The 223,271-nt window shown below is 71.3% G+C and carries 209 protein-coding genes, 2 tRNA genes and 1 other RNA gene; 94 read left to right on the forward strand and 118 right to left on the reverse strand.

Features of this window, described 5'->3' with window-relative positions:
- Positions 1 to 278: 278 nt before the first annotated feature.
- Positions 279 to 362 (reverse strand) — tRNA-Leu (locus tag VFZ70_12355).
- Between the two features lie 322 nt (positions 363 to 684).
- On the opposite strand from VFZ70_12355, the gene VFZ70_12360 reads away from it, so the two are divergent.
- Together VFZ70_12360 and VFZ70_12365 are read left to right on the forward strand one after the other, a co-directional pair.
- Positions 685 to 1,194, forward strand: coding sequence for a hypothetical protein (locus VFZ70_12360; GenBank protein HEX6256589.1), 510 nt, complete (start codon positions 685 to 687; stop codon positions 1,192 to 1,194).
- A gap of 121 nt (positions 1,195 to 1,315) precedes the next feature.
- Positions 1,316 to 1,783 carry a CYTH domain-containing protein gene (locus tag VFZ70_12365; GenBank protein ID HEX6256590.1) on the forward strand — a complete coding sequence of 156 codons (468 nt, stop codon included), beginning with the start codon at positions 1,316 to 1,318 and terminating at the stop codon, positions 1,781 to 1,783.
- On the opposite strand, the gene rdgB is transcribed toward VFZ70_12365, so the two are convergent.
- The 7 genes from rdgB to VFZ70_12400 form a co-directional block, all read right to left on the reverse strand.
- A complete protein-coding gene (gene rdgB / locus VFZ70_12370) occupies positions 1,784 to 2,374 on the reverse strand; it encodes an RdgB/HAM1 family non-canonical purine NTP pyrophosphatase (protein ID HEX6256591.1) in 591 nt (196 codons plus the stop codon).
- Entirely contained in the window at positions 2,371 to 3,144 is a 774-nt protein-coding gene (gene rph / locus VFZ70_12375; GenBank protein ID HEX6256592.1) for a ribonuclease PH, read from the reverse strand. The genes rdgB and rph overlap by 4 nt, the downstream gene beginning before the upstream one ends.
- Positions 3,141 to 3,893 (reverse strand): MBL fold metallo-hydrolase, encoded by a 753-nt coding sequence (locus VFZ70_12380; GenBank protein HEX6256593.1) that lies wholly within the window; start codon positions 3,891 to 3,893, stop codon positions 3,141 to 3,143. Before VFZ70_12380 ends, rph begins: the two co-directional genes overlap by 4 nt.
- Before the next feature lie 62 nt (positions 3,894 to 3,955).
- Complete coding sequence (murI, locus tag VFZ70_12385) at positions 3,956 to 4,783, reverse strand: glutamate racemase (protein HEX6256594.1); 828 nt, start codon at positions 4,781 to 4,783, stop codon at positions 3,956 to 3,958.
- Between the two features lie 92 nt (positions 4,784 to 4,875).
- Positions 4,876 to 5,820 carry a cysteine synthase family protein gene (locus VFZ70_12390; protein ID HEX6256595.1) on the reverse strand — a complete coding sequence of 315 codons (945 nt, stop codon included), beginning with the start codon at positions 5,818 to 5,820 and terminating at the stop codon, positions 4,876 to 4,878.
- Positions 5,821 to 5,829: 9 nt separating this feature from the next.
- Complete coding sequence (locus VFZ70_12395; protein HEX6256596.1) at positions 5,830 to 6,105, reverse strand: MoaD/ThiS family protein; 276 nt, start codon at positions 6,103 to 6,105, stop codon at positions 5,830 to 5,832.
- Positions 6,106 to 6,183: 78 nt separating this feature from the next.
- The gene (locus VFZ70_12400; protein HEX6256597.1) at positions 6,184 to 6,633 is read right to left on the reverse strand and encodes a M67 family metallopeptidase; all 450 of its coding nucleotides are present in this window, start codon (positions 6,631 to 6,633) and stop codon (positions 6,184 to 6,186) included.
- A gap of 255 nt (positions 6,634 to 6,888) precedes the next feature.
- Here VFZ70_12400 and VFZ70_12405 point away from each other — a divergent pair, with 255 nt between their 5' ends.
- Complete coding sequence (locus tag VFZ70_12405; GenBank protein ID HEX6256598.1) at positions 6,889 to 8,079, forward strand: amino acid aminotransferase; 1,191 nt, start codon at positions 6,889 to 6,891, stop codon at positions 8,077 to 8,079.
- A gap of 86 nt (positions 8,080 to 8,165) precedes the next feature.
- On the opposite strand, the gene selD is transcribed toward VFZ70_12405, so the two are convergent.
- Positions 8,166 to 9,206, reverse strand: a complete 1,041-nt coding sequence (gene selD, locus VFZ70_12410; protein HEX6256599.1) for a selenide, water dikinase SelD — start codon at positions 9,204 to 9,206, stop codon at positions 8,166 to 8,168.
- A gap of 98 nt (positions 9,207 to 9,304) precedes the next feature.
- Here selD and VFZ70_12415 point away from each other — a divergent pair, with 98 nt between their 5' ends.
- Positions 9,305 to 9,433, forward strand: coding sequence for a hypothetical protein (locus tag VFZ70_12415; GenBank protein HEX6256600.1), 129 nt, complete (start codon positions 9,305 to 9,307; stop codon positions 9,431 to 9,433).
- 25 nt (positions 9,434 to 9,458) lie between these two features.
- On the opposite strand, the gene VFZ70_12420 is transcribed toward VFZ70_12415, so the two are convergent.
- The 10 genes from VFZ70_12420 to fdh form a co-directional block, all read right to left on the reverse strand.
- Positions 9,459 to 9,932: a hypothetical protein gene (locus tag VFZ70_12420; GenBank protein HEX6256601.1), complete on the reverse strand. Its 474-nt coding sequence runs from the start codon at positions 9,930 to 9,932 to the stop codon at positions 9,459 to 9,461.
- Between the two features lie 48 nt (positions 9,933 to 9,980).
- On the reverse strand, positions 9,981 to 10,799 hold the full coding sequence (gene fdhD / locus VFZ70_12425) for a formate dehydrogenase accessory sulfurtransferase FdhD (protein HEX6256602.1): 819 nt from the start codon (positions 10,797 to 10,799) through the stop codon (positions 9,981 to 9,983).
- Complete coding sequence (locus tag VFZ70_12430; protein ID HEX6256603.1) at positions 10,799 to 12,049, reverse strand: hypothetical protein; 1,251 nt, start codon at positions 12,047 to 12,049, stop codon at positions 10,799 to 10,801. The genes fdhD and VFZ70_12430 overlap by 1 nt, the downstream gene beginning before the upstream one ends.
- A 32-nt stretch (positions 12,050 to 12,081) precedes the next feature.
- Complete coding sequence (locus VFZ70_12435; protein ID HEX6256604.1) at positions 12,082 to 12,822, reverse strand: alpha/beta hydrolase-fold protein; 741 nt, start codon at positions 12,820 to 12,822, stop codon at positions 12,082 to 12,084.
- A gap of 34 nt (positions 12,823 to 12,856) precedes the next feature.
- A complete protein-coding gene (locus tag VFZ70_12440; protein ID HEX6256605.1) occupies positions 12,857 to 13,825 on the reverse strand; it encodes an alpha/beta hydrolase-fold protein in 969 nt (322 codons plus the stop codon).
- Between the two features lie 158 nt (positions 13,826 to 13,983).
- Entirely contained in the window at positions 13,984 to 14,568 is a 585-nt protein-coding gene (locus VFZ70_12445) for a molybdenum cofactor guanylyltransferase (GenBank protein HEX6256606.1), read from the reverse strand.
- A gap of 73 nt (positions 14,569 to 14,641) precedes the next feature.
- Positions 14,642 to 16,372, reverse strand: coding sequence for a M20/M25/M40 family metallo-hydrolase (locus tag VFZ70_12450; GenBank protein ID HEX6256607.1), 1,731 nt, complete (start codon positions 16,370 to 16,372; stop codon positions 14,642 to 14,644).
- 279 nt (positions 16,373 to 16,651) lie between these two features.
- Complete coding sequence (nrfD, locus tag VFZ70_12455; GenBank protein HEX6256608.1) at positions 16,652 to 17,608, reverse strand: NrfD/PsrC family molybdoenzyme membrane anchor subunit; 957 nt, start codon at positions 17,606 to 17,608, stop codon at positions 16,652 to 16,654.
- Between the two features lie 93 nt (positions 17,609 to 17,701).
- The gene (locus VFZ70_12460) at positions 17,702 to 18,721 is read right to left on the reverse strand and encodes a 4Fe-4S dicluster domain-containing protein (protein ID HEX6256609.1); all 1,020 of its coding nucleotides are present in this window, start codon (positions 18,719 to 18,721) and stop codon (positions 17,702 to 17,704) included.
- 69 nt (positions 18,722 to 18,790) lie between these two features.
- A complete protein-coding gene (gene fdh / locus VFZ70_12465; protein HEX6256610.1) occupies positions 18,791 to 22,165 on the reverse strand; it encodes a formate dehydrogenase in 3,375 nt (1,124 codons plus the stop codon).
- A 157-nt stretch (positions 22,166 to 22,322) separates the two neighbouring features.
- On the opposite strand from fdh, the gene VFZ70_12470 reads away from it, so the two are divergent.
- Positions 22,323 to 22,757 carry a low temperature requirement protein A gene (locus tag VFZ70_12470; protein ID HEX6256611.1) on the forward strand — a complete coding sequence of 145 codons (435 nt, stop codon included), beginning with the start codon at positions 22,323 to 22,325 and terminating at the stop codon, positions 22,755 to 22,757.
- Positions 22,754 to 23,923 carry a hypothetical protein gene (locus VFZ70_12475; GenBank protein HEX6256612.1) on the forward strand — a complete coding sequence of 390 codons (1,170 nt, stop codon included), beginning with the start codon at positions 22,754 to 22,756 and terminating at the stop codon, positions 23,921 to 23,923. Before VFZ70_12470 ends, VFZ70_12475 begins: the two co-directional genes overlap by 4 nt.
- Before the next feature lie 90 nt (positions 23,924 to 24,013).
- On the opposite strand, the gene VFZ70_12480 is transcribed toward VFZ70_12475, so the two are convergent.
- The 4 genes from VFZ70_12480 to yaaA form a co-directional block, all read right to left on the reverse strand.
- Positions 24,014 to 25,015 (reverse strand): 2Fe-2S iron-sulfur cluster-binding protein, encoded by a 1,002-nt coding sequence (locus VFZ70_12480; protein HEX6256613.1) that lies wholly within the window; start codon positions 25,013 to 25,015, stop codon positions 24,014 to 24,016.
- A 44-nt stretch (positions 25,016 to 25,059) separates the two neighbouring features.
- Positions 25,060 to 26,886, reverse strand: coding sequence for an NADH-ubiquinone oxidoreductase-F iron-sulfur binding region domain-containing protein (locus VFZ70_12485; protein ID HEX6256614.1), 1,827 nt, complete (start codon positions 26,884 to 26,886; stop codon positions 25,060 to 25,062).
- 61 nt (positions 26,887 to 26,947) lie between these two features.
- The gene (locus VFZ70_12490) at positions 26,948 to 28,891 is read right to left on the reverse strand and encodes a molybdopterin-dependent oxidoreductase (GenBank protein ID HEX6256615.1); all 1,944 of its coding nucleotides are present in this window, start codon (positions 28,889 to 28,891) and stop codon (positions 26,948 to 26,950) included.
- Between the two features lie 146 nt (positions 28,892 to 29,037).
- On the reverse strand, positions 29,038 to 29,850 hold the full coding sequence (gene yaaA / locus VFZ70_12495) for a peroxide stress protein YaaA (GenBank protein HEX6256616.1): 813 nt from the start codon (positions 29,848 to 29,850) through the stop codon (positions 29,038 to 29,040).
- Between the two features lie 85 nt (positions 29,851 to 29,935).
- Here yaaA and VFZ70_12500 point away from each other — a divergent pair, with 85 nt between their 5' ends.
- The 5 genes from VFZ70_12500 (at position 29,936) to VFZ70_12520 (ending at position 34,634) form a co-directional block, all read left to right on the forward strand.
- Positions 29,936 to 31,171 carry an RDD family protein gene (locus tag VFZ70_12500; protein HEX6256617.1) on the forward strand — a complete coding sequence of 412 codons (1,236 nt, stop codon included), beginning with the start codon at positions 29,936 to 29,938 and terminating at the stop codon, positions 31,169 to 31,171.
- On the forward strand, positions 31,168 to 31,587 hold the full coding sequence (locus VFZ70_12505) for a DUF1269 domain-containing protein (GenBank protein HEX6256618.1): 420 nt from the start codon (positions 31,168 to 31,170) through the stop codon (positions 31,585 to 31,587). The genes VFZ70_12500 and VFZ70_12505 overlap by 4 nt, the downstream gene beginning before the upstream one ends.
- On the forward strand, positions 31,565 to 32,074 hold the full coding sequence (locus VFZ70_12510; protein ID HEX6256619.1) for a hypothetical protein: 510 nt from the start codon (positions 31,565 to 31,567) through the stop codon (positions 32,072 to 32,074). Before VFZ70_12505 ends, VFZ70_12510 begins: the two co-directional genes overlap by 23 nt.
- A gap of 234 nt (positions 32,075 to 32,308) precedes the next feature.
- A complete protein-coding gene (locus tag VFZ70_12515) occupies positions 32,309 to 33,910 on the forward strand; it encodes an ATP-binding protein (GenBank protein ID HEX6256620.1) in 1,602 nt (533 codons plus the stop codon).
- Positions 33,911 to 33,989: 79 nt separating this feature from the next.
- The gene (locus VFZ70_12520; GenBank protein ID HEX6256621.1) at positions 33,990 to 34,634 is read left to right on the forward strand and encodes a polysaccharide deacetylase family protein; all 645 of its coding nucleotides are present in this window, start codon (positions 33,990 to 33,992) and stop codon (positions 34,632 to 34,634) included.
- 28 nt (positions 34,635 to 34,662) lie between these two features.
- On the opposite strand, the gene VFZ70_12525 is transcribed toward VFZ70_12520, so the two are convergent.
- The 3 genes from VFZ70_12525 to aztA form a co-directional block, all read right to left on the reverse strand.
- A complete protein-coding gene (locus VFZ70_12525) occupies positions 34,663 to 35,817 on the reverse strand; it encodes a cation:proton antiporter (protein HEX6256622.1) in 1,155 nt (384 codons plus the stop codon).
- Positions 35,818 to 35,881: 64 nt separating this feature from the next.
- Positions 35,882 to 36,397, reverse strand: coding sequence for a Fur family transcriptional regulator (locus VFZ70_12530; protein HEX6256623.1), 516 nt, complete (start codon positions 36,395 to 36,397; stop codon positions 35,882 to 35,884).
- Positions 36,394 to 37,185, reverse strand: coding sequence for a zinc ABC transporter ATP-binding protein AztA (gene aztA / locus VFZ70_12535; protein HEX6256624.1), 792 nt, complete (start codon positions 37,183 to 37,185; stop codon positions 36,394 to 36,396). Before aztA ends, VFZ70_12530 begins: the two co-directional genes overlap by 4 nt.
- Before the next feature lie 112 nt (positions 37,186 to 37,297).
- Between aztA and VFZ70_12540 the strand changes: the two genes are divergently transcribed.
- The 5 genes from VFZ70_12540 to VFZ70_12560 all read left to right on the forward strand — a co-directional run bounded on the left by VFZ70_12540 (position 37,298) and on the right by VFZ70_12560 (position 41,961).
- Entirely contained in the window at positions 37,298 to 38,272 is a 975-nt protein-coding gene (locus VFZ70_12540; GenBank protein ID HEX6256625.1) for a metal ABC transporter substrate-binding protein, read from the forward strand.
- Between the two features lie 70 nt (positions 38,273 to 38,342).
- Positions 38,343 to 39,233, forward strand: a complete 891-nt coding sequence (gene aztB / locus VFZ70_12545; protein ID HEX6256626.1) for a zinc ABC transporter permease AztB — start codon at positions 38,343 to 38,345, stop codon at positions 39,231 to 39,233.
- A gap of 121 nt (positions 39,234 to 39,354) precedes the next feature.
- Positions 39,355 to 39,552, forward strand: a complete 198-nt coding sequence (locus VFZ70_12550; GenBank protein HEX6256627.1) for a PspC domain-containing protein — start codon at positions 39,355 to 39,357, stop codon at positions 39,550 to 39,552.
- Positions 39,553 to 39,682: 130 nt separating this feature from the next.
- Positions 39,683 to 40,363 carry a hypothetical protein gene (locus VFZ70_12555; protein HEX6256628.1) on the forward strand — a complete coding sequence of 227 codons (681 nt, stop codon included), beginning with the start codon at positions 39,683 to 39,685 and terminating at the stop codon, positions 40,361 to 40,363.
- On the forward strand, positions 40,360 to 41,961 hold the full coding sequence (locus VFZ70_12560; GenBank protein HEX6256629.1) for a DNA polymerase Y family protein: 1,602 nt from the start codon (positions 40,360 to 40,362) through the stop codon (positions 41,959 to 41,961). The genes VFZ70_12555 and VFZ70_12560 overlap by 4 nt, the downstream gene beginning before the upstream one ends.
- 111 nt (positions 41,962 to 42,072) lie before the next feature.
- On the opposite strand, the gene VFZ70_12565 is transcribed toward VFZ70_12560, so the two are convergent.
- The 3 genes from VFZ70_12565 to VFZ70_12575 form a co-directional block, all read right to left on the reverse strand.
- Positions 42,073 to 42,762, reverse strand: coding sequence for a PhoU domain-containing protein (locus tag VFZ70_12565; protein HEX6256630.1), 690 nt, complete (start codon positions 42,760 to 42,762; stop codon positions 42,073 to 42,075).
- A 77-nt stretch (positions 42,763 to 42,839) separates the two neighbouring features.
- On the reverse strand, positions 42,840 to 44,075 hold the full coding sequence (locus VFZ70_12570) for a Na/Pi symporter (protein HEX6256631.1): 1,236 nt from the start codon (positions 44,073 to 44,075) through the stop codon (positions 42,840 to 42,842).
- A gap of 68 nt (positions 44,076 to 44,143) precedes the next feature.
- Positions 44,144 to 46,366 (reverse strand): PQQ-binding-like beta-propeller repeat protein, encoded by a 2,223-nt coding sequence (locus VFZ70_12575; protein HEX6256632.1) that lies wholly within the window; start codon positions 46,364 to 46,366, stop codon positions 44,144 to 44,146.
- Between the two features lie 450 nt (positions 46,367 to 46,816).
- Between VFZ70_12575 and VFZ70_12580 the strand changes: the two genes are divergently transcribed.
- Positions 46,817 to 50,179 (forward strand): error-prone DNA polymerase, encoded by a 3,363-nt coding sequence (locus VFZ70_12580; protein HEX6256633.1) that lies wholly within the window; start codon positions 46,817 to 46,819, stop codon positions 50,177 to 50,179.
- Positions 50,180 to 50,204: 25 nt separating this feature from the next.
- A complete protein-coding gene (locus VFZ70_12585) occupies positions 50,205 to 51,656 on the forward strand; it encodes a peptide ligase PGM1-related protein (GenBank protein ID HEX6256634.1) in 1,452 nt (483 codons plus the stop codon).
- A gap of 11 nt (positions 51,657 to 51,667) precedes the next feature.
- Here VFZ70_12585 and VFZ70_12590 read toward each other — a convergent pair whose 3' ends face one another.
- The 3 genes from VFZ70_12590 to VFZ70_12600 all read right to left on the reverse strand — a co-directional run bounded on the left by VFZ70_12590 (position 51,668) and on the right by VFZ70_12600 (position 56,158).
- Positions 51,668 to 52,186, reverse strand: a complete 519-nt coding sequence (locus VFZ70_12590) for a PH domain-containing protein (protein HEX6256635.1) — start codon at positions 52,184 to 52,186, stop codon at positions 51,668 to 51,670.
- A 477-nt stretch (positions 52,187 to 52,663) separates the two neighbouring features.
- Positions 52,664 to 54,055, reverse strand: a complete 1,392-nt coding sequence (locus tag VFZ70_12595; protein ID HEX6256636.1) for a multicopper oxidase domain-containing protein — start codon at positions 54,053 to 54,055, stop codon at positions 52,664 to 52,666.
- Positions 54,056 to 54,598: 543 nt separating this feature from the next.
- On the reverse strand, positions 54,599 to 56,158 hold the full coding sequence (locus VFZ70_12600; protein HEX6256637.1) for an MFS transporter: 1,560 nt from the start codon (positions 56,156 to 56,158) through the stop codon (positions 54,599 to 54,601).
- Between the two features lie 338 nt (positions 56,159 to 56,496).
- Here VFZ70_12600 and VFZ70_12605 point away from each other — a divergent pair, with 338 nt between their 5' ends.
- From VFZ70_12605 to VFZ70_12615, 3 genes are all read left to right on the forward strand, one after another.
- The gene (locus VFZ70_12605; protein HEX6256638.1) at positions 56,497 to 56,943 is read left to right on the forward strand and encodes a hypothetical protein; all 447 of its coding nucleotides are present in this window, start codon (positions 56,497 to 56,499) and stop codon (positions 56,941 to 56,943) included.
- Between the two features lie 9 nt (positions 56,944 to 56,952).
- Complete coding sequence (gene ppdK, locus VFZ70_12610; protein HEX6256639.1) at positions 56,953 to 59,658, forward strand: pyruvate, phosphate dikinase; 2,706 nt, start codon at positions 56,953 to 56,955, stop codon at positions 59,656 to 59,658.
- A 179-nt stretch (positions 59,659 to 59,837) separates the two neighbouring features.
- The gene (locus VFZ70_12615; protein HEX6256640.1) at positions 59,838 to 61,538 is read left to right on the forward strand and encodes a GAF domain-containing protein; all 1,701 of its coding nucleotides are present in this window, start codon (positions 59,838 to 59,840) and stop codon (positions 61,536 to 61,538) included.
- 296 nt (positions 61,539 to 61,834) lie between these two features.
- Here the strand turns inward: VFZ70_12615 and ssrA are convergent.
- The 7 genes from ssrA to prfB all read right to left on the reverse strand — a co-directional run bounded on the left by ssrA (position 61,835) and on the right by prfB (position 68,322).
- Positions 61,835 to 62,193: a transfer-messenger RNA gene (ssrA, locus tag VFZ70_12620) on the reverse strand.
- A gap of 88 nt (positions 62,194 to 62,281) precedes the next feature.
- The gene (gene smpB / locus VFZ70_12625) at positions 62,282 to 62,743 is read right to left on the reverse strand and encodes an SsrA-binding protein SmpB (GenBank protein ID HEX6256641.1); all 462 of its coding nucleotides are present in this window, start codon (positions 62,741 to 62,743) and stop codon (positions 62,282 to 62,284) included.
- Between the two features lies 1 nt (position 62,744).
- Positions 62,745 to 63,962 (reverse strand): S41 family peptidase, encoded by a 1,218-nt coding sequence (locus VFZ70_12630; protein HEX6256642.1) that lies wholly within the window; start codon positions 63,960 to 63,962, stop codon positions 62,745 to 62,747.
- A 65-nt stretch (positions 63,963 to 64,027) separates the two neighbouring features.
- Positions 64,028 to 65,275, reverse strand: coding sequence for a peptidoglycan DD-metalloendopeptidase family protein (locus VFZ70_12635; protein HEX6256643.1), 1,248 nt, complete (start codon positions 65,273 to 65,275; stop codon positions 64,028 to 64,030).
- 63 nt (positions 65,276 to 65,338) lie between these two features.
- Positions 65,339 to 66,217 (reverse strand): permease-like cell division protein FtsX, encoded by an 879-nt coding sequence (ftsX, locus tag VFZ70_12640; GenBank protein ID HEX6256644.1) that lies wholly within the window; start codon positions 66,215 to 66,217, stop codon positions 65,339 to 65,341.
- The gene (ftsE, locus tag VFZ70_12645) at positions 66,207 to 66,893 is read right to left on the reverse strand and encodes a cell division ATP-binding protein FtsE (GenBank protein ID HEX6256645.1); all 687 of its coding nucleotides are present in this window, start codon (positions 66,891 to 66,893) and stop codon (positions 66,207 to 66,209) included. The genes ftsX and ftsE overlap by 11 nt, the downstream gene beginning before the upstream one ends.
- Positions 66,894 to 67,206: 313 nt before the next feature.
- Positions 67,207 to 68,322: a peptide chain release factor 2 gene (prfB, locus tag VFZ70_12650; protein ID HEX6256646.1), complete on the reverse strand. Its 1,116-nt coding sequence runs from the start codon at positions 68,320 to 68,322 to the stop codon at positions 67,207 to 67,209.
- Positions 68,323 to 68,459: 137 nt separating this feature from the next.
- Here prfB and VFZ70_12655 point away from each other — a divergent pair, with 137 nt between their 5' ends.
- From VFZ70_12655 to VFZ70_12685, 7 genes are all read left to right on the forward strand, one after another.
- Positions 68,460 to 69,671: an NADP-dependent malic enzyme gene (locus tag VFZ70_12655; GenBank protein HEX6256647.1), complete on the forward strand. Its 1,212-nt coding sequence runs from the start codon at positions 68,460 to 68,462 to the stop codon at positions 69,669 to 69,671.
- A 16-nt stretch (positions 69,672 to 69,687) separates the two neighbouring features.
- Positions 69,688 to 70,323 carry an NUDIX domain-containing protein gene (locus VFZ70_12660; GenBank protein ID HEX6256648.1) on the forward strand — a complete coding sequence of 212 codons (636 nt, stop codon included), beginning with the start codon at positions 69,688 to 69,690 and terminating at the stop codon, positions 70,321 to 70,323.
- A 222-nt stretch (positions 70,324 to 70,545) separates the two neighbouring features.
- On the forward strand, positions 70,546 to 71,748 hold the full coding sequence (locus VFZ70_12665; GenBank protein ID HEX6256649.1) for an ABC transporter ATP-binding protein: 1,203 nt from the start codon (positions 70,546 to 70,548) through the stop codon (positions 71,746 to 71,748).
- The gene (locus VFZ70_12670; protein HEX6256650.1) at positions 71,745 to 72,443 is read left to right on the forward strand and encodes an ABC transporter permease; all 699 of its coding nucleotides are present in this window, start codon (positions 71,745 to 71,747) and stop codon (positions 72,441 to 72,443) included. The genes VFZ70_12665 and VFZ70_12670 overlap by 4 nt, the downstream gene beginning before the upstream one ends.
- Positions 72,440 to 73,225, forward strand: a complete 786-nt coding sequence (locus VFZ70_12675) for an ABC transporter permease (protein HEX6256651.1) — start codon at positions 72,440 to 72,442, stop codon at positions 73,223 to 73,225. Before VFZ70_12670 ends, VFZ70_12675 begins: the two co-directional genes overlap by 4 nt.
- Before the next feature lie 38 nt (positions 73,226 to 73,263).
- Entirely contained in the window at positions 73,264 to 74,301 is a 1,038-nt protein-coding gene (locus VFZ70_12680; protein ID HEX6256652.1) for an ABC transporter substrate-binding protein, read from the forward strand.
- 62 nt (positions 74,302 to 74,363) lie between these two features.
- The gene (locus VFZ70_12685) at positions 74,364 to 75,248 is read left to right on the forward strand and encodes a homocysteine S-methyltransferase family protein (GenBank protein ID HEX6256653.1); all 885 of its coding nucleotides are present in this window, start codon (positions 74,364 to 74,366) and stop codon (positions 75,246 to 75,248) included.
- Between the two features lie 10 nt (positions 75,249 to 75,258).
- Here the strand turns inward: VFZ70_12685 and VFZ70_12690 are convergent, their stop codons facing one another.
- Positions 75,259 to 75,864 carry a DUF1684 domain-containing protein gene (locus tag VFZ70_12690; GenBank protein HEX6256654.1) on the reverse strand — a complete coding sequence of 202 codons (606 nt, stop codon included), beginning with the start codon at positions 75,862 to 75,864 and terminating at the stop codon, positions 75,259 to 75,261.
- The gene (locus VFZ70_12695) at positions 75,857 to 76,561 is read right to left on the reverse strand and encodes an alpha/beta family hydrolase (protein ID HEX6256655.1); all 705 of its coding nucleotides are present in this window, start codon (positions 76,559 to 76,561) and stop codon (positions 75,857 to 75,859) included. The genes VFZ70_12690 and VFZ70_12695 overlap by 8 nt, the downstream gene beginning before the upstream one ends.
- Before the next feature lie 65 nt (positions 76,562 to 76,626).
- On the opposite strand from VFZ70_12695, the gene VFZ70_12700 reads away from it, so the two are divergent.
- Positions 76,627 to 77,340: a YdcF family protein gene (locus VFZ70_12700; GenBank protein HEX6256656.1), complete on the forward strand. Its 714-nt coding sequence runs from the start codon at positions 76,627 to 76,629 to the stop codon at positions 77,338 to 77,340.
- The gene (locus VFZ70_12705) at positions 77,337 to 77,474 is read left to right on the forward strand and encodes a hypothetical protein (protein ID HEX6256657.1); all 138 of its coding nucleotides are present in this window, start codon (positions 77,337 to 77,339) and stop codon (positions 77,472 to 77,474) included. Before VFZ70_12700 ends, VFZ70_12705 begins: the two co-directional genes overlap by 4 nt.
- Positions 77,475 to 77,646: 172 nt before the next feature.
- On the opposite strand, the gene VFZ70_12710 is transcribed toward VFZ70_12705, so the two are convergent.
- The 4 genes from VFZ70_12710 to VFZ70_12725 all read right to left on the reverse strand — a co-directional run bounded on the left by VFZ70_12710 (position 77,647) and on the right by VFZ70_12725 (position 81,496).
- Positions 77,647 to 77,907 (reverse strand): hypothetical protein, encoded by a 261-nt coding sequence (locus VFZ70_12710; GenBank protein HEX6256658.1) that lies wholly within the window; start codon positions 77,905 to 77,907, stop codon positions 77,647 to 77,649.
- 101 nt (positions 77,908 to 78,008) lie between these two features.
- Complete coding sequence (locus VFZ70_12715; GenBank protein ID HEX6256659.1) at positions 78,009 to 79,640, reverse strand: ABC transporter permease subunit; 1,632 nt, start codon at positions 79,638 to 79,640, stop codon at positions 78,009 to 78,011.
- Between the two features lie 18 nt (positions 79,641 to 79,658).
- Positions 79,659 to 80,657, reverse strand: a complete 999-nt coding sequence (locus tag VFZ70_12720) for an ABC transporter ATP-binding protein (protein HEX6256660.1) — start codon at positions 80,655 to 80,657, stop codon at positions 79,659 to 79,661.
- A gap of 152 nt (positions 80,658 to 80,809) precedes the next feature.
- Positions 80,810 to 81,496 carry a metal-dependent transcriptional regulator gene (locus VFZ70_12725; protein ID HEX6256661.1) on the reverse strand — a complete coding sequence of 229 codons (687 nt, stop codon included), beginning with the start codon at positions 81,494 to 81,496 and terminating at the stop codon, positions 80,810 to 80,812.
- 103 nt (positions 81,497 to 81,599) lie between these two features.
- Between VFZ70_12725 and VFZ70_12730 the strand changes: the two genes are divergently transcribed.
- Together VFZ70_12730 and VFZ70_12735 are read left to right on the forward strand one after the other, a co-directional pair.
- On the forward strand, positions 81,600 to 82,286 hold the full coding sequence (locus tag VFZ70_12730; protein ID HEX6256662.1) for a hypothetical protein: 687 nt from the start codon (positions 81,600 to 81,602) through the stop codon (positions 82,284 to 82,286).
- A 557-nt stretch (positions 82,287 to 82,843) separates the two neighbouring features.
- The gene (locus tag VFZ70_12735; GenBank protein ID HEX6256663.1) at positions 82,844 to 83,395 is read left to right on the forward strand and encodes a hypothetical protein; all 552 of its coding nucleotides are present in this window, start codon (positions 82,844 to 82,846) and stop codon (positions 83,393 to 83,395) included.
- 181 nt (positions 83,396 to 83,576) lie between these two features.
- Here VFZ70_12735 and VFZ70_12740 read toward each other — a convergent pair whose 3' ends face one another.
- Both VFZ70_12740 and VFZ70_12745 read right to left on the reverse strand, forming a co-directional pair.
- Positions 83,577 to 85,064 (reverse strand): aldehyde dehydrogenase family protein, encoded by a 1,488-nt coding sequence (locus VFZ70_12740; protein HEX6256664.1) that lies wholly within the window; start codon positions 85,062 to 85,064, stop codon positions 83,577 to 83,579.
- A gap of 31 nt (positions 85,065 to 85,095) precedes the next feature.
- Positions 85,096 to 85,992: a hypothetical protein gene (locus VFZ70_12745; GenBank protein HEX6256665.1), complete on the reverse strand. Its 897-nt coding sequence runs from the start codon at positions 85,990 to 85,992 to the stop codon at positions 85,096 to 85,098.
- Positions 85,993 to 86,267: 275 nt separating this feature from the next.
- On the opposite strand from VFZ70_12745, the gene VFZ70_12750 reads away from it, so the two are divergent.
- From VFZ70_12750 to VFZ70_12770, 5 genes are all read left to right on the forward strand, one after another.
- Positions 86,268 to 87,044, forward strand: a complete 777-nt coding sequence (locus VFZ70_12750; protein ID HEX6256666.1) for a GntR family transcriptional regulator — start codon at positions 86,268 to 86,270, stop codon at positions 87,042 to 87,044.
- 78 nt (positions 87,045 to 87,122) lie between these two features.
- Positions 87,123 to 87,896 carry a glucose 1-dehydrogenase gene (locus VFZ70_12755; protein ID HEX6256667.1) on the forward strand — a complete coding sequence of 258 codons (774 nt, stop codon included), beginning with the start codon at positions 87,123 to 87,125 and terminating at the stop codon, positions 87,894 to 87,896.
- Positions 87,897 to 87,991: 95 nt separating this feature from the next.
- Positions 87,992 to 88,669, forward strand: a complete 678-nt coding sequence (locus VFZ70_12760; protein ID HEX6256668.1) for a type 1 glutamine amidotransferase — start codon at positions 87,992 to 87,994, stop codon at positions 88,667 to 88,669.
- Positions 88,670 to 88,742: 73 nt separating this feature from the next.
- Positions 88,743 to 89,549: a methyltransferase domain-containing protein gene (locus VFZ70_12765; protein HEX6256669.1), complete on the forward strand. Its 807-nt coding sequence runs from the start codon at positions 88,743 to 88,745 to the stop codon at positions 89,547 to 89,549.
- A 101-nt stretch (positions 89,550 to 89,650) separates the two neighbouring features.
- Complete coding sequence (locus VFZ70_12770; GenBank protein ID HEX6256670.1) at positions 89,651 to 90,787, forward strand: hypothetical protein; 1,137 nt, start codon at positions 89,651 to 89,653, stop codon at positions 90,785 to 90,787.
- Positions 90,788 to 90,912: 125 nt separating this feature from the next.
- On the opposite strand, the gene VFZ70_12775 is transcribed toward VFZ70_12770, so the two are convergent.
- The 5 genes from VFZ70_12775 to VFZ70_12795 form a co-directional block, all read right to left on the reverse strand.
- Positions 90,913 to 90,989 (reverse strand) — tRNA-Met (locus tag VFZ70_12775).
- Positions 90,990 to 91,060: 71 nt separating this feature from the next.
- A complete protein-coding gene (locus VFZ70_12780; GenBank protein ID HEX6256671.1) occupies positions 91,061 to 94,045 on the reverse strand; it encodes a UPF0182 family protein in 2,985 nt (994 codons plus the stop codon).
- Positions 94,045 to 95,364, reverse strand: coding sequence for a DivIVA domain-containing protein (locus VFZ70_12785; GenBank protein HEX6256672.1), 1,320 nt, complete (start codon positions 95,362 to 95,364; stop codon positions 94,045 to 94,047). Before VFZ70_12785 ends, VFZ70_12780 begins: the two co-directional genes overlap by 1 nt.
- A 229-nt stretch (positions 95,365 to 95,593) precedes the next feature.
- Entirely contained in the window at positions 95,594 to 96,022 is a 429-nt protein-coding gene (locus tag VFZ70_12790) for a molybdenum cofactor biosynthesis protein MoaE (GenBank protein ID HEX6256673.1), read from the reverse strand.
- A gap of 136 nt (positions 96,023 to 96,158) precedes the next feature.
- Positions 96,159 to 97,259: an NAD-dependent epimerase/dehydratase family protein gene (locus tag VFZ70_12795; GenBank protein ID HEX6256674.1), complete on the reverse strand. Its 1,101-nt coding sequence runs from the start codon at positions 97,257 to 97,259 to the stop codon at positions 96,159 to 96,161.
- A 90-nt stretch (positions 97,260 to 97,349) separates the two neighbouring features.
- On the opposite strand from VFZ70_12795, the gene VFZ70_12800 reads away from it, so the two are divergent.
- Positions 97,350 to 98,576 carry a zinc-dependent metalloprotease gene (locus VFZ70_12800; protein ID HEX6256675.1) on the forward strand — a complete coding sequence of 409 codons (1,227 nt, stop codon included), beginning with the start codon at positions 97,350 to 97,352 and terminating at the stop codon, positions 98,574 to 98,576.
- 510 nt (positions 98,577 to 99,086) lie between these two features.
- Here VFZ70_12800 and VFZ70_12805 read toward each other — a convergent pair.
- The gene (locus tag VFZ70_12805; GenBank protein HEX6256676.1) at positions 99,087 to 100,529 is read right to left on the reverse strand and encodes a HAMP domain-containing sensor histidine kinase; all 1,443 of its coding nucleotides are present in this window, start codon (positions 100,527 to 100,529) and stop codon (positions 99,087 to 99,089) included.
- Positions 100,526 to 101,260 (reverse strand): response regulator transcription factor, encoded by a 735-nt coding sequence (locus tag VFZ70_12810; GenBank protein ID HEX6256677.1) that lies wholly within the window; start codon positions 101,258 to 101,260, stop codon positions 100,526 to 100,528. The genes VFZ70_12805 and VFZ70_12810 overlap by 4 nt, the downstream gene beginning before the upstream one ends.
- A 165-nt stretch (positions 101,261 to 101,425) precedes the next feature.
- Here VFZ70_12810 and VFZ70_12815 point away from each other — a divergent pair, with 165 nt between their 5' ends.
- On the forward strand, positions 101,426 to 102,604 hold the full coding sequence (locus tag VFZ70_12815; GenBank protein HEX6256678.1) for a trypsin-like peptidase domain-containing protein: 1,179 nt from the start codon (positions 101,426 to 101,428) through the stop codon (positions 102,602 to 102,604).
- Here VFZ70_12815 and VFZ70_12820 read toward each other — a convergent pair.
- Positions 102,601 to 103,083, reverse strand: a complete 483-nt coding sequence (locus VFZ70_12820) for a hypothetical protein (GenBank protein ID HEX6256679.1) — start codon at positions 103,081 to 103,083, stop codon at positions 102,601 to 102,603. The genes VFZ70_12815 and VFZ70_12820 overlap by 4 nt on opposite strands.
- A gap of 75 nt (positions 103,084 to 103,158) precedes the next feature.
- Between VFZ70_12820 and VFZ70_12825 the strand changes: the two genes are divergently transcribed.
- From VFZ70_12825 to argS, 4 genes are all read left to right on the forward strand, one after another.
- Entirely contained in the window at positions 103,159 to 103,491 is a 333-nt protein-coding gene (locus tag VFZ70_12825; protein HEX6256680.1) for a hypothetical protein, read from the forward strand.
- 142 nt (positions 103,492 to 103,633) lie between these two features.
- Complete coding sequence (locus tag VFZ70_12830; GenBank protein ID HEX6256681.1) at positions 103,634 to 104,317, forward strand: ribonuclease HII; 684 nt, start codon at positions 103,634 to 103,636, stop codon at positions 104,315 to 104,317.
- Between the two features lie 44 nt (positions 104,318 to 104,361).
- Positions 104,362 to 105,522: a cysteine--tRNA ligase gene (cysS, locus tag VFZ70_12835; protein ID HEX6256682.1), complete on the forward strand. Its 1,161-nt coding sequence runs from the start codon at positions 104,362 to 104,364 to the stop codon at positions 105,520 to 105,522.
- A gap of 23 nt (positions 105,523 to 105,545) precedes the next feature.
- A complete protein-coding gene (gene argS / locus VFZ70_12840) occupies positions 105,546 to 107,270 on the forward strand; it encodes an arginine--tRNA ligase (protein ID HEX6256683.1) in 1,725 nt (574 codons plus the stop codon).
- A 138-nt stretch (positions 107,271 to 107,408) separates the two neighbouring features.
- On the opposite strand, the gene ettA is transcribed toward argS, so the two are convergent.
- Together ettA and VFZ70_12850 are read right to left on the reverse strand one after the other, a co-directional pair.
- Complete coding sequence (gene ettA, locus VFZ70_12845) at positions 107,409 to 109,085, reverse strand: energy-dependent translational throttle protein EttA (protein HEX6256684.1); 1,677 nt, start codon at positions 109,083 to 109,085, stop codon at positions 107,409 to 107,411.
- Between the two features lie 140 nt (positions 109,086 to 109,225).
- Positions 109,226 to 110,101, reverse strand: coding sequence for a hypothetical protein (locus VFZ70_12850; protein ID HEX6256685.1), 876 nt, complete (start codon positions 110,099 to 110,101; stop codon positions 109,226 to 109,228).
- A gap of 133 nt (positions 110,102 to 110,234) precedes the next feature.
- Here VFZ70_12850 and VFZ70_12855 point away from each other — a divergent pair, with 133 nt between their 5' ends.
- Positions 110,235 to 111,095: a molybdopterin-binding protein gene (locus tag VFZ70_12855; GenBank protein ID HEX6256686.1), complete on the forward strand. Its 861-nt coding sequence runs from the start codon at positions 110,235 to 110,237 to the stop codon at positions 111,093 to 111,095.
- A gap of 47 nt (positions 111,096 to 111,142) precedes the next feature.
- A complete protein-coding gene (gene mca, locus VFZ70_12860; GenBank protein ID HEX6256687.1) occupies positions 111,143 to 112,009 on the forward strand; it encodes a mycothiol conjugate amidase Mca in 867 nt (288 codons plus the stop codon).
- Positions 112,010 to 112,060: 51 nt separating this feature from the next.
- Here the strand turns inward: mca and VFZ70_12865 are convergent, their stop codons facing one another.
- Both VFZ70_12865 and VFZ70_12870 read right to left on the reverse strand, forming a co-directional pair.
- Complete coding sequence (locus VFZ70_12865; protein ID HEX6256688.1) at positions 112,061 to 113,542, reverse strand: hypothetical protein; 1,482 nt, start codon at positions 113,540 to 113,542, stop codon at positions 112,061 to 112,063.
- 184 nt (positions 113,543 to 113,726) lie between these two features.
- Positions 113,727 to 115,244, reverse strand: coding sequence for a hypothetical protein (locus VFZ70_12870; protein HEX6256689.1), 1,518 nt, complete (start codon positions 115,242 to 115,244; stop codon positions 113,727 to 113,729).
- Between the two features lie 139 nt (positions 115,245 to 115,383).
- Here VFZ70_12870 and VFZ70_12875 point away from each other — a divergent pair, with 139 nt between their 5' ends.
- The 4 genes from VFZ70_12875 to pncB are packed head-to-tail and all read left to right on the forward strand — an operon-like array spanning position 115,384 to position 121,416.
- The gene (locus tag VFZ70_12875) at positions 115,384 to 115,953 is read left to right on the forward strand and encodes an SRPBCC family protein (protein HEX6256690.1); all 570 of its coding nucleotides are present in this window, start codon (positions 115,384 to 115,386) and stop codon (positions 115,951 to 115,953) included.
- Positions 115,950 to 118,010 (forward strand): thioredoxin domain-containing protein, encoded by a 2,061-nt coding sequence (locus VFZ70_12880; protein ID HEX6256691.1) that lies wholly within the window; start codon positions 115,950 to 115,952, stop codon positions 118,008 to 118,010. Before VFZ70_12875 ends, VFZ70_12880 begins: the two co-directional genes overlap by 4 nt.
- A 20-nt stretch (positions 118,011 to 118,030) precedes the next feature.
- Positions 118,031 to 120,082, forward strand: coding sequence for an ATP-dependent DNA helicase UvrD2 (locus tag VFZ70_12885; protein ID HEX6256692.1), 2,052 nt, complete (start codon positions 118,031 to 118,033; stop codon positions 120,080 to 120,082).
- A complete protein-coding gene (pncB, locus tag VFZ70_12890; GenBank protein ID HEX6256693.1) occupies positions 120,079 to 121,416 on the forward strand; it encodes a nicotinate phosphoribosyltransferase in 1,338 nt (445 codons plus the stop codon). The genes VFZ70_12885 and pncB overlap by 4 nt, the downstream gene beginning before the upstream one ends.
- A gap of 240 nt (positions 121,417 to 121,656) precedes the next feature.
- On the opposite strand, the gene VFZ70_12895 is transcribed toward pncB, so the two are convergent.
- From VFZ70_12895 to VFZ70_12915, 5 genes are all read right to left on the reverse strand, one after another.
- On the reverse strand, positions 121,657 to 121,794 hold the full coding sequence (locus tag VFZ70_12895; protein HEX6256694.1) for a hypothetical protein: 138 nt from the start codon (positions 121,792 to 121,794) through the stop codon (positions 121,657 to 121,659).
- Positions 121,795 to 121,901: 107 nt separating this feature from the next.
- The gene (locus VFZ70_12900) at positions 121,902 to 123,128 is read right to left on the reverse strand and encodes a Fic family protein (protein HEX6256695.1); all 1,227 of its coding nucleotides are present in this window, start codon (positions 123,126 to 123,128) and stop codon (positions 121,902 to 121,904) included.
- On the reverse strand, positions 123,121 to 123,936 hold the full coding sequence (locus tag VFZ70_12905) for an HAD-IB family hydrolase (protein HEX6256696.1): 816 nt from the start codon (positions 123,934 to 123,936) through the stop codon (positions 123,121 to 123,123). The genes VFZ70_12900 and VFZ70_12905 overlap by 8 nt, the downstream gene beginning before the upstream one ends.
- Before the next feature lie 241 nt (positions 123,937 to 124,177).
- Positions 124,178 to 124,714, reverse strand: a complete 537-nt coding sequence (locus tag VFZ70_12910; protein HEX6256697.1) for an FxsA family protein — start codon at positions 124,712 to 124,714, stop codon at positions 124,178 to 124,180.
- Positions 124,715 to 124,780: 66 nt separating this feature from the next.
- On the reverse strand, positions 124,781 to 125,656 hold the full coding sequence (locus VFZ70_12915; GenBank protein HEX6256698.1) for a Ku protein: 876 nt from the start codon (positions 125,654 to 125,656) through the stop codon (positions 124,781 to 124,783).
- A 99-nt stretch (positions 125,657 to 125,755) separates the two neighbouring features.
- On the opposite strand from VFZ70_12915, the gene ligD reads away from it, so the two are divergent.
- A complete protein-coding gene (ligD, locus tag VFZ70_12920) occupies positions 125,756 to 128,464 on the forward strand; it encodes a non-homologous end-joining DNA ligase (GenBank protein HEX6256699.1) in 2,709 nt (902 codons plus the stop codon).
- Between the two features lie 305 nt (positions 128,465 to 128,769).
- Here ligD and VFZ70_12925 read toward each other — a convergent pair whose 3' ends face one another.
- Positions 128,770 to 129,576 (reverse strand): PIG-L deacetylase family protein, encoded by an 807-nt coding sequence (locus tag VFZ70_12925; GenBank protein HEX6256700.1) that lies wholly within the window; start codon positions 129,574 to 129,576, stop codon positions 128,770 to 128,772.
- A gap of 181 nt (positions 129,577 to 129,757) precedes the next feature.
- Between VFZ70_12925 and clpS the strand changes: the two genes are divergently transcribed.
- From clpS to VFZ70_12940, 3 genes are all read left to right on the forward strand, one after another.
- On the forward strand, positions 129,758 to 130,057 hold the full coding sequence (gene clpS, locus VFZ70_12930; protein HEX6256701.1) for an ATP-dependent Clp protease adapter ClpS: 300 nt from the start codon (positions 129,758 to 129,760) through the stop codon (positions 130,055 to 130,057).
- Positions 130,058 to 130,069: 12 nt separating this feature from the next.
- Positions 130,070 to 130,567, forward strand: a complete 498-nt coding sequence (locus VFZ70_12935) for a DUF2017 family protein (protein ID HEX6256702.1) — start codon at positions 130,070 to 130,072, stop codon at positions 130,565 to 130,567.
- 126 nt (positions 130,568 to 130,693) lie between these two features.
- Positions 130,694 to 131,287 (forward strand): TetR/AcrR family transcriptional regulator, encoded by a 594-nt coding sequence (locus tag VFZ70_12940; GenBank protein ID HEX6256703.1) that lies wholly within the window; start codon positions 130,694 to 130,696, stop codon positions 131,285 to 131,287.
- Positions 131,288 to 131,332: 45 nt separating this feature from the next.
- Here the strand turns inward: VFZ70_12940 and VFZ70_12945 are convergent, their stop codons facing one another.
- On the reverse strand, positions 131,333 to 132,082 hold the full coding sequence (locus tag VFZ70_12945; GenBank protein HEX6256704.1) for an SDR family NAD(P)-dependent oxidoreductase: 750 nt from the start codon (positions 132,080 to 132,082) through the stop codon (positions 131,333 to 131,335).
- A gap of 224 nt (positions 132,083 to 132,306) precedes the next feature.
- Between VFZ70_12945 and VFZ70_12950 the strand changes: the two genes are divergently transcribed.
- A complete protein-coding gene (locus VFZ70_12950; GenBank protein ID HEX6256705.1) occupies positions 132,307 to 134,247 on the forward strand; it encodes a DEAD/DEAH box helicase in 1,941 nt (646 codons plus the stop codon).
- Positions 134,248 to 134,302: 55 nt separating this feature from the next.
- Here the strand turns inward: VFZ70_12950 and VFZ70_12955 are convergent, their stop codons facing one another.
- The 4 genes from VFZ70_12955 to VFZ70_12970 all read right to left on the reverse strand — a co-directional run bounded on the left by VFZ70_12955 (position 134,303) and on the right by VFZ70_12970 (position 137,368).
- Complete coding sequence (locus VFZ70_12955) at positions 134,303 to 135,103, reverse strand: AAA family ATPase (protein ID HEX6256706.1); 801 nt, start codon at positions 135,101 to 135,103, stop codon at positions 134,303 to 134,305.
- A 108-nt stretch (positions 135,104 to 135,211) separates the two neighbouring features.
- Positions 135,212 to 135,514: a hypothetical protein gene (locus VFZ70_12960; protein HEX6256707.1), complete on the reverse strand. Its 303-nt coding sequence runs from the start codon at positions 135,512 to 135,514 to the stop codon at positions 135,212 to 135,214.
- A gap of 314 nt (positions 135,515 to 135,828) precedes the next feature.
- The gene (locus tag VFZ70_12965; GenBank protein HEX6256708.1) at positions 135,829 to 136,461 is read right to left on the reverse strand and encodes an FHA domain-containing protein; all 633 of its coding nucleotides are present in this window, start codon (positions 136,459 to 136,461) and stop codon (positions 135,829 to 135,831) included.
- Between the two features lie 31 nt (positions 136,462 to 136,492).
- On the reverse strand, positions 136,493 to 137,368 hold the full coding sequence (locus tag VFZ70_12970) for a PHP domain-containing protein (protein ID HEX6256709.1): 876 nt from the start codon (positions 137,366 to 137,368) through the stop codon (positions 136,493 to 136,495).
- 179 nt (positions 137,369 to 137,547) lie between these two features.
- On the opposite strand from VFZ70_12970, the gene VFZ70_12975 reads away from it, so the two are divergent.
- A complete protein-coding gene (locus VFZ70_12975; GenBank protein ID HEX6256710.1) occupies positions 137,548 to 137,952 on the forward strand; it encodes an NUDIX domain-containing protein in 405 nt (134 codons plus the stop codon).
- A 13-nt stretch (positions 137,953 to 137,965) separates the two neighbouring features.
- Here VFZ70_12975 and VFZ70_12980 read toward each other — a convergent pair whose 3' ends face one another.
- Positions 137,966 to 138,817 carry a DMT family transporter gene (locus VFZ70_12980; protein ID HEX6256711.1) on the reverse strand — a complete coding sequence of 284 codons (852 nt, stop codon included), beginning with the start codon at positions 138,815 to 138,817 and terminating at the stop codon, positions 137,966 to 137,968.
- A gap of 346 nt (positions 138,818 to 139,163) precedes the next feature.
- On the opposite strand from VFZ70_12980, the gene VFZ70_12985 reads away from it, so the two are divergent.
- Complete coding sequence (locus VFZ70_12985; protein HEX6256712.1) at positions 139,164 to 140,162, forward strand: hypothetical protein; 999 nt, start codon at positions 139,164 to 139,166, stop codon at positions 140,160 to 140,162.
- On the opposite strand, the gene VFZ70_12990 is transcribed toward VFZ70_12985, so the two are convergent.
- On the reverse strand, positions 140,105 to 140,923 hold the full coding sequence (locus tag VFZ70_12990) for a hypothetical protein (protein ID HEX6256713.1): 819 nt from the start codon (positions 140,921 to 140,923) through the stop codon (positions 140,105 to 140,107). The two genes, VFZ70_12985 and VFZ70_12990, sit on opposite strands and share 58 nt — an antisense overlap.
- A 193-nt stretch (positions 140,924 to 141,116) precedes the next feature.
- Between VFZ70_12990 and VFZ70_12995 the strand changes: the two genes are divergently transcribed.
- Both VFZ70_12995 and VFZ70_13000 read left to right on the forward strand, forming a co-directional pair.
- Positions 141,117 to 142,229: an Mrp/NBP35 family ATP-binding protein gene (locus tag VFZ70_12995; GenBank protein HEX6256714.1), complete on the forward strand. Its 1,113-nt coding sequence runs from the start codon at positions 141,117 to 141,119 to the stop codon at positions 142,227 to 142,229.
- A 16-nt stretch (positions 142,230 to 142,245) separates the two neighbouring features.
- Positions 142,246 to 142,995 (forward strand): polyprenol monophosphomannose synthase, encoded by a 750-nt coding sequence (locus VFZ70_13000; protein HEX6256715.1) that lies wholly within the window; start codon positions 142,246 to 142,248, stop codon positions 142,993 to 142,995.
- 41 nt (positions 142,996 to 143,036) lie between these two features.
- On the opposite strand, the gene VFZ70_13005 is transcribed toward VFZ70_13000, so the two are convergent.
- From VFZ70_13005 to VFZ70_13015, 3 genes are all read right to left on the reverse strand, one after another.
- The gene (locus VFZ70_13005; protein HEX6256716.1) at positions 143,037 to 143,567 is read right to left on the reverse strand and encodes a phosphatase PAP2 family protein; all 531 of its coding nucleotides are present in this window, start codon (positions 143,565 to 143,567) and stop codon (positions 143,037 to 143,039) included.
- Between the two features lie 88 nt (positions 143,568 to 143,655).
- Positions 143,656 to 143,985 carry a Sec-independent protein translocase protein TatB gene (gene tatB / locus VFZ70_13010; GenBank protein HEX6256717.1) on the reverse strand — a complete coding sequence of 110 codons (330 nt, stop codon included), beginning with the start codon at positions 143,983 to 143,985 and terminating at the stop codon, positions 143,656 to 143,658.
- A 72-nt stretch (positions 143,986 to 144,057) separates the two neighbouring features.
- The gene (locus VFZ70_13015; GenBank protein ID HEX6256718.1) at positions 144,058 to 145,260 is read right to left on the reverse strand and encodes a trypsin-like peptidase domain-containing protein; all 1,203 of its coding nucleotides are present in this window, start codon (positions 145,258 to 145,260) and stop codon (positions 144,058 to 144,060) included.
- A gap of 232 nt (positions 145,261 to 145,492) precedes the next feature.
- Here VFZ70_13015 and VFZ70_13020 point away from each other — a divergent pair, with 232 nt between their 5' ends.
- Positions 145,493 to 146,110 (forward strand): O-methyltransferase, encoded by a 618-nt coding sequence (locus VFZ70_13020; GenBank protein ID HEX6256719.1) that lies wholly within the window; start codon positions 145,493 to 145,495, stop codon positions 146,108 to 146,110.
- Positions 146,111 to 146,151: 41 nt separating this feature from the next.
- Here the strand turns inward: VFZ70_13020 and VFZ70_13025 are convergent, their stop codons facing one another.
- Positions 146,152 to 146,925, reverse strand: a complete 774-nt coding sequence (locus VFZ70_13025; protein ID HEX6256720.1) for a hypothetical protein — start codon at positions 146,923 to 146,925, stop codon at positions 146,152 to 146,154.
- A 96-nt stretch (positions 146,926 to 147,021) separates the two neighbouring features.
- Between VFZ70_13025 and VFZ70_13030 the strand changes: the two genes are divergently transcribed.
- Entirely contained in the window at positions 147,022 to 147,426 is a 405-nt protein-coding gene (locus VFZ70_13030) for a hotdog domain-containing protein (GenBank protein ID HEX6256721.1), read from the forward strand.
- A 54-nt stretch (positions 147,427 to 147,480) separates the two neighbouring features.
- Here VFZ70_13030 and VFZ70_13035 read toward each other — a convergent pair whose 3' ends face one another.
- Positions 147,481 to 148,992 (reverse strand): leucyl aminopeptidase, encoded by a 1,512-nt coding sequence (locus tag VFZ70_13035; GenBank protein ID HEX6256722.1) that lies wholly within the window; start codon positions 148,990 to 148,992, stop codon positions 147,481 to 147,483.
- A gap of 204 nt (positions 148,993 to 149,196) precedes the next feature.
- Here VFZ70_13035 and VFZ70_13040 point away from each other — a divergent pair, with 204 nt between their 5' ends.
- Positions 149,197 to 149,553, forward strand: coding sequence for a cupin domain-containing protein (locus VFZ70_13040; GenBank protein ID HEX6256723.1), 357 nt, complete (start codon positions 149,197 to 149,199; stop codon positions 149,551 to 149,553).
- On the opposite strand, the gene VFZ70_13045 is transcribed toward VFZ70_13040, so the two are convergent.
- On the reverse strand, positions 149,534 to 150,076 hold the full coding sequence (locus VFZ70_13045) for a hypothetical protein (GenBank protein ID HEX6256724.1): 543 nt from the start codon (positions 150,074 to 150,076) through the stop codon (positions 149,534 to 149,536). The two genes, VFZ70_13040 and VFZ70_13045, sit on opposite strands and share 20 nt — an antisense overlap.
- On the opposite strand from VFZ70_13045, the gene VFZ70_13050 reads away from it, so the two are divergent.
- Both VFZ70_13050 and VFZ70_13055 read left to right on the forward strand, forming a co-directional pair.
- The gene (locus tag VFZ70_13050; GenBank protein ID HEX6256725.1) at positions 150,075 to 150,527 is read left to right on the forward strand and encodes a DUF3151 domain-containing protein; all 453 of its coding nucleotides are present in this window, start codon (positions 150,075 to 150,077) and stop codon (positions 150,525 to 150,527) included. The genes VFZ70_13045 and VFZ70_13050 overlap by 2 nt on opposite strands.
- 167 nt (positions 150,528 to 150,694) lie before the next feature.
- Positions 150,695 to 151,468: an alpha/beta fold hydrolase gene (locus VFZ70_13055; GenBank protein HEX6256726.1), complete on the forward strand. Its 774-nt coding sequence runs from the start codon at positions 150,695 to 150,697 to the stop codon at positions 151,466 to 151,468.
- 85 nt (positions 151,469 to 151,553) lie between these two features.
- Here VFZ70_13055 and VFZ70_13060 read toward each other — a convergent pair whose 3' ends face one another.
- On the reverse strand, positions 151,554 to 152,612 hold the full coding sequence (locus VFZ70_13060) for a HAMP domain-containing sensor histidine kinase (protein HEX6256727.1): 1,059 nt from the start codon (positions 152,610 to 152,612) through the stop codon (positions 151,554 to 151,556).
- A gap of 102 nt (positions 152,613 to 152,714) precedes the next feature.
- Complete coding sequence (locus VFZ70_13065; protein ID HEX6256728.1) at positions 152,715 to 153,011, reverse strand: hypothetical protein; 297 nt, start codon at positions 153,009 to 153,011, stop codon at positions 152,715 to 152,717.
- A gap of 142 nt (positions 153,012 to 153,153) precedes the next feature.
- Here VFZ70_13065 and folP point away from each other — a divergent pair, with 142 nt between their 5' ends.
- Genes folP through pdxH form a run of 3 tightly spaced genes read left to right on the forward strand, consistent with a single transcriptional unit; the run spans position 153,154 to position 155,079 of the window.
- Complete coding sequence (gene folP, locus VFZ70_13070) at positions 153,154 to 154,014, forward strand: dihydropteroate synthase (protein HEX6256729.1); 861 nt, start codon at positions 153,154 to 153,156, stop codon at positions 154,012 to 154,014.
- Positions 154,015 to 154,072: 58 nt separating this feature from the next.
- Positions 154,073 to 154,420 carry a (2Fe-2S) ferredoxin domain-containing protein gene (locus VFZ70_13075; GenBank protein ID HEX6256730.1) on the forward strand — a complete coding sequence of 116 codons (348 nt, stop codon included), beginning with the start codon at positions 154,073 to 154,075 and terminating at the stop codon, positions 154,418 to 154,420.
- A 2-nt stretch (positions 154,421 to 154,422) separates the two neighbouring features.
- Positions 154,423 to 155,079 (forward strand): pyridoxamine 5'-phosphate oxidase, encoded by a 657-nt coding sequence (gene pdxH / locus VFZ70_13080; protein HEX6256731.1) that lies wholly within the window; start codon positions 154,423 to 154,425, stop codon positions 155,077 to 155,079.
- Positions 155,080 to 155,178: 99 nt separating this feature from the next.
- Here the strand turns inward: pdxH and VFZ70_13085 are convergent, their stop codons facing one another.
- Entirely contained in the window at positions 155,179 to 156,321 is a 1,143-nt protein-coding gene (locus VFZ70_13085; protein HEX6256732.1) for an alkaline phosphatase family protein, read from the reverse strand.
- A gap of 36 nt (positions 156,322 to 156,357) precedes the next feature.
- Here VFZ70_13085 and VFZ70_13090 point away from each other — a divergent pair, with 36 nt between their 5' ends.
- From VFZ70_13090 to VFZ70_13105, 4 genes are all read left to right on the forward strand, one after another.
- Positions 156,358 to 157,773: an NAD(P)/FAD-dependent oxidoreductase gene (locus tag VFZ70_13090; GenBank protein ID HEX6256733.1), complete on the forward strand. Its 1,416-nt coding sequence runs from the start codon at positions 156,358 to 156,360 to the stop codon at positions 157,771 to 157,773.
- Complete coding sequence (gene rsgA / locus VFZ70_13095; GenBank protein HEX6256734.1) at positions 157,770 to 158,756, forward strand: ribosome small subunit-dependent GTPase A; 987 nt, start codon at positions 157,770 to 157,772, stop codon at positions 158,754 to 158,756. Before VFZ70_13090 ends, rsgA begins: the two co-directional genes overlap by 4 nt.
- Positions 158,757 to 158,899: 143 nt before the next feature.
- Positions 158,900 to 161,644, forward strand: a complete 2,745-nt coding sequence (locus tag VFZ70_13100; protein HEX6256735.1) for a hypothetical protein — start codon at positions 158,900 to 158,902, stop codon at positions 161,642 to 161,644.
- Between the two features lie 323 nt (positions 161,645 to 161,967).
- Positions 161,968 to 163,119, forward strand: coding sequence for a DNA recombination protein RmuC (locus tag VFZ70_13105; protein ID HEX6256736.1), 1,152 nt, complete (start codon positions 161,968 to 161,970; stop codon positions 163,117 to 163,119).
- Positions 163,120 to 163,207: 88 nt separating this feature from the next.
- On the opposite strand, the gene fdxA is transcribed toward VFZ70_13105, so the two are convergent.
- The gene (fdxA, locus tag VFZ70_13110) at positions 163,208 to 163,531 is read right to left on the reverse strand and encodes a ferredoxin (GenBank protein ID HEX6256737.1); all 324 of its coding nucleotides are present in this window, start codon (positions 163,529 to 163,531) and stop codon (positions 163,208 to 163,210) included.
- A gap of 128 nt (positions 163,532 to 163,659) precedes the next feature.
- On the opposite strand from fdxA, the gene VFZ70_13115 reads away from it, so the two are divergent.
- Positions 163,660 to 163,935: a hypothetical protein gene (locus tag VFZ70_13115; protein ID HEX6256738.1), complete on the forward strand. Its 276-nt coding sequence runs from the start codon at positions 163,660 to 163,662 to the stop codon at positions 163,933 to 163,935.
- A 33-nt stretch (positions 163,936 to 163,968) separates the two neighbouring features.
- A complete protein-coding gene (locus tag VFZ70_13120; protein HEX6256739.1) occupies positions 163,969 to 164,421 on the forward strand; it encodes a MarR family transcriptional regulator in 453 nt (150 codons plus the stop codon).
- Positions 164,422 to 164,439: 18 nt separating this feature from the next.
- Here VFZ70_13120 and VFZ70_13125 read toward each other — a convergent pair whose 3' ends face one another.
- From VFZ70_13125 to pyk, 3 genes are all read right to left on the reverse strand, one after another.
- Positions 164,440 to 165,213: an inositol monophosphatase family protein gene (locus tag VFZ70_13125; GenBank protein HEX6256740.1), complete on the reverse strand. Its 774-nt coding sequence runs from the start codon at positions 165,211 to 165,213 to the stop codon at positions 164,440 to 164,442.
- Positions 165,214 to 165,514: 301 nt separating this feature from the next.
- Positions 165,515 to 166,888 carry an FAD-dependent oxidoreductase gene (locus VFZ70_13130; GenBank protein ID HEX6256741.1) on the reverse strand — a complete coding sequence of 458 codons (1,374 nt, stop codon included), beginning with the start codon at positions 166,886 to 166,888 and terminating at the stop codon, positions 165,515 to 165,517.
- 96 nt (positions 166,889 to 166,984) lie between these two features.
- Positions 166,985 to 168,427, reverse strand: a complete 1,443-nt coding sequence (pyk, locus tag VFZ70_13135; GenBank protein ID HEX6256742.1) for a pyruvate kinase — start codon at positions 168,425 to 168,427, stop codon at positions 166,985 to 166,987.
- A 211-nt stretch (positions 168,428 to 168,638) separates the two neighbouring features.
- Between pyk and VFZ70_13140 the strand changes: the two genes are divergently transcribed.
- The 8 genes from VFZ70_13140 to VFZ70_13175 all read left to right on the forward strand — a co-directional run bounded on the left by VFZ70_13140 (position 168,639) and on the right by VFZ70_13175 (position 177,776).
- A complete protein-coding gene (locus tag VFZ70_13140; GenBank protein HEX6256743.1) occupies positions 168,639 to 169,781 on the forward strand; it encodes a BMP family ABC transporter substrate-binding protein in 1,143 nt (380 codons plus the stop codon).
- Between the two features lie 68 nt (positions 169,782 to 169,849).
- The gene (locus tag VFZ70_13145) at positions 169,850 to 171,385 is read left to right on the forward strand and encodes an ABC transporter ATP-binding protein (GenBank protein HEX6256744.1); all 1,536 of its coding nucleotides are present in this window, start codon (positions 169,850 to 169,852) and stop codon (positions 171,383 to 171,385) included.
- Complete coding sequence (locus VFZ70_13150; protein HEX6256745.1) at positions 171,382 to 172,665, forward strand: ABC transporter permease; 1,284 nt, start codon at positions 171,382 to 171,384, stop codon at positions 172,663 to 172,665. Before VFZ70_13145 ends, VFZ70_13150 begins: the two co-directional genes overlap by 4 nt.
- A 121-nt stretch (positions 172,666 to 172,786) precedes the next feature.
- Positions 172,787 to 174,034, forward strand: coding sequence for an ABC transporter permease (locus VFZ70_13155; protein ID HEX6256746.1), 1,248 nt, complete (start codon positions 172,787 to 172,789; stop codon positions 174,032 to 174,034).
- Between the two features lie 102 nt (positions 174,035 to 174,136).
- On the forward strand, positions 174,137 to 175,687 hold the full coding sequence (locus VFZ70_13160) for an AMP-binding protein (GenBank protein ID HEX6256747.1): 1,551 nt from the start codon (positions 174,137 to 174,139) through the stop codon (positions 175,685 to 175,687).
- Positions 175,680 to 176,318, forward strand: a complete 639-nt coding sequence (gene upp / locus VFZ70_13165; GenBank protein HEX6256748.1) for a uracil phosphoribosyltransferase — start codon at positions 175,680 to 175,682, stop codon at positions 176,316 to 176,318. Before VFZ70_13160 ends, upp begins: the two co-directional genes overlap by 8 nt.
- 3 nt (positions 176,319 to 176,321) lie before the next feature.
- Positions 176,322 to 177,449, forward strand: coding sequence for an HRDC domain-containing protein (locus VFZ70_13170; GenBank protein ID HEX6256749.1), 1,128 nt, complete (start codon positions 176,322 to 176,324; stop codon positions 177,447 to 177,449).
- A 39-nt stretch (positions 177,450 to 177,488) separates the two neighbouring features.
- The gene (locus tag VFZ70_13175) at positions 177,489 to 177,776 is read left to right on the forward strand and encodes a 4a-hydroxytetrahydrobiopterin dehydratase (protein HEX6256750.1); all 288 of its coding nucleotides are present in this window, start codon (positions 177,489 to 177,491) and stop codon (positions 177,774 to 177,776) included.
- Positions 177,777 to 177,877: 101 nt separating this feature from the next.
- On the opposite strand, the gene VFZ70_13180 is transcribed toward VFZ70_13175, so the two are convergent.
- The gene (locus VFZ70_13180; GenBank protein HEX6256751.1) at positions 177,878 to 178,864 is read right to left on the reverse strand and encodes a 4-hydroxy-3-methylbut-2-enyl diphosphate reductase; all 987 of its coding nucleotides are present in this window, start codon (positions 178,862 to 178,864) and stop codon (positions 177,878 to 177,880) included.
- Positions 178,865 to 179,129: 265 nt separating this feature from the next.
- Here VFZ70_13180 and VFZ70_13185 point away from each other — a divergent pair, with 265 nt between their 5' ends.
- Genes VFZ70_13185 through VFZ70_13205 form a run of 5 tightly spaced genes read left to right on the forward strand, consistent with a single transcriptional unit; the run spans position 179,130 to position 182,901 of the window.
- A complete protein-coding gene (locus VFZ70_13185; GenBank protein ID HEX6256752.1) occupies positions 179,130 to 179,801 on the forward strand; it encodes a TrkA family potassium uptake protein in 672 nt (223 codons plus the stop codon).
- 2 nt (positions 179,802 to 179,803) lie between these two features.
- Positions 179,804 to 180,481 (forward strand): NAD-binding protein, encoded by a 678-nt coding sequence (locus tag VFZ70_13190; GenBank protein ID HEX6256753.1) that lies wholly within the window; start codon positions 179,804 to 179,806, stop codon positions 180,479 to 180,481.
- A 4-nt stretch (positions 180,482 to 180,485) separates the two neighbouring features.
- Positions 180,486 to 180,641: a hypothetical protein gene (locus VFZ70_13195; GenBank protein HEX6256754.1), complete on the forward strand. Its 156-nt coding sequence runs from the start codon at positions 180,486 to 180,488 to the stop codon at positions 180,639 to 180,641.
- A 12-nt stretch (positions 180,642 to 180,653) separates the two neighbouring features.
- Complete coding sequence (locus VFZ70_13200) at positions 180,654 to 182,159, forward strand: potassium transporter TrkG (GenBank protein HEX6256755.1); 1,506 nt, start codon at positions 180,654 to 180,656, stop codon at positions 182,157 to 182,159.
- 25 nt (positions 182,160 to 182,184) lie between these two features.
- Positions 182,185 to 182,901 carry a hypothetical protein gene (locus VFZ70_13205; protein HEX6256756.1) on the forward strand — a complete coding sequence of 239 codons (717 nt, stop codon included), beginning with the start codon at positions 182,185 to 182,187 and terminating at the stop codon, positions 182,899 to 182,901.
- 62 nt (positions 182,902 to 182,963) lie between these two features.
- On the opposite strand, the gene nth is transcribed toward VFZ70_13205, so the two are convergent.
- The 9 genes from nth to VFZ70_13250 all read right to left on the reverse strand — a co-directional run bounded on the left by nth (position 182,964) and on the right by VFZ70_13250 (position 192,803).
- Positions 182,964 to 183,686 (reverse strand): endonuclease III, encoded by a 723-nt coding sequence (gene nth, locus VFZ70_13210; protein ID HEX6256757.1) that lies wholly within the window; start codon positions 183,684 to 183,686, stop codon positions 182,964 to 182,966.
- Between the two features lie 59 nt (positions 183,687 to 183,745).
- Positions 183,746 to 185,098 (reverse strand): HAMP domain-containing sensor histidine kinase, encoded by a 1,353-nt coding sequence (locus tag VFZ70_13215; GenBank protein ID HEX6256758.1) that lies wholly within the window; start codon positions 185,096 to 185,098, stop codon positions 183,746 to 183,748.
- Between the two features lie 45 nt (positions 185,099 to 185,143).
- On the reverse strand, positions 185,144 to 185,899 hold the full coding sequence (locus tag VFZ70_13220) for a response regulator transcription factor (protein ID HEX6256759.1): 756 nt from the start codon (positions 185,897 to 185,899) through the stop codon (positions 185,144 to 185,146).
- A 247-nt stretch (positions 185,900 to 186,146) separates the two neighbouring features.
- On the reverse strand, positions 186,147 to 187,070 hold the full coding sequence (gene pstB / locus VFZ70_13225; GenBank protein ID HEX6256760.1) for a phosphate ABC transporter ATP-binding protein PstB: 924 nt from the start codon (positions 187,068 to 187,070) through the stop codon (positions 186,147 to 186,149).
- Positions 187,071 to 187,979: a phosphate ABC transporter permease PstA gene (gene pstA / locus VFZ70_13230; protein HEX6256761.1), complete on the reverse strand. Its 909-nt coding sequence runs from the start codon at positions 187,977 to 187,979 to the stop codon at positions 187,071 to 187,073.
- 34 nt (positions 187,980 to 188,013) lie between these two features.
- The gene (pstC, locus tag VFZ70_13235; GenBank protein HEX6256762.1) at positions 188,014 to 188,961 is read right to left on the reverse strand and encodes a phosphate ABC transporter permease subunit PstC; all 948 of its coding nucleotides are present in this window, start codon (positions 188,959 to 188,961) and stop codon (positions 188,014 to 188,016) included.
- A gap of 162 nt (positions 188,962 to 189,123) precedes the next feature.
- Positions 189,124 to 190,173 carry a PstS family phosphate ABC transporter substrate-binding protein gene (locus VFZ70_13240; protein HEX6256763.1) on the reverse strand — a complete coding sequence of 350 codons (1,050 nt, stop codon included), beginning with the start codon at positions 190,171 to 190,173 and terminating at the stop codon, positions 189,124 to 189,126.
- Positions 190,174 to 190,464: 291 nt separating this feature from the next.
- A complete protein-coding gene (gene glpX / locus VFZ70_13245) occupies positions 190,465 to 191,445 on the reverse strand; it encodes a class II fructose-bisphosphatase (protein HEX6256764.1) in 981 nt (326 codons plus the stop codon).
- Positions 191,446 to 191,522: 77 nt separating this feature from the next.
- Complete coding sequence (locus VFZ70_13250; protein ID HEX6256765.1) at positions 191,523 to 192,803, reverse strand: DUF4032 domain-containing protein; 1,281 nt, start codon at positions 192,801 to 192,803, stop codon at positions 191,523 to 191,525.
- Between the two features lie 180 nt (positions 192,804 to 192,983).
- Between VFZ70_13250 and VFZ70_13255 the strand changes: the two genes are divergently transcribed.
- The 5 genes from VFZ70_13255 to nadC all read left to right on the forward strand — a co-directional run bounded on the left by VFZ70_13255 (position 192,984) and on the right by nadC (position 198,461).
- Complete coding sequence (locus VFZ70_13255) at positions 192,984 to 193,691, forward strand: phosphate uptake regulator PhoU (protein ID HEX6256766.1); 708 nt, start codon at positions 192,984 to 192,986, stop codon at positions 193,689 to 193,691.
- Positions 193,692 to 193,875: 184 nt separating this feature from the next.
- Positions 193,876 to 194,880: a hypothetical protein gene (locus VFZ70_13260; GenBank protein HEX6256767.1), complete on the forward strand. Its 1,005-nt coding sequence runs from the start codon at positions 193,876 to 193,878 to the stop codon at positions 194,878 to 194,880.
- 112 nt (positions 194,881 to 194,992) lie between these two features.
- Positions 194,993 to 195,958: a quinolinate synthase NadA gene (gene nadA / locus VFZ70_13265; protein HEX6256768.1), complete on the forward strand. Its 966-nt coding sequence runs from the start codon at positions 194,993 to 194,995 to the stop codon at positions 195,956 to 195,958.
- Positions 195,955 to 197,604 (forward strand): FAD-binding protein, encoded by a 1,650-nt coding sequence (locus tag VFZ70_13270; GenBank protein HEX6256769.1) that lies wholly within the window; start codon positions 195,955 to 195,957, stop codon positions 197,602 to 197,604. Before nadA ends, VFZ70_13270 begins: the two co-directional genes overlap by 4 nt.
- Positions 197,601 to 198,461 (forward strand): carboxylating nicotinate-nucleotide diphosphorylase, encoded by an 861-nt coding sequence (nadC, locus tag VFZ70_13275; protein ID HEX6256770.1) that lies wholly within the window; start codon positions 197,601 to 197,603, stop codon positions 198,459 to 198,461. The genes VFZ70_13270 and nadC overlap by 4 nt, the downstream gene beginning before the upstream one ends.
- Positions 198,462 to 198,588: 127 nt before the next feature.
- Here the strand turns inward: nadC and ptsP are convergent, their stop codons facing one another.
- The 9 genes from ptsP to VFZ70_13320 are packed head-to-tail and all read right to left on the reverse strand — an operon-like array spanning position 198,589 to position 206,433.
- Positions 198,589 to 200,301: a phosphoenolpyruvate--protein phosphotransferase gene (gene ptsP, locus VFZ70_13280; GenBank protein ID HEX6256771.1), complete on the reverse strand. Its 1,713-nt coding sequence runs from the start codon at positions 200,299 to 200,301 to the stop codon at positions 198,589 to 198,591.
- Between the two features lie 3 nt (positions 200,302 to 200,304).
- On the reverse strand, positions 200,305 to 200,604 hold the full coding sequence (locus VFZ70_13285; protein ID HEX6256772.1) for an HPr family phosphocarrier protein: 300 nt from the start codon (positions 200,602 to 200,604) through the stop codon (positions 200,305 to 200,307).
- Positions 200,597 to 202,066 carry a fructose-specific PTS transporter subunit EIIC gene (locus VFZ70_13290; protein HEX6256773.1) on the reverse strand — a complete coding sequence of 490 codons (1,470 nt, stop codon included), beginning with the start codon at positions 202,064 to 202,066 and terminating at the stop codon, positions 200,597 to 200,599. Before VFZ70_13290 ends, VFZ70_13285 begins: the two co-directional genes overlap by 8 nt.
- Entirely contained in the window at positions 202,063 to 202,530 is a 468-nt protein-coding gene (locus VFZ70_13295) for a fructose PTS transporter subunit IIA (GenBank protein HEX6256774.1), read from the reverse strand. Before VFZ70_13295 ends, VFZ70_13290 begins: the two co-directional genes overlap by 4 nt.
- A gap of 3 nt (positions 202,531 to 202,533) precedes the next feature.
- Positions 202,534 to 203,475 carry a 1-phosphofructokinase gene (gene pfkB, locus VFZ70_13300; protein HEX6256775.1) on the reverse strand — a complete coding sequence of 314 codons (942 nt, stop codon included), beginning with the start codon at positions 203,473 to 203,475 and terminating at the stop codon, positions 202,534 to 202,536.
- Positions 203,472 to 204,521, reverse strand: a complete 1,050-nt coding sequence (locus VFZ70_13305; GenBank protein HEX6256776.1) for a zinc-dependent dehydrogenase — start codon at positions 204,519 to 204,521, stop codon at positions 203,472 to 203,474. The genes pfkB and VFZ70_13305 overlap by 4 nt, the downstream gene beginning before the upstream one ends.
- Complete coding sequence (locus VFZ70_13310) at positions 204,522 to 205,007, reverse strand: PTS sugar transporter subunit IIA (GenBank protein HEX6256777.1); 486 nt, start codon at positions 205,005 to 205,007, stop codon at positions 204,522 to 204,524.
- Positions 204,985 to 205,293, reverse strand: coding sequence for a hypothetical protein (locus VFZ70_13315; GenBank protein HEX6256778.1), 309 nt, complete (start codon positions 205,291 to 205,293; stop codon positions 204,985 to 204,987). The genes VFZ70_13310 and VFZ70_13315 overlap by 23 nt, the downstream gene beginning before the upstream one ends.
- Before the next feature lie 3 nt (positions 205,294 to 205,296).
- Entirely contained in the window at positions 205,297 to 206,433 is a 1,137-nt protein-coding gene (locus VFZ70_13320; GenBank protein ID HEX6256779.1) for a PTS mannitol transporter subunit IICB, read from the reverse strand.
- 179 nt (positions 206,434 to 206,612) lie between these two features.
- On the opposite strand from VFZ70_13320, the gene VFZ70_13325 reads away from it, so the two are divergent.
- Positions 206,613 to 207,374, forward strand: coding sequence for a DeoR/GlpR family DNA-binding transcription regulator (locus VFZ70_13325; protein HEX6256780.1), 762 nt, complete (start codon positions 206,613 to 206,615; stop codon positions 207,372 to 207,374).
- 40 nt (positions 207,375 to 207,414) lie between these two features.
- On the opposite strand, the gene VFZ70_13330 is transcribed toward VFZ70_13325, so the two are convergent.
- The 5 genes from VFZ70_13330 to VFZ70_13350 all read right to left on the reverse strand — a co-directional run bounded on the left by VFZ70_13330 (position 207,415) and on the right by VFZ70_13350 (position 212,003).
- Positions 207,415 to 208,755: a PhoH family protein gene (locus tag VFZ70_13330; GenBank protein HEX6256781.1), complete on the reverse strand. Its 1,341-nt coding sequence runs from the start codon at positions 208,753 to 208,755 to the stop codon at positions 207,415 to 207,417.
- A 59-nt stretch (positions 208,756 to 208,814) separates the two neighbouring features.
- Positions 208,815 to 209,351, reverse strand: coding sequence for a phosphoglycerate mutase family protein (locus VFZ70_13335; protein ID HEX6256782.1), 537 nt, complete (start codon positions 209,349 to 209,351; stop codon positions 208,815 to 208,817).
- Positions 209,352 to 209,411: 60 nt separating this feature from the next.
- Positions 209,412 to 210,185: a polyprenyl diphosphate synthase gene (gene uppS / locus VFZ70_13340; protein ID HEX6256783.1), complete on the reverse strand. Its 774-nt coding sequence runs from the start codon at positions 210,183 to 210,185 to the stop codon at positions 209,412 to 209,414.
- Positions 210,186 to 210,281: 96 nt separating this feature from the next.
- Entirely contained in the window at positions 210,282 to 211,070 is a 789-nt protein-coding gene (locus VFZ70_13345) for an exodeoxyribonuclease III (GenBank protein HEX6256784.1), read from the reverse strand.
- 60 nt (positions 211,071 to 211,130) lie between these two features.
- A complete protein-coding gene (locus VFZ70_13350) occupies positions 211,131 to 212,003 on the reverse strand; it encodes a DNA-formamidopyrimidine glycosylase family protein (protein HEX6256785.1) in 873 nt (290 codons plus the stop codon).
- 96 nt (positions 212,004 to 212,099) lie between these two features.
- Here VFZ70_13350 and greA point away from each other — a divergent pair, with 96 nt between their 5' ends.
- Positions 212,100 to 212,579, forward strand: coding sequence for a transcription elongation factor GreA (gene greA, locus VFZ70_13355; GenBank protein HEX6256786.1), 480 nt, complete (start codon positions 212,100 to 212,102; stop codon positions 212,577 to 212,579).
- Positions 212,580 to 212,627: 48 nt separating this feature from the next.
- Here greA and VFZ70_13360 read toward each other — a convergent pair whose 3' ends face one another.
- Both VFZ70_13360 and VFZ70_13365 read right to left on the reverse strand, forming a co-directional pair.
- Positions 212,628 to 213,839, reverse strand: coding sequence for an arginine deiminase (locus tag VFZ70_13360; protein HEX6256787.1), 1,212 nt, complete (start codon positions 213,837 to 213,839; stop codon positions 212,628 to 212,630).
- A gap of 11 nt (positions 213,840 to 213,850) precedes the next feature.
- A complete protein-coding gene (locus VFZ70_13365; protein HEX6256788.1) occupies positions 213,851 to 215,743 on the reverse strand; it encodes a DNA polymerase in 1,893 nt (630 codons plus the stop codon).
- Here VFZ70_13365 and VFZ70_13370 point away from each other — a divergent pair.
- Positions 215,678 to 216,262 carry a DUF4864 domain-containing protein gene (locus VFZ70_13370; GenBank protein ID HEX6256789.1) on the forward strand — a complete coding sequence of 195 codons (585 nt, stop codon included), beginning with the start codon at positions 215,678 to 215,680 and terminating at the stop codon, positions 216,260 to 216,262. The two genes, VFZ70_13365 and VFZ70_13370, sit on opposite strands and share 66 nt — an antisense overlap.
- Positions 216,263 to 216,269: 7 nt before the next feature.
- Here the strand turns inward: VFZ70_13370 and VFZ70_13375 are convergent, their stop codons facing one another.
- Complete coding sequence (locus tag VFZ70_13375) at positions 216,270 to 216,875, reverse strand: TetR/AcrR family transcriptional regulator (protein ID HEX6256790.1); 606 nt, start codon at positions 216,873 to 216,875, stop codon at positions 216,270 to 216,272.
- Positions 216,876 to 216,950: 75 nt separating this feature from the next.
- On the opposite strand from VFZ70_13375, the gene VFZ70_13380 reads away from it, so the two are divergent.
- Positions 216,951 to 217,853, forward strand: coding sequence for an alpha/beta hydrolase (locus VFZ70_13380; protein ID HEX6256791.1), 903 nt, complete (start codon positions 216,951 to 216,953; stop codon positions 217,851 to 217,853).
- A gap of 56 nt (positions 217,854 to 217,909) precedes the next feature.
- Here VFZ70_13380 and ilvA read toward each other — a convergent pair whose 3' ends face one another.
- From ilvA to VFZ70_13410, 6 genes are all read right to left on the reverse strand, one after another.
- A complete protein-coding gene (gene ilvA, locus VFZ70_13385; protein HEX6256792.1) occupies positions 217,910 to 219,019 on the reverse strand; it encodes a threonine ammonia-lyase in 1,110 nt (369 codons plus the stop codon).
- Complete coding sequence (locus VFZ70_13390) at positions 218,988 to 220,331, reverse strand: HAMP domain-containing sensor histidine kinase (protein HEX6256793.1); 1,344 nt, start codon at positions 220,329 to 220,331, stop codon at positions 218,988 to 218,990. The genes ilvA and VFZ70_13390 overlap by 32 nt, the downstream gene beginning before the upstream one ends.
- On the reverse strand, positions 220,328 to 221,029 hold the full coding sequence (locus VFZ70_13395) for a response regulator transcription factor (protein ID HEX6256794.1): 702 nt from the start codon (positions 221,027 to 221,029) through the stop codon (positions 220,328 to 220,330). Before VFZ70_13395 ends, VFZ70_13390 begins: the two co-directional genes overlap by 4 nt.
- 193 nt (positions 221,030 to 221,222) lie before the next feature.
- Positions 221,223 to 221,948: an SCO1664 family protein gene (locus tag VFZ70_13400; GenBank protein ID HEX6256795.1), complete on the reverse strand. Its 726-nt coding sequence runs from the start codon at positions 221,946 to 221,948 to the stop codon at positions 221,223 to 221,225.
- On the reverse strand, positions 221,929 to 222,450 hold the full coding sequence (locus VFZ70_13405) for a DUF3090 family protein (GenBank protein ID HEX6256796.1): 522 nt from the start codon (positions 222,448 to 222,450) through the stop codon (positions 221,929 to 221,931). The genes VFZ70_13400 and VFZ70_13405 overlap by 20 nt, the downstream gene beginning before the upstream one ends.
- A gap of 91 nt (positions 222,451 to 222,541) precedes the next feature.
- Positions 222,542 to 223,189 carry a histidine phosphatase family protein gene (locus tag VFZ70_13410; GenBank protein HEX6256797.1) on the reverse strand — a complete coding sequence of 216 codons (648 nt, stop codon included), beginning with the start codon at positions 223,187 to 223,189 and terminating at the stop codon, positions 222,542 to 222,544.
- Positions 223,190 to 223,271: the final 82 nt, after the last annotated feature.

A 223,271-nucleotide genomic window follows, 5' to 3' on the forward strand; every position in this document is an offset into this window, starting at 1 on the left:
CTCGCGCAGCAGGCGGGTCCGCGCCTCCGACGCGTCGCTCAGCGTGGCGAAGCCCGAGTGCCATACCTGCTTGCGCTTCCGGGTGTCCGGATCGCGGCCGTGGTCGAGGACCACCGCCCAGGCGCTGCCCCGCTTATAGACGCCGGGCGGTCGCTTCGGCATCCCCTACCCCTCGTCGCGCTGTCCGCTGCGGCGAAGTTGGCAAATGGTTAGCAGATCGCGTCGAGGCCCCTTGGGGACAACCGAGCTCGATTCGCGTTTGCCATGCTCAGACGGGGTGCGCGAGACAGGACTCGAACCTGCACGCCCTTGCGGGCACCAGGACCTAAACCTGGCGTGTCTTCCGATTCCACCACTCGCGCCGAGCGACTGACCGCGCAGTCACCGGCGAGGGTCACGCGGTCAGCACCACGCACCATTCTGCCAGCACCGCCCTCACGCGGACCGGCGGTGGCGGGCCCATCCCGGACCGTCGGCTGTGCACAAGATCGCCACTTCTTGCCGCACCACGAAGCCGCCGATGTGTTGTTCGCCCCAAACTCTCGCGGATCACCCCATGACACGGGTCCAATGCTGTGCAAGTGTGCACAGCAGCAGACCTGATGGTCACCAGCGGTGATCCCGGGCCTGCCACGGTGACGTCGCCGTCGTACTGGGAGGTGCGCAGTGCCGAGTGATCTTCACATGCAGGCGACCCAGACCGCGCCCGCCGCCGAGCATGCGGACGACGCGACCGCCGACCAGTCGACGCTGCTGCGCGTCGCACGCGCGCAGCGCGCCGACCTCCGCGAGGCGATGATCTGCCTCGAGCGGTCGCTGGCCCGTCCCGCTCCTGGCCGGGTCGCGGAGTGGTCCGACCAGGTGCACGAGGCGTTGATCGACCTGGCGGCCACGTTCGAGCGGCACATCGCCGTGACCGAGGGCGACAGCGGCGTGCTCGCCGAGATCGGCGAACACAGCCCCCGGCTCATCAACGCGATCGAACGCCTCTGCGAGGAGCACGACCGCATCCGGCACGAGCTCTCGTCCACGCTCGGGCACATCCGCCGACTGCCCGCCCACGCCGGAGAGGACGACATCGAGGCCCTGCGCGACCACGTCACGGTGCTCGTCACCGACCTGGTCCGCCACCGCCAGCACGGCGCCGACCTGGTGTGGGAGGCGCATGCCGTCGACATCGGTGGCTGGGAGTAGCGCGACCGGACGCTGACCTGCTGTCCGGGCCGTGCCACCGCGGCCGGATCGGGCAGACTGCACACCGCCAGCAGTGACACGAGGCCGCGTGACGTGCCTGAGCGGCGGACGGTGGGCATCCATGAGCTACGAGATCGAGCGCAAGTTCCTCCTCGACGCGCTGCCCGAGATCACGGCGGCCGCGGAGCCGACGCACATAGACCAGGGCTACCTGGCGGTCACCGACGACCTCGAGGTCAGGGTGCGTGCCCGCGGCGGCGACCATCTGCTGACGGTCAAGGGCGGACGCGGCGAGGTCCGGCGCGAGGTCACGATCGAACTGTCCGAGGAGCAGTTCGACCAGCTGTGGGAGCTGACGGACGGGCGGCGGATCCGCAAGCAGCGATGGGTGCTGCCGACCGACGACGGCGTGGAGATCGAGGTGGACCGGTTCGCCGACCACCTGGACGGGTTGCTGATCGCCGAGGTCGAGTTCGCATCCGAGGACGACGGCCGTGCGTTCACGCCGCCGGACTGGTTCGGTCGCGAGATCACCGACGACGACCGGTACCGCAACGCGGCGCTCGCGACGGACGACCCGCGGCGCTGATCAGGCGGTCGTCAACGCCACGAGGTGAGGTCGCAGCGCGCGGAACGCCGCGCCCCGGTGCGAGATCGCGTCCTTCTCGTCGGGGGTCAGCTCACCGTTCGTGCGCTGCTGACCGACCGCGACGAAGATCGGGTCGTAGCCGAAGCCACCGTCGCCGCGCGGGGCGTCGGTCAGCACGCCTTCCATGACGCCCTCCTCGGTGATGTGCCCGCCACCGGGCATCGCCAGCGCCGCGACGCACACGAACCGCGCCGACCGCTGCCGCGCCGCGCCGAGCCGTTCGAGCACCAGGCGCAGGTTCGACTCGTCGTCCGCGTCCTCGCCCGCATACCGCGCCGACCGCGCGCCCGGCTCACCGCCCAACGCGTCGACCACGAGGCCGGAGTCGTCGGCCACCGCCGGCAACCCGGTCGCGGCCACACAGGCCTCCGCCTTCAGCAGCGCGTTGGCAGCGAACGTGTCGCCCGTCTCCTCGACCTCGGGCAGATCGAGGTCGAGGCCGCTGAGGAGCTCGATCGGTGCATCGGCCAGGATCCGCCGCAGCTCGGTGACCTTGTGGTGGTTGCGCGTCGCCAGGACGACGCGGGTCATGCGTCGTCGTCGGCGAGCGCAGCGGCCTGGGCGAGCGTGAGCTGGCGACAGCCGGCCAACGCGAGATCGAGCAGTTCGTCGAGCTGCTCGCGGGAGAAGGGCGACTCCTCGGCCGTGCCCTGCACCTCGACGATGCGTCCGTCGGCGGTGGCCACGACGTTCATGTCGACCTGTGCGGCCACGTCCTCGTGGTAGTCGAGGTCGAGCACGCTCACCCCGTCGACGATGCCGACGCTGACCGCCGCCAGCGGATCGAGCGGCGGCGCGGCGGGCAGACCGCCGTCGGCGACCAGTGCGTCGAGCGCCAGCGACAATGCGACCCAGCCACCGGTGATGGACGCGGTGCGGGTCCCGCCGTCGGCGACGATCACGTCGCAGTCCACGATGATCGCCCGCTCACCGAGCGCGGTGAGATCGATGACCGACCGCAGCGACCGGCCGATCAGGCGCTGGATCTCCTGCGTGCGACCCTTCGGGCGCCCCGAGCTGACCTCCCGGCGCGTCCGCTCGGCGGTCGCCCTGGGCAGCATGGCGTATTCGGCCGTGACCCATCCGCCACCGGACCCGCGCAGCCACCTGGGCACGTCGGGTAGCACGCTCGCCGAACACAGCACCTGCGTCGCCCCGAAGCTGACGAGCACGGACCCCTCGGCGAAGCGCTGCACCCCCAGCGCGAAGCTGACGGGACGCAACTCGTCGACCGCGCGTCCGTCGTGGCGTGCCGGTGCCGCCGCGGCGTCGGCCCGCGTGGCGGTGCTCGATGTGCTCACAGCTCGTACTCCTCCCGGTCGACCGCAACCCAGACCTCGCCGTCATAGACGGTCTCGGCGTCGGCGGCCACCTGCTCGGGATCGCGTTGTGGAAAGACGTGCGTCACCATCAACCGGTCGGCACCGGCGGCGTTGGCATGTTGTCCCGCCTCGGTGCCGGTCATGTGGACGCCGGACGGGAACGGGGCGTCACGCGACACCCACGTCGAGTCGCAGATGAACAGATCAGACTGCTCCGCGCACGCGATCAGCTCGTCGGTCGCGCCGCTGTCGCCACTGAACGCGATGATCCGTCCGTCGACGGTCACCCGCGACGCGAGGGTCTCGATGGGGTGGTTCGCCGCGAACAGGTCGACGACGAACGGACCCAGCTCGAGCTTCTCGCCGGCCGCGGCGACGTGGACCGGCAGGTGCCTGTTGAAGCTGCCGGCGCTCTCGCCGAGCAGCAGCCCGGTCAGCAGCTCGCGCGCGCCCGCCGGCGCGTAGACGTCCACCGTCTTGGCGCCCTCGGGGTGGAACCGCAGGGCGTAGTGCAGCCCGTAGAGATCGACGAAGTGGTCGGGATGCATGTGGCTGATGATGACCGCATCGATGTCGGCGGGATCGACCGCGTCCATCAGGTTGGTGACCGAGCCGTTGCCACAGTCCAGCAGGAGGTGGCGTTCACCCGCCGACAACAGGTACGACGAGCAGGCCCGCCCATTGCCCGGGTGGCTGCCGGCACTGCCTAGCACCGTGACCTTGACCATGGCCTATCCCTCGTGTTCAGCGCCCGGACGGCGGTCGGGCGGCCTCGCAACGCCGGCTGGCGCTACGGGGAGGCTAGTTCACGCCAGGGCTGCTCCACATCAACGGCGGCCAGGCGGGGACCCAGGAAGCGCAGGGCGAGCCGGCGGAACTCGTCGGGATCGCCACTCGACACGAACCGGTGGTCACCGATCGGGCGGTCGGAGAGCAGGTCGGTGTCCATCAACCGCGCCACGACGCGGCGTGCGGTCTCCTCGGCGCTCGAGATGAGCATGACACCCGGCCCGAGGACGTAGGAGAGCACACCGGTCAGCAGCGGGTAGTGCGTGCAGGCCAGGATCACCGTGTCGACGCCGGCGGCGACGAGCGGCGCCAGATCGACCCGCACCTGCGTGACGACGTCCGGGTCGGTCGTCCGGCCCTCCTGCACGAACGTGACCAGCGCGGGACATGCCTGCGAGACCACGTCGACGCCGGGAGCGAGCGCAGCGAACGCGTGCTCGTAGCTGCGGGAGGAGATCGTCGCCTCGGTGCCGATGACACCGACCCGGCCGTTGCGGGTCGCGGCGGCCGCCGACACGACCGCTGGCCGGATGACGCCCACGATGGGCATCGGCGCGGAGGCGGCGATGCCGTCGCACGGCTCGATCGCCGCCGCGGTGGCGCTGTTGCACGCGGCCACGGTCATCTTGACGTCAGCGCGGTCCAACCACGTCACGACCTCGTCGACGAAGCGGCGCAGCTCGTCGACCGACTTGGTGCCGTACGGGAAGCGCGCGGTGTCGCCGAAGTACACGATCCGCTCGTCGGGCAGCAGGTCGATCAGCGCCCGCGCGACCGTCAGGCCACCCACGCCCGAGTCGAACACGCCGATGGGACGGCGATCAGGCACGACGGAGCGCCGCCGTCGGGAAGGGAGCGGTCATAGCCGGGCAGTCTATCCGTCACCGGCGGGCCTGCCGGGTGGGCAGAGCGCCCGGTCGGTCAGGCCCACACCGTGTCGGCGATGCGCTCGGCGAGTGTGGTCGGGTCGCCGGCGTCGAAGGCTCCGGTCGACAGGTACTTCCAGCCACCGTCGGCCGAGATGACCACGACCTTGCTCCCCCGTGGCAGGCGCCCAGGCCGGCACATGCGCCGCGCCACCGACAACGCGGCGCCGGTCGATACGCCGGCGAAGATGCCCGCGAGCTGCGCGAGCGCCCGCGTCGCCTCGAGCGACTTCCGCGAGTCGACCTTGATGCGGCCGTCGAGCAGCGACGGGTCGAAGATCGGCGGGACGAAGCCCTCGTCGAGGTTGCGCAGTCCGTACACCAGGTCGCCGTATTCGGGCTCGGCTGCGAACACCTTGATGCCCGGGTCATGCTCCTTGAGCCGGCGGCCGACACCGGCGAGCGTTCCGCCGGTGCCGAGACCGGACACGACTGCGGCGACGTCTGGCAGGTCGGTGATGATCTCGGGGCCCGTCGTCTCGTAGTGGGCCCGTGGATTGGCGTCGTTGCCGTACTGGAACGGCATGAACACGTCTGGGTCGTCGTCGGCCATCTCGCGGGCCAGGCGCACCGCGCCGTTCGAGCCCTCGCGGCCCGGCGAGAACACGATGTCGGCGCCGTACAACTCGAGCAGCGTGCGCCGCTCGGCGGACGTGTTCTCGGGCATCACGCACGTCAGCTTGTAGCCGCGGGCGATGCACAGCGCCGCGAGCGCGATGCCGGTGTTACCGCTGGTGGGCTCGATGATCCGCGAGCCCTGGGCGATCGCGCCCTGACGCTCGGCGTCGTCGATCAGGTACAGCGCGACGCGGTCCTTGATCGAGCCGGTCGGGTTGCTGCCCTCGAGCTTGACGTAGATCTCGTAGTCGTCGGGCGACAGCGCCGCGACCTTGACCAACGGCGTGTTGCCGATGGCGTGCGACGGATCCGACAGCAGCATCGTGGACCGTCAGCCGCCCGCGACGGCGGGCAGGATCGACACCACGTCGCCGTCGGTCAGCCTGGTGTCGATGCCGTCCATGAAGCGCACGTCCTCGTCATTGACGTAGACGTTGATGAAGCGGTGGAGGCTGCCGTCGTCGTCGACCAGCGCGGTCCGGAGCCCGCCGTGGCGGTTGCCGAGATCGTCGATCAGCTCGCGCAGATGGTCCCCGTCGCCGGAGACACGTCGCTCGCCGTCGGTGTGCTTGCGCAGCACCGTCGGTACCCGAACCTCAATCGCCATCGCTATCGCATCCTGTCGTCGGCGGCCCGGTCCGCAAGCGTAGTGATCAGGCCGGCTGCAGAACCGGTGACAATAGGGTCAACGTGGGACAACGACCGATTGTTCCCCGTCGACCACGACGGGACGCTCTCTGACCTGCCCGTCGACGATGGAGAACGCACGAATCTCGGGGTGTTCGGCGTCCTGGAGCGACACGATCAGGTAGGCGGCGTCGGCGTAGAACGCGAGGTCGACGTCGGTGCTGGACGGGTAGGCCTCGGTGTGGGTGTGCGAGTGGTAGATGCCGACGAGATCCCAGTCGTGGTCGTCCATCTCGTTCATCGCGGCGAGCATCGCCGTGGGATCCATGTTGTAGAAGGTCATCGAGCGGGCCGCGTTGGGGATGCGGTAGTGCGCGGTCAGGCGACCGTCGTGGCCGGCGAGGAGACCGCACACCTCGTACGGGAAGTCGCTGCGGGCGTGTTCGATGATCGCGTCGTGGGTCCGCCGGTCGAGGTGGAACTCGCGGCTCGACTGCACCGTGGTCACGTTCGGATGCTCCTGTGGTCGACCGGCCCGCAAGACTAGCCGTCCACCCCTGCACGGTGTTCTCGACACCGTCCGCGCCGACGTCGGACCATGGGAACATCATGCGCGTTCGGACCCACGTGGTCGAGTCCCGCGGTCGTCGACGCGTGGTCGTCGGCACATGCCGCCGGGCGGCGACTCGTCGTACAGCCACCGCGTACCATGCGGGAGTCGATAGCCACGACGGGCATCTCGTCACGCCCACAGGAGCACGTCATGTTGGACGCTGTGCGCCCGCTGCCGCCGGACCCGATCCTCGGCCTGATCGGCGCCTACCAGCGCGACCCGAACCCCGACAAGGTCGACCTGGGTGCCGGTGTCTACCGCAGCGCCGAGGGTGGGACGCCCGTGTTCGCTGCGGTGCACACCGCGGAGCAGCAGCTGCTGGCGGAGCAGCAGACCAAGGCGTACGTCGCGCCACCCGGCGATCCAGCGTTCATCGCGGGTGTCACGCGCGAGCTGTTCGGCGCGGGTCACCCCGTGCTCACCGAGGCCCGCGTCGGCGCCGTCCAGTCCCCCGGAGGCTGCGGCGCCCTGCGCCTGGGAGCCGAGCTCGTGCAGCGGCTGCGCCCCGGTGCGGCGACCTGGGTCAGCACGCCGACCTGGCCGAACCACGAGCCGCTGCTCGGCGACGCCGGGTTGAAGATCCACGCCTACCCCTACTACGACCACGACGCGCACGGCATCGACGTCGACGCGATGCTCGGCACGCTCGCGTCGATCGACCGCGACGATGTGGTCGTCCTGCACGGGTGCTGCCACAACCCGTGTGGTGCCGATCTGAAGCCGGAGCACTGGGATGCGGTCGCCGACATCGCGGCGGACCGCCGTTTCGTACCGTTCGTCGACATCGCCTACCACGGCCTCGGCGAGGGCCTTGACGAGGACGCGTACGGCGTCCGCACGCTCGCGGCGCGCCTCCCCGAGATGCTCGTCGCCTACTCCTGCTCCAAGAACTTCGGCCTGTACCGCGAGCGTGCGGGCCTCATCTGCGCGGTCACGCCGACCGCTGAGGCAGCGACCGCGGCGAGCAGCCAGCTCAACTCGATCGCGCGCGGCATCTACTCGATGCCGCCCGCACACGGCGCCACGATCGTCGGACGGATCCTGACCGACGACGACCTGACGGCCTCATGGCGCGGTGAGCTGACCGGCATGCGCCACCGTCTGCTTGGCATGCGTCGCAGGTTCGCCGAGTGCACTGCGGAGCGCGGGATGGACTTCGGCTTCATCGCCGAGGAGCGTGGGCTGTTCTCGTTCCTCGGGCTGGCGCCGGAGCAGGTGCAGCGGCTGCGCGATGACTTCAGCGTGTACCTGGTGGGGTCGAGCCGGATCAACGTCGCCGGCATCACCGAGGGCAACGTCGACTACCTCGCCGACGCCGTGGCCTCCGTGCTCAACGTCTGATCTGGCCGCCCAGGGGCCCACGCCCTGGGTGCCGCAGCCTGGCCGGGCCATCGTGCGCGCGCCCGATGCGGGACGGCCGCCGCGTGTCACATGACGGCGATGTGGCCCGGGCCGTCCGCCGTGGCACGCCCGACCACGGCCGCGTCGTGACCGGATCCGCGCAGATCCTCGACGACCGTGTCGGCGACATCCCGTTCGACGCCGAACAGCAGCCCACCCGACGTCTGCGCGTCGGCGAGCAGCAGCAGCGTGTCGTCGTCGGTGTCCGGGGCGCGCACGACCTCCGCCGCCCACGCCAGGTTGCGCCGCGTGCCGCCGGGAACCATCCCCTGGTGCAGCAGATCGAGGACACCGGGCAGGACCGGTACCGCCGCAGCGTCGACCTGCACATCGACGCCCGAGGCCTCGGCCATCCGGCGCAGGTGCCCGAGCAGCCCGAAGCCGGTGATGTCGGTGGCGCCGGTGGCGCCGGCGCGCACCGCCACCCCGGCGGCGTCGGCGTTCAGCCGGACCATGGACGCCACGGCCGCGTCGACGACGTCGTCAGGTGCCACACCACGCTTGATCGCCGTGCTCACGATCCCGACGCCGAGTGGTTTGCTGAGCACCAGGATTTCGCCCGCGCGAAGCCCGTCCGCGCGAAGCATCGCATCGACGGCGACCTCACCGACGACCGCGCATCCGAACTTCGGCTCGGGGTCGTCGATCGTGTGGCCGCCGGCGGTGATCCACCCGCCGTCGGCTGCGGCGGCCTCGGCGCCGGCCAGCACGTCGCCCAGCAGGTCGAGCGGCAGCGCGTCACGGTTCCAGCCCACCACGTTGAGCGCGAACAACGGGCGACCGCCCATCGCGTAGACGTCACTGGCGGCATTGGTCGCGGCGATGCGGCCCCACAGGCAGGCGTCGTCGACCAGAGGCGTGATGACGTCGACCGTCGCCACCAGGGCGCGGTCGTCGTCGAGCAGCCAGACCGCCGCGTCGTCGCCGGGATCGGCGCCGATCAGCAGCCGGTCGTCACGGCCGGGGTGCAGACGGCGCAGGACCTGCGCCAGCTCGCCGGGGGCGAGCTTGCACGCTCACCCCGCGCCGTGGCTGAACTCGGTCAGTCGACGGGTCGACGGATCCACTGCGCGCCTTCGTTCGGTTGCCACCGGTCTGTCGCGAGCCTATCCGCGTGCCGGCCGTGTGCGACGGTCCGCGGAACCACCGGCCAGTGCACGTGCTGGTGACCAACGCGAACGCCGGTGGCGCGCACGGGCGCCACGTCGATCTCAGCCTGCCCAACTACCACGAGGTGCTGCACCGGACCGTGCGGCTGGTGTCCAGTCGCGTGCGCGGCGGGCCCCTCTCGTGAGGCCGGACAGGTCGCGCGACCCCGGCTACCCGGGCCCGGACGTGTGCGCGACCGGCATGTCGTCCCGGTCGGCGGGGATGCCCGATGCGGCGATCGCCATGACGATGAGAGCGGACAACGCTGGGGGCCACGCCTGCAGCAGCACGAGCAGCACGGCTCCGGTCCACGCGCCAACGGCCACGAGCATCGCGACCCACCGCGCCAGCAGGCGTTCGACGATGAGTCTGGCCCCGGTGTCCTCGTCAGCGCCCGTCGCGGACCGCTCCTCCGCATCGCCGTCGGACGCGTTCGCACCGGCCGGCGTGTCGGCGCCCGCGCCGTGCGGTCGGCGCGGGCGGCTGGACCTGCGCGCCATGACCGGCACGGCAACCAGGAGGATCGACAGGATGTCCGGGACGCCGTAGCCGCGGACGCCCTCGGTGCGCAACTGCATCAGCAGCAGCCCGGCGGCGGCAACGGCGCCGATGACCGCCGTCTGTCGCGCCAGGAGCCCGTGCATGGTGACCTCGATCATCGCACGCGCAGCGGCCGCGTGCGGCGTGGCGGATCAGCCCAGCCGCCACTGCCCACAGTAGACGTTCATGCGTTCGCCCCGGACGAAGCCGACGAGCGTCATGCCCGCATCCTCCGCCAGGTGGACCGCCAGCGAGGTCGGCGCGGACACGGCCGCGATGACCGGCATCCGCGCGCGCAACGCCTTCTGCACGATCTCGAACGCGATGCGACCCGACACCATGAGGACCTGCCCGCTCAACGGCAGCTGCCCCTGGAGCGCCGCGGCGCCGATCAACTTGTCCACGGCGTTGTGGCGGCCCACGTCCTCCCGCAGATCGAGCATGTCGCCGTCGGCGGAGAACCGCGCGGCCGCGTGCAGGCCACCGGTCCGGTCGAAGACGCGCTGCGCACGGCGCATCGCGTCGGGCAGGCCCGACACGACCGCGGTCGACACCCGGACGGTGTCGTCGATCGGTGGGAGGTCGCGGCGGACGGCGTCGATGCTCGCCGTGCCGCAGATGCCGCATGACGAGGTCGTGTAGACGTTGCGCCGCAGGTCGACGGGCACGGTCCCGCCGTCGCGCCGGGCGATGTCGACGACGTTGTAGGTCTGAAGGCCGGTGTCGAGCGCCGTGCCGACGCAGTAGCGGATGCCCGCGATGTCCGCGGGATCGTCGATCAGTCCCTCGGTGAGGCAGAAGCCCGCGGCGAGCTCGAAGTCCGACCCCGGTGTGCGCATGGTCACCGAGACCGCTTCGCCGCCGACGCGGATCTCCATGGGCTCCTCTGCGGCCAGCGTGTCGACCATCGGCCGGACAGCCGCACCCTCGACGCGACGGACCCGGCGTCGGACCGTGACCTGCTCGGCCATCACGTCACCTCGGTCGCCTTCGGGTGCTGGTCGGAAGCCCACGCTCCCAGCAACCCACGGTAGCGGGCGACGAACTGCTCGTGCTCGTGGGGCGGAAAGGCGTCGACGATGGTGGCCACCAGGTGGTCGTCGAACTGCGTGCTGGAGATGTATTCGACCATCGCAGCGTCGAGATGGGCGAGGTGGCTGGCACAGAACGCGGTGTAGCGCTCCCGCTCGAGGTAGTCGTCGGCCAGCGCCTGGTAGGCCGCGAGCTTGTCCTCCCAGCTGCGGTTCGGGTCGTCGGCGATGTTGTAGAACTGGCGCATCTGCCCGTCCAGATGCATCCGCCGCCCCGTCGTGGCGCAGTAGACCGCCCACTTGACCAGCGTGCTGATCGCCCACGGGAAGTAGTAGTGCAGGCTGATGATCGCCATGTCGGGACAGGCGTTGGCGAAGTCGATCGGGTATGCCACGCCGTCGCGCAGGATGACCTCGAACGAGTTGTGCTCCCAGCGGAAGAACGCTCCGATCGTGCGGCCGAACGTGTCGATCTCACGGCCGGCCTCCGGGGTGAGGAAGTCGTGACTGACGCTGTAACGCTCGTGGAGTGGCTTCGTCGGGTCGTACGCGAGGATGATCGTCTCGGCCCCGATCTGCAGCCCACGCGCGAACACGTCGTAGCCCTCGATCCCGGCCTGGACGTGCATGAGCTCGCGGCCGGACTCGTCGAACGCCGCGCGCAACTCGTCGGGACCGCCCACGCGGGTGACGTTGACCCATCCGCCACCGTGGAACGGCTTGACGTATGACGGGTACCCCACCGCCTCGCCGACGCGCTCGATGTCGAAGATGCGGTTGTACCTGCGAGCCGTCGGCGCGAAGCGCTCGTTGTCCGGCGGGACCTTGTGCGGCAGCAGCCAGGTATCGGGAACGTTGAACCCCAGACGCATCGCGGCGCAGAACGCCGCGTGCTTCTCCATGCTCTGGAACGTGAAAGGGTTGTTGGGCAGGTACACCTCATCCATCAGCGCGACCTTCTTGAGCCACTCGCGTGGGTGGTAGTACCAGTAGGCGAGGCGGTCGACGACGAACGCGTGGCGGGCTGGCTGGCGCAAGCTGAACGGCTCGATGGTGATCCGCTCGGTGTCGAACCTGTGCGTCTCGCCGGCGTACGCGATGTTGAGGTCCAGGTGACGGACGAACTGCTCGAACGCTGTCGGCCAGTCGTCCTCGGTACCGAGCAACATGCCGATCAGGTGGGTGGTCATCGTGCCTCCGTGTCCGTCGGTACCGGCGCCTGTCACACCACCCGGGGCAGGTGGTGCGCTATCTGGGCCCGCCAACTGGGCCAGTCGTGCGGGATGTCGTGGCCCCACAGATCGATCTCGAACGGGATGCCCTTCGCCGCCAGCACCTCCGCGAACCGTCGTGTGGACTCGAGCGAGCCAGTGGTGTCCTCCCACTGACCCTGGCCGCACACGAGGATCAGGCGGACGCGGCTGCGCAGCCAGTCGAGGTGGTCACCGTGGGTGTTCGCCACGTAGTCCATGGGGTTGTTGAAGTAGGTGGCGTCGCCACGGTGTCCCCAGCCGGTGGTCGAGATGTCGTAGTTGCCGCTCTGGCAGATGGCCAGCGGGAACAGGTCCGCCCGCTTCAGCGCGAAGTTGGCGGCGTGGTAGGCGCCCATGCTCGCGCCGGTCGTGATGATGTCCTGCGGTCCACCGCAGTCCTCGTGGATGAACGCGGTGACCTCGTGGGCGATCCAGTCCTCGTACCGCCCGTGCCGCCGTGAACGCTCCTCGGTGTCGATCGACCGGTCCGACCAGCTCTGCCCGTCGTAGCTGTCGACGCAGTAGACCTTGACGCGGCCATCATCGATGAGCCAGGCGATCGACTCGATCATGCCGCGGTCCTCGTAGTCCCAGGCGTTGCCCTGCTCGGACGGGAACACCAACAGCGGGCGACCGTGGTGGCCGTAGGCGATCACCCCGCCCGCCGCTCCGATGCTGCGCGACGGCAGGTAGAGGTGCTCCCGTCTCATGATGCGTGCCCACCGGGGCGGTCACCAGATGCACTCATGCCAACGCCCGTTCGATCAGGTCCGCGAGGTGCGGATCGAAGCTGTCACGCCACGCAACCCAGTTGTGCCCATCGCGGTGCTCCGCGAACGCCACGTCGTAGCCCTGTAGTGCCAGCGCGTCGCGGACCCTGCGGTTGTTGGCGAGGTTCTCCTCCACCGTCCCGCACGTCATGCCGACGGGGACCGGTCGGGTGACCCGCTCCGCCGCGCAGACGCTGTCGACGAACGCCACGATCCGGTCGAAGCGGAAGAACGCGGACTCCTGCCTGTCCGTGTACCGCTGGAAGAAGCTGCCCGACTGCAGGAACAGCCCACCGAACAGATCGGGATAGCGACGGTGCGCGTGCAGGGTGGCCAGCGCGCCGAGGCTGGCGCCCATGCCGATCCGCCACGACCGACCGTCACGACGCGCGCGCGGCTGGGGTGCGAGCCAGTCCAGCACCGGCATGAGCTCGCGGGCGAGCGCCCGTGCGTACTTGGGCGAGGCGGCGTAGTGCTCGTTGCGATCGGCCGGCGGCAGCAGCACGACGCGCAGCGGCGGCACCCGGCCGCGGGTGATCATGGTGTTGACGAAGCGCAGCAGGGCGCTGAAGCGGTCGTACTCCGGCCCGTCGTGGACGATCAGCAGCGGCGCCTCGCGCTCGAAGTCCATCTGCGGCGCGGCCCACAGACCGACGTTGAGCGTCGCGTCCAGGACGTCGCTGGCGAGGCTGAGCGTCATGTAGCGACCGGGCACGGGACCGCTGTCCAACCATCGCGGCGCCCGATAGCCGGGCATCTCCACGACCGACTTGTCACCGAACGGCCCCGCGGCGCGGCGCGGGTTGTGCGGATCCAGCAGCAGCTCGCGCCTGCCGTCGTCGAACTCGACCTCGTACTGGTACTCGAGACGGTCCACATCCGGCCGGTCGAGTCGCGCCTGCCACAGCTGCTGCTGCCCGCCGTCCGTCGTGACGGCGCGCATCGTGGGGCCGATGCGCGGACGCGCCAGGCTCTGACACAATCGCACACGCCTGACGTGATCCGTGGGGAGACGCAACCGGAAGAGGACGCCGGTCGCGTCGACGACCGGACCAAACGCAGACATCGACACGTCGGAGGCAGCGTAGACGGTGTCGGGGGTCACAGGTAGTCCCTCTGTCGGCTCTGCGCGCGGAATCGGGCGAGGTCCTGACGGGTGTCGAGGTCGAGCGACCACCGGCCGGCACATGGCACCGGCAGCGTCAACGCATTGACGCGGCCCAGCGCACGCGTCGGCGACCGCTCGCCGGCATCGAACGCGGCCGCGAGTCGGCGGAGCGCGCTGGTGGCGTAGACCGCGTGGAGCGGCTGCGGTCGTCCGTCGTGCACCGGGACGACGGCGGCGTGCCCGTTCCATGCGTTCGCCAGATCGAGGAGCACGCCCGGATCAGGATGCGGCATGTCGACGGCCACCACGGCGACCAGCGGGGTCGTGGCGGCGGCCAGTCCACCCAGGATCCCGGCCAGCGGGCCCGCTCCGGCGATGCGGTCGTCGACCTGCGGCCACACCACCTGTAGCAGCCGACGCGGTCCGGGCGCAACCAGCACCGTTGGACAGAGGGTCGCGAGTCGCGTCGCGACGTGCGACACGAGCGGCCGGCCGTCCACGGTGAGCAGCGCCTTGTCGGTGCCCATGCGACGGCTGCGGCCGCCGGCGAGCACCAGCCCGGTCAGGTCGTCACGCACACGACAATGATCGCAGTTGCCGCGCCGAGGGGCGGCCGATCGGCCGCCCCTCGGTTCCTAGGTGCTGTCGGTGCTAGGACTCCCCGTGCGCGGGTCCGTCACCGCCGTCGGAGCCGACGGTGCCCTCCGGGCCCGCGAACTCGTCGGGCAGATCCAGCGCCCTGCTGCCCGGGACCGACTTGCCCGGCACGCCGTTGACGTCCTCGGTCGAGTAGGCCAGCGTCAGCACCGCGAACGCGATGGCGTCGCTGTTGACGCCGAGCGCCTCCAGCGAGACGTTGCCGACCACGTCGTTCTCGTCGGCGAGCTCAGCGTAGACCGCCGGGTCGCGCTCCGGCTCCTCGGCGTCGGGGTCGAGGCTGTCACACGCGAGGTGGTAGCACGGGTCGTACTGCTCGCCCGTGACGCCCTCCCAGATCTCCTCCTGCTCGGCGGTCTTGGGCACCTCGGCGCCGGTGAACAGGCCGCTGGCCGGGATCCCGTTGAGGATGAACGCCTGGTAGTCGCTGCGCCCCGAGAACTCACTGTCCTCGTACGGGATGCCCTGCCAGGTGAAGTAGGTCTCGAACAGGTCCTCGAGCGCCTCGGAGCCCTCCGGGATCGGCACGCCGGTCGGTGCCGGGAAGCTCGACTCGTCCGCGTCGTACACCCCGTAGATGAAGTTCGGCGACGAGATCATGTCGAAGTTCAGGTACGCCGCGATCCGGTCCAGCTCCGTCTGGCTCAGGCCCTCGACGTAGTCCTCGGACCCGACGAGTCCCTGCTCCTCGGCTGCCCACCAGCCGAAGCGCAGCGTGTTCCGCGGCTCGAGCTTCGACAGCGACAGCGCGAGCTCCAGCAGCGCAGCGGACCCGGATCCGTTGTCCTGGATGCCAGGACCCTGGATCACCGAGTCCAGGTGGGCGCCGGCCATGACGACGTTGTCGTCGTTCTTGCCGGGCAGTTCGGCGATCACGTTGTAGTCCTGCCGCGTCTGGATCGGTGGGACCTCGACGAAGGCCGTCGACCCCTCCTGGGCCAGCGCGACACCGTCGGCGAAGCTCGCACCCACGACAGGGATGCCGTGCTGGATGGACGTGCCGTCGTTCAGCGTCGACGCGTTCGCGACGATCAGGCCCTCGCGATCCGGCGTGTTGCCCTGGTTGAAGATGATGATCGCTTCGGCACCAGCGGTTTCGGCGTTCAGCGCCTTGTTCCCGAAGTTGCAGGCGCCGCGCTGGACGAGGGCGATGTCGTTGTCACCACTCCAGTCGATGCCATCGAAGTCCTCGGGCTCACATCCGCTCGTGGAATCGGCGCGTGCAGTCGGCCACTCGGTGGTGCCCAGCGCCAGGTCGACCGGGATGACATTGCCCTCAACCGTGCCGGAGCCGCTGCCCGTGAACGCACCGGTCTCGTAGTCGGCCGCTACGGGCGTCAGCTGCCGGAGCGTGGACGGCAAGACGAATGTGACATCGACCGGGTCGAGCTCGACCTTCCAGCCGGCCGCCGTCAGCAGGTCGGCGACATACTCCGCGCTGTTGTCGTATCCATCGGTGCCTGCCGCGCGGGTTCCGGGGTAGAACGGGTCCTCGTTAGCGTCGGCGATCGCCTGGAACGCCTCCTGGTGGTCGAACACGCCCTCGGCGGTGATGCACTCCAACAGCTTCTGGTAGGTGTTGTTGGTCCTGGTGTCGCACTTGTCCTTGGGCTCCGCCTGCGCCGCGGCTCCGGGTAGGAGTGCCGCGAGCAGCAGAGCCACGAGCGCCACCGCAAGCGCACGGATCCGTGCGCGCGACGGTGATAGCGCCGAATGATTCGTCATCAGCTCACCCTTCGGGTCGTGCCCCCGCACGCTGACCTCGGCTGCTGCGGGAGCGTCGAACGAACCACGTCACCCTAGACCGAACAAGCCATGACACAAAGGGGAGGAAGTCGTCACCCGAAGGGTGGAATGTAGCCATGCGTGACTAATGATTGACGACGCGTTGACATCACCGCCGATCAGCGCCGGAGAGGCTGATGACAACGGTCATGCGCACGTTAGCCGATGGTACAGGTGGCGTTCGCTGCCGGCGGTGTCGCCTGGTCGCACAGGCGATGGTCACGCACCGCGACCCGCGTCGGCACGCGCACGCTGGGGGCCGACCGTGTACCTGGGGTCGCGTGCCGAGATGAACCCCGCCCTGTACACGGCCCAGCGCTCACACAACGAGCCGGCGAGCAGTGCTCCCGCACCGAGCACCCGCACCATCCGGCGACCGCGACCGATCGCGCTGAGCGTGGCGCCGGCTGCGGTCAGCCACCTCGCGGCGGTCGCGAATCGCCCGGCGTCCTCGCGCTCGTAGGGCTCTGCCAGGTCCCCGAGGCGCCGTCGCATGCCCTCCACCACCGCGAGCTCGACGACCGCCGCGCCGACGGCCAGCCGTCGTGCCGGCCCGCCGACCTCATCGCCGGCCGCCAGCCACGAGGCGGCACCCGCCGCGGTCGCCGCGCCCGCGGCGAAGGCGAACGGCAGCTCGCGGCGGGCCTCGTGCCACACCGGCACCGCCGTGTCGGCGAACAGGACCGCCGTGTAGGTGGCCATGATCGTGCCCAGCACACCGGCGGCGACGTCGGCAAGCGCCCGCAGTCGGGGGAACCACCCGAGCTCGGCCAGCAGCCAGCCGCCACCCTGGGCGGCTGAGAACAGCATCAGCGTCCAGCTGCCCACACTCATCGGGGACGTCGGCTTGAGCACCCGCAGCATGTGGTGGAAGCGCTCGGGACGACCGAGGTCCATGACCAGCAGCACCGGGCTGGGCACCGTTGCAGCCGTCCCGATGCGGCGCGCGACCTGCGCCAGCGCGACGTGTCCCGTCACGGTCGCGATGCCTGTCAGCACCGCCGAGCCGCCGGCGATGCCGCCCGTCCAGACGTACCAGGGGATCTCCCAGGTCCAGACAGGTTCCTTGATGACCGGCTTGTCGTAGTACGTCCGCACGTCGGCGGCGGGCACCACCGCACCCCTGCCGCCCGCGACCAGCCGCGCCTGTGACGCGCTGTCGACCTGCTCAGTCATCCCACACTTCCTTGGTCGTTCGCCACGCGGGCCCGCCGTGCGGCGTGCCTCCGCCGGTGAGCGGTTCACGGCACGGACCGATGGCCGAGGATCTCATCGACGCCCGCCCAGGACCGCCGCGGCGACGCCCGCCGCCAGCGTCAGCGCCGCCACCGCCGCCGAGCGCCACATGTCCCCCAGGTGCTTCGTCGACGCGATCGGGTCCGGCGGCAGGCCGTACACCTCGGGCTGATCGAGCAACAGAAAGACCGACCCCGCGCCGTCGACGCCGCCCGACGGCCCGTCGCCGTACAGCTGCGCACCTCCGTAGCCCGCCTCGACGACCTCGTCGAGGCGGTCGCGCGCCATCGCGAGCATGTCGTCGTGGGTGCCGAAGTTGATCGAGTCCGTCGGACACGCCTTTGCGCAGGCCGGCTCGCCACCATCGATCAACCGGTCGTAGCACAGCGTGCACTTCCAGACCCTGCCGTCGTCCTCGCGGCGGTCGAGGACGCCGTAGGGACAGGCCGGCACGCAGTAGCCGCACCCGTTGCAGATGTCCTCCTGCACCACGACCGTGGCGAACTCGGTCTTGAACAGCGAGCCCGTCGGGCAGACGTCGAGGCACGCGGCCGTGGTGCAGTGCTTGCACACGTCGGAGCTCATCAGCCACCGGAAGCTGACATCGGCCGAGCTGCCGATCGGCACCGCCAGCCCGTCCTCGCCCATGCGGGTGACGTCGATGCCGGCGGGGTCGACGGCCTCCTCGCCTGCGAAGCCCTCGCCGCCGATGCGCGTCAGATCGACCGGATCGCCGGGCAGGGCGGCACGCCCGGTCCGGTCCCCGCCCACCGGCGAAGCTGCCGCGCCGCCCGCACCAGTGAAGACGCCGGCCTCGCCCATGGCCATGATCTCGGGGACCCGCTGCTCGATGAACGCCACGTGGCGCCACGTGTCCGCACCCAGGCCACCAGTGTTGTCGTACGAGTCGCCCGACAGCTCGTCGATGGTCGCCGGGATGGCGTTCCACTCCTTGCAGGCGACCTCGCACGCCTTGCACCCGATGCACACGGTCGTGTCGGTGAAGAACCCCATCCGGGGCTGGGCGTCCCGATATCCGGGGGCCACGCTCATGACGCGCTCCGCTCGCGCTGGCGGGCGCACGACGTCTCGGCATGCGCGGCACTCACTGGTGCACCATCCTCATGCGTGACCTCGCTCCATGGAGTAGCTCGTCGGATGGCCCTGCCCATCGCGCGTCCGCTGGATGTTGCCCGGCCCGTCGCCGTGGTCGATGTGCGGGTAGGACTCGACGAACGTGCGCAGGGCGGGCCCGCGCGGCCTGCGACCGGGACGGATGTCGCAACTGGCCGCCTTGGTCTCCTGGATGTGCACGTTGGGATCGAGCACCACCGGGAAGAGGTCGTTGGCGGCGTCACCCGTCGAGATCCCTTTGCTGCCCCAGTGGTACGGCAGGCCGACCTGGTGGATCGTCCGGCCGTCGACCTGCAACGGTGCGATGCGGTCGGTCACCAGCACCTTGGCCTCGATCGCCGTCCGCGCCGTGACGATCGTCGCCCAACCACCGTTGGTCAGGCCGCGCGCGGCCGCGAGCTCAGGACTGACCTCGCAGAACATCTCTGGCTGCAGCTCCGCCAGGTGCGGCACCCACCGGCTCATGCCGCCCGCGGTGTGGTGCTCGGTGACCCGGTACGTCGTCATGACGCAGGGGTAGGCCTCCGCACCGGCGGCGCTGCCGGACGGGTTGTACGGGTTGTCGGGCCGCGGCATCTGCTGGCGGGCCGGGTTGGCCTGCTGGACGTACAGGGGGTTGTCGACGGGCGACTCGTGCGGCTCGTAGTGGGTGGGGAGCGGCCCGTCCTTCAACCCGTTCGGCACGTACAGCCACGCCTTCCCGTCGGCCTGCATGATGAAGGCGTCACGGCCGTTGAGCGCCCACTCGGCCTCGGCGTCGTCGGGCGGGTCGTAGTCCGGCGCCATGCCGCTCGTGAAGTCAGGCGTGTCGTGCCCGGTCCACTGCTCCTTCTCGTCGTCCCACCACACGTAGGCCTTGCGCTGTGACCACGGCCTGCCGTCCGGATCCGCCGACGCACGGTTGTACAGGATGCGGCGGTTGTCCGGCCACGCCCATGCCCACTCGGGCGCGACCCACGACTGCTGGTCGCCAGGTGTGCGTCGCCGCGTCTGGTTGACCCCTTCGGCGTAGCACCCGCAGTAGATCCAGCAGCCGCACGCCGTCGACCCGTCGGCCTTCAGCTCCGTGTAGCCGGCGAGCGGACGGCCGTCGGCGCCCCAGCCGTTGATCTCGGCCAGGACGGCCTCGGCGTCGGGCTCCCCGTGCGGTCCCTCGGTGGGGTACTCCCAGGTCAGGTCGTACAGCGGCAGATCGATCGGATCGACATCCTCACGCGCCATGCCGGAACCATCCGCGGCCGTGAACAGCCTCTCGCGGATCCGTCGACCCAGGTGGTACGCGAACCACAGATCGCTGCGGCGGTCACCAGCCGGCTCGACCGCCTTGTCGTGCCACTGCAGCAGCCGCTGGGTGTTCGTGAACGACCCGTCCTTCTCGACGTGGGCCGCCGCCGGCAGCAGGAACACCTCGGTGCGGATGTCGGTCGTGCGCAGCTCGCCGGTCTCGATCTCGGGCGCGTCGTACCAGAAGGACGCCGACTCGATCTCGTAGAAGTCGCGGACCACGAGCCATTCGAGCTCGGCCATCGCCATCCTGTGCAGGCGTCCGTTGACGGAGCCGATCACCGGGTTCTGACCCCACAGGAAGAACCCGGTGACCTTGTGCTCGAGCATGTCGAACACGCTCTGGTACACCGAGTGGTCACCAGAGATGCGCGGCAGGTAGTCGAAGCAGAAGTCGTTGTCGGCCGTCGCCGCGTCCCCGAACCACGCCTTGAGCAGGCTGACCACGTAGGCGTCCATGTGCCCCCAGTAGCCGGCAGGGGCCGAGTTGGACGCGACGTAGTCGGTGAGGCTGGCGTACTCCTTGGCGTGCGGCATCGGGATGTAGCCGGGCAGGATGTTGTACAGGGTCGGGATGTCGGTCGAGCCCTGGATGCTCGCGTGGCCGCGCAGCGCAAGGATCCCGCCGCCCGGCCGTCCCATGTTGCCCAGCAGGGTCTGCACGATGGCGGCCGTGCGGATGTACTGCACGCCCACGGTGTGGTGCGTCCAGCCGACGGCGTACGCGAACGCGCCCGTCCGCTCGCGGCCCGAGTTGTCACACAACGCCTCACACACCCGGAGGAACAGGTCCTGCGGGATGCCACACACACGCTCGACCATCTCCGGCGTGTAGCGGCGGTAGTGCCGCTTGAGCAGCTGGAACACACAGCGCGGGTGCTCCAGCGTCGGGTCGGTCGAGGGCGGGTCGCCCCCCTCCAGCCCACCGCCGTGCGATCCGTGCTCGTCGCCGGCACCCGCCTCGCTGTCCGGGGCGGCGCCACCGCCGCTGCGCCCCCGGACCTCCTCACCGCCCCCCTGCTCGCTGCCCATCTCGCGCTGTCCGGCGGACGGCGCGGCCTCCATCCCCTCGTACTGCCACGACGCCGTGTCGTACGTGCCGGTGTCGGCGTCGAAGCCGCTGAACACGCCGTCGAGGTCCTCGGTGTCGGCGAACGTCTCGTCGACGATCACCGCCGCGTTGGTGTAGCTGACGACGTAGTCGCGGAACTCCCGTCCCGTGCTGAGGATGTGGTTGATGAGCCCGCCCAGGAAGGCGATGTCGGTCCCGGCCCGGATCGGCACGTGGATGTCGGCGACGGCGCTCGTCCGGGTGAAGCGGGGATCGACGTGGATGATCGTCGCACCCTGCCGCTTGGCCTCCATCACCCACTGGAACCCGACCGGATGGCACTCGGCCATGTTCGAGCCCTCGATGACGATGACGTCAGCGTTGGCCAGGTCCTGCTGGAAGGTGGTCGCGCCGCCGCGGCCGAACGAGGTCCCCAGACCGGGGACCGTGGAGCTGTGTCAGATGCGCGCCTGGTTCTCGATCTGGATGGCACCCAGGGCGGTCCACAGCTTCTTGATGAGGTAGTTCTCTTCGTTGTCCAGCGTGGCGCCGCCGAGGCTGGCCATGCCCATCGTGCGGTGGACGTCGACGCCGTCGTCGTCGGTCTGCTCCCAGTGCGCGCGGCGGTTGGCGATCACCCGGTCGGCGATCATGTCGACCGCGGTGTCCAGGTCCAGGTGTTCCCACTCAGTGGCGTACGGTCGCCGGTACTTCACACGCAACTCGCGGTCGTCGCCGGTGACGAGCTGCTTGGACGCCGCTCCCTTGGGGCACAGCTTGCCGCGGGAGATCGGCGAGTCGGGACTGCCCTCGATCTGGACGATCTCGCCGTCGCGGACGTACACCTTCTGCCCGCAACCGACCGCACAGAAGGGGCAGATCGAGTCGACCACGCGGTCGGCATCGGCGGTGCGCGGTCGCAACCGCCCGGATCGCGCCGACCGCGACGCGGCGCCGCGACCCAGCAGATCACCGTCACGCAGCTGCCGCGTGACCGGCCAGGCGTTCAACAGCTCACGTAGCGCCACGTTGTTCCTCTCTCCAGGGTCCTGCCCGGTGACCGGCACGACCACCCGGGAAGACAGCGGTTCCCACGTCGCGTGTGCTGATGCACGCCCGATCGCAGGTTCCGCACCGACACTTCGGACAACGAGGCATCGTGTCGCGCCTAGCATGAGCGACACGATGAGTCTGTCACACACACACCGCTCTGCCGCGCCTGAGCACCGAGCGGCGTGCGGACGAACCGACCGTCGGTTGGCTCGAGCTCTTCTACGACCTGATGTTCGTGGCGGCGCGGGCGCCGGCGTGTGGATCGCATCGGCGTTCGTCCCGGCACCGTGGCGGTACGCGCTGTGGGCGGCGGCGATGACGATCGACGTGTCGCGCGTGCTCGCGGCGAACCTGCGCCGCTCGGTCGGCAGGCTGCCGCCGGACCGGGAGCACATGGAGGAGCACTACGCGCTGTTCACGATCATCGTGCTGGGCGAGTCCTTCATCAAGACGATCGGGGCCATCGCCGACGAGGGGATCTCGGTCGACACGCAGGTGCCGCCGACCTGGACAGCGATCCCGATGCTCAGCGCGTCTGAACGGCGCCGCGGACTGGACGGCCGATGATGGTGGTGCAGTGGCTCGGGTTCACCTTCGGACTGTTGCTGGTGGTCGCCACGGCACTGAGCGCCGCCAGAATGCTGGTCGTCCCACGGTCCCGGCCGTCGGGGTTCACACGGCCCGTCGAGCGCGCGACATGGACGCTCATCCGCGGCATCGCGCGACGGCTCGGCAGCTACGAGCGCATCGACGCGTTCCTCGCGGGCGCGGGCGCAGCCAAGCTCGCGGTGCTGGCCGGCTGCTGGCTGCTGCTGTTCTGGCTGGCCTACGGCTTGATGCTGCTGCCGTTCACCGAGCTGGCGTTCGGTGAGGCGCTGCGCGAGAGCGGCTCGTCGATGCTGACGTTGGGGTTCGCGTCGACCGATTCGGTGGCCGCGACCGCGATCGACTTCCTGGCCAGCCTGTCGGGCTTCGGCATCATCACGCTGTTCATCGCCTACCTGCCGACGTTGTACTCGGCGTTCAGCCGACGCGAGACGCTGGTGACGACGCTGGACAGCCGCGGCGGCTCACCTCCGTGGGGCCCGGAGATCCTCGCCCGCCACCAGCTCGTCGACATCGTCGACGACCTCGGGGTCTTCTACCAGGACTGGGAGGCCTGGGCCGCCGACGTCGCGGAGAGCCACTCCAACTACCCCGTCCTCATCAGCTTCCGTTCACCGCTGCCCCAGCGGTCCTGGCTCATCGGTCTGCTGGCTGTGTGCGACGCAGCGGCGATGCATCTCGCCCTGTGCCCGTCGACCGCGCCGTCGCAGGCCCGGCTCGTCGTGCGCATGGGCTTCGTGTGCTTCCGCACGCTCGCCGACACCGTCGGCATCGCCTACGACCCGGACCCCAGGCCCGACGATCCGATCGAGCTGAGCTACGACGACTTCCTCGCCGGCGTCGAGCACCTCGAGCGGGCGGGCTTCACGGCCGAGCGTCCACCGGAGGAGGCGTGGCCGCACTTCCACGGCTGGCGGGTCAACTACGAATCCGTCGCGTACGAGTTGGCCGATCACATCGTGGCGCCGCCCACCGCCTGGTCCGGCCCGCGCAGCCTCATCGGCGAGCCGGCGTACTACCCCGAGCGCCCCGCCCACCGCGACCCGGACCACCCTGCGGGCGAGGAGGGCGAGGACGCGGCGACCATGGTCTACGCGTCGGACCGCCGGCGCGCCCGACGAAGCTAGGCGGCCGCGTCCTGATCGTGACGGTCGACGCTCCGCCTCGGGGCGACGGCGTCCCGATGCTGCGGCCTGCACGCGCGCGCTGACCCGCGCCTACGCGGAGCGGCGGGCAGCGTCGAGCACCTCGTCGATCGGGGTGTTCATCGGGTCGGGCAGCTGTTGGACGTAGTCGTAGCCGAACCGGCCCTTGATGCACAGGTGGCCGCGCGTCACGTCATGGTCCTGCGGTGACGTCACCTTGACGATGCGGTTGTCCTGGACGTGCAGCTCCAGGTTGCAGCCGACGCCGCAGAACGAACACACGGTGCGGGTGACCTCCTGCGCGTCGGTGTCCCAGAGCCCAGCCTCGCGCAGCTCGTGTTCGGAGCGGAACATGATCGCCCCGGTCGGGCACACGCTGATGCAGTTGCCGCAGAACACGCACGCCGACTGGCCGAGCTCCTTGTCGTACTCGGTGGCGATGCCGGCGTTGAACCCGCGGCCCGCGACGGTCAACGCGAACGTGTTCTGCGCGTCCTCGCCGCACGCCTCGACGCACTTGTAGCAGGTGATGCAGCGGCTGTAGTCACGCATGTACAGCGCGTTGTCGATCTTCGGCGGCTGTGCCACCGTCTCGGCCGCGAACCCGTCGACCGCGCCGTGGTGGCCGGGCGCTGCCTTGTGGGCGTCACGGTCACCGCCGGACGCGGGCGGACCATAGCGGCCCGAGTCCACGTGGTAGCGGTCCATCCAGCCGTGCACGTCGTCGTGGGCGTAGGACAGGTCGACCGACGAGGCGAGCAGTTCGAGCACCATCCGGCGGCTGTGGCGGACCCGGTCGCTGTCGGTCGCGACGACCATGCCGTCCTCGGCAGGGCGCGAGCAGGCCGGCACCAACGTGCGCGAGCCGGAGACCTCGACCACGCAGACCCGGCACGCGTTGACCGGATCGAGCACGTCGGAGTAGCACAGGGTGGGCGTGTCGATCGCCTGCGACCGGCACGCGTCGAGCAGCGTCGCGCCCTCCGGCACCGCGATCTCGGTGCCGTCCAGCGTGATCGTCACCGTGCGCGCTGCTGGTGTGGAGGTGTCGGTCGGGACGCCGACGTCCGTCATGGTTCGCTCTCCTTGTCCCCGCTCACCGGCTCGTGACGCTCGCCTCACCCGTCCGTTGCATCGAGCAGGCCCGCGTCGAGCGCGGAGCGGATCGCGGTGCTCGCGGTGTGTCCGAGCCCGCAGATCGATGCGTCCTTCATCACCTGGTCGAGCTCGTCGATGAGCTGGCGGTCGTCGTCGTCGTGGCCGTTGCGCAGGTAGCGGTCCAGCGCCTCCTCGACCCGCACCGTGCCGACGCGGCACGGCACGCACTGCCCGCACGACTCGTCGCGGAAGAACCGCGCGATGCGCCGCGTGGCGTCGCCGAGATCCTGCTCGGGTCCGAACACCATGATCACGCCCGATCCGAGCCCCACACCCGCCTCGCGCGCGTCCTCGAACGTCAGCTTCAGATCCAGCATGTCTGCGGTCACGAACGCGCCCGCGGCGCCGCCGAGCAGGACCGCACGGATCGCGTCGACGTTCCCACCGGCCAACGCGATCAGATCACCGAGCGTCGTACCGGACTCGACCTCGTACACGCCGGGGCGCTCGACGTCGCCGGACAGGCAGAACAGCCGGGTGCCGGTCGTGTCCCGCGTGCCGACTGCCGCGTAGGCGCGCCCGCCACCGGTCACGATGGCCGGGACGTTGACCAGCGTCTCGACGTTGTTGATGACCGTCGGCTGGCCGAACAGGCCCGCGACCGTGGGGAACGGCGGCTTGTTGCGCGGTTCACCGCGGTAGCCCTCGATCGAGTTCATCAGGGCGGTCTCCTCACCGCAGATGTACGCGCCCTGGCCCCGCCGCAGGTCGATGTCGAAGCGGAACCCCGCACCCATCACGTCGTCGCCGAGCAGACCACGGCGGCGTGCCTGATCGATCGCGTGACGCATCCTCCGGGTCGCGAGCGGGTACTCGCCCCGGATGTAGAGGTACGCCTGTTCGGCGCCCACGGCGAACCCCGCGATCGTCATCGACTCGATGATCGCGAACGGATCACCCTCCATCAGCACGCGGTCCTTGAACGTCCCCGGCTCTGACTCGTCGGCGTTGCAGATCAGGTACCTGGGTCGACGGGGTGCCTTCGCGACCGCCTCCCACTTGGTGCTGGCCGGAAACGCCGCCCCGCCCCGGCCGCGGATGTTGGCGTCGGCGAGTTCGCGCAGCACGCCCTCCGGACCGAGCTCGATGGCGCGGCGCAGTGCCACGTATCCGCCATCGGCGCGGTAGGCATCGAGATCGGTCGGGTCGACCCGCCCGACGCGCCGCAGCAGGCGCAGGCCCTCCTGCCCCTGCTGCGGCAGCACGACCCGCTCGGTATCGCTGACCGCATCACCGAGCACCGCGGTGGCGGCGTCGGCCGACGCGTGCACGAGGACGGTGTCGTCGGTGCCCGCCAGCTGGGCGTAGCACGCGGGCGCACGGTCGCACTGACCGATGCACGGCGACCGCTTCCACGCCGCGCCGGCGACGACCTCACCCTCGGCCCCGAACCCATCCTGCAGCTGCGCGATCAGCTCGCTGGCGCCGAAGCCCCGGCAGCCGACGTCGTCGCACACGTGCAGCACGCGTGGCGGGCGTTCGGTGACCGACAGCAGCGCGTAGAAGGTCGCGACACCGTACGCCTCGGCGGGAGGCACGGACAGGCGGCGGCAGATGTACATCAGCGCGCCCTCGCTGATCCACCCGACCTGCGACTGCACGGCGTCGAACGCCGGCAGCAGCTCGTCCCGGCGCGCCCGGACACCCCGGCCGGTGTGCGCCAACCGGGTGTCCGTCACGGTGCGGTCGATGGCACCGACCCAGCTGGAGTCGGGGGGACCCAGCACGGTGTCGACGGTGGCGCGTTCCTCGTCCGTCGGTTCGGCGCCGGAGAAGCGAAGATCCATTCAGTCAGTCAGCTCCCTCGTCGCTGCCTTCCCACGGCCCAGGAGGCGGACGGCATGCATGCTAGGCAGTCACCTGCTGGTGCCCTTCCACTCCGGTCCTCCCGGAGGACACCTTCGTGATCCGCACGGCGGTCGCCTTGAACTCCGCGGTCCCGCTCTTGGGGTCCCACGCCTCGATCGTCAGCAGGTTGACGTCGGTCTCGTCGGGATAGTGCAGCGCCATGAAGACCAGACCGGGGCGTAGCCCGTCGTGCAGCCGCACCCGGGCCTCGATCGCACCGCGACGCGACGCCACCTCGACCACGTCACCGGTCGCCAGTTCCAGACGATCGGCGTCCTCGGGCGACACGTCGATCCTCGCCCCGCTGCGCCGCTGATGGCGCAGCGGCGAGGTGTAGCCATCGGTCTGCACGCCGGTGTTGTACGCATCCAGGTGCCGCCCGGTGGTCATTCGCAGCGGGAACGCGTCGGTCAGCTCGTCGACCGGCGGCGCGTATTCGACCGGGGTGAACGGCGCCCGCGGTCCGGTGACCGGGTCGTCCCACAGCCTGGCGTGCAGGAACAGCTCGCCCGGGTGGTCCTCGTCGTAGCAGGGCCACTGCAGCCCACCGTGCTCCTCGAGTCGGCGGTAGCTCATCCCTGCATGGATCGGCGACAGGCTGCGCAGCTCGTCCCAGATCTCCTCCGCCGTCGGGGTGCCCCAGTCGTGACCGAGCGCGCCGGCGAGTGCGGCGATGATCTGCTGGTCAGGACGTGCCTCCCCGGGAGGGTCGAGTGCCCTGCGCACGCGCTGGATGCGACGCTCGCTGGACGTCACCGTGCCCTCGGCCTCGCACCAGTCGGCCGCTGCCGGCAGCACCACGTCCGCCATCTCGGCTGTCCGGGTCATGAACATGTCCTGCACGACCACGAAGTCGACCGCGTCGAGCAGGCGCCGGGCACGCCCGGCGTCAGCCTCCGCCTGTGCGGGGTTCTCACCGATGATGTACAGCGCGCGGATCTCGCCCTCTTCGATGCCGTCGAACATCAGCGTGAGGTGCCGCCCCGGGGTCGCCGGGATCTCAGTTCCCCACAACGCCTCGAACTTCCCGCGTCTGTCATCGTCGGCCACGTCCTGGAAGCCGGGCAGCTTGTTGGGCAGCGCACCCATGTCGCCGCCGCCCTGCACGTTGTTCTGGCCGCGCAACGGCACCAGGCCGGAGCCGTAGCGACCGACGTGGCCACACAGCAGCGCCAGGTTGATCAACGCGAAGACGTTGTCGCTGGCGTTGTGGTGCTCGGTGATGCCAAGCGTCCAGCACAGCTGGGCGCGGCCCGCCCGGGCGTACGTGTGCGCCAGATCGCGGATGGCCTCGGCGGGCACGCCGGTGATCCGTGAGGCGCGCTCGAGCGTCCAGGCCTCGACGAACGCGGCGTACCCCTCATAGCCGGTGGTCGCGCGCCTGATGAACTCGCGGTTGGTCAGCCCGGCGTGGATGATCTCGCGCCCCACGGCGTTGGCGAGGGCGATGTCGGAGCCGACGTCGATGCCCAACCACACGTCCGCCCACTCGGCGGACTCGCTGCGACGCGGGTCGACGCAGTACAGCTTGGCGCCGTGGTGGACGCCCTTGAGCACATGGTGGAAGAAGATCGGGTGCGCGCTGCGCGCGTTGGACCCCCACAGGACGATGAGGTCGGCGTGCTCCGCCTCCTCGTAGGAACTGGTGCCGCCTCCGGCACCGAACACCGTCGCCAGACCGACGACGCTGGGGGCGTGTCAGGTGCGGTTGCAGCTGTCGATGTTGTTGCTGCCGAGCACCACCCTCGCGAACTTCTGCGCGAGGAAGTTCGTCTCGTTCGTGGCCTTCGAGCAGGAGAACATGCCGATGGCCTCGCCGCCGTGCGTGTCCCGGACGTTGCGCAGGCCCGCCGCGGCGGTTGCCAGCGCCTCGCCCCACGAGGCGGGCTGGAGCACGCCGTCACGGCGCACCAGCGGGGTGGTCAGACGGGTCTTGTTGCGCATGACGCTGCCCTTGCGTTCGTGTGGGCGGGTGTTGTTGCGGCCACGTGCATCAGCGTACAGGTCAACACCTGTGGGCAGACGCGTCAAGTGCCGGTGCGTCGGCGCGGCGGCTGCGTCGGCGCCCGGCGGCGCCGGCGACGGTCCCGTCAGCGGCCCCGTGCGAAGACCGGCTCCTCGGTCGTCGACCGGTCCGCGTCGTAACGGTAGCCGAGCCCGTCGAAGTCACGGATGCCCTTCAGGGTGCGCACGCGGTTGCGAACCAGCCAGGCGGCCATCGCCCCGCGAGCGCGCTTGGCGAAGAACGAGACGACCCGGTAGCCGCCCAACCCGTCGCCATCGACGAAGCGCGGGCGGATGATCCTCCCGTCGATGCCGTCGGGACGGACCGACCTGAAGTACTCCTCGGACGCCAGGTTGATCAGCGCGTCCGGCCCGGGGGAGGCCGCCAGGTCCGCGTTGAGCATGGCCGTGATGCCGTCGCCCCAGAAGTCGTACAACGAGCGGCCGCGATCGGTCTGCAACCTCGTGCCCATCTCCAGGCGGTACGGCTGCATGAGGTCCAGTGGTCTGAGCACGCCGTACAGCCCCGACAGGATGCGCACGGTCTTCTGGGCCTCGGTGAAGTCACGCTCACCGAACGTCGTCGCCTGCATGCCGAGGTAGACGTCACCGCGGAACGCGAGGACGGCAGGGCGCGCGTTGTGACGGTCGAACGGCGTCGTGTAGTCGGCGAACCGCTTGGCGTTGAGCTCGGCCAGCTCGTCGGAGATGTCCATGAGCTCGGCCAGTTCGTCGGGCGACTTGCTCACCATGACGTCGACGAGCTCCTCCGAACGGTCCAGCATGCGTGGCTGGGAGTGCTTGCGGGTCGGCAGGCGCGCCTCGTAGTCGAGGGTCTTGGCGGGCGACAGCACCGACAGCATGCGCCAGTTGTACCCCGCGACGCCGGTCCGGACCATCGCTGCGCGCGCCTGATGCGTTCCACCCGCCGCGAGCCGGGTCATGGCCCGCCGGCCGGCGAGGGCGTAGGTTCGACGCACCGCGATGACGACCGGAGGTGACGACGTGCGCGAGGCCCGCGTCGTGGCTGCCGCCACCGTCCTGCTCGCTCTCGGGGCGGTGTTCGATCAACCGGGGCGGGCGGGTGACGGCGCGCGGCGTGACGAACCCGGCCCGATGGGGCCCCTCGGGCGGCTCGCCGGTTCGCTGCGTGATCGCATGCTCGACGTCGTGGGTCCCGACGAGATCGTCGAGCGCCTGGACGTCAACGAGGTCCTCGCCCGCGTCGACGTCGACCACCTGCTGTCCCGCATCGACGTCAACGCGCTGCTCGACCGCGTCGACCCGGACCGGCTGCTCACCCGCGTCGACGCCGACGTGATGCTGGCCCGCGTCGACGTCAACGCCCTGCTTGCCCGTGTCGACGTCAACGCCCTGCTCGACCGGGTTGACGTCGACGCCCTGCTCGACCGCGCCGACATCGATCGGATCATCGATCGCGTCGATGTCGCGGACATCGTCGACCGGGCGGGCATCCCCGACATCGTCGCGGAGAGCACCGGCAGCCTCGCGGAGTCGATCCTCGACATGGTGCGCCGCCAGCTGCTGGGGCTTGACGTGGTCGTCACGCGCACGGTGATGCGCCTGCTGTCGCGCGATGAGCACAGCCTGCCGGCAGGCCCGACCGAGCTCGCGGGCGACGGCGGGCCGTCGTATTCGATGCCCGATCCCAACGCAGAGATCACCGATGTGACCGGCCACTACGCCGGCCCGGTGACGCGGCTGGCGGCACACGTGCTCGACAGTGCGATCGCCGTCGGCGCGTTCACCATCACGAGCGGTGCGGTGGGTTCGGTCTGGCGCACGCTAGGCGGGCCGTCCGACTGGGGGATCCGCGGCACGTTCCTGTTCGGCGCGCTCCTGGTGACGTGGTGCTTCATGTACTGGTGGGCGAGCACGGCCGTCGCCGGCCGGACGCCCGGCATGGCCCTCGTGGGCCTGCGCGTCGTCGATCGGGTGGGCGCTCCGCTGTCGGGACGGCGCGCCTTCCTCCGCGTGGCAACGCTGCCCCTGAGCTTCGCGCTGTTCGGTCTGGGCCTGCTGGGGATCCTGGTCGACCCCGAGCGCCGCGCGCTGCACGACGTTGTCGCCGGATCGACGGTCGTCTACGACTGGGGTGACCGCGCGGCCAGCCTGCCCACGCCGCTCGCCCGCTGGCTGGCACGCCACGAGGCAGAGGTCCAGGCGCCACAGCCGCGGGCGCGGCGGGGGCGCGGGTGACCCAGGGCGTGCGCAGGCTCCGGGTCAGCGACCGGCCCCTTACCGTGCTGAAGTTCGACAGCTCCAGCGGCGCTCGAGCGGTGCTGAGCACGCTGGAGGATCTCCAGCGCCAGCAGCTGATCACCGTGCAGGACGCCGCGATCGTCCAGTGGCCTGCCGACAAGCGCAAGCCCCGCACGGAGCAGCTGCACAGCATGACGGGCGCTGGCGCGCTGTCCGACGCGTTCTGGGGAATGCTGTTCGGGCTGCTGTGCCTGGTCCCGTTGCTGGGCATGGCGGTCGGCGCGGCGATGGGTGCCCTGTCGGGCAGCGTCGTCGATGTGGGCATCGACGACGACTTCATCAAGCAGGTCCGCGAGGAGCCCGACCACAACGCCCACGATCGGCATGCCGATGAGCACACAGCAGACCGGTGACGTCCGCACCGAGCTCGAGCACGAGCTCACGACGCTGCGCCGCCGATCGACGACGGTCGCGATCGCACGCGTGATCTCCTACGTCGCGTACGCGTGGGTGATCGTGTCGCTGATCATCCTCGCGTTCGGCTTCGTGCTGCTGTTGCTGGGGGCGAACCCGGATGCCGGGTTCAGCCAGTGGGTCTACCGGCACCTGACCGACACCATGGAGCCGTTCCGCGGGATCTTCCCGCAGCAGGCGATCTCGGACGGCTCGACGCTCGACGTGTCGATCCTGTTCGCGATGTTCGTGTACAGCCTGATCGCGCTCGGCGTGCGCAGCGTGATCGACTGGCTGACGTTCCGACGCGACGAGCTGCAGCAGCGGATGCGACGGGACGAAGACCTCCGGCGCCGCGTCGATCTCGAGGAACAGCGGCGGCAGCAGCGGCTGGCCGGCGATCCAGGTCGCCCTCCACCCGGACCACGGCGCGATCCGCTGCGCTAGATGGATCCGTCTGCGGACCGGACCACCGCACCGCCGCGACGGCCTGTGCCGGAACGTACATCGGGTCCGCGCTGCCACTCGGCGTACGCGCACCCACCCCGTCGCGACGAGCGCAGCCCGACAGGCCTTGCGGATCTGCGCGTCGCTGTCATGCTCAGCCGACGGGTGTGGGTGCCGCGGCCACAGGCCTGGCGGTGGTGGACCAGGCGAGACCAGTGAGGCGAAGGGACGGCGATGACAGAGTTCGATGACCAGGTGGGAGTGGCCGGCCTCCGTGAGCGCATCGCGCGTGTCCGCGCGGAACTGCGCCGCTCCGCCAGCTTCGAGGAGGGTGCGTGGAGCGTCGACGGGCACACCTTCGCGTTCGAGGTGGCGCTGTCGCGGCCGCTGCCGGTCGGCGGCTACGCGCTGCTGACGACACGCGACGGGCGCAGCTACCTCGGCCAGGTCACCGACCAGAGGATCACGACGCGGCCGGGTCCGCAGGTGTCGGTCGACCTCTCGTCGGCGCTCGGCGGTGAAGGGACGCCGGGGACCGCGTCGGCGACCGTCAGCATCCGGCTGGCCGCCGGCGACGGGTTGCTGCTCGCGGCGGTCGCGGACGACGGCTTCGGCCCGCTGGATCGACACGCGACGTTCGACCTCGCCCCGCTGGAGGAGGCGCCCGGCGAGCTCGTCGACGCGTACATCGAGTGGAGCCGCAAGGGTGTCGGCCTCACGACCGGTGCCGCCACCTACGGCTCCGGCGACGTGCTGCCACTGCTGTCGGCCAAGGGCTTCAACCGCCACACGTTCCTGTGCGGGCAGTCCGGTTCGGGCAAGACCTACGGCCTCGGTGTGCTGCTCGAGCGGCTGCTGCTGGAGACCACGATCGAGATGGTCATCCTCGATCCGAACTCGGACTACGTCGGCCTCGGCGATCTGCTGCCGCCCGACGAGTCCGGCGCGCACGGCGACATGTACGAACGCGTGGCTGCGCACTGGGAGCACCTGCGCGATCGCATCGTCGTCGTCGGGCCCGGTGAGGGCGCGATGCCCCTGCGGGTGGTCTTCGGACGGCTCACGCTCGAGCAGCAGGCCCTGGTGCTCGGCCTCGATCCGCTGGCGGACGCCGAGCGCTTCGGTGCGTTCCGCGAACTGCACGCGGCCTACGATCCCTCCCACCTGACGCTGGACCGCCTGCTCGCCGATGCGGAGGCTGCGGACGATCCACGGATGCAGGCGTTGGCTCTGCACATCCGCAACGTGGGTGCACCGGACTGGGATGTGTGGGTGGGCAAGGACGACACGCCGCTTCTGGAGGCGTTGCCCGACGAGCGCCGCGTGATCATCTTCGACCTGGGCCGGACGGACTCGGCCGCGGAGCGCGCGGTGCTGTCGACGGCGGCGCTCGAGTGGCTGTGGCGCTGGCGCCACGAACGGGTGCCCCGCCTGGTCGTGATCGACGAGGCGCACAACGTGTGTCCGCAGGTGCCGCACGACCGCATACAGGCGCTGGCCACGGAGCACGTCATCCGGATCGCCGCCGAGGGACGCAAGTACGGGCTGTACCTGCTGCTGTCGACACAGCAGCCACAGAAGATCCACGCCAACGTGCTCGCGCAGTGCGACAACCTGATCCTGCTGCGCATGAACTCGCGGATCGACACGGAGCACCTCGCGCAGGTGTTCGGCTTCGTGCCGCCGTCGTTGATCCACCAGGCGTCGTCGTTCACCCTCGGCGAGGGTCTGGTGGCGGGCAGGATCTCCTCCCACGCGATGCTGTACCGGGGTGACCGGCGGTGGACGCGTGAAGGCGGCGCCGACGTTCCCACCACCTGGGCGTCACCGGCCTGACGGCGCATCGATGGCAGGATCCGCTGGGTCAGTCGTTCGTCGTGCCAGCGCGGCGCTGCGTCGCGCGGGTGCCGCGGACATGGCGGTGGCGCAGCCGCGGTGGACGACCACGCTCGCCACGCGTGCACTCGCCAACGTGCGCTTCGAGGTCTCGACGCGCCGGCGGGCGGTCGCGCTCACGTTCGACGACGGCCCGCACGGTGCGGTCACACCCGCGCTGCTGGACGTGCTCGCCGGCCACGACGCCACGGCGACGTTCTTCGTCATCGGCGGCCACGTCGTGGGCAACGAGACCGTCGTGCGGCGCATCGTCGACGACGGGCACGAGCTCGGCGCGCACGGCATGAACGCCGCGCCGGACGTGATGGTGACGCGTGCGGGGTTCGAGCGTGAGCTCCTGGCCTGCGTCGACACGCTGGCGCCGTGGGGACGCATCCGCTACTTCCGGCCCGCGTCAGGGTGGATCCGTCCCGACCAGCTCGCCGTCGCACGTCGTCACGGCCTGACGTGCGCGTTGGGCTCCATCACGCTGGCGCGCGATCCGATCACGGCGCCCGACCGCGCCGCGCGGCTGCTGGACCGGCGGGTGCGACCCGGTGCCATCCTCGTGCTGCACGAAGGCGCCGCCGAACGCGCCAACGTGGTCGAATGCGTCGATGTCCTGCTCTCGCGGCTGCGCACGCGCGGGTACACGGCCGTCGCCCTGTGCGAGCTCGACAGCTGACCCGCGGACGACCGGAGGTGCGCGCCGGTCAGACGTGGGCGTAGCGGTCGCGGAACCAGTTGGCGATCACGACGTCGGTCGACGAGTGCAGCACGATCGACACCGTCGCGGCGAGCGCGACGGCCTGGAACAGCAGCGACGCATCGGCGATGTCGGACTGCAGGATGAGCAGGCCGTAGACGACGCTGGCGAACCCCTTCGGGCCGAACCACGAGGCGACCGCGTACTCACCCTTGTGCAACCCGGTGCCGGCCAGGGCGACGGGCAGCGTCAGCGGTCGGACGACCACGACGGCCACCACCGCGAACACGTACACCGGCCAGCGCGCGACCGTGAAGACCTCCGGGATGAGGAACGTGCCGAACACGAACAGCGCCGCGAGCTTGAACATCTCGGCGACGACCTCACCGAACTCGTGGAACGCCTCACGTGCCCGCGGACCGGTGCTGGCGACCGTCACACCCGCGGCGAACGCTGCGAGGAACAGGTTCGCGTGGGTGACCGACGAGACCGTGTAGACCAGCAGACCGATCGCGAACCCGTTGAGCTGCTCGTACGGCCCGGACGCCGCGAAGAAGCGTGACTGTTCGAGGCGGATCGTGATCAGGGGGATCAGGATGCCGACGAGCAGCCCGAGGCCGACCTCTTCGAGCGCCGTCGCCGCTTCGGTGTCCCCCCCGCTGGCGGCCAGCAGCACGAGCACGATCGGAAGCGCGAGACCGTCGTTGATGCCGCTCTCGACGTTGAGCAGGTGACGCAGCCGGTAGGGCACCTCGGGGCGTCCCACGATCGCGGACGCGAACACGGGATCGGTCGGACTGAGCGCCGCCCCCAGCAGGAACGCCTCGACCCACGGCAGTCCGACGATGTAGTGGCCCGCGACGGCCGTACCGACCAGCGTCAGGGGCATGCCGAGCAGCAGCGCGCGGCCCGGCAGCCGCCACGCCACGGCCAGGTCGCGCACGCCGACCAGCATGCCGTCGGTGAACAGCACGCTGAACAGCGCCAGCTCGGCGACGAGCTCGACGACCTCCTCGGGGCTCTCCGGCACGATGCCGACCCCCTGGATCAGCACGCCGCACGCGAGGAACATCACGGCGGTCGACAGAACGCTGCGCTCGGCCAGTGCGGAGATCAGCACGGCGAGCATGAGCGCGACGGCGAAGCCCAGGAGCAGCGTCATGGCGCCCCAGGGTGACACATCCGCACACCGATTCCTGGCGCCTCGCGGGGCGGCGCGTCCGGCGCTACCTGACCGGCGAGCTCCCCGACTGGGCGTCGTCAGGCGGCAGGTCCGACGTGCCACACCCGGCGCACAGGCCGAAGATGTCGGCCCGGTGACCGGTCACGTGGAACCCGCGGCGCGACGCCACGGCGTCGACCCACCGCTCGACCTCCTCGGCCGTGATCTCGTCGACCCGGTCGCACGACTCGCAGATCAGATGGTGGTGATGGTCCTCCGAGCACAACCGGAACGCCTGCTCGCCGTCACGGGGGATGGCATCGAGCAACCCGGCATCCGCCAGGGACGCGAGGGTGCGGTAGACGGTCGTCAGGCCCACCGGCTCGCCACCGGCGCGCAGCTCGCCGTGCAGGTCCTGGGCCGTGATCGCGTCGGGCCGGCCGCGCAGCGCGTCGAGCACGGTCGCCCGTTGTCGCGTGGCGCGCAGACCCGCCTCGCGCAGTGCCTCCGAGGTCATGCTCACGTCGTCGGTCGTGGTCTGCCCGACCGCGCGGTCGCCGTTGTGGTGCGTGGCGCTCATCGGCGATCCACCACGACGTCCTGGCAGCCGACATGCTCGTCGAGGTGGGCGACGCCCGGCTCGTCGGTGACGTGCCGGCCACGGTACGCCGCCCGCAGGTTCGCGGCGGTGATCACCTCGGCCGGGGAGCCGGCCGCGACCACTGTGCCGGACAGCAGGACCACGTGGTCGGCACGCTCGGCGTCCTCGAGGTCGTGGGTGGCCACGACCACCGCCCCGCCCGCATCGCGGACGTCGGAGGTGACCGACATGATGGCCTCGCGGCTCGCGAGATCCAGACCTGTGACCGGCTCGTCGAGCAGCAGCAGCTCGGCCTCCTGCGCCAGCCCCTGGCCCACGAGCACCCGCTGGCGCTGACCTCCGGAGAGCTCTCGGAGGTGGCGGTCAGCCAGATCGGCGATGTCGAGACGGTCGAGCGCGGCGTCGACGGCCCGGCGGTCGGCGGCCGTCAGGCGGCCGAGCAGGCCGCGGCGCGCGTAGCGGCCCATGGTCACGACCTCGCGCACGGTCACCGGAAGCGACTGGTTGGCCGGCGTCGACTGCAGCACGTAGGCGACCCGGGCGGACAGGCCGTTGCGCCCCGGACGGTTGCCGAGCACCCGCAGATCCCCGGCCGTCACGGGCACCAGGCCGGCGATCGCCGACAGCAGCGTCGACTTGCCCGACCCGTTGGGTCCGACCAGCGCCGTGACCGCACCTCCGGGCAGCCGGAGATCGCAGGCCCGCAGCACGACACGCGCCCCGTAGGCCACGGCGACCGCCGTGGCCTCGACAACCGGTGGAGCCACTGGCACGTCCGATCGGTCGGGGGCTCGAAGTTGGCAATGATTACCAGGTGCATGGTACACCTGTATCGACCCTCTTGTTGAACATCGTTCCCGATATCATCTGGACATCCCCATGCGCAGCGCTTCCCACATGCACCGCTGCCGGCGCGCCTCCGGTCCGCGCGGACTGGCATGGCTGGCGATCGTTGCGTTGCTGACGGCGTGCACGTCGCAGGCGGCCACGACCGCGAGCGAACCCGGGCCCGGCGGCGTTGCGATCGTCGCGACCACGGCGATCATGGGCGACGTCGCCCGCAATCTCGCCGCGGACGACGACCGGGTCTCGGTACTGATGGACGCGGGCGCCGATCCCCACACGTTCGAGCCGTCGGCGCGCCAGATCGCGGAGCTGGCCGACGCCGATCTGGTCGTCGCCAACGGCGCGGGCCTCGAGGAGGGACTCGACGATGCGCTCGACGAGGCCGCGGCGGCCGGCGTCCCGATCTTCTTCGCCGCCGACCACGTCGACACCCTGGCCGCCGATGACGACGATGACCACGGGACGAGCAGGGACGACGCCGTCGACCCGCACATCTGGATGGATCCGGCACGGATGGCGGACGCGGTCCGCGCCCTCGGCAGGCAGATCGGCGTCCAGACCGATGCACCGCAGGCCGCTGCGGACCGCGCGCAGCCGTACGCCGGACAACTGGCCGACCTGGACCGCCGGATCGAGGAGATGCTGGCCGACATCCCGAGCGAGCGTCGGACGCTGGTGAGCAACCATGCGTCGCTGAGCTACTTCGCCGACCGCTACGATCTGCGGATCGTCGGCACCGTCATCCCGGGGGTGTCGACCGGCGGCGAACCGAGCGCGCGCGAGATCGAGGCGCTCGCCGAGGCCATCCGACGCGAGGAGGTCCCGGCGATCTTCACCGACAGCACCGCACCGTCGCAGCTCGCCGCGACCCTCGCGCGCGAGACCGGCACGGACGTCCAGGTCGTCGAGCTCTACACGGGATCACTGGGCACCGGCGACGAGGCGACGACGTACCTGGAGATGCTGGAGACGGACGCCCAACGCATCAGCGAGGCGCTGCGTCCGTGAACCGCACGGCCGGAACCGCCGGCGGCGCGCGAGCGCGGCCGCACACACCCGACGACACGAGCAGGTGACCATGACGCCGATCGAGGTGCTCATCGAGCCCTTCACGGCCGCGTTCATGCAGCGGGCGCTGCTGGCCGGCGCACTGGCGGCGGTGACGTGCTCGCTGGTCGGCACCTGGGTGGTGCTGCGGGGCCTGACCTTCATGGGCGACGCGTTGGCACACGGCGTGCTCCCCGGCATCGCGGTCGCCTACCTGCTGGCCGGTGGCAACGCGACCGCCACGATCGTGGGTGCGAGCGTCGCGGCCGTCGTCATGATCGCCGGCGTGGACGCGGTCCAGCGGCACTCGCACCTGCCGGCGGACGCCGGCATCGGCCTGCTGTTCATCGGGATGCTCGCGCTCGGCGTGATGATCATCTCGCGGGGGGCGTCCTACGCGGGTGACCTGCTGGGCTTCCTGTTCGGAGCCGCACTGGGCACGCCACCGGGAGCCATCGTCGTGCAGGCCGTGGCGGTCGTCGTGACGCTGGTCGGCGTCGTCGTGTTCCACCGCGCGTTCCTGGCGTTGAGCTTCGACGAACGCAAGGCGCAGGGGTTGGGCCTGCACCCCGCGGCGGCGCGGGTGGTGCTGCTGGCGTTGATCGCCGTCGCGATCATCAGCTCGTTCCAGACCGTCGGCAACCTGCTGGTCTACGGTCTGCTGATCGCCCCGCCGGCGGCTGCGAGCCTGTTGGCGCGACGGGTGGCGGCGATGATGTCGACCGCGGTCGTCATCGGAGTCCTGAGCGTCTACGTGGGTCTGCTGGCCAGCTACCACCTCGATCTGGCGGCGGGAGCGGCGATGGCCGGGGTCGCGGTCGCGACCTTCTTCGTCGTGCTGGCGGTGACCGAACTGCGCAACGCCACACGGCACCGGCCGGCCGCACGGCGCGCGATCGCGGGAGCGGGCAGCCACCGCTGATCCCTGATCGGCGATCCGTCGCGGCATCGAAGATCAGGAAGATCCCTGAGCGTCCCGGGCCGCCGACGGCTCTACCGTCGTAGCAGTTCCCACGGACGGCGATCGACGTCAGGAGCCCACCATGTCGTCCACCAGACCCCGACGCCTGTACCGCTCCCGCCACCACCGTGTGCTGGCCGGCGTGTGCGGCGGCATCGCCGACTACTTCGGCCTGGACCCGACGGTGGTGCGGGTCGCCTTCCTGGTGTCGTTCCTGATCCCCGGCCCGCAGGCCGTGTTCTACCTGGTGGCCTGGATCGTGATGCCCGACGAGCCCTAGGACGACCGTGGGACGGTGACCCATGATCGTCGCCCCGTCCACCCGATCGACCCTTGACCGGTCAGCGGCGTTGCCTTCGTCGAACACATGTTCGATACTGTGATGTGTGTCCCAACAAGCTCCCGGAGCCGTGGTCGCACCAGCATCGACGCTGACCGGACGGCGTGACCACCTGCTGCCCACCGCACCAGCCCTGCAGCCGCTGTTCCCCGACGCCGCGCTGCGACGGGGCAGCATCGTCGGTGTGTCCGGCACCGGCGCGACGTCCCTGCTCCTCGCGCTGCTCGCAGCCCCCAACGCGGCCGGCGCCTGGTGCGCCGCGGTCGGGCTGGATTCGCTGGGCCTGCTGGCCGCCGAAGGAGCCGGCGTCGATCTGCAGCGGTTCGTGCTGGTGCCCGATCCCGGACCCGACTGGCCGACGATCGTCGCGGCGCTGCTCGACGCGTTCGAGGTCGTCGCGCTGCGCCCACCCTCCCGACCCGCCGCCGCGGCGCAGCGCCGGCTGGCGGCCCGGGTCCGTGAACGCCGCCGGGCGTTGCTCGTGCTGCCGGACCATGCGTCGACGGGGTGGTCGTTCGACGTCAGCATGACCGGCACCGCCGCGGTGTGGGAGGGCCTGGGATGGGGTGCGGGTCACCTGCGCGGTCGACAGGTCCGTGTACGTGCCGAAGGGAGGCGGCTTGCCGGACGCCCCCGCCATGCCGGGGTGTGGCTGCCCGATCAGGACGGTGAGGTCTCTGCGGCACGACCCGTCGCCACCGCCACTCCGCTGCATCGCGACGACGAGCGGAACCGGAGCGGCGTCGCGTGACGCGGGACGCCGCGCGCCGCACGCTGGTGGTCGGGTGCACCGACTGGCCGCTGACGGCCGCGGGCATCGCGCCCGGCCGGCCGGCGGCGGTCCTCGCCAGCCACAGGGTGGTCGCCGCGAGCGCGGCCGCGCGCGCCGCCGGGGTGGCACGCGGCCAACGCCAACGCGAGGCACAGGCCCGCTGTCCCGACCTGACGCTGCTGCCCTCCGCACCCGACGCCGAGGCGCGGGCGTTCGAGCCGGTCGCGACCGCGGTCGCCGCGTTCAGCCCTCGCGTGGAGATCGTCCGACCGGGCGTGGTCGCGCTGGCGACCAGGGGTCCGTCGCGGTACTTCGGCGGCGACGCTGCGCTGGTGGCCGGGATCGCCGACGCCGTCACGGATGTGTTGGCAGAGATCTCCCCTACAGATCAGCGCGAGGACCGGTGCCGGGTCGGCATCGCCGACGGGCTGTTCGGGGCGCTGCTCGCAGCCAGCCGCCGCGTCGTGGTGCCACCGGGCGGGACCGCCGCCTTCCTGGCCCCCTTCGCGGTCTCGACCCTGGACCGCCCCGAGCTGACCGACCTGCTGCGTCGTCTGGGGATCACCACCCTGGGGGCGCTGGCCGCATGCGACGACCGCGACGTCCTCGACCGGTTCGGCAACGACGGCGCACGGGCGCTCCGGCTGGCCCGTGGCCTGGACGAGCGTCCGCTGGTCCCCCACCCCCCCAGAACCGAGCTGCTGGTCAGCCAACCGTTCGACCCGCCCGCGGCGCGGGTCGACGTGGTGGCCTTCGCCGGCCGCGGGCTGGCCGAGTCGCTGCACCAGCGGCTGCAGCGCGCGGGTCTGGTGTGCATGCGGCTGGCGGTGGAGCTCGAGACCGTACACGACGAACAACAGGTCCGGTTGTGGCGGCACCTGGACGGGGCGTTCACACCCGCCGCCATGGTCGACCGGCTGCGCTGGCAGCTGGAGGGTTGGTCGAACAGCTCGAACCGTCCGACCGCAGGGGTGTCGCTGGTACGCCTGCACGCCGACGAGTGTGCCCCGGCCGGCGAGGTGCAGCCCGATCTGTGGGACACCCACGCGACCATCGACGCCCAGGTCCGGCGGACGCTGGGCCGCGTGCAGGGCCTGCTGGGCCAGGAGCGGGTGCACACCGCGGTGATCGGCGGCGGGCGCACCCATGCCGACCAGGTGCGACTGGTCGCCTGGGGCGATCCACGGGAGCCGGCGCGCCCCGGCCTGCCGGGGACCGTCACCGTTCGGGTGCCCACCGGCGTCGAGATGCCACCGTGGCCGGGCAGGTTGCCACCGCCCGCCCCGGCGGTCGTCCATGCCGCCCCCCTGCCGGCCGACGTCCGCGACCGGTTCGACCGACCGGTGGTTGTCACGTCACGGTGCACCGCAACCGGTGAGCCGTCCCGCGTGTCGATCGCCGCGGGACCGTGGCTCGACCTGGTCGGGTGGGCCGGACCCTGGCCGGTCGACGAGCGCTGGTGGGATGACGCCCAGGCGCGGCGACGGGCGCGCTTCCAGATGGCGCTGTCCGACGGCACCGCCCATCTGCTGGCGCTGGAGGACGGCCGGTGGTGGGTCGAGGCGACCTACGACTGACGCCGACGCCACACCGCCGTCGCGCACGCCACGCTCACCGTGTGCCGCCGGGCCCCGATCCGCGACCGCGGCCGGCGCCCCGACACGGGCACCGACGATGTCAGGCGCGGATCACTCGAGCGTCGACGGGTAGTCCAGACGATCCAGCGGGACCACCACAGACGAGGCGATGTTGAGCGCGTTGGCGGCGATCCGTCCCAGGTGACGATATGTCAGCGCCAGCGCCACCGGCTGCGTCGAGCTGTCCCACCTTCCTGGTGCCGTGTCTCCGGTCGCATGCGGTACACCGGTCTCCGACTCACTTCGCACCACGTCGTCCAGGCGCGCCAGGCACGCCTGCTGGGCAGCGCGCGCACGCTTGATCAGATCCCGCGCGCCGTCGACGTCCTCGTGCTCGATCACCGTCGGCAGCTCCTCGAGCACCGCGACGACCGCGCCACCAAGTTGTGCCAGATCGTCGCGTACGGACCCGGTCGGCGGCGTGATCAGCGCCGCCAGACCGCTGAGGCCCAGTGCCAGGTCGGTGATCCGCTCAGCGTCCTTGGCGATGCTCATGTAGGTCAGGCACGCGGGCATGTCACCGGCCCCGTGCACCGTCGCGTGGATCAGCAACTGCCTGCGCATGCTGATCTCCGCCGCATCCGCCCGCTCCTCCAGCGTGGCGACCCGGCCGTGGGCGGTGGCCGGATCGATCTCACCGAGTCGTGCCGCCAGCGCCGTCGTCAGCGCCTCGCGCGCCTCGTGCAGCATGACGATGAAACCCGCCAGCACCCGGTCCAGGCTGTCACGGCGTCGCGGCATCCTCGGCTCCCCTCACCCAGCGTTGCACGCACCGTACCGCGCCGGTATCGGGCGCGTGTCCCCCGGAACAGCGCCCGCTACCCGAGGATGAACAGCGCCACGGCGGGCGCCACGATGAACACGCCGACGATGTACGCGGGCACGACCGACTTACGTCGTGCCGCCAGGTCGGCCAACCGCTCCGCACCGGCGATCGGGATCCGCCGCATCGCGGGCACCGGGAAGAACAGCAGGATGCCGGCCAGGTTGAACAACAGGTGGACGAGCGCGATCTGCAGTCCCTCGACCTGCGGCACGGCCAGCGCGGCGATCAGCGCCGTGACGGTCGTACCCACGTTCGCACCGAGCGTGATCGGGTAGGCGTTCGGCAGGGTCAACACGCCCGCCGCCATCATCGGTACCAGCAGCGACGTCGTGATGCTCGACGACTGGACCGCCACGGTCAGCGCGACGCCGACGAGGATGCCGAGCGCACCGCTGCGACCCAGCACCGCGTTCAGCGAGCGCTCCGCCGCACCTGCGATGAGCAGTCGCATGTTCTTCGTGATCAACGCCAGGGTGACGAACAGCAGACCGAGGCCCAGCACGATCAGCAGCACTGCGCTCGCCCGTCCGGGAACGACACCGACCAGTGACTCGAAGGCTGCCGCTCCGGCACCGACAGCGGCCTTGAGCGGGCTCTCGAACTCGCCACCGGTCGCGCCGGCCAACGGGCCGCTCAACGCGATGGCGGTCCGCGAGAGCACGCCCGTGAGCAGTTCCAGCGGCAGGAGGACACCCACGGCCAGCAGGTTGAACAGATCGTGCACGGTCGCCCCGGCGAACGCCCGTCGGAAGTCGTTGGTGCGCCGGACGGCACCGAGGGACGCCAGCGTGTTGGTCACGGTGGTCCCGATGTTGGCGCCCATGACCATCGGCACGGCCGCCGACACCGAGAGCACGCCGGTGCCGACCAGCGCGACGATCGTCGACGTCGAGACCGATGACGACTGGACGAGCACCGTGGCGAGCACACCGACCGCGAGACCGGCGATGGGGTTGGCGACGCCACGGAACAGGGAACCGGCCGTATTGGATCCGAGCCCCGAGATGCCCTCGCCGAGGATGTCGATGCCGACGAGGAATCCGTACAGCAGTGCCACCAGCGCGACGAGCCGCGCCGCGTGCACCCACACCGGAGAGTGGTGCGTCGTCCGGATGTCTCCCGTCGACTCGATGTCGATCATGGTGGTCGGTGGCGGCGTCGGCGTGTGAGGGCGCGCCTGGGCATCGGTCACGGCCTCGTCAGGTCGTGACTGCAGGTGGTCGCTCATGGTTGCCATGATCTGGATGACGGACAACGGCACGGCGTACGCCAGATGAACGTGGGGTGAACGGTCGCTCAGGACGTGGTGTCGGCGAGCGGCGGCTCGAGCCGGACGAGCAGGCCGTCGCGGGTGCCGGCGTACACGGCGTCCGGCGTGCCGGCGAGCGACGTGATCCGGCCGAAGCCCGACGCGCGCCAGACCTCGTACCCTGTCGCGAGATCCAACCCGCGTGCGCCGCCTCCGACATCGCTGACGATGACGTGGCGTCCGGTGCTCGTGGCGATCGGCGTGAGTTCCCGCTCCGCCTCGAACTCCCATCGCCGCGCCCCGGACTCGATCGACAGCGCGGTGGCGCCCGAGCCGACCACCGCCACGACGGTGTCGCGGTCGGCGATGATGGTCGGCGCCTGCTCCGCGATCCCGTCGACGGGCTCGCACCACCGCGGCACGCCATCGGCCGGGTCGTACGCGCAGACGTCGCCCGAGCGGTCGGCGACGACCACGACATCGGGCAGCAGCGCCAGCGAGTCGAGCCACGGATCGTCGACCTGCACCTGCCAACGGGCGCGTGGACGTGCACCGCCGCCCAGGCTGTCACGTACCACCGGACCGTCCGGATCCAGCACCCACAGCGTCTCGCTGTCGAGCATGGCGACCGCGTCCTCCGTCGCGGCGACAATCGCCCCGTCGTCGATGCGCTGTCCGTCGCCGTCGAAGGACCACACGCCGCCGCCGGTCTCCGCATCGAGGGCCAGCAGTTCCGGCGCGACGCGGCCGACACCGATGCCGTAGATGGACCCACCGGCCGTGGCCAACGAGTTGATGGGAGCCACGATGTCCGCCTGCTGCCACAGGCGGGTGCCGTCACGCGTCGACAGACCGCGGAACTGCGCACCGCGCAGGGCCACGACGTCATCGGCAACGGCGATGTCGGTGAGCACGCCGATGTCGATCCGGCGCGTCCACCGTCTCGTCCCGTCACCGGCGGCGACCGCGACGACGTCGTGTGCCGCGGCCGTGACCGCGGTGTCGCCCACAACGCGCAGATCGTGCAACGGCTCGTCACCGACGGCGCGCTGCCATGCGACCCCCGCAGCGGGCGGCGTGTCGTCGGCCGCGGTCAGCGAGCCCGAGGCCACGCTGTCCGGAAGGTCGACGCCGACGATGTCGAGGTCCCGGTCACGCACGACCGAGGCGAGCGCCAGCGTGGAGATGATGCCCAACATCACGGCCAGGGTGGCGAGCGGCCATCCGGGTGCCACCCGGCCGGCACGTCGCGACGCGCGCCCCGTTCGCGGTCCCCGGCCGTTGCGCGACGGCGCTGCTGCGGGCGACCCGGGCGGGGCAGCGTCCCGGGCGTTCCGGGCGACCGCGATGTCCCCGGTGCTCCACGCAGCGCCGACGGCGACGCGCAGCGACCCCGTCCTGCCGGTCGCGCGCAGCAGATCGGCGCACGACGCGTGCCGCTGATCGGGTCGCTTGCCCATGCCCGCCCGCAACGCCCCGACCAGATCGCGGTCCGCGTCCGTCTGCAACGTCGGATGGACCGGTACGGCGCTGAACATGTGGGCGCCGAACAACCCTGCGGCGGTGTCGCGTTGGAACGGTGGGCCACCCGTGACGCAGTGGTGGAGCGCACACGCCAGGCTGTACTGGTCCGCGCGACCGTCGATCGCCCGCCCGCGCAACCGCTCGGGTGCCACGTAGGCGATGTCGGCGAGATCGATCGCCGCCCGGTCCGTGGTCGCCCGATGGGTCAGCAGCGTGGCGATGCCAAAACCGCGCAGGCTGATCCGAGGTCCGTTCTGCCCTACCCCGTGGACGATGATCGTGCGGGGGCTCACCGCGCCGTGCACGACACCGGCTGCGTGGGCGTGGTCGAGTGCCTCCGCGAGATCGCTCAGCAGTGCGACCGCGTCGTCGTGTGCGAGCCGACCGTGATCGCGCACGTACCGGTCGAGGGTGACGCCGTCCACGGCGGCGGTCGCGACGTACACCCGATCGTCGGACCGACCGGCGTCGAGGATCGGGACGAGCGTGGGGTGGCTGACCCCCACTGCCGCGCTGACCGCGCGCAGGTACCGCGTCGCGACCAGGTGCCCGGCCTCGTCATCGGACAGGGGCCGGCTCACGCGGAGCACCACCGGCAGGGGCGTCGCGCCGTCCGTGCCATCCGGCACCGCCCGGTGCAGTGAGGAGACCGAGTCCGTCGTCAGATGCGCTTCGATGCGGTAGCCCGCGACGGTGTCGCCGATTGACGGTGGTGGCGCGGACGCCACGTCAGCGGACGCGGCCATGTGTACGTGGTGCCTCCTGCACGAGGACGGACACGGGTGCGCGGCGGCCTGGCCACCACGGCAGGGCTGTGCGGGCAGGGGCGACGCCGCCATGCCGGAAGTGAGGATAGGTGGACGACCACCGGATCGACCGGACGGTAACCCAACGAGATCCTGCAATCACTTTCGGCGTTTTCCCTGTCGCACTGCCGTTTCGAATACCCGACATCATCACGTTCACGCGTGACCCCTACCAGCCCCAATCTCATGCGGAAGCGGCAGAGGGGGCCACAGCATCGAACATGCGTTCGAGTAGACTTCGCACCGATGGGATGGCACAACCCCCCGATGCCATGGCGGGAGCTCGCCGATCGGCTGGGTGACACCTCGCAGCGCCGCGCTGACGGGCGGGCGCGGAACGCGCCTGACATCGCCGACGGGGGCGACAGCCCTGCCTGGTCACGCCGTCGCATGCCCTACGAACCACCGCGGTCGACCGGGCCGGTGTCCGCCACCCCCTACGCAGAGCTGCACTGCCACTCCAACTTCAGCTTCCTCGACGGCGCCTCCCATCCCGAGGAGCTGGCCGAGGAGGCCGCGCGACTCGGTCTGGAGGCCTGCGCCCTCACCGACCACGACGGTCTGTACGGCGTCGTCCGCTTCGCCGAGGCGGCGGGAGCGCTGAACCTGCGCACGGTGTTCGGCGCCGAGCTCACCCTCGGCTCGGCCACCCGCGGCAACGGGATGGCCGATCCCGAGGGACGCCACCTCCTGGTCATCGCCCGCGATCCGGTGGGGTACGCCTCCCTGTCCCGTGCACTCAGCCTCGCGCAGCTCCGTGGCAGCAAGGGCGCACCCGTCGCCGATCTCGACGAGCTCGGCGAGCTGGCGGACGGTCACTGGGCGGTGCTGACCGGCTGCCGCAAGGGCGTCGTGCCGCAGACGCTGGCCAGCGACGGCCTCGACGCCGCGCACCGCGAGCTCGAGCACCTGATCTCGGTGTTCGGTCGCTGTCATGTCAAGGTCGAGCTGATCGACCACGGCGACCCGGGTGACACCGGCCGCAATGACGCACTCGCCGATCTCGCCACCCGCTGCCGGGTCGAGACCGTCGTCACCAACAACGTCCACTACGCCACGCCGCAACGCGCCCACCTGGCCGGCGCGCAGGCCGCCGTCCGGGCACGTCGCAGTATCGACGAGCTCGATGGCTGGCTGCCCGCCGCCGGCACGGCGCACCTGCGGTCCGGCGCCGAACAGGCCGCCCGCTTCGCCCGCTACCCCGGCGTGCTCGAGACCACGACCGACCTGGCACTCGCATCGGCGTTCGACCTGCGCCTGGTGGCTCCGCGGCTACCCGACTTCCCCGTACCCGCCGGCCACACCGAGGCCAGCTGGCTGCGACAGCTGACGATGGAGGGCGCCCTGCGCCGCTACGGGGCACCCGACGCCGAGCAGGTGCCCGGCGCCTACCTGCAGATCGAGCGGGAGCTGACCACGATCACCGATCTCGGGTTCCCCGGCTACTTCCTCATCGTGTGGGACATCGTGGAGTTCTGCCGACGGTCCAACATCTACTGCCAGGGACGTGGGTCGGCCGCCAACTCCGCGGTGTGCTACGCGCTGGGCATCACCAAGGCCGATCCGGTCGATCTGAAGTTGTTGTTCGAACGGTTCCTCTCCCCCGCGCGCGACGGGCCTCCCGACATCGACCTCGACATCGAGAGTGGTCGACGCGAGGAGGTCATCCAGTACGTCTACGGGCGGTACGGACGCCACCACACCGCGCAGGTCGCCAACGTGATCACCTACCGGCCCCGGTCGGCGATCCGCGACGCCGGCCGGGCGCTGGGCTTCTCCCCCGGCCAGCTCGACCGCTGGGCGCGGCGGCTCGACGGCTGGGGCCCGCTGCGCGAGGTCGCCGCGCCGTCCGCCGGAGCCCAGGGTTCACCAGAGGGCGAGCGCCAGCGAGCCGGCGGGCGGGGATCACCAGAGGGCGAGCGCAAGCGAGCCGGCCGGCGGGGATCACCAGACCCGGACGCGGTGCCGGAGCCTGTCGTCGACCTGGCGGCCCAGCTCGAGGGGTTCCCGCGCCACCTGGGCATCCACTCGGGCGGCATGGTGATCTGCGACCGACCGGTCATCGACGTCTGCCCCGTCGAATGGGCGACGATGCCCGACCGCAGCGTGCTGCAGTGGGACAAGGACGACTGCGCCGCGATCGGCCTGGTCAAGTTCGACCTGCTGGGGCTGGGGATGCTCGAGGTGCTCCACCGCGCCGTGGACCTGATCGCCGCCCACGAGCGGACCGCGATCGACCTGGCGCACATCCCGCAGGAGGATGCGGTGTACGCCATGCTGTCGCGGGCGGACTCGATCGGGGTCTTCCAGGTCGAGAGCCGCGCGCAGATGGGGACGCTGCCCCGGTTGAAGCCGCGGGAGTTCTACGACCTGGTGGTCGAGGTCGCGCTCATCCGTCCCGGACCGATCCAGGGTGGATCCGTCCACCCCTACATCCGTCGCCGCAACGGGGTGGAGGACGTCACCTACCTGCACCCGCTGCTCGAGAAGCCCCTGGCGAAGACCCGAGGCGTGCCGCTGTTCCAGGAACAGATGATGGAGATCGCGGTCGAGGTGGCCGGGTTCACCGCCACCGAGGCCGACGAGCTGCGCCAGGCGATGGGCGCCAAGCGCAGCCGCGAGCGCATGGAGCGCCTGCGGGACCGGTTCTACGCGGGCATGGCCACCCGTGGGATCACCGGGGAGGTGGCCGACCAGATCTACGACAAGCTGCTGGCGTTCGCCAACTTCGGTTTCCCCGAGAGCCACTCGGTCAGCTTCGCCTACCTGGTCTACGCGTCGGCGTGGCTGAAGCTGCACCACCCCGCGGCGTTCCTGGCCGCGCTGCTCGACGCCCAGCCCATGGGGTTCTGGGCGCCCCAGACCCTGATCGCCGACGCCGAGCGCCACGGCGTGGTGGTCCGCGGCCCCGACGTGCACGCCAGCGCGGCCGCCACCACGCTGGAACCCCTCACCCACCCCTCTGGGGAGACCTGTCAACACCCAACCGACGGATCTTCCCCACAGCCGGCAGGGGTCCCCGACGAGCAGCTGGCGGAGCGGCACCCGGCGGACGGGGCGCTGGCGGTGCGGCTGGGGCTGTCGCACGTCCGTACGGTCAGCGACGACCTGGCGGAGCGCATCGCCGCCGGCGCACCGTACGACAGCCTGGATGCCCTCGTCCGGCGGTGCCGGCCGGCGGTCGCCCAGGCCGAGGCGCTGGCCACCGCCGGCGCGTTGGAACCCCTGGTGTCGGGACGGCGACGCGCGTTGTGGGCCGCCGGCGCCGCCGCCCGCGCCGCACCCGACCAACTGGAGCACACGACGACCGGCACCACCGCGCCCGAGCTGGCTCCCATGACCTTGTTCGACGAGGTCGGCGCCGACCTGTGGGCGACGGGGGTGACGACGACCGCCGCCCCCATGGCGTTCGTCCGCGACCGGCTGCGTCGTGACGGCGTGCTGACCGCGGCCGACCTCGACACCGCTGAGCCGGACCGTGTCGTGGCAGTCGGCGGCGTGGTGACCCACCGGCAGCGCCCCGCCACCGCTGGTGGCACGACGTTCATGAACCTCGAGGACGAGACCGGCCTGGTCAACGTCGTGTGCTCCGAGGGGGTCTGGACCCGCTACCGGACCATCGCCCGCAGCAGCAGCGCCCTGGTCGTGCACGGCCGGCTGGAGCGCGCCGAGGGTGTGGTCAACCTGATCGCCACCCGGATCGATCGCCTGGATCTGCACCTGGGGACCGGCCGGTCACGGGACTTCCGCTGATCCCCACCGTCTAGGCTGGGCAGCCGTGCTGACCCAACCGTTGTCCTTCGACACCATTCAGAAGACCCTGCCGGACCGCGTCGACGCCGGCCTGTCGACGCACGGGCCGCTGATCGTGCTCCCGTCGCTGAGCTTCCCTCCCAGCGAGCTCGTCAAGATCACCGCGATCGAACGCTACGAGGAACGGCTGCTGTACCTGCTGCTGCAGCTCGCCGATCCCGCCGCGCGGATCACCTACGTGACCTCCCTGCCGATCGATCCGGCGGTGATCGACTACTACCTGGACTTCCTGCCCGATCCCGCCGACGCGCGGTCGCGGCTGGCGCTCGTGACCGTGGGCCGGTTCTCGGGGCGCGGGCTCGCCTACGACCTGGCGGACGACGCCGACGCGCTCGATCGCGTGCGCACCGCGCTCGGCGGCGACACTGACCGCGCGGTGATCCTGCCCTTCAACGTCACCGAGGCCGAGCGCCGGGTCGCCGTCGAGCTGGGCGCACCACTGTTCGCCGCGCACCCCGATCTCATCGCGCACGGCTCCAAGACCGGCTCGCGCCGAGCGGCGCGTGCGGCCGGTGTGAACGTCCTGCCCGGCATGGAGGATCTGTGGTCGACCGAGGCGATCAGCGCCGCGGTCGACGAGCTGCGTCGTGCGCACGACGGGGTGGACGCGGTCGTCGTGAAGCTCAACAACGGGTTCTCCGGCCAGGGCAACGCGATAGTCACGTGGAGCGGACGGTCGGCGGCGCTGGCCGACCGCGAGACCGTCTTCTGCGCCCCCGGCGAGACCTGGACGTCGTTCACGGCGAAGATCCAGGACGAGGGCGCGATCGTCGAACAGCTGGTGACCGGCCGGACGGCATCACCGAGCGCCCAGGCATGGATCTCGCCGACCGGTCGCCTGACGGTCCTGTCGACCCACGATCAGATGCTCGGCGGTCCCGGCGGGCAGGTCTACCTGGGCTGTCGGTTCCCCGCCGACCGGGCCTACCGCGCGCAGATCATCGACCACACCGTCGCCGTGGGCCGTCAACTGGCGGATGCCGGTGTCGTCGGCCCGTACGGGATCGACTACACCGTCGTCGACCACGACGACGGCCACCGCGTCCACCTGTCGGAGATCAACCTGCGCCTCGGCGGCACGACCCATCCGTTCGGCATGGCCCAGACGGCGACCGGCGCGACCACCGACCCCCACGCCGACGGCCTGCTCACCGACGACGGCCCCCGGGTCTACATCGCCAGCGACAACCTCAAGGACCCGAGCCTCGTGGGAACGTCGCCGGAAGTGGTCATCGCGCGGGTGCGGACGGCCGGCCTGGCGTTCGACCGGGCGACGGGCACCGGTGTCACCCTCCACCTCATGGGCGCCCTGCCGGAGCACGGCAAGGTCGGTGCGGTCGCAATCGCGCGTTCACACGACGAGGCTGAAGCGATGTTCGCCCAGCTCACCGCTCTGTTGACCAGCGGAACGGCGTAGGGGACGCGGGCTCAGTGCGCCTGGTCGGTCAGTGCCCTGTAGAAGGCACGGGGGTTCTGGATCCAGCGGAAGACGTGGATCGGGTCACCGGTCGGTGACCTGGTGATGACGGTGCCGTAGTTCAACCAGCGACCGATCGGGCCCTGGCGGAACAGGATGCCCTGCCGGAACACGGGTTTGATCGCGGCGCCCTTGATGATCAGCGACCGATACTCGAAGACACGACGGCTCGAGATCACCAGCACGGTGCGCGCCCACAGCAGCACGCGCACGAGCAACGCCACGATGGCCGCGACGAAGATCCAGCCGAACAACCCGACCATGATGCCCGCACCTGATGCCGAGACGAGCATGCCGGCGATCACGAGCAGGGCCAGCGTGCCCAGCACCGGACCGACGAGCACGATCGGATGCTTACGGTTGATGTAGTTGATCTCCTCGCCGTGCAGCAGGTAGCCTGAGATGTTCGGCAACGGGATCGACGAGACCTGCGGGCGCAGCTCCGACAGCTCCGTGTCGCCGTCGCTCACGGTCGCTGCCCGGTGTGTACGTCGCCGGCCGTACCTACCCCCGGCCGACCGCGGACTGGTGTCGATGTCGCACGAGCTGGATCCCTGCTGCCCGGACTCCGCACGGATCTGGGTCGATGGCGCGTTCCGGAGCTGTCCCGGTCACCTTGTAACCGGCGACCGTCCGGATTCTACTGTCGTCCCGCTCGTCCGCGGGTCAGGCGCCGCGCAGCACCTCGTGCACGAACTGCACGGCGACGGGAGCCGACCGCGAGCACCCGGGCAGGCTCGGCTCCAGTACGAACGGCCCCCTGTTCCCGGCCCCACCGGTCCGGCCACCAGCGACGGGACGCGACGACGAACCCGCGGACGTCGGTGACCACCGGGTCCGCAGCCATCCAGTCCGCGGTCGCGCGCCGATGGAGATGGACGTGCCGGGAGGCGCCGCCCCCGGGCCGGGACACCGGCCCGGGGGCGGTCAGGTGCCGCCGGCCGTGATCACTCGTCGATGATCACGGCCGTGAGCATCCCGAACATCGTGCCGTCGGTGCGCTTGACGTGGGAGAGGATGTGGCAGTGCCAGACCCACGTGCCGGGGGTCTTCATCTCGTAGACGACCGACAGGCGCTCGCCCGGTGCGATGTTGAACGTGTCGCCGGTGTAGCGGGCACCGCGCGGCAGCATGTAGCCGTCCTTGGCGATCACCGTCCCCGGCTGGTTGTGCAGGTGCATCGGGTGTGCCATCTGCCCTTCGTTGGCGTAGTGCACCAGCACCTTGTCGCCGGCCTTGTACGCGTAGGGCGTCGTTGCCGGGAAGGACTTGCCGTTCAGCGTCAGGCCCACGTTCCCGGCATCGTTGAGGATCATCACCTGCTCGTCGACGACACCGTTGACGCCGGCGCTGTCGGCGTAGTCGCCGACGATCATGGTGCCGAACAGCCCGTTGGGTACCTGCTCGAGGCTCATGTGGTGGCTGTGGTAGGTCATCACCGACTCCTGGTCGGCGACGAACGTGTAGCTCATGCTGTCACCGGGCGCGATCGGATCCTGCGAGATGAACGTCACACCGTCGATCTCGAAGTCGTGGTCCTTCAGGCCGTGCGGGTGGAGGCTTGTGCCGGTGTCGTCGAGCTCGTTGTGCACACGGATGGTGACCCTGTCCCCGACGTCGACCTTCATCGTGGGTCCCGGCACGACGCCGTTGTAGGCGATCGCGTCGACGACCTTGCCCGGTTCGACCTCCCACTCGGTCTCGTCGACGGTCAGCTCGAACAGCTTCGTGCCGTCGGACTGCACGTCCGGCTCGAGCGCCGCGCCGCCCTCACCCTCGGTCTCGGCGGGAAAGGCGCCGATCGAGTCGGCCATCGCCTGTTCCATCTCGGCCGCGCTCACCATCGCCTGCGCAGCCGCGCCGTCGCCGGCGGCGCTGCCCTCGCCGTCCGGCTGCTCAGCTGCGCCTTCGTCCCCGACGAGCGTCAGCGTGCCGGTCATGCCGGCGGCCTCGTGGCCCTCGATCGAACAGATCCACGTGTAGGTGCCCGGATCGAGGCCGGACACATCGAGATCGACCGACTCACCGGCGTTGAGGTCCCCGGTCGCCACGTCCGTGTCGACCACCTCGATGTTGTGGGGGATCCCACCGGTGTTCGTCACGCCGACCGTGGACCCCGATACGACCTCGACTTCGGCAGGCTGGATGGCGAACTCGTCCAACTCGACGCCGATGTTGCCGGCATCGTCACTGATCGGCGGCGCATCGGACAATCGCTGCTCGTCCAGCGGCGAGGCCAGGGCTCGACCCAGGGCGAAGATCGACAGGAACAGGGCCAACGCACCGATGCCGATCGCCAGGAACGCCGGCCAGTTGACTTCGAACCTGTCCTCTGCCATCTGGTCATCCTCTCCGTCGCTGAGCTGTGAAAAGAATCACAAGCATGGTGGGGCCCGACAGGACCACCGGCCCGCGTGTGGGACCCCGATGGTCCCGTGATATCGCCCGAACCGCCCGAACGGCCTGCACCGACGGCCTCCCGAAGGCCGGCAACGGGGCCGGTCGGGGTCAGCCGCCGGCGCCCGTGCCGGGAACTCGCCGGCTCCACGCGCCGGGTCGGACCGTCGGTCGCGTACCGCCGCGCGAGGTGCGTGAGCCGGTCAGACGCGACCCGACCGCCGTGCCTGCGCGCGCTCGGTGATCTCCCGCCGGCGGCCGGATCGATGTTCGGCGTCCGGTCACCCCGTAGCACCGATGCACCGACGTCCTGCCAGCACCGGGCGCGGCGACATCCTCATCGTCGAACGCGAACGCCCCACTCGCCGTTGAGGTCGGCCCAGCGCTCACGTCGCAGCGCGGGACGGGGGTCCTCAGGATGTGGCGTCGAGCGCCCTACGGTGCACCTGGAGACGGCGACCGATGCGTCAGGTCCCGTGACGACGTCACCCTTTGCCGTCGCTCCGATGTCGCGGGTGGGCGGCGTGCACGCGCTGCGGGGCGCTCTCGACCCCGCAGTGCCAGCGATCGACCGGCGCTCTGTCACGCCGGCGCGCCCGGTCCTCGGCGGTTCGCGGGCGTGCCCCGCCGTCGGCGAGCACGTCGTCGCTGATGCGCGTCCAGGCGATCACCGCGCCGGTCAGCGTCAGTCCGGCGGTGATGAACATCGCACTCGTGAAGCCCGCCGCGAAGACGTCCGCCGGGATGTCGGCCGTGTCGGTGGTCAGTCCCGCCGCGACCGGCAGCGCCGCCGTGGCGAGCAGTTGCGCGACGCGGCTGACGGCGTTGTTGACGCCGCTGGCCACCCCCGAGTGCCGCTCGTCGGCGGCAGCGAGCGTGGTTGCCGTGACCGGTGCCACGAGCCCGGCCAGGCCCAGCCCGAAGACCACGGCCGCCGGCAGGACCGCGGTGACGTAGCTGTCGCCGGCGTCCAGCATGCCCAGCAGCACCATGGCGACGGTCAGCACCAGCGACGCGACGGTCAGCGGGCGGCGCGGTCCGATGCGCTGCGCCAACGCACCGGAGCGCTCCGACAGCGCGAACATGATCAGCGACACCGGGACGAACGCGGCGCCAGCCTGCGTGCCGGTGTAGCCGAGCACGATCTGCAGGTGCTGGACGAGCAGGAAGCTGACGCCGCCGAGCGCGGCGTAGACGACGAAGCAGAGGATGTTGGCCCAGGTGAACTGCGCCGACGCGAAGATCGACGGCGGCAGCATGGCGTTGGGCTCGCGGCGCTCGACGACGACGAACGCGATCGCCGCGCCGATCCCGAGCACAAGCGCCGAGAGCAGCAGCGGGTCGAACAGGCCCGAGCGCGGCGCCTCGATCACCGCGTAGGTCACCCCGGCCAACGCCACGATCGACAGCGCCGAGCCGGGCACGTCCAGGCGGCCGCTGACCGTCCCGTCGCGGCTCTCGGGCACGTGCACGAGCGACGCCCAGACCACGAACGCGCACAGGGGCAGCGGCAGCACGAAGACCGACCGCCACCCGACCGTGTCGACGAGCAACCCGCCGAGCACGGGCCCGGCCAGCTGCCCGATCGCCCCGAGCGCGGACCAGGCACCGATGGCGCGGGCCCGGTCCTGCGGCGCGAACGACGCCTGGAGGATCGCCAGGCTTCCCGGCGTCAGCAGCGCGCCGCCGATGCCCTGGAGCACGCGTGCGGCGACGAGCAGCGGAAGCGTCGGCGCCAACGCGCACAGCACGGAGGCCACCGCGAACCACATGACACCGATGACGTACACGCGGCGCCGGCCGAGGCGGTCCCCCAGGCTGCCGCCCAGCAGGATCGCGGACGACAGGGTCAGAAGGTAGCCGGTGACGATCCACTGCCTGCCGGCGACGCCGGCACCGAGGTCCCGTCCGATGGCAGGCAGGGCCACATTGACGACGGTCGCCAACAGGAACGCACTCGTCGACCCGGCGACGGTCGCCGCCAACACCCACCGACCGGCGGCCTCGTCGAGCCGCAGACCGGCGGCCGCGTCTGCTGACGTCATGGTCGGGTCGCCTCCTGACGCCGCCGACGGGGCGTCCCGGGCGACCGGACGGCCACCCGCGGCGATGATAGGGTGCGTCGCCCGTCCCCTGGGTTCGGTGGCCGACGCCGCCGATCGATCGGGCGTGCATCGACGTCCTCGGACGTTTTCGGCGGGCCGTCGCCACCTGGCTGCGGAACCCGACCGAAGGACCCGCGCGGTTGGGGACGACCGACCCGTCCGTTCCGCCGGCCGATCGCCGAACCTGAACGACATCAGACCCGACGTCCGACCTCCACCGCGGTGGCGGCAGGTCGGCGTCGCCACCCGACATGCTTCAGCGACAAAAGGGCTTCGCCATGGCACTGCGTCAATACGCCTCGATCGGCTCCATCATCCTCGGCGCTCTGATGGTCGTCGGCGGGATCGCCACCTGGATACTCGTGAGCAGCACCCTCGCCGAGCAGAACATCGTGACCCCCGATGACGCCTGCCTGCCGGAGCAGGAGGTCAACGGACCGTTGACGGCGTACTGCCAGGCCGAGATCATCCAGGTGCACACGCTCGACGCCACCGGCGGGATGACCTACGCCGAGCTCGACCGTGAGGACCCCGTCCGCGAGGTCGCGATGGACTCGTCGTTCCTCCAGGCGTCGCTGTTCACGTCGATCCTGGCCTTCGGCGTGTCGGCGATGGCGATCGCCGTCGGGATCCTGTTCATCCTGATCGGGCTGGGCATCCGCGACGTCAGGATGCAGACAGTGGGGACACCCGCCAATGAGCCTGTCGGCGCCGGGCGGAGCTGACGGGTCGCGATGTCCACCACCTGGGTCTACCGCTTCGATCAGGTCGACGAGGTCTATGAACGGCTCGAGGACTGGGAGGACGTCCGGGGCCTGCTCGGCGGCAAGGGGGCGAACCTCGGCGACATGACTCGCCTCGGCATACCCGTGCCGCCGGGCTTCTCGGTCACCACGGCTGCGTGCCTGGCATACCTGGACGCCGACGGGACACTTCCCGCCGGCCTGTGGGACCAGCTCGGCGACGCCCTGCGGGTGGTGGAGAAGCAGACCAGCAAGACGTTCGGCGACGCCGAGCGGCCGCTGCTGGTGTCGTGCCGGTCCGGGGCGAAGTTCTCGATGCCCGGGATGATGGACACCGTCCTCAACATCGGGCTCAACGACGAGACCGCGCGGGGGCTGGCGCGCCTGACCGGCGACGAGCACTTCGTGTACGACTCGTACCGGCGGCTCGTGCAGATGTTCGGCACCGTGGTGCTCGGCCTCCGTGACGAGCTGTTCGAGCAGGTGCTCGCCGAGGCCCGCGCCGGGCGCGCGGTCACCAGCGACGCGGACCTGACCGCCGACGATCTGCGCACGATCGTCGGCCGGTTCCGCGATATCGCGCCGCAGTTCCCGCTCGATCCGTTCGAGCAGCTGCGCATGGCCGTCGAGGCCGTCTTCGCGTCCTGGAACGGGCGGCGCGCCATCGACTACCGCACGGCCGCGGGCATCCCCCACGACCTGGGGACCGCGGTCAACGTGCAGACGATGGTCTTCGGCAACCTCAGCGGGCGGTCTGCGACGGGCGTCGCGATGACCCGCAGCGGAGCCACCGGCGCGCCAGGGCTCGAGGGCGACTGGCTGCCGGGCGCCCAGGGCGAGGACGTCGTGGCGGGCATCCGCGCCACGCAGCCCATCGACGCGCTGGCGGAGGCGATGCCCGATGTCCACGCCGAGCTCCAGCAGATGGCACGCACGCTCGAACAGCACTACCGCGAGATGCAGGACATCGAGTTCACTATCGAGGACGGCAAGCTGTGGCTGCTGCAGACACGCGACGGCAAGCGGACAGCACAGGCTGCGGTGCGGATCGCGGTCGACCTCGCGAGCGAGGGCCTCATCGAGCGCGCTGACGCGGTGCGCCGCGTGACGCCCGCCAACATCGACTTCTTCCTCCACCCCCAGCTGAAGGCGTCCGCCCGGAACCGGGCCGACGCGGACGGCCGGCTCGTCGCGCACGGACTGAACGTGTCGCCGGGCGCGGCCGTCGGCGCGGTGGCGTTCGATCCGGACACCGCCGAGCGCTGGGGTCGCGAGGGCCGGAGCGTCGTGCTGGTGCGCCCCGAGACCAAGCCCGACGACGTCCACGGCATGCTCGCCGCCGAGGGCATCCTGACCACCCGGGGCGGACGCACGAGCCACGCGGCCCTGGTCGCACGCCAGTTCGGCAAGCCGGCGGTCGTCGGAGTCAGCGCGCTCGAGATCGACCTGCTCGGCAAGCGGGCGACCATCAACGGCGAGGTCATCGCCGAGGGTGACTGGGTGTCGCTCGACGGCAGCAGCGGCGACGTCTTCATCGGACGGCTCGACACGTTCGTGCCCGACATCAGCGACACGTGGCTGTCGCGGCTGCTGTCCTGGGCCGACGGCATGCGCAGGCTGGGCGTGCGCGCCAACGCCGACTCGCCGACCGATGCCGAGCTTGCCCGCACCTACGGAGCCGAGGGCATCGGGCTCTGCCGCACGGAGCACATGTTCTTCGCCACCGACCGCCTGCCGATCATGCAGCGCATGATCATGAGCGACTCGTCCGCCGAGCGTCGTGAGGCACTCGACGAGCTGCTTCCGCTGCAGCGCGCCGACTTCGTCGGCCTGTTCCGCGTGATGGACGGCCTCCCGGTGATCATCCGCCTGGTCGACCCGCCACTGCACGAGTTCCTCCCGACCGTCGACGAGCTGTCCGAGCGGATCACCGACTCCAAGCTGCGGTTGACGTCCGCAGGGTCGCTGCACGAGGTCGACGAGCTGCTGCGGCAACTGCGTGACGACGAGGACGTGCTGCGGCGCGTCACCGCACTGCGGGAAACGAACCCCATGCTCGGCCTGCGCGGTGTCCGCCTCGCGCTCCGGCATCCCGAGATCCTGCAGATGCAGACCCGCGCCATCATCGAGGCGGCGTGTGACTGCGCGCACCAGGGCTACGAACCACGACCCGAGATCATGGTCCCGGTCGTCGCCGATCCGACGGAGCTGGCGCGCGCGCGTGACCTCATCGACACGACCGCACGGTCGGTGCTGGACGACCGCGGGGTCGACATCGCCTACAAGGTCGGCACGATGATCGAGACACCGCGCGCCGCCGTGCTCGCGGGCAGGCTGGCCGCGTCGGCCGACTTCTTCTCCTTCGGCACGAACGACCTCACCCAGACCACGTTCGCGATCAGCCGCGACGACGCCGAGACCAGCTTCCTCGTCGACTACGTCCGTCAGGGAGTGCTGGACCACGATCCGTTCACCTCCCTGGACGTCGACGGCGTCGGCGAGCTCATGCGGCTGGCGGTGACCGGTGGCACGGACGCCCGTGCGGACCTGGAGACCGGCGTGTGCGGAGAGCACGGCGGCGACCCGGCATCGATCGCGTGGTGCCACGCGCACGGACTCGACTACGTCAGTTGTTCGCCGTACCGGGTGCCGGTCGCACGACTTGCGGCGGCCCACGCCGCGCTCGACGAGGCGTGACGCTGAGCGAGATGTCAAGGGACCCGCCACCAGATGCTGCCCACGCCACCGGTCGTGATCGCCGCGACGCACGTCCGCGTGGACCGTGTGCGGCTGAGCGTTGACGCTGCCGCCTGCAAGCGATTAGCGTACAGTCCCGTTAGTCGAACGGTCCCGGAGCGGAGGTCCCCCGGGGGACGATGGACGACTTGGACGCGCCAGAGGGGCCATTCGCGCACCTGCTGCTCGATGACCTCCGCGCTGGGCTGCTCCGCCACACCAATGAGATCGTCGGCGTGCGCGATGGACTGTGGCGGCTGATCCGCGCCGTCGTCCGCCTGTCGTCGGCCGAGCTCGACCTGGCCGCGGTGCTCCAGCGCATCGTCGAGGTCGCACACGAGATGGTCGACGCGCAGTACGCCGCACTCGGCGTGATCGGCGAGGACCGGAGCCTGCAGCAGTTCGTGCACGTGGGCATGGACGCGTCGACCGTCGAGCGCATCGGGCATCTGCCCGAGGGCCACGGCGTGCTCGGCCTGCTGATCGAAGAGCCGCAGGTGCTCCGACTCGACGACCTTGCCGCACATCCAGCGGCGGTCGGATTCCCGGTTCACCACCCACCGATGGACAGCTTCCTGGGCGTGCCGATCGTCATGGGCGACGTCGTCTACGGCAACCTGTACCTGACGAACCGCCGCGACGGCGACGGCTTCACCACCGACGACGCCGAGCTGGTCGACACGTTGGCCGCGGTGGCGGCCGCGGCGATCGACAAGGCGCGCCAGCACGAGACCTCGCTGCGACGACAACGGTGGCTCGAAGCGACCAGCGAGCTGACCGCCGAGCTGCTCGGTGGCGCCCCGACCTCGCGGGTGCACGCCCTGATCGCCCGCCGCGCACGGGAGCTGACCGAGGCCGCGACGGCGACGCTGGTGTTGCGGGACGGCGACGAGCTCCAAGTCGTCGCGGCGGCGGGCCGTGCGGCCGACGCGCTGGACAACGAGCGGTTCGCGGTCGCCGGCTCGCTGCCGGAGCAGGCGATGTCCAGTGGCTCCGCGGTGGTCATCGACGACATCTCCGCGCTCGACCAGCATGTGCTGCCGGTGACGGCCGTCGGTGGGTACGGTCCGGTGATCATCGTGCCGTTGTGCGTGTCCGGGGAGGCGTTCGCCACGCTGGTGGTCGCGCGCGACAAGGACACGGCACCGTTCAGCGCCGACGAGCGCGCCGCCTTGGAGATGCTCGCGGACCAGGTGGCCCTCGCCCTGGACTACGACCGCGCGCAGTCGCAGCGCCGCCGTGCAGCGGTGTTCACCGACCGCGACCGCATCGGTCACGATCTGCACGACCTGGTGATCGGGCGCCTCTTCGGCGCCGGTCTCGACCTGAACGCCGTCGCCGCCCAAGTCGCCGATCCGGCGCTGGCCGAGCGGATCGACGCAGCGATCGACCAGGTCGATGCCGCGATCGCGGACCTCCGTGCGGCGGTCTTCGCCCTGCACGGCCGCCGACGCGACGCGGCGAGCCTCACCGATCAGCTCGACCGCGTCTGCCGCGAGGCCGAGACGGTGCTCGGCTTCTTCCCCGAGCTGCACGTCGACTCCCGGGCCGACGGGAGGGTCACCGACGAGGTCGTGCCCGACCTGCTCGCCGTCACGCGCGAGGCGCTCACCAACGTGGCGCGTCACGCCAACGCCTCCCACGCGACGGTCCGACTGCGCGTCACCGAGACGATGGTCCACCTCGAGATCGCCGACGACGGCGCCGGCATCACCGACAGGGCCCGCCGCAGCGGGCTGGCCAACCTGTCCGCCCGCGCGTCGCGACTCGGCGGCGCGCTGCGGGTCGAGGACGCGGTCGGCGGTGGGACCCGATTGCGCTGGCACGCGCTGCTGACCTAGACCCGGCGGCGGCCGCGTCGACGGTCCCTGCGGTCGCGCGCGGTCACGCTGGGACGTGTCGCACGGCCGTTGTGCCACAGGACGATGCCGCGACGATCCCGACACCACCGTGGTGGCGTTCGCCGCCACGCAAATCCCGGCATCGCTGTCGCCAGCACGACGTTCGGTCAGCCGGACGCGGTCGTCGTCGACAGCGCGCCCAGCTGCGCTCGCGTGCGCGTCCCACCAGCACCACACGAACGCCCGACCAGCAGGGTGGCCGGGCGCCGTCGACACCGGTTCGTATGGCGTCACAGACGTGGAGGTGCGGGGAATCGAACCCCGGTCCAGGTGCCTCGTTCAGGGGAGCGCTACGAGCGTAGGTCCCGGTGGATTGTCGGGATCGTCCGGCTCCGGAACCAAGCGGCTGGACGACCGTACGTCACTGAAGGTGTCCCACGGCGCCGGTGACGACGGCGCAGTGGTGAGCCTGGTTGTTGATGTCCGCTCCCTCTCCCCAGGCGGGATCGGGCGGACAGGAGGCCTTGTCAGGCCGCCAGGGCGTAGCTGTTGTCAGCGTCACCTAGTTGTCGCCTGGACAGATTTACGAGTTGACCAGACATACTCGGCTCGCTCTCCCGAGACCGATCGACACCTGTCGAAACCAGTCACCCCCGGGACGAACATTCAGGCTATGCAGTTGTGAAGCACCACCCGGCCATCCTACCGGCACCGGAGTCGACCCGAGCAGGCGAGGGTCGGCGTCAACGGCGCTGCAGGTCGCGCAACGCGCGCTCGACCTGCCGGGCCGCGTCACGTTCCGCGATGGTCTTGCGCTTGTCGTGACGCGTCTTGCCCCGAGCGAGGCCCAGCAGCACCTTGGCCCGCCCGTCCTTCCAGTACAGGCGCATGGGCACCAGCGTGCGCCCCTGTTCCTGGGTGAACTCGGCGAGCGCGTCGATCTCCCGGCGGTTCAGCAGCAGCTTGCGCTGCCGTGTGGGATCGTGGTTGGCGCGGTTGCCGAAGGCGTACTCGGGGATGTGCGCCTGGACCAGCCACGCCTCACCACCGCTTATCGTCGCGAACGCCTGCGCCAGCGATGCCTTGCCGTCACGTAGCGACTTGACCTCGGTGCCGGTCAGGACCAGCCCCGCCTCGACGGTGTCGACGATGTCGTAGTCGTAGCGGGCCCGGCGGTTGACCGCGATCGTCGTGTCCTGGGCCACGCTAGCCCCTCGCGCCGACCAGTTGCTCGAGCTCGTCGATCGCCGCGCGCACCTGGGGGTCGTCAGCCGGCTCGCTCGTGCGGTCCTCGGCGCTCGTGTCGGCCTCGACGTCGGGCTGGACGCCCACGCCCTCGATGGATTCACCCGACGGCGTGAAGTAGCGGGCGGTCGTGAACTTCGCGCCCGAGCCGTCGGACAGCCGGGCGATGGTCTGCACGGTGCCCTTGCCGAACGTGGCCTCGCCGACGATCGGTCCGCGGTCGGTGTCCTGGACCGCGCCCGCCACGATCTCGCTCGCGCTGGCCGAGTGGCCGTCCACGAGCACCACCAGCGGCACCTGCTCGAACGCGTCGTCGACGGCGTCGAACGACTCGCGCTCGCCACCCTGCTTCTCGACGGACACGATCTCGCCGTCCTCGATGAACACGCTGGCGACCGACACCGCTTCGTTCAGCAGGCCGCCCGGGTTCTCGCGGAGGTCGAGCACGATGCCGGACGCCCCGTCGTCGATCAGGCTGCGCACCTCGCGGCGCACCCGGCTCCCGGCGCCCTCGGCGAACTGCAGGAGCCGGACGTAGCCGACGTCGCCGTCGATCATCTCTCCGACCACCAGCGGCAGGTCGAACTCGGCGCGCACGATGTCCACCGTCCGGCGCCCCTGCGCTCCTCCCGCGAGTCCCAGTGAGACCGAGGTGCCCGCCTCGCCCTTGACCTTGGTGACGATCTGTTCGAGATCGTCGCCCGAGACGTCCTCGCCGTCGACCTCGACGATCCGTTCGCCCTCGTCGATCCCGGCGCGTTGCGCCGGGGTGCCCTCGAGCACACTGACGATCACGGGCCCGTCCGGTGAATCGGACAGCAGCAGGCCGACGCCGGAGAAGGTGCCGTCCAGCGTGGCGTTGAACTCGGCGAACTCCTTGGCCTCGAAGAACCTGGCGTACTCGTCGTCGATCTCGTCGAGCATGGCGTCGATCGCAGCGTCCACCAGGGCGTCGCCGTCCGGCGTGTCCACAGCCGAGTCGGTCAATGCCTCGTAGAGCTCGATCACCGGCTCCATGTCGGCGGTCGCTGACCCACTCGTGTCAGATGCGGCGGGATCCGCACGGCTGACCAGCACGTACGCGCCGACACCCGCGACCACCGCGAGCACGATGCCCACGACGGTCGGGATCCACCCTGCGCGCCACCGCGGGCGGGGCGCCTCGAATTCACCAGCCATCGGTACCCAGCCTGCCACGTCCAGCGGCGCCGCAGTGGCAGCCCCCAGGCGCCGGCGACGATGTGCTACAGGTAGCGGACCGGGTCGGTGGTGACGCCGTCGACGCGCACCTCGAAGTGCAGGTGCGGTCCGGTCGACATGCCGGTCGACCCCACGTAGCCGATCACCTGTCCACGCGCGACGCGCGCGCCGGTGGAGACTGCCAGCCGTGACTGGTGGGCGTACAGTGTGGCGAGCCCGCCTCCGTGAGAGATCACGACGGCGTTGCCGTAGCCGCCCATCCAGCCTGCGGACACGACGGCGCCACCCGCGGCGGCCACGATCGGTGTGCCGGTCGACGCGCCGAAGTCCGTGCCGGCGTGCAGCCGACTGTAACCGAGCACCGGGTGGGTGCGGTAGCCGTAGCCCGACGTGATCACGCCGTTGACCGGCCACTGCAACGCGGTGTCCGGGCGCCGCACACCGTCGGCGCGCTGACGGGCCGCGATGCGGGCGAGGCGCTTCTCGATCGCCCGACCCTCGGCCTCGAGATCGTCGATCGCCGCGCGGTAGCGATCGGCACTGGCCTCGAGTCGGGCCAGCAGGGTCCGATGCTCGTGCTCGCGCGCCGCGAGCCGGGCCTCCACCTCACGTCTGCCGGCGACGAGCGCCGCGACATCGTCGCGCTGCTCGGCGCGCTCATGGCGGACCTCGTCGATGACCTGTTTGAGTTCGTCGAGCCGCGCGAGCAGTGCCTCGTACTCACGCTCGAGGGCGGCGATGTCCTCCACCCGGTCCTGCGACGCCGCCATGATCGTCTGCATGTACTGCAGCGAGACGCCGAGCTGGTTGACGGTGTCGATGTCGAGCACCGCCTCGGGGTAGGTGACACCACCGTGCATGTACGAGCGGCGCGTGCGTTGCCGCAGCAGGTCCTGACGCAACGCCAGGTCGCGTCCGGTGGTGTTCAGAGCCTCACGGGTGCGCGCGATCTCACCCTGCGCGCGGCGAAGCGCCGTCTCGGCCTCGACCAGGCGGTCCTCGGCCGTGTCCAGCCGGTCGTCGAGAGCAGCGAGCTCAGCGGCCAGCGCCGTCTGCTCGGCGTCGAGGCGGCGCAGCGTCGCGCGCGTGTGGCGCTGCTCGGCACGCGTCTCGGCGAGGCGGCTGCGCGTCGTTCGGAGCCGTTGCTCGATCTGCTCGCCGCGGCGCTCTGCCTGCTTCCTACGCTGGGTGTCACGATCCGGCGACGCGACCGCCGGTGCCTGCACGAGCAGGCACACGACGACCGACGCTGCGAGCACGCGGGGAAGGTTCGTGCGCACGACCCGGACCATACGGGATCCGCGCGCGCTGACAAAGCATCACCGACGCCGTGGCGACGTGGTGGCGTGGTGGCGTCAGACGTCCAGGAACCGCCGCAGCGACAGGAACGCCGCGATTGCCGCGATCCCGCCGCCGATGAGCACGAGCCAGGGCATCACGGCCAGGACCTGTGGGACGCCGATGAACGGCACGAACTGGATCTGCTCGCGCATGCCCGACACCAGGGTCACCATGCCCACCAGCAGCAGCCCGCCGGCGAGCACCGCACCGGCGACACCGGCTGCGATGCCCTCCAGGATGAAGGGCATCCGGATGTACCAGTTGGTCGCACCGACCAGCTTCATGATGCCGGTCTGGTCACGACGCGCGAAGGCTGTGATGCGGATGGTGTTGGCGATCAGCGCGGCCGCCGCGATCAACTGGAAGATGGCGACCCAGATCGCGCCGCGCCGTACGAGGTTCATCAGCGTGAAGAACCGGTCGAGCGCGTCACGTTGATCGAGCACGCTGTCGACGCCCGGATACTCGACGTACTGCGAGCGCACGATGTCGAAGTTCTCGGGGTTGTTCAGCGACACGCGGAACGACGCCGGCAGATCCTCGGGCTGCAGCGTCTCGAGCAGCGCCTCCTCGCCCGCGAAGATCTGCTTCGCGCGTTCGTAGGCCTCCTGCTTCGACTCGTAGAGGACCGACTCGACCTCGGGGTTGTTGACCAGTTCCTGTTCGAAGTCGGCGCGCTGCTCCTCGGTGACGTTGTCCAGCAGGAAGATCGATACCTCGACCTCCTGATAGAGTAGCGAGCGGGCCAGGTCCACCTGGCTGCGGATCAGCATGCCGACGCCCAGCAGCGCCAGGCTGACCGTCACCGTGACCACGGTCGCCAGCGTCATCAGCAGGTTGCGCTTGAGGCCGAGGCCGACCTCGGCCAGCAGGTACCGCCACCTAGGCGCCATAGCCGTACACCCCTCGACTCTGGTCACGGACGACCTCACCGCGGTGCAGCTCAACCACGCGACGGCGCATCGAGTCGACGATGTGCTGGTCGTGGGTGGCCATCACGACGGTGGTGCCCGTCCGGTTGATGCGGTCCAGCAGCTTCATGATCCCGACGCTGGTGGTCGGGTCCAGGTTTCCCGTCGGCTCGTCGCACAGCAGGATCCGCGGGCGGTTGACGAAGGCCCGCGCAACCGACACACGCTGCTGCTCACCGCCCGACAGCTCATGGGGATAGGCGTCGAACTTGTGGCCCAGCCCGACCAGCTGCAGCACCTCCGGCACCGTGCGGTCGATGAGCGCCTTGGGCTTGCCGATGACCTCGAGTGCGAAGCTGACGTTCTCGAACACCGTCTTGTTGGGCAGCAGCTTGAAGTCCTGGAACACGCAGCCGAGCTCGCGCCGCAGAGACGGCACGCGCCAGTTGCGCAGGTTCCGCAGCCGCTTTCCGGCAACGATGATGTCACCGACGTCGGGCTCCTCATCTTTGATGAGCAGCTTGATGAAGGTGCTCTTCCCCGAGCCGGAGGCGCCGACGAGGAAGACGAACTCACCCTTGGTGATGTTGACCGAGACGTCACGCAGCGCGACGACATCGTTCTTGTACGTCTTGCTGACGTTGTCCAGACGGATCATCAGTGCTCCACCGCCCTGATGTCGGAGAGAGAGGCCGCCACGCGGGACGTGTCGTGTGCAACGGCCGGGTCACCGCATGCTTCGGGGAGCCGGACCCCATGGAGCTCCTGTCCGGCGAAGCTGGTCCGCCGCGTGCTTCGCGGGACCATGCTCCGCGAAGGACGTGTCCGGCGATTCCGGAGATGCGGGCGCAACACAGCTTCGGAGAGTACCAACCGGGTGCGCCGACCGCCGCGACGGAGGGTCATGTCACAGGGACGGAAACCTGCCCGATCGACCACTGGTACGTCACGAAGCGTGCGGGTGGCCGCCGTCAGACGCGTGCCTGCGCCTCGGGCCGGTCCCGGCGCGCCCGCCACTGCAGGTAGGCGTCGATCGCGCCGTCGAGGTCGCCGTCGAGGACCGCCGAGGTGTTGCCTGTCTCGAAGTCGGTCCGGTGGTCCTTGACCATCTGGTAGGGGTGCAGGACGTACGACCGGATCTGACTTCCCCACGCCACGTCGCGCTGCTCGCCGCGCAGGGCGGCCAGCTCCTCCTCGCGCTTGGCACGTTCGAGCTCGGCCAGCTTGGCCTTGAGCAGCGTCATCGCCGTCGCACGGTTCTGCAGCTGGCTCCGCTCGTTCTGGCACGACACGACGATGCCGGTCGGCAGGTGCGTGACGCGCACGGCCGAGTCGGTGGTGTTCACGCCCTGGCCACCGGGGCCCGACGACCGGTACACGTCGATGCGCAGGTCGTCGTCACCGATCGGCACGTCCTCGTCGACTTCTTCCAGCACGGGCACGACGTCGACGCTCGCGAACGCCGTGTGACGGCGGTTCTGCGAGTCGAACGGGCTGATGCGCACCAGGCGGTGCACGCCGCGCTCGGCCTTGAGCAGGCCGTACGCGCGGGTGCCGTGGACCGTAAAGGTGGCGGAGCGGATGCCCGCCTCCTCACCCTCCTGCTCGTCGTGCAGGTCGGCCGTGAATCCCCGGCGCTCGACCCAGCGCAACAGCATCCGCTCGAGCATCTCGGCCCAGTCCTGGGAGTCGGTCCCGCCCGCGCCGGCATGAACGGTCACGATCGCGTCGCGCGCGTCGTGCTCGCCGCCGAGCAGCACGAGGATCTCGAGCCGGGCGAGCTCCTCGCGGATAACGGCGAGGCCAGCGGCGACCTCGGCGGCCGTGCCGTCGTCATCCTCGTCTCGCGCCAGCTCGTTGAGGACCTCGAGGTCCTCGAGCGCCTGGGCGAAGTCGTCGTACGAGCGCAGATCGGCCTCGACAGCCGACAGCTCGGCCATCACCTTCTGGCCGGTGGACGGATCGTCCCAGAGATCCGGTGCGGCTGCCTGCCTGCTCAGCTCCGCCAGCCGGACGCGCTTGCCAGCGATGTCAAAGATACTCCTTGACGTCGTTGAGCTTGGCGCGGTACTCGCGCAGCCGGTCACTGTGGTCGGTGGCCACGGGCAGATCCGCCTTCGTGTCGTGGGAGGTACCCCCGCATGCTAGCGGCGGTCGGCGATCATGCCGACGACCGGCCACATGTCCGTCGCGTCGGACGGGCCGCCGGCGTTACGATCCGTCCATGGCTCAATCGACCGCCTCCGTGCAGACGCCGACCGCCCGACCAGCGATCAGCGACGACGTACGGGCGGTCCACGACGGCGGCAAGCTGGCGGTCGCGCCCACGACGCCCGTGCGTGACAGCCACGACCTCGCGCTGGTCTACACACCTGGCGTCGCACAGGTCTGCTCGGCCATCCACCAGCGTCCGACGTTGGCGCGGTCGCTCACCATCAAGCGCAACAGCGTGGCGGTGGTCAGCGACGGCTCGGCGGTGCTCGGTCTCGGCGACATCGGTCCCGCGGCGGCGATGCCGGTCATGGAGGGCAAGGCGCTGCTGCTCAAGGAGCTCGCGGGCGTCGACGGCTACCCGATCTGCCTCGACGAACGGGACGCCGACCGCATCGTCGACATCGTCGCGGCCATCTCACCGGGGTTCGGCGGCATCAACCTCGAGGACATCAGCGCGCCGCGCTGCTTCGAGATCGAGGGCAAGCTGCGGCGGCGCCTGGACATCCCGGTGTTCCACGACGACCAGCACGGCACCGCGATCGTCGTGCTGGCGGCGCTGCGCAACGCCGCGCGGCTCGTGGGCAAGCAGGTCGGACCACGGCTGCGGGTGGTCGTGCAGGGCATCGGCGCCGCCGGCATCGCCGCATCGGAGCTGCTGCTGGCGGCCGGTGTCCGCGACCTGGTTGGCGTGGACCGCGGCGGGATCGTCACCGCGCGACGCAGCACGGCGCGCGACCCCATCTTCCGTCGGCTCGGCAAGCGGACGAACCCGAGGAACCTGACGGGCCCCGTCGACCGGGCACTCGACGGCGCCGACGTGTTCATCGGCGTGTCAGCGGGCCACACCATCACCGAGGCCCACCTGCGGTTGATGAGCGACGGGGCCATCGTGTTCGCCATGGCCAACCCGGTGCCGGAGATCGAGCCCGAGGTCGCCCGGCGGCACGCGGCCGTCGTCGCCACGGGTCGCAGCGACCATCCGAACCAGATCAACAACGTGCTGTGCTTCCCCGGGCTGTTCCGTGGACTGCTGGACGCCGGCGCGACGCGGGTCTCGACGCGGATGAAGCTGGCGGCAGCCGACGCGATCGCCGCCCTGCTCGACGACGAGGACCTGGCGCCCGAGCACATCATCCCGTCACCGTTCGATCCGAGGGTCGCGCCCGCGGTCGCCGCCGCCGTCGCTGACGTCGCCAGGCGCGAGGGGGCCGTGGTCACGTGACACGGGCTCGCTGAACATGGCGTCGCGCGGTGCCGACGATGTGTCCGGCGCGGCTGCGCGCGCCGCCGTCGTGGCACTGCGGCGCCAGGTCGCGGTGCTGTCCGGCGTCGACGCCCGGGAGCGGCGGTCGCGGGCGGCCTTCCTGGCGGCCCTCGACCGACTGGAACGCCCGCTCGACCAGTACGCCGACACCACCCACGTCACCGCGTCAGCCATCGTCGTCAGCTCCGCCGGTGTCCTGCTGCACCGCCACAAGCGCCTGGGCGTGTGGTTGCAGCCGGGGGGCCACATCGACCCCGGCGAGACGGTCGCGCAGGCGGCATGTCGCGAGGTCGCTGAGGAGACGGGACTGGTCGCGACCCACACCACCGACCCGCCCCGCATCGTCCACGTCGACGTGCACCCGGGCGGACGGGGACACACCCACCTCGACGTGCGGTACCTGCTGTCGGCGCCGCCGGACCCGCCCCGACCACCGCCCGGCGAGAGCCAGGACGTGGCGTGGTTCGACCTGTCCGAGGCGATCGCGCTGGCCGACGCGGGGTTGCGAGGGTTTCTTGTCCGGCGGAGCCGGTCCATCACGTGTCTCGTGAAACCAGGCCCCGCGGAGTTTGTGCGCCACGTCGACGGGCAGGGTCTGCGGGCCACATAGCAGCCCACTGCGCGCCGGTGCATGCTGGATACCGCAGCACAGCGACCACCCCGCAGGTCGGGATGGCGCGCACGGGCTCGGCGATCCGGCACCGCCGGACGTGAGACGTCGGGTACGCGTCAGGCGCAGCGGGGCGAGCCGGGACACACAACATCAGGGGCCTGGTTCCGTGAATGGTGGTGGACCGGCTCCGGCGGACAACAACACCGAGGGGAAACGCCGGTGATCACCTTCGACGCCGTTCGCAAGCAGTACCCGGACGGCACCGTCGCCGTCGACGACCTCGACCTGCAGGTCGAGGAGGGCGAGGTGGTGGTGCTCGTCGGCCCCTCGGGCTGCGGCAAGACGACCACCATGCGGATGGTCAACCGCATGATCGAGCCGACCGAGGGCACGATCACGGTCGACGGCCACGACGTCATGGACACGGACCCGGTCAAGCTGCGCCGCGACATCGGCTACGTCATCCAGCAGATCGGCCTGTTCCCCCATCGCACGACCGCCGAGAACATCGCAACGGTGCCCCAACTGCTGGGTTGGAAGCGTGACCGCATCCGCGACCGCGTCTCCGAGCTGATCGACACCGTGGGTCTGCCTGACGGTGTCGCCGACCGGTACCCGCACCAGTTGTCCGGTGGACAGCGCCAACGTGTCGGCGTCGCGCGCGCGCTCGCGACCGATCCGCCGGTGATGCTGATGGACGAGCCCTTCGGAGCGGTCGACCCGATCGTGCGCGGCCGCCTCCAGGACGAGTTCCTGCGCCTGCAGGCCGACGTCCGCAAGACCATCGTGTTCGTCACCCACGACATCGACGAGGCGATCAAGATGGGCGATCGCATCGCGATCCTGTCCGACGGTGGGGTGCTCGAGCAGTACGAGACGCCGGCGAACACCCTGGCCCACCCCGCGAACGCCTTCGTCGAGGACTTCCTCGGCGACGAACGCGGGCTCAAGCGGCTGTCGCTCGTGCCGGTCAGGGAGGTCACCGCCGACGAGGGCCCTGTCGTGGCGGTGGGCGCCGAGGTCGCACGCGCCCGCGACATCGCGCGTGATGCGGGCACCGACTGGGTGGTCGTCGTCGACGAAGACCGGACGCTGCGCGGCTGGAACTGGCTGGACGACCTGGCCGATCCGGTCGACGGTGCCGTGGCCCGACCGTTCGTGACGCGGGTCGCGGCGACCGATTCGCTGCGGTTGGCGCTGGACGCGCTGGTCAGCTCGTGGACCGGTGTCGCGGTGCGGGTCGGCGACGGCGGTCGGTACGAGGGTCTGCTGACCCGCGAGCTGCTGACCCGCGAGCTGCGCGACGGGCAGGCGGGCGACGGACAACCGGGGGCCGAAGCACCAGGTGCCGGGCCCGCGGGCGATGGCCGGCGACATGACGGGCGGCCAGCCACCGAGCAAGGTGGTGAGGAGCCGGCATGACGCCGCTGCTCGCACAGAGCACCCGTCCGTTCCCCGACTGGACCTGGTTCGACGCGCGCAACGTCGACCGGCTGCAGGAGTTGTTCGTCGAGCACGTCCAGCTGACCGCGCTCGCGTTGTTCTTCGGCCTGCTGATCGCACTTCCGCTGGCGGTCGTGGCCGTGCGCTGGCGCGCGCTGTACGCACCCCTCCTCAACTTCACGGGCGTGCTGTTCACGATCCCGTCGGCGGCGCTGATCATCGCTGTGTTCGCGTTCCTGCCCGTGGAGACGTTCGGCCTGAAGCCGCGCACCTCGGTGCTCGCGCTGACCATCTACACACTGCTCATCCTGTTCCGCAACACGGTCGCCGGACTGGACTCGGTACCGCCTGACGTGACCGAGGCCGCGACGGCGATGGGGTACACCCCCGGCCGCCAGCTGTTGCGCGTCGAGTTCCCCCTGGCGCTGCCCGTCATCATCGCCGGCGTGCGCATCGCAGCCGTCACGACGCTCGGCCTGGTCACGGTGACCGCGTTCATCGGTCAGGGCGGTCTGGGCCAGCTGTTCATCACGGGCTTCCAACGGCGCTACACGATGGAGGTCGCGGTCGGTGTCGTGGCGTCCTTCGCGCTGGCGATCCTGGTCGACCTGGCGCTGGTGGCACTCGAACGTGCGCTGACACCGTGGTCGCAGTCGCGCGGGGCGGCGACATGAACACCGAGCACATCATTCCCTGGCTGCTCGGTCAGGAGTATCCCAACACGGGCGTCGCGGGCGTCCCGACGCTGCTGGTCGAGCACCTGCTCTACGTGATCGTCCCGCTGCTGCTGGCGATCGCGATCGCCCTGCCGATCGGTCTGTGGGTCGGCCACATCAACAAGGGGGGCAACCTGGCGATCAACATCGCCAACGGCGGGCGCGCGATCCCCTCGCTGGGCATCATCATCATCGCGTTCATCGCGTTCAGCGCGGGGTTCATCCCCGTCTACATCACGTTGACGGCGATGGCGATCCCTCCGATCCTCACCAACACCTACGTGGGCGTCCGCGAGGTGGACCCCGAGGTCCGGGACGCGGCCGCGGGGATGGGCCTGTCGGGGTGGGAGATCCTCCGCCACGTCGAGGTGCCCATGGCGATGCCCGTCATCATGGCCGGCATCCGCACGTCGGCCGTCCAGGTGGTGGCCACCGCCACGCTCGCCGCCTACATCGGACTCGGCGGGCTGGGCCGGCCGATCTTCACGGGTCTGGCGATCGGCCCCCAGTTCAACCCGGACGCCAAGACGCTGCTCGTCGTGGCGTGCATCCTGGTTGCGATCCTGGCCGTCGTGACGGAGCAGTTGCTCGGGCTCGTCGAGCGCGCCGTCGTGCCCACCGGTCTGCTGAACAAACGCCAGCAGGAGCAGGGCGGCGCTCCCCCGCGCCCCATGGCCGACGCCGACGCCGGCACCGACGCGGGGCGCGAGTCATCAGAGGAATCCGAGGTCGCCGTCTAGGCTCACCGCATCCGTTCCCAGCCGGAAGGCACATGATCATGAACAGAACGAGAATCGGACGGCTGCTCCTCCTACTGACGTCGTTGGTGCTGCTGCTCGCAGCCTGCGGCGGCGGTGGAGAGGGCGAGGGTCAGGGCGAGGAATCAGGCGCCTCGCCCGAGGCTGCCGGCGGGAGCAGCGAGGCGGCCGCCGAGGACGACGTCGAACGCGGCGAGGTGATCGTCGGCTCCACGAACTTCCCCGAGCAGGAGCTGGTCGCCGAGATGTACTCCCTCGTCCTCGAGGATGCCGGCTACTCGGTCGACAGGCGCTTCCAGCTGGGATCGCGCGAGGTCGTGTTCCCGGCGCTGCAGGGGGGCGAGATCCAGGTGCTGCCCGAGTACATCGGCACGCTGCTGGAGTTCATCAATGGCGGCGCCGGTGAGGCGACGAGCGACGTCGAGGAGACGCTGGGCCTGTTGACCGATCAGCTGCCGGACGGGGTCACCATGCTCGAACCCTCCGAGGCGCAGGACAAGAACGCGCTCGCCGTCACCAGCCAGACCGCTGACGACCTCGGCCTGGCGGCGGTGTCGGATCTCGAGGGTCAGGCCGGCGATCTGGTGCTCGGTGGCCCGCCGGAGTGCCCGCAGCGGCCGCTGTGCCTGCCCGGGTACGAGGAGATGTACGGGTTGGAGTTCGCCAACTTCCAGGCGCTGGACGCCGGCGGCCCGCTGACGACCGAGGCGTTGAACTCGGGTGAGGTCGACGTCGGCCTGGTCTTCTCGACGCAAGGCGCGATCGTCACGAACGACTGGGTGGTTCTCGAGGACGACCAGGGCCTGCAGCCCGCCGAGAACATCACACCGGCCGTGCGCGACGACATCCTCAACGGCGAGGTCGAGGAGCTGCTGAACAACGTGTCGGCCACGCTCACGACCGAGAACGTGACGGCGATGAACGCGCAGATGGAGCAGGGCGACGCGCCTGCCGACGTCGCGCGGGCGTTCCTCGCCGAGCAGGGGCTGCTGGAGGGCGGCGGAGCGACGTCCGACACGTCGGAGTCTGCCGCGGCACCTTCGGAGTCCAGCTCGTAGGCGGACGGCGGTGAGGCAGCGCGGCCGGTGTGACCGGCCGCGCTGGGCGTTCGGAGGACACGATGCGCGATGACGCGGTGTTGCTGCTCGACGGCGGCATGGGACAGGAGCTGTTCCGACGTGGGGTGGCGGCGTCGGACCGGTTGTGGGGGGCACGCGCACTGCTGGACGCCCCCGAGGTGGTGCGCGAGATCCACACCGCGTACCTCGAGGCCGGCGCCGACGTCATCACCACCAACACGTACTCAACGTCGCAGCCCGCCCTCGAACAGTCGGGTGTGGCGGAGAAGTTCGCTTCACTGAACGAGACCGCCGGGCGCTTGGCGGTCGAGGCGCGCGACGCCCACGGCCGTGACGTACTGATCGCCGGGTCGCTGCCGCCCCTGGGCGGGAGCTACCGCCCCGACCAGGTCGGCGACGACCTGTGGATGGTCGACAACTACCGCCGCATGGCCGAGGCGCTGGCGCCGTTCGTCGACCTGCTGATCGCCGAGACGCTGTCGACGTCGGCGGAGGCGCGGGCGGCTGCGAGCGCGGCGGTCAGCGTCGCACGACCGATCTGGATCGGATGGACCGTCGACGCTGATGGCGTCCTTCTGGGAGGCGAGACCGTCACCGAGGCCGCGAACGGCATGAAGGTCCACGGTGTGCTCGCGAACTGCGCGCCCACGGAGGCGGTGAGCCACGCGATGCCCGAGGTGATCGCGACGGGCGCCGAGCGCGTCGGCGGCTACGCCAACGGCTTCACCGGCACGGCCGACGGGCTCGACATCGAGACGGTCGGCCTCGACGAGCTCGGCGAGCGCCCCGACCTCAGCCCGTCGTCCTACGCCGACGTGGTGCGCTCGTGGTTGGACCTGGGCGCCACACTGGTGGGCGGCTGCTGCGACATCGGTCCGGCGCACATCGCCGCGTTGCGCGACACCATCGACGACCCCGCCGCCTGACCGCCACCCCTCACGCGCCCGGGTACAGCAACTCGCCCACGGGCACGGGAGCGTCCAACCCGTTGCCCGGTGGCGCGAGGGGGCAGCTCCAGCGTGGCGAGTAGTGGCACGACGGGTGATACGCGAAGTTGAAGTCGACGATCAGCCGCCCGTCGGCCGTCGATCCCAGGTCGGCTCCCTTGACCGTGTCCAACAGGTACCGTCCGCCGCCATACGTGGTCTCGCCCGCGGTCGCGTCGCGGAAGGGCAGGAACACACCCCCGCCGTATGCGTCCAGCCAGAAGACGTCGAGCGTGCCGATCGGTAGCGTGATCCGGCCGAAGCGCACGAAGTCCATCTCGCCACCGCCGCTGGTGGCGACCGGGTAACGCTGGCGTTCGACGTCGGTGTCGACCGCGACGCTCCACGCGAACGAAGGGTCGTACGCGGCGTGGACCAGCGGCTGTGCGTGGGCCGGGTCGTCCAGCGGCGTCTCGGCGTGCGTCGAGAACAGCCGGTCGCGCGTCGTCGCCCAGTCATCGTGGGCCGCCAGCGGGTCGGTGTCGCGGTTGGCGCGGATCCGGGCATAAAGTTCGGCAACGCGACGACGCCAGTCCAGCAGCGCCAGCTCAGCCATGACGCTCCTCCTCGATCACGTCCAGAAGCCACCGGTCGACGACGCCGACCACCTCGGCGTCGACGTCGCTGCGACTGCGATCATCGCGCACCCGCACGTCGAAGCCGTGGTCGGCACCCGCGACGACGTGGGCGCGGTGCAGTCCATCGGGCAGGTGCCGGCGCCTCGCGTCGTCGAGCCGACCCGCCGGGCACAGCCGGTCGCGGTCGCCGTGGACGAAGAGCACGGGGACGCCGATCTGCGGCCAGTGCCGGGTGCGCCGGGCGTCGGGCGGACCTCCCCGGGGACACAGCGGGTACCCGAGGGCGAGCATGCCGGCGCCGCGGCCCTCCGCCGCCAGCAGGCTGGCGACCCGCCCACCCATCGAGCGTCCCCCGAGCACGATCGGCGTGCCGTACCGTGCCGCCACGGCGTCGGCCACGTCGGCGAAGGCCCGTTGCAGCCGATCAACGCGGTCCGGCGGCCGCCGGCCGGCCTGCCGGTAGGAGAAGTTGAAGGTCGCCGACCGCACGCCGCGTGCCGCGAGCCCGTCCGCCAGCGCCACGAGCGTGCGCTCGCCGAGGTCGCTTCCGGCGCCGTGCGCCAGCAGGACGGCGACGTCGCGGGGCTGCGTCAGCGGCTCCCACACGTGCAGCCGCGTCGACCCGACCGCCTGCGGCGGGGTGATGGGGACCGTGAGCTCGATGGACCGTGGCATCGTGTGTCGGCGTACCTCTCCCCTGTCCGTGGCCGCCAACCGCATCCGTCCGACGGAGGATCGCGATGACGGCCCATGGCCGTGCGGCCGATGCCGACGACGGCCGGGTGGCCGTGGTGCCGCGAGCGAAGGCGCGTCGCCCGGTTCACTCTGGGGTGATGCGCATCCGCAGGCTCCGCGTCGGCACGATGATCGTGCTGGGGGTCCTGCTGTACGTTGCGATCACCTTCGCCCAGGTCTGGGTGGCCGCACATCGCGACGAGGCGCAGCCCGCCGAGGCGATCGTCGTGCTGGGCGCCGCACAGTACAACGGCCGGCCATCGCCCGTCCTCGAGGGACGCCTGCGGCACGTCGTGGACCTGTACGATCGTGGCGTCGCACCGCTGGTGGTCGTGACTGGCGGCGCAGGTGGGGACGACCGCTTCACCGAGGCGTCGGCGTCGGCGTCGTACCTGCACAGGCACGGCGTACCAGGGCCGGCGGTAGAGCGGGAGACGACCGGCGAGACGTCGTACGAGTCGCTGGCGTCGACCGCTCGCTTCCTGCGCGAGCGCAGCATCTCACGCGTGGTGCTGGTGTCGGATCCGTTCCATGCGTTCCGCATCGGTGAGATCGGCGACGAGGTCGGACTGGACGCCACCGTCTCACCAACCCCGTACAGCGCCGTCAGCGGCGAGAGCCAGTGGCCGTTCCTGCTCCGCGAGACCGCCGGCGTCAGCGTCGGCCGGCTCATCGGCTACCGCCGCCTCGACAACCTCCTGGACGGGAGCGGCCGGTGACACCGGGTGCCGCGTCCCAGCGGATCACCGCGCGTGCGATCGGCGTCGGACTGCTGCACGCGCTCGCCGTCGGGTCGGTGTTCGCTGTGTTGCCGGGCACCGGACGACTGGTGACGTCGTCGCGCGGATCCTGACCGCCAGCAACGTCACCGCGTTCGTCGTGACGGCGGCGCCGGCCTCCGCGCCGTCGTCCGGGGCGTCAGCCGCGCCGCTCCGACCCGCCGGGCGATCGCCGGGTACGCGGTCGGATCACGCGCTGCCGCGACCGCCGGGTCCGCCGGGCGGGACATCGCCTGGCGCGGTCGGTCAGCGGCCGATCGAGCGGCCGCTCTGCGAGTTGGCGATGAGATAGACCCCGGCCGCCGCCAACAGGATCTGGATGATCAGCGTCAGCACGCCGCCAAGGCTGAGCGCACCGGCGATCGCCGAGCCGATGAGCGCCGCCACGATGCCGACGACGATCGTCAACCAGATCGCGATGTCCTGCTTGCCCGGGACGACCAGGCGCCCGAGGGCACCGACGACCAGACCGACAATGATCGCGCTGATGATTCCGCCGATGCTCATGATGTCTCCCTGCTGATGGGCGTCTTCCACACGCGTGAAGCCGTGTGGGATGCATGCCCTGTCATGCCCATGAACGGTCGATACACCCGGCCGGGCCGGACTCAACCGAGTCCGTCGGCCCGCCTGACGACGAGCAGCCAGGTCAGCAGGCCCGAGACGGCCACCAGGACGAGCGCCATGACGCTCGCATCGGTCCAGAACGCGTCCTCGGTCGCGCTCCAGATGCGCGTCGCCAGCGTGGCAAATCCTGCCGGCGCCAGCAGGAGCGTCGCCGGCAGCTCCTTCGCCACCGACAGCAGCACCAGCCCGCCGCCGGCCATCACGGACGGGCGCACCAGGGGCAGTTCGATCGTCAGGAGCCGGCGCAGGCGCCGGGCGCCGAGCAGGCGCGCCGCGTCACTGAGGCTGTCGGGCAGGGCCGCGACACCGACGCTCACACTGCGCAGCGCCTGCGCCCCGAAGTGGATGACGTAGGCGACGATCAACAGTGGCGTGGTCTGGTACAGCGCCGCGAGCAGCCCTCCGCCGCCCAGAGCGATCGTCACCAGCGCCAGCGCGAGCACGAGGCCCGGCACCGCGAAGCCGAGCACCACGACGGCGTTCACGGTCGCGGCAGCGACACCGCGGTACCGGGCCACCAGGAACGCCAACGGCAGCGCGACGAGCACCGCGACCGCCGCCGCCGACAGGCTGACGACCGCCGTGTTCGCGGTCAGCTGGACCAGCTCACCGAGGTCGGGGCGCTCGGTCTGGGCCGTCAGGCCCCGCAGCACCCAGTAGGCGAGCACGAGCAGCGGCGCGACCAACCCGATGCCCACGACCGCGCCCGACGCCATCACCGCCGCTGCCCGCCATCGGCGCAAGGGCACCTGCAGCGGGACGACACCGTGCGCCGATGCCTGCGGATCCCGGCGGACGGCACGCTCGCCGACGACGACGATCAGCGCGAGCGCGCTGAGCTGCAACGCGGCCGGTAGCGCGATCTGCCGGTCGAGCTGGTTGGCGAAGATCACCCGCGTGAGCGTGTCGTAGCGCAGCAGTTGCACGGCGCCGAAATCGCTGAGCACGTAGAGGAACACCAACAATGAGCCCGCCGCGACGGCCGCGCCGACCTGGGGCAGCACCAGGCGTCGGAATGTGACGAGCGGGCCGGACCCCAGCAACCGCGCCGACTCCTCGTGGGACGGTGGCATCCCACGCAGCCGTGCGGCGACGGGCAGGTACACGTACGGATAGGTCAACGCGGTCAGCACGGTGAAGGCGGCCCAGAACCCCTCGACGCGCGGGAACGTCACGGTGGCGAGCGGCGACAGCGCCTGTGTCACCAGCCCGCCGGTCGCGAACGCGGCCTGCAGGCAGAAGGCACCGATGTAGGAGGGGATGGCCAGCGGCAGCGCGAACAGCACGGCCCACAGGCGCCGGGCCGGCAGGTCGCTGCGCACGGCGAGCCACGCGGCGGCCGTGCCGACGACCGCCGTGGCGGCCGCCACCGTCGACGCCAGCAGCAGGCTGCGGCCCGCCGGCGCCAGGCTGTCCGCGTCGAAGCGCAGCCCCACGTCGATGGCGCGTACGACGACCACGACCAACGGCAGCACGAAGACCAGACTGATCGCCGCACAGGTCGCGACCAGTGGCCACGGCGGCCGCGTCGCACGTCGGGGAGGACGACCGTTCCCGACCTCGGACCCGTCGGTCGGTCCCAGCGCAGCGGTGGACGACCCCGGTGACGTCATGGCCGCACGGGACCGCCGTCAGGCGGCGGGGTACGCGAGGGTCGGGCCACCGGTGTAGTGGACCGCCACGGGGTCACCGCGCGCGAACGTCGGACGCTCGAGGATCCGCACGCGCACGCGACCGCCGGCGTCATCGCCCAGCACGTACACGGCATCGTGGCCGTAGTACTCGACCCGCTCGACCGCGAGATCGTCACCGGCGCTGACGCGCAGCTGTTCCGGACGGACCAGCACCGCCACGTCACCGCGGTGGGACACACGCAACGGGAGGTCGCCGATGATGGTCCGGGCCACCTGACCGTCCGCGGTGCCGGGCAACAGGTTCGCGTCACCGACGAAGTCCGCGACCTGGCGGTTGCCGGGCGACTCGTACAGGTCCGCCGGCGCGCCCTGCTGCTGGACGCGACCCTCGAGCATCAGCGCGACCTCGTCGCCCAGCAGGAACGCCTCCTCCTGATCGTGGGTGACGAACACGGTGGTCGTGCCGACGGCCCGCAGCAGATCGATCACCTCGCGGCGCAGCTGGGACCGCAGCGTCGCGTCGAGGTTCGAGAAGGGCTCGTCGAGCAACAGCACGCCAGGACGGGTCGCGAGTGCCCGTGCCAGCGCCACCCGCTGCTGCTGCCCACCCGACAATGTGGACGGCAGCCGGTCGGCGCAGTCGCGCAGTCCGACGAGCTCGAGCGCCCGCTCCACGTCGCCGGCACGACGCGCCGCGCGCGACAGGCCGAAGCCGACGTTGCGGGCGACGCTCAGGTGGGGGAACAGCGCCCAGTCCTGGAACACCATGCCGACGCGGCGGCGCTCCGGTGGGACGAAGGCACCGGGTCCGACCACCACGCGGTCACCCAGCGTGATCGTGCCCTCGGCTGGTTCGACCAGACCCGCGATGCTGCGCAGCAGCGTGGTCTTGCCGCAGCCGCTCGGCCCGAGCAGCGCCAGGACGGATCCTGCGGGCACGTGCAGACCGACGCCGTCGAGCACCCGGTTCGACCCGTAACTGACACCGAGGTCCACCACGCGCACGTCCGTACCGGTCGAAGATGCGTCGGCGGTCGTGGCGCGCACAGGAGCGCTGCCAACTGAACTAAGGTGAACCATACCTGGCCCACACTAGCGCGGACGGTGAACGCGCACCAGTCGCGATCCGGACCGCGGGCGGCCCCGCGTCACCTGGGCTCGGCGCTCGCGGCGACCTCGGGCCTGACGTAGACGAACCGTGCCGCATCCAGGCCCAGACGTACTGTCGCCTCCGCGGTCTCGACGACCACCGCGTCGCCGTCGGTGTGCGCCATGAGCCGCGTGCCAGGGAGCAGTCCCTGCTCGAACAAGCTTGCGATGGCCGTCACATCGGCCTGCAGGTGCTCGGAGATGCGATCGACCACGACGGGCGCGTCCTCGGCAGCGGCGTCCGCCAGGCTCAGCAGGTCCGATGGTTCGCTGGCCGGTCCCAGACCCGGGATCGGGTTGCCGTGCGCATCGTGGGTCGGTGCGTCGAGCACGGTCACCAGCCGCTGCTCCACCTCGTCGGAGATCACGTGCTCCCACCGACAGGCCTCCGCGTGCACCAGATCCCAGCGCAAACCGATCACGTCGACCAGCAGCCGCTCGGCCAGGCGGTGCTTGCGCATCACGCTGACGGCCCGCGCGCGGCCCTCGTCGGTCAGTTCAACGGTGCGGTCCTCGCGCAGATGCATCAGCCCCTCGTCGGTCAGCCGGGCGACCGTCTCGCTGACCGCCGGCGCCGACAGGTGCAGCCGCTCGACCAACCGCGCACGGATGGGCCGGATGCCCTCCTCCTCGAGCTCGTAGAGGGTCCGCAGGTACATCTCCGTCGCGTCGATCAGATCGCTCATCGATGCATCCCTTCGGCCCGTCGTCCGACCCACAGCAAGTATCGCATCGCCGTGCCCGGCGCACGGCGCCGCCGGAGTCGTCCGCCGCGCTAGGCTCGCCGCGATGGCAGGCACGCTAGCGCTGGTGGGTGCGGCCGTCGCGTGGGCGTTCTCGGCGCGGCTGCTGCGCGACTACCGCGCACGTCGTCGGGCGCACGCGCTGGCCTGGGGCGCGTCACTGCTGCTGTACGCGATCGGGATGGTGGCACTGGCGGCGGGGCTGCTGATCGGCTGGTCCGCGACCGCGTACGGGATCTACTGGTTCACCGGCGCGCTGGTCAACGTGCCGCTGCTCGCGGTGGGGGAACTGCACCTGCTCGTGCCTGCCCGCGCCCAGTGGTGGTGGGCGGTCGCGTCGGCGGTGGTGATGGTCGCCCTCGTCGCCGTGCTGGTCTCGCACTTCGATCCCTCGGCGCTGGGCGCGGCCACCGCCGACGGTGGCGTCCCGCTCGGCGCCGACGTCCTGGGCGGCCAGCCGGCGTACGCCGCCCTCACACCACTCACGCTGACCGGGACGCTGGTCGTGCTGGTCGGCACCGTCTGGTCGGCGGTGCGGCGACGGCGCCCCGCCGTCCTGCTCATCGCACTCGGCGTGGCCGTCGCGGCCTCGTCGTCGACCTTCGTGCGCAACGATCTCGATGCGTTGGTCCCGGTCGCACTGACCGCCGGGGTCGCCATCATGTACGCCGGCTTCCGCGCCACGGCCGCGCGCCGCGGCCCGCTCCCCACGGGGCGACGCTCCGCCCTCTGATCTGGGGAGACCTGTCAACGCCCAGCGGCGATCGCCTCCCCGTTCCGACGCCGCGGCGCACCCATGGGGAAACCTGTCAACGCCCAGCGGCGACCGTGTCCCCACCCCAGGGTTCGACGACGTCGGGCGTCCACAGACGCATCGTGGGCGGCTGGCACGTCCGGTCACGTGGCGCCAATCATGCGGTCATGCACTGGTCGGCCCGGCTCCATGAACACGCGCGACGACACCGCAACGTCTTCGCGCTGCGTTGGGCTCCCCTGATCGGCACGACACCGGCGGCCGTCGACGCCAAAGCTGAGCGCGAAGGTTGGCGACGGCCCTACCCGGGTGTCGTCCTGTTGCCCGGCGCCCCGTGGGATCACCAAACCGACCTGGTCGCCGTCCAGACGGCGCTTCGGTGTGACGCGGCGGCCCGCGGCCCATCCGCGGCGTGGCTCTTTGGCCTCGAGTCGCGGCCACCCGCACGACCGCACCTGCTGCTCCCGCACGCTCAGCGGACGGTCGTTGAGGCAGGCTTCGTCCGAAGGTCGCGACACGTCACACCGGCTGACCGGATGACGATCGACGGCATCGTCACGCTCACCCCGTGCTTCTGGCTCATCTCCCATGCGGGCGACGTCGGCTTCGACGCGCTGCTGTCGCTGGCGCTCGATGCGCGCCAGTGCCGGCTGATCGACTTTGCGGATGTCGCTGATCGCCTGACGTCGATGCCGCGTGTGGCCGGCAGGAAGAGGATCGAGCGCGTACTCCGGCACGTCCAGCTCGACGGCAGCGACTCGATGTTCGAATCGCTCGTCCGTCAACGGCTTGCCGAGGCAGGCCTGGTGCCAAGCGCGGCACCCATGCCGGTGCATTTGCCGAACGGACGCACCGTCCATGTCGACATCGCGTTCCCAACCGAGCGCGTCGCGGTCGAGTGCATCGGATTCGTGGCACATGGCTCGAGGCGACAGCTCGACCGGGACGCGCGTCGCGAGAACGCCATCGCACTCGGCGGCGACTGGCTGGTGCTGAAGCTCACATGGGATCGGTTCCAGCACGATTGGGATGGATTCCTCAGAGAGCTCATGCAGGCGCTGTCTGCGCGGCGCGAACGCCTGGGCTGAACCGCCGGCGGACGGCGGGCCCGTAGGCGCCCTGACGAATCCGGTGCTGACCACCGGACGTGGTGCGCTGCGGGGACACCATTGCCGCCCGGCGTTGACAAGCCTCCCCACCTTCGCCTCACCGCGCCGACGCGGGGCGATGTTCGCCGCCCGGCGTTGACGAGCCTCCCCAATGAGGGCCTCAGGGGTCGATGTCGACGTAGACGTTCTTGAGTTCGGTGTAGGCGCGCAGCGACTCGACGCCCAACTCGCGGCCGTAGCCCGACTGCTTCCAGCCACCGAACGGGGCGCCCGTGTGGACGCTGGAGTTGCTGTTGACCGACACCACGCCGGCCTCGATGTCGCGGGCGATGCGGTGGGCGCGGCCGAGGTCGCGCGTCCACACCGACGCCGACAAGCCGTACGGCGTGTCGTTGGCCAGTGCGACCGCCTCGGCCTCGTCGCCGAACCTCAGCACCGTGACGACCGGACCGAAGATCTCCTCGCGCACCGCGGTCATGTCGGCCGTCGCGTCGACCACGACCGCGGGGCGCATGAAGAAGCCGGGGCGGTCGAGCACCTGGCCACCGCACGCGACCCGCGCGCCCTCGCTCCTGGCGGACGCCACGTAGTCGAGCACCGTCGCGCGCCGGTCGTCGTTGATCAGCGGACCCATCTGCGTGTCGTCGTCGGCCGGGTCGCCGACGCGGATGGCCTCGGTCGCGGCGACGAGTGCCTCGACGAACTCGTCGTGGACCTCGTCGGCGACGATGACCCGGCTGCGCGCGCAGCAGTCCTGGCCGGCGTTGCCGAAGACCGCGGCGGCTCCGGCGGTCGCGGCGGCCTCGAGGTCGGCGTCGGCGAAGATGACGTTGGGCGACTTGCCACCGAGCTCGAGCGTCACGCGCTTCAGTGACGCGGCCGCGCGCTGCTGGATGCCGATCCCGACCTCGGTCGAACCAGTGAAGGCGATCTTGCGCACCCGTCCGTCCGACACGATCGACTCGCCCACGGTGCTCCCCCGGCCGGGGAGCACGTTGACGACTCCTGCGGGCACGCCGGCCTCGTGGAGGACGTCGGCGATCTCGAGCGCCGATGCGGGGGTCAGCAGCGCGGGCTTGAGCACGACCGCGTTCCCGGCCGCCAGCGCCGGGGCGAGATTCCATGTGGCGATCAGTCCCGGAAAGTTCCACGGCGTGATCAGCCCGACGACGCCCATCGGCTGGCGCAGGGTGTAGTCGAACCCGCCCGCCGGGACGGACAGCGTCTCGCCGCCGAACCCGCGGATCACTCCGGCGTAGTAGTCGAAGACGTCGGCGACCGACGCCATCTCCGCCCGCGCGTCGGCGATCGGCTTGCCGACGTCGCGCGACTCGATCTGCGCGAGGTGCTCGTGGCGATCGCGTGCCAGCCCCGCCGCGTCCCGCAGGACCGCGGCGCGTTCCGATGCGGTCCGCCGCCCCCACCCGGGCGCGGCGTCGACCGCGGCGGCGATCGACCGATCGACGTCTTCGGGTCCGGCCAGCGCGACCTCGAGCCACGGCGTTCCCGTCGCGGGATCCTCGACGTGATGGGTGTCGCCGGAGGCGGCGGCGCGCCGCGACCCGTCGATGAACAGACCCAGTCTTCTCAGTCCAGCGGAGCCGGTCCTCCGCGTGCTTCGTGGAACCAGGCTCCGCGAATGCTCCATGACCACCGTCCCGACCGAAGTTCCGTCGGCTCTACATCCGCTCGAAGCCGCGGTAGCGCTCCCAGTCGGTCACCACGCGCCGGAACGCCGCGAGCTCGACGCCCGCCATGTTGCGGTAGTGCCCGACCACGTCTTTGCCGAACGCATCGTGTGCCAGGTCGCTGGAGGAGAACAGCTGCGCTGCGTCGCGCAGGTTGTCCGGCACCCGTTCGTTGTCGCTCTCGTAGGCGTTGCCCTCGAAGGCGTCTTCGAGCTCGAGCTCGTCATCGATGCCGCGCAGCCCTGCCGCGATCATGGCGGCGAATGCGAGGTACGGGTTGACGTCGCCACCGGGCACGCGGTTCTCCACACGCATGCCCGCCCCGTGGCCAACGACGCGGAAGGCGCAGGTCCGGTTGTCGAAGCCCCACGCGGCGACGGTCGGCGCGAAGCTGCCCTCGATGTAGCGCTTGTGGCTGTTGATGTTGGGCGCGTAGAACAGCACCAGCTCACGCACCGCGGCGATCTGTCCGGCGACGAACTGCCGGAACATCTGCGACATGTCGTGCCCGTCGGCGAACACCGCCTCGCCATCGTCACCGCGGAGGCTGAAGTGCAGGTGGCACGAGTTGCCCTCGAGCTCGTTGAACTTCGCCATGAACGTCAGCGACCGACCCTCCTGCGACGCGATCTCCTTCGCCGCGTTCTTGTAGACGGTGTGGTTGTCGGCCATCGTCAGCGCGTCGCTGTAGCGGAAGTTGATCTCGTTCTGGCCGTAGTTGCACTCGCCCTTGGCCGACTCGACGGGCATCCCCATGCCCTCCATCGCGTTGCGGATGCGCCGCAGCAGCGGCTCGACCTTGGTCGTGCCCAGCATCGAGTAGTCGACGTACGGGTCCTGCGACCCTGCGCAACCTGCGTTCCGCAGCGCGGTCCTCGTTGTCGTCACGCTTCGTGGACTCGTTCGCGCGGTCGCTCATGACGTTGTTCCTACAAGGCGGATCGGCCGCCGGTCGGCGGCTGAACGTCCGTTGTCGTACCGTTGAACATCTCGCTCCGTGACGAACGCCGTCGACGCGGACCGTGATGACACGGCACTATGGCTGTGGCAGACGCCCCAACCAATGGTGCCAGCGCGAATGCCCGACAGCCATGAGCTGGCTCCGATGGTCCATGGACGGACCATACTGTTGAGGGCGATGGTCTGGATGTCAAGGGAATGCGATGGCCAGCTCAGCAACCGAACGGTCGACGAAGCCGACGGCGAAGAAAGCAGCCGCCAGCACGGTATCACTGGACGCGGTGCTGCGACCGGTCCGCTCCGGCAACGCCTTCGAAGAAGCGATCCAGCGGATCATGCAGGCCATCAAGCTCGGCGCCGTCACGACCGGAGAGCGGCTGCCGCCGGAACGCACGCTCGCCAAGCGGCTCGGCATCAGTCGGGTCACGCTGCGTGAAGCGCTCCGCGCACTGACCGACGCCGGCCTCGTGGAATCGCGGCGCGGTCGCAGTGGCGGGACCTTCATCACCTACCGCCCCGAGGACGCCCAACCACCGGCGGCACCGACCGACAAGACCGACATCCGCCTCGAGCTCGAGGACAGCCTGGTGCTGCGCTCGGTGCTGGAGCCCGGCGCGGCGGAGGCCGCCGCGCGGCGCGAGCAGGACGAGAACGCCCAGGCGATGCTGCACGACCGCGTCGAGGCGGTTGCCGCCACGACGACGCGCCAGAGCCATCGCCTGGCCGACGCGCGTCTGCACCTGGCCATCGCCGAGCTCAGCGGATCGGTCAGCCTGATCGCCGCCGTCGCCGACGTGCAGATGAGCATGACGGATCTGCTCGAGGCGATCCCGGTCGTGCCTCACAACATCGAGCGCTCCCACGAGCAGCACGCCGCCATCGCGAACGCGATCCTGACGAGCCGCCCCGAGGACGCTCGACGGTACATGCAGGAGCACGTGAGCGGAACCGCCGCGCTGCTCCGCGGATTTCTTGCTTGACTCATGCCCAGGACCGCGCACAATGGACCGTTCCCATAGCATTTCGGCCATCAGCCGAATGACGGCGAGGAACGGGACATGCGCCTGCAGGGCCGAGTAGCGTCCATCACAGGGTCGGGCAGCGGGATCGGCCGGGCTGCGGCGCTGCTCTTCGCGGCGGAGGGCGCTCGCATCCTCGTGTCGGACGTCGACGTCGAGGCCGGCAAGGCGACGGTCGCCGCGATCAGCGACCGCGGGGGCGAGGCGCACTTCGTCGCCGCTGACGTCAGCCGCGCGGACGACGTGGAGGCGCTGTACACCGAAGGCGAGAAGCTGTTCGGCAAGGTGGACGTCCTGTTCAACAACGCCGGCATCTTCGACGGTGCGGACGGGTCGGTGACCGACACGGCGGAGGGCGTCTGGGATCGCGTCGTCGACGTCGACCTCAAGGGCGTGTTCCTCTGCTGCAAGTACGGCGTGCCGGCGCTCCAGCGCGCCGGCGGCGGCGTCATCGTCAATGTGGCGTCGTTCGTGTCGTGGATGGGGGCCGCCACCCCGCAGATCGCCTACACCGCCGCGAAGGGTGGGGTGCTCTCGATGACGCGCGAGATCGCCGTGGAGTTCGCACGGTCCGGCATCCGCGCCAACGCGCTGTGTCCCGGGCCGGTCACGACACCGCTGCTGTCCGAACTGCTCGCCGACGAGGACCGCCGTCAGCGGCGCCTGATCCACATCCCCATGGGCCGGTTCGGCAGGGCGGAGGAGATGGCGAAGGCGGCACTGTTCCTCGCCAGCGACGAGTCCTCGTTCATGACCGGCGCCTCGCTGCTGATCGACGGCGGCATCACCGCCGCGTACATCACGCCGGAGTGACCGTGCCGGCGCTCGGCACCGCGCACGACTGGACCGGCCGGGCGTCGGACCTCGGCGGCCTCGGCACCGTGCTCCGTCGCGGACGTTGACGCACCGTGCGCGCGCTGTTCATCGCACACGAGGCCGAGGCGCCACCCGGTCACCTCGGCGACGCGGCCGCCCGGCGTGGGATGGACGTCGAGGTGTGCGACGTGTGGGACGGCGCCACACTGCCCGCACCAGACGTGCACGATCTGATCGTGCCCCTGGGGTCCGCCGACGCCGCGTACGACGACGCGGTTCCGTGGCTGGCGGCCGAGCTCGACCTGCTCCGCGAAGCCGAACAGGTCGGCACGCCGGTCTTCGGCGTCTGCTTCGGCGCGCAGGCGCTCGCGCGTGCACTCGGCGGTCAGGTGTTCCGGGCGGACGAGCCGGAGGTGGGCTGGCGGACCATCGACACGAGCGCACCCGGGCTGATCGCGGCCGGGCCCTGGCTGGAGTGGCACTTCGACGCGCTGCGACCGCCCGACGGCGCGAGCGTGCTCGCCCGATCGCGGTCCGGCGTGCAGGCGTGGCTGCGGGGTCGGGCGCTGGGTGTGCAGTTCCATCCCGAGGTGACCCCCGGGATCATCGACGGCTGGATCGCGTCGGGCGCCGACAAGCTCCGGGCGACAGGGGTCGACGCTGACCGCCTGTCCGACGAGACGCGCCGCAACGCCGACCGGGCCCGCGTTGCGGCCCACGATCTGTTCGACCGCGTGCTCGACGCGCTGGCCGTGGATCCGCCGCGGTGACCGTCGCGGTCGTGTCGGCGAGTGCGCCAGCGACTCGTTGATGCGCCGGGAACCGCGTGGGAGGATCGCGCCCGTGAGCGATCTCGAGCGTGACACGCGCACCGCCTACGAGCAGGCTGCCGCGGCGTGGGCGGCCGGACCGCACCGGGTGTACAGGCGCCTGGCAGCTGCGCTGCTCGACCGGTGTCCGGTGCCGTTGGCCGGCGCGACCGTGCTGGACGTCGGCGCCGGCACCGGCGTGCTGGGGGCCGAGGCCCGCGCCCGCGGTGCGGGGTGCATAGACGCCGACGTGGCGGTCCGGATGCTCGCGCGCGACGGCCACGACGGCCGCAGGGGCCGACACGCGGTCGGCGCCGACGGCCGCGCACTGCCGTTCCGCGACGGCACCTTCGACGTCGTGGCCGGCAACTGCTCGCTGTCCCACGTCACCGACCCGGGCCGGATGCTGACCGACGCCGTGCGCGTCACCCGTGACGGCGGGGCGATCGTCTTCAGCTCGTTTCCCGGTGCGGCCTCCTCGCACGACGCGTGGCATGCAGTCGAACAGGTGCTGAGCGAGCACGGGTACGAGCGGCCCGGGTGGTACGCGCATCTGAAGGCCACGACGGAGCCCCGGGTCGGTACGCCCGAGGCACTGCTGCGGCTGGCCGCGGTCGCCGGCATCGGTGCCCCCGACGTCGTCGACGTGCGGGTCGACACCGGCCTCGACGATCCGCGGGCGCTGGCGGACTGGCGGTTGGGGATGGCGCAGCACGCTGCGTTCCTGTCGGGCCTGGGCGATGTCGAGCGCCGGGCGATCCGGGACGCGGCCGTGGCGCGGATCGGCGACGACCCGGCGCCACTTGGCGTCGACATGCTCGTGCTCACCGGACGCGGCTGAGGACCGGCCACGCCGGCCGGCCGACCGCGACCACCGAGGACCACATCCGCCGGCCGGCCCCGGCCGCTGAGCGTCGGCGGTGGCGACCTACACTCGCGGGCATGCCAACAGCGACGATCCCATCCCACGTCGACGATCCCGTCAACGCCCGCATCCTGGCGGTGTCCGAGGACCGGATCACCGGCTTCCGACGCTATCCGATGCGCGCGATCGCCGACGCCTCCGGGATCGCGGTCGACACGGTCGTCGAACGCGTGCGCGCGATGCTCGAGGCCGGCACGATCCGGCGCGTCCGACAGACGCTGCTGTCGACGAGCCTGGCGCCCGGCGCGCTGGTCGCGTGGAGCGTGCCGACCGACCGGCTGCGCGCTGCGTTCGACTTCATGTTCACCCACGACCCGTTCTCCGGCCACGTCGTGCTGCGCACGACCGATCGTGAGACGCCGGGCAGCCGGTACCGGTTGTGGACGACGCTCAAGGTTCCACGGCCGTACAGCATGCAGGCCCACTGCCGGTACCTGGTGGACCAGGTCGGGGCAGATGCCTTCAAGCTGCTGCCGGCACGCAGGCTGTTCGCGCTGGGCGTCGGCCACGTCCGGCGTCGCACCATCGAGCCTGGCGACCGCACGCCCGAGCCCGGCCGGGTGCTCGACACGAAGATCGTCGACCTGACCGATCGCGAGTGGCGTGTGCTGATGGCACTCAAGCGCGAGTTCGAGCCCCATGAGCTGCGCGACGACATCTGGGTTCCCCGCGCCGCAGAGGCGGGCGAGACCATCGAGGATTTCTGCACCGTCGCCGACAGCCTGAACGAGCGCCGGGTGATCGGCCGGTTCTCGACGTTCCTCGAGCACTACAAGCAGCACCGCGACGGCACGCGCGTCACCCGCTACAACGCGCTGTTCCACTGGCGGGTGCCCGAGGGCATGGAGCTCGACGCCGGCCGCGAGGTGGGGCGCCACCACTGCATGACCCACGCCTACTGGCGGGAGGGCGGTTCCGAGTTCGGTGACGTCAACATCATGGGCGTGTCGCACGGGACCGACAAGGACCAGGTCATGGCACACAAGGCCGCGATCGACGATCACCTGACCGAGGCGGGCATTCCGGTGCTCTACACCAACGTGTTCTGGGGCGGGCGGAGCGAGATCAAGCCGAGTGAGATCTCACCCATCGCCTACCGCGAGTGGTGCGAACGGGTCGGCCTGGACCCGGTGCGCATGCGCGACGACGTCTGATCCCACCATCCCGCGGACGGGGAGCCGCCATGTCCGGGCCGGCGCGCTCCCCGGCGGCGCGTGGCCGTGGTGCCTGCGACGGCTGTGCGTGCGAAAGGCCCCGCCATTGGCGGGGCCTTCGAACGTGGTTGCGAGGGCAGGATTTGAACCTGCGACCTCCGGGTTATGAGCCCGGCGAGCTACCGAACTGCTCCACCTCGCGGCCAGAAACCTAGCAGCGTCGGAGGTCTCCCGCAACGCGACGCGCGTCCGGCGTCAGCGCGGCGGACCCCGTCAGGGTTCGGTGGACGTCTCGGCGGGTTCGTCGCTGAGGTTCCCGGTCGCCGCTGACTGGCCGAGCAGGCTCTCGACCTCACGCAGCGCCTCCTCGGCGAGGCGGGTCTGCTCCTGGTACTCGCCCAGGTCTCCCTCCGCCAACGCCCGGTCCGCCGCGTCGAACGCGTCGAGCGCGCGCTCCAGCGCCGCGGCGACCGCCGGATCGCTCACGTCGCCCGGGCCCGGCGTCGCCGGCTGCTCCTCGCCGCCGGTGTCGCCCGTGTCACCGGCGTCGCCGGCCACAGGCTGCTCGGCGCCCTCCGGCAGCTCCACGCCGGGCGCCGCCGAGCCGAACAGCGCCTCGAGCGCCGCCTGCAGCGTGTCCTCCATCACGACCTGGTCGCCGAAGACCAGCACGGTGCGGCGCAGTTCCGGGATCTCCGACCGATCGGCCCGCAGGAACAGCGGCTGCGCGTACAACAGCGAGTCCTCGACCGGGATCACCAGCAGGTTGCCGTACCGCACCCGCGAGCCGGACTCGTTCCACAAGGTGATCTGCTGGCTGATCGCATCGTCCTGGTTGATGCGGGCCTGGATCTGCTCGGGCCCGAACACCGTCTTGGTCGGTGGCATGCGGTAGGCCTTGAGCTGGCCGTACGCCTCGCCGTCGCTCCGGCCGGCCAGCCACCCGATCAGGTTGTCGCGCTGCTCGGGCGCGAACGGCTGGATCAGCGCGAACTCCTCGGTCTCCTCCCCCGGCAGGCGCATCAGCAGGTAGTACGGTCGCATCGCCCGCGGAGTGGTCGCCTCGGGCTGGTTCGCCTGGAACTGCGCGTCGGCCGGGATCTCCCAGGCGTCGTCCTTGTTGTAGAAGGCGTCGGGCCCGCGGATGTGGTACGTCTCGAACATCGTCGACTGGACGCGGAACATGTCCTCCGGGTAGCGGAAGTGTGACACCAGCTCCTCGGGGGCCTCGGCGGCGTCGGTGAAGCTGTCGGGGAACACCTTGCGCCACGCCTGGATGATGGGGTCCTCGGCGTCGACGATGTAGAGCTTCACGGTGCCGTCGTACGCGTCGACCACCGCCTTGACGGGGTTGCGGATGTAGTTGGCCGTGCCGGTCAGGCCCGGCGTCGGCACGGACTGCTCCTCGAACGTCACCTGGCCGTTCTCGTCGGTCACGGCGGCCAACTGCTGCTGCTCGGCGATGGTCGCCTCTGCCAGGTTCGTGCGCTCCGAGTACGGCAGCCACTCGGTGGTCGTGTACGCGTCGACGATCCACTTGACACGCCCGTCGACCGCCACCGGATACGGGTCGTGGTCGAGCTTGAGGTAGGGCACGACGTCCTGCACCCGCTCGCGCAGCTGCCGCCTGTACATGATCCTCGACTCGTCGGTGATCAGGCTGGACAGCAGGATGTTCGGCTCGGCGAAGCGCAGTGCGAACGCGAGGCGACGCAGGGGCGATCCGACCTCGACGCCATCCGCGCCGTCGTAGCGGAAGCGCTCCACCGGCTGGCCCTGCCCGAGGTCGAAGTCCAGCTCGTCCTCGGCGGCTCCCACGATCGAGTACGCAGGCGGGTTCTCGCCGATGTACACCCGCGGGTTGTCGAGCTCGAGCTCGGGCACGCCCGTCGGTGGGATGTCCTTGACGAAGAAGACCGGTTGTCCGTCGCGCCGGCGGGTGCTGACGGCGCTCGACACCACGCCGTAGCCGTGCGTGTAGACGAGTGCCTCGTTCTGCCATGTGCGGGCCTGCGCCGGCAGGTCGCTGGTGGCGACCTCCCGCACGCTGAGCATCACCTGCTGCTGCTCACCGTCGAAGACGTAGCGGTCGACGTCGACGTCGCGGAAGTCGTAGTAGGTGCGCAGCTCCTGCAGCTGCTGGTAGGTGTTCTGCAGCGTGGCAGGGTCCCACAGCCGGATCGACTGCAGGGTCGTCCGGTTGTCGGCGATCGCCTGGTCCGACAGCACATCGTTCGCCGCAAAGTCCTCGAAGTCGACATCGTCGAGCTCGATGCCGAACCCGAAGCGGGTGAGCTCGAGGTTGCGCTCGATGTACTGCCGCTCGCGCGGCAGCTCCTGGGGGTCGACCTGCAGGCGCTGGACGATCGCCGGATAGATGCCGGCCAGCACGACCGCGGCCACGACGAGGATCCCGACCCCCGCGGCGGGCAGCAGCCAGCCGCGGAAGCGGACGTTGACCAGGAACAGCACCACGCAGACGGCGGCGATGATGGTCAGCAGCTGCAGCGCCAGCAGCTGCGCGTTGACGTCGGTGTAGGACAGGCCGGTGACCTGACCCCGCTCCGAGTAGCTGAGCATGTAGCGGTCGAGCCAGAACCCCCACGCACGCACGGCGACGAGGGCCGCCAGCAGCACCGACAGGTGCACGTTGACCTGCGGGGTGAGCCGCTGCCCCTGCGCCTGCGGTCGGATGCCGCCGAACACGTAGTGCGCGACGACCGTCATGAGGACGGTGATGACCAGCGCCGTGAACAGCCACGAGTTGACCAGCGTGTGGAAGGGCAGCACGAACACGAAGTAGCCGAGGTCCAGCCCGAACTGCGGATCGGTCTGGCCGAACTCGGTCGCGTTCGCCCACAGGACGTAGCGCGGCCACTGCGGTGCCACGTTGAGGCCCGACAGCACGCCCACGACGACGGCGACCACGAGCAGCAGCGGTCGAGCGATCGGCTCGACGAGCGCCCGGTAGCGCTCGACGCTCTCCTCCGCCGGCGTCGGGATGCGGTAGCGGGGGGCGAGACGTCGCGCCAGCAGCAGGTTGCCGGCCAGCAGCAGCGTCATGAACACGGCGGCCACCAGCCCGAGCCCGAACTGCGTCGTCAGCAGCGTCACGAACACGCGCACGAAGCCGATGCTGCGGAACCACAGCACGTCGGTGTAGAAGGTCGCGAGACGCGTGGAGAGCGCGATGGCAAGGATCAGGAGGATCCCCACGACGAGCCACCATCGCTGTCGTAGGGCCTGCAACAGTTCCATCAGGGGTCGCTCTCCTCGTCGGCGACGACCGTCGTGCACGTGCATCCGTCGTGGCGGGGCGGTGTGCGCTCGCCCGACGGGAAGGCGTGGGCGATGGCGACGGCGCCGGCCTCAGCGTTCTTCCGGCAGGTCTCGTCAGATCCGTGACCTCGGGGCTCCACCACCCAGCGGCGGGCCGCGATGTCGCCGTTCGTCCACGTGGCCAGCTTGCCGCGCTCGTACGCTCTCGACAGCTCGATCCCGGCCACCTGTGACACCATAGCCGCGGCGGCGTCGGACACGATGCCGTCGATCCGTTCGACCAGGACCCACGGCGGGTCGTCCATGCGGTCGCCGTCGGTCATCAGCCGCCGGATCGGTCCGCCGATCCGCTCGTCCAGCACCCGCGCCAGCGGCTCGGCGACATCGCCACGCACCGTCGCGGGCTCGGGCACAACGGCGTCGCGGGTGGCGGCACGGGCGCCGAGCTCGTACGCGCGGCGCAGCTGTGACGCACCCGCCGCCGCGACGACGTCGGCGTCGAACGCGTTCCAGTGCTCGCGGTCGGCACCCGGATCGTTCCCGGCACGCAGTCGCTCACGCATGCGGTCCCGCGCGGCGGCCAGCTCGCCGTTCAGGCGGTCGACCAGGATCGGATGCAACGCGGCGAGGTTGCGACGGACGGACGTGGGATCGCTCTCGCCGCCCGCCTCGCCGTCGGCCCGCCGATCGTGCCGCGACGGCAGCGGGCGGGGCGCCGGCCGGGACCTGTCGCCGCCTGGGACGACCCGCAGCCCGGTGCCGGCGGCGGAGGCCGGCGGCGGCGCCTGGTCGGTGCCGGTGAGCGCGCGTGGGGGGCCACCGGTGGCCGACCTCGCGTCCCGGCCCGTCGACCTGGTGCGGTCGAGGGCCGTCCGCAGCTGTTCGATCTCTGTGGTGGCATCGTGCAGCTGGCGGATCAGCCGCGACCGTGCCTTGTCGAGCTGTCGCAGCTCCGCGGCCATTTCGTCGCGCGCGCGGTAGCCGTCACCCACGATCTGCGCGCGCTCGCGCCGCGCCATCGTCAGCTCGTTCTCGGCCCGCTCGCGCGCCTCCGTGACCATCCGTTCGCCCGCGTCCCGGGCGGCCTGCAGGATGCGCTGCGTCTCCCTCGCGACGTTCTCGAACGCCTGATCGGCAGTGATGGGTTTGGCGCGTCGCATCTCCTCGAGCTGCACCTCGAGCTCGTCGTTGCGCGCGCGAAGCCGCTCGACGAGATCCTCGAGGTCGTCGCAGAACGTGGCGACGCGCGCTCTGTCGTAGCCGATGAACGCGGTCGGGAAGTCCCGCGTCCCACTCACGGTCCAACCTCCGCCGGTGCGCCCTCGCTGTGGTGCGGCGCCGCCCTGTGCGTTGGCGTCCGCGTCGTGCCCGCGCGCAGTCGACGATCGTCCGCAGGCTCCGGGGTCGCAAGTCTAGAGGCACGCGGGGCGGCGACCCGCGGAGACGTCGACATCGCCCCGCGTCGCGGCCGTCGCGCGGCAGGACGACGAACGCCCCTCGTCGGCATCGGTCGCGGCACCACCCGGCTCAGTCGGTGCCCGGCCAGTGCGCTCCCCCGTCGGCCCAGTGCTCCTGCTTCCAGATGGGCACGGTCTTCTTGAGCGTGTCGATGCCGTGCCGCGCTGCGGCGAACGCGGCGTCGCGGTGATCAGCGGAGACGCCGACGACGACCGACGGTTCGCCGATCGCGAGCGCGCCCAGGCGGTGGACCATCCAGATCGCGCGGACCGACGGCCAGCGGTCGGCCAGGTCGGCGGCGAGCTCCGCCAGCCGCACGGCCGCATGCTCCTCGAACGCCTCGTAGGTCAGCCCGGACACCGCACGGCCCTCCGCGTGGTTGCGCACGGTTCCCGAAAACACGACCTCGGCTCCGGCCCGCGGATCGGCCACGAAGGTCAGGGCGGCGTCGGCCGAGAGCGGATCGCGCGTGATCGTCGTGTGGATCCTGGCCGTCATCGACCGGCCCCCGTGTCGGTCCGACAGCACCCGCACCAGGGGCGATCCGGTGCGATCGCCCGCGGTCGGCTGTTCGACGTGGCCTGTCGTCTGTGGACGTGCATCGCCCCACGGTACCGAACGTGCGCCCGTGGGATCACGCGTCCCGCCGACCGGCGCTCCACCGACGCCACACCAGCCATGACGCGCCGCTCACGACCACGCTCCATCCGATCGCGATGCCGGCGATCAGGCGGTTGGTGCGCACACGCAGCCGGCCGACGCTGAGCCATCGCCGGTGCTCGGTGACGAACTGGTGCAGCATCGCGCGCTGCGAGACCGTCGGAGTCCATCCCAGGGCGTGCAGGCGGGAGGTGTCCACGACCCACGGGTGCATCAGGTAGTCCAGTGCCGACGGCGGGACCGCCAGCAGTCCCGCCCGGTGCAGCGCCGTCGCCACCGCCACCGCCGTCTCGCGTGGCAACCGCAGCACCGGTCGCGCGACGATCCGCCGCACGTCGCTGCTGGTCAGCCAGCCGTCGGCCGCGACGTTGTAGATCCCGCGAGCCCGTTCGTCGCGCACGACCAGGTGCACGGCGGTGGCCAGGTCGTCGACCGCGATGAACTGCACTGGCGGATCGAAGCCGCGCACCATCGGCAGGAACGGGCTCTCCAGGTGACGCGTCACCGCCGAATCGACGTCGGGCACGATGGCCGGCACGGGGCGCAGCACCACGACCCGACGGTGTGGATGCTCGCCGGCGTAGGCGCGGACCGCCTCCTCGGCGTGCAGCGCCTCCTGGACCGCCGCGAAGCGGGCGGCGGCGCGCAACGGCTCCTGCTCGGTGAGCGGCACGCGATTGCGCTCGGCGGCGCCGTAGACCATCGCCGACGACACGTGCACCAGGGCCCCGACCCCAGCGGCGTCGGCCGCATCCAGCACGCGACGCGTGCTCTGGACCGACGTCGCCAGCAGGTCACGACGGAAGCGTGTCACGTCGTCGGCCAGGACGGCGTTGACGACCACGTCGACATCTGCGAAGAGCCGGGAGAGCAGCGCATCGCGCAGATCGGCGCGCACGAACTGCACACCGGCCGGCAGGCGGGCGGGGCGTTCGCGGTCGACCACGACGACCCGACCGAGGTCGGGGTCCGCGGCCAGGCGGGCCAGCAGCGCGTCCGCCGTCGCGCCGCGCACACCCGTGACGGCCACACGCACGCCCGTACGGGCGTCGTGGTCCGCAGATGCCACGTTCATGGGTCGTACACCTGTCACTCGTCGTCTTCCAGCGCGGAGGGCCGACGCGAACGGCCCACCACACCACCGATCGCGGTCTACCATGACCGTATGAGCGATCCATTCGGCGGCAACTTCGATCCGCGGATGTTCGAGCAGGTACCACTGTTCCGTGAGCTCGCCAAGGTCATGTCGTGGACCGGTGGTCCCGTCAACTGGGATCTCGCGCTGCAGACCGCCTCGTCCGTCACCGCCTCCGGCGCGCCGCGAACCGACCGGGACGAGCGCGAGTTCGCCGACGCGGTGCACGTGGCCGAACTGTGGCTCGACGAGGCCACCGGGCTGCGTGCCGTCGCAGGCGCGGTACGCGCCTTGTCGCCACGCGAGTGGGTGACGGCCGCGGCCACCGACACCGGTCTCGGCCTGCTCGTCGAACCGCTCGCGGCCGGCATGGGCCACGCGCTGCACCAGAGCATGCCCGAGCAGCTGCGCGGGATGGAGGGTCAGCCGGGGTTCGCCGACGCGATCCGGCAATCGTTCGGCGCGATGGGCGCGATGATGTACGGCGTCCAGATCGGCACGATCGCGGGCAACCTGTCCGGCCAGCTGCTGGGCGCCTACGACCTCGGTGTGCCCGTGATCGACGCGCGCACGGTCGCGACCGTGGGTGACCACCACGAGTCGTTCGCCGCCGACTACGACGTCGAGCCGGCCGAGATGCGCTACTGGCTGGCCCTGCGCGAGGCGATGTTCAGACGCATGTGGGCCGGCGTCGCGTGGCTCCAGCCGCACCTCTCAGGACTGATCAGCGAGTTCGCCACGGCGGCCGAGTTCAATCCCGAGCGCCTGATGGACCAGCTCGGCGCCGGCGGTCTCGACCCGTCCAACCTGGAGTCGCTGTCCGACGCGCTGGGCGGCTCGGACTTCGTCGTCGAGCCGACGGCGGACCAGCAGCGGGTGCTCGGCCATCTGCAGGCACTGGTGGCGTTCGTGGAGGCCTACGCCGAGCTCGCGGTCCGGACGGCGGCCGGAACCCGCCTCGGTGCACTCACCCGCATCGAAGAGGCAATGCGCCGCCGGCGCGCGGCACAGGGACCCGGCGAGCAGACGCTGCACCAGCTGATCGGGCTCGACCTCGTGCCACGACAGATCCGCGACGCACGCAGCTTCTGCGACGCCGTCATCGCCGCGCGGGGCCAGGTGGGCCTGGACCGCGTGTGGGACGACGCCACCCACCTGCCCACGACCGATGACTTCTCGGATCCGAGCCGGTGGCTCGTGCGCATGGCGGCGGTCGAGCTGGAGGATCCGCGCGAGGACCCGCCGAGCACGGACTGACCGGCACCGGGCGCGGCGACCGCGACCCACGCGTGCTCGCTTGTGTGCAACGTGCGCCGACCATCGACGCAGATCCCCGCCCACCCGCTCGCTCCGCTCGCCCCCGCCCCGGCAGGGTGCGGTCGCACCGGATGGCGGGCGCACGCCGTCACCAGCCGTGCGTACGGCGTTCACGCTGCGGTGTTCGATCCGGTCACCCGTCGGCCATTTCCGAAGTTTTTCGCGGCGGCGTCCAGGTGTCGGCGTTTTCGCTGCTCAGCACGGTTAACGGGTGTCGAACAACGAGACATCCACAGGTTGTCCACAGAAGTTGTCCCCAGCCCGCTGACGGTTTGCCCAGCGCCTCGAATCGAACATCCACAACCTGTGGACTGGCCTGTGGATAACCAGGTTGACGAACCGCGCATCCGCGCCGTACTGTCGTTGCCGTTCCATTCGGCCCTCGTGATGATCGGTCCGCAGCCCAAGGGGAAGGGGTTGCGAGCCAGTCTCACAGGGCCGTTTGGCATCTCACGTCGCGGCGTCGTCCACAGCTTCGGCACCGCCGTCATCCACAGCCGGGACGACGAGGCACACGCGGTTGCCCCGCCCCTCATGCAGCGAAGCGGTAGGGGGAACGTCATGACCCCCGTCGAGCACGAGCCGGCCCCCCTCTGCCTCGATCAGTGCCCGTGCCAGCGGCAGCCCGCGGCCACCCCCGTCGGCGAGGTCGTCCACGGTCGGTCCCGGCCCCTCGTCGCCGACGCACAACCGCACCCACGTCCGTTCGCCCCGCCGGACGGGTTCGAGCCAGACGGTCACGTCGCCACGACCATGAGTGAGCGCGTTGTCGAGCAGGACCTGCAACGCCTGCCCGACCGCGGCCGGTCGCACGCGCACCAGCGGGACAGCGGTGCGGGTCACGCGCACCGCACGTCCGGCGGCATCAGCGATCGTGCGCCACGCGTCGAGCCGCTCCATCGTCAGCGCCCGCAGGTCGACGACCGAGGCACGGACGCCAGCGTCGGCCAGCGCCAGCAACTCGTCGAGTGTGGCCTCGAGCCGGTCGACCTCGGCGTCCGCCGCAGCCAGGGAGGCGCTCGGGGTACCGAGCTCGGCCGCCAGCGCTTCGAGGTTGAGCCGCAGCGCAGTCAACGGTGTCCGCAGCTGGTGCGACGCGTCGGCCGACAGCGACGCGCTGCGCTCGAGCGCGCTCCGCAGCCGGGCCGCCGTCGCGTCGAGCGACGCGGCGATGCGGTCGATCTCGGCGATGTCGCTACGCGCCGCGTGGCCCCCGAAGTCGCCCTCGCCCAGCCGGCGGGCGGAGTCGGCGACGGCCTCCAGGGGCCTGGCCAGCTGGCGTGCCCGCCACGATGCCAGCGCAGCACCCACGGTCAACGCCGTGCCGCCCAGCACGACGATCACCAGCCAGGCACTGCTCACGCGCGCCGCCGCCGCATCGGCCGGGGCGGCCACGCGGACGATCACCGGCGTGGCGTTGACCCGCGCGACGACAGCGACGACCAGGGCGTTGCCGATGCGCTCACCCGCCGGCGAGCCGGGCCGTGTCGCACGGACCGGACGGTCGTCGAACACGGTGCCCGGCGCGACGCCGCTGGAGTCACGCACGGCCCGACCACCCAGATCGAGGACGGTGACGCGGGCGTCGAGCACGCGGGCGACCATTCCGACGCGGCCCGTCAGCTCCGCCGGATCGTCGGCGACGTCGAGCACGTCGGCGAGCTGCTCGGCGCGCTGTGCCAGCGCCGTGATCTCCTGGCTGTAGACCCACTGGCGGGCGACCACCGCCAGTGGCAGTCCGAGCAGGAGCACCGCGACGCCCACGGCGACGAGCATCAACCGGACGAGCCGGTCGCGGATGCCGCTGGCCTCACGTGCCGCGGTCGACGACGAACGCGAGGCCCGGACCCGATCGGGGGCCGCGTCGTCGCGCGGCGCGACGGCGCCCGTCACGCGACGGGTTCCGACTGCGGGGGATCGTCTGCGTCGTTCTCGAAGCGGAACCCGATGCCGCGCACGGTCGTGATGTAGCGCGGCGCACTGGCCGCGTCGCCGAGCTTGCGGCGCAGCCATGACAGGTGCATGTCGACGGTCTTCGACGAGCCACCCCAGGTCGTCTCCCACACGTCGCGCAGCAACTGCTCGCGGGACACGACCCGTCCCGCGTGCTCGACCAGCAGCCGCAGCACGTCGAACTCCTTGGGGGTCAGCTCCAGCTCGTCGTCGGCGCGCCACGCCCGGCGGGCGGCGGGATCGACCCGGACGTCCTGCGCGACGAGCATCGAGCGCTCGGCGGGCATCGCCTCGGCCCCGCGGCGGAGCAGCGCCCGCAGCCGCGCCAGCAGCTCGGCGAGGCGGAACGGCTTGGTCACGTAGTCGTCGGCGCCGGCGTCGAGACCGACCACGACGTCGGCCTCGGTGGTGCGGGCGGTGAGCATCAGCACCCGCGCCTGCGGCGCCCGGCGACGGAGCCTGCGGCACACCTCGACGCCGTCGAGGTCGGGCAGCCCGAGATCGAGGACCACGGCGTCCACGCCGGCCGCGTTGGCCAGCGCCTGTTGGCCGGAGCTCACCCGCGTCACGTCGTACCCGCTGCCGCGCAGCGCCGCAACAAGCGGTCGGGCGATGCCATCGTCGTCCTCGACCAACAGAATGGACGGTGCCCGTCCAGTTCCTCGATCCATGTTCGCCAGTCCCTGCGCCGCGCGCGTCGGCCCGACCGGATCTCCCGGTCGACTTTACCGGATCTTTGCGACTCCACACTACGGCGTTGGGACTGCCCTCCTAGCGTTGGACCTGTACCTCTGGAGCGCCACCTGTCACGACAGCCCGCGAGGAGCCGCATAGCTATGACGGACTACACCTCAGTCGAATCCACGCAGCCGATCGAGTCGCATCGGCCGTCGACCGGGGACCCGACCGACCAGCGGCCGCCCACGCTGCCGCCGCCTCCGCCGCCGCGCCGTCGCCGGCCCACGACGCTGCTGCTCGTCGTCGTGACCGCGCTCATCGCCGCGGCGCTCGCCTATCCGGCTGGACGCCGCGCCGCCGAGCCACAGCAGCAGCCCGAACCGGTCGCCGACGTCCAGGCAGACGACGCGCCCGCGGACGACGCGCCCGCTGTGCTCGACGCGCCGTCACCTGTGCCGGAGATCGCACGGACGGTGCTGCCGTCGGTGGCACAAGTCATCGTCGGCCAGGGCGGCGGCTCGGCAGTGATCTACCGCTCTGACGGCTACCTCGTGACCAACAACCACGTGGTCGAGGGGGCGCCGCAGGTCCAGGTGGTGCTCGCCGACGGACGCCGGCGCGACGCCGAGGTCGTCGGCACCGCCGGACCGCCGATCAGCGATCTGGCCGTGCTCAAGATCGACGACACCGATCTGCCGGCGGCGACGTTCGCGACCGATGCACCCGAGATCGGCAGCACCGCGGTGGCCATCGGCTCGCCCTTCGGCCTGGACGCCACCGTGACCGCCGGTGTGGTCAGCGCCCTGGACCGCGAGCTGATCGGTGGCGACGAACAACTCGGCATGCTCATCCAGACCGACGCCGCCATCAACCCCGGCAATTCGGGCGGCGCGCTGGTGGACGACCGGGGTCGGATCGTCGGCATCAACACCGCGATCCTGTCGGGATCGGGGACCAGCTCGGGCGTCGGCTTCGCGATCCCGTCGACGAGCGTGACGGCGCTGGCCGATCAGCTGATCGAGGGCGGCTCGGTCCGGCCCGGCTTCCTCGGCATCGCCGGCCAACCGGTGTCGCCCGAGGCCGCCGAGGCATTCGGCGTGCCCGAGGGCGCGGTGATCGCCGAGGTCACGCCCGGCAGCGCGGCCGACGACGCCGGCCTGCAGGCCGAGGATGTGATCGTGTCGCTCAACGGCGAGTCGGTCGACTCGATGCTCGGCCTGAGCAGCCGCATCCAGGTCCGCCAGCCCGGTGACCAGGTCACCCTCGGCCTCGTCCGCGACGGCGAGCGCCTCGAGGTCACAGTGACGCTCGGCGAACGCAACGACGTGACGAACTAGCGGGCGGATCCGGTCACCCGCACACCGACGACCGCGCCGCCGCCACTGCCCCCTGGCGGCGGCGCGGTCACATCCGCTGCCTGTCGTGTCTCGACCAGCTCGACGCCGGCCCACGCCAACCCGCTGCGCAGCAACGACCGCAGGTCGTCGTCGCTCGCCGCGACCGCCTGCGCCGCCGCCTCGTCCCACGCGACGATCAACAGGTTCAGGTCACGGCTCGACATCTGCGGGAAGGCGTCGAGCATGCGCAGGTCGAGCGTGCGGTCGGCGCTGCTGTGTGACGGCGCAGTGCTGCGTACGACGTTGGCGACGAGACATCCGCCGTCGTCGTCACTCCACGACCCGGCGACCAGGGCGAGGTCGGTCCGCTCCGCGACCTCCGCGAGCGCACGTTGCACCGAGACCGGCAGTGACGCGATCGCGGTGCCCAGCCGTGCGGCGGGACCCACCGTGGAGAACAGTCGCACCGTCTTTCGCATGCCCCCAGCGTAGACGCGCGGCCAGGCGCGCCGTGAACTGGCATGCTTGGGCACCGCACCAGGCGAAAGAGCACCATGGTTGATCACGACGACGCGAAGCTCGCGGTCCGGGTCACTGGCGACCGCATCATGTGCGCGCTGCCCGACGCCGACGACCGGCGGTCGAAGGCGGGGATCATCATCCCGGCCACGGCCAAGACCGCCGATCGGCGCGGACTGTGGGGCACCGTGACCGAGGTGGGACCGCTGGTGCGCAGCATCGGCGTCGACGACATGGTGCTGTTCCTGCCCGACAGCGCGATCGAGGTCGACGTCCGCGGCGACGTGTTCCTGATCGTCCGCGAACGCGACGTGCATGCCGTCGCGTCCAGCGAGCGCGACGTGGGACCGACCGGCCTGTACCTGTAGCCCACCCCGCTCGCGATCGCACAGCGGGTCGATCGGGTCGCGATTCGCTACAGTGCCCGCGATGGGACTGCCCGCCGTGCATCGCCGCAACGTGATCACCACCGCTTCGGGCCGACGGATCCGACTGCCCGACGTGCCGGGCGTGACGCATGAACGTCGCTGGTGGCAGCACGGCGACCTTGTCGCTGGCGTCGACGAGGTGGGACGCGGGGCCTGGGCGGGACCGGTCACGTTCGCCGCGGTCGTCCTGCCCAGCGACAGGCGGATGTACAAGCTGCGCGACTCCAAGATGCTCGACCCCGCCCGGCGTGAGGAGCTCGCCGACCGGTTGGGCTCGTTCGCCGTGGCGATCGGCATCGGGCATGCGAGCAACGACGAGATCGACGCGATGGGCATGAGCGATGCCATGCGGCTCGCGGCGTCGCGTGCCGTGGCGAAGCTGCCGGTGCGTCCGGCGGCATTCCTGGTCGACGGCAACTGGAACATGCTCGCGGACGTCGCGCGGCCGGTGGAGCTGATCGTGCACGGCGACGCCCGGTCGGCGTCGATCGCGGCCGCGTCGATCGTGGCGAAGGTCACGCGTGACGCCCTCATGCGCGCCGTCTGTCCGACGTATCCCCGCTACGTCTTCTCCTCGAACAAGGGCTACCCGTCACCGCCGCACGTGGCGGCGCTGGACCGTCACGGTCCGTGCCGCCTGCACCGCCACAGCTGGGCACCGATCAGGGCCCGGACGACACCGCGGCTCGACCTGCCCCTGGATCGGATCGGGCCGCCGGAGGCGCCCCTCGGCGCGGACCCGATCGACGCTCCGGGCGGCGGGTGAACACCGACGGCGACCGTCCGCGTTCGAACCTAGGCTCGTGGACGATGAAGCTGTTCGACACGCGCAGCGGCCGGCCACGCACGCTGATCGCCGGCCACACCATCCGCCTGTACGTCTGCGGCATCACGCCGTACGACGCGGCACACCTCGGGCACGCGGCGACGTACGTCGCGTTCGACGTGCTGATCCGGGCACTCGAGCACCGGGGTCACGTGGTGCGCTACGTCCGCAACGTCACCGACGTCGACGACGACATCCTGCGGACGGCCCGCGAGCGCGACGTCGACTTCCTCGAGCTCGCCGAGTCCGAGGTGGCGCGCTTCGACGCCGATCTCCGGGCACTGGGCTGCCGCGAACCCGACGTGGCGCCCCGCGCCACCGATACGGTGCCCGCGATCGTGACCGCCGTATCCGGCCTGGTCGAGCGCGGCGCCGCGTACGTGCTCGACGACGGTCGCGTCTACTTCGACATCGCGATCGCCGAGCAGTTCGGCGCACTGTCCCGGCTCGATCGCGAGCGCATGCTGGCCGAGTTCGCGGAGAAGGGCGGCGATCCCGACGCGCCCGGCAAGCGCGACGCACTCGACTTCCTGCTGTGGCAGCCCGGCCGGGACGGCGAACCGACGTGGGAGAGCCCGTGGGGACCGGGCCGGCCCGGCTGGCACATCGAGTGCTCGGTGATGGCGATGGAGCACCTCGGCGGCGTCATCGACATCCACGGGGGCGGCAACGACCTGGTCTTCCCCCACCACGAGGCCGAGATCGTGCAGTCCGAGCACCTGACCGGGCAGGGCCCGTTCGCGCGGTTCTGGCTGCACACGGGCATGGTCGGGCTCGACGATGTCAAGATGAGCAAGTCACTGGGCAACCTCGTGTTCGCCCACGACCTGCTCGGCCGCTTCCCCGGCCCGGCGATCCGCACCTACCTGTTGGCCAACCACTACCGGGCGACCTGGAGCTACGACGAGGAACTGATGGTGGCATCGACCGGCCGGCTCGCCCGCTGGCGGACGGCGGCCGCCACGAGTGGCCGGGACCTGACCGATGAGCAGGCGGTCGTTGCCGCGCTCGACGACGATCTGGACACCCCCGCGGCGCTCGACGTGCTGGACCGCATGGCGAACGCCGGGCACGGTGCGTCGCTGTGCGCATCCGCCGCGCTGCTCGGCATCGACCTGGACGACCAGCCGACACCCACGGCGTGATCCGACAACGCTAGGTTTGGCCCATGCCAGGTCTCACGCAGCAGTTGGAGGAGCGGCTGGCGCCGGCGTTCGCCGCCGTCGCCGGCACCGACGTCGATCCGGTGATCCGCCGTTCGCGTCACACCGACTTCCAGGCCGACGGAGCGCTCGGCCTGGCGCGCCGCCTGCGGGAGAACCCACGCGCGATCGCCGAGCGGATCGTCGAGCGGGCCGACCTGGACGACCTGTGCTCTGAGGTCGCGGTGTCGGGTCCGGGCTTCATCAACCTGACCCTGTCGGCGGGCGCCCTGGGTCGGATGCTGGCCGCCATCAGCCACGACGAGCGCCTGGGCGTGCCGGTCACCGACCACCCGGAGACGGTGGTCATCGACTACTCCGCGCCGAACGCGGCGAAGGAGATGCACGTCGGTCACCTGCGGTCGACGATCATCGGCGACGCCGCGGTGCGCCTGCTCGAATGGGTCGGTCACACGGTGGTCCGCGAGAACCACATCGGCGACTGGGGCACGCCCTTCGGGATGCTGATCGAGCACCTGCTCGACATCGGCGAGGCCGAGGCGGCGCACAAGTTGTCGGTCGGCGACCTCAACGGCTTCTACCGGGCGGCACGGCGGAAGTTCGAGGCCGACCAGGTCTTCCAGGAGCGGTCGAGGCAGCGGGTCGTGCTGCTCCAGCGCGGCGATCCTGCGACCTTGCGGCTGTGGCACACGCTGGTCGAGGAGTCGCAGGCCTACTTCCTGGCCGTCTATGACCGGCTCGGTGTGCGGCTGACCGCCGATGACTTCGTCGGTGAGAGCGTCTACAACGATCAGCTGCAGGCGATCGTCGACGAGCTCGACAAGCTCGACCTGCTGCGGGTCAACGACGCGGCGCGGTGCGTGTTCCCCGGCGGGTTCCACAACCGCAACGGCGAACCGCTGCCGCTCATCGTGCAGAAGCGCGACGGGGGGTTCGGGTACGCGGCGACCGACCTGGCCACCATCCGCGAGCGCATCTACGACCAGGGCGCCACGCGCCTGCTGTACGTTGTCGGACTGCCCCAGCGCCAGCACCTCGAGATGGTCTTCGCCACTGCGCGCGACGCCGGGTGGCTGACGCCGCCGGCCCGCGCGGAGCACGTCGGGCACGGCGCGATCCTCGGTTCGGACGGCAAGATCCTGCGGACGCGCGCCGGCGCGTCGATCAAGCTGATCGACCTCCTCGACGAGGCCGTCGCCCGCGCCGCCGACGTCGTGGCCGCCAAGAACCCCGACATGGACGATGCGACCCGGGCGACCGTCGCGGAGGCGACCGGCGTCGGCGCGGTCAAGTACGCCGACCTGTCGACCGACCGGGTGAAGGACTATGTCTTCGACTACGACCGGATGCTGGCGTTCGAGGGCAACACCGCGCCCTACCTCCAGTACGCCAACGCCCGCATCCGGTCGATCTTCCGGAAGCTGGGCCGGCCGGCGTCCACCGATGTGGCCGAGGTCGTGGTCGCGGCGCCTGAGGAACGGGCGCTCGCGATCGAGCTGCTGTCGCTGCCGGGCGTCATCGACGAGGTCGTCGAGACGATGGAGTTCCACCGGCTCGCGACCTACCTGTACGGCCTCGCGACGGCGTTCACCGGCTTCTACGAGAACTGCGCGGTATTGCGGTCCGAGGGGCGGGTGCGAGACAGCCGCCTGGTCCTTTGCGACCTGACGGCGCGGACGCTTGCGCTGGGCCTGGGGCTGCTGGGCATCACCGCGCCCGAGCAGATGTGACACGGCGGAGCCACGCCGGCGGCGGGATGACGTCGGCGACGGCGCGACCACGACCGACCTGATCCGGACAGCACGGCCACCGTCGCCGGTGGCGTCGTGTCCGGATCGGCTCGCTCAGGCGGCGGAGGCCCGCGGGGTTCAGCCGCGGGTCAGGGGCTTGTAGGCGATGCGGTGCGGCTGGGCGGCGTCGGCGCCGAGCCGCGCCCGGCGGTCCTGCTCGTACTCGGAGTACGTGCCGGTGAACCAGGTGGCCTCGCTGTCGCCCTCGAACGCCAGGATGTGGGTGGCGATGCGGTCGAGGAACCAGCGGTCGTGGCTGATGATCACGGCGCAGCCCGCGAAGGCGAGCAGTGCGTCCTCCAGCGACCGCAGCGTGTCGACGTCCAGATCGTTGGTGGGCTCGTCGAGCAGCAGCAGGTTGCCGCCGCGACGCAGCAGCTTGGCCATGTGGATGCGGTTGCGCTCGCCGCCCGAGCAGGTGCCGACCTTCTTCTGCTGGTCGGGCCCCTTGAAGTTGAACTGCGCGACGTAGGAGCGGGCCGCGATCTCGCGCCCGCCGATCTCCAGCGTGTCGCGACCGTCACTGATCTCTTCGAAGACGGTCCCGTCCGCATCGAGCGCGTCGCGGCTCTGGTCGACGTAGGACAGCTCGACCGTGTCACCGACCCGCAGGGTGCCCGCGTCGGGAGTCTCCTCGCCGACGATCATGCGGAACAGGGTCGTCTTGCCCGCGCCGTTGGGACCGATGACGCCGACGATGCCGCCCGGCGGCAGCGAGAAGGTCATGTCGTCGACCAGCAGCCGGTCACCGAAGCCCTTGCGGACGCCGTCGGCGTCCACGACGACGTCCCCCAGACGGGCGCCGTTGGGGATGACGAGCTCGGCCTTGCCCAGGCGCTCCGCCGGAGACTGGGCGAGCAGCGCCTCGTACGAGGTGAGCCGCGCCTTCGACTTGGCCTGCCGGGCACGCGGCGCCGCCCGTACCCACTCGAGCTCGCGGGCCAGCGTGCGCTGGAGCGCCGACTCCTCGCGCTCCTCCTGCGCCAGACGCGCCTGCTTCTGCTCCAGCCATGACGAGTAGTTGCCCTGGAACGGCAGCCCCTTGCCGCGGTCGAGCTCGAGGATCCAGCCGGCCACGTTGTCCAGGAAGTAGCGGTCGTGGGTGACAGCGACCACGGTGCCCGCGTACTCGTCGAGGTGGCGCTCGAGCCAGGCCACGCTCTCGGCGTCGAGGTGATTGGTCGGCTCGTCGAGCAGCAGGAGGTCCGGGCGCGACAGCAGCAGGCGGCACAGCGCGACGCGACGGCGCTCACCACCGGACAGCGTCGTGACCTCGGCGTCGCCGGGCGGCACCCGCAGCGCGTCCATCGCGATGTCGAGCGTGCGGTCCATGTCCCACGCACCCGCCGCCTCGATGGCGTCCGACACCTCGGCGAACTCGTCGTAGACCTTCGCCATCTCCGCGTCGTCCAGCGGTTCGGCCATCTTCGCCGACAGCTCGTTGAAGCGTTCGAGTAGCCGCGCCTGCCCGGCCAGGCCGGCCGTCACGTTGCCGCGGACGTCCGTGGTCGGATCCAGCTGGGGCTCCTGCGGCAGGTAGCCGACCGACACTCCGGTCGCCGGCCACGCCTCGCCCTCGAACTCGGTGTCGACGCCCGCCATGATCTTGAGCAGCGTCGACTTGCCCGCGCCGTTCGGACCGAGCACGCCGATCTTGGCGCCAGGGAAGAACGACAGCCAGATGTTGGACAGGATCTCCTTGTTGGGGGGAACGACCTTCGTCAGGCCCTTCATCACGAACTGGTACTCGGCCACGGCTGCACCTCGTCACGACGTGGAAGGCATGGAGGAACGGTCACAGGGGGTGCCGTGCGGAGGATGCTAGCGCCGACGCCGGCCGCCGCTACCCGCACCCGGCCGGCTCAGCCCCGGCGTACGCGCGCGTCAGCGGGACCTCACAGCGTGCTCAGCAGCGCGATCGCCAGCGTGAGTCCCAGGCTCGCGACGGCCGAGCGACGTGACTCCTGCAGCGCCGCGATGATCAGGCCGACGCCCGCGTACGCCGCCGCACGGCTCACGGTCAGCGCCACCTCACCGAGGCTGAAGGACAGCTGGAACGGCCCGAGCGCGAGCAGCACCACCGGCGTGAGCATGGTCGCCCGGCTGGTCGCCGACGGGCCGCGCAGGGTCTGGGTCACCATCACCACGGCGAGCGCGACACCGACCGGCAGCAGCACGATGACGGCGAACAGCTGGGCGAAGTCGAGCCCCGCCGCACCCGGCCGGGTGAACAGCAGCGCGACCGACACGGCGCCGGCGGCGACCATGCCCAGGATGCGTCCGAGTGAGATCGTCACTTCGCGGACCGTGCGGTAGTCGCTGCGGAACGCGTCCCGCGCCTTGACCGTGACGTACACGGCCAGGAAGCCGACGCCGATCCAGCTCAGCAGCCGGACCGCCAGCGCCAGGGGCGCGCCGAACAGCACGGCCGACACCCCCAGGCCCGCCAGCGGGTCACCGGCGACGACCACACCGGTGATGACGCTGGCGATCACGATGGGCAGCGCCAGCAGCAGCCCGACGCCGAAGTTCGGCGGCAGTCCGGCCCCGTAGCCGTACTGGCCGAACGTCTCTCTGCGGTAGCGCATCAGCAGGACCGGCACGAGCACGGTCGTGGCGACCGGGACGACGAGCTCGAGCACCGGCGTGACACCCGGGATCAGATCGATCCGCAGCAGGCCGCGAACGATCTGCAGCACCTCGTCGCCGAGCACATACACGGCGGCGGACAGGAACAGATCGGATCGCGCATCCTCGGCGCTGGTGTACATCGGATCTCGGTGCCTCGGCTCGGGTGCTGGACGATGGTGGGCATCGTAGTGGTCGACGCCGCTATCCTCGCGTCATGGCAGGCGATCCTCCGAGGCGCCCTCAGGGAGCGCGAGCCACCGGGCGCCCGACGCGGTGAGCGCGACGCTGCGCGCCTCGATCATCGTGATCGGCGACGAGATCCTCGACGGCTTCGTACGCGACGCCAACGCGGGGTGGCTGGCCGGTCGGCTGCACACCCTGGGCGTCCCGCTCGACCGCATCTCGGTCGTCCCCGACGAGCGGGACGCGATCGACGAGGCGCTGACCGCCGAGCTGGGTCGGACACGTCCGCGGGTCGTGTTCACCTCCGGCGGTGTCGGCACGACACCCGACGACCGGACGATGGCGTCGATCGCAGACCACCTCGCGGTCGACCTGGTCGAGGACCCGGCGTTGCGGGCGATGGTCGATCGCATCATCCGGCGGCTGCGCGACGCCGGCGACGAGGTCGACGAGGTGCAGCGCGCGACGCTGGCCAAGCTCGCGCGCATCCCGCGCGGGGCGCGACCGGTGGTCGAACCAGGCCCACCGTCGGCGCGCATCGATCTCGACGGTGGACCCGGCGACGGTGGCGTCGCCCTGATCGCCCTGCCTGGCGTGCCGGGTCAGTTCCGCGAGCTCATAGGGCGCCTGGAGGAGACACTGCTCGCGGCGTTCGGGTCGCCGGTGCACACGGTCGAGCTGACCCACCCCTATCCCGAGTCCGTGCTCACGCCGCTGCTCGACGCCCTGGAGCGCCGCCGACCGGACGTCAGGATCGGCTCGTACCCGGGCCGCGAGTGCGTGTTGCGCGTGCAGGGCGCGCGCGCCGACGTCGTAGCCGTCGTGGCGGAACTGCGTGCCGCGATCGCTGCGCTGGCCGACGATCCGGCCATGGCCCGCCGGGCCGACCGCTGGCGTGAGAGCTGGAGCAACGCCGCCGAGCGGTGGGCCGCGACCGAGCAGCCGGACTGACGGGGGCGACGCCGGCCCGTCAGGCGGGAGTCGTCTAGGGTTGCCGCATGCGCCAGATGCACGCGATGTTCGTCCACGCACACCCCGATGACGAGTCCTCCAAGGGTGCCGCCACGATGGCCCGGTACGCCAAGGAGGGTCACCGCGTCTCGGTCGTCACGCTGACCGACGGAGGCGCCGGGGACATCCTCAACCCGGCGATGGACAAGCCTGGGGTCAAGGAGCGGATGATCGACATCCGCCGCGAGGAACTGGCCCGCGCGCTGGAGATCATCGGCGTCACCGACCACTGGTCGTTCGACTACCGCGACTCCGGCTACGTCGAGGACTTCGATGGCGACGGAAGCCGGTTGGCCGACGACGCCTTCTTCAACGTCGACGTCGACGAGGTGGTCGCTCGCCTGGTCGCGCTCGTCCGCGCCGAACGGCCCGACGTCCTGGTGACGTACCCCGATGGCGGCGGCTATCCGCACCCCGACCACATCCGCTGCCACGACGTGGCGGTGGCGGCGTACGAGGCGGCCGCGGACGGCGACCGGTTCCCGGACGCCGGGTCACCACACGAGGTGTCCAAGCTCTACTACACGGGGGTGTTCACCAAGCGGCGGCTGGTCGCGTTGCACGAGGCGTGCCTGGCGCACCACATCGAGTCGCCGTTCGGTGAGTGGCTGTCGCGGTGGGACCCCGACCACGTCGACCGCACGACGACCCGCATCGATGTCGGCGATCACATGGCGACGGCCAAGCAGGCGCTGCTGGCGCATGCCACGCAGATCGATCCGCAGGGCCGTTGGTTCGCGCTGCCCGACGGGATCATGCGCGGCACCTATCCCTGGGACGAGTTCGAGCTCGCCGACACGCGCGTGGACAGCCCCATACCCGAGGAGTCGCTGTTCGCCGGCGTCGAACGCTGAGCTCCGGACACTGACGGCAACCGGGCGCCCATTCGCCCGACCGGACGTGGGTTACGGCAGCGACCAGGTGTGGACCGGCAAGCCCGCGAACGAACGCGAATGGTAGTGGCTGACGAGCTCGCGGAACGCCTGGTGATCGTCCAGCCCACCTTCACGCAGCCGGCGCCATGCGGCGATCTGCCACGTCGCGCCGTTCTGGCCCGACAGCACGCGCTCCTCGATGATGCCGAGGTAGTAGTCGATGTCGCTGTCGTTGACCTGCCACTCCCGCAGGCCGTCCTCCGCGATGCTCAACAGGTGCCGGACGATCAGCTCGGTCACGGGCACGTGGGCACCGGCCCCCGGCCAGTACAGCTCCGCGGTCAGACCGTCGCGGGCGGCGGCGAAGAAGTTGTCGCGCGCCGCGTCGAAGCTCATCCGCGTCCAGATCCTGTGGTCCTGCGACGCCAACCCGTGCAGCAGCCCGTAGTAGAACGCGGCGTTGGCCACGATGTCGGGCACGCTCGGACCGGCGGGCAGCACACGATTCTCCACGCGCATGTGCGGGCGGCCGCGTTTGACCTCGTAGACCGGTCGGTTCCACCGCCAGATCGTGCCGTTGTGCAGGGTCAGTTCGGGCAGGTGAGGAGCCTTGCCGTCCGCGATCATCTGGTGCGGGTCCTCGGCGTCGCACAGCGGCAGCAGCGAGGGGAAGTACCGCACGTTCTCGTCGAACAGCTCGAACAGGCCCTCGTTGAGCCAGCGCTCACCGAACCACACGCGCGGACGCACGCCCTGCTGTGCGAGCTCCTCCGTCCTGGTGTCGATCGCCTGCTCGAACAACGCGATGCGCGTCTCGTGGTGCAACTGCTTGCCGAGCAGGAACGGCGAGTTGGCACCGACGGCGACGAGTGGTCCCGAGAGTGCCTGTGCCGTGTTCCAGTACAGCGCGAAGTCCTTCGGGTCGACCTGCAGGTGCAGCTGCACCGAGGTGCACGCCGCCTCGAACAGGATAGAGTCGGTCATCGTCTCGAAGGTGTCGTCACCCTCGATCCGGATGTGGATGTCCTCGCCACGTTGGGCCAGGATCATGTCGTTGAGCGCCTTGTACCGCGGGTTCGCCGACAGGTTCTGCTCGGTGATGTCGAAGTCGGTCAGCGTCGGCAGGATGCCGATGATGACCACCCGCGCATCGAGGTGCTCGGCCATGGCGTGCGCGTGGTTGAGGCTGCGACGCAGCTCGACCTCCATCGTGTGGAACACGTGGTCGGTCAGTCGCCGCGGCTGGTTGCCGAACTCGATGTTGAACTGCGCCAGCTCGGTCTGGAACTCGTCCGACGCCAGCTTCTCGAGCAGCTTGGCGTTGATCGCCGCGGGGTCCCCCCGCTGATCGGTGATGTACACCTCACACTCGACGCCGCACAGCCGTCTGCCCGTCTCGAACCGCCCCTCGCGCACGAGCTGCTCGAGTGCGGCGAGGTTCGACTTGACCTTGTTGCGGTACCGGATCCGGTCCTCCCGGCTGAACTCGGTCTTGTCGATGTCGCGTCCCATGCACGTCTCTCTCCCGGCGATGACGCAATCCGACCAGCAGCCTGCCCAGCGCTGGGACAGGGCAACCGGATCAGACGCGCCTGATTGTCTACCAGCTGTCGCCCCGCGATCACGCACAGCACGCCCACGCCGCGTGGATGCCGGATCGGACGTCGCACGCAGGCTGCTGCCACGGTGGTCCGCTTCACAGCAGGAGCAGCTGCTGTGCCGCGTGCGCGCGCACGACGTCGTCGGTCCGGCCCGCCGATCCGCCACGCTCGCCCCGCGCGTCCCCCGCACCGGCGTCGCGCGTGGCGCGTGGATGTGGCCGACCGTACCGTCGCCAGGCCGCGTCACGGCGCGCGCGGACGAACGCACCGACCTCGTCCCGGTAGTTCGCGGCCGCGGTGCCGCTGCGGTACAGCGCCTCGTACCGGTCGACCAGCTCGGGCCGCGTGCGTCGCAGCCAGGGCATGAACAGCTCCCGGACCCCGGTGCGCAGATGGAGGACGATCGGCGTGATGTGCGTCGCACCGGCCGCGGCTGCCGCATCGCAGATCTCCGCGAGCTGCTCGGCGTCGTCGTTGATGCCCGGCATGATCGGCGCCAGCATCACACCGGTCGGGACGCCGGCCGCGTTGAGCGCCGCGACCGCCTCCAGGCGCGCCCGCGGGTGCGGCGTGCCCGGCTCCGTCTCGCGCCACGCCGCCTCGTCCAGCATGCCGACGGTCAGCGCGGCCGTCACTTCCACCCGTTCCACCGCGGCAGCGAGCTGCGCGATGTCGCGCGTGATCAGCGTTCCCTTCGTCAGGATCGACAGGGGCGTCGCCGTCTCGGCCAGGGCCATGATGATGCCGGGCATCAGACGGTACCGGCCCTCGCACCGCTGGTAGGGATCGGTGTTGGTACCCAGGGCGACCTGCTCACCACGCCAGCCGGCACGTGCCAGCTCGGACCGGAGCACGTCGACGACGTTGGTCTTGACGACGATCGTGCGCTCGAAGTCGATCCCCGGTGACAGGTTGAGATAGCGGTGGGTCGGGCGGGCGAAGCAGTTGTGGTGGACCACGCCCCCGGCCACGAAGTCACCGGTGTCGGTCGTCATGTCGTACAGCTCGAGGTCTCCGCCGAGCGGCTCGACGCGCGCGACCCGCGTGGCCAGCTCGAGCGGGAGGCCGTCGCGGACGGCGCCGCGCGGACCTGTCAGCCAGTCGGCGACCACGAGCTGGGGACGCCAGTGCCCGCCGTGGGGTGAGGCCGCCACGTGCCGCCATCCCCGGTGGGTGAGCAGGCGGTGGTCGGCGCTCGTGACGAGTGCCGACCCGTCCGCGAGCCATACGCGGTGGGCGGCCCTGACCACCGACCAGTGGTCGCGCACGACCGTCGGCACGAAGCGGCGGATCCGCCCCTCGCGGCGGGTGCCCCATAGACGGTCGCCGACCCGCAGGTCCCGTATCGGCGTGGTCGTGCCGTCGATCCGCAGGACGGGCGTGTCGCCCGCCACGCAGTACGTGCATGCGTGTGAGCAGCCCCGGTAGGGGTTGATGCTCCACTTGAACGGCATGCCGCGCACGGCGTTGAGAGCGGACCGTGCCTCGACCTCCAGGAACGTGATGCCCGCGAACTCGGGCGTGGTCACCCGCCGGGCGTCGCGGAGTGCCAGCGGCAGCTGCGTGTGCGTCCCGGTGTCCGGCCGCTGCAGATCCGCGAGTGTCCGCCTCATCGCCGCCAGTATCGAACATGTGTTCGATCCACGCAACGCTCGACCTGAGGTGGAGGCCCATACCCGGGACCGCCGGTCACGCCGAGGGCGGTCGCTCGACCGTCGGCGCACGATGCGGTCGCACCCCTAGCATGGCCTCATGAGCGGCAACGGCGACAGGGCGGGCTCGCCCACGGCGAGAGCGACTGTCGCCGTGCGCGTTCCGGCCGGGGCCGCCCATCCCGACGCGCTGTGGAGGCTGCTGTCGACACCGGAGCTGTGGCCGGCGTGGGCGCCGCACATCCGTCGTGCGGAGCCGGAGCTCCGCCCGGAGGGGGACCCCGGCGGCACCGGGCGCGGAGCCGGGTCCAGGGCCGACGTCACCCAAGGTGGATCCGCGCTGCGCACCGGCGACCGGGTGCGCATCGACGGGCACGGGCCCGCCACGGTCACTGCGCTGATCACGCTGGTGGACCCACCACGACGCTGGGACTTCCTCGTCCACCTCCCGCTGGGCCACCAGATGATCGCGACGCATGAACTGGTCGACGACGCTGCCGGCGTGCGCGTCCGGATGGCCGTTCACGGTCCGCTGCCTGCCTCCGTCGGCACCGTGCTGCTGCGGGCGTACCGACCGCTCGCCGATGTGGCCCTGCGCCGTCTGGTCGCGCTGACCACGGATCCGGATGCACTGCCGCGGGCGACCGACACGGAGCGCACCGAGCGATGAACCGCCTCGCAGACGCCGCGAGCCCGTACCTGCGTCAGCACGCGGACAACCCCGTCGACTGGTACGAGTGGGGCGAGGAGGCCTTCGCCCGCGCCCGGGCCGAGGACCGGCCGGTCTTCCTGTCGGTCGGCTACTCGGCGTGCCACTGGTGCCACGTGATGGCGCACGAGTCCTTCGAGGACCCGCAGGTCGCCGGCATCCTCAACCGGACCTTCGTCTCGATCAAGGTCGACCGCGAGGAGCGGCCCGACATCGATGCGGTGTACATGAACGCCGTGCAGGCCCTCACCGGGCGCGGCGGCTGGCCGATGAGCGTGTTCCTGACGCCCGACGGCCGCCCGTTCTTCGGCGGCACCTACTGGCCGCGCGACGACCGGGGTGGCGTGCCGGGGTTCATTCGGGTGCTGACGTCCATCGCCGAGCTGTGGCGTGACCAGCGCGATCGTGTGGACGTCCACGGGCACGAGCTGAGCGAGCGGCTCCGTGCGGTGTCGGCGAGCCCTGCCGTCGCGGGCGGCGTGGAGGACGGAACGACCCGCGCTGCGGCGGAGGCGATCGTCGGGTCGTGGGACCGCCACGAGGGTGGGTTCGGACCCGCGCCGAAGTTCCCGCACGCGATGGTGCTCGACTTCCTGCTCGCACACGGGCAGCGAACGGGCCACGCCCCGTCGCTGGAGGCCGCGACGCACACGCTCGACGCCATGGCGCGCGGTGGCATCTACGACCACGTCGGCGGCGGGTTCGCCCGGTACGCCACCGACCGCCGGTGGCGCATCCCGCACTTCGAGAAGATGCTGTACGACAACGCGCTGCTGTTGCGGACCTACACCCACGCCGCGCAGGTCTCCGGCGACGCCCGCCATGGCCGCGTCGTCGAGGAGACCATCGGCTGGCTGCTCGACGACATGGCCCATCCGGCAGGGGGATTCGCGTGCGCGTTCGACGCGGACTCGGAGGGCCAGGAGGGCAAGTACTACGTCTGGAGCCACGACGCGTTCACCGCGGCGCTCGGGGAGGCCGGGGTCGACGCGGAGGCGTGGGCGGCACGCTGGGGCGTGACGCCGCGGGGCAACATCAACGACCCGCACGGCCACATCCCCGATGGCACGTCCGTGATCCACGAGGCGCCCGGTGTCACCGCCGACGTCGACCCCGGCGACCGCCGGCAGGTCCTGGACCGGCTCCTCGCGGTGCGCCGTGACAGGGTCGCGCCCGCGCGTGACGACAAGGTGCTGGCCAGCTGGAACGGACTCACGTTCGGTGCACTCGCGATGGCGGGTGCCGTGTTCGGCCGCCCAGAGTGGATCGCGGCGGCCGAACGGACGGCACGCTTCGTGACGTCGCGGATGGTCGACGACGAGCGACGGTTGTGGCACCGGTGGACGCCCGACCACGGGGCGGGAATCGCCGGATTCGCCGAGGACACGACCTACGTGGCCGCGGCCATGCTCGACCTGTACGAGGCGTCGCACGATCCGGGCTGGCTGGAATGGGCGCAGCGCCTGGCCGCCGACGCCGACGAGCGGTTCCGCGACGCCGATGGCACGTACTTCACGACACCGGTCGACGGCGAGGAACTGGTCGCCCGGCCCCGGGAGCTGCTCGACAACGCCACTCCGGCCGCCAGCAGCGTCATGGCCGACGTGCACCTGCGCCTCGCGGGGCTCACCGGGGATCCGGCGCATCTGGACGCCGCGGACGACACCCTGCGGACGCTCGCCGGCGCCGCGACCCGGATGCCGCTGGCGTTCGGCGCGCTGCTCGGCGCGATGGAACGCCGCCTGGCGGGTTCGACCGAGGTCGCCGTGGTCGGCCCTCCGTCGTCACGGCGCGACGCGCTCGTCGCGGTGTACCGGCGGCGCTGGCACCCCGGCGCCGTGCTCGCCGTCGGTGAGCGAGGATCGTCATCTCCCGCTGTCCTCGCCCATCGGGACCTGCGCGACGGTGTGGCCACCGCGTACGTCTGCCACCACTTCGCCTGCGACCGGCCGGTGACCAGTCCGGACGCGCTGGATGCACAGCTCGAGCGCGCCGGAAGCGGCGACCCGACAGTCTGAACCTCTAGGCTGCGCAGGACATGCCTGCCATCGACGACCACCATGCATCCGCACGGTCCGACGACGATCCGGCGGCCGGTCTGTCACCTGACCAGGCGACGGCCGTCTCCGCGACACGGGGCGCCGTGTGCATCATCGCGGGCGCCGGATCCGGCAAGACGCGCACGATCACGCATCGGATCGCCAACCAGATCCACAGTGGCGTCGCGCGCCCGGACCAGGTGCTCGCACTGACGTTCACGGAGCGTGCCGCCGGCGAGCTGAAGGCCCGTCTTCGGAGCCTGGGGATCGCCGGGCACGTGCGCGCGACGACCTTCCACGCCGCGGCGTACGCCCAGATCCGCTACTTCTGGTCACGGGTCCACGACCGCACCCTCCCCCAGGTCCTCGACCGCAAGGTCGGGCTGCTCCTGCCGTTCGCACGATCGGCGAACGTCGAGGCCTCGGACCTCGCCGCCGAGATCGAGTGGGCCAAGGCGCGGTTGATCACCCCCGAGGGCTACGAGCAGGCCGCCCGCACCCGCGACGCCCCGCTGCCCGCGTCGCAGATGGCGGCGGTCTACGCGCGCTACGAGGCGCTCAAGGACGACCGCGACCTGATCGACTTCGACGACATGCTGTCGGTCGCCGCCGACCTCATGGACGACCACGCGATCGCCTCCGAGGTCCGCAACCGCTACCGGTTCTTCACGGTCGACGAGTTCCAGGACGTCAACCCGGCACAGTGGCGCCTGCTGCGTCTGTGGCTGGGCGACCGCGACGACCTGTGCGTCGTGGGCGATCCCGATCAGACGATCTACAGCTTCTCGGGCGCGACGTCCGAGTACCTCGTGGACTTCCGGGCGTCGTTCCCGGACGCGACCGTGATCACCCTGACCGACAACTACCGCTCGACCGCCCAGGTGCTCGACGCCGCCAACCGGCTGCTGCGCGCCGATCGACCGGACGCCAAGCAGCTGCGGGCGCAGATCGATGACGGGCCCGGCCCGGCGCTGATGGCGTTCGACGACGACACCGCCGAACGGGCGCGCACGCTCGACTGGATCCGCGATCGCATCGACGAGGGCGTGTCGCACGACGAGATCGCGGTGTGCGTCCGTACGAACAGTCAGACCCAGGCGTGGGAGGAGGCGTTCGAGCGGGCCGGCGTGCCGGCCCGTGTGCACGGCGACCGCAGCTTCTTCGACCGTCCCGAGATCCGCCAGGCCGTCCAGGCCTTCCGCGCGGCGGTCGACCGTCCGCCCGCCACCGGCGCGGCCGGCCCGCCACCGGGGAACTCCCGTCCGGCGCGTGACCGCCGACCGGAGCGGGTGGTCGAACAGGTCCTCCGCGAACGGTTCAGCTGGCACCCGCGACGGGAACCGAGCGGCCAGGCGGCCCGCCAACGGTGGCGCAACATGTCCGCGCTCCACGAGCTGGTGACCCGCATCGTCGACGAACGGCCGGACATCGACCTGGCGGGCGTCGTCGTCGAGCTCGGGCAGCGGGCGCGGGCGTCCGGTGGTGCGCACCCCACGAAACCGGCGATCACCCTGCTGACGCTGCACAAGGCGAAGGGCAGCGAGTTCGATGCGGTCTGTCTGGTGGGGCTCGAGGAGGGCATGGTGCCGATCTCGTACGCGGTCACCGACGCGGACATCGCCGAGGAACGCCGCCTGCTGTACGTCGGCATGACCCGCGCGCGACGGCACCTGTGGCTGTCGTGGGCGCAGCAGCGTCCCGGCTGGTCGGGCAAGCTCGTCAAGCGACGGCCCTCGCGGTTCCTCGCCGACATCGGGCAGCGGCGGCGCGCGGGCCGGCGGCAGCGCGTGTCGTCGGCCGCCGACGATCGCCTCGTCGGGGCGCTGCGCGCGTGGCGCCTGGAGCGTGCACGGCGCGACGCCGTACCGCCCTACGTGGTGTTCAACGACCGGACGTTGACCGAGCTGGCGGCCACGCGTCCGACCTCGGCCGCCGAGCTGCTCTCGGTCCACGGGCTGGGCTCCACCAAGGTGCGGCGGTACGGCAGCGAACTGCTCGGACTGCTGGCGCCCGCCGCCGCTGGCGACGCCGACGACGGTGCGGCGACGTGAACGCGCCCCACGACGCCGGCGCGGCTGGCGGCAGTGCGCTGTTCACCGACTTCTACGAGCTGACGATGATGGCCGGCTACGTCGATGCCGGCATAGCGGACGCGACCGCAACCTTCGACCTGTTCTTCCGCCACCCACCCGGGGGGATCGACCAGGTCGTGCTCGCCGGCTGCGAACAGGTCATCGACGAGCTCGACGGCCTCGCGTTCGACGACGACCAGCTGGCCTACCTGGAGGGCCTCGGGCAGCTGCCGGCCGCGTTCCTGAACCGTCTCCGTGGCGAGCGCTTCGCCTGCGACGTGCTGGCCATCCGCGAAGGCACGCCGGTGTTCGGCAACGAGCCGCTGCTGCGCGTGACCGGTCCGCTGCTGCAGGCCCAGTGGGTCGAAACCCTGCTGATCAACCGCGTGGCCTACGCGTCACTGGTCGCAAGCCACGCGCTGGCGGTCGTGCGCGCGGCGCGCGGCAAGCCCGTGCTGGAGTTCGGGGCGCGCCGCGCCCACGGACCCGACGGCGCGCTGACCGCCAGTCGGGCCGCGATCGTCGGAGGCTGCACCGGCACGTCCAACGTCGCGGCCGCGCGACGGTACGAACTGCAGGTCTCGGGCACGCAGGCCCACTCGTGGATCATGTCGTTCACCAACGAGCTCGACGCGTTCCGCGCCTACGCCCAGACGTTCCCCTCCCAGTGTGTGCTGCTCGTCGACACCTACGACACCCTCGCACTGGGTGTACCCAACGCGATCACGGTCGCCGAGGAACTCGCCGAGCGTGGTCACCCGCTGCGCGGCATCCGGTTGGACTCCGGCGATCTCGACGAGCTGTCGCGGGGTGCGCGCGCACAACTCGACGACGCGGGGTTCCACGACGTCGACATCATCGCGTCGGGGGACCTGGACGCCCCGGCGATCGCCGAGCTCGAAGCGGCGGGTGCGCCGATCGATGCCTACGGCGTCGGCACCGCGATGGTCACGGCGCGCTCGGACCCGTCGTTCTCCGGCGTTTACAAGGTTGCGGAGGTCGATGGCCGGCCGACCCTGAAGCTGTCGGGTTCACCCGCCAAGACCTCCGATCCGGGGCGCAAGCAGGTCTGGCGCACGCGGACCGGCGACATCGTCGGTCTCGACCACGAGGACCACGACGGGCGGGTGCTGCTCGAGCCGGTGCTCCGTCGTGGCGAACGCTGCCGTGAGCGGGAGTCGATCGCGCAGATCGCCCGGCGGTGCCGCGACGGGGTGGCCGACCTGGGACAGGACGGCCACCGGCGGGAGGTCCGCCGCAGCGACGAGCTGTCCGCCCTGCGCGCGCGGCTGATCGACGCGTTGCGCCCGTAACCACGTCGCCACGCCCGTCCGGATCGTCGGCAGGCAACCAATTCGACGTCGCGGGGGGGCGACACGGTGTCGCCCCCGCTCGCGTCGGTGCGTTCCCAGGGATGGGACAAGCCCCCGCCGTTTCGGCCGGGGGCCTGTTCTGACTTGCCGTCGAGCGGAGCCATCACGCCGATCATGCGGCGTCCGGCTCCACCGGACGAAACCTTATGCTCCGCGATGCGGAGCGTGTGCCGGTACGGGCTAGCTCGCCGCCTCCGAAGAAGCCGCTTCGCTCTCGCCGCCCTCGCCGCCACCGTCGTCCGACGCGCAGGCGGTACCGAACAGGGCGAGCATGCCAACGAGGGCGATGGCTGCCGCGTGCTTACGAAGCTTGGTCACGATTGCTCTCCTCTTGAGGGCTCTGACGCCTGGCCACGGAGCCCTACCCCGTGTACCGGCTCCTATCACGATCGTAGATTATCGCCTATCACGATCGGAGCTTGCAACTACGGCGGGATAATGCCACTAGTTCGGGTGGGATCCCCTGCCCCATCGGACACGTCGCGCGCCGCTCGCACATACCTGAGTCCGTGTGTGCCCGGGTCGCGGGAGAGCAAACCTGCCCAGCACAGCAGGTTGGCCTGGACCAGCGCGTCGTCACGGTCCATGTCAGTGGACGCGGCCAACTCGAGGACCGTCATCGTGTCACCCGGATCGAGGGCGCGGCACACGCTCACCGCGCGCGCGTCCGGCGCCGGTGGCGCCAGGGCACGATCGCGGGCCGCGCGCTCGAGGCTGACCACGACCGCTTCGCCGGTCCACTCGTTCCACGGCCGCAGATCGCTGCCACGTCGGATGGTCGCCGCGACCTCCGTCGCGTAGCGGAGTTGATCGGCGAGGTAGCGATCCTCGGGCACGGCCAGGCCCCAGGGGTCGCCGCCGCTCGCCCGGAGCGCCAGGCGCGAGGCCAGCCGCGCAACGCGTCCGTTGCCCGCCTCGAAGGGTCGCCAGTGCAGCAGACGTCCGTGCACCACCCCGGCCAGCGCGAGCGGTGGCACGGACCGCCCCTCGGTCCGCACCCAGGTGTCGAGGTCGGCGAGCAGGTCGCGCAGGCGCTCGGGCGGCGGTGCCTGGAAGATCACGCGTCCCTGCGCGCCATCGTGCACCGCGCGACTGGTGAGACGCAACGCGCCGACGCGGTCCGGGTCGACCAGGCCACCGGTCACCACCCGCGCCGCCTGCACCAGCGTGTGGACCGGCGCCTCCAGGAACGTCTCCGCCATCGTCGCTTCAGCTACCTGCGCCGCGAGCATCCCGCGGTACTCGACGGCCGCGATGTCCTGCGTGGGCACGCCGTCGAGGCGCAGTGCGGCCGCCCAGCCGGCACCGCCACGTCGTGCTCCGAAGGTCTGGCCGCCGCGCGGTCCCCGGTGCCGCGCATCCGACGCCGTGCCACTGATCGGCGCGTCGGCGCGCGGCCTCGATGTCGCCTGCGACAGCCCACGGGACGCCGGCCCCGACGCATCCGCCGCCGGGTGGCCGGACGCGTCGACGGCGTCCGCCGTGTCGTCGGTCAGCGGACTCGCGTCCAGGCGCACCGACATCCGGGCGCTTCGGCGTCGCGCCGCGGCGATGTCGTCGGTCGTGACCACCGGTGCGAGCGCAGCGACCAGCGCGGCGCGCTGCGCGTCGAGGACGTGCAGGTACGGCGATGAGACCGCCAGATCAACCACGCCGACGCCATCTGTGGGTCGTGGTCTCGTCGAGCAGGCGGCGGACCTGCCGCTCGGTGGCCAACCGGCCCGCCATGTATCCCGCGGCACCTGCGATCACCCCGAGGCCACCCGACAGCGCTGTCCGACGGCGACGCCTGCTGGTGACGTTGAACTCGACGACCGGCCAGCCGCGGCGGTGCGCGACCGCCTGCAGCGCGCGGTCGGGGTTGACGGCGACGGGGTTGCCGACCAGTTGCATCATCGGCAGGTCGCTGCCCGAGTCGCTGTACGCGTAGCAGGCCTGCAGGTCGTATCCGCGCTGCTCGGCCAGCTCACGGATCTTGATCGCCTTGCCCTCGCCGTAGAGGAAGGGACCGTCGAGGCGGCCGGAGTAGACGCCGTCGGCGATCTCGCTGACCGTCCCCAGGCCGCCCTCGATGCCCAGGGACCGGGCCAGCTCGCCGACGATCTCGACGGGGCTGGCGGACACGATGTACACGTCGCGTCCCGCGGCTTCGTGCATGTCCAGCAGGGCCTGCGCCTCGGGGCGGATCAGTGGGAGGATCTCCTCGATGACGCCGGGCGCCATGCGGTGCAGATCGGCCGCATCCTTGCCCGCGACGCTCTCGAGGATCGCGTCGCGGACGGCCCCGGACTTCTCGTCGGACGCGCCGAACGCCCGGAAGATCAGCGTGCTGGTCGCGTCGGACAGCAGCCGGTGCCACGGCCGCAGGCCCTCGCGGTACGCGGCCTTGCCGACGTAGTACGCACTGCTTCCCGACATCAGTGTGCGGTCGAGGTCGAAGAATGCTGCGGAGGTTGTCATCTGTGGTCCAGAGCTGGGTGGGCGTGGATGTGATCGTGTGCCGCCACCGGGTCGTGGTCACCGGGGAATCGGGCAGGCCAGCCCTCCACGGAAGGGAGCCGACGCCCGGCCCTGCCCGCGCGCGGCGCCGGGCCGACACAGCGGCGTGTGCGCCACCGTACCGTCAACGGACGGTCGCGAGGTCGGCGGTGGTGACCGGGTGCGAGGCACGGATCACCTGCGCCGCGAGGCCCCCCGTGCCTCAGGTCGAGCCGTCGTCCCTGCGGATGTCGCCGTTGCGCCCGGGCTGGCGCGAACCGTCGGACGTGCGTTCGATGTTGACGACCTCGACGTCGACGACATCGTCACCGCGCTGCGGTGCCCCGTACGGTCGCTGCGTGGGAGGGCGCCGCTGGCTGCCGAGCGAGGTGACCGTGAACCGCGCACCGAGCTGGCGTCTGAGCGTCGCCGTAGCCAGCGCGCGGACCGGCGGGACCATGAGCAGCAGCCCCACCGTGTCGGTCGCGAAGCCGGGGGTCAGCAGCAGCGCTCCGCCGAACAGCACGAGCGCACCCTCGAGCACCTCGTCCGCCGGCACCCGGCCCTCCACCAACGCCGTGCGGAACCGCGTCCACGCCCGCAGCCCTTCGCGGCGCACCAGCCAGGCACCGGCCAGGGACACCGCCAGCAGGAGCAGGATGGTCCATGCCGCGCCGATCAGCTCTCCGACCTGGATGATGATCGCGAGCTCCACGAGCGGGACGACGATGAAGACGATGACCAGGAGCAGGCGCGTCACGACCGCACCCTCCCGCAGACGCTGCCCGCGGGCGTCACAGCGACCTCACGCCGACGCCACCCGCGGTCATGACGCCTCCTGGCGCCGGCGCTCCTCGGCACGCTCGACCGACTGGCGCAACGCCGCCATCAGGTCGACCACCGGCGCCTCCTCCTCGGCCTCCTCGGTCACGGTGACCTCCTGACCGTCGACCTTCGCCTCGACCGCCTCGAGCACCCGATCCCGGTAGGTGTCGCGGTACTGGGAGGCGTCGAAGTCCTCGGTCAGGCTCGCGATGAGCTGCCGGGCCATCTCGACCTCCTTGTCGCGGGGCTCGGGCATCTCGTCGATGTCGACGTCGGACAGGTCGAACGCGCGGATCTCGTCGGGCCAGTGCATGGTCTCAAGCACGAAGAGCGGGCCGGGGGTCGCCTGCTCCTCGTCGGGCTGCCCGTCGGCGTCGCCATCGCCGTCGCCGTGCGCACCGGGACGACCCGGCAACAGGCGCAGCGTCGCCAGGTACTCCTTGTCGCGCAGCGTGATGCGACAGACCGCGACGCTGCCGCCATCGGTCATCGCCTCCGCCAACAGCGCGTAGGCCTTCGCGCCCGACGCCTCGGGGGCCAGGTAGTAGGTGCGGTCGAAGTAGATGGGATCGATCTGCTCGAGCGGCACGAACTGCTCGATCTCGATCGACCGGCTCGACGCCGGACGCAGGCTGTCGAGCTCGTCCTTGGTGAAGACGACGTAGTGGTCGCGCGCGTACTCGTAGCCCTTGACGATGTCGTCGTAGGCGACCTCTTCGCCGTCGGCCTTCGCCACGCGATTGTAGGAGATCCGGCTGTGGTCCGAGGAGCGCAGCTGGTTGAAGCTGGGCGTCCGGTTCTCGGTGGCGCTGAACAGCTGGACCGGGATCGTGACGAGACCGAATGACAGCGTGCCCTTCCACAGGCTTCTCGGCATGTCTGGCCCCTTCGCCGCGGCTCGCCGGTACCGCTGAGCATACGTCCGATGCCGCGAGGTGGCACCGGTGCGCCCCGTCCGCACCGCGCGTCACAATGCATGTGTGCGATCGAAATCTCCATCCGGGTGCCGCCGGTAGTGGCCGGGATCTTCGCCCTGCCATGGGAGGGGGTGCCGTCGATCGAGCGGCACCGTGACGCCTGGTCGGTCGAGCTCGATGGACACACGGTGCGCCTGACGAACCTCGACAAGATCTTCTGGCCCCGGGAGGGGTACACCAAGGGCGACGTGGTCGCGTACTACCTGACCGTCGCCGACGATGTGCTGCCGTATGTGAGACAGCGGCCGCTGACGATGAAGCGCATGCCCGACGGCGCGTTCGGCGACTTCTTCTACGCCAAGCAGGCACCGTCGCACACGCCCGGGTGGATCACGACCGCGCCGGTGGAGGCGATCCGTTCGGGCGCGCGCATCGACTACGTCGTCCCGACTGATCGCGCCAGCCTCGCGTGGCTGGCCAACCTCGGCTGCATCGAGCTGCACCCGTGGCACAGCCGGGTCGAGTCGCTGGGCGCTCCCGACTACGCGTTCTTCGACCTCGACCCGTTCGGCGTCGACTTCGTGGCCGTGCGTGACGTCGCGCTGCACGTGCGGGCCGTGCTCGACCAGTTGGGCCTCCGCAGCTACCCGCGCACGTCCGGCGCGACCGGCATGCAGGTCTACGTGCCGATCGATGCCGTCCATGCCTACGGCGACGTGCGCGCGTTCGTCGAACGCTGCTGCGCGCTGATCAACCAGGCCGATCCCCGGCGCACGACCATGGCGTGGGACATCGGCCGACGCGACGGCAAGGTCTTCCTCGATCACAACATGAACACCGAGGGCCGTAACATCGCGGCCACGTGGAGCCTGCGCCCCGAACCCGCGGCGCCGGTCGCGACGCCGCTGACGTGGGACGAGGTCGCCGGCGACGTGGTGCCCACGGACTTCACGATCGCGACGTTCGGGCCGGAGCTCGTCGCGCGCAGCGCGCTGTTCGCGCCCGTGCTGGCTGGCGGCCAGCGCCTGGCCCCGGCGATGGCGGCGTTGGGCCTGCCCGAGCCCGGGCCGGTGGAGCCACACCACAGGATCGCGTCGTCCGCTGACGACGGCGATCGGCCCGTAACCGAGGAGCCCGGCGATCTCGACCGCTACGTGGCGATCCGCGACTTCGCGCGCACACCCGAGCCGAGCGGCGGCGACCCGACGGGCGATGGGACGGCGGCCGGCGACCCGGCCGGTGGCGAGGACGCCGCGCGTGACGACACCGGCGGCCAAGATGCCCCGCGTGACGACACCGCGGGCGGCGCCGAGGATGCCCCGCGTGACGACACCGCGGCCGGCGGCCAGGACGCCCCGCGTGACGACACCGCGGGCGGCGCCGATCCCGGTCCACGGTTCGTGATCCAGCACCACCTGGCGTCGCGACTGCACCACGACCTACGGCTGGAGCGGGGCGGGACGCTGCGATCGTGGGCGCTGCCAAAGGGTCTGCCACTGGTGCGCGGCGAGCGCCACCTCGCCGTGCAAACCGAGGATCACCCGCTGCGCTACCTGGACTTCTCGGGTGAGATCCCCGCGGGCGAGTATGGCGCGGGATCGATGCGCATCTGGGACACCGGCGACTACGACGTGCGCGAGTGGACCAACGACAAGGTGACGTTCCGTCTGCACGGACGCAGGCACCGGGGCGCGTGGCACCTGTTCCGGCCGCGCAGCGGCGACGCGTCGCAGTGGCTGGTGACGCGCGTGGATGACGGCGTCGACGTGCCGGCCCCGCCGCGGACATACGCCCCGATGCTGGCGGCGACGCGCGACGAGCCGTTCGACGACGAGGCGTGGGGCTTCGAGATCAAGTGGGACGGCGTCCGTGCCATCGCCACGGTCACCAGACCCGGCCTGGGTCGCCCGTTCGGGACCCGCCTGCGCACCCGGCGCGGCAACGAGGTCGCCGTCACCTATCCCGAACTGGCCGGCGTGTGGGAGCGCGTGCTCGCCTGGACGGCGGTGCTGGACGGGGAGATCGTCGCGTTCGACCGTGAGGGCCGACCGTCCTTCGAGCGCCTGCAACGCCGCATGAACGTCCGCGACGAGCACATGGCGCGACGCATGGCTGACGAGATCCCCGTCAGCTACATGGCGTTCGACCTGCTGGAGGTCGACGGCGAGGACCTCACAGGCCTTGGTACCGCGCAGCGGCTCGCGCGGCTCGACGACGTGCTCGTGCCGGGTGGCCCCGTCCGACGCAGTGAGGTGCTGGGGTCGAGCGGCACCGCCGTCTTCGAGGCGGCGCGGCACGCGCGCCTGGAGGGGGTGCTCGGCAAACGCGCCGACGCGCCCTACCGGCCCGGCCAGCGCAGCACCGACTGGGTCAAGATCAAGGTGCGCCACCACGTCGACGCCGTCATCGGGGGTTGGCTGCCCAAGTCGGATACGCCCGGTGGATCGGAGCCCTACAGCCTGCTGGTCGGGTTGTGGGACGGTCCGACGTTCCGCTGGATCGCCCGCGTCGGGTCCGGCGTGACCGGCGCGGAGCGCACGACGTTGGCCGAGCGCCTCTCGGTACTGGCCACCGAGGAGCGTCCGTTCGCCGACGATGCGGATCTCCCCGCCGACGCCCACTGGGTGCGCCCCGAACTGGTCTGCCGTGTGGAGTACGGCGAGGTCACCGAAGGGTTGCGCCTGCGGGCGCCCACGTACCAGGGCCGCCGCACCGATGTCGACCCACGCACGTGCTTGCTGACCGATCTCCCCAACCGCCCGTCGTGACCGGCGCCGGTTGAACCGGTCGGCCGTCGTCCCAACGCGGGCGGTCGTCCCAAGGCGGGGTGGTCGTCCCGGCAGCGGGGTGGTCGTCCCAGCGCGGGGCGGTCGTCCCGGCACCGGGGTGGTTGTCGAATCACGCGGATACGGGGCGAAGAGACAACCACCCTGCCATTGACGACGGCGGTCGTCCCAGCGCAGGGTGGTCGTCCCGGCACCGGGGTGGTTGTCGAATCACGCGGATACGGGGCGAAAGGACAACCGCCCCTCCGAACGGCGACCACCATGGTCGGGGGCGAACGACCGGGGGGTCAGTCGCGGGTCGGGCGGGGGTTGGTCGGCGGCTTGTCGCGGACGGCGTCCGATCCTGTCTCGTCGAGGACCCGCATCTTCAGGACGGTGAAGCCCTCGCACAGCGGGCGGTCGACGTGCGCGCCCAACGCGCCGTTCATCTGCCGCATCCACGGCTCGGGGTCCCAACCGTTCAGCTGGGTCGCGTGCTCGCGCAGCGCCGCGATCTTGTCGTCGAACGTCTCGGTGATGTCGACCAGCAGATCGCCGGTCGAGAAGCTCATCATCCACAGCTCAGCGATGTCCCACGGCTCGAGCCCGTCGTCGAGCAGTGACGGGTCCCACAGCCGGGTCGACGCCGCCGGATTGACCGAGTGCAGGACGAGGTCACCCACCGCGCGGTGGTCCGGGTGGTTGATGTAGCCCTGCGGTGACCACCGGGTGCTGGGGTCCAGCGTCACGACGGCCTCGGGGCGGTGGCGGCGGATCGCGGCCGCCACCTCGCGACGCAGCGGTATGGTCGGCTCGAGGTAACCGTCGCGGTGGCCGAGGAACTCGACCGACGTGACCCCCAGCGACGCGCACGCCGCCCGCTGCTCCGCCTCGCGCAGCTCGGCCAGGCGTTCAACCGTCATCTCGGGGTCGGCGGACCCACTCGCGCCATCGGTCACCACCACGTACCGCACGTCCGTGCCCATCGCCACCCAGCGCGCGATCGTGCCGGCCGCCCCGAACTCGGCATCGTCGGGGTGCGCCACCACGACCAGCGCGCGGCTGAACGCCCGCGCGGGCTCCCAGAGTCGCTCCACCACCTGCGTGCCTTCCATCGATCGTCGATGCCGTTCGCCGGACCCATCCGGGGCGCCGCCGGGACCGTGGTCGCCGTGGCCGGCGCCCCGCGTCCCGGGGCCATCGCACACGGCGGCGCGCCTCGACGCAGAGCACCCGCAACGCCGCGGCGCACCACCGGGAGCCGACGCACCCCGTGCGCCACTGTAGGCTGCAGACGTGGATCTGAGCACCGCGCCCGTGATCGTGCCGGACCGGACCGAGGTGCCGGACGACCGCGACGAACGCGACCTGCCGTGGAACGTGATCGTGTGGAACGACCCGGTCACGTTGATGTCGCACGTGGTGTTCGTGCTGCGCAAGCTCTTCGGCTACGACGAACCGACCGCCACCCGACTGATGCTGCAGGTGCACAACGAAGGACGCGCCGTGGTCGCCAGCGGGCCTCGTGAGAAGAGCGAGCTCGACGTCCACCGCCTGCACGCGCACGGCCTGCAGGCCACACTGCAGCGCGACTGACCGCGAACGGACATGCGTCGCTTCCGCTGGACCTCGGCCGACCACGTGCAGTTGCGCCTCCCCGCCGCCGAGCGCGCGGTGCTCACGTCGTTGCTCCCGCAGCTGCTGGCGGTCGTCAACGGCGAAGCCGAGGTCGAGCACCTGCGGGCGCGACTGTTCCCAGCGGCCTACGAGGACCCGGAGCGCGAGGACGAGTTCCGCCGGCTGGTCGGCGACGACCTGGTCGATCAGCGGCGAGAGGCGCTCGACGTCGTCGTGACCAGCCTCGACCAGGGCCGCAGCCGCGGACGCAATTGGGTCGTCGACCTCGATCTGGACCAGGTGCAGGCGTGGCTCGGGGTGCTGCACGACCTGCGGCTCGTGCTCGCCCAGGTGGTGGGCATCAGGACCGAGAGCGACTGGAGCACAGACCCCCGGACGGCCGAACCCGCAGAGATCGTGCTGTGGCACCTCGGAGCGCTGCAGGACGAGCTGATCGGGTTGCTGTCGGGCACCCTCGACGACTCTTGATCGCCCGGCACCGGAGCGCACGCCCGGCGTCGGTTCCGGTCATGTCGGCCTCGTGGCACCCACGCCCCTCAGCGCGCGCGGCGCATCCGGCCCCGGCCCTGACCGGAACCGTAAGCTGGGCACGTCATGGCTACCCGTCTCAGCGCCGACGCGCGGCGCGCCCAGCTCGAAGGCATCGCCGGTCGGATGTTCGCCGACGCCGGCTACCACGGCGTGTCGATGGAGCAGCTGGCCGATGCCGCCGGTGTCAGCAAGCCAGTGCTCTACCAGCACTTTCCGTCCAAGCGCGACCTCTACCTCGCCCTCGTCCGCGACGCGGTGAGCGAGATGGAGAGCCACGTCCGTGCCGCGCTGGAGGGCACGACCGACAACCGCGCACGGGTGGAGGGCGCCACGGCGGCGTACTTCGCGTTCGTGGACGATCCGCGCTTCCGACTGGTGTTCTCGGCCGAGCGCTCCGACGACGAGGTCCACGACGAGGTCAGTGCCGCACACCGGCGGGTCACCGAGACGGTCGCTGAGCTGATCTCAGCCGACGCCGGGCTCGACCGGGCGAGTGCCCTGTTCCTCGCGGCGGCGCTGCGCGGCCTCGCCGCGGACGGTGCCCGCTGGTGGTCGGAGCACTACGACGTCGACCGGGACGAGGCAGCCCGGCTCGCGGCGCAGCTCGCGTGGCGCGGACTCGGATCGTTCGGCCCGCGGCCCGAGGCCACCGACTGACGCCGCGCGGTGTGACCGCCGTCACGACGGGACCGCGCGCACCGCTCAGAACGCGTCGCTGGCCAGTTCGGTCGCGCCGTCGGCGATGGCGTCGACGATGCGCTCGGCCACCGCGTCAGGATCCAGCCCGTCGGGCAGCGACGGGGCGTCCCCGGCGACCGGGTGACCCGCCAGGCCGGTCTCGGTGTGCGGCGGACGGACGTCGATGACGCGCACCCGGGCGCGGCGCGCCTCTCGCGCCAGCGCGGCATCGAAGCTGGTCAACGCGGCCTTGCTCGCCGAGTACGCGGCCATGCCCGGCATCGCCCGCTCGGCGACGACGGCCGACACGTTCACGATCACGCCACCCTCGCGGAGGTGCGCGAGCGCCGCCTTCGCGAGGACCATCGGCATGAAGGTGTTGAGCAGGAACAACTCCTCGACCGTGTCGACCGACAGTTCGGCGACGGGACCGAACGCGACCACACCCGCGGCGTTGACGACCACGTCGAGCCCGCCCCCGGCAGCGACGGCGGCCTCGACCGCCCGGCCGACGTTGGACGGGAACCGCAGGTCGAGCGTCAGCTTCTCACCCGGAACGTCGAGCGCGTCGACCCGGTCGGCGGTGCGCCCCACGAGGGTCAGGCGCGCGCCCCGCTCGGCGAGCAGCCGGGCGATCCGCGAACCGAGGCCGCCGGTCGCGCCCACGATCAGCGCGGACGCGTCCTCGAGGTCGAGCTGCGCGATGGTCCGGCTCCTCGTCGACGTCGGTTTCTTGCGGACCGTCGCAGAGATGATCCGGCGAACCGCCGACACCCCACCATGCCACGTCGCCGTCAGACGCCGCGCAGCGCCAGCGGTTGCTACCCTGGCAACGTCGTGGGGCGACCCGCGACCGATCACCGGTCGCGCGCGCCCGAACCACCACGACGGTCCGCCCGGGCCCGGCGTGCATCACCGCCGCCTGGCGCCACCGCGTGACCCATCCTGTGCAGCCATCCGCGGTCGGCGCCATCGCCACCGAGAGGACATGTGACCTCGTGACCACTGACGTACGTACGTTCCAGGACCTCGGCGTCGACGACGCCGTCGTCCGGGCCCTGGCCGACGCCGACATCGTCTCGCCGTTCCCCATCCAGGAGCTCTCACTGCCGATGGCGCTGGCGGGCGCCGACCTGATCGGCCAGGCGCGCACCGGCACCGGCAAGACCCTGGCGTTCGGCATCCCACTCGTCCAGCGCCTCGACCCGCAGGCCGACCACACGCAGGCGCTCGTGGTCGTGCCCACGCGCGAGCTGTGCCTGCAGGTCCACGACGATCTGACGATGGCCGGCGCGACCCGCGGCGTCAAGGTCGTCGCCGCGTACGGCGGTCGTGCGATCGACCCGCAGTCCGAGGCGATCGCCGCGGGCGCCCCGATCGTGGTCGGCACGCCGGGGCGCCTGCTCGACCTGTGCCGGCGGCGGCTGCTGGACCTGTCACGCTGCACGGCGCTGGTGCTCGACGAGGCCGACGAGATGCTCGACATGGGTTTCCTGCCAGATGTCGAGCAGTTGATCGAGCGCTGCCCGACGCAACGGCAGACGCTGCTGTTCAGTGCCACGATGCCGTCGGAGGTCGTCAAGCTGGCACGACGCTACATGGACAAGCCGACGTTCATGCGGACCGAGGTCGAGCAGCAACAGCACGTGGCTCCGGAGACACGCCAGCACTTCTTCGCCTGCCACCGGCTCGACAAGCCGGCGGTCGTGGCCAGGATCCTCGCCGCACCGGGGCGGGGTCGGACGCTGATCTTCACCCGCACCAAGCGGATGGCCGACGTGCTTGCCTCGGAGCTGCGCGACCGTGGCATCGACGCCGGGGTCATCCACTCCGACCTCCGCCAAGAGGCGCGCGAGCGTGCGTTGGCGAAGTTCCGCAAGGGCCGCATCGACGTGCTGTGCGCGACGGAGGTCGCCGCGCGTGGCCTCGACATCGACGAGGTCACGCACGTCATCAACTACGACTGCCCCGACGACGAGCGGATGTACCTGCACCGCATCGGCCGCACCGGCCGGGCAGGTGCGGCCGGCATCGCCGTGACCCTGGCCGTCTGGAACGAGCTGGCACGGCTCGACATGATCAAGAAGGCGCTCGACATCGACCAGCCGACCCACGAGGTGCTGTCCACGACGCCGATGCTGGACGACCTGTTCGGCCCCGCCGAGGTGGCCGGGCGACAGCCCGCCGCCGAGCGGACCGGCCGTGACCGTCGGCGGCGCGACGACACCGGCTCGGGCGACGATGCGCCACGCGGATCGTCACGGGCCGGCCGGGGTGACGGTGGCCGGCGGGCCGACAAGGCATCGTCGGGCCCGGCGTCACGTCCCGAGCCACGGCCACGCACGCGACAGCGTCGGCAGCGACGCAGGACGCAGACGTCGTCGAGCGCCACGGCATCGACCACGGCGAAGCCGGAGACTGGTGCGGGCAAGCACCACCACGACGCCAAGGACCGCGTCGCCGTCACCGCCGGCGACGTGACCGGCGAGGAGACGACCGGTGACGGCAGTCAGCGCGGGCAGGCGACGGGCGCCGCGCCCACCCGTACCGCGAACACGCCCGACGACGTCATCACCGCGACCGCCGCGCCCACCCGTACCGCGAACACGCCCGACGACGTCATCGCCGCGACCGCCGCGCCCACCCGTACCGCGAACACGCCCGACGACGACGTCGCCGCGACGTCGGCGACGCCGACCGCCGAGGATTCGCCGAGCGACCAGCCCGCACGGGACGGCAGGAGCCCGCGCCGCTCACGTGGCCGCCGGCGCCGCTCCAGCCGCGGGCGGCGGCGCTCCGGGCGACCCGACGCCCGCCGTCCCGCGGAGGAGCGCGAGGAGGCACCGCAGATGGAGGGGCCGACGTCGCGAGCGGACCACACGCGCGGTGACGGGCGTCCCGCGCTCCACCGCCCGCTGCGGATCACGCACCTTCCGTAGCCCTCGATCGCTCCGGCGTCGCCCCGGCGCGCCACCGCGTGGCTGGCACGACCGGTCAGCGCCGGACGCCTTCCGCGGCGGCGCGCAGATCGTCGTCGACCGGGATGCCGGCGAGCTCGGCCGCGATCACGCGGTAGGCGGCTGCGCCGGGAACCCTGCCGGCGTACCGCAGGATCGACTGGCCGGCGTGCGGCGCCTCGGCGAAGCGCACGCTGGCGCGGACCGGGACACCGATCATCGGCAGGTCGTAGCGCGCGGGCAGGTCGGCGACGACCGCGGCCGCATGGCGCGTCCGGCTGTCGAACATCGTGGCGACGAACCCGACGACGCGCAGGCCGGGGTTCGTCAGCTGTTGGACGTCGGCGACGGTCTCGAGCAACTGCGCCACGCCGCGGTGTGCCAGCGTCTCGCACTGGACCGGCACGATCAGGCGGTCGGCCGCGGTGAGGCCGTTCAGCGTGAGCACACCGAGCGACGGCGGGCAGTCGATCAGCACCACGTCATAGGTCTCGCGGAGCGGATCGAGGGCGCGTCGCAGACGCAGCTCCCGTCCGGCGCGCCCGGCAAGCGTGATCTCCGCCCCCGCGAGATCGCCGTTGGCGACCGCGACATCGGTCTCGGCGTGCTGCCTGATCGCGCGTTCGAGCGGGGCGCCTCGACCGAGCACGTCCTGCATGGTCGGTGACAGCGCGGCCGCGTCGTACCCGAGGCTGAAGGTCAGCGCGGACTGCGGATCCAGGTCGACGGCGAGCACGGCGAACCCCAGCTCGCCGAGCGCGGCCGCCAGCGAGATGACGGTGGTCGTCTTCGCCACCCCACCCTTCTGGTTGGCCACCGCGTACACGATCGCCGTCATCGCTGCACCTGTCGTCCCGGAGCCGAGTGCCTCGTCAATCACATCATCGCCCATCGCCACGGTCCACCGGTGTTGCCGGTCCAGAACGGGCAGCGCTCGGCGCGCCCGTCACGCGCGTTGCAGGACCGGCAGGTCGTGGATGTCGAGCATCCGGTCGATCGTCCGTTGCCATCCGAACATGCACGCCAGGTGCGGGCGGCCCGCACCGGACGGCAGCGTCATGTCGCCGAGTGGCACTGTCACGATCCGCTGCGCGTCGATCCGGTCGAACTCGTCGCGCGCCCAGTGCGTGGTGCGGACGACGGTGTCGAACGCGGCGACCAGCCGCCGGTTCCAGTGGTCCGCGAGGCGGCGCGGCAGACGGCGTCCGGGCAACCGCGATGACAGCACCGCGTCCAGTCGTTCGTGCACCACCGCAACCGTCGGCACGCGTGGGTGGGGATGATCAGGTGCGGCCGGGAGCTCGACCTGCCGAACAGACCCGTCTCAGAGCGTGTTGTCCACTCCTCTCGCCGCGATGACCGAGGTCACCACAGCGGTCGGTAGGGGTCGCCGGCACCGGTCGCCGGAGCGAGAGGTGCCTGAGTCGACCCACGCTTGACGGTATGAGCCTCCGAGCGGTTGCCCGCAGGCTCGAGCCCGTCCGGCCGCACGCACGAGCCTAGTCGCACCGTCGGCGATCGACTACCGCAGGATCCAGCGGCCGCGAACCCGGCCGCACCGGCTCACCGCGGGGTCTGCAACCGCTGCGTGGTCGGCGCCTGCTCCTCGACCGGTAGACCCAACCGGTGGGCCGCGTCGACCGCGGCGGTGCGGTTGGGCACGCCGAGCCTGTCGTACACCTCTTGGCAGTGCGCCTTGACGGTGCGCTCGGTGACGCCCAACCGCTCCGCGATCTGCGGGTTCGTGAGCCCCTGCTTCAGGTACGCGAGCACCTCGCTCTGGCGGGGCGACAGAACCGGACGGTCGATCAGCGCGTCCTCTTCGCCGGCACGCTCCATCACCTCGGTGGACTCACCCTGGATCATCTGCGACGCGCGGTCCTCGAACCGCACGTCGACCGCTCCGAACCGGACGATGTCACCGTGCCGCAGCGCCAGGGGACCGACCACCGGTTCGCCGTTGACGAATGTGCCGTTGGTCGAGCCGAGGTCCTCGATGAGGATCGCTCCCGAGGATCGTCGGATCCGGGCGTGCGTCTGGCTCACGTGCGGGTCGCTGATGACGAGATGGCTGCTCGGTCGGCGGCCGACGAACAGTTCGTCATCATCGATCACGAGCGTCGCCGCGGGATTCACGCCATCGCCCGGCACGACGAGCATCGGCTGCGGTGTCAACCGCTTCGCTGGACCTGCCACATCTGCCTCTTCCGCCGGTACCACGCCGACATCATGCTGTCGTCGACGCGAACGATATCGTATCGTGCATTTCCGTGCTCGCCAGTGCGTGCAGCTGTTCGAGCGTATCCGCCGTGGTCGTACGATCCCCGATGCGCAGCTCCTTGCGGTCACCGTGGAAGTCGCTCGCGCCCGTGATCAGCAGATCACGCGCCTGCGTGAGGTCACGCCACCGAGCGGCGACGTCGGGCTCGTGCGCCGGGTGGTCCACCTCGACCCCGGCGAGCCCCGCAGCGACGAGCTCGTCGAGCAGCTCCGCCGTGACGGGACCGCCGCCGTTCTCGCTGACCCCGGGATGGGCCAGCACGACCGCACCTCCGGCGGCGCGCAACAGGCGCAGGCCCCTGACGGGGTCGACCGCGTACTTGGGGACGTAGGCCGGGCCGCCGTCGGCCAGGTAGTCGTCGAACGCGGTCTGGATGTCGGGCACACGGCCGGCCTCGACCATCGCGCTGGCGATGTGCGGTCGACCGATCGGCGCCGAGCCGGCGGACTCGCGCACACGCGCGACGTCGACACCCACGCCGAGCGCGTCGAGGCGCGCGCAGATGTCGTCGGCGCGGCGGGACCGCTCGTTTCGCAGGCGGTCGCACTCCTCGGCGAGGGCGCCATCGTTGGGATCAATCCAGTACCCCAGCAGGTGCACGCTGCGGCCATCCCGTTCGGTCGACAACTCGATGCCCGGCACGAACACCAGTCCGTGACGCGCGCACGCTTCACGCATCTGGCTCCAACCACTCACCGTGTCATGGTCGGTCAGCGCAAGGCCGGCGAGCCCTTTCTCCTTGGCCAATGAGACATTGTCCTGCGGCTCAGTGGTACCGTCCGAATGGACAGTATGCGTGTGCAGATCGAACATGGGCGGCATCGCAGGTCCTGGTCGAAGGGCATCGGTGTCGGCCAACGTAGCCCCCGCGCCGCCTCACCGCCCGTCCCCACCCGCCAGCCTCACCAGGGGCGGAACCGGTTCGCACACGTCGCACCGGCCAGCACACCGTCACCGCCAGGGCGCACGGGAGCGGGCGCCGGAGCTCTAGGCTGATCGCCGTGCCATCCGCGCCGCAACCCGAGGTCGCCGTCGGCGCCGTGTGCGTGCGCGACGGCCGGTTGCTGGTCGTGCGCCGCGGACGCGGGGTGGCCACCGGTCTGTGGTCGCTGCCCGGCGGTCGCGTGGAAGCGGGCGAGACGCTGACGGACGCCGTGCGCCGCGAGTTGCGGGAGGAGACGGGTCTGACGGTGGCCGTGGGCGCACTGTGTGGCATCGCGGAGCGGATCAGCGAGCAGACGCACTACGTGATCGTCGACTTCTGGGCCACGGCCGAGGGTGCGGCCGTCGCGGGTGACGACGCCGCGGACGTCGCCTGGGTGGACCGTGACGGGCTGTCCGCACTGGCGCTCGTCGACGGTCTGTGGGACTTCCTCGCCGACCACGGCGTGCTCTCGCGGTTGTGAGGCCGGTCCGGCCTCACCGGCCACGATCCCGTCCCGACGTCGCGGCCAGCAGCACGCCGCCGAGGACCAGCGGGGCGCCGACGCGGAACAGACCACCGGGGGCCTCGCCGAGCACGACTGCCGCCAGGATGGTCGCGCCGACCGGCTCGGCGATCACGACGACGGCCACCACCGTGGCCGACACCCGCCCCAGCACCAGGTTGAACACCGTGTGGCCGAGCAGCTGCGGCCCCACCACCAGGGCCGCGATGGCCAGCCACGTCGTGCGATCGAACGGCGTGGCGACGCCCAGCGGCGTACCGGTCGCCAGTGCCACCGCTGCGAGCACGGCGGCGGCCCAGCCGTACGTCCACAGCGCGTACACGCTGACCGGGAGCGTCCGGCGGACGTGCCGTCCGACCAACAGGTAGCCCGCGATTGCCAGCGCCGCCGCCAGCGCCAGCGCGTCGCCGGCCAGCGCGCGAGCGGACACCCCACCGAGGTCGTCGGCGACGATGATCACCGCGCCGACGACGGCCAGTGCGAGGCCGACCCACACGCGTGGCCGGGGCGGCTCGGCGAGCAGCCACGCGGATCCCACGCCGACCGCCACCGGCGACAGGGAGACGAGCACGGCGGACGCGGCCACGGTCGTCAGCTCCAATGAGAGGAACCACCACCAGAAGTGGACGGCCAGCAGGACGCCCGAGACCGCGAGCAGGAACCGCTGACGCCGGTCCGGCGTGGCGCCCGAGCGCAGTGCGGGTACGACCAGGGCCGCCGCGCCGGCCGCGGTGCGCCACCACGCCAACGACAGCGCCGGCGCGTCGGCGATCCGCACGAGCACGGCGGCCGACGAGACCGCCAGCACGGCCACCACCAGCATGCCAGCACGCGTCCGGGCGTCGTCCAACCACGGTTCGAGGGCGCCGACCCGCGCGGGCCCGTCGGCGCGCGCACCACGGCGCCGTCCTTTCACGTCCCGTCCGCCTCCAGTGCCGCCGGACCGCTGGTCGGGCCCACCACGGGGCCCAGCCCCTTCGGTGGAGCATGTTGCGCCCCGCCACGGCCCACGGGCCCGAGCCAATCCCTATTCCCTATACTGTCCGCCAGCGCTCGGCGGCGACCTGTCGCACGGGCACGGTGGCATCACGAGAGTTGAGGGATCCACACTGGCACGCGCCGATCTGCACCAGGCCTACGCCATCGACAGCGAGGTCCATCAGGCCGCCATGACCGACCGCGCGGTGCTCGATCCGATCGTCCGCGTCGCCGGCGGCGTCCCCGGCACGGCGAAGCCGTTCAAGGTGGTGCGCGAGTACCAGGGTCCGCAGGGCACCTACGTCGAACGCTTCACCTTGTCCGACGCGCACGGACGGGTGCTGGCGGCGCCGCTACCGGGCCGCATCACGCTGCGCGGTGAGGCGTTCGAGGACAGGTTCATCAGCGAACTGCGCAACGTCGTCGTCGACGACCTCGGTGAGCATCGGCTGACGTTCCACATAGGCGACGACGAGGTCGGCTCGGTCCCGGTCTTCATCGAGCCCGAGGGCGGCGGTAGCGCGCGGACGGCTGCTGAGGCCACGTTCGCGGCGGCGGTCAAGAAGAGCACGATCATCTGGGTGACCGTGCCCCCGCGCCCACGCGGTCGGCGCAGGCGGATGACCGACGAGCACACGCAGCCAGTGTGGTTCGTGGCCGAGGGCGACAAGGTGTACCTGCTGCACGGCCCGGGCGAGCAGCAGGTGCCCGGGCTCGGCGAGACGCCGACTGTCCGACTCAACGCCCGGGGCAAGGACACCCGCAGCCTGGTCGCGGACGTCGAGTGCGTGGTCGAGATCGTCGATCCCGACGACGAGCGCTGGGCGAAGATCGCGCAGAAGGCGAGCACACGCCGGCTGAACATGTCCGACGCCGGCGACGACACGATCGCGCGCTGGCGGGAGCAGTGCCAGATGCTCGAGCTGACGCCGCAGTTTGGCGCGGACGAGGTCGCGGCGGCTGCGGCGACGCTTCCGGCGGCTCAGTCCGACGGTGCCCAGCCGTCGGGCGCGGCGACGCCCGACCGCTCCGACGAGATCCACGTCGAGGCGCAGATCGATCAGGAGGTCATGGATCGCCTGCTGAGCGATGGCCTGCCGGAACGTGTTGCGCGTGCCAAGTCCAAGGCCCACTACGTCCGCAGCGAACGCGCACGGATCCGGGCCGAGCGCGAGGGCGCGAACGCCTGAGCCGCCCCGTCCCCGGCCCGCGACCGGCGACGACGGACCAGCAGCCACCCGCCGCCGACGCCGAGCACCAGCACGAGCAGGACCGACGCGAGCCCTGGCGGCGCGGCGAGCGTGTCGATGACCCGTTCGAGCGTCCACGGCCGCCGCGCGATCGCGTACAGCTCGCGGGTCTCGCCGGGAGCGATCACCCACGTGACGCGGCCGTCGCCGGTCACCTCGTCGGCGTTCGACTCGAGGACGTCGCCGGGCATCGTGGCGGTCACCCGCAGCTGCACGCTGTCGGCCAGCAGTGCGTCCGCGCGGGCGCGCGCCACGCCGAGGTCGGTGACCGCTGACGTGAGGACGAGACCCGCCCCGCCCCGCAGCTCGACCGTTGACGCGTCGACCACGAGCCGCCACGGCTGCAGTGGCCGTACCTCTGGAGCCGCCAGCGCGTCTGCGAGCTCGCGGCTCAGGCGTGTGAGCTCGTCCGGATCGGCGAACGTGGTGGTCAGCGTGATGCGACCCGGCGATGCGGCGCCCGGACGCCTGACGTCCCAGTCCGGGAGCTGCTCGACCGCGTCGGCCAGGGTGGCCAGCGGGTCGGCGCCGACGCGCGTCGCGGCCTCACGCAGCTCGCTGTCGGTGACCAGCGTCACCGACAGCGCTCCCCCGCCGTCGCCGTCCACACGCACCCCCACGCCTGCACGCAGCTGGCAGCCGGACACGAGCAGCGTGACCGGAAGCGCGATCAGCAGCATCCAGCAGGTGCGTGGGATCATCGAGCGGGAGCCTCGCCAGCCGAGAGTGCCCCTACGATGCCAGAAGGACGGGGCAGGGGGGCGCGTCGCGCCGCCACGCCCGGAACGGGGCGCATGCGGACCGCGCCGTCTAGACTGGCACCCGGCGTCCACCACCTGGTTCGCGGTGCGCCGAACCCGTCATCGATGCAGCCATGGGGAGCGCACCCACACGATGGTCACCACCGATCAGGTCACACAGGCGCTGGCAACAGTCGACGATCCGGAGATCGGACGCCCGATCACCGAGCTCGACATGGTGGCCGACGTGCGGATCGACGGATCGACCGTGACGGTCAGCATCCGTCTGACCGTCCCGGGCTGCCCGCTCAAGGACCGGATCAACGCCGACGTCACGGGGGCCGTCAAGGCGCTGGACGGGGTCGACGAGGTCGCGGTCGTGTTCGGCGCAATGACTGAGCAGCAGCGCGCGGCCGTGGCAGCCAAGGTGCGGGGCGGGGCTACCGACGACGCCGGACAGCCGGCGATCCCTTTCAACGACATCGACTCCAAGACGAAGGTGCTGGCGATCGCCAGCGGCAAAGGCGGAGTCGGCAAGTCCTCCATCACCGTCAACCTCGCGGTGGCACTCGCCCAGCAGGGTTACGACGTCGGCGTGCTCGACGCCGACATCTGGGGTTACTCGATCCCGCGGATGCTCGGCGTGTCGGGGCGGCCGGTCGCTTTCAACAACATGGTGATGCCGCTGCAGGGCAACGGCGTCAAGGTCATCTCGATCGGGTTCTTCCTCGACAGCGAGAAGCCGGTCATCTGGCGCGGTCCCATGCTGCACCGGGCGCTCCAGCAGTTCCTGGCCGACGTCCACTGGGGCGACCTGGACTTCCTGCTCTGTGACCTGCCGCCCGGTACCGGCGACATCGCCATCTCGCTGGCACAGATGCTGCCCAAGGCTGACATGCTCGTGGTCACCACGCCGCAGCCGGCCGCCCAGCGGGTGGCGCTGCGCGCCGGCCAGACGACCGCCCAGACCGGCATGCGGGTCGCCGGCGTCATCGAGAACATGGCGTCGTTCGTCGCACCCGACACCGGCACCGAGTACCACATCTTCGGTGAGGGTGGCGGTGCGCTGTTGGCGCAGGAGCTCGAGACCACCCTGCTCGGGTCGATCCCGATCGACCCGCGCCTGCGCGAGGGCTGCGACGACGGCGTGCCGTTGGTGATCGGCGATCCGGAGGCTCCGGCGGCGGCACGACTGCGTGAGATCGCCCACGGCCTGGGACGCCAGCGGTCGTCGCTCGTCGGGAAGCCGCTGCCGCTGGCGATCTGACAGGCCGGGCGCAGCGATGCGAGCGGTCGTCGTCATACCGACGTACAACGAGGCGGCGTCGCTGCGCCGCGTCGTCGAAACGGTCCGAGGGTCGGCCCGCGCCCACGTGCTCGTCGTCGACGACGATTCGCCCGACGGCACGGGAGAGCTCGCCGACTGGCTCGCAGAGCGTGACTACGGCGTCCACGTGCTCCACCGCCCGGCCAAGTCCGGCCTCGGCCCCGCGTACCGGACGGGCTTCGCATGGGCGTTGGCGTCGGGCTACGAGGCGATCGGCGAGATGGACGCTGACGGCTCTCACGACCCCGGCGACGTCGCGCGGCTGCTCGAGGCGCTGCACAACGCGGACCTGGTGATCGGCAGCCGCTACGTGCCGGGCGGCGCGGTGCACAACTGGCCCCGGCGGCGCGAGTTGCTGTCGCGCGCCGGCAACTTGTACGCGCGCACGTGGACCGGCCTGCCGGTGCAGGACGCGACGTCGGGGTTCCGCATGTTCCGCCGCCGCACCCTCGCCGCGCTCGACCTCGACGACGTGGAGTCGGACGGCTACAGCTTCCAGATCGAGCTCGCGCTGCGCACCTACGCCGCCGGCTTCCGCGTGGTGGAGATCCCCATCACGTTCGTCGAACGCGCCGACGGCGAATCCAAGATGAGCCGTGCGATCGTGGTCGAGGCGCTGTGGCGGGTGCCGACCTGGGCGACGCGCTCCAGGGGGCGGCCCGCCGCGGTCGACGGCGCCAGCGTGGCGGCCGGCAGCCGCCGCTAGGCGAGCGCCCCGTCCGTCGGGTGCCGCTGCGACCGCAGCGGTCAACGCATCGCCCGCCAGACCCGCGCGAGCAGCAGGCCCATGCCGGTGCCACCGAGCACGTCGCTCGGATAGTGGACGCCGACGTAGACGCGGCTGGCCGCCACGAACGTGGTCAGCGCACCCGCCACCACACGGACCAACCGGTCGCCGTCCGCGGCGATCACGCTCATCATCGCCGCGGTCACGGCCGCGTGACCGCTGGGGTACGACGATCCGGTCGGAGGCCGGATCAGCCGGGCCACCCCTTCGGCCTCGTACGGGCGCTCCCGCTTGACACGTGTCTTCGCGCCCTGCGCGACGAGCCATGCGACCGAACCGATGACCGTCACATCACGGGCGAGCCGTCGGTGGCCACCGAGGCCGAGCGCCGCAGCCGTGCCGAGCACGCCGTAGAGCGACCCGAGATCGGTCGCGGCGGCCACGACGCGGTCCGACGGTCGGCTGCGGCCACGACGCACGAGATCGCCGGCACGGACGTCCGCCCGGCGCAGCCGCGCGCTGGACAGCAGCAGCAGGGACCCGCCGACCATGGCGGATCCCATCACGGTCAACGACCGCCACAGCGGTCGTGTCGTCCCGCGCATCACACCCGGCGGGCCCGCCCCTCGGCGCCGTGACTCACGTCGCGTGCGGGTCGTAGCGTGGCGGCTCGTCGGCCTCGAAATCGTCCGTCGCACGCGACCGCCGGCTGCGGTCGTGGACCGATCGCGCGTCGATGCGGGATCGGGCGCGCAGGTCGTCACGCTCACGCCGCAGGTCGCTGCTGATCGACCGCAACTCGTCGAGCTCCACCTCGTCACGCAACGTGCTGAAGGTCGCGCTCGCCTCGTGTTTGATCTGCCCGACGACGCGGCCGACGGTGCGGGCGATCTGCGGCAGCCGCTCGGGCCCGAAGATCAGGAGCGCGAGCACGGCCAGCATCATCAGCTCCATGAACCCGACGTCCACGTCTGCTCCTCGTGTGCCGATGCTGTGGACAGTGTGCGTGCGACACCCGCGGCGACACCCACGACGCCGATGCTACTGCGGATCCGTCGTCGTGCGCTCGACCAGCACCACCTCGACGCGTCGGCGCTCGCGGCTGCGGACGTAGGCGATGGTCACGCGGTCACCGACGTCGCGGTCACGGATGGCGATCGACAGCTCCTCCATCGACGCGATCGCCCGGTCGTCGACGCCGACGATCACGTCGTCGGGCGCCAGGCCGGCGCGCGCGGCAGGCGTGCCCGGGGTCACCTCGTGGATCCACGCACCGGCGCCGACCCCGAGCCGCTCGGCGGCCTGTCCGCCGACGGGTCCACCGCTGACGCCGAGCAGTGGGTGACGGACACGTCCCGTGGCGATCAGCTCGTCGGCGACGTCGACGACCGTGTCGACCGGTATGGCGAACCCGACCCCTGCGTTGGCGGCCTGACCCGACGTCAGGATCGCACTGTTGACGCCCATCAGGTGCCCGGACCGGTCGACGAGCGCGCCGCCGGAGTTGCCCGGGTTGATCGGGGCGTCGGTCTGCAGTACCTCGGGCAGGTACACCCCGTCACCGCCGCCCTCGGGGCCCGCGTGGATGCCGCGGCCGAGCGCGCTGACGACGCCGACCGTCACCGTGGCGTCGAGACCGAACGGACTGCCGACGGCGATCGCGAGGTCGCCGACGCGCGGCTTGGGGGACCCGCCGAGCACGATCGGCGTCAGATCGTCACGGTCGACGCGGATCACCGCGAGGTCGTTGAGCGGATCGGTGCCCACGATCTCGGCGGCCATCGAACGGCCGTCGGCGAACACGACCTCGATGCCACCGGGCGCCTCGACCACGTGGTTGTTGGTCACGATCAGACCGTCCGAGCGGTACACGACGCCCGAACCGTTGCCGGCGCCCTCGAACCGGTCCGTCATCGCCTGGTTGATGCGCACGACGGACGGCAGCACGGCGGCCGCGACGCGCGCCACCGTGCCCTGCGCCATCTCGTCGGTGGGTGCCCGCTGCGCCGGCTCGTCGGACAGGCCCGCGACGACGGGTGTCGGCGCCGGTTCAGGCGCCAGCCTCCTGTCCGCGGCGATGGCCACGACGCCGCCGGCCAGACCGGCGATCACGACCGTCGACACCAGGCGCCGGCCCCCGCGGCTGCGGCGGCGGACGGTCGGCACACGCGGGAACACAGGCGGCCGGGCCGCGGCGACGCCGGACGTGGCGCCGGTGTCGGCGCCGTGGTCGGTCCGCGTCATCGTCTGGCTCCCGGGCCGGCACAGCCGCGTGCCGGCGGTCGTGGCTCCTGGATGGGTCGTCCATCCCAGCGTCGTGCGCCGGGACCGAGCGTGCCACATCCACGCGCTGCCGCGCACGGGCAGCGTCGGCCGGGGAGGGGATCGGCTGCGGGCACGGGCGCCGGCGGTCGTTCGTTCTGCGGCTGCCGGGAGATACGCTCACGGGGCAGCGGTCTGACGCTCGGAGACCCCCGTGGGCACCACAACAGCGACGGCCATCGACATCGACGCGTCCGCACCGCCGGAGGACGACGCGTTGCGCTCCGCGCGCGCACTCAGCGAGGGCGCCGGCATCGCACCTGTCACGCACCTGGGTGGCGCATGGCTGCGCTGGTTCGCGGGCATGCGCCCGGCGCGCGACGTCGTGGAGCTCGGCACCGGCGTCGGCTACAGCGCGTTGTGGCTGCTGGCGGGCATGCATCCGCGCGGCATGCTGACCACGATCGAGCCGGACGCCGACCTGCAGGCCAGCGCGCAGCGCGTCCTGGGTCGCGCCGGCCACGGCCAGCGGGTGCGCAGCATCCTCGGCTCGGCGCTGACGGTGCTGCCGCGGCTCGCCGACGACGCCTACGACCTGGTCTTCATCGACGCGGTGCCCGACGAGTATCCCGACTACCTCCCGCACGCGACGCGGCTGCTCCGGCCCGGCGGGCTGCTGATCGCCGACCGCGTGCTGGACGGCGTCGGGGCCGATGACGGCGGGGGCGTGCGCACGTTCGCCGACCTGGTCCGCGACGACCCGGCGCTGGACGGTCAGCTGCTGCCCGTCGGCGACGGGATGCTGGTGGCGGCCAGGACCGCGCCGGCCTGAGCCGCGACCCCGGCGCCCCGCGCGGGCGCCGGTCGCCGCCGTCAGCCGAAGAAGCCAACCTTGCTCGACAGCTCGGCGCTGAAGGCCATGATGACGGCCAGGTAGAACATGCCGGTCGCGGCCTGGATCGAGCGTCCCCCCTCCTGCGCGAGCTTCCAGACGAAGCCGGCGATCAGCGCGCAGATCGCGACGAGTCCCGCGACGAGCAGGAGCGAGAACCCGGGTACGGCCAGGAACGGCGAGAAGCCGGTCGCCACAGGGGTGGGATGCTGCGCCGACAGCACCGCGCCGACGATGGCCGCGCCGACGCCGCCGGCGTACAGCATCGCGCTGCGCACCATGTGGCTGTTGGACAGACGGCGCTCGACGAGGTACCAGTGGCCGAGCAGCAGTCCGTACAGGGCCGAGCCCAGGAAGAACGCTCCTGCGGCCAGTTCGACGCCGGCCAGCACGACGCCCGTGCCCCGCGCCAGCGCGACGGTGCCCAGCGCCACGACGCCCACGGCCGCCGCACCCAGGCCGATGACGCGCTCGACTGCGAGGCGCGCGAGCACGGCCAACTGCCACAGCGTGAGCACGCCCGCGAACACGCCGAGCGCCGTCACCATGCGCGCCTGCGCCGCGGACGGCGTTGCACCGACGGCGGCACGCGCCGTCGCCCATGCGCCCCAGGCGCACAGCGCGAGGATCACACCGGACAGCACGAGGAAGCCGCGGCGGACCTTGCCGTGCACCCCACTGGTCAGGGTCACCACGGTGCCGCCGACAGCCGTCTCGGCCAGCAGCACCGCCATGACGGCGAGGGGCCCGCTCATGACGCCCCGCCCGCAGGGAGAGGATGCGTCAGCGCCGTGCGCGGGTATACCTGCGTTCGTACCAGACCAGCCCGTGACCGACCGACGGAGACCGTCGTGGTGGTTGAGCTCCCCGATGCGTGCGTGCCAGGCCGTCGCGCGAGCGTCGACCTCCGCGTGGCGCAGGACGACACCGCCGCGGCACTCGGCTCGGGCGACGTCGACGTGCTCGGCACGCCGCGGGTCCTGGCGATCGCGGAAGAGGCGTCCCGCCGCGCACTGGGAGACTGCCTCGGCCCTGAGCTGACGACGGTCGGCTCCTGGGTGGAGATCGAGCACAAGGCACCGAGCCACGTCGGTGACGACGTGCGGGCCGACGCCGTCCTGCTGGGCGTGCACGGCCGGAGGCTGGAGTTCTCGGTCACGGTCACCTCGGGAGACACGGAGGTCGCCCACATCCGGCACCGGCGCAAGATCGTGGAGCGGGCGAAGTTCGGCCAGGCCGGTCGCGCCACACCCTAGTCGCACGACAGGACCCGGGCGGCGCTGCCGACGCTCCGGATCGTCCACCAACGATCATGACAGGGCCTCGAGCCACGCCACGAGGGTCCGCACACCGAAGCCGGTGGCACCCTTGGGCACCAGCGGGCCGTCGCCGCTGTCGGAGAACGCCGGTCCGGCGATGTCGAGGTGGGCCCACGGCACGTCCCCGACGAACTCCGACAGGAACAGGCCGGCGACGATGCTCTGGGCCTCGCGCGGCTTGCCGATGTTGCGCAGGTCGGCCACCTCGCTGCGGAGCTGCTCACGGTAGTCCGCCGGGAGCGGGAGCCGCCACAACCGCTCACCCGCCCGGCCCGCGGCGGCCTCCAACGCGTCGAGCAGGTCGTCGTCGGAGCCCATCAGCGCGGCGATGCGGTTGCCGAGCGCCACGATCTGACCGCCGGTCAGCGTGGCGAGATCGACCATCGCGTCCGGCTCGAGCTCGACGCCGTAGGCCAGCGCGTCCGCGAGCACCAACCGACCCTCGGCGTCGGTGTTCATGACCTCGACCGTCGTGCCGTTGCGGTGGGTCAGCACGTCGGACACCCGCGTCGCATCGCCGCCCGGCATGTTCTCGGCGAGTGCCAGCAGTCCGGTGACCCGAGGCGCGACCCCCAGCCGTGCCGCGGCCAGCACGGTCCCCACGACGGCCGCGGCACCGCTCATGTCGCTCTTCATGGTCGACATCGACGCCGACGGCTTGAGGGACAGTCCGCCGCTGTCGAACGTGATGCCCTTCCCGACGAGGACGACGTGCACGCCATCACCGTCATCCGCCGTCCCGGCGTAGGTGAGCTCGACCAGCCGTGGTTCGGTCGACGATCCGCGTCCGACGCCGATCAGGCCGCCGAAGCCGCCCTGCTCGAGCTCGTCGGCCGCGAGCACGCGGGAGGTGACGGGTGTGTCGGCGGTGAGCGACACGACCCTGTCCGCCAGATCCGGTGGCCGTTTGAACGCGGGCGGCGTGTTGATCAGGTCGCGGGCGATGCTGGTCGTATCGACGATCACCCTGGCGAGGCGCACGCCGCGTTCGACCGCGTCGGGGTCGACGCCCGCACCCGGCACGACGACGATGCCGTCCAGGCGCACCGCGTCGTGGTTCTTGGTCCGGTAGGTCGTGTAGGCGTAGGCGCCGAGACCCGCACCTTCGGCGACGGCGCGAGCCGCGGTGGTCGCGTCGAGCTGCCCGCCCACGTCACCGGGCACGATCACGGCCAGGGTGGCGTCGCGGGTCGCCTGCCTGGCCGCGGCGGCGGCGCCGCGACGCAGCGCATCGGCGCCGACCTCGGCCCGGTCGCCCACGCCCACCGCCAGCACGAGGGCCGTGGTGTCGTCGACCTGCACCGGGACGCGGCCGACCTCGTCGACGGCACCGGTGAGGTGCAACGCGTCGAGCGCGGCGGCGATGTCCACGCCCGCCGCTTCCGCGAGGGCGGTCAGATCGCGTCCGATGACCGGCTGTTCGTCCTCATCCTGCGCGACGAAGCAGGCGACGACCGACGCCCCGGCGTCGGTCGTGGTCGGGGCGGTCCGGATGTCGGTCATCGTTCTCTGCTTTCGGCGGGCCGGCCGACGGCGCCCCGCACGACGTCGTCGGCGTGATCCGGGCGAGTCTAGAGCCGCTGTCGCACCCCCGCGCCGGCGCGACCTGCCCGCGGGGACCCGTCACACGCCCGTTCCGCCGCCCCGGCCCACGCGCTTCCCGGCTGAGACCCGGGAGGCGAGGTCGCCGTGCGACACTGTGGAGCGATGCAACCCTCCGCCGCCGATCTGCGCGACCACGTCGCCTTCGATCCCGCCCGCGCCGTGCGGTCCCGCGTGCACGAGACCGACCTGCTGGCCGTTGACATGCTGTGCCTGGAACCCGGCCAGCAGCTCGCGGCGCGGACGTACGACGAGTCGGACACCGTCTACGTGGTCATCGGTGGGCGCGCCTGGGTCGTCACCGACGACGAGGAGGTGACGCTCGGTCCGCTGCAGACCGTGCTGATCCCGGCCGGCACTCCGCATGGGCTGCGCAACGACTCACCGGACCCACTGCTCCTGCAGACCGTCACGGCGCTGCCCGTGTCCGCGCCGGCTGCGGTCAGTCCCGGCGCGGGATGACGTCGAACGAACCCGACACCGTGCCCGACCCGAGGTCGAGGCGCAACTCCCCTACGTAGCGGCGGAAGCGCTCGACCTCGGTCAGCACGACGCGTCCACCGCGTGCCCGCTGCCGCTCACCGGTCGCGAGCTGGAGGTCGACGACAGCGCCCTCGGTGACGCCATCACAGCCGCCGGAGCACGCCGGGTCGACCACGGGCAGGTCGGCCACCGCCCGTAGCACGTCGGGGTTCTCGAACACGACGACGACCAGCTGACCGTCGATGTCGTCGGCGATGATGCACACATCCCGGTCGCCACCCCCCGCCGGGTCGCAGTCGCCGACGTTGAGGTCGGGCGAACCGTCGCTCACCGCCAGCTGCCGGTTGCCGACGGTCCCTGACAGCTGCAGCCCGGCACGTCCGTCGCGAGGCTGTACGGTCTGCGCAGGCGCCGACCAGCAACCCGACAGCAACACGGCGAGCGCCACCACCACGCCCGCGCGGACGCGCGCCACACCGGACCACAGGAGCACCGTCGTCATGGCATCCGACCTACCACTGCAGGGTGTGACGCCGACCCACCTGCCGGCCGACGATCCGGAGACCGTCGCGGCGCTCGCCGACGCGGTCGCAGACGGCCGTCTGGAGGCGCTGCGCACGGTCGTCCGCGCGCACCCGGCGTGCCTCGACGCCTGGGCGCGGCTGGGCATGGCGGCGTTCGACGCGGGCGACGACGTCGGGGCCTACGCGTGCGCACGCGTCGGCTACCACCGGGGGCTCGACGCCATCCGACGTGCCGGCTGGCGTGGTCAGGGAGCGGTCCCGTGGTCGCACGAACCGAACCGCGGCTTCCTGCGCAGCCTGTGGCTGCTGGGCACGGCGGCGGCCGCCATCGGCGAGACCGACGAGGCCCAACGGTGCGCCGTGTTCCTCCAGGAGCTCGCTCGCGATCATGACCTTCCCGCTGTTCCGACGTCCGGCGACGCCGGCTGACGTCCCTGAGCCTACGCGCCGTCCGGTCGTGTCGACCGGGCGCACATCCGACGTCGTCGCATCATCGTCGGGGACCGCCGCCAGCTAGCCTGGCGCGCAGATCACACCTGTCACCTGACCAGCGGGAGACGCCCGCCCCGACGGTCGTTCGCCCGCACGGAGACTCCATGTTCACTCAAGTCAACGGCGTCAACCACCACTACCGCAGCCTCGGCGAAGGCCCGCCGATCGTCCTCGTCCACGGGCTCGGCGGCGCGTTGGACGTGTGGCACGGTGTCGCCGAGCTGCTGGCGCTGCACCACCACGTCGTGACGCTCGACCTGCGTGGGCACGGGCGTACGCCGGCCGGACGGGCGCAGCTCAGCATCAAGTCCTGGGCGCAGGACGTCGCCGGGCTGATGGGCGCGCTCGAGCTGCCCGCAGCCACCGTCGTGGGCCACTCGATGGGCTCGCTGATCGCGCAGCACATGGCGCTGACGACACCGGACCTCGTCGATCAGCTCGTGCTCGTCGGCGGCATCAGCTACTTCGAGCCGCCGGACAGGCAGGCCTACGAGCAGCGCGCGAAGGCGGTCGACGACAACGGGCTCGACGACATCGTCGACGACTGGCTGGAGGGCGCGCTGTCCCCGCGCACGCACGCACGGCTGCCGCAGATCAGCGGCCTGCTGCGTCACCTGTTCCTCAGCAACGACCCCAAGAGCTACGCGAAGGCGTGCCGGGCGCTGGCGAAGATGCCGTCGATCGGACGCGAGCAGATCGGACAGCCGACGCTGCTGCTGGTCGGCGACCACGACCGCTCCACGCCGTTGCGGATGACCGAGCAGCTGCACCGCGACATCCCGGTGTCGCGCGTGCAGGTCGTGCCGTCGGCGTCGCACTGGATGACCATCGAGCACCCGGACGTCATCGCCGCCGCGATCCTGCAGTTCCTCACCTGACGGGCGCGGCGCGGTGGACCGACCGCCGCGCGCGCCCGGACTGCGCCGCTGCGGACGGCCCCCGGCTCCTCAGCCCACCATCTCGTCAGCCCACCTGCTCCCGGCGGATGGTGGGCGGGGGATGGTCGGGGACCACGGTCGGCGCGTCCGGGACCGGATCGGGTCGGTGACGCAGCCCCGTGACGCGGCCGTGTGCCGCGTCCGGCTGCAGCTCGTACGCGGCTGGAAGGTTGACCTCGAAGACGATCAGCTGCGGGTCGTCGATCAGGTCGATGCTGCCGCCGTACGCCTCGACGAGCTGCCGGCACACGTGCAGTCCGAGGCCGAGCCCGTCCGCCGAGCGCGTGTCGGTCGGATCGCCTTGGACGAACGGTTCGTACAGCGCCGCCCGCAGGCCCAGCGGGATCGCCGGTCCAGCGTTCGACACCCGCAGCACGACCCGCCCATCGCGTTCCGCGCCCTCGACGCCGATGCAGCCGCCGGGTTCTCCGAACTTGACCGCGTTGTCGATGAGGTTGGCCACGATGCGGATCGCCGCCTCCTCGTCCATGCGGGCGTTCAGCGCACCCCGCAGTGCGACGCGCAGACGTGAGGTGTCGTCACCGATGCCCGCCCTGGTGACGGCCTGGGACAGGACCTGCGACAGCTGGCACGTCCTGCCGACGACGACGAGCGGCGTGCGGGACGCGACGACGACGTTGTCGATCAGGCGGGCGAGACGGTTGGCGTGCTCGTCGATCGCGTCGACGAACAGCCGCAGCGTGCCCCGGTCGAGCTGCTCGAGCCGACCCGACAGCGTGCGGGAGAACCCGACCACACCGGTCACCGGGGTGCGCAGCTCGTGCGAGACGAGGCCGAGGATCTGGCGCTTGGTGTGCGCGAGCTCGCGCTCGTGCTGCTCCATCTCGCTGCGCATCCGTCGCTCGGCGCACCACCGCGCGGCGGCGGCCGCGATCAGCGCCGCACCGACGACGGCGACGCCGATGATGAGCGCAGCCGAACCACGTGGTCCGACGGCGAACGCCAGCAGCAGCGGCGCGGGCACCGCGACCGGGACGGCGCGGACGATGGTGCAGCGGGCGCTGGAGCGACGCGCGTGGACGGATCCATCGAACGCACCGCGGGAACCGTATCGCTGGAGCACGGTGACACTGTATGCACGCCCTGCAGCCCGATACGAGCCCTTTCGCGCGCAACGGCGCGGTTTCGCTCGGTCGGGGGGTGCCCCCTCCCCACGATCGTGGGGTCAGCCGGCCTCGGCGTCGACCAGCACGTGCCACAGGGCCGCCGCGGCGGCCAGCGCCTCGTGGGTGTCCGCGCCGGGAAGCGTCGCGTCACCGACGACGTGGACGCGCCAGGGTTCCGCCGATCGTGCGCCGGCGGAAGGGACCCGCGGTGCGCGTGGGCGTGGGGAGGTCGGACGCGCCGCGTGCGCGCGGTCGTGCCGCGACGCGCTCGTGCCCGGCAACCGTTGCGCCTCGCGCAGAGCAACCCATGAGACCATCGCAAGCACCGCCGCACCCACCGCCGCCATCACGATCATGTGCGGAGTATGCATCCTGTGACCCGTAGGAGCGTGCAGGCTCGACGGCGCGACCGGACCGTCGACCGCCCACAGGGTGACGGGCGGCGGTCGCCGGCGACCAGGCGGACCGCACACGACCGGCACCGAGCGGGAGGCATCGATGCGACTCGGCACCCAGCACCTCGATCTGCGCCGGCGCGTGGCCGTGATGGGCGTCGTCAACCGGACGCCCGACTCGTTCTACGACCGTGGCGCGACCCTCGACCTCGACGCCGCCCTCGCGCTCGCGGAGCGGCATGTCAGGGCCGGGGCCGACATCATCGACATCGGCGGCGTCAGGGCGGGACCCGGCGACGAGGTCGACCTGCGCGCCGAGCTCGCGCGTGTCCTCCCGTTCGTCGAGGCGTTCCGCGAACGGTGGATGACCCCGCTGTCGGTCGACACCTTCCGCCCCGAGGTCGCGGACGCCGCGCTGGAGGCCGGGGCTGACATCGTCAACGACGTGACAGGGCTGAGCGATCCCGGGGTCGCCGACGTCGTCGCCGCACATCCGCACACCGCACTGGTGCTCACGCACCACGGCGGACCGCGGCGGTCCCGCCCGTTCCGTCCCGACTACGAGCCCGACGTCATCACCGCGGTCCGGCAACGGTGGCGCCAGCTGGTCGATCTGGCGGTCTCCCGCGGTGTGCCCCGGGGGCAGCTCATCGTCGATCCGGGCCACGACATGTACAAGACCACCGCCCACTCCCTCGAGCTCACGCGGCGGCTCGACGAGCTGGTGGGCCTCGGTCACCCGGTGCTCGTGGCCCTTTCGAACAAGGACTTCCTCGGCGAGGCGCTGGACCTGCCGCCCGACCGCCGCGGCGCGGCGTCGCTGGCGGCCACCGTGTACTCCGTGCTCCGCGGTGCGCGCATCGTGCGCGTCCACGACGTGGAGGCCACGGTCCACGGTGTCCGACTGACGGAGGTGCTCGAGGGATGGCGGGCACCGGCCAGGCAGCTGCGCGGACTCGACTGATCCACACCACGGCGCGCTCTGGACTACCGTGGCGGCAGCGTCGATCGGGGTCACTGACATGCCCAAGCCGAGCACCTTCGCATTCGTGTGCATCAACCAGCGCGATCCGTCGCATCCCCGCCCGAGCTGTGCAGCCAACGGCGGTGCCGAGCTGTTCAACGCGCTGCGGGAGGAACAGGGGCGACGCGTGGCGACGGAGGTCAAGATCGTCGCCACCGGCTGCATGGAGGCGTGCATGGTCGGGCCGGTCGTCGCCGTGTTCCCCGACGACGTGATCTACGGCGGGGTGATCCCCGACGACGTGCCCGACGTGATGGACCACCTGCAGGGCGGGCCGCCGGTGAGCCAGCTCGAGATCGGCGACGCCGAGTTCGACCTGCGGCCCCCCGAGATGACCGGTCCCTGACCGTGCCGGGACCAGCCGGCGGTGACGCGGACCTCGCGGGGCTGCGTCGCGACTACCGGAACCTTCCCCTGGACCCGACCGCGATGGCGGCGAATCCGCTGATCGAGCTGCGTGGGTGGGTCGACCGGGCGGTGGCGGCGGGCGTCACCGAGCCCAACGGGATGACGCTCGCCACGGTGGACGCCGACGGCGCCCCGTCGGCGCGGGTCGTGCTGCTGCGCGGACTGGACGACGGCCTGGTGTTCTACACCAACTACGACAGCGCGAAGGGGCGCCACCTCGAAGGCGACCCACGGGCGGCGGCGGTGCTGTGGTGGGTCGACCTGGCGCGTCAGATCCGCGTGACCGGCCGGTGCACGCGGGTCTCGGAGGCCGTCAGCGACGCCTACTGGCGCTCGCGGCCGGCCGGCAGCCGCGTCAGCGCCGCGGCGAGCCCACAGAGCCACGTGATCGCCGATGCCGCGGAGCTGGCCGATCGCGTCGCCCGGGTCCGCGCGCGCCATCCCGGTGGCGATGTGCCACGGCCACGGCACTGGGGTGGGTACCGCCTGCGGCCCGACGTCGTCGAGTTCTGGCAGGGGCGTCCCGACCGCCTGCACGAGCGCGTGCGTTACCGTCGCGTCGCCGACGGCTGGGTCGTCGAGCGCCTGGCGCCGTAGCCCGTCCCGCCCGAAGGCCCGTGGCGTCTCGGCGAGGTGACCGGACGCTGGGGTGCGCCGGGCACCGCCTGCGTGCCCGCACCGGGCCGCTCCGGATGCTCAGCCCTGCGCCGCGAGCAGCGGCACGTACATCTCGGCGGGCGTGAGGCTGCCGTGCATGGTCAGCAGCCGCGCCTGGCGCGGATCGCCGGGATCGACCAGCGTGGCGGCACCCCGCGCCGACAGGACGACATCGCCCAGACGTCCCGCGACGACCGGCCGGGTGCTCGGACCCAACCAGCCCGCGGCGACGACCTGCGCCCGGTCGTGGACCCAGGCGGCGGACCCCACGAGCTCGCGCGCGGCGGCGAGGAGGTCGCCAGCGGCGCCGGACCGCGCGTGCAGGTACCGCATCCGCGTGCTGCCGGCCATCGCGCTGACCATGGGCAGCAGTGGTCGCAGGTCGACCCGCTCGGCCGGGTCGGTCGTCACGTGCCCGTGGTCGGCCGTCACCAGGAGTACCGCGCCCGGCGGCAGACGCCGACGGATGCCGCGGACGACACGGTCGCTGAGCGCGAGCGCATGGCCGAACGCGTCGTGGTCGAGGCCGCGTTCGTGTGCGGTCCGGTCGAGGTCGGGCAGGTATGCGTAGACGACGCGCGCTCCGTCGTCCAGGCAGGCACCGACCCGGCGGACGAGATCGTCGACGTCCTCGTACCCGTGGTACGGCGCGCCGCGCAGATGGGCGGCGCTGAAGCCAGATCCCGCAAACCTGTGGTGGCTGACGACGGCCACGCCACCCGCCGCGAAGGGTCGATGGGGCTGCACGCTGTCCGGTGCCGGAGGCCGGCCCCGGGCGACCGTCCACTGCAGCACGCTCAGCACGCGCCCACCGACCCGCATGCGATCACCGAGCATGCCGTGCTCACCCGGCGTGCGCCCTGTCGTCAACGAGGGCAACGCCGTGGCGGTGGTCGTGGGCACGACGGCGGTGATCCGCGTGCCGTCGAAGTCCGCGAGCGACGGCAACGCCGAGGAGAACCGCCGGTACAGCTCCCAGCCGAGCCCGTCGATCAGCAGCAGCACATGCTGACGCGCCTGCGCCACCCACGCCGGGGCGCCGGGTGGCGCGTCACCGGCCGCCAGCGCGGGCAGCACGGCGCCGATCCACGCGCCGCCGTAGTCAGGCAGCGCGATGCCGTCGGCGGCCGCGATCGTCGCGCGCTGGGACTCGTGTGACAGCGGTCCGGCTCCTAGGCTCATGGAGCGCACAGCGTAGGCGACGACGAAAGCGGCACGATGCAGCGGCACCAGCGAGCTCCACGCGCGGGACAGCGCAACGCGCGTTCCGGGATCCTCATCCTCGGCGGCGGATTCGCGGGTGCGACTGTCGCTCGCCGGCTGGGCCGGACGGGGGCCACCGTCGTCTCCGACGAGAACGCCCTGCTGTTCACGCCGATGCTGCCGGAGGTGGCGTCCGGGACGATCGAACCCCGCCACGTCGTGGTGCCCCTGCGGCAGATGTGCCCGCACGCCGATCTCGTGCTGGGCGAGGTGGGTGCGATCGACACCGAAACGCGCACAGTCGTCGTCCACAACGAGGTCGGTGAGCTGCACTACCGCTACGAGCATCTGGTCATCGCGCTCGGTGCGGTGTCGCGCACGCTGCCGATCCCCGGCCTCGCCGAGTTCGGCGTGGGCTTCAAGACGTTCTACGACGCGGTGTACCTGCGCGACCACGTGCTGCGCGAGCTCGAGCTGGCGGACAACGAGATGAGTCCCGAGCGCGCCGCCGGTCACCTCGGCTTCGTGTTCGTCGGGGGGGGCTACGCGGGCGTCGAGGCGCTCGCCGAGCTGCACGACCTCGTCCAGGACGCGCTGCGCGAGTACCCCTCGCTGCGGGGCGTCAGGCAACGCTGGGTGCTGGTCGAGGCGCAGGACCACATCCTGCCCGCCATCCCCTCGCGGCTGGGCGAGTACGCCACCGAGCTGCTCGCCCGCCGGGGCGTCGAGATCCTGACGTCGACGCGACTCGAGGCGGTCCACGCCGACCGCGTCGAGCTGTCGGGTGGGAGGACCGTCGACGCGCACACGCTGGTGTGGAGTGCCGGTGTCGCAGCGCATCCGCTGACCGGTGACCTCGACCTGCCGACCGACGATCGTGGGCGGCTGAAGGTCGACGCCACGCTCCGGGTGGAGGGACACGACGACGTGTGGGCCCTCGGCGACGCGGCCCGCGTGGTCAACGCCGCCACCCCGGACCGGATCGATCCGCCGACGTCGCAGCACGCCATCCGGCAGGCCCGTCACCTCGCCCGCAACCTGCAGGCCGCTCGGGCGGGGGCGTCACTGACGGCGTACGGCTACCGGGCCCTCGGGCAGGTGGCCACCCTGGGCAGGTACCGCGGCATCGCCGAGGTCCTCGGGCTCCGTATCGCGGGGCTCCTGGGCTGGTTCATCACACGCAGCTACCACCTGTACGCGATGCCGCTGCTGACGCGACGGATGCGGGTGCTCACCGACTGGACGCTGTCGCTGTTCTTCCGCCGCGACATCGTGTCGTACGGGGGCTTCGCGTCCGTACCCGCACTGGGTTCCCGACCGGGCGCACCCGACGCCGGCGCCGCACCCGGATCGTCGACCGCCGACCCCGACGCCGGTCCGGGCGACGGCTCCGCCCGTGACGCCGACGCCGACGTGGAGGAGCACGCGTGACGCCCGCGGGCACCGCCAGCGGTGCCGCGGCCGGTGACGAACCCGGCGACCACGATGTGATGGCCCAGCTGGGCTGGGATGCGGGCTGGGCCGAGACGTTCACCGCACTGGCCGGGACCCCCGCCCGCGTCGCGCGGGTCGATCGTGGTTGGCTGCGAGTCGTCGACCGCGAGGGTGAGGTGTCGATGGCGCAGCCACGCGATGCACCCGCCGTGGTCACCGGCGACTGGATCGGGCGCTCGACCGTCGACGGCCAACCGCGCGTCGTGGACGTCGCCCCGCGCCGGACCGCGCTCGTCCGGCGTGATCCTGCCGAGCACAAGGCGCGCCCGCAGGTGCTGGCCGCCAACGCCGACCAGGTGTGGATCGTGCACGCCGTCGACCAGCCGCTGCGGCCCGGATGGCTCGACCGTGCGCTCGTCGTCGCCCACGGCAGCGGCGGTCACCCGGTCGTCGTGGTGGCCAAGCACGATCTGGATCCGGATGACGACACCGCCGCACACGTCGCCGCCCTCGCCCCCGGCACGGCCGTCGTCATGACGAGCAGCGCCGACGGCCACGGCATCGACGACCTGCGGGCACGACTCAATGGCGGTCGCTGCGCGGCGCTGCTGGGACGCTCGGGCGCGGGAAAGTCGTCGCTGATCAACGCCCTGGCCGGCACGACGGCGCACCGCACCGCTCGGGTGCGCTCCGGCGACGGGCGCGGACGTCACACGACGACCAGGCGCTCGCTCGTCCGCGTGGCTGACGGCAGCGTGATCGACACGCCCGGCATCCGTGCGATCGGGCTCTGGGAGCCGGAGCGTGGACTCGCGCGGACCTTCCCCGACGTCGCTGAGCTCGCGGTCGGCTGCCGCTTCACCGACTGCACCCACCGCCACGAACCGGGCTGCGCGGTGCTCGCGGGCCTCGACACCGGGGCCCTCGACCGGCGGCGCTACGACCGCTACATCGCATTGAGTGAGCCTGCGCTGACCTGACGTCCTGTCCCCGCCGTCACGCACGGATCGCAGCGAAGAATTCATCAGCATTGGGGTTTTCGTCAGCGCGGACAATGTCACGCTGGCGTCGACGGCGCACGGATCGTGCGCGGACATCGTTCGAGGGGCGGATCGCGTTGACCATGCAGTGGCAGCGGGTGCGGAAGATCGGCCACGCTCTGGGCGTGCTGATCGCACTCGCGCTGCTGGCGGTGGTCGCGGTGGCCCCCGCGGCCGCCCAGGTCACATCCGACGTCGACCCGCTGGACCGGTTCGACGTGCTCGGCGTCCGCACGGGCGACCGTGCCGAGATCCTGTTCGCCGCACCGCCGGGCACGGCCACGCAGCAACTCACCGGCGACGACGTCGCCGTGCAGGTCGACGGCACGGAGGGCGCCGCCCGGCTGCAGCGCCTGCCGATCGATGAGCTCCATGTCGCGGTCGTCGTCGACACCACCGTCCCGATCGCCGATCTCCGGGCCATCCAGGGAGCGGTCGTCCAGCTTGCACTCGCGCTGCCCCAGGGCGCGACCATGCGGATCGTGGATGCCACAGGCGCCGTCGGGGCGCCGGCACCCGTGCCCGGGCCGGCCATCGCACAGGTCCGCCAGCTGACGGCCGGGACGGGCGACGACCTCCAGCGCGGCGTGGTGCAGGCGAAGGCCGGGCTGGACACCTCGAACGCTGACCGGGGGGTCCTGGTCGTGATCGGGCGGGACCTCGGCGAACGACTGCGGCCCATCGGTGGCCAGGGGTTCCGTCGCCTGCACGAGTTGATCGACGTCGGCGGTCCGGACGCCGACACCACCCTGCTGGGTCCACGGGCGGCCGGGAACGTCAGGACCGTGGACGGCCCGGCCGCGGTCCTCGCGGCGACCGACCGCGTGTCGCACAACGTCGGCAACCTGTACCGCGCCACGGTCGACGTGCCGGCCGACGGCGCGGAGACTGTGACCCTGCGGGTGGCCGCCGCCGGCGTTGACGGATCGTCGCGCACGCTCGCGCTGGATCCCGACAGCATCCGCCCGGTCGACGCGTCGGTGCCAGACGGCGCCGACCCGGACACGAGCGCGGCGGACGTCGAGGAGGCGGGGGGCGACACCGCACCCGACCGCGCACGAGCGTCACCGATCACGGGTGTCACACTGCGCGACATCGTGCTTCCGGTGCTGCTCGCAGGTGTCCTGCTCGTCGCACTCGCGGTCGTGTGGCTGTCGGCACGCGTGTGGCAACGCCGGCTGCGGCCACGCTGGCGGGCGGCCGCCGCCAGGCGCACGGCGGCGGCTGCCGCGGACGCGTCGTCGTGGCGCCGGCAACGGGGATACGTCGACGCCACCGGATACGAGCGGGCGACCGTCGGTCGGCCGGTTGGACGGCGCCACCGAGGAGGGCTCTCGGCCGACGCCGACGGCGCCCCGACCGTCACGAGCTCAGCGACCGTCGGTCGGCGGGTTGGACGGCGCCACCGAGGAGGGCTCTCGGCCGACGCCGACGGCGCCCCGACCTCGCCCAGCGCCCCGACCGTCACGAGCTCAGCGACGGTCGGCGACGGCTCGGGGAATGGCGCCGCCACCGCCGGGACCGCCGCATCCAGGGACGCGACGGAGTCGTCGGACGGCGCGGCGGCCGTCACCGTCACCGGCGCCGCGACGCCCGACCGCACGGCGACGCCCGACCGCACGGCAGCCGGCACCACCGGCGAGCCTGTCCTCCGCAGGTCCGCGCCCCGGCAGTCCGGCACCACGGCAGCCGGTGCCGCGGCGACCGCCGGACCTGCGCCAGCCACGACGACCACCACCCCCGGACCCGTCGCCGGGGACGCGGCAGGTGAGCGGACGCTTCGCAGGGACGACACAGCGCTCGACGACGCCTCCGGGTCGACGAGCGCCGGACCCGGGCCGCGTCCGCGCCGCCGGCGTGCCGCGGACGCGGGGCGGCCCATCGCCAAGCTGAGCCCGCAGACCCGCGAGGCGCTGGCGCACGCCCACCGCAGTCTGCGCCAGCTGGCGCTCGCGTCACGCGCGGCCGCCGACAGCGTGCCGGACGACCTGTTCCGACTGACCGAGGCACGTGCCAGCGTCGCCCTCAGCCGCCAGGACATCGACCTGGACGAGGTGCTGCTGCGGACCCTGGCCGACGAGGACGACGCCGACGTCGAGCTCGTCCGTCGCACCGCCGCCGCACTTTCGACCGGCTGGCAGCACACCGCCCACCGCTCGTCGGCGCCACCACCGATCATCGAGATCAACGCCGTGCTGACCGGCGCCACCGCACCGGGACGGACGCCGCGTGGGCCCCGTCGGCCCGTCGCGCCCGTGCGCGCGCTCAACCCGCTGGTCGACATCGGCCTGGAGCACGTCGTGCTCGCCCGGCACCCCGACCGGGACAGCGAACTGGTGGCACGGGCCGTGACCGCGACCGACATTATGCGTGCGGCCCGGCTGGCCCGACCCGCGCTGGCGATCAGTCCGTGGCTGCTCGACGAACGGGTCGGCTACCGCGCGGCGCTCGACGCGGACCTCAACGATTCCGACCAGCGCGACCAGTGGCTCCAGCTGCTGTGCGGCTGCCTCGCGCGCGCCGCGACCGGGTCCACGGCACAGCTGGAACGGCTCGATCGACTGCGGGAGCGGTACCGCGCCCGCGCCACCGACACGCGGATGCTGCCCCTGATCGACCTGCTGCTGGCCCACCCGATCATCGATGCGTCGTTCGTCAGGCGCCGGTTGTCGACGTCGGGGCGCACCGCAAACCGACTGCTGACCGAAGCGGAACGCGCGGGATGGATCCGCCGCGACCACCGGCGGACGGGCACGTGGTGCGCGGAGCAGATCCTCTCGCTGTTCTCCACCGTCGACGTGCGGGCGCGCAGCTCACAGCCCGCCTGACAGAGGGCAGCCAAAGCATGCGGCAACCGCGGCTCGTGACCGCGGTGTGTACCCCTGCTGATGGCGGGACCGGCCGGCGCGCGGTCCGAGACAACGACGGTCACGCTGGTCCACGGTTCCGGGGCGGCTCGCCGACGACGCGCGGCGACTCCCGGACCACTCCCGCAACCGGGGTCGACCACCCCGCGTCCCGCCACAGCGGGCTCGTGCACGTGGGTGTGGCACCCGCGCGCACCCGCCATCCGCACCGGTTCCATGGCCGGCGGCCATCGACATCGTACGTTTGTTCGGCCCCGCAGGACATCTGAGAGGAGCATGCGGACGTGGTCACCATCATCGCGGTGCTCGTTGCGATCACCGGCACGTTCGCGGTCGTGTGGTTCGCTCTCGGTCAGCAACGCCGTCAGCTGGCCGATGCGTCCGCCGAGCTCGAACGGCGCCTGCAGGCCGACCGCGCGGCACAGCTGCACACGACGGTCGACACCGTGGTGTCACTCGCCCGCCAGCAGCTCGGGGCGGTCCGCGACGCCGAGACGGAGCGGCTCGCCGGCACCGAGTCGCGGATCGGGCTGCAGCTCACGCAGATGCGCGGCGAGCTCGACCAGGTGACGTCGCTGGTCCGCCAGCTCGAGACCAGTCGCGCCGAGCAGTACGGCTCGCTGACCGAACAGCTGGCCGAGGCCGGGCGCCAGACGCGCCTGCTGAGCGACACCGCCAACGATCTACGCCAGGCGCTGTCATCGAGCCAGGCCCGCGGTCAGTGGGGCGAGCGGATGGCCGAGGACGTGCTCCAGCTCGCAGGGTTCCTCGAAGGGGTGAACTACCAGAGGCAACGACGCCTGGACACCGGCGGCGTGCCCGACTTCACGTTCATGCTGCCGCGCGGCCTCGAGCTGCACATGGATGTGAAGTTCCCGCTCGACAACTACCTGCGCTACCTCGACGCCGACAACGACACCGACGGCGAGCGCCACCGCAAAGGATTCCTGCGGGACGCGCGCGACCGCGTCCGTGAGCTGGCCGACCGGGGGTACCGCGATCCCGACGCGTCCGTCGACTGCGTCCTGATGTTCATCCCCAACGAGGCGCTGTTCGGGTTCATACAGGAGCACGACCGCGGCCTGGTCGACGACGCCCTGCGCCGGCGGATCATCCTGTGCTCGCCGCTGACGTTGTTCGCCGTGCTCGCTGTGGTCCGGCAGTCGGTCGACAACTTCCAACTCGAGCGCACATCCGACGAGATCCTGTCACTGCTCTCGGACTTCCGTGGTCAGTGGGACAAGTTCTGCGACGAGTTCGACAAGCTCGGCACGCACCTCACGCGGTCACAGAAGACCTACGACGCCCTGTGCACCACCAGACGGCGCCAGCTCGAGCGGCCATTGGACAAGCTGGAGGATCTGCGCGCGGAACGCGAAGATCCCGCGCCGCCCTCGTCGCAGCCGGAACTGCGGGCGGTCGGCTCGGGATCGTGACGACCACCCGGGACGACCACGCGGCACGTCGCGGTCGTGAGGCCCGTACGGGCTCACCGCGACATGGCGGGCCTGTCGGGCTGAGCGATCAGAAGCTCCAGTTCGCGACCTTGGGGTGGTCGGTCGCCTGGACCCCGACGACGGCCGCACCGCCCGGGGCGCCGAGACCGGTCACGGTGTCCTCGAAGAACTCCCGGTTGATGGCCGTGAACTCGGTCCACATGTCCGGGATGTCGTCCTCGTAGGCGATGGCCTCGACAGGGCAGACCGGCTCGCACGCGGCGCAGTCGATGCACTCGTCGGGCTGGATGTACAGCATCCGCTCGCCCTCGTAGATGCAGTCCACGGGGCACTCTTCCACGCAGGCACGGTCCTTGACGTCGATGCATGGTTCAGCGATCACGTACACCATGGGTGTGGGTGCTCCTTCAGCCATCGGCCATGCCCCGGCGCGAACACGGGGGCGGTCCTCACGATCGTTCGCCTCTACCCTAGCGGCTGTCGGCGCAGTTCCTGCGCGCGGTGCGCGACAATGGCCACATGGCATCGATGCGCGCACGCCTGACGGTACGGATCTCACCCGACGACGTGGGCACGCGGGTGTCCGTGCGCGCCCGCCACCGCGGTCCGGAGGCCAGCATGGTCGATGTCGTCGGCGTGCTGCGCGCCTGGGACGACGAGGCGCTGACGATCGAGCGACGCGACGGCTCGACGGCCACGGTCGCGGTCGCAGATCTCGTCGCCGGCCGGGTCGTGCCGCCAGCGCCCGCTCGTGCGGACGGCCGACCTGTGCGAGGCGGGGGCCACGGCCCGTAGACTCGGCCGGGCATCCGGCGGAGGGGAGTCACGGTGGATGTGCTGGTCAACACCGATGCCACGAACGCCCGGACGGCCGCCGCCACGGACGTGCTCGACTGCCTGCTGCGGGCGGCCACGCGCGTCGCGGCCCGTCAGAGCGGACAGTTGCGCGATCTCGGCCTGTCGCCGAGCGCCTTCGCTCTGCTCCGTCATCTGGCCGCCGCCGACGACGGCCTGCAGCCGTGTGCGCTCGCGGACCTGCTGGCGGTGACGCGCCCGTCGGTCTGCGGCCTGATCGACGGCCTGCAGGCCAAGGGGCTCGTCTGCCGTGAGCCGCACGACCACGACGGCCGGCGCGTGATAGTCCGGCTCACGCGCGCCGGCGCTGCGCTGCAGTCACGGCACGGGGCTGCGTTCGAGACGAGCCAGCGCGCCCTGCTGTCGGACCTGTCGGCAACCGAGCAACGCGAGCTCGCGCGGCTCGTGGACAGGGTGGGTGCCTGACGACCGGCGCCCGCGGGCTCACCCGCCGACGAGCTCCAACAGGCGATCGTGGAGCACGCCGTTGGACGCGAGCCAGGGTCCGTCAGCCAGATCCGACGCGCCGTCCCACCGGGAGATCCGTCCACCGGACTCGGGGATCACCGTCAGCATGGGCGCGATGTCCCACACGCGCACGCCCGGATCGACCATCGCGTCGATGTGGCCGCGGGCCACGAGCAGGTACCCGTAGCCGTCCCCCCACGTGCGGGTGCGCATGCCCGAGCCGGCGACGGCCAACAGGGCGTCGTCAGGCCACCACGGCCGGTCGAAGGAGCTCGTCGACAGGCAGGCACCCGGGACGCGGTCGGTGTCGCTGACGTGCAGTGGCACGCCGTCCCAGTGGCACCCGAGACCGCGACCGGCCACCGCTCCGACGCCGAGCGCAGGGACGACGATCGTGCCGATCGCGGGACCGTGCTCGTCGAACAGCGCGAGCAGCGAGCTGTACAGCGGCACGCCCCGGACGAACGATTCGGTGCCGTCGATCGGATCGATCACCCATGTGCGGCGCGAGGAGCCTGACGCCTCGCCACGCTCCTCGCCGACCACCGCATCGTCCGGGAAGAGCTCGGCGAGACGGGACCGCAGGTGGTCCTCGGCGGCGAGGTCGGCGTCGGTGACGAAGCTGCCGTCACCCTTGCGGCGCGTGCCGGCATCCTCGGCACCGAACCACCGCAGGGTGAGCTCGGCCGCCTCCCGGGCGATGGTCCCGGCCACGTCGAGCAGGTTCGGGTCGACCGGCGGCGGCTGCATCGCGCAGATGCTACCGCCCGACCCCGCGCGGTCGCGCATCCAGCGGCTGGGGCCGTGGCGCGGCGGGGCGGCTCGACGTCGCCATCGCCAACGCCGGTGGCGGAACCGGCGGACGACCGGCCACCTGCTGCTGATCGGGTCGGCCGCGGGCCGTGTCACCATCGATGGTTCGCGTACGCCGCAACGATAGTGGGCCGTCACCGGCATGGCCCAGGCGATCCGCGCCGAGGTGCACCGCACGGGTGTGCGCATCACGGTCATCCAGCCCCGGCCACCCGGCCCGCGCCGCCACGGTCGAAGGCTACAGCTGCGGTGACAGGTCGAGCTCGCGGGTGAGCTTGCGGGCGGCCACCTGCAACAGATCCCAGACGCCGCCGAACGGGGGCGCATAGGAGAGGTCAAGGAACTGCGCGTCCTGGACGCGCACGCCCAGCTGGCACCACACCGCGGCGACGTCGATGCGTTTGGCCACGTTGCCGGTTCCGATGAGCTGGGCGCCGAGCACCCGCCCAGTGCCGCGCTCCGCGAGCATCTTGACGTGCACCTTCCCCGGGCGGGGCATGTAGCCGGCCGTCGCCGTGCCCGTGAAGGTCACCGCGGCGTGCTCGACGCCCAGGCACGACGCCTCGCGTTCGCTGAGCCCGACCCGTGCCACCTCCCACGCGCACAGCTTGGTCACGGCGGTCGTGACGACGCCGGGGAACACCGCATCGCCGTCGTCGGGATGCGCCGCGATGTCGACGCCGGCGACCTTGCCCTGCTTGTTGGCGTGGGTTCCGAGCTGGACGTTGACGCGCCGCCCCGCCACCAGGTCGATCGACTCGACGACGTCACCGGCGGCCCAGATGCCGGGCACGGTGGTCCGCATGCGGCCGTCGACGACGAGGGCCCCCGATGCCCCGACGGCACATCCGGCGTCCGCCGCCAACGCCACGTTGGGCGTGCCGCCCATCGCCAGCACCACCAGATCCGCCGTGTACTCGCCCGCGTCGGTGACGACCTGCCGGCACCGTCCATCGTGCGCGCGCACCTCACGCAACTCCTCACCCAGGTGCAGGTCCACGCCGAAGCCGACCATCACGTCCTGCAGGTGCTTCGCCATGTCGGCGTCGAGGGTCCGCATCACCTGCGGGCTGCGGTCGATCAGGTGGACGCTGATCTCACGCTCGATCAGGGCCTCGGCGATCTCCAGGCCGATGTAGCCGGCGCCGACGATGGCGACGTTGTCGATGTCGTCGCGCCGGTCCAGCAGATTGCGCAGCACGACGCCCTCGTCGAGGGTGTGGACGGCGTAGCCGTGGTCGTCCATGCCCGGGAGATCCGGCACGCGCGGGTGGGCACCGGTCGCGTACAGCAGTGCGTCGTAGGGTTCGTCCCACTCCGTGCCGTCCTCCAGGTCGCGCACGCGCACGCGCCGCCGGTCGGCGTCGATCCCGACCGCCTCCGTGCGCATGTGGACGGTCATCCCGTGTTCGCGGAACTCGTCGGCACTGCGCGAGACGAGCGTCTCGGCCTCGTCGACCCATCCCGCCACGTGGTAGGGGATGCCACACATCGAGTACGACGTGTACGAACCGCGCTCGATGACGACGATCTCGGCGTCGCCGCGTCGACGCTCGATGACGGATGCGGCGGTCATCCCCGCCGCGTCTCCCCCGACGACGACGACCCTCACCGCACCGACCTCCACGCGTCGACGGTGGTCCGACGCCCGGTGGACCGGTCGACGACGCCGGCGTCCGCCGGGTACAGGCCCGCCATGCCGGGGCTCCTACCGTTGCAGCGGGTCACCGATGCGGTGCACGTAGATCCGGTTGGTGCCGCCCGACGATCCCGCGGTCCCTGACACGATCACCACGCGGTCGCCGTGGGACGCGATGCCGCCGTCGACCAGCACGCGCTCGGCGGAACTGATCAGGTCGAGGCTCTCGCCCTTCATGGGCACCAGCAGGGCCTCGGCACCCCACATCAGAGCGGTGCGGCGCCGGGCCGTGTCCTGCGGCGTCAGGCCGACGAGACGGACCGGTGGGCGGAACTTGCTGACCAGCTGGATAGACGCACCGGAGATCGAGTAGACCGCCAGCGCAGTGGCTTCGACGTCGCGCGCGACGGTGACGGCCGCCCTGGCGACGACGTTGCCGATGTCGTCGGCAGCCGCCGGCGCGTGCTCGATGTCACCGACCAGGTGGGGCGACGTCTCGGCGACCTCGCAGATCCGCGCCATGGTGCGGACAGCCTCGACCGGGTACCGCCCGGCCGCGGTCTCGCCCGACAGCATGACGGCGTCGGTACCGTCGAAGATCGCGTTGGCGATGTCGCTGGCCTCTGCGCGGGTCGGCCGGGGCGAGTTGATCATGCTGTCGAGCATCTCGGTCGCGGTCACCACCGGCTTGGCCAGCATGTTGGCCTCGTCGATGATCTGCTTCTGGATCGCCGGCACCCGTTCGGCGCCGATCTCGACCCCCAGGTCACCGCGCGCCACCATCACCGCGTCGCTCGCAGCGACGATCCTCTCGAGGTCGTCGATGGCCTCGGGGCGCTCCAGCTTGGACACCACCGGCGCCTCGCCGCCGTGTTCCTTGATCTGCCTGCGGGTCCGCTCGACATCCTCCGGGCGTCGCACGAAGGACAACGCCATCCAGTCGGCGCCGAGCTCGACGGCGACCTTGAGGTCCTCCTCGTCCTTCGCGGTCAGGCTCGGCGCCGAGACCCGGACGCCGGGCAGGTTGACGCCCTTGCGGCTCTTCGCGACGTTGCCGGCGACGACGCGGGCGACGACCTCCTCGTGCGACGCGCGGGACACGACCAGACGGATCGAGCCGTCGTCGATCAGGATCATCGAGCCCGGATCGCAGTCGTCGCCGAGCGCCTCGTAGACGACCGGGAGCTCGACCTGCCCCTCGCTGGTGTACTCGTCGAGCTCCTCCGCGCCTGGCACCAGCGTGACCTCGCTGCCGTCGGCGAGCTCGATGCCGTCGTCGGGCAGGAGCCCGAGACGGATCTTGGGCCCCTGCAGGTCAGCCAGGACACCGATGTTGCGCTCGAGATGGGTGGACATCTCGCGGACGTCGCGCAGCCGACGCGCGTGCGTGTCGTGATCGCCGTGGCTGAAGTTCAGTCGCACGACATCGATGCCCGCCTCCAGCGCGGCGCGCAACTTGTCCCTGTCGTCGAGCGCCGGACCCAACGTGGCGACGATCTTCGTCTTCCGCACGTGCCAGCCGTCCTTTCACGTCCTCGTCACACCGCCCGACGGCGCATTGCGTGGCCCGCGCTACTACGCCTAGAGTACGATCGCTGCACGCGGTCACGGTTGGTCTGCCCATCCGCCCGCGAACCCACACGCCGAGAACGACCGCCCGCGCGCCGGCGCCGCACCCTGGGTGGCCCGCGGGCGCACGCGCGCTGCTACGAAAGGGATCTCGATGCGCACATCGAAGTTGCTGGCGGTGTTGTTCGCCTTGGCCATGCTTGTGGCCGCATGTGGTGACGCTCCGGCGGAGGAGACGACCGACGACGCGGGCGGCGGGGACACCGCGTCGAGTGAGGCGCCGGACGCGAGCGAGTCGGACGGCGACACCGCGCAGGCGACCGACTTCAGCGCCTGCCAGGTGACCGACACCGGCGGCGTCGACGACCGCTCGTTCAACCAGACGGCCTTCAAGGGCCTGCAGGACGCGGAGTCCGAGTTCGGCATCAGCACCAGCGTGCTCGAGTCCGAGTCCGACGCCGACTTCGAGCCCAACATCAACACGTTCGTCGATCAGGGCTGCGACCTGATCGTGACCGTCGGCTTCCTGCTCGGCGAGGCGACGCAGGCCGCCGCCGAGGCGAACCCGGACGTCAACTTCGCGATCGTCGACTTCGACTTCTTCGACACCGAGGCGACCGAGGACGTCACCATCGACAACGTCCGCGAGCTGACGTTCGCCACCGACCAGGCCGCGTTCCTGGCCGGCTACCTGGCGGCGGGCATGACCGAGACCGGGACCGTGGGCACCTACGGGGGGTTGAACATCCCCACCGTGACCATCTTCATGGACGGGTTCCTGGCAGGCGTGCGCCATCACAACGCCGAGAAGGGGACGGACGTCGAGGTCATCGGCTGGGACGGCAGCGACGGCCTGTTCACCGGCAACTTCGAGAGCCAGGACGACGGCCGCCAGCTGACCGAACAGCTGATACAGCGCGACGCCGACATCATCATGCCGGTCGCCGGTCCGGTGGGGCTCGGCTCCGCCGCGGCGCTCGAGGACGCCGGGGAGGGCAGCCTGATCTGGGTCGACACGGACGGCTACGAGTCCGCGTCGCAGTTCTCCGACCTGATGCTGACGTCGGTCGTGAAGAACATGGACGTCGCGGTCTTCGACACCATCGCCACCGCGATCGACGGCAGCTTCGAGGGCGGCCTCTACGTGGGCACGCTCGAGAACGACGGCGTGGCGATCGCACCCTTCCACGACTTCGAGGACGAGGTCCCCGACGAGCTGAAGTCCGAGCTCGACACGCTGCGCGAGGGCATCATCGCGGGCGACGTCTCCGTCTCGTCCGCGGACTACGAGGGCTGACGGTCCACTCGGCGCCGGGAGGGCCTGGCTGACGAGCCGGCCCTCCCGGTGGCCACGAGGAGCGCACGGTGAAGCTGGAACTGCGCGGCATCACGAAGCGGTTCCCCGGCGTGGTCGCCAACGACCACGTCGACCTGACCGTTGAACCGGGCGAGATCCACGGGCTGCTCGGGGAGAACGGCGCCGGCAAGTCGACACTGATGAACATCCTCTACGGCCTGTACCACGCCGACGAGGGTGAGATCCTGATCGACGGCGAACCAGTGTCGTTCGAGGGTCCCGGCGATGCGATCGCCGCCGGCATCGGCATGGTGCACCAGCACTTCATGCTCGTCCCCGTCTTCACCGTCGCCGAGAACGTCGCCCTGGGGACGGAACCCACGAAGGGCCCGGGCGTGCTCGACCGACGGCGCGCCGCGGAGGACGTGCGGCGGCTGTCCGAGGAGTTCGGCCTGCCGGTCGATCCCAACGCCATCGTCGAGGACCTGCCCGTCGGCGTGCAGCAGCGCGTCGAGATCCTCAAGGCACTGCACCGCGACGCCCAACTGCTGATCCTCGACGAGCCGACGGCCGTGCTCACACCCCAGGAGACCGACGAGCTGTTCGACGCCGCGCGGGGACTCGTCACCACCGGCCGCTCGGTCATCTTCATCTCGCACAAGCTGCGCGAGCACCGCGAGCTCGTCGACCGGGTGAGCGTGCTGCGTCGCGGAAGGGTCGTCGGCACGGCGGACCCGAGGCAGGCCGACGACGCCGAGCTCGCCGAGCTCATGGTCGGTCGACCGGTGAGCCTGGTCGTGTCGCGCACCGAGGCGTCATCGGGCGACGTCGCGCTGTCGGTGCGTGGCCTCACCGTCCGCAACAGCGCGGGCGCGGCCGTCATCGACGACGTGAACCTCGATGTCCGGGCTCGCGAGATCGTCGCGATCGCCGGCGTCGAGGGCAACGGACAGACCGAGCTGGTGCGGGCGCTGACAGGACTGGCCGACGAGTCCACTGAGGGCTCGGTCAAGCTCAACGGCCGGGAGATGCTCGGGCTGTCGCGCAAGGACTTCATCCGCGGCGGGGTTGGCCACGTGCCCGAGGACCGCAACCGCACAGGTCTGGTCGGCGCGTTCTCGGTCGCGGAGAACCTCGTGCTGAACCGCTGGGACGCCGAGCCCTTCGCCGCCGGCCCCCGGCTGCAGTTCGCCACGATAGCCTCGCACGCGTCCGAGCTCGTCGAGGCCTACGACATCCGCACGCCGTCGATCCACACGGCGGCGGCCGCGCTGTCGGGCGGCAACCAGCAGAAGACGGTGGTCGCGCGGGAGTTCGACCGCCCGATCGAGCTGCTCGTCGCGGCGCAGCCCACGCGGGGCGTCGACGTCGGCGCAATCGAGTACATCCATCAGCAGCTCGTGGCGAAGCGCGATGAGGGCACCGCCGTCGTCATCGTCTCCTCCGAGCTCGACGAGGTGCTCGCGCTCGGCGACCGCGTCGCTGTCATGTTCCGCGGGCGGTTGTTCGGACCGTTCGACGCCCCGGTGGACAAGGATCGGATCGGGTTGCTGATGGCCGGCGGCGACACCGAGCAGGGCGTGCACGACGGGGACGCGGCATGACGACGCCCGCCGGACGGGACCCGGTCCCCGACAGCGGGGCATCGACCGACGCCGAAGAAGAGCGGCGCGAGGCTGCGGCCCGGGAGGAGGAGCGGGGTCACGCCGTCGACGTCGGCGCGTCCGTGGGCCAACGGTTCCTCGCGGCGCTGTCGGCGACCACCGTGCTGACCACGGTGCTGGCCATCGTCGCCGCGCTCGTCGTCGGTGCAATCATCCTCGCGCTGGCCTCGGAGGAGACCCGCGAGGCACTGGGCTACTTCTTCGCCCAACCGGCGGACACCTTCGCGGCGCTCAAGGAGAGCGTCTGGGATGTGTACGCCGCGCTGCTGCGCGGCGCCTTCGGTGGCGCCAACCAGTTGTCGGAGACGATCACCGCGGCGACACCGCTGATCCTGACCGGGCTGGCGGTCGCCGTGCCGTTGCGCGCCGGGTTGTTCAACATCGGCGGTGAGGGCCAGTTCCTGGCAGGCGGGGCATTCGCCGGCTACGTCGGGTTCGCGATCACCGGGCTACCGCTCGTGGTGCACCTGCCCCTCGCCGTCCTCGCCGGCATCGTGGGCGGTGCACTGTGGGGCTGGATCCCCGGCGTCCTCAAGGCCCGGACGGGCGCCCACGAGGTCATCACGACGATCATGTTGAACAACGTGGCGATCCTCGGCGTGGAGTACATGCTGTCGCTGGACGCGGTACAGCCGATCGGTCGTGACGACCCGCTCTCGCGGGGTATGCTCGACTCGGCCACGCTGCCACGCCTTGCCGGCGCCGGACGGCGCGTCAACGCGGGCATCATCGTCGCGTTCCTCCTCGCGCTCGTGCTGTGGTGGCTGCTCGAACGCTCGACCCGCGGGTTCGAGCTGACCGCAGTGGGCTTGAACCCCGAGGCCGCCCGCTCCGCCGGCATGAACGTGGCGACCACCGTCACGATCGCCATGCTCGTGGGCGGCATCGCGGCCGGCCTCGGTGGCACGTCGCAGGTCCTCGGTGTGGACGGCCGCATCAGCGCCGGTCTCGGCGGCGGTCGCGGCTTCGACGGCATCACCGTCGCGCTGCTCGGTCGCGGTGGCGTGGGCGGCACCGTGTTCGCGGGCCTGTTGTTCGGTGCCCTGGAGGCCGGTGGACGCCTGATGCAGGCACAGACGGGCACGTCGCTCGACCTCGTCAGCGTGATCCAGGCACTCATCGTGTTGTTCATCGCAGCGCCGGCGCTGGTGCAGGCGATGTTCCGCATCCAGCCGGACACGACGGCCGGGACCGACATCGCGTCGGGGTGGGGCCAGTGAGCGCGTCAGCGGTCACTGGACCGGCCTGGGGGGCGACCTGCTCGCGCGAGCGAGGAGGTCGGGCGGTGAGCGCGTCAGCGGTCACTGGACCGGCTGCTCGCGTCAGCGAGGAGGTGGGGCGGTGAGCACGGCGGTGCGCACGCCCGAGCAGCAGCGACGCGAGCGGCGCTTCGGCATCGTCTCCCTGGTGTTCGCCGCCGTGATGGGCGCGGTGTTCGCGGCGAACGGCGCCGGCGCCATCGCCACGTTCGACCTCGCCGGCCGGGGCGCGACCTTCCTCGCGGAGGTGCAGGTTCCGGTCGGCCTCACCGCCGCCGTGCTCGCCGTGATCGTCGCGGCGGTGGGCACGGTCCAACTGCTCCGTGGCTTCGGTGACCGTGCCGCCACCGCGGTCGGTGTGAGTGCCGCGCTGTTCACCCTGGCGTTCCTGGCCTGGGCGGCGCGTGACGCGACGCTCCCGCTGCTCGGACTGTTCCAGAACACCCTCAGCGGATCCGTCCCGCTCGCGCTCGGCGCGATGTGCGGACTGGTCTGCGAGCGGTCGGGCGTCATCAACATCGCGATCGAGGCCCAGTTCCTGTTCGCCGCGTTCACGGCCGCCGTGGTCGGCAGCATCACCTCGAGCGCCGTCATCGGCCTCGGTGGCGGCATCCTGGCCGGCGTGGCCGTCGGCGGTCTGCTCGCGCTGCTCTCGATCCGCTTCCGCGCCGACCAGATCGTCGTCGGCGTCGTGCTCATCGTGTTCGCGACCGGCCTGACGTCGTTCCTCAACCAGCAGTTGCTCCAGCCGTCGCCCGAGCTGAACCAGCCGACCGGGTTCTCCCGGCTCGACATCCCGCTGCTGAGCGACATCCCGATCCTCGGACCGCTGGTGTTCCGCCAGACCGTGCCGGTCTACATCATGCTGCTCGCCGTGCCGATCCTGCAGTGGGCGCTCTTCCAGAGCCGCTGGGGGCTGCGGCTGCGGTCGGTCGGTGAACACCCGAAGGCGGCTGACACGGTCGGCATCAACGTGCTCGCGACCCGTTACCGGGCGGTGATGCTGGGCGGTGCGCTGGCGGGCATCGGTGGCGGATGGTTCACCCTGGACTCCGCAGGTCAGTTCAGCCCGGGGATGTCGGCCGGGCTCGGCTTCATCGCGCTGGCAGCCATGCTGGTGGGCCGGTACCAGCCCTACGGTGCCTTCGGCGCCGCGCTCGTGTTCGGCTTCGCCGGGGAGGTCGCGACGTCGCTGACCATCCTCGACGTCGGCGTGCCGTCCACCGTCCTGCTGATGGTGCCCTACATCGTGACGATCGTCGTCGTCGCGGGGTTCGTCGGCCGGCTGCGCATGCCTGCCGCGGACGGCCAGCCGTACGTCAAGGAGTGACGTCGGTGCCCAACGGGAACGACGGCCCTACGCCACCGACACGGCGGCGAGGGTCGTCGTCACCCAGGTTGCACCAGCCTCGCCACCGCCAAGGAGCCGCTGATGGTACTGCGCAGCCCGTTGTCCGACCTCGAGATCCCCGACCTGCCCCTGCACGCGTTCATCTTCGAGCACGCTGACGCCCGGGCCGACAAGCCGGCACTGATCGACGGCCCGTCCGGCCGGACGATCACCTACGGCGAGCTCACCCGGGGCGTCGAGGCGTTGGCGGCCGGCCTGGCGGCGCGCGGGCTGGAACCGGGCGGCGTCGTGGGGATCTTCAGCCCGAACCTGCCGGAGTATGCACTGGCGTTCCACGGGATCGCACGGGCCGGCGGGACCGTGACGACGGTGAATCCCACCGCGACCACGAAGGAGCTGACACGCCAGCTCAGCGACGCGGACGCCCGGTTCCTGCTGACCGCGCCACCGTTCGTCGAGACGGCCCGGCAGGCGGCCGACGAGGCGGAGGTCGAGACCGTCTTCGTGTTCGGCGAGGCCGACGGCGCCACGCCGTTCAGCGAGCTGATGGGCGACCCCTCCTCCGCACCTGACGTGGACATCGACGCGGCTGAGGACCTGGTGGTCCTGCCGTTCTCCAGCGGGACGACCGGCCTGCCCAAGGGCGTCATGCTGACCCACCGCAACCTCGTCGCCAACGTGCTGCAGTCCGAGGCGCTGCTCGAGACGTCCGCGGACGACGTGGTGATCGGTGTGCTGCCGTTCTTCCACATCTACGGCATGACCGTGATCATGAACCTCGCCCTGCGCAACGGCGCGACCGTCGTGACGATGCCGCGCTTCGACCTCCAGCAGTTCCTCGAACTGCACGCCGAGCACGAGATCACCCAGTGCTACGCGGTCCCGCCGATCGTCCTGGCCCTGGCCAAGCAGCCGGTCGTCGACGACTACGACCTGTCGTCCGTGCGGTTCGTCATGTCGGGCGCCGCGCCCCTGTCGGCCGATCTGGCCGAGGCCGCCGCCGAGCGCCTGGGCTGCACGGTGCTGCAGGGCTACGGCCTGACCGAGACGAGCCCGGTGACCCACGTGAACCCGATCGAGCGCAACAAGCCGGGCACCGTCGGTGTCCTGCTGCCCAGCACCGAAGCCAGGATCGTGGATCTCGACTCCGACGAGGAGGTCGCGGCCGGCGACCGCGGCGAGCTGTGCGTGCGGGGGCCGCAGATCATGAAGGGCTACCTCAACAACCAGTCCGCCACCGACGCGATGATCGATCCGGACGGCTGGCTACACACCGGCGACATCGCCGTCGTCGACGACGAGGGGTACTTCTCGATCGTCGACCGGGTCAAGGAGCTGATCAAGTACAAGGGCTTCCAGGTGCCGCCGGCCGAGCTCGAGGCGTTGCTGCTGGAACACCCCGACATCTCCGACGCCGCCGTGGTCGGCCGTCCCGACGAGGAGGCCGGCGAGATCCCGGTCGCGTTCGTCGTGGCCGACGGGCTGGAGCCGGACGCGGTGCTGGCCTGGGTCGCCGAGCGCGTCGCGCCCTACAAGAAGCTCCGCGGCATCGAGATGGTCGACGAGATCCCCAAGTCAGCGTCCGGCAAGATCCTGCGGCGCGAGCTCATCGAGCGGATGCGCGATGCGTGAGCACCCCAACCTGCGGGTGGTGGACCACCCGCTCGCCCGTCACCTGCTCGCGGGTCTGCGCGACGAGACCACGGAGCCGGAGCGGTTCCGCTACCTGACCCAGCGGCTGGCGTCGGTGCTGGTGCTCGAGGCGACGCGCGATCTGCCGACGGCGACGGCGACGATCCGCACCCCGCTGGCCGACACCGAGGTCGACCGGTTGGCGGGCAACGTGATCGCCGTGCCGATCCTGCGGGCCGGCCTCGGCCTGCTCACCGCGGTGACCGGCCTGCTGCCGGACGTGCAGGTCGGCTACGTGGGTCTGGAACGCGACGAGCAGACGCTGCGGCCGTCGTCGTACTACCTCAAGGTCCCGCCGCTGGACGACCGCCCCGTTCTGCTGCTGGACCCGATGCTGGCGACCGGCGGCTCGGCCAGCTTCGCCGCGAGCCTGCTGCGCGACCGCGGCGCGGTCAACCAGACGCTGGTGTGTGTGGTCGCCGCGCCGGAGGGCGTCGAGCGCCTGACCGGCGATCATCCCGATCTGCGCATCGTGACGGCCGGGCTCGACGACTGCCTGAACGACGTCGGCTACATCGTGCCCGGGCTGGGCGACTTCGGTGACCGGCTGTTCGGCACGTTCGACGCCTGACCCGTGCCGGTCGACACCCGTCTGCTCGCGGCCACCCCGGCCGAGCTGGCTTCGGCGCTCGACGCGCTCGGGGACCCGCCGGTCGTCGGGGTCGACGTCGAACGCGCCGACGCCCACCGCTACTGGCGACGCCCGGCACTCATCCAGCTGGGCGCCGACGGCGTCGTCGTGCTTGCGGATCCCCTGGCGACGTTGGACATGTCCGTCCTCGACGCCTACCTGTCCCAGCGCACGGTCGTGCTGCACGCAATGGACAACGACATCGCGCCGCTGGCCAGCGTCGGCATCGCCGTCGGTGACATCGAGGACACGGCGGTCGCGGCCGCGATGCTCGGCCTGCCGACCGGGCTGGAGACGCTGCTCGCCGACATCCTCGACGTGCACTTCGACGGCGACAAGCAGCGCATGCAGCGTGCCGACTGGGCCAGACGCCCGCTGACCGACGACATGCTGGCGTACGCGGCGGCCGACGTCGCCGACCTGCCCCGGCTGTGGCGCACGCTGCACCGGCGGCTCGCCGACGAGGGCCGGCTCGAGTGGTACGCCCAGGAGCGCGACGCCCTTCGGGACCAGCCGCCGATCGAAGAGCGGCGGGCGTGGACCCGCATGCGCGGCGTCGGGCGGCTCGACGGCCGCGCCCAGACGCGCGCACGTGCGCTGTGGCAGACCCGCGAGACACTGGCACGCGACACCGACACCGCCCCGAACCGCATCGTCAGCGATCGCGTGCTGCTCGATCTCGCGGCCGAGCCGGTTGACGACGAGCGCCAGCTGCGCCGTGCCGGCGTGCGTCGCCAATCGGCGCGGCGGTTCGGCTCGCAGCTGCTCCGCGCGCTGCGGGACGCGACACCGGCACCAGCCACACGCCCCCACCCGCGACGCTTCGACGACCGCGAGCGGGCGTTGGTCGACGATCTGCGGGCACGGCGATCGGTCGTCGCGCAGGACGTCGGCATCGACCCTGGCGTGCTGTGCCCCAACCGCGCGTTGGAGCAGGCCGTCGCGCGCCGTGCGCAGACGCCGGCGGAGCTGCGTGATGCGCTCGAACTGCGGCCGTGGCAGTGGTCGTTGCTGGCCGCGACCTTCACCGAGGCGTTGACTGACGCCGACACGGGAACACCGACCACCTGACCCCACGCGGCAGCGAACGAGAACAGAGGATCTTCGTCAATGGCCAACGTGTTGAACCCGGACGCCCTGCATCACGAGCTGGACCGCCTGGATGGATGGGAGGGGACGGTCAAGGACGGGATCTCCAAGTCCTACACCTTCGACGACTTCGCCGGATCGATCGCCTTCGTCAACGACGTCGCCGATCACGCCGAGCAGGCCGGTCACCACCCCGACCTGACCATCAGCTGGGACACGGTCACGGTCACCTTCATCACGCACTCGGCGGGCGGCGTCACACAGGACGACATCACACAGGCACGCGAGATCGACGGCTTGTCGGTCTAGCGGCGTCCCGTCCGGCCAGGCTCGGGCGACGTCGCGACCGACGGGCGGCAACCGCGGTGCGGGTCGACAGCTGTGGCCGCCCACCCGCCCGGCCCGCGCCGTCAGCTCGACGCGAGCTGCAGCCTGCGCAGTGACGCCGGCAGCGCGAAGTGCATCTGCTCGTCGACGACGTCGAGCGTCTCCACGGATGCGCCGCGCGGCTGAGCCATCAACGCGGCGATCACCTCGTCGACCAGTACCTCGGGTGCGCTGGCGCCGGACGTGAGCCCGACCGTGTCCACGCCCTCGAGCCAGGTCGGGTCGAGCGACCGGGCGTCGTCGATCAGGCGCGCAGCGGGTGCCCCGCGCTCGAGCGCCACCTCGACCATGCGCTTGGAGTTCGACGACGTGTCGGATCCGACCACCAGCACGAGGTCCGTGCGCTCCGCGAGCACACGCGTGGCGTCCTGTCGGTTCTGCGTGGCGTAGCAGATGTCATCGCCGCGAGGCCCACGCGCGTTCGGGTACCGCTCGCGCAGCGCGGCGATCACCCGGTCGGCGTCGTCGACGGACAGGGTGGTCTGCGAGATGTAGGCCACCCTGTCGGGATCGGGCAGGTCGAGCTGCGCCACGTCCTCGGGCGTCTCGACCAGGTGCATCGCGTCCGGCGCGTGACCCATCGTGCCGACGACCTCCTGATGGCCGGCGTGGCCGATCAGCACGATGTCGTAGTCGCGCTCGGCGTACTCCCGCGCTTCGTAGTGCACCTTGGTGACCAGCGGGCACGTCGCGTCGAGCATCTGGAGCCCGCGCGCGGCGCTGCGCTCACGCACGTCCGGCGGCACGCCGTGGGCGCTGAACACCACGAGGGCGCCCTCGGGCACCTCGGTCTCGTCCTCGACGAACACGGCGCCGCGGGCCTCGAGATCGGCGACGACGTGGGTGTTGTGGACGATGGCGTGGCGCACGTACACGGGCGGTCCGTTGGCCTCCAGCGCCAACTCGACGATTCGGATCGCCCGCTCGACGCCGGCGCAGAACCCGCGCGGGGCCGCGAGGAGCACGGTTCGTGGCGTGTCGATCGTGGGTTCGGTGTGGGTGGGGGTCACACCGCCACCCTATCGCCGGTCGCGGCGCGCGGTGGGTGGGTGCCGCGGGTCGGTTGGTCCGGCACGGTGGCATACTTCGCGGAGCCTGGTTCCACGAACACGCGGCGGACCGGCCGAAGCCGTGCAGGAACCCATGGCTGCTCGGTGACGCCGCCTGACAGGCGTCGAGCGTCCCGCCGACGCACGCCCGCCCGCGTTGCCCTTTCGCGGATCACGGGCCATCATCGACGACGTCCGCGTCCGGCGCGACAGGAGACGACACCGCATGCACGTGATCATCGGCGGCTGCGGGCGCGTCGGCGCCCAGCTCGCGGATCAGCTGGCACGTGACGAGCACGACGTCGTCGTCATCGACACCGACCCGGAGTCGTTCGACCGGATCGGCAGCGCCTTCAACGGCGAGACGTTGATGGGCGACATCATCAACAAGGACACCCTGCAGCGTGCGGGCATCGAGCGCGCCGACGCGCTCGCGGCGGTCACCGATCTCGACAACGCGAACCTGATGGCCGTCCAGATCGCGCGGGAGCTGTTCGCCGTCAAGGTCACGGTCGCGCGCCTGTTCAACCCGCAGCGGGAGGAGTCGTACCGCAAGATGGGCGTGTCCTATGTCTCGGGCACACGACTGGTCGCCCGCGCGATCGTGAAGCAGCTGGACATCGACACGTTTCCGCCGCACGTCGGCTTCAGCGAGGGTGGCATCGACGTGGTCGAGCTGGTGGTCACCCGGAAGGCGCATGGCATGACGGTCAGCGAGCTGCAGAATCGCGGCGACCTGCGTGTCGCGGCGATCGAGCGCGACGGGCGCACGCGCATCCCAGCCGGCCGTGACAAGCTCGTCCACGACGACCTGCTGGTGGCGGCCATCCGCGGCGGTCGCCCCGGCCGGCGGGCCCGGGGGCTGCTGACCAGCCCCGCGACATCGAGGCGGGTGTAGCCGTGTACATCGTGATCGCCGGTGGCGGCAAGGTGGGGCGGTCGATCGCCGTCGATCTGCTGGCGGACCACCACGAGGTGACGATCATCGAGCTGATCGAGGATCGCTGCGAGGAGCTGCTGCGCGACCACGATCTGCTGGTCATCCACGGCGACGCGTGCGAGGTGCGCTATCTCGAACAGGCCCGCCTCGAGCGGGCGGACGTCTTCGTCGCGACGACCCACGACGACGACGACAACTTCGTCGCGTGCCAGCTGGCGCTCGCATCGTTCGCGGTACCGCGTGCCATCGCGCGGGTCAACGCGCCGCACAACGAGGAGATCTTCGACCGCATGAACATCGAGGCTGTCTCGACGACCTCGCTGATCTCGCGGTTGATCCGCGAGGAGCTGACGGTCGGCGAGCTGATCCACCTGTACACGCTGCGTGCGGGCAAGGTCAACCTCGTCGAGATCGACCTGCCGCCGACCGGGAACTACACCGCGCGCTCGGTTGTCGATCTCTCGCTGCCGCGCGAGTCGGTGCTCGTGTGCATCTTCCGTCTGGTCGACGGTGTCGACGAGATCGTCATCCCGCGAGGTGACACCCGGCTGCTCGCCGGTGACCAGGTCATCGCGCTGACCACGCCGGAGTTCGAGGACGAGCTGCGCGCCGCGGTCCTCGACGACGGTCGGGAGTAGGGCGATGGCCCGTCGACCACCGGTGCGGTTGCTGCGCGACCGCTGGCGCCGCTCCCCCTTCCACGGCGGGCTGCTCGGCATCGCGTCGGTCGCGCTGGCCACGGTCGCGGTGGGCGCGGTCTGTGCCGGCATCGCCCTCGTCGTCGCGCTGATCTACTGAGCCGGTTCACGCATGCTGTTCCGCCCCGACCGCCGCGACTTCAGCCTGATCGGCTTCTACACCGGCAAGGTGCTGTTCGGCGTCGGCCTGGCCATGCTGGTGCCCGCGGCGATGGCACTGGCCCTCGGCGAGCGCAACGAGCTGTACGCCTTCCTACTCGGTGCCGGCCTGGCGATCGCCGCGGGGCGGACGACCGAACTGACGCTGTACACCCGCGAGCCGATGTCGACCAGCCACGGGCTGGCCACGGTCGCGCTGTCCTGGCTGATCGCGCCGATCTTCGCCGGGCTGCCGCTGCTGCTGTCGGGACACTACGCGTCGTACCTCGACGCGTACTTCGAGGCGATGAGCGGCTTCGCCACCATCGGGTTGACGCTGGCCAACGACCTGGACCACATGGCCCGCAGCGTCAACCTGTGGCGCCACTTCATGCAGTTCGTCGGTGGGCAGGGCATCGTCGTCGTCGTGCTCACGATCCTCGCGAGCGCCGGTGGCCGGATCGGCTACCTGTACACGGGCGAGGGGCGCGAGGAGAAGATCCTGCCGAACGTGATCCGCACCTCACGGTTCATCTGGCGGGTCGCACTCACCTACTTCCTCATCGGCACCGCGCTGCTGTGGATCGCCCTGCTCGCGGCCGGGCTCGCGCCCGCGACTGCCCTGTACCACGGGGCGAACCTGTTCATGGCGGCCTTCGATACGGGGGGTTTCGCGACCCAGTCGTCGAGCGTCGCCTTCTACCGGTCGCCGTACGTCGAACTGGTGCTGCTGCCGATCATGACGGCGGGCGCGTTCAGCTTCGCGTTGCACTACCAGCTGTGGCTCGGACGCCGCTCGGAGCTGGCCCGCAACATCGAGACCCGCACGATCGCGGCGTCGACGCTGGTGATGTTCGCCATCCTGGCGGTCGGCCTCGGTCGCACCGGTACGTTCACCGACTTCGGTGTGCTGATGCGTCAGGGCTTCTTCCACCTGGTCAGCGCGCACACCACGACGGGGCTGGCCACCGTACCGGGTCGGCTGTACGTGACCGACTGGGGTGTGCTGGCGCCGGCCGTGCTGGTCGCGGCGATGGCGTTCGGCGGCATGGCCGGCTCGACCGCCGGTGGCATCAAGGCCCTGCGGATCGGCCTGATCATCAAGGCCGTCCTGCGGGACGTGCAGAAGGTGCTGCTGCCCGAGGACGCCGTCGTCGTGACCACCTTCCACTCGAGCACCCGCAAGACGTTGACCGACGTGCAGGTGCGTGCCGCCGCGACGATCCTCCTGCTGTGGCTGGTGCTGTACTTCGCAGGTGGGCTGCTCGGCCTGTTCTACGGCTACGAGCTGCAGTTGGCGCTGTTCGAGAGCACCGCGGCCGCGTCCTCGGGAGGCCTGTCGGTCGGACTGGTCCGGCCCGACCTCGAGTGGCCGCTGAAGGTGGTCTACACGGCACAGATGGTCATCGGCCGCCTGGAGTTCATCGCGGTGTTCGCCCTGTTCGGGTACCTGCTGGCGATCGTGCGGGGCCGGGTATGAGCCCCGACCCGCTTCGAGCGCGCCGGTGAGCACGTCACCGCGCCGCCGGCCGGCCCCCCGCCGCCGGGTCCTCGCCGCGACGGTCGCCCTGTTGGCGCTGCTCGGCGCCGTGATCGCGACCGGTGAGCTGTTGCGCCACCCCCACGATCCCATCAGCGGCATCCCCGAAGAGGAGCTCGCGGGAGCGGACCCGCGGGACGAACTGCTGTGCCCCGAACCGGCGCCGCGCGAGGGCCAGCAGCGCGACCTGGACGACGAGCCGTCAGCGCCGGTCCAGGTCGACAGCAACGACCTCTACGACTGCCCCGAGAGCTTCGACGGGCGCCGGGTCGTGTACCGCGGGGAGGTCGTCGGTGCACTCATGGACCGCCGCGACGGCGTGTGGACCCAGCTCAACGACGACGTGTACGCCGAACTGCTGGGCCCGCTGCCCGCCCACCGGGACTACCGCGGTGGCAACGCCGGCGTGGGGGTGCTGCTGCCGCACGACGCAGCGGCGAGGGTCAACAGCGTGGGCGGGCCCCAGACGCGCGGGGACGTGCTCGAGGTCAACGGCATCTTCCACCGCGTCGACGCGACCGGCGAGGTGGCGGTCATCCGCGCCGACGACGCGCAGCTGGTGGCCGAAGGACAGCCCTTCCCCGATCCGCCACTGACCGACCGCCGGATCGCCGCCTGGCTGGCGGTGCTGGTCGCTGTCGGTCTGACGATCACGGAGCGCGTCGTGGCCGCCCGCCGCTGACCGGGACGCGTGGCACCCTGCCCCGCCCAGCCGGGACCCGCCGCCCACGCTCCCGACACGCGTCAGCCGAGGCCGACCGCCTGGCCGGCCTTGTCGCGCTTGCCCGCGATCAACGACGACGGGCACAGCGGCTCGACCACGCAGTCACCACACCGCGGTCGCCGGGCGTCGCACACGCGCCGACCGTGCAGGATGATGCACAGGCTCGCGGGCCCCCACTGCTCGCGGGGCAGCAGCCGCATGAGGTCGCGCTCGATCCTGGCCGGGTCCTCGTGGCGCGTGAACCGGAACCTGCGGCTGAGCCGCTTGACGTGGGTGTCCACCGCGACGCCGGCGTCGGGATCCGTGGTGTGGGTGTCCGGGAAGGCCGCGCTCTGCACGACGTTGGCGGTCTTGCGGGCGACGCCCGGCAGGGTGATCAGGTCCGCCATCGTCTCGGGCACGTCGCCGTCGAAGTGCTCGAGCAGCGCCGCGCAGACCCCGCGGATCGCCCGGGTCTTCTGGCGGTAGAACCCGGTCTGGTAGATGTCGGCCTGCAGCTCGTTCTCGTCGACGGCCAGGTAGGACTGCGGATCCGGATACTTGCGGAACAGCTCCGCCGTGACCTCGTTCACCTTGGTGTCCGTGGACTGCGCGGACAGGATCGTCGCGATCAGCAGTTCGAACGGCGTCGTCCAGTCGAGCTCCACCACGCCGCCCTCGTACTCGTCGATCAACGCCTCGATCATCGCGGGTGCGCGCCGGGTCTTGCCGCTGTCGCGGTGGACGTCGTCCGGGATCTGCATGGTCGCGGAGTCTACGTCTCCCGGCGGCGGCACACCCGACCCGGGCGGGCCTCCAGAGATCAGTCCGCCGCGACCGGCAGCTCGACGCGGAACGTCGACCCGACGCCCAGTTCGCTGTCGAGCTGCAGCGTGCCGCCGAGCCGTTCCGTCGCGTGCCGCACGAGCGAGAGCCCGAGGCCGGTCCCCCCGGCCGCGCGGCTGCGGGCCTTGTCGATGCGGTAGAAGCGCTCGAAGATGCGCTCACGCTCGGCCGGGGCGATGCCCTCGCCGGTGTCGGTCACCTCGAGCACCACCATCGCCTCGCGCCGGCACAGCCGCACGGTCACGCTGCCGCCCGGCCGGTTGTAGCGCACCGCGTTCTCGATGAGGTTCGCCACGATCGACCGCACGTCGCCGGGCGTCGCGATGATGTCGCAGCGGTCCGGCAGCTCGGTCGCCACCGTCACGCGCTGCTCGGCCGCGGCGTTGTGCACCCGATCGATCTGGGCGTTGACCACCTCGACCAGGTCGACGCGGCGGCGCTCGTGGCCTTCGTCGCTCTCCTCGAGGCGGGCGAGATCGAGCAGATCGCGGACCAGCCGCGCAAGCCGGCCGGCCTCGTGCTCGATGCGTTCGACCATCCGCGTCGCGCGCGCGGGGTTGTGCCGCAGCGCCAGGTCGAGTGACTCGGCGAGCGCCTGGATGCCCGCGACCGGCGTCTTCAGCTCATGGGAGGCGTTCACGACGAAGTCCCGCCGGACCGCGGCCAACCGGCGGGCGCGGGTCACGTCGCGCACGACCAGCACGACCTCGCCCGAGCCGACGGTCGCCGTCCGGGCGGCGAGCACCGCGTCCCCGCGTTCGACCTCGACGTCGATCGTGCGGCCGATCGTCCGCGTCTCCTCGACGGCGTCGAGCAACGTCTTGGCGGGTGGGTCCGAGAACGCCTTCGCCATCTCCTCGGGATCCGCCAGACCGGGGATGCTGAACATCGCCTCGGCGGCGCGGTTGACGTAGACGAGGTCCTCGCCATCGAACAGGACAACGGCAGACGGGAGCTCCTCGAGCAACCGTTGGCTGCGGACGCGCTCCTCGACCACCTGGTCGGCCTGCGCGTGCAGCGAGGACACGACCCGGTCGACCGCCTCGGACAGCTCGCGCCACTCCTCGCGGCCGCCGAAGACCTGCCGCGCCGCGTCACCGCCCTCGGTGACCGCATCGACCCGACGCGCGAGCACGCGCGCATGGGCCGCGACGATCGACGACAGCAGCCACGTGCCGGCGCAGGCGAGGAGCACGGCGATGACGATGGCAGGCACGAGCGCGCCGAGTTGCACGCCGATGACCGCCGCCACCACCATCAGCAGCGTCAGGATCACGAGCGCCGGCGCCCCGACGCCATGCTGGGCGACGCCGTCGCCGATCCTGCCCATCAGGCTCCGCGGTGGCGTCTGCACCACGACCCGGCGTCGCCGACGTCAGCCGTCGAGGAACTTGTAGCCCACACCTCGCACAGTGTAGATGTGCGCCGGATCATGCGGATCGCGCTCGATCCGGCCCCGCAACCGCTTGATGTGGACGTCGAGCGTCTTGGTGTCTCCGACGTAGTCCGCGCCCCAGATGCGGTCGATGAGGACCTCACGCGTGAGGACCCGGCCGGCGTTGCGCACCAGCAGCTCGAGCAGCGCGAACTCCTTCGGCGGAAGCTGCGCGGGCTCACCGCGCACGGTGACCTCGTGGCGGTCCCGGTCGACCCGCACGCCGGCGACCTCGACCGCCCCGGACGTCTCGGCCGCGGGCGCATCGGCGCTGCGGCGCAGCACGGCCTTGACGCGCGCGGTCAACTCGCGCATCGAGAAGGGCTTGGTGACGTAGTCGTCGGCGCCGACCTCGAGCCCGACCACCTTGTCGATCTCGCTGTCGCGCGCCGTCAGCATGATGATCGGCGCCTGGCTGGTCGCGCGGATCTCCTTGCAGACCTCGGTGCCCGACATCGACGGCAGCATCAGGTCGAGCAGCACGAGGTCCGGGTGCTCGCGGGCGAACAGCGACAGGGACTCCCTGCCGTCGGCCGTCGACACGACCTGGAAGCCCTCCTCGGCCAGCGCGAACTCCAGCGCCTCGACGAGGGACGGCTCGTCCTCGACCACCATGACCTTGGGCATCTGCTCGGGATTGTATGGATCCGATGACAGGCGCCTGGGTGGCAGACGCCGGGCGTCGTCTGATTTCATCCCGTGTTCCCTCGGTGTTGGCCAGGTGTTCACACCGAACGCGGGAACAGTACCCGCTGACGCGTCCACGGACGCAGGCAGAGGTCCGGTGACGAGGGCCGGACGCCCACACGAACCGCGACGCCACGTGGACCACAGCGCATGACGCGACCGCCTGCACGGTAGCGCGGTGCGATCCGACCGGCAGGACTCCTGGATCAGTGGATCGGATGCGCCGACGTCAACACCCGACCGCCCGGCGGCCGGCTCAGCCGAACCGCCCGCTGATGTAGCCCTCTGTGCGCTTGTCGTGCGGGTCTCCGAAGATGACCTCGGTGTCATCGAACTCAATGAGTCGCCCCGACCGGCGGTCGTGACCCTCGTCGTCCTGCTGCACCTCGGTCGTGATGAATGCCGTCATGTCGCAGGCGCGGGCCGCCTGCTGCATGTTGTGGGTGACGATGACGATCGTGTAGTCCTCGCGCAGCGTGCGCATGAGGTCCTCGATCGCGCCGGTCGCGATCGGGTCCAGCGCCGAACACGGTTCGTCCATGAGGATCGTGTCGGGCTCGACGGCGATGGCCCGCGCGATGCACAGGCGCTGCTGCTGGCCGCCGGACAGGCCGAGCGCGCTCGAATCGAGTTTGTCCTTCACCTCGTCCCACAGCGCGGCCCGACGAAGCGAGCGCTCGACGAGCTCGTCGGCGTCGTACGTCATGCCCGTCACCTTGGGGCCGAACAGGATGTTCTCGCGGATCGACTTCGGGAAGGGGTTCGGCTTCTGGAAGACCATGCCGATGCGCCGGCGGACCTCGACCGGGTCGACGTTCCTGCCGTACAGATCGGTGCCCTCGTACGTGATGGTGCCCGCGACCGTCGCGCTGGGGATCAGGTCGTTCATGCGGTTGAAGCACCGCAGCAGCGTCGTCTTGCCACACCCCGACGGACCGATCAACGCCGTGATCATCCGCTCACGGATCTGCATCGTGACCTCGCGGATCGCGGGGAAGGAGCCATACCTCACCGTGACGTTGTCGAGGTCGAACACGACCGCCGCGTCCGCACGGATCCTGGGCCTTCCCGCCGCCTGTCGCGCGAGCTCGCTGTCGATTCGGCCACCCGTCCGCTTGTGACGATCGCCAACGTCGGCGACGGTCTCCGTCCGGGTCTGAGCCTGCGCCTGCTGCTCCATCTAGCTGCTCCTCGAGTAGCGGTTGCGGAGGTAGATCGCGATCGAGTTCATCAGCAGCAGCAGCACCAGGAGGATGATGATCCCCGCGGGCGCCACCATCTCCTGGAACTCGGCCTGTGGCCGTGAGACGAGGTTGTAGATCTGGATCGGCAGAGCGGAGAACGCGTCATCGATGTCCCACGGCACGTTGTCGGACCGCCGGGAGAACAGCGCGCCGACCACGAGAATGGGCGCCGTTTCGCCGATGGCCCGCGACAGGGCGAGGATCGTGCCTGTCAGGATGCCGGGCAGCGCCTGCGGAAGGATCTGGCGGCTGATCGTCTGGAGCCTCGTCGCGCCGAGACCGAGCCCGGCCTCACGCAGCGCCTGCGGCACCGCCCGCAGAGACTCGCGCGACGCCACGATGATCACCGGCAGGATCAGCAGCGACAAGGTGATCGCGCCGACGACCAGGGACCGTCCGAGGCTGAAGAAGTAGACGAACACGCCGGCACCCAGCAGGCCGTACACGACCGACGGCACGCCAGCCAGGTTGGAGACGTTGGCCTCGACGAAACGCGTGAACCAGTTGCGCGGAGCGAACTCCTCGAGGTACGTGGCGGCACCGACCCCGATCGGGAACGACAGCAACGCGGTGACGACCATCAACGACAACGTGCCGGTGATGCCCGAGCGGAAGCCGAACTCCTCGGGAAATCGCGACGCGTAGTTGGTGAAGCGCGTCAGGGTCAGGCTGGGCAGGCCGTCGATGAGGATGTCGATCAGCAGGATCGCGAGCACGATGACGGCGACGGCGGTCGCGACCATCAGGCTGAGCTGGAACGTGCGCTCACGGCGTCCCCGGCCGGCCGGGCGTCGCAGAGCGCGCTGGACCTCGTCGACCTCGCGCCGGGGCGTGCTCACCGCCATGGCCGCACCTCCCCGGTCGTCTGATCGTCCGTCATCAGTACTCCTCGCGGAACCGTCGCACGAACCGTGCGGCGGCGATGTTGATCAGCAACGTCATGAGGAACAGCAGCGCGCCGACTGCGAAGATCGACTCGTAGGTCAGCGAGCCGCGCGGCGCCTCGCCCTGCACGGCCTGGACGATGTAGGCGGTCATCGTCTGGATCTGGGCGAACGGGTTCCACGTCAGGTCCGGCAGGTTGCCGGCGGCCAGCGCCACGATCATGGTCTCGCCGATCGCGCGCCCGAGGCCGAGGATGATGGCGGCCACGATGCCCGACAACGCGGCCGGCATGACCACCCTGGTCACGACGTGGCGCTTCGTGCTGCCGACACCGTACGCACCTTCGCGCAGCGCCTGCGGCACGGCCGACATCGCGTCCTCCGACAGCGACGCGACGGTCGGCACGATCATGATCCCCATCACGATGCCCGCACTCGCCGCATTGAAGATCGACACGGTCGTGAGTTGGCCGACCGTCGTACGGAGCAGCGGCGTCATGAACGTCAGCGCGAAGTACCCGAGGACCACCGTCGGGATGCCGGCGAGCACCTCGAGCACCGGCTTGAGCGTGTTGCGCACGCGCTGCGGCGCGTACTCCGACAGGTAGGCGGCACTGGCGAGCCCGAGTGGGACGGCGACGAGCATCGCGATCACGGTCACCAGCAGCGTGCCGGCGACCAACGGCAGGACGCCGAACTCGCCCTGGTCACCACCGAACGGCTGCCAGGTCGTGCCGGACAGGAACCCGGCGAGCGTGACGTTGTCCTCCCCGAAGAAGCCCGCGGCCTCCGAGAAGAGGATCACGACGATGCCGACCGTGGTGAGCACCGAGATGGCGGCACAGACCCACAGGATCGCCAGCACGATCCGCTCGCCGGTCCGGGCGCTTCCGGCGCTGAGGTCGACACGTTGCCCGGAGGGCTGCACACCGCTGGTTGTCACGCTGCCTCCTTGGCCACGACCTCGGCGACGCTCTACACCGGTGAGATCCGCACCTGCATGGCACGAGCCGGACGCGCCAGCAGAACAGTACGTTCGCCGTGCACCCGGCCCGTGAACGCAGGGTTACTGGAGGATGGACATTCGCCGTTGGGTCCAGGCGTGCTACGAGGCCGACTCCGACGAGCCGCTTCCAGCGCTCTCGCCGGAGATCGCGCCGTCGACGGCCGCTTTCGCCTCCTCGAGGGCGTCGTCGGGCTCCGGGATGTAGCCGACCGACTCGATGACGCTGTTGACGTTGTCGACGTAGTACTCCGCGAAGTCGGCGACCTGTGGCTTCTCCCGCACCGCGCTGTTGTTGAGGTAGATGAACAGCGGCCGCGTCAACCCGTAACTGCCGTCCTGCGCGGTCTCGGCGCTGGGTGCCACACACCCGTCACCGGCGTCGTACTCGAGCGCCGTGAGCCCGTCCTGGTTGTTGGTGTAGTACGCGAAGCCGAAGAAACCCCACGAGTACGGCGTGCCCTGGACGCCCTGGGCGATGATGTTGTCGTCCTCCGACGCGTTGTAGTCCTGCGTGGACTCCTCGAGCCCGAGCGCGTCCTCGACCATGAAGTCATAGGTACCGGAGTCCGTCCCGGGTGCGAAGACCTGGATCTCCTCGTCGGGGAACTCCGGGTTGACCTCGCGCCAGTTGCGGACCGAGTCGGGGCCGAAGATCGCAGCAACCTCGTCGGTCGTCAGGCAGCTGAGGCCCTCGCTGTCCGGGCTGGTCACCATGGTCAGGGCGTCGGTGCCGACGCGCACCTCGGTGAACTCGATGCCGTTCTCCTCACAAAGTTGCACCTCGTCGTCCTCGATGGGACGCGACGCGTTGGAGATGTCGGTCGAGCCCTCCCCGCAGAACCGCTCGAACCCACCACCGGTGCCCGAGATGCCGACGTTGACCTGCACGTTCGGCTGCTCGTTGGCGTACTCCTCGGCGATGGCGTCCGTCAGCGGACCAACCGTCGACGAGCCGTCGATCTCGATGCTGCCCGACACGTCGCCGCCCCCACCGGAATCGGACGACTCGGACCCGTCGCCGCCGGACTCGCCGCCCGACGCCTCGGACGCGGGAACCTCCTCCTGGGCGCTGTCGCCGGCGCCACAGGCGGTCAGCAGCAGCGCGAGGACCGCCAGCAGGCTGGCCATCAATCGCCAGTTCGCACGCATGTGTTGTTGTCTCCTTCATCGTCTGGCTGACGCTCGACATCGACGGTGCGGACCCACCGCGCCGTGGACGACCGCGACCGTAGGCGCCGGATGTGGCAGGCCAACGGCGTCCGAGTGAACGGCGGTCGAACTTCATCTCGTGCGGCCGACGGGTCAGAAGGCACCCGTCCGAAGGCGCACACCACTTGATGTCCGCGTCATCTGTCCGCCACCGGGCAGTGCAGTGGCCGGACGATGAACGATGGGTGGCGGGTACGCGAGGCGGCCACTGAGAGGCGGCCCCGCGCAGCGTCAGCGCGCGATCATCTCGTACTGCTCGAGCTTCTCGGCCCGGTGCCGGGCGTGGACGTGACGCACGGTTCCCGACCTGCCGCGCATGACGAGCGACTCGGTCGTCGCGCCCTGACGGCTGTAGGCGACGCCGTCGCACAGCTCGCCGGGCGTGACGCCCGTGCAGACGAAGAAGGTGTTCTCGCTGCTCACCAGATCGTCGGTGGTCAACACCTTGTCGAGGTCGTAGCCCGCGTCGGTCGCGGCCCGGCGCTCGGCGTCGTCGCGCGGCCACAGCCGCCCGACCATCTCACCGCGCAACGCCTTGACCGCGCATGCCGTCGCCACCCCCTCGGGGGTGCCGCCGATGCCGACCAGGACATCGAACGGCCGGTCCGGCGACATCGCCAGCACGGACGCGCCGACGTCGCCGTCCATGATCAGCCGCAGCCGGGCGCCGGCCTCGCGCAGCTCGGCGGCCAGCTGTTCGTGGCGGGGACGGTCGAGCATGATGACCGTCAGGTTCGAGATCTCGGTCTCCTTGGCCTCCGCGATGGCCGCGAGGTTGTCCGCGACGCTGGCGTCGATGTCGACCACTCCCACCGCGTCGGAGCCGACGACCCACTTCATCATGTAGACGCAGGGTCCGGGGTCGAACATCGTCCCGCGGGGCGCGACGGCGATCATCGCGATGGCGCCCGGCCGGCCCTCGGCCAGCAGCCGGGTCCCGTCGATCGGGTCGACGGCCAGGTCGACCTCAGGCGGGGAGCCGTTGCCGACCCGCTCGCCGTTGAAGAGCATCGGCGCCTCGTCCTTCTCGCCCTCGCCGATGACGACGACACCGTCCATCGCCACCTCGTTGAGCATGCGGCGCATGCCGTCCACCGCGGCCTGGTCGCCCGCCTCCTTGTTGGCGTTGCCCATCCACCGACCCGCCGCGAGTGCGGCGACCTCCGTCGCACGCACGAGCTCCAGCGCCAGTTCACGATCCGGTTGCGCCACGGTCCTTCTCCCAGGTCGACGGTACGGGGTGCAGTGAGCATACGACGCGGTGCGCCGGGCACGACCACCGATCCTGTTCATCCCCAGCCGATGTACCCCTCGTTGTCGTCCGTGACGAGCTCACGCTCGTCGGCCGTGATCGGCAGGACCGACTGGAGGTAGGAGTCCAGCGCGCGGTCGAAGCCGACGTCGCCGCCCTCCCGCTCCGACAGGTACCACTTGTGCTCGTTGACCTCGTGGAACACTTCGACGGGCTCGAGGCGGGCCCGCAGTTCGCCGGGGATGGCGTCGACGACGTGCTGGTAGACCTCCGTGACCCAGCGGTAGGCCGCGACGGCCTCGGGCATCGGGCGGCCCTCGTCGCGCTCGAGCCCCGCGCGGTAGTTGGTGAGGTCGTTGAGCAGGCTGCGTGCCTGGTTCTCCTGGGCGGGCAGGCCGGTGAGCTCCATCAACCGTCGCCGGTGGTGCCCCTGCTCGGCGACGCTGGTGCGCACGAGCAGGCGGTCACCGTCATCGGTCGCCTCCAGCTCCACCTCGTCGACGTCGAAGCCGAGCTCGTTGAGCCGGCGCAGGCGCGCGTCCACGCGGTAGCGTTCGTCGACGCCGATGACGACCTCGTCGGTCAGCTCGGCCCACAACTGCGCGTACAGCTCCCCCAGTCGCTCCGCCGACGCGACCGGATCGGGTTCGGGCGGAAGGTCCAGCTGCGCCTGCAGGTCCATCAGGCCCCCGGCGACGTTGAGCTGCGCGACCTCGAGGTCGGCATGCCGCTGGCCCGCGGTCAGACGCTCGTGCCAGTCACCCGTCTCGACGTCCACGATGTAGGCCGCCAGCGCCCCGGCGTCGCGGCGGAACAGCGTGTTCGACAGCGAGCAGTCCCCCCAGTAGAAGCCGGCGAGGTGCAGGCGCACCAGCAGGAGCGTCATCGCGTCGAGCAGACGCCGGTGCAGGCCCGCGATGCTGTGCGGATCGGACTCGTCCTCGCCGGTCGGGCGACGGTGCGTGAACAGCACGCGATAGGGCAACGAGTACTCGAGGTAGCGCGTGATGATCACGTCCTCGAGACCCGGACGGTGCACCGTACCGACCGCCTGCACGACCGGCATGTGCTCCTCGGCCATCCGTCGAAGCACCCGGTACTCACGCTCGGCCACGCGCTGCGGGAGCTCCTTGAGGGCGTAGAGCGCGCCGTCGACGGCGACGAACCGCACGACGTGGCGATGGATGCCGGCGGCCACGTCGACGCAGCGCTCGTCGTCCCACTGATCCAGTGGCTGCGACCACGGCAGATCGAGGAAGTCCGGATGCCCGGGACGGGTCCGGATGCGCAGGTCGGCGGGCGTTCTGGAACCGCTCATCTCGTGCTCCACCGATCGCATCGGCGCGTGCAGCGTCACGCACGCGCGTCAGACTGGGCGACGTCTGTTCACCGTGTGTTCCTACAATGTCTAGCCGACGGAGGGGCGCCCCGGCTGACCACACGGCATAGTCGCAGCATGACTGATCAGCGCCCTGCATCTGTGAGGCAGATCCACCCGATGACCGATGACCCGTTGACCAGGCTCGAGGCCGAGCGCCGCGAGTCTGGCCACGCGCGTCAGAAGCTGCAGGAGCAACTGGTGGAGCTCGACTGCCAGCTGATCGCCATGATGCGCGAGCTGGCCGACAGGGTGCGACCGTCGACGGAGGCGTTCCTCGAGGCGGACACGCACGCCGCCGGGACGCTGGCCGAAGCCGACGCGGCGCTGACGCGCCGGTGCACCGAGCTGGAGGAGTCGGGCTACCTGCTGCTGGCGACCCAGAGCCCCGTCGCCACCGACCTGCGCCGCATCATCGCCGTGCTGCGGTCGGTCAACGACGTCCAGCGCACCGGGAACCTGCTGACCCACGTGGTGGAGTCGCTGTCCTGGGTGCACCCGCCGTCGCTGCCGGGGGACCTGCGCGAGCAGATCGCCCAGCTCGGTGAGGTCACCGCGACGATGCTCGCCGCCGCCGCGACCGCGTGGACCAACCACGACGCGCTCGCGGCCGAGGACCTCGAGCGGCAGGACGACCAGGCCGACCTGCTGCAGAAGATGCTGCTGTCCGAGCTGTACACGGGCACGCAGTCGATCGAGGAGTCGGTGTCGCTGGGCCTGATCGCCCGGTACTACGAGCGCGCCGCCGACCACGCGGTGGAGCTGACCCGCCACCTCACGTTCTTCCTCACCGGCGACCGCCTCTCGGACCGCACCGACACCGACTGACTCTCCCGGCCGCTGCAACGTCCCGGCGGGGCGCGCAGGTCGGCGCCTTCGTGCCCCCGTGCACGCCGTACCTCACGCCGATCGCGCGGCGCCGACCCTGAGCGGCCCCGCGTCCGGGTGACCCCGCGCGCCGTCGGGTACCGTCGCTGGGGCACGTCACCGGGGACGACGAGGAGGACCAGACGTGGACGTCGGCCGGCGCGGGGCGGAGCCGGCGGCGGCGCCGGTGACGCTGCGCCTCAACGCCGTCATCGTCAGCGTGGTCGACACGACCCCACGGGTGCTCACCGTCCCGTATGCCGGCGGTCGCGACGTGGCGCTGCCCTACGGCCTCCTCCGCGACGACGACCGCACGCTCGACCGCGGACTTCGCCGCTGGGTCGGTGAGCAGTCCGGGCTGGAGCTCGGCTACGTCGAGCAGTTGTACACGTTCGGCGACATCGGACGTGATCCGGGCGAAACGGCACGGACGTTGTCGATCGCGTACCTGGCGCTGGTGCAGCCGACCCAGGTGCGCGGTGAGGCCCGCTGGATCGACTGGTACCGCCTGCTGCCCTGGGAGGACTGGCGCGCCGGGCGACCCGCGGTGATAGATGAGGCGCTGCTGCCACAGCTGTACGCGTGGGCCGACAAGGGTGACGACCGGGCGTGCCGCCGTCGGCGCCGCGACCGGGTCGACATCACGTTCGGTGTCGACCGCTCCCGTGCGACATCGAGCGGGAGCGAGTCGGCGGTCGGCAACCTGTGGGACGGCGTCCGGGCACTGGACCGCTACGAGCTGTTGTGGGAGGCAGGTCTGATGCCCGAAGCGGCGCGGGACCGCGGTGACGGCGCGGCGCCACCCCAGGAACCGACGCGCCAGGGGACGCCGCTCGCGCTGGACCACCGCAGGATCGCCGCGACCGCGCTCAGCCGCCTGCGCGGGAAGCTGACGTACCGGCCCGTCGTGTTCGAGCTGTTGCCGCCCACATTCACCCTGCGCCGGCTGCAGCAGGTGGTCGAAGCGCTCAGCGGCCTGAGCCTGCACACCCAGAACTTCCGGCGTCTCGTCGACCGCGGCGGGTTCGTCGAGGGCACCGGACAGTTCGAGGAGCAGACGGGGGGCCGGCCGGCCGAGCGGTTCCGCTTCCGCCCAGAGGTGCTGCGCGAACGCCCGCGTCCCGGTCTGGGCCTGCCCCGCCGCAGCTGATCGCACCGCCGCCACCTCCGCGGACGCCGGCCACTTCTGCTCAGAGGTAGCATTTGCTTTTGCTCAGACGTAGCATATGTCGCGCGAGACCGTCGACGGCGAGGAGCCGCCCGTGACCCAGACCGCACCCATGCCCGCAAGCCTGACGACGATCATGCCGCCGGCCGAGTGGTCGGCGCACGCGCCGCTCGTCGAGCGGATCACCGAGCTCAAGCGCGAGCGCGACGCGATCGTGCTGGCACACAACTACATGACCCCCGAGATCTTCCACGGCGTGGCGGACCTGACGGGCGACTCACTGGCCCTGGCGCGGATGGCGTCCGAGACCGACGCCGAGGTCATCGTGATGGCCGGCGTGCACTTCATGGCCGAGACCGCCAAGCTCGTCAACCCGGACAAGACGGTGCTGATCCCCGACCTGCGCGCGGGGTGCTCGCTGGCCGACTCGATCACGGGCGCCGACATCCGGCTGCTGCGCGAGCGTCACCCGGGTCTGCCGGTCGTGACCTACGTCAACACCAGCGCGGAGGTGAAGGCCGAGTCCGACATCTGCTGCACGTCGGGCAACGCCGTGCAGGTCGTCGAGTCCCTCGGCGTCGACAGGGCCATCTTCCTGCCCGACGAGTACCTCGGGCGCTGGGTCGCGACCCAGACAGACGTCGAGCTGGTCCTGTGGACCGGACACTGCGAGGTCCACGAGCGCTTCACCGCGGACGAGTTGCGCGCCTACCGGCAGGCGTGGGGCGGCCTCGAGATTCTCGCCCACCCCGAGTGCCCGCCCGAGGTGCTGGCCGAGGCCGACTTCGTCGGATCGACGTCGGGGATGATCCGTCACGTCGGCGACACGCGCCCCTCGCGCGTGGTCATGGTCACCGAGTGCTCGATGAGCGACAACGTCGCCGCCACCTACCCCGACGTCGAGTTCGTCCGGCCCTGCAACCTGTGCCCGCACATGAAGCGGATCACGCTGCAGGGCATCGCCGAGGCGCTGGAGCACCTGCGCCACCCGGTCGAGGTCCCGGCCGACCTTGCGGAGCGGGCCCGGCGCGCGGTCGACCGCATGCTGGCCGTGCGGTGACAGCGCCCGCCGTGGTGGTCTCCGACGTCGAGGCCACCGACGTCGTCGTGGTCGGATCCGGAGCCGCCGGGATGGCCGCCGCGCTGAGCGCGACCGACGCCCGCGTGACGCTGCTGACCGCCGATCGCGTCGCCTCCGACAGCGCGAGCGCCCACGCGTCCGGTGGCCTCGCCGCGGCGGTCGCCGCCACCGATTCACCGGCCGCCCACGCCGCCGACACGCTGGCGGTCGGCGCGCACGCCAACGATCGCGCCGTCGTCGATCTGCTGACGTCGGCGGCACCGGGAACCGTCGACTGGCTCGACGGGATCGGGACGCGATTCGCACGCGACGCCACCGGTTGGGTGCTCGGCCGCGAGGCCGGCCACCGCCACGACCGGATCCTGCACGCGGGCGGTGACGCCACGGGTCGCGAGATCACGCGCGCCATGGCCGCCGCCGTGAGCTCCGCGCCGCACGTCACGGTCCGCGACCGCACGTCGGTGGTGGCGCTGCTGGTGGACGGCGGCCACGTCGTGGGTGTGCTCGCCCGCCGCCGGTCCACGGAGGTGTCCGCGCCGCCGCAGCACCACACCGGCGCCGGGATGCACGACGAGCTCGTGGCGATCGGCGCGGGCGCCGTCGTGCTGGCCACGGGTGGCAGCGCCGGCGCCTGGCGTGACACGACGAACCCGCCCGGTTCGCGCGGCAGCGGTCTGGTGCTGGCGGCCGATGCGGGCGCCGAGCTGACCGACCTGCAGTACGTGCAGTTCCACCCGACCGCTCTCGACTGCGGCACGGACCCACTGCCACTGCTGACCGAGGCGCTGCGGGGCGCTGGCGGCGCGGTCGTCGACGCGCGCGGCCGGCGCTTCCTCGACGCGGTCCACCCCGACGCCGAGCTGGCTCCGCGCGATGTGGTGGCGCGGGCAGTCTGGCAGCGGCGCTCCGCGGGCGACCGGGTGCTGCTGGACCTGCGCCGCATCGACGGGCTGGTCGAGCGGTTCCCCACCGCCGTCGCGGCGTGCCACGCCCACGGGTTCGATCCCCTGCTGGCCCCCGTGCCGATCACACCGGCCGCGCACTACCACATGGGCGGGATCGTCGTGGACCGGCACGGCCGCACCGGCCTGGAAGGATTGTTCGCGTGTGGCGAGGTCGCATGCACGGGCGCGCACGGCGCCAACCGGCTGGCGAGCAACTCGCTGCTCGAGGCACTGGTGTTCGGGCGGCGCGTCGGCACGCAGGTCCGGCACGCGATGGCCCCGCCGGCCGCCGTCGTCACGCGGGCCGTCGACGTACGCGCTGCGCGGCTGTTGCCCACCACCGATCCGACCGCCATCGCACGGGTGCGCGAGCTGCTCACGACACACGTGGGCGTGCTGCGCTCCGGCCCCGGCCTGCGGGAGGCACTGCACGAGCTCACGTCGCTGGCCGCACCGGCCGCCGGCGGCACGCTCGCCGCGCTGGCGCGCATGGTCGCGGCCGCGGCGCTCGCGCACACCGAGCGTCGCGGCGCCCACTGGCGGACCGACGGGACGGACGCGCTGCCGGACGCTCCACGGATCGTGGTGCGGGCGCCCGGACGCCGGGATCCCCACGTGGAGCACAGAGCGGTCACCACGGATGCCGGCCGCCGCGACGACGTCCTGGCGGGCACGTCGTGAGCGACGGCCCCGGCACCCTGCAACCGTTGCTGTACCGTCCGTTGCTCGCCTCCGCGCTGCGCGAGGATCTCGGCGCGGCAGGCGATCTCACGACCGACGCCGTGGTCGACGACGACGCCGCGGCGAGCGGGCAGATCGTGGCCCGCGCGCCCGGTCGGGTCGCGGGCGTCGACGTCGCCGTGGCCACCTTCGCGTTGCTCGACGGCGACGTCACCGTCGAGCGGTGCGTCGTCGATGGCACCGAGGTCGACGCCGGCACCGTGCTGGCGCGCCTGCACGGCTCCGCGCGTGCCATCCTCACCGGCGAACGGGTGGCACTGAACGTGCTGGGCCGGCTGTGCGGCATCGCGACCGCGACGGGGCGGTTCGTCGACCGCATCGGTGACCGGGCGACCCGGGTCGTGCCGACCCGCAAGACCACGCCCGGTCTGCGGGCGCTGGAGCGTCACGCGGTGCGCTGCGGCGGTGGTGTCGACCACCGCTTCGGACTCGCCGACGGTGTGCTGATCAAGGACAACCACATCGCGGTCGCCGGGGGGATCACCCCCGCCGTCACCCGGGCCCGCACCCGGGTCGGCCACATGGTCCGCATCGAGGTCGAGGTCGACACGCTCGACCAACTCGACGAGGCGATCGCGCTGCCGATCGACGCGGTGCTGCTGGACAACTTCTCGCCGGGCGACCTCGCGACCGCGGTGGCACGTACGCCCGGTCACATCGTGACAGAGGCGTCCGGAGGCGTCACGCTCGACACGGTCGGGGCGGTCGCCGATGCCGGCGTCGACCTGGTGTCGGTCGGCTGGTTGACGCACAGCGCGCCCGCGCTCGACGTCGCGCTGGACTTCGCTCCCGACTGAGCGGGCACCGCGCCGGCACGAACGTCACGAACCGGACATCGAAGACACCGGATGCGGCCACGCCCGTGTCCGAAACGGCGCGCCCGGCGCCCCCGGTGTGGGATACGTCGACCCGTGGTGGACCGGCTCAGCCGTCTCCGGACAACGCGGCCCGCAGGATCTTGCGCGCTGCCGTCGTGTCCTCGGCGTTCTGCGCGTCGGCGACGGCGCCGCGCAGCGTCGCGAGCTCGACGTGGCGCAACGCGTCCTTGAGCTGGGGCACGGCCGTCGGCGTCATCGACAGCTCGTCGATGCCGAGGCCGACGTAGGCCGCGGCCGACGCGGGTTCGGCGGCGGACTCACCGCACACGCCCACCCAGGCGTCGTTGGCGTGGGCGGCCTCGACGACACCGGACAACAGGCGCAGCACATCCGGGTCGCACACATCGGGCAGGTCCGCGACCTCGGCGAGCAGCCGGTCCGCCGCGAACAGGTACTGCAGCAGGTCGTTGGTGCCGACCGAGAAGAAGTCCACCAGCGGTGCGATCCGGTGCGCCGACAGCGCGGCGGCGGGCACCTCGATCATCACACCCACCTCGATGCCGTCCAGGTCGACGCCCTCGGCCTCCGCCGCCGCGACCAGCGACTCGCGGGCGCGCCGGACCTCGTCGGGCGTCGACACCAGCGGGAACATGATCGCCAACCGGCCCTGGTCGGCGTCCGGATCGCGCGCCCGCAGCAGCGCCCGCAACTGGTTGACGAGCAGGGCGGGTTCGGCGAGGCCCAGGCGGATGCCGCGCACGCCCAGCGCCGGGTTCTCCTCGGGGTCGCGCACCACGAACGGCAACGGCTTGTCGGCGCCGACGTCCATGGTGCGGAACACGACGCGGTGTCCCGGCAGCCCGGCCAGCACCTTGGCGTAGAAGTCCGCCTGCTCCTCGATCGAGGGTTCCTCGGCGGCCTCCTGGAACAGGAACTCGGTCCGCACGAGCCCCGAGCCCTCGGCCCCGACCTCGCCGGCGGCCTCGACGTCCTCCAGGCCGCCGATGTTCGCGGCGAGCTCGACGCGATGACCGTCGGCGGTCGCACCGGGGACGTCGCGCAGCTCGGCGAGGCGCTTGTTGCGCTCCTCCTGCTCGGCGATGCGCTGCTCGTAGGACGACCGCTCGTCGGCACCGGGTGCCACGATCACGGTGCCCGCCTCGCCATCCAATGCGAGGAGGAGGCCGTCCGAGACGTCCGCCAGCAGGTCGGTCACGCCCATCACGGCGGGGATGCCGAGTGACCGGGCCAGGATCGCGGCGTGCGACGTCGGCGATCCCGCGGCGCAGGCGACGCCCGCAATCAGTTCCCGCGGCAACCGCGCGGTCTGCGACGGCGTGAGCTCATGCGCGACGATCACAGAGCGCTCGATCGGCACGGGAGCGTCCTGCGCGCCGGCCAGCACCGCGAGCACCTGATCGCGCACGTCGTCGATGTCGGTCGCACGCCCCGCCAGGTACTCGTCGCTCGAGCTCTCGAGCAGCTTGCGGAACGAGTCGAACGCCGCCGACACGGCCGCGTTCGCTCCGGCACCGTCGTCGATCGCGTCGTGCGCCATGTCGGCGATCTCGGGATCGCCGGCGAAATCGGCGTGCGCGAGGAAGATGTCGGCCTCGTCGCCCAGCGTGTCACGCTTGGACTCGGCCAGCTCGGTCAGAGTGTTCTCGACCTCCTCCAGGGCCGCGTCGACGCGCGCCTTCTCCTCCTCCGGCGTGCCGGTGGCGGCGGCCTCGGTGTCGACCTCGAGCTTGTGGATGACGAACGCGCCCGCGAGCGCCACGCCGGGCGACGACGCCCGGCCCTGGAGTGTCGTGCTCACGCGCTATTCCCCCAGACCGCTCTCGACGAGTTCGACCAGCGTCGACAGCGCGTCGTCGGCGTTGTCGCCGTCGGTGATGATCTCGATCTGGTCGCCCTTGTGGCAGTCCAGTGTCAGCACCGACAGCGTCGACTTGGCGTTGACGGCGTCGCCGTCCTGATCATGTGACCTACCGCTGCCGCTGTCTGAGGTCTTGCGCACCTTGACGTCGCAGTCGAACTCCTTGGCCTTCTTGGCGAAGACCCGAGCCGGGCGGGCGTGGAGCCCGGTCTCGTTCTCGAGTGTGACGGTCTGACTAGGCACTGGCTGCCTCCGTTGTCGGTGCGGTCTCTGTCGCGTCGGCCTGGCGGTGGAACTCCTTGAGGGCGACCACGGCGATGGCGGTGACCACCGTGCCGATCGCGATCGCCAGGACGTACAGCGCCGGGTTGCCGACGAGCGGGAAGACGAAGATGCCCCCGTGCGGCGCCTGCAGCGTGGCGTCGAACGCCATCGACAACCCGCCCGCGACCGCTGATCCGGCCATCAACGCGGGGATCACGCGGATCGGGTCGGCCGCGGCGAACGGGATGGCGCCCTCGGTGATGAACGATGCCCCCATCACCCACGCAGCCTTGCCGGCCTCCTGCTCCTGGACGTTGAACAGCCGCTTGCGGACCACGGTGGCCAGCGCGAGGCCGAGGGGCGGGGTCATGCCGGCGGCCATCACCGCCGCCATCGGCGCGTAGATGTTCTCGGCGATCAGGCCGACGCCGAAGAAGTAGGCGACCTTGTTGACGGGACCGCCCATGTCGAACGCCATCATGAGGCCGAGGATCACCCCGAGGACGATCGCGTTCGCCGTGCCCATCCCCTCGAGCCACGCGGTCAGTGCCTCCGTGGCGACCGCGATCGGCTCGCCGACCACGAGGATCATCAACGTGCCGACGATGAACGTCGCGATCAGCGGATAGAACAGCACCGGCAGCAGGCTGCGCAGCGACGTCGGGAACGGCACGCGCTTGAGCGCCATGATGGTCGCGCCGGCCAGGAGGCCACCGATGATCGCGCCGAGGAAGCCGGCGCCGATCTCGTTGGCGATCAGCCCGGAGACGACACCGGGGGCGATGCCGGGCCGGTCCGCCATCGCGTAGGCGATGAAGCCGGCCAGGATCGGGCCGATCATCGAGAAGGCGGTCCCGCCGATCTTGAATAACAGCGCACCCCAGCTGAAGGTCTCGTAGACGTCCTCGTTGACCACGTCGACGGCGTCGCCGACCAGGAACGCCAGCGCGATGAGGATCCCGCCCGCGGTGACGAACGGCAGCATGTAGCTGACGCCGGTCATCAACCACTGGCGCACCACACCGCCCTTGTCCGAGCGCCCGGGCCCGCCGCCGCGTCCGCCGGTGGCCGCAGCTGCGGCACCGCCACCGCCGGCCCCGCCGGTCGCGGTCTCCGCGGGCGCCTCAGTGACGCCCTCCTCGGCGGCCTGCTCGGCCCGGTCGAGCACGGAGCCGGCGTGGTTGATCGCCTCGCCCGGAGTCACCTCGACGGACGGCAGGTGGCTGAAGCGCTCCCGACCGTCGACGTTGGTGTCCACGGCGTAGATGACGGCGACCGCACCCGAGATGTCAGAGTCGCTCACCCTCTCGGAGCCTGCCGATCCCTGGGTCTCGACGGCGATCGTGTGACCCCGCTTGCTGGCCTCCTGCTCCAGCGCCTCGGCGGCCATGTACGTGTGCGCGATGCCCGTGGGGCACGCGGTGACGGCGACGAGCTTCACAGCGTCACCTCCTCGCGGAAGATCTGCATGACCTCGTCTTCGGACGATGCGTCGTGCAGCTTCTGCCGGAAGGACTCGTGGATCAGCCGGCGCGACAGCCGCGCCAGCAACCGGATGTGCAGATCGTCCCCGCCGGCGGGCGCGGCGATCAGGAAGATCAGCCCGGACGGCTGCTCGGAGTCGCCGCCGAAGTCGATGCCCTCGCCGCTGCGCGCGAACGCGACGCTCGCGTTGTTCACCGCCTCGGACTTGGCATGCGGTATGGCGACCCCCATCTCCATGCCGGTGCCACCTCCCTCGGCCTCGCGCTTGAGGACGGCGTCGACGAACTGGCTCCGATCACCCACGCGCCCCTGTGCCACGAGCCGATCGGCCATCTCTCTGATGGCATCGTCGCGGGCGTTCGACTCGAGCTCGAGGATGATCAGGTCCGGGGTGATCACATCGTCAATGGTCAGATCCATGGCTCAATCTCCCTCAAGCGGACGGTCCGGATCGAACGTATCTGCGATACGCACCGCATCCAAGGACAAATCATCAGGAGCGGGCATGGTGCTGCCCGGAAGTGATACGGCGGCCGTGGCCCAGGCGATGCCGTTGGCCAGCGACTCGGGGCCGTCGCCACCGCCGGCCAGGAAGCCGGCGAGCAGCGAATCGCCGGCGCCCACGGTGCTGCGCACGGTGACCGGTTCGCTCTCGCCGAACCACACGGCGTCAGCAGTGACCAGCAGCGCACCGTCACCACCGAGGCTGACGAGCACCGACCCGACGCCACGCCCGATCACGTCGCGGGCGGCACCGACCACGTCGGCGAACGTCTTGAGCTCGTCGCCGACCAGCTCCGCGAGCTCGTGGTGGTTGGGCTTGATGAGGTCCGGTCCGGCGTCGACCACCCCCGTGAGCGCCGGGCCGCTGGTGTCGACGGCCACGCGCCGGTCGGCCGCACGCGCGCGGGTGACGAGGTCCGCGTACAGATCGTCACCGGCGCTCGGTGGCAGGCTGCCGCACCCGGCGACCCACCGCGCCCCCGCCGCCGCGTGGAGCGTCGCGTCGAGCAGTCGGCCGCGGGCCGCGACGTCGAGTGTGGGTCCGCGATCGTTGAGCTTCGTCGTGGTGCCGTCGGCCTCGGCCAGCGTGATGTTGACGCGGATGGCCTCGTCGACCTCGACCGGGGTGAAGGGGACGCCCGCCTGCTGGACGAGGCGGGCGAACAGCTCGCCCTCGTCGCCACCCAACGGCGCCACCGCGCGGGCCTCGTGACCGTTGCGGTGCAGCGCCCGGGCGACGTTGATGCCCTTGCCGCCCGGCTGCACCGTCACGGCACGCACACGTTGCACCTCACCCCGGAGCAACTGGTCGACTTCGATGGTCCGATCGAGGCTCGGGTTCGGGGTGCAGGTGACGATCACGGCTCGATCACGACCTTGATGCTGGTGCCGCCCTCGACGGCCTTGATGGCGTCGTGCACCCGGTCCAGCGGCAGACGGTCGGTGATCAGCTCGTCGAGCTTGACGGCGCCGCTGCCGATCATCTCGAGTGCCTGCTTGTTGTGATCGGGCGTCGACCCCGCGGGGCCGGCGATCGTCAGCTCGGTGTAGTGCACGGTGTTGCTGTCGACCGTGATCTCGGGCCGGTCCTTCGGCAGCCCACCGAAGAAGCTGATCCGCCCCTGGGGCGCCGCCATGTCGATCGCCTGCATCTGCGCCTGCGGTGAGCCCGCGGCGACGATGATGACGTCCGCACCCCGACCGTCGGTCAGATCGCGGACGGCCCGCACGGGGTCGCTCTCGCTGGCGTCGATGGTGGCGTCCAGCGGGACCCGCTCCGCGGCAAGCCGCAGCCGCTCGGCGTTGATCTCGACCATGAAGACCTTCTCGGCCCCTTTGGCGCGCGCCAACATCACGTGCATGCAGCCGATCGGACCGGATCCGAAGACCACGACCGTCTCGTCGGGGTACTTGCCCACGTCGATCTGCTCCTGCGCGTTGAGCGCACAGGCCAGCGGCTCGGTGGCCGCGGCCACGTGGTACTCGATCCCGTCGGGTATCCGATTCAGCCCATCGACGCGCAAGACGTTCTCGGGCACGATCATGTGCTCGGCGAAGCCGCCGTCATAGTCGTAGCCGACCGACGTCGCGTTGTCGCAGACGGTCATCTTGCGGTGCGTGCACTCGAAGCAGTGCCCGCAGGGCACGTAGGCGATGCACTGGACGCGGTCGCCCGACGTCCAGCCGTCGACGTCGTCGCCGACCTCGACCACCTCACCGGCGATCTCATGCCCGATGACGCGTGGCAGCGTCTTCAGGTTGCGGTGACCGTGGTGGAAGATCTTGACGTCCGTGCCACAGGTCGCGCAGGCGCGTACGCGCAGAAGCAGCTCGTCGGCGACGGGCGTGGGACGGTCCGCCTCCTCGACCCGCAGGTCCCCCGGCTCGTAGAAGCGTGCGACCTTCATCTACTCGTCGACCTCCTCCTCGATGGCCGGGGCGAGCAACTCCAGCACCTCATCGACGTCGTCGGTGGTGCGCAACCGTTCGGCCTTCTCCTCGTCGACGAGCACCTTGGCCAGCGTGGCCAGCACGCCGACGTGCTCGTCGGACTTCGCGGCGACGGCGAGGGCGGCGAGGGTCTCCTCGTCGTCCTCCTCCCACACGATCGGCTCCGCGAACTGCAGGAAGGCGACCGCGGCACGGTTGACGTGCCTGCGGCTCTCGTCGGTGCCGTGCGGCAGCGCGAAGCCCTCGCCCATGTACGACGACATGACGCCCTCGCGCTCGTGCATGGCATCGACGTAGGCCTGCTCGACCGCGCCCGCGTCGACCAGCACCCGGCCGGCCTGACTGATGGCGTCGGCGCGATCCGCGACGGAGATGCCGAGGCGGATGGTCTCGCGCGTCAGCAACTCGTGCTCGGCCGTGTCAGCCTTCGATGGCGTCGTCATTCTTGATGGCCTCCTCGAGCCTGTCGAAGACCGGGTCGCCGAGGTAGGCGTTGAACGCCAGCACCGGCCGCTCGCCTGCCTTCTGCCGCGCCCTGGACGACAGACCCTGGTGGCACAGCACCACGTCGGCGTCGTCGGGGATCTGGTTGACCGGTGAGTGGCTCACCGTGATCCCGTAGCCGCTCAGCCGCTTCTTCAGCTGGGTGGTCAGCAGCACGCTCGAGCCCATGCCGGCCTCGCACGCGATGATGACCTTCTTGACCTCAGATCCCTGAACCGATGCCATGCTCTATGCCTCCTGTGGGCGTGCCTGGACGTTCTTGTGCGCCTTGGACTGCGCCTTGGCTTCCTCGACGTCCATCGCGGTCTCCTTCTCACCCGTCACGCGAAGGATGAACGCGGCACTGACGAACGAAACAGCGGTGGCGATGGCGACGCCGAGGAACATCCCGAAGAAGTTGCCCCGCGGCGTCACCGCGATGTAGGCGAAGATGCTGCCGGGTGCCGGAGTCGCCACCAGACCGGTGTCGGTGAGCAGGAAGGTCAGCACACCGGACGCCCCGCCGAGGATGGCGGCGACGACGGTCGCGGGACGCATCAGCACGTACGGGAAGTACATCTCGTGGATGCCACCGAAGAACTGGATGATGGCGGCGCCGGGGATCGTCGGCCGGACCTCCCTGGGACCGGCGACCCAGAAGGCCAGGAGGATGCCCAGCCCCGGCCCGGGGTTGGTCTCGATCATGAACAGGATGGACTTCCCGGTCTCGGCGGCCTGTTCGACGCCGAGCGGTGCCAGGACGCCGTGGTTGATGGCGTTGTTGAGGAACAGGATCTTCGCGGGTTCGACGATCACCGAGGCCAACGGCAGCAGCCGGTTGGTGACGAGGATGTCGACGCCGTTGCCGAGCACGGTCGTCAGGCTCTGCACGACCGGCCCGATCGTGTAGTAGCCGAGCACCGCCATCACGACGCCGAGGATGCCCTGCGAGAAGTTGTTGACCAGCATCTCGAAGCCCATCCTGATCCTGGGCTCCACCCACCGGTCGAACTGCCTGAGCACGTAGGCGGCGAGTGGTCCCATGACCATCGCGCCCAGGAACTGCGGGACGTCCGTGCCCGTGATCACTCCCATGGTCGCAATGACGCCGATGACCGCGCCTCGCTGCTCGTGCACCAACTTGCCGCCGCTGTAGGCGATGAGCAGCGGCAGCATGAACGTGATCATCGGACCGACCATCGCGTCGGCGATGGGCGCGTTGGGGATCCATCCGGCCGGGATGAACATCGCGGTGATCAGTCCCCATGCGATGAACGCCCCGATGTTGGGCATGACCATGGCGGCGAGGTTGCCGCCGACATGCTGGACTCGAGCTCGCCAGCCTCCACCCACTGATGGCGACGGCGCGACGTCTGGCGTACTCATATGGTGACCTCCTCGACACCATCCGTAAGTTCGGGCCTAAACCCACGGGAACGAAACAAAACCCACATCCAAACGTGAACGTACGGCAACAGACGGGGCACGCGCAAGCCCTTTTTCCGGCCCGGTTAACATGCCACACTGCACGAGTTGGCCGCCGTCCAGACAGCAGTTGAGCAGCCGTGTACGCACCTGAACGCCAGCGGGAGATCATGCGCCGCGCACGCCGCGACGGCCGGGTCGAGGTTGCCGTGCTGGCCGCCACCTTCGGCGTGACCACGGAGACCGTGCGCCGTGATCTGACACGGTTGGAGCGCCGCGGGATGATCCGACGCGTCCACGGCGGGGCGTTGCCGGTCGACCGGCTCGGGTTCGAGCCCGACTACGCGCAGCGCATGGATGTGCACCGCGCCGAGAAGCAACGGATCGGCGCCGCCGCGGTCGACCTGGTGCCCAACGAGGGCGCCGTGCTGATCGACGCGGGGACGACGACCGCACGACTCGTCGAGGCGTTCCCGACCGACCGGGAACTGGTGGTCACGACGAACTCGCTCCCCCTGGCCCGAAGCCTCGTCGAGCGCTCGAACGTCACCGTGCTGATGCCCGGAGGCCGGCTGCGACCACGCACGCTGGCGCAGGTCGACGTGTGGACGCAGCGCGTGCTGGCCGAACTGCACGTCGACGTCGCCTTCATCGCCACCAACGGCATGTCCGCCGAGTACGGCCTCACCACACCCGACGTCGCCGAGGCCGAGATCAAGCGGGCGATGATCCGCGCCGGGGGGCGCGTCGTGCTGCTCGCCGACTCGAGCAAGCTCGGTCAGCACCACTTCATCCGCTTCGGCGACCTCGAGCAGATCGACGTCCTGATCTGCGACGACGCGCTCGACGACGAGGCCGCTGCGGAGTTCCGCCGCCTCGGCGTCGAGGTGATTCTCGTCTGACGCCGAAGCGGCCCGTACGGACGGGCGCGCGACCGGGCGCCTAGAAGGCCATCGCCGCCAGCTCGGCGAGCGGCGAGCGGACCCCCTTGCTCATCGTCACGTGCCCGAACAGCTCGGAGCCCTTCATCTTCTCGATCAGCGCCGCCAGCCCCCCGTAGGGCGAGATGTAGGGGTTGTCGACCTGCGACAGGTCACCGCAGAACACGACCTTCGATCCGGCGGCCATGCGCGTGAGGATCACCTTCAGCGTCGGCAGCTCCAGGTTCTGGGCCTCGTCGACGATGACGTACTCGTCGGTGATCGACCGCCCCCGCAGGTAGGTGATCGCCGCCATCTCGAGCTGCCCGCGGTCCAGCAGCGAGTCCACGGCGGACTGCAGCTCCCGGTGCCCCGCCGACCACTGCCCGCCCGAGGTGTCGTCGCCGCGGAACAGCGAGTACAGGTTGTCGTGGACCGCGGCCATCCACGGCTGCAGCTTCTCGTCCAGGTCACCCGGCAGGTACCCGACCTCCTGACGGCCCACCGCCACGAGCGGCCGGTAGACCGACAGGCGCCGGTACGCGCCGGCCTCCACGACCTGCTCCAGCCCGGCGGCCAGGGCCAGGAACGTCTTGCCGGTGCCGGCCATGCCCATCAGCGACACGCACGGCACGTCGGGATCCATGAGCAGGTCCAGCGCGAACGTCTGCCGCACGTCGCGGGGGCTGACGCCGAACACGCGCGGCCGGCCACCGACCCGCTCGACGATCACCGGCCCATCCGGCGGACAGGACGCCACACGTGCCAGACCGCTCGACGACGCGCCCGAGCGCAGCACCAGGCACTGGTTCACCCACGCGCCGGCCTCGGCGGCGACCTCCGCCGACAGCTCGAGCTTGCCGTCACGGTGCAGCACGTCCAACGCGGCCGAGTCGACGTCGAGCTCGGCCATGCCGGTGTACCGCTCGTCGACCTCGACGGTGTCGGCGCGGTAGTCCTCGACCGCGACGCCGAGCTGGCTGCCCTTGATGCGCAGCGCGCTGTCCTTCGTGACGAGCGTGCCGGCCAGGCCGACGGCCACCGAGAGGATCCGGTTGTCCGGCTTGGCCGGATCCAGGTACGGCGGCAGCTCGCTGTCGACGTGGTTGCCCTCCACCCGGATCGTGCCGGCCCTGGGCAGGTCGACCGCGTCGCGCAGTCCGTTGGAGCTGCGTAGCCGCAGCTCCTCGATCAGGCGCAACGCCGTCCTGGCGTTGCGACCCACCTCGTCCATGCGGGTCTTCTGACGATCGAGCTCCTCGACGACCACCAGCGGCAGCACCACCTCGTGCTCATCGAACCGGTACAGCGCGTGCGGGTCCGCCAACAACACGCATGTGTCGAGCACAAACGTCGAACCCATCTGGCATCCTCCCCTGGTTGGACGAGCTACCGCTGCCGGTCCGCGGGCCGTTGCGGGTCCTAGGGCGGCGCCACCGCTTCGACGGCGACGCACTTCGGACCCTTGAACGTCAGGCGGAACCGCGCGCCCTTGCGCAGGTGGACGTCATCGATGTCCAGCCCGTCGCGGCCGGCGAGCGCGGCCATGACCGAGGGGATGACGTCGCCGTGCGAGCACATGACGACGTCGCCGGCCGGGCCGTCCGCCACGACCTGGTCGACCAGCGCGAGACCCCTGCCGCCCAGCCACGCCGACGCGACCCAGGTGTCGCCCGCGTCGACCAGTGGCACCGACGGCGCCTCACCGAGCACCTCGGCCGGTTCGACGTCGATGCCGAACCTGTCAGCCAGGGGCTGCACGGTCTCCACGCAACGCGTGAAGGGGCTGGTCAGGATGCGGACGATGGGTCGGGCGCCCAGCTCGACGGCGAGGCCCTTGGACTGTGCCCTGCCGGCCTTCGTCAGCGGCCGGTCCCGGTCCCGTTTGCCCCACCACCTATCACGACTCTGCGCCTTCGCGTGGCGCACCAGCTGTATGGAGGTGTCCGCATCGGTCATCGACGCTTCGCAGCATAGCCCAGCGATGCCACGTCGTGACATCTTTTTCGTCGGCGGTGGTCAGCGGCCGAACCGGCGCTTGCGCCCGGCGAAGTCACGCAACGCGCGCAGGAAGTCGATCTTGCGGAACGCCGGCCAGTACGCGTCGGTGAAGTGGAACTCCGAGTGGGCCGACTGCCACAGCAGGAACCCCGACAGGCGGATCTCACCCGACGTGCGGATGATGAGATCGGGGTCGGGCGTGCCGGTCGTGTACAGGTGCGGCGCGAGCAGCTCGGGCGTCAGCCCGTCGATCACCTGCTCGAGCGAGTCACCGAGCTCGAGCCGCTCCTGCAGCAGGCCCCGCACCGCGTCGATGATCTCCTGCCTGCCGCCGTAGCCGACCGCCACCTGGACGTGGAGCGCGGTGCCGGAGCTCGTGCGGTCGGCCGCATCCTTCAACGCCAGGCGCAGCCCGTCGGGCAGGGCATCGAGCGCCCCGACCGGGGTGATGCGGAACCCGCGCGCCCGGTTCCGCGGGTCGTCGGCGATGGCCGTCACCGTCTGACCGATGATGTCGGCCAGCTCCGCCAGCTCCGCGGGATCTCTGGAGAAGTTGTCAGTCGACAGCAGCCACAGCGTGATGTGCGCGATGCCGAACTCGTGGCACCAGTCGAGCATGTGCTGGATCTTGCCCGCACCGAGACGGTGGCCGTCCGCGACGGTCGACAGCCCCATCTCGCGGGCGTAGCGGCGGTTCCCGTCCAGGATGACGCCGACGTGTCGCGGGAGGACGTCATGCGGCAACGACGCGGCGAGCCGCCGCTCGTAGAGCCGGTAGACGAGGTTTCGCATCACGGTGTGCTCTGTCCGAAGGCCGACACCGCAGTGTACGAGGCTCCCAGGTGGCCGGCGGAACCTGCGCGGCCGGTGCGGCGCGCAGCGCTGCGGTCAGCTGCCGGCGAAGTCGACCACGAGTGGCGCGTGGTCGGACGGCTTGGTGCCCGGCACCTTCGTCGGCTTGCGGTACGGGCGCTGCACGACGCTGTCGGTCAGGCGTCCGGCGAGCCCTTCGCTGACCAGCGCGAGATCGATGCGCAGCCCGAAGCCTTTGTGGAAGTGCCCCGCGCGGTAGTCCCACCAGGTGAAGCCGGGCTCGTCGGGGTGCAGGCGGCGGAACGCGTCGACGAAGCCCGTGTCGACGACGGCCCGCAGGCGGCTGCGCTCGTCATCGGTGATGTGGGTTGCGCCGTGCACAGCGGACGGGTCCCACACGTCGAGGTCGGTCGGACACACGTTCAGGTCACCGGCGATGATGGCCGGGCCGTCCGCGAGCTCCGCCGCGCGCTCGCGCATCGCTTCGAGGAACAGCAGCTTCTGCTTGAACGCGGGGCTGTCGAGCGCCTGGCCGTTGGGCACGTAGGTGCTGACGACCCGCACGTCGCCGACGGTCGCCTCGACCCACCGCGCCTCGTCGACGGCGGGCTCGCCGCGCAATCCCGCCTGCACGTCGCTGAACCCGAGGCCGCCGCGTGCCAGGACCGCGACCCCGGCCCAGCGTCCCGCGGAGTGGTCGGCGGCCACGTAGCCGTGCTCCTCGAACGCGCCGTGCGGGAAGTTCTCGGCCGTGCACTTGGTCTCCTGCAGACACACGACGTCGGGCCCGAGGTCGTCGAGCAGCGCCAGCACGCGGGTCAGTCGGGTGCTGATCGAGTTGACGTTGTAGGTGATCAGGCGCATCGTCGTGTCCGTCGCGTCGCGTGCGTCGGGCGACGCCCGGGGCGCCGCCCGACGTCGAGCCTAGCCGTGCTGCCGTCCCCGGCCCCACTCCTGCCGGTCGACACCCAGCCGGCTGAGCGCATTGTCGGCGAGGATCCGACCGTCCGTCTGGCAGGCTGCGCAGTAGTTGACCGTGTAGCGGTTGTACGTGATCTCGCGGACCTCGTCACCGCAGACCGGGCACGGCTCGCCGGTGCGCGCGTGGACCTGCGCGGGCCGGTCCTTCGACGCGCTCATGTCGTCGCGGTCCCGCTCGGCCGCCAGGCCCTCGGCGATCGTCGCGCCGATCGCGGCGTGCAGGGCGGCGATCTGGTCGTCGTCCATGCCACGGGTCGCCGTGAACGGCGAGAGTCGCGCGCGATGGCAGATCTCGTTCGCGAGCCGCCGCCCGATGCCGGCGATCACCCGTTGATCCCGCAGGAAGGTGTGCAGACGCATGCCGTGCGCGCCGACGAGGCCCGCCAGGTCGTCGAGGGTCACGGCATCCGCTTCCGGGCCAAGATCGGCCAGCGGCTCCTGCGACAACGGATCACCACTGACGACCCAGACGCCTGCGCGCCGCTCCGTGCCTGCCTCGCTCAGCAGCAGTCGCCGACCATCCGTGAAGTGCCACCGCGCGACACCGTTGCGCGGTCGCTTCGACTTCGACGTGTCCGGCTTCAGGCGCCCGCCCTGCATCAGGTGCACGACGAAGGTCACCACGTCGACGTCGAGCAGGAGGTGCTTGCCGCGCGAGGCGACCGACGTGAGCACGTGGCCGTGTGCGGCGTCGGGTGGCGGCGAGAAGGTCTTGAGTGCGGTGAACGACAGCGGCTCGAACCGCTCGACGCCCGCGCCGCCGAACTGTTCCGTCAGCCGCTCGGCATGCGCCCTGATCTCGGGCAGTTCGGGCACGGTGCGCCTCCTGTCATTGCCCGCCGCGAACGCGGCGTCGCACGTCTACACTTCTCGCCTGTTCAATCGCCCGCCGACCGCATGGGGTGTCTCGCGTTGAGTGATACGGTCTGGCTCTCCCAGTCTGCCCACGATCAGCTGACATCGGAACTGGAGCATCTCAAGACCACTGGTCGTGAGGAAGCCGCACAGGCCATCAAGACCGCCCGTGCCCACGGGGACCTCCGGGAGAACGCCGAGTACGACACGGCGAAGGAGGAGCAGGGCAAGATGGAGGCCCGCATCCGCCAGCTCGAGGACATGCTGTCACGGGCGCAGGTCGGGTCCGCCCCGTCGGGCGATGTCGTCGTCGGCGGCAGCGTGGTCGACACCGTCGACGAGGACGGCGATGAGCAGACCTACCTCATCGGCAGTCGCGAGGACCGCACGACCGGGCTGACGGTCATCAGCCCCGACTCGCCACTCGGTCGCGCGCTCATGGGCACCCGCGTCGGGCAGGAGGTCAGCTACCAGGCGCCCGCCGGCGAGTTCTCGATCAAGGTCACGGGCGTCCGCGGTCTCGAGGAACGGGTCTGACCAGCCGCGCCGTCGGGCCAGCCGGCGGATGGACCCGGCCGCCCGCGATCACGCGGGCACGGGGTCGCGCACGACGGGGCACGACATGCACCGCGGTCCGCCGCGGCCGCGGGGCAGCTCGAAGCCCTCGATCGTGTGCACGGTGACGCCGGCGTCCCGCAGCCGGCGGTTGGTGTCGACGTTGCGCTCGTAGGCGAACACCTCGCCGGGGCGCAGCGCGAGCGTGTTGTTGCCGTCGTCCCACTGCTCGCGGTCCGCCAGCACCTCGTCCTCGGCCGTCGTGACGACCCGCAGCGCGTCGACGCCGAGCCCGCGTGCCAGTGCGGCCACCAGGTCCGGCTCGTCGGTCACCTGCATGCGCCCGGACGCTCCGGGCTCGATGCGCCACACGCCGGTGCCGGTCCGCATGCGCGGCCACAGGACGATCGCATCGGTGTCGACGACCGTCAGCACGGTGTCGAGGTGCATCGTCCCCCGCGTCTTGGGCAGCTCGACCGCCAGCACCTGCTGCGTGACGCCGGCGTCGAACAACCCGGCCGCCAGGTTCTCGACCCCGATCGGATGCGTCCGCTCCGACAACCCCACGGCAACGCAGCGGGGTGAGAGCACCATGACGTCACCGCCCTCGAGGGTGGCGTGCAGCCCCCTGGCGTCGCCGTACCAGATCGGCGCCGCGCCGGCGAAGTCGGGGTGGTGCTCGTAGATCGCCTCCCACAGGATCTGTTCGGGTCGTCTGGCGGGCATGGCCATCGGCGAGCGGACCACGCCACCGGCGATCCACGCGCTGGGGTCACGCGTGAACACCGCGTTGGGCAGCGGCGGCACCAGGAACGCGTGCGGACCGATCACGCCACCGACGAAGCCGGCGCGGGCGCCGGGAACCTCTGCAACGGTCAGGCCACCGATCAGGGTGTCGGCCAGCTCGTCGGCCGCCATGTCGCCGAGGTGACCACGCACCCGGTCGACGAGCTCGACCCCGCAGCTGTCGGCCGTCGCGCGTCGCGCGATGACGTCGGCGCGCACGGCGTCGTCGGCCAACGCATCGGTCAGCAGGTCGGTCAACAGCCGGACACGTACGCCCCGGGCCCGCAGCAGGTCAGCAAACGCGTCGTGCTCCTGCTGTGCGCGGTCGACCCAGACCAGCTCGTCGAACAGCAGGTCCTCACGGTTGGCGGGCGTGATGCGGCGCAGCTCCTTGCCGGGCCGGTGGAGGATGACCTCCCGGAGCTGACCGGTCTCGCTGGTGACCCATGGCTGCATGGCCCGGCAGCCTACCCGTCGGCGCCCCACCGCGGCCGCACGGCGACGTCCACGGCGGCCGGCACGTCACCGAGCAGTTCGCCCGCGGCGGCCCGCATGCCATCGACGACGTCGATCGCGACCTGGTCGGCGTCGGCTTCGGGCACCTCGACGACGAGCTCGTCGTGGACCGTCAGGACCAGTCCGCTCGACCTGTCCGGCGCGTCGCCGTAGCGTGCACGCAGGCGCTGCTCGACCTGCGCGAGCGCGAGCTTGGTCATGTCGGCTCCCGCACCCTGGATGGGCGCGTTGCGCGCCAGCAGGGCCACCCCGCCGCCCAGGTCACGGGGTAGCACGCGCAGCCGACCCAGCGCGGTGCGCACCTGACCGGTGCGTCGGCCCGCGGCCTCGGCGTCGGCGAGCCATCGCTCGACGCGCGGGAACGTGGCGAAGTACCGCCTGATCGTGTCCGCGGCGGCATCCTGACCGATGCCGGTGCTGCGCGCGAAGCTCGCGGCGCCCATGCCGTACATCAGACCGTAGTTGAGCGCCTTGGCGGCGTGGCGCTGCTGTGGCGTCACGCCCTCCTCGGGCACGTTGAACACCAGCGCCGCCGTCGCGCGGTGCAGGTCGCCACTGCCGCGGAAGACCTCCGACAGCGCGGGATCGCCCGACACGGCGGCGAGGATGCGCAGCTCCTGCTGGCTGTAGTCCGCGACGACGAGCATGTGCCCGGGTGACGCCACGAAGCAGCTCCGCCAGCCACCCTGCTTGGGGATCTGGGTGAGGTTGGGGTCGCGGCAGGCGATCCGCCCGGTACCCACGATCTGCCGCCAGTCGGCGTGCACCCGGCCGGTGACCGGATGCACGACCCGATCGGCCCAGTCCCCGCCCCAGTTGCTGGTGAGCTTGGCGACACCGCGGTACTCCAGCAGCGCCGCGACAGCGGGATGGTCGAGGTCGCGGAGCTGTTCGGTGCGGGTCGACGCGACCTCCACGCCGACGCGTGCCAGCGCGTCGCGCACCTGTTCCGGCGCCTCGAGGTTGACCGGCTCGGGCCCGAACAGGTTGCGCGGGCTGTCGGCGGTCACCAAGGTCTCCTGCGCCGTCGATTCGAGCGCCGGCAACCGTGCCTCGAACTCGCGCATCAACACCGACCACCGCGCCGCGTCGAACCCGACACCGCGCAGGGCGAGCCCCGCGAGCACCGGCAGCGCCGCGAACTCGAGCCTGGCGATCCGGCCCAGACGGTGACCGGTCAGCTCATGGCGCTGCTGGTCGAACACCGACCACGTCGCCGCCGCATCCGCGGCCGCGTAGTCGATCAGGTCCTGCGTCAGCGTGCCACCGTTGACGAAGCCCGAGCGCTGGCTCTTGTCGAGCGTGACGCCCAACCGGAACGCCGCCATGTCAGCCAGCCCGAGTCCCGCCGACGACTCACCGCCGTCAAGCAACTGCTGCGAGAGCATGGTGTCGGCCACGCGTTCGACGCGCAGGCCGGCGCGCGCGAGGAAGCGGAGGTCGAACGCGGCGTGGTGGAACACCTTGGCGATGCCGACGTCGCCGAGCAGGTCGGCGAGCACGGCCGGCTCGACGTGTGCGGTGTCGACGACCAGCACCGGGTGGCCGGGGCCCGCGCTGACCTGCACCAGCCGCAACCGGTCACGCCATGGATCCCACCCGGTCGTCTCGGTGTCTACCGCCACGAACGGTCGACGACCGATCGCCGCCAACCACGAACGCACGACCGTCCCGTTGCGCGCCACGACCGACTCGACCACCCGTGCAGTGTGCCACCGTCGGGGCGGTGTCCCGCTGCCGCGGCCGGCCCCGCCGTCGGCCCCTACAGTTGTCCACACATGCCCGCCACCGACGAACACGCCGGGAGCAGGCCGCGTGGGCCCGGTGCGCGGCGCGTGCGCCACCTCGTGCTCGCGATGTCCGTGCTGGTCGTGGTTGCGACGGGCTGCGTGTCGCCGACCACAGAGGTCGCCGACGCACCGCGCGCGACCGACGCCGCCGGCACCCCGGACCGCCCGGAGGCGACGGGTCCACCCGATGATCCGGACGTCGGTGACTGCGCCGGCGACCTCGCGGCGCTCGACGCCGTGATCACCGAGCAGTTGGCGGCGTTCGCGGCCGACGACTGGGAGGGCGCCTGGGCGTTGACCAGCCGGCAGTTCCGCGCCGCCGGCGTCGACGCCGAGGGTCTGCGGCAGATCGTGACGTCCGGCTATCCGGAGGCGGCCGACGCGGCGGCGCACGACGTGCTCGGCTGCGCACTGGTCGGCGACGAGGCGCAGGTGCTGATCGAGGTGACGTCGACCAACGGCGCCACGACGGGACTCGTGTACCTCATGACGCGCGAGGAGGCCGGCTGGCGCGTGTCCGGCGCGGTCGAGCACGCCACCGGCGCCAGCGAACCGGCGACCATCCGCACCTGACCCGGGCTCACGATGGCGGCAGTGCGCGGTCGAGCGCATAGCTGATCGCCGCACGGCCGTCCTCGATCGTCAGGTGTCCGCCCAGCACGCCCTGGGACACGCTGGTCAGCGTCGACACCAGGACGATCGCCTCCCGGCCGGGGTCGATGGATGTCGGCGCCCGGCCGGCGGCCTGCGCCGCGCGCACCATGCCCGCCACCGTGTCGAAGAGACCGCCGGTCATGCGACGCGCCTCCGCCCGGGCCAGGCCGGTGTGGGACAGGGCCGCGGCCTCGAACACGACGAACAGCAGCATCGTCGTGCGGCTGACCTCGTCGTCGGGGAAGAGCTCGTCGAAGATGGCGGCGACGACCGCCCGCTCGCTTGGTGCATCACCGAGCTCACCGGTGCGGGACCGGATGCGCTCCACCGCTCGCTGACCCAGGTGCTCCAGCGCGGCGACCAGCAGTGCGTCCTTGGTGCCGAAGTAGTACTGGATCAGGTTGACCGAGACGCCGGCCTCCCCCGCGATCTCCCGGAAGCTGGCGCTGTCGAGCCCGCCGCGCACGGTGATGCGCCACAACGCCTCGATGATCTGCCTGCGCCGGGCGTCATGGTCGACCTGCTTCGGCACGTGCCACCTCTTCGTCGCGACGTTATAGTACACTCGTACGAAGACAACCCGGTGCCGGGGCTGAGGATGACCGACGTGAAGCTCACGACGTTCAGGAAGCCCGACGACGAGCGGCGCTTCGACGAGATCTACGCCCGCCTGCGCGCGGAGCGGTGGCCGTCACCGCCGTCGGAGACCGATGTCGGCACCCGGCTCGGCACGGCCCACGTGTTCTCGTGGCCGGGCGACGGGGTTCCGCTGCTGCTGCTGCCGGGGTGGGGTGCGACGTCGTTGATGTGGGCGCCGATGCTCGTGCACGGCTTCGGTGGGCGGCCCGTCCACTGCGTCGACGTGATCGGCGACGTCGGCCTGAGCGTGCAACGCGCCCCGATCGCGACGCTGTCCGACCACCTGCCGTGGCTCGATGCCGTCGCGGTCGGGCTCGACCTCGACCGGGTCCACATCGTCGGCTCCTCCTACGGCGCGCTGCTGACGCTCGTGTGGGCCGGGCGCACCCCCGAACGGGTCGCCACCGCGACCCTGCTCGATCCCGGTGGGCTGGTCGACATCGACATGAAGCGGTTCATCGCGTGGGGCATGAAGGTCTTTGCCGCAGCGGTTGCACCGATGCCGATCCGTCGCCGCGCGGCCGAACGTCTGCACGCCCGGATGATCCTCGACACCGACCTGTTCCAGCTGGGACGGCTCGCCAACTTCGCGACGGCCCACCACGATGCTCCCGACGCCGCGGCCGCACTCCCGGACGCGGCCCTGCGGGCCGTCACGTCACCGACGCTGGCGCTGCTCGCCGAGCACAGCGCGATCATGCGGCCGGAGGCGGCCGCCGCCCGGGCGCGAGCCCTGCTGCCTGACGTCACCGTCGAGATCGTGCCTGACGCCGGCCACGGCCTCCCGTTCGACGACGCCGCAGTGGTCGCCGCCCGCGTGCGGCGCTTCCTGGACGCGTACGGCGCCGGGAACCGACCGGCCACCGGCTGAGGTCACGTGTGGGCCCTCCGTACGATGGCGCGGGTGTGTCAACGGCTGATGTGGGATCAGCGCTCGATCGGGTAGCCGGCGCTGCGCAGGCCGCTCAGAACCGTCTCGGAGTGATCGGCGCCCCGCGTCTCCAGCGCGAGCTCGAGCTCGACCTCCATCAGCCCGAGCTTGGGCCTCAGGCGATGGTGCTCGACGCCGACGACGTTGGCGCCACAGCCGGCGATCAGGTCCAGCACGGCGGACAGCGCGCCCGGCCGGTCCTGCACGCGTGTGCGGAACGCCAGGTAGCGACCCTCGCCGACGAGACCGGACTGGATGATGCGCGCGAGCAGGAGCGGGTCGACGTTGCCGCCGCACAGCAGGACCACCACCGGCTCGACCAGGTCGGTCACGGCGCCGGCCAGCAGCGCCGCGAGCCCTGCGGCGCCGGAGGGCTCGACCACCTGCTTGGCGCGTTCGGCCAGCAGCAGGACCGCGCGTGCGATCGTCTCGTCGTCGACCGTGACGACCTCGTCGACGAGCGCGGCGATGTGCTCCAGCGTGAGCTCGCCGGGTCGCGACACCGCGATGCCGTCCGCGATCGTGTCGCCCACCTCGACGGTGACGGGAGCGCCGGCCGCGAGAGACGCAAGGACCGCCGCCGCACGCTCGGCCTGCACCCCGATGATGCGTGTGCGGGGCGAGCGCGCCCGGACGGCGGCGGCGACGCCCGAGATCAGGCCTCCGCCGCCGATCGGCACGACGATCGTGCCCGGGTCGTCGATCTCGTCGACGATGTCGAGCCCCAACGTGCCCTGGCCCGCGATGACGTCGGGATGCTCGAACGGGTGCACGAACACCGCATGTCGCTCGCGCGCACGGGCGGTCGCGGCGTCCAGCGCCTCGCTGACCCCCCCGTCGACCAGCTCGATCCGCGCACCGTAGCCACGGGTGGCGGCCACCTTGGGCAGCGGAGCACCTGCGGGCATGAACACCGTCGCGCCGACGCCGAGCAACTGCGCGGACAGCGCGACGCCCTGTGCGTGGTTGCCCGCCGACGCGCACACCACCCCGTGCTCCCGCTCCGCGGGCGACAACGATGCGATGCGGTTGTAGGCACCGCGCAGCTTGAACGACCCTGTCCGCTGCAGGTGCTCACACTTCAGCAGGACCTGTGCGCCCACCATCGACGACACGGCGCGCGACGGCTGCACCGGCGTTCGTGCGACGACGCCCGACAGCGTGGCGCGCGCCCGCTCGATCTGATCGATCGTCACCAACCGGCCCATCGGTCACCTCGCTCGCTGCCGGGGAGGAGATCGTACGGCGGACAGCGCGCGGCAGGTGCACGGTCACGCGCCCACCGGGCTGCGGATGGATGCGCAGCGATCCGCCGTGTGCCTCGACGAGCCCACGGGCGATCGGCAGGCCGAGGCCGGCACCGCCGCGTGTGCGCGCGTCGTCGAACCGCGTCGAGACCGCCGTGGCGCGGGCGCGGAACGACGGATCGAATCCCGGGCCCTCGTCGGTGACCGCCAGCGTGACGTGGTCACCGCCACCGACGACCGCCACGTCGACGCTCGTGCGCTCCGGTGCGTGACGCAGGGCGTTGTCGAGCAGGTTGCGCAGCACGCGGCCGATCGCGTGCGGATCGACGATCGCGGTCGTGTCCCCGTCGGCCGACATCGTCAGCTCGAGCCGACGTCGTTCCGCGATCACCTCCAGGGAGGTCACCGTCGTGTCGGCGAGCTCGGCGAGGTCGACGGGCTCCGGTGACAGCGTCAGCTCGCCCCGCTCGATGCGCGCCAGCGTGAACAGATCGTCGACCAGACGGGCCAGCACGTCGACGTCGGCGGCCATCGCATCGAGGTAGCGCGCCGGGTCGCGCGCGACACCGTCCTGCAGCGCCTCGACCGCCGCGCGCAGCGACGCCAACGGTGTGCGCAGGTCGTGGCCCAATGCCGCGAGCAGATCGCGACGCGCGGCCGCGTCACTGCGCCGCGCGCGATCGGCGGCGGCCAGGCGGGTGGCCATGTCGTCGACCGCCGCCGCCAGCTCACCGACCTCGCCGGAGCGGTCGACCTCCGCGCGCGCGTCGAGGTCACCGTCACCGATGCGGTGGGCCGTCGACGCCAGCGTGCCGAGATCGGCGGCGAGCCGCTCGCCGATCCAGCCGGCCGCGGTCAGGCCGACCGCACTTCCCACCGCGAGGGCCAGCAGCACGAGCCGCGCGTCGTGGGTGTCGACCACCATGACCGATGCCGCCCCGGCGACGACCAGGCCCGCGCCGCCGAGCGCGACGAGCACCATGGTCCGCATGGCACCGGCGATCGTGCGGACCCGTCGCACGGCCACCAGCGCGATCAGCGCGGCGATCGCGGCCGGCACCGCGAACAGGACCACGAGCAGCAGCCAGTCCTGCGGCGTCGGCCGGAGCAGCGGCAACGCCACGACGGCGGCCGCCACGACCGCCACGACCAGCGCGGCGATGCGGGTCACGGATCGAATCGGTACCCCACCCCCCACACGGTCGTGATCCAGCTGTCGTCGCCCCGGGGCCCGAGCTTGCGGCGCACACGGCCGACGTGCACGGTGACCGTTGCCGGGTCCTGCCACTGGGCCGACGAGTCCCAGACCTGCTGCAGCAGCGTCTCGTGCGTGAACACGCGCCGTGGCACGGCGGCCAGGCATGCGAGCAGATCGAACTCCTTGGGCGTCAGCTCGACCAGCCGATCGCCGACGTGCACCTCACGCGACGCGACGTCGATGCGCAGCTCACCGGCACCGAGCGTCCCTTCCGGTCGTGGTCCGGTGTTGGTCGCACGACGCAGCACCGAACGCACACGGGCGACGAGCTCGCGCGGGCTGAACGGCTTCGTCACGTAGTCGTCGGCCCCGAGCTCGAGGCCCATGATGCGGTCGATCTCGTCGTCGCGCGCCGTCAGGAGGATGATCGGCAGGTCGGAACCCTGCGCGCGCACCTCGCGCACCAGGCTCAGCCCGTCGCCGCCGGGGAGCATGATGTCGAGCACAGCGAGCGCGGGCCGGTGCCGGTCGAGCAGGGTCCGGGCCTGCGGCGCGTCCGCGGCGGTCAGCACCCGGTAGCCGTCCCGCCGCAGGTAGTCACCGACGACCTCGCGCACCAGATCCTCGTCATCGACGACGAGGATCACGCCGGCGTCGGCACCGTCTGCCACACTGCGCAGCGTAGCGATGCCGGGCCGGTGGTGTCGGTCGTCCCGGCATCGTTGCGTCGACACCGTCCGAGCCCGACCGGCCCGAGCGACGGGCACGGATCGACGACGCCGATGCTGGCCCCGGTGTTGTGCTCGCTGCCGGTCTCCACCTGCGTGCGGCCGGTCGACACACCACAGGTCCGTGCCGGTCGCGTCACACGGGGGGCCACGGGTACGGCCGGCGGTCGGCGGGTGGATCGGGCAACGCCTCGGTGGCCGCGAGCAGGCCGGCACGCCGCGCGAGCACGGCCACCTCCTCGGCCGTCAGCAGATCCTCAAGCAACCCGTCCCCGGCCCGCAGCGCGGTGGCGAGGCGCTCCAGATCGGTGCGCCACACGTCGGCGATCGCCGCCGCGCCCAGATCCCAGATCACCGTGCGCAGCTTGGGCTGCGGATGGAACGTCAGGCCGTGGTCGATGCCCACGAGCCGGTCGTCGTCACGGACGCGCAGCACATGGCCGCCCTTGCGGTCGGCGTTGTTGACGAGCAGGTCGAAGGTCGCCAGCTGCGCCAGCCGGGGGTGGAGCGCCGGATCCGCGACCAGCGAGAAGTAGTGGTCGGCCGGATCGTGTGGCACGAACTGCTGGACCGAGCCCTGGCCGTGCGGACCGTCGCGCAGGACCGTGGGAGGCACCAGATCCCACCCCAGGAACGCGCTGACGCGGTAGGCGGCGACCTCGCGGCGGCACAGTGAGCCTGGCGGGAAGTCCCACAACGGCCGTTCGCCGCGACGCGGCTTGTAGACCGCGAACCGCTCGTCGTCACCGCCGAGCCGCACGAGCAGCGTGTGGTTGCTCGCGCCCGACAGCACACCGATGACCTCGAGCTCCGCGGTCCGCAGGAGCTCGACGGCGGGCGCGTCAGACGGTGAGAGGTCCATGGCCGTTGGTCGCCGGGCACACGTGACCGTCGACGGGGTCGATCGGACGACCGCACAGGCGGCAGCGCTCACGCGCACCCGCCTCGACGGCGTAGGCCGCGTGCGCGGCCAGCGCGACCAGCTGGCGCTGGTCCATCCAGAACCGGGCGACCGCCGGTTCGGTGTCCGCCTCGTCGTCGACGAACTCCTGGACCTCCAGCACGAACTGCCCACCGCCGGTGTCCATCCCCAGGCTCATCGAACCGGCCCGCCAGATCGGCTCGACCGGCTGCCGCAGCGCCTGCCCGGCCGTGTCGAGGTCGTCAGGGGTGACGGTCACGTCGACGCGGCCCAGCAGCTCCTGCGCGAGCTGCGCGAGCATGCGCACCTGCTCCTTCTCGACGACCAGCGACACCATGTCACCTGCGCGCCGTGCCTGGATGTAGAACGTGCGTTGTCCGGGCTCGCCGACGGCGCCCGCGGTCAGCCACTCGACGGGGCGGTATTCGAACGACGCCGTCATGGTCGTCGCCCGATCACGTCGCGGGCGGCGCGGTGCCCCACCCCCACCCCACATGCGGCGGGGGAGCACGACGCGTCGCGCCTGTCTGCGGTCATGACCTGCCCTTCGCCTTCTTCCTGCGTGGCGGTCGGAAGTCCTGCGCGCGCAGCGGCCCGTCGTCGTTGAAGCGCAGCAGCGTCGGGCGTCCGCCGGGTGACAGCGCCATGACGGTCACCGACGCCGGTGCGACGTGCAGCCGCTGGAAGGCGTCGAGCGGCAACGCCAGGTAGAACGCGACGAGTGCCTTGATGACGTCGGCGTGGCTGACCGCCACGATCACCCCGCGCTTGTGCCGGTCCACGAGCTGCTCGACCGCATCCGCGGCACGGACCTGCGCGTGCCGGATCGTCTCGCCCTCCGGGAATGCTGCCAGCGACGGGCGGGCCTGGATCACCGGCCACATCCTGGTCCGTGCGACCGCCTTCAGTGGACGGTCGGTCCAGCGGCCGTAGTCGACCTCGAGCAGACCGTCGCAGGCCACCGGCTCGCGCCCCACGGCCTCGGCGACCAGCTCCGCGGTCTGCCAGGTCCGTGCCAGCGGGCTGGCGTAGACGGCCCGTACGGGCAGTGCGGCGAGGCGCGCGGCCGCGGCGCGCGCCTGCTCGCGGCCGGCCTCGCTCAGCTCGGCCTGCGTGCGCCCACCGAGGCGGTGCCCCGTCGCGGCGGTCACCCCGTGGCGGACGAGCAGCAGCGTCGTCACGGATCAGGCGTCGAAGCGACGCGCCACCGCAGCAGCGAGGTGCCGGAACGCCTCGCGGGTCGCCGGACGGAGATCGTCGAGA

The organism is Euzebyales bacterium (assembly GCA_036374135.1).
Taxonomy (GTDB): Bacteria; Actinomycetota; Nitriliruptoria; order Euzebyales; family JAHELV01; genus JAHELV01.

Coding starts and splice junctions, on each gene's coding strand:
- VFZ70_12360 (HEX6256589.1), top strand. CDS start 685: ATGCAGGCGACCCAGACCGCGCCCGCCGCCGAGCATGCGGACGACGCG.
- VFZ70_12365 (HEX6256590.1), top strand. CDS start 1,316: ATGAGCTACGAGATCGAGCGCAAGTTCCTCCTCGACGCGCTGCCCGAG.
- rdgB (HEX6256591.1), bottom strand. CDS start 2,374: ATGACCCGCGTCGTCCTGGCGACGCGCAACCACCACAAGGTCACCGAG.
- VFZ70_12380 (HEX6256593.1), bottom strand. CDS start 3,893: ATGGTCAAGGTCACGGTGCTAGGCAGTGCCGGCAGCCACCCGGGCAAT.
- VFZ70_12390 (HEX6256595.1), bottom strand. CDS start 5,820: ATGCTGCTGTCGGATCCGTCGCACGCCATCGGCAACACGCCGTTGGTC.
- VFZ70_12395 (HEX6256596.1), bottom strand. CDS start 6,105: ATGGCGATTGAGGTTCGGGTACCGACGGTGCTGCGCAAGCACACCGAC.
- VFZ70_12405 (HEX6256598.1), top strand. CDS start 6,889: ATGTTGGACGCTGTGCGCCCGCTGCCGCCGGACCCGATCCTCGGCCTG.
- VFZ70_12420 (HEX6256601.1), bottom strand. CDS start 9,932: ATGCACGGGCTCCTGGCGCGACAGACGGCGGTCATCGGCGCCGTTGCC.
- fdhD (HEX6256602.1), bottom strand. CDS start 10,799: ATGGCCGAGCAGGTCACGGTCCGACGCCGGGTCCGTCGCGTCGAGGGT.
- VFZ70_12430 (HEX6256603.1), bottom strand. CDS start 12,049: ATGACCACCCACCTGATCGGCATGTTGCTCGGTACCGAGGACGACTGG.
- VFZ70_12435 (HEX6256604.1), bottom strand. CDS start 12,822: ATGAGACGGGAGCACCTCTACCTGCCGTCGCGCAGCATCGGAGCGGCG.
- VFZ70_12440 (HEX6256605.1), bottom strand. CDS start 13,825: ATGCGCGCCGTCACGACGGACGGCGGGCAGCAGCAGCTGTGGCAGGCG.
- VFZ70_12450 (HEX6256607.1), bottom strand. CDS start 16,372: ATGACGAATCATTCGGCGCTATCACCGTCGCGCGCACGGATCCGTGCG.
- nrfD (HEX6256608.1), bottom strand. CDS start 17,608: ATGACTGAGCAGGTCGACAGCGCGTCACAGGCGCGGCTGGTCGCGGGC.
- VFZ70_12460 (HEX6256609.1), bottom strand. CDS start 18,721: ATGAGCGTGGCCCCCGGATATCGGGACGCCCAGCCCCGGATGGGGTTC.
- VFZ70_12470 (HEX6256611.1), top strand. CDS start 22,323: ATGAGTCTGTCACACACACACCGCTCTGCCGCGCCTGAGCACCGAGCG.
- VFZ70_12475 (HEX6256612.1), top strand. CDS start 22,754: ATGATGGTGGTGCAGTGGCTCGGGTTCACCTTCGGACTGTTGCTGGTG.
- VFZ70_12480 (HEX6256613.1), bottom strand. CDS start 25,015: ATGACGGACGTCGGCGTCCCGACCGACACCTCCACACCAGCAGCGCGC.
- VFZ70_12485 (HEX6256614.1), bottom strand. CDS start 26,886: ATGGATCTTCGCTTCTCCGGCGCCGAACCGACGGACGAGGAACGCGCC.
- yaaA (HEX6256616.1), bottom strand. CDS start 29,850: ATGGTCCGGACCGGCGTCGCGGGGTACAACTGGCGCATGCTGTCGGTG.
- VFZ70_12500 (HEX6256617.1), top strand. CDS start 29,936: ATGACGACCGGAGGTGACGACGTGCGCGAGGCCCGCGTCGTGGCTGCC.
- VFZ70_12510 (HEX6256619.1), top strand. CDS start 31,565: ATGAGCACACAGCAGACCGGTGACGTCCGCACCGAGCTCGAGCACGAG.
- VFZ70_12515 (HEX6256620.1), top strand. CDS start 32,309: ATGACAGAGTTCGATGACCAGGTGGGAGTGGCCGGCCTCCGTGAGCGC.
- VFZ70_12520 (HEX6256621.1), top strand. CDS start 33,990: ATGGCGGTGGCGCAGCCGCGGTGGACGACCACGCTCGCCACGCGTGCA.
- VFZ70_12525 (HEX6256622.1), bottom strand. CDS start 35,817: ATGACGCTGCTCCTGGGCTTCGCCGTCGCGCTCATGCTCGCCGTGCTG.
- VFZ70_12530 (HEX6256623.1), bottom strand. CDS start 36,397: ATGAGCGCCACGCACCACAACGGCGACCGCGCGGTCGGGCAGACCACG.
- VFZ70_12540 (HEX6256625.1), top strand. CDS start 37,298: ATGCGCAGCGCTTCCCACATGCACCGCTGCCGGCGCGCCTCCGGTCCG.
- aztB (HEX6256626.1), top strand. CDS start 38,343: ATGACGCCGATCGAGGTGCTCATCGAGCCCTTCACGGCCGCGTTCATG.
- VFZ70_12550 (HEX6256627.1), top strand. CDS start 39,355: ATGTCGTCCACCAGACCCCGACGCCTGTACCGCTCCCGCCACCACCGT.
- VFZ70_12565 (HEX6256630.1), bottom strand. CDS start 42,762: ATGCCGCGACGCCGTGACAGCCTGGACCGGGTGCTGGCGGGTTTCATC.
- VFZ70_12570 (HEX6256631.1), bottom strand. CDS start 44,075: ATGAGCGACCACCTGCAGTCACGACCTGACGAGGCCGTGACCGATGCC.
- VFZ70_12575 (HEX6256632.1), bottom strand. CDS start 46,366: ATGGCCGCGTCCGCTGACGTGGCGTCCGCGCCACCACCGTCAATCGGC.
- VFZ70_12580 (HEX6256633.1), top strand. CDS start 46,817: ATGCCCTACGAACCACCGCGGTCGACCGGGCCGGTGTCCGCCACCCCC.
- VFZ70_12595 (HEX6256636.1), bottom strand. CDS start 54,055: ATGGCAGAGGACAGGTTCGAAGTCAACTGGCCGGCGTTCCTGGCGATC.
- VFZ70_12600 (HEX6256637.1), bottom strand. CDS start 56,158: ATGACGTCAGCAGACGCGGCCGCCGGTCTGCGGCTCGACGAGGCCGCC.
- VFZ70_12605 (HEX6256638.1), top strand. CDS start 56,497: ATGGCACTGCGTCAATACGCCTCGATCGGCTCCATCATCCTCGGCGCT.
- ppdK (HEX6256639.1), top strand. CDS start 56,953: ATGTCCACCACCTGGGTCTACCGCTTCGATCAGGTCGACGAGGTCTAT.
- VFZ70_12615 (HEX6256640.1), top strand. CDS start 59,838: ATGGACGACTTGGACGCGCCAGAGGGGCCATTCGCGCACCTGCTGCTC.
- VFZ70_12630 (HEX6256642.1), bottom strand. CDS start 63,962: ATGGCTGGTGAATTCGAGGCGCCCCGCCCGCGGTGGCGCGCAGGGTGG.
- VFZ70_12635 (HEX6256643.1), bottom strand. CDS start 65,275: ATGGTCCGGGTCGTGCGCACGAACCTTCCCCGCGTGCTCGCAGCGTCG.
- ftsX (HEX6256644.1), bottom strand. CDS start 66,217: ATGGCGCCTAGGTGGCGGTACCTGCTGGCCGAGGTCGGCCTCGGCCTC.
- ftsE (HEX6256645.1), bottom strand. CDS start 66,893: ATGATCCGTCTGGACAACGTCAGCAAGACGTACAAGAACGATGTCGTC.
- VFZ70_12655 (HEX6256647.1), top strand. CDS start 68,460: ATGGCTCAATCGACCGCCTCCGTGCAGACGCCGACCGCCCGACCAGCG.
- VFZ70_12660 (HEX6256648.1), top strand. CDS start 69,688: ATGGCGTCGCGCGGTGCCGACGATGTGTCCGGCGCGGCTGCGCGCGCC.
- VFZ70_12670 (HEX6256650.1), top strand. CDS start 71,745: ATGACGCCGCTGCTCGCACAGAGCACCCGTCCGTTCCCCGACTGGACC.
- VFZ70_12675 (HEX6256651.1), top strand. CDS start 72,440: ATGAACACCGAGCACATCATTCCCTGGCTGCTCGGTCAGGAGTATCCC.
- VFZ70_12680 (HEX6256652.1), top strand. CDS start 73,264: ATGAACAGAACGAGAATCGGACGGCTGCTCCTCCTACTGACGTCGTTG.
- VFZ70_12685 (HEX6256653.1), top strand. CDS start 74,364: ATGCGCGATGACGCGGTGTTGCTGCTCGACGGCGGCATGGGACAGGAG.
- VFZ70_12690 (HEX6256654.1), bottom strand. CDS start 75,864: ATGGCTGAGCTGGCGCTGCTGGACTGGCGTCGTCGCGTTGCCGAACTT.
- VFZ70_12695 (HEX6256655.1), bottom strand. CDS start 76,561: ATGCCACGGTCCATCGAGCTCACGGTCCCCATCACCCCGCCGCAGGCG.
- VFZ70_12700 (HEX6256656.1), top strand. CDS start 76,627: ATGACGGCCCATGGCCGTGCGGCCGATGCCGACGACGGCCGGGTGGCC.
- VFZ70_12710 (HEX6256658.1), bottom strand. CDS start 77,907: ATGAGCATCGGCGGAATCATCAGCGCGATCATTGTCGGTCTGGTCGTC.
- VFZ70_12715 (HEX6256659.1), bottom strand. CDS start 79,640: ATGACGTCACCGGGGTCGTCCACCGCTGCGCTGGGACCGACCGACGGG.
- VFZ70_12725 (HEX6256661.1), bottom strand. CDS start 81,496: ATGAGCGATCTGATCGACGCGACGGAGATGTACCTGCGGACCCTCTAC.
- VFZ70_12730 (HEX6256662.1), top strand. CDS start 81,600: ATGGCAGGCACGCTAGCGCTGGTGGGTGCGGCCGTCGCGTGGGCGTTC.
- VFZ70_12735 (HEX6256663.1), top strand. CDS start 82,844: ATGACGATCGACGGCATCGTCACGCTCACCCCGTGCTTCTGGCTCATC.
- VFZ70_12740 (HEX6256664.1), bottom strand. CDS start 85,064: ATGGAGCATTCGCGGAGCCTGGTTCCACGAAGCACGCGGAGGACCGGC.
- VFZ70_12750 (HEX6256666.1), top strand. CDS start 86,268: ATGGCCAGCTCAGCAACCGAACGGTCGACGAAGCCGACGGCGAAGAAA.
- VFZ70_12755 (HEX6256667.1), top strand. CDS start 87,123: ATGCGCCTGCAGGGCCGAGTAGCGTCCATCACAGGGTCGGGCAGCGGG.
- VFZ70_12770 (HEX6256670.1), top strand. CDS start 89,651: ATGCCAACAGCGACGATCCCATCCCACGTCGACGATCCCGTCAACGCC.
- VFZ70_12780 (HEX6256671.1), bottom strand. CDS start 94,045: ATGGAACTGTTGCAGGCCCTACGACAGCGATGGTGGCTCGTCGTGGGG.
- VFZ70_12790 (HEX6256673.1), bottom strand. CDS start 96,022: ATGACGGCCAGGATCCACACGACGATCACGCGCGATCCGCTCTCGGCC.
- VFZ70_12795 (HEX6256674.1), bottom strand. CDS start 97,259: ATGAACGTGGCATCTGCGGACCACGACGCCCGTACGGGCGTGCGTGTG.
- VFZ70_12800 (HEX6256675.1), top strand. CDS start 97,350: ATGAGCGATCCATTCGGCGGCAACTTCGATCCGCGGATGTTCGAGCAG.
- VFZ70_12810 (HEX6256677.1), bottom strand. CDS start 101,260: ATGGATCGAGGAACTGGACGGGCACCGTCCATTCTGTTGGTCGAGGAC.
- VFZ70_12815 (HEX6256678.1), top strand. CDS start 101,426: ATGACGGACTACACCTCAGTCGAATCCACGCAGCCGATCGAGTCGCAT.
- VFZ70_12820 (HEX6256679.1), bottom strand. CDS start 103,083: ATGCGAAAGACGGTGCGACTGTTCTCCACGGTGGGTCCCGCCGCACGG.
- VFZ70_12825 (HEX6256680.1), top strand. CDS start 103,159: ATGGTTGATCACGACGACGCGAAGCTCGCGGTCCGGGTCACTGGCGAC.
- cysS (HEX6256682.1), top strand. CDS start 104,362: ATGAAGCTGTTCGACACGCGCAGCGGCCGGCCACGCACGCTGATCGCC.
- argS (HEX6256683.1), top strand. CDS start 105,546: ATGCCAGGTCTCACGCAGCAGTTGGAGGAGCGGCTGGCGCCGGCGTTC.
- VFZ70_12850 (HEX6256685.1), bottom strand. CDS start 110,101: ATGTACACCAGCGCCGAGGATGCGCGATCCGATCTGTTCCTGTCCGCC.
- mca (HEX6256687.1), top strand. CDS start 111,143: ATGCGCCAGATGCACGCGATGTTCGTCCACGCACACCCCGATGACGAG.
- VFZ70_12865 (HEX6256688.1), bottom strand. CDS start 113,542: ATGGGACGCGACATCGACAAGACCGAGTTCAGCCGGGAGGACCGGATC.
- VFZ70_12870 (HEX6256689.1), bottom strand. CDS start 115,244: ATGAGGCGGACACTCGCGGATCTGCAGCGGCCGGACACCGGGACGCAC.
- VFZ70_12875 (HEX6256690.1), top strand. CDS start 115,384: ATGAGCGGCAACGGCGACAGGGCGGGCTCGCCCACGGCGAGAGCGACT.
- VFZ70_12880 (HEX6256691.1), top strand. CDS start 115,950: ATGAACCGCCTCGCAGACGCCGCGAGCCCGTACCTGCGTCAGCACGCG.
- VFZ70_12885 (HEX6256692.1), top strand. CDS start 118,031: ATGCCTGCCATCGACGACCACCATGCATCCGCACGGTCCGACGACGAT.
- VFZ70_12905 (HEX6256696.1), bottom strand. CDS start 123,936: ATGACAACCTCCGCAGCATTCTTCGACCTCGACCGCACACTGATGTCG.
- VFZ70_12915 (HEX6256698.1), bottom strand. CDS start 125,656: ATGCCGAGAAGCCTGTGGAAGGGCACGCTGTCATTCGGTCTCGTCACG.
- ligD (HEX6256699.1), top strand. CDS start 125,756: ATGTGTGCGATCGAAATCTCCATCCGGGTGCCGCCGGTAGTGGCCGGG.
- VFZ70_12925 (HEX6256700.1), bottom strand. CDS start 129,576: ATGGAAGGCACGCAGGTGGTGGAGCGACTCTGGGAGCCCGCGCGGGCG.
- VFZ70_12935 (HEX6256702.1), top strand. CDS start 130,070: ATGCGTCGCTTCCGCTGGACCTCGGCCGACCACGTGCAGTTGCGCCTC.
- VFZ70_12940 (HEX6256703.1), top strand. CDS start 130,694: ATGGCTACCCGTCTCAGCGCCGACGCGCGGCGCGCCCAGCTCGAAGGC.
- VFZ70_12955 (HEX6256706.1), bottom strand. CDS start 135,103: ATGACGGCGATCGTGTACGCGGTGGCCAACCAGAAGGGTGGGGTGGCG.
- VFZ70_12970 (HEX6256709.1), bottom strand. CDS start 137,368: ATGCCGCCCATGTTCGATCTGCACACGCATACTGTCCATTCGGACGGT.
- VFZ70_12980 (HEX6256711.1), bottom strand. CDS start 138,817: ATGCTGGTGGTGGCCGTGCTGGCGGTCTCGTCGGCCGCCGTGCTCGTG.
- VFZ70_12985 (HEX6256712.1), top strand. CDS start 139,164: ATGACCGACCGCGCGGTGCTCGATCCGATCGTCCGCGTCGCCGGCGGC.
- VFZ70_12990 (HEX6256713.1), bottom strand. CDS start 140,923: ATGATCCCACGCACCTGCTGGATGCTGCTGATCGCGCTTCCGGTCACG.
- VFZ70_12995 (HEX6256714.1), top strand. CDS start 141,117: ATGGTCACCACCGATCAGGTCACACAGGCGCTGGCAACAGTCGACGAT.
- VFZ70_13000 (HEX6256715.1), top strand. CDS start 142,246: ATGCGAGCGGTCGTCGTCATACCGACGTACAACGAGGCGGCGTCGCTG.
- VFZ70_13005 (HEX6256716.1), bottom strand. CDS start 143,567: ATGGTCGGCGGGTCCCTGCTGCTGCTGTCCAGCGCGCGGCTGCGCCGG.
- VFZ70_13015 (HEX6256718.1), bottom strand. CDS start 145,260: ATGACGCGGACCGACCACGGCGCCGACACCGGCGCCACGTCCGGCGTC.
- VFZ70_13025 (HEX6256720.1), bottom strand. CDS start 146,925: ATGAGCGGGCCCCTCGCCGTCATGGCGGTGCTGCTGGCCGAGACGGCT.
- VFZ70_13035 (HEX6256722.1), bottom strand. CDS start 148,992: ATGACCGACATCCGGACCGCCCCGACCACGACCGACGCCGGGGCGTCG.
- VFZ70_13040 (HEX6256723.1), top strand. CDS start 149,197: ATGCAACCCTCCGCCGCCGATCTGCGCGACCACGTCGCCTTCGATCCC.
- VFZ70_13050 (HEX6256725.1), top strand. CDS start 150,075: ATGGCATCCGACCTACCACTGCAGGGTGTGACGCCGACCCACCTGCCG.
- VFZ70_13045 (HEX6256724.1), bottom strand. CDS start 150,076: ATGACGACGGTGCTCCTGTGGTCCGGTGTGGCGCGCGTCCGCGCGGGC.
- VFZ70_13055 (HEX6256726.1), top strand. CDS start 150,695: ATGTTCACTCAAGTCAACGGCGTCAACCACCACTACCGCAGCCTCGGC.
- VFZ70_13065 (HEX6256728.1), bottom strand. CDS start 153,011: ATGATCGTGATGGCGGCGGTGGGTGCGGCGGTGCTTGCGATGGTCTCA.
- folP (HEX6256729.1), top strand. CDS start 153,154: ATGCGACTCGGCACCCAGCACCTCGATCTGCGCCGGCGCGTGGCCGTG.
- VFZ70_13075 (HEX6256730.1), top strand. CDS start 154,073: ATGCCCAAGCCGAGCACCTTCGCATTCGTGTGCATCAACCAGCGCGAT.
- VFZ70_13085 (HEX6256732.1), bottom strand. CDS start 156,321: ATGAGCCTAGGAGCCGGACCGCTGTCACACGAGTCCCAGCGCGCGACG.
- VFZ70_13090 (HEX6256733.1), top strand. CDS start 156,358: ATGCAGCGGCACCAGCGAGCTCCACGCGCGGGACAGCGCAACGCGCGT.
- VFZ70_13100 (HEX6256735.1), top strand. CDS start 158,900: ATGCAGTGGCAGCGGGTGCGGAAGATCGGCCACGCTCTGGGCGTGCTG.
- fdxA (HEX6256737.1), bottom strand. CDS start 163,531: ATGGTGTACGTGATCGCTGAACCATGCATCGACGTCAAGGACCGTGCC.
- VFZ70_13115 (HEX6256738.1), top strand. CDS start 163,660: ATGGCATCGATGCGCGCACGCCTGACGGTACGGATCTCACCCGACGAC.
- VFZ70_13125 (HEX6256740.1), bottom strand. CDS start 165,213: ATGCAGCCGCCGCCGGTCGACCCGAACCTGCTCGACGTGGCCGGGACC.
- VFZ70_13140 (HEX6256743.1), top strand. CDS start 168,639: ATGCGCACATCGAAGTTGCTGGCGGTGTTGTTCGCCTTGGCCATGCTT.
- VFZ70_13150 (HEX6256745.1), top strand. CDS start 171,382: ATGACGACGCCCGCCGGACGGGACCCGGTCCCCGACAGCGGGGCATCG.
- VFZ70_13160 (HEX6256747.1), top strand. CDS start 174,137: ATGGTACTGCGCAGCCCGTTGTCCGACCTCGAGATCCCCGACCTGCCC.
- upp (HEX6256748.1), top strand. CDS start 175,680: ATGCGTGAGCACCCCAACCTGCGGGTGGTGGACCACCCGCTCGCCCGT.
- VFZ70_13175 (HEX6256750.1), top strand. CDS start 177,489: ATGGCCAACGTGTTGAACCCGGACGCCCTGCATCACGAGCTGGACCGC.
- VFZ70_13185 (HEX6256752.1), top strand. CDS start 179,130: ATGCACGTGATCATCGGCGGCTGCGGGCGCGTCGGCGCCCAGCTCGCG.
- VFZ70_13195 (HEX6256754.1), top strand. CDS start 180,486: ATGGCCCGTCGACCACCGGTGCGGTTGCTGCGCGACCGCTGGCGCCGC.
- VFZ70_13200 (HEX6256755.1), top strand. CDS start 180,654: ATGCTGTTCCGCCCCGACCGCCGCGACTTCAGCCTGATCGGCTTCTAC.
- nth (HEX6256757.1), bottom strand. CDS start 183,686: ATGCAGATCCCGGACGACGTCCACCGCGACAGCGGCAAGACCCGGCGC.
- VFZ70_13215 (HEX6256758.1), bottom strand. CDS start 185,098: ATGGGCAGGATCGGCGACGGCGTCGCCCAGCATGGCGTCGGGGCGCCG.
- VFZ70_13220 (HEX6256759.1), bottom strand. CDS start 185,899: ATGAAATCAGACGACGCCCGGCGTCTGCCACCCAGGCGCCTGTCATCG.
- pstB (HEX6256760.1), bottom strand. CDS start 187,070: ATGGAGCAGCAGGCGCAGGCTCAGACCCGGACGGAGACCGTCGCCGAC.
- pstA (HEX6256761.1), bottom strand. CDS start 187,979: ATGGCGGTGAGCACGCCCCGGCGCGAGGTCGACGAGGTCCAGCGCGCT.
- VFZ70_13240 (HEX6256763.1), bottom strand. CDS start 190,173: ATGCGTGCGAACTGGCGATTGATGGCCAGCCTGCTGGCGGTCCTCGCG.
- VFZ70_13250 (HEX6256765.1), bottom strand. CDS start 192,803: ATGAGCGGTTCCAGAACGCCCGCCGACCTGCGCATCCGGACCCGTCCC.
- VFZ70_13255 (HEX6256766.1), top strand. CDS start 192,984: ATGACCGATGACCCGTTGACCAGGCTCGAGGCCGAGCGCCGCGAGTCT.
- VFZ70_13295 (HEX6256774.1), bottom strand. CDS start 202,530: ATGGATCTGACCATTGACGATGTGATCACCCCGGACCTGATCATCCTC.
- VFZ70_13305 (HEX6256776.1), bottom strand. CDS start 204,521: ATGAAGGTCGCACGCTTCTACGAGCCGGGGGACCTGCGGGTCGAGGAG.
- VFZ70_13310 (HEX6256777.1), bottom strand. CDS start 205,007: ATGACGACGCCATCGAAGGCTGACACGGCCGAGCACGAGTTGCTGACG.
- VFZ70_13315 (HEX6256778.1), bottom strand. CDS start 205,293: ATGGCATCGGTTCAGGGATCTGAGGTCAAGAAGGTCATCATCGCGTGC.
- VFZ70_13320 (HEX6256779.1), bottom strand. CDS start 206,433: ATGAGTACGCCAGACGTCGCGCCGTCGCCATCAGTGGGTGGAGGCTGG.
- VFZ70_13330 (HEX6256781.1), bottom strand. CDS start 208,755: ATGGGTTCGACGTTTGTGCTCGACACATGCGTGTTGTTGGCGGACCCG.
- VFZ70_13335 (HEX6256782.1), bottom strand. CDS start 209,351: ATGACCGATGCGGACACCTCCATACAGCTGGTGCGCCACGCGAAGGCG.
- uppS (HEX6256783.1), bottom strand. CDS start 210,185: ATGCGAAACCTCGTCTACCGGCTCTACGAGCGGCGGCTCGCCGCGTCG.
- VFZ70_13345 (HEX6256784.1), bottom strand. CDS start 211,070: ATGCGCCTGATCACCTACAACGTCAACTCGATCAGCACCCGACTGACC.
- VFZ70_13360 (HEX6256787.1), bottom strand. CDS start 213,839: ATGCAGCCATGGGTCACCAGCGAGACCGGTCAGCTCCGGGAGGTCATC.
- VFZ70_13370 (HEX6256789.1), top strand. CDS start 215,678: ATGCCCGCCACCGACGAACACGCCGGGAGCAGGCCGCGTGGGCCCGGT.
- ilvA (HEX6256792.1), bottom strand. CDS start 219,019: ATGGTGGGCGCACAGGTCCTGCTGAAGTGTGAGCACCTGCAGCGGACA.
- VFZ70_13400 (HEX6256795.1), bottom strand. CDS start 221,948: ATGGACCTCTCACCGTCTGACGCGCCCGCCGTCGAGCTCCTGCGGACC.
- VFZ70_13405 (HEX6256796.1), bottom strand. CDS start 222,450: ATGACGGCGTCGTTCGAATACCGCCCCGTCGAGTGGCTGACCGCGGGC.